Annotated in this window: 195 protein-coding genes, 6 tRNA genes, 3 pseudogenes and 1 riboswitch (2 of these 205 cut by a window edge); of the genes and pseudogenes, 115 read left to right on the forward strand and 89 right to left on the reverse strand. The window is 64.2% G+C overall.

Annotated elements, in window-relative coordinates; all coding sequences use genetic code 11:
• The 9 genes from E6P07_RS02210 to prmA form a co-directional block, all read right to left on the reverse strand.
• Window positions 1-452, reverse strand: partial view of a sensor histidine kinase gene (locus tag E6P07_RS02210; RefSeq protein ID WP_153974099.1) — the 5' portion only. 232 nt of this gene lie to the left of the window's left edge; 452 of the gene's 684 nt are visible here — the first part of the coding sequence; it begins with the start codon at window positions 450-452; its stop codon lies beyond the left edge, outside the window.
• Between the two features lie 4 nt (window positions 453-456).
• On the reverse strand, window positions 457-2,076 hold the full coding sequence (locus E6P07_RS02215) for a tetratricopeptide repeat-containing response regulator (RefSeq protein ID WP_153974100.1): 1,620 nt from the start codon (window positions 2,074-2,076) through the stop codon (window positions 457-459).
• Between the two features lie 23 nt (window positions 2,077-2,099).
• Window positions 2,100-3,389 (reverse strand): phosphoribosylamine--glycine ligase, encoded by a 1,290-nt coding sequence (gene purD / locus E6P07_RS02220; protein WP_153974101.1) that lies wholly within the window; start codon window positions 3,387-3,389, stop codon window positions 2,100-2,102.
• The gene (gene lpxA / locus E6P07_RS02225) at window positions 3,386-4,204 is read right to left on the reverse strand and encodes an acyl-ACP--UDP-N-acetylglucosamine O-acyltransferase (RefSeq protein ID WP_153974102.1); all 819 of its coding nucleotides are present in this window, start codon (window positions 4,202-4,204) and stop codon (window positions 3,386-3,388) included. Before lpxA ends, purD begins: the two co-directional genes overlap by 4 nt.
• Window positions 4,205-4,294: 90 nt before the next feature.
• On the reverse strand, window positions 4,295-5,842 hold the full coding sequence (gene purH / locus E6P07_RS02230) for a bifunctional phosphoribosylaminoimidazolecarboxamide formyltransferase/IMP cyclohydrolase (RefSeq protein ID WP_153974103.1): 1,548 nt from the start codon (window positions 5,840-5,842) through the stop codon (window positions 4,295-4,297).
• 125 nt (window positions 5,843-5,967) lie between these two features.
• Window positions 5,968-6,261 (reverse strand): helix-turn-helix domain-containing protein, encoded by a 294-nt coding sequence (locus E6P07_RS02235; protein ID WP_343031241.1) that lies wholly within the window; start codon window positions 6,259-6,261, stop codon window positions 5,968-5,970.
• Between the two features lie 11 nt (window positions 6,262-6,272).
• Window positions 6,273-7,289 (reverse strand): tRNA dihydrouridine synthase DusB, encoded by a 1,017-nt coding sequence (gene dusB / locus E6P07_RS02240; protein WP_153974105.1) that lies wholly within the window; start codon window positions 7,287-7,289, stop codon window positions 6,273-6,275.
• A gap of 185 nt (window positions 7,290-7,474) precedes the next feature.
• The gene (locus tag E6P07_RS02245; protein ID WP_153974106.1) at window positions 7,475-7,807 is read right to left on the reverse strand and encodes a hypothetical protein; all 333 of its coding nucleotides are present in this window, start codon (window positions 7,805-7,807) and stop codon (window positions 7,475-7,477) included.
• A 12-nt stretch (window positions 7,808-7,819) separates the two neighbouring features.
• On the reverse strand, window positions 7,820-8,695 hold the full coding sequence (prmA, locus tag E6P07_RS02250; RefSeq protein ID WP_153974107.1) for a 50S ribosomal protein L11 methyltransferase: 876 nt from the start codon (window positions 8,693-8,695) through the stop codon (window positions 7,820-7,822).
• A 244-nt stretch (window positions 8,696-8,939) separates the two neighbouring features.
• Between prmA and E6P07_RS02255 the strand changes: the two genes are divergently transcribed.
• From E6P07_RS02255 to E6P07_RS02270, 4 genes are all read left to right on the forward strand, one after another.
• The gene (locus tag E6P07_RS02255; RefSeq protein WP_153974108.1) at window positions 8,940-10,037 is read left to right on the forward strand and encodes a Re/Si-specific NAD(P)(+) transhydrogenase subunit alpha; all 1,098 of its coding nucleotides are present in this window, start codon (window positions 8,940-8,942) and stop codon (window positions 10,035-10,037) included.
• 126 nt (window positions 10,038-10,163) lie between these two features.
• The gene (locus E6P07_RS02260) at window positions 10,164-10,463 is read left to right on the forward strand and encodes a proton-translocating transhydrogenase family protein (RefSeq protein ID WP_153974109.1); all 300 of its coding nucleotides are present in this window, start codon (window positions 10,164-10,166) and stop codon (window positions 10,461-10,463) included.
• Window positions 10,464-10,475: 12 nt separating this feature from the next.
• Window positions 10,476-11,876: an NAD(P)(+) transhydrogenase (Re/Si-specific) subunit beta gene (locus E6P07_RS02265; protein ID WP_153974110.1), complete on the forward strand. Its 1,401-nt coding sequence runs from the start codon at window positions 10,476-10,478 to the stop codon at window positions 11,874-11,876.
• Between the two features lie 26 nt (window positions 11,877-11,902).
• A complete protein-coding gene (locus E6P07_RS02270) occupies window positions 11,903-13,144 on the forward strand; it encodes an AI-2E family transporter (RefSeq protein WP_153974111.1) in 1,242 nt (413 codons plus the stop codon).
• A 465-nt stretch (window positions 13,145-13,609) separates the two neighbouring features.
• Here the strand turns inward: E6P07_RS02270 and E6P07_RS02275 are convergent, their stop codons facing one another.
• The 3 genes from E6P07_RS02275 to ppk1 all read right to left on the reverse strand — a co-directional run bounded on the left by E6P07_RS02275 (window position 13,610) and on the right by ppk1 (window position 17,186).
• A complete protein-coding gene (locus E6P07_RS02275) occupies window positions 13,610-13,981 on the reverse strand; it encodes a TusE/DsrC/DsvC family sulfur relay protein (protein ID WP_153976121.1) in 372 nt (123 codons plus the stop codon).
• Between the two features lie 401 nt (window positions 13,982-14,382).
• Complete coding sequence (locus E6P07_RS02280; protein WP_246172896.1) at window positions 14,383-14,970, reverse strand: thermonuclease family protein; 588 nt, start codon at window positions 14,968-14,970, stop codon at window positions 14,383-14,385.
• Window positions 14,967-17,186 carry a polyphosphate kinase 1 gene (gene ppk1, locus E6P07_RS02285; protein WP_153974112.1) on the reverse strand — a complete coding sequence of 740 codons (2,220 nt, stop codon included), beginning with the start codon at window positions 17,184-17,186 and terminating at the stop codon, window positions 14,967-14,969. Before ppk1 ends, E6P07_RS02280 begins: the two co-directional genes overlap by 4 nt.
• Window positions 17,187-17,709: 523 nt before the next feature.
• Here ppk1 and E6P07_RS13985 point away from each other — a divergent pair.
• From E6P07_RS13985 to E6P07_RS02325, 9 genes are all read left to right on the forward strand, one after another.
• Window positions 17,710-17,778 carry a hypothetical protein gene (locus tag E6P07_RS13985; protein WP_281346827.1) on the forward strand — a complete coding sequence of 23 codons (69 nt, stop codon included), beginning with the start codon at window positions 17,710-17,712 and terminating at the stop codon, window positions 17,776-17,778.
• A 34-nt stretch (window positions 17,779-17,812) separates the two neighbouring features.
• On the forward strand, window positions 17,813-17,944 hold the full coding sequence (locus tag E6P07_RS13990) for a DUF1698 domain-containing protein (RefSeq protein ID WP_281346828.1): 132 nt from the start codon (window positions 17,813-17,815) through the stop codon (window positions 17,942-17,944).
• Between the two features lie 211 nt (window positions 17,945-18,155).
• On the forward strand, window positions 18,156-18,539 hold the full coding sequence (crcB, locus tag E6P07_RS02295; RefSeq protein WP_153974113.1) for a fluoride efflux transporter CrcB: 384 nt from the start codon (window positions 18,156-18,158) through the stop codon (window positions 18,537-18,539).
• A gap of 522 nt (window positions 18,540-19,061) precedes the next feature.
• On the forward strand, window positions 19,062-20,507 hold the full coding sequence (gene sufB, locus E6P07_RS02300; protein ID WP_153974114.1) for a Fe-S cluster assembly protein SufB: 1,446 nt from the start codon (window positions 19,062-19,064) through the stop codon (window positions 20,505-20,507).
• Between the two features lie 116 nt (window positions 20,508-20,623).
• The gene (sufC, locus tag E6P07_RS02305) at window positions 20,624-21,376 is read left to right on the forward strand and encodes a Fe-S cluster assembly ATPase SufC (protein ID WP_153974115.1); all 753 of its coding nucleotides are present in this window, start codon (window positions 20,624-20,626) and stop codon (window positions 21,374-21,376) included.
• Complete coding sequence (gene sufD / locus E6P07_RS02310; RefSeq protein WP_153974116.1) at window positions 21,373-22,737, forward strand: Fe-S cluster assembly protein SufD; 1,365 nt, start codon at window positions 21,373-21,375, stop codon at window positions 22,735-22,737. The genes sufC and sufD overlap by 4 nt, the downstream gene beginning before the upstream one ends.
• Entirely contained in the window at window positions 22,737-23,165 is a 429-nt protein-coding gene (locus tag E6P07_RS02315) for an SUF system Fe-S cluster assembly protein (RefSeq protein ID WP_153974117.1), read from the forward strand. The genes sufD and E6P07_RS02315 overlap by 1 nt, the downstream gene beginning before the upstream one ends.
• A 507-nt stretch (window positions 23,166-23,672) precedes the next feature.
• A complete protein-coding gene (locus E6P07_RS02320; RefSeq protein WP_211363156.1) occupies window positions 23,673-25,559 on the forward strand; it encodes a sensor domain-containing diguanylate cyclase in 1,887 nt (628 codons plus the stop codon).
• Window positions 25,560-25,574: 15 nt separating this feature from the next.
• Complete coding sequence (locus E6P07_RS02325) at window positions 25,575-27,020, forward strand: TrkH family potassium uptake protein (protein ID WP_153974118.1); 1,446 nt, start codon at window positions 25,575-25,577, stop codon at window positions 27,018-27,020.
• A gap of 434 nt (window positions 27,021-27,454) precedes the next feature.
• Here the strand turns inward: E6P07_RS02325 and E6P07_RS02330 are convergent, their stop codons facing one another.
• Both E6P07_RS02330 and E6P07_RS02335 read right to left on the reverse strand, forming a co-directional pair.
• The gene (locus E6P07_RS02330) at window positions 27,455-27,913 is read right to left on the reverse strand and encodes a GIY-YIG nuclease family protein (protein ID WP_246172897.1); all 459 of its coding nucleotides are present in this window, start codon (window positions 27,911-27,913) and stop codon (window positions 27,455-27,457) included.
• Window positions 27,903-28,352 (reverse strand): DUF1810 domain-containing protein, encoded by a 450-nt coding sequence (locus tag E6P07_RS02335; RefSeq protein ID WP_153974120.1) that lies wholly within the window; start codon window positions 28,350-28,352, stop codon window positions 27,903-27,905. Before E6P07_RS02335 ends, E6P07_RS02330 begins: the two co-directional genes overlap by 11 nt.
• Before the next feature lie 104 nt (window positions 28,353-28,456).
• On the opposite strand from E6P07_RS02335, the pseudogene E6P07_RS14130 reads away from it, so the two are divergent.
• The 3 genes and pseudogenes from E6P07_RS14130 to uvrA all read left to right on the forward strand — a co-directional run.
• Window positions 28,457-28,660 (forward strand): annotated as a pseudogene (locus E6P07_RS14130) (hypothetical protein); the annotation flags it as partial.
• A gap of 64 nt (window positions 28,661-28,724) precedes the next feature.
• The gene (gene mazG, locus E6P07_RS02340; RefSeq protein ID WP_153974121.1) at window positions 28,725-29,528 is read left to right on the forward strand and encodes a nucleoside triphosphate pyrophosphohydrolase; all 804 of its coding nucleotides are present in this window, start codon (window positions 28,725-28,727) and stop codon (window positions 29,526-29,528) included.
• A 6-nt stretch (window positions 29,529-29,534) separates the two neighbouring features.
• Entirely contained in the window at window positions 29,535-32,354 is a 2,820-nt protein-coding gene (gene uvrA / locus E6P07_RS02345; RefSeq protein ID WP_153974122.1) for an excinuclease ABC subunit UvrA, read from the forward strand.
• 41 nt (window positions 32,355-32,395) lie between these two features.
• Here uvrA and E6P07_RS02350 read toward each other — a convergent pair whose 3' ends face one another.
• From E6P07_RS02350 to E6P07_RS02360, 3 genes are all read right to left on the reverse strand, one after another.
• Window positions 32,396-32,695 carry a hypothetical protein gene (locus E6P07_RS02350; RefSeq protein WP_162008589.1) on the reverse strand — a complete coding sequence of 100 codons (300 nt, stop codon included), beginning with the start codon at window positions 32,693-32,695 and terminating at the stop codon, window positions 32,396-32,398.
• Window positions 32,696-32,901: 206 nt separating this feature from the next.
• Complete coding sequence (locus E6P07_RS02355; protein WP_153974124.1) at window positions 32,902-33,450, reverse strand: hemerythrin domain-containing protein; 549 nt, start codon at window positions 33,448-33,450, stop codon at window positions 32,902-32,904.
• A gap of 122 nt (window positions 33,451-33,572) precedes the next feature.
• Entirely contained in the window at window positions 33,573-34,487 is a 915-nt protein-coding gene (locus E6P07_RS02360) for a serine/threonine protein kinase (RefSeq protein WP_153974125.1), read from the reverse strand.
• Between the two features lie 153 nt (window positions 34,488-34,640).
• Here E6P07_RS02360 and E6P07_RS02365 point away from each other — a divergent pair, with 153 nt between their 5' ends.
• From E6P07_RS02365 to E6P07_RS02380, 4 genes are read left to right on the forward strand one after another with little or no spacing between them, the layout of a single operon-like run.
• Entirely contained in the window at window positions 34,641-35,507 is an 867-nt protein-coding gene (locus E6P07_RS02365) for a YicC/YloC family endoribonuclease (protein ID WP_153974126.1), read from the forward strand.
• Window positions 35,504-36,139 (forward strand): guanylate kinase, encoded by a 636-nt coding sequence (gene gmk, locus E6P07_RS02370; protein WP_153974127.1) that lies wholly within the window; start codon window positions 35,504-35,506, stop codon window positions 36,137-36,139. Before E6P07_RS02365 ends, gmk begins: the two co-directional genes overlap by 4 nt.
• Before the next feature lie 12 nt (window positions 36,140-36,151).
• A complete protein-coding gene (gene rpoZ, locus E6P07_RS02375) occupies window positions 36,152-36,454 on the forward strand; it encodes a DNA-directed RNA polymerase subunit omega (RefSeq protein ID WP_153974128.1) in 303 nt (100 codons plus the stop codon).
• A complete protein-coding gene (locus E6P07_RS02380; RefSeq protein WP_153974129.1) occupies window positions 36,441-38,732 on the forward strand; it encodes a RelA/SpoT family protein in 2,292 nt (763 codons plus the stop codon). Before rpoZ ends, E6P07_RS02380 begins: the two co-directional genes overlap by 14 nt.
• A gap of 180 nt (window positions 38,733-38,912) precedes the next feature.
• Here the strand turns inward: E6P07_RS02380 and E6P07_RS02385 are convergent, their stop codons facing one another.
• A complete protein-coding gene (locus E6P07_RS02385) occupies window positions 38,913-39,713 on the reverse strand; it encodes an inositol monophosphatase family protein (protein ID WP_153974130.1) in 801 nt (266 codons plus the stop codon).
• Window positions 39,714-39,805: 92 nt separating this feature from the next.
• Between E6P07_RS02385 and E6P07_RS02390 the strand changes: the two genes are divergently transcribed.
• The 4 genes from E6P07_RS02390 (at window position 39,806) to E6P07_RS02405 (ending at window position 42,514) form a co-directional block, all read left to right on the forward strand.
• Window positions 39,806-40,570 carry an RNA methyltransferase gene (locus tag E6P07_RS02390; protein WP_170286781.1) on the forward strand — a complete coding sequence of 255 codons (765 nt, stop codon included), beginning with the start codon at window positions 39,806-39,808 and terminating at the stop codon, window positions 40,568-40,570.
• Window positions 40,571-40,592: 22 nt separating this feature from the next.
• The gene (gene cysE, locus E6P07_RS02395; RefSeq protein WP_153974132.1) at window positions 40,593-41,390 is read left to right on the forward strand and encodes a serine O-acetyltransferase; all 798 of its coding nucleotides are present in this window, start codon (window positions 40,593-40,595) and stop codon (window positions 41,388-41,390) included.
• 61 nt (window positions 41,391-41,451) lie between these two features.
• A complete protein-coding gene (gene iscR / locus E6P07_RS02400) occupies window positions 41,452-41,934 on the forward strand; it encodes a Fe-S cluster assembly transcriptional regulator IscR (protein ID WP_153974133.1) in 483 nt (160 codons plus the stop codon).
• 37 nt (window positions 41,935-41,971) lie between these two features.
• Window positions 41,972-42,514, forward strand: a complete 543-nt coding sequence (locus tag E6P07_RS02405) for a molecular chaperone Hsc20 (protein WP_246172898.1) — start codon at window positions 41,972-41,974, stop codon at window positions 42,512-42,514.
• Window positions 42,515-42,541: 27 nt separating this feature from the next.
• Here E6P07_RS02405 and E6P07_RS02410 read toward each other — a convergent pair whose 3' ends face one another.
• Window positions 42,542-42,979, reverse strand: a complete 438-nt coding sequence (locus tag E6P07_RS02410) for a rhodanese-like domain-containing protein (RefSeq protein WP_153974135.1) — start codon at window positions 42,977-42,979, stop codon at window positions 42,542-42,544.
• Window positions 42,980-43,657: 678 nt separating this feature from the next.
• Between E6P07_RS02410 and E6P07_RS02415 the strand changes: the two genes are divergently transcribed.
• Window positions 43,658-44,575: a lysophospholipid acyltransferase family protein gene (locus E6P07_RS02415; protein WP_246172980.1), complete on the forward strand. Its 918-nt coding sequence runs from the start codon at window positions 43,658-43,660 to the stop codon at window positions 44,573-44,575.
• Here the strand turns inward: E6P07_RS02415 and mutM are convergent.
• The 5 genes from mutM to E6P07_RS02440 are packed head-to-tail and all read right to left on the reverse strand — an operon-like array spanning window position 44,561 to window position 49,660.
• Window positions 44,561-45,415, reverse strand: coding sequence for a bifunctional DNA-formamidopyrimidine glycosylase/DNA-(apurinic or apyrimidinic site) lyase (gene mutM / locus E6P07_RS02420; RefSeq protein WP_153974137.1), 855 nt, complete (start codon window positions 45,413-45,415; stop codon window positions 44,561-44,563). The genes E6P07_RS02415 and mutM overlap by 15 nt on opposite strands.
• Before the next feature lie 33 nt (window positions 45,416-45,448).
• The gene (locus tag E6P07_RS02425) at window positions 45,449-46,642 is read right to left on the reverse strand and encodes a DUF4340 domain-containing protein (protein ID WP_153974138.1); all 1,194 of its coding nucleotides are present in this window, start codon (window positions 46,640-46,642) and stop codon (window positions 45,449-45,451) included.
• On the reverse strand, window positions 46,639-48,012 hold the full coding sequence (locus tag E6P07_RS02430) for a GldG family protein (protein ID WP_153974139.1): 1,374 nt from the start codon (window positions 48,010-48,012) through the stop codon (window positions 46,639-46,641). The genes E6P07_RS02425 and E6P07_RS02430 overlap by 4 nt, the downstream gene beginning before the upstream one ends.
• Window positions 48,009-48,746 carry an ABC transporter permease gene (locus E6P07_RS02435; RefSeq protein ID WP_153974140.1) on the reverse strand — a complete coding sequence of 246 codons (738 nt, stop codon included), beginning with the start codon at window positions 48,744-48,746 and terminating at the stop codon, window positions 48,009-48,011. Before E6P07_RS02435 ends, E6P07_RS02430 begins: the two co-directional genes overlap by 4 nt.
• Window positions 48,743-49,660, reverse strand: coding sequence for an ABC transporter ATP-binding protein (locus tag E6P07_RS02440; RefSeq protein ID WP_153974141.1), 918 nt, complete (start codon window positions 49,658-49,660; stop codon window positions 48,743-48,745). Before E6P07_RS02440 ends, E6P07_RS02435 begins: the two co-directional genes overlap by 4 nt.
• A gap of 200 nt (window positions 49,661-49,860) precedes the next feature.
• On the opposite strand from E6P07_RS02440, the gene E6P07_RS02445 reads away from it, so the two are divergent.
• The 3 genes from E6P07_RS02445 (at window position 49,861) to E6P07_RS02455 (ending at window position 53,876) form a co-directional block, all read left to right on the forward strand.
• On the forward strand, window positions 49,861-51,807 hold the full coding sequence (locus E6P07_RS02445) for a DEAD/DEAH box helicase (protein WP_153974142.1): 1,947 nt from the start codon (window positions 49,861-49,863) through the stop codon (window positions 51,805-51,807).
• Between the two features lie 43 nt (window positions 51,808-51,850).
• Complete coding sequence (locus E6P07_RS02450) at window positions 51,851-53,029, forward strand: acyltransferase family protein (protein WP_153974143.1); 1,179 nt, start codon at window positions 51,851-51,853, stop codon at window positions 53,027-53,029.
• A gap of 166 nt (window positions 53,030-53,195) precedes the next feature.
• Window positions 53,196-53,876, forward strand: a complete 681-nt coding sequence (locus tag E6P07_RS02455; RefSeq protein ID WP_246172981.1) for a D-sedoheptulose-7-phosphate isomerase — start codon at window positions 53,196-53,198, stop codon at window positions 53,874-53,876.
• Here the strand turns inward: E6P07_RS02455 and E6P07_RS02460 are convergent.
• Window positions 53,838-54,515, reverse strand: coding sequence for a sulfite exporter TauE/SafE family protein (locus tag E6P07_RS02460; protein WP_153974144.1), 678 nt, complete (start codon window positions 54,513-54,515; stop codon window positions 53,838-53,840). The two genes, E6P07_RS02455 and E6P07_RS02460, sit on opposite strands and share 39 nt — an antisense overlap.
• 85 nt (window positions 54,516-54,600) lie before the next feature.
• Here E6P07_RS02460 and pyrE point away from each other — a divergent pair, with 85 nt between their 5' ends.
• Window positions 54,601-55,242, forward strand: a complete 642-nt coding sequence (gene pyrE, locus E6P07_RS02465; RefSeq protein WP_153974145.1) for an orotate phosphoribosyltransferase — start codon at window positions 54,601-54,603, stop codon at window positions 55,240-55,242.
• A gap of 263 nt (window positions 55,243-55,505) precedes the next feature.
• Window positions 55,506-56,513, forward strand: coding sequence for a DUF4124 domain-containing protein (locus E6P07_RS02470; protein ID WP_153974146.1), 1,008 nt, complete (start codon window positions 55,506-55,508; stop codon window positions 56,511-56,513).
• 92 nt (window positions 56,514-56,605) lie between these two features.
• Here the strand turns inward: E6P07_RS02470 and E6P07_RS02475 are convergent, their stop codons facing one another.
• Complete coding sequence (locus tag E6P07_RS02475) at window positions 56,606-56,830, reverse strand: hypothetical protein (protein WP_153974147.1); 225 nt, start codon at window positions 56,828-56,830, stop codon at window positions 56,606-56,608.
• Between the two features lie 107 nt (window positions 56,831-56,937).
• On the opposite strand from E6P07_RS02475, the gene E6P07_RS02480 reads away from it, so the two are divergent.
• Window positions 56,938-57,414 (forward strand): tRNA (cytidine(34)-2'-O)-methyltransferase, encoded by a 477-nt coding sequence (locus E6P07_RS02480; protein ID WP_153974148.1) that lies wholly within the window; start codon window positions 56,938-56,940, stop codon window positions 57,412-57,414.
• On the opposite strand, the gene E6P07_RS02485 is transcribed toward E6P07_RS02480, so the two are convergent.
• The 4 genes from E6P07_RS02485 to E6P07_RS02500 all read right to left on the reverse strand — a co-directional run bounded on the left by E6P07_RS02485 (window position 57,411) and on the right by E6P07_RS02500 (window position 59,820).
• Window positions 57,411-58,418, reverse strand: a complete 1,008-nt coding sequence (locus E6P07_RS02485) for an NAD(P)H-dependent glycerol-3-phosphate dehydrogenase (RefSeq protein ID WP_153974149.1) — start codon at window positions 58,416-58,418, stop codon at window positions 57,411-57,413. The two genes, E6P07_RS02480 and E6P07_RS02485, sit on opposite strands and share 4 nt — an antisense overlap.
• Before the next feature lie 2 nt (window positions 58,419-58,420).
• Complete coding sequence (secB, locus tag E6P07_RS02490) at window positions 58,421-58,900, reverse strand: protein-export chaperone SecB (RefSeq protein WP_153974150.1); 480 nt, start codon at window positions 58,898-58,900, stop codon at window positions 58,421-58,423.
• Between the two features lie 78 nt (window positions 58,901-58,978).
• Window positions 58,979-59,401 carry a rhodanese-like domain-containing protein gene (locus E6P07_RS02495; protein WP_153974151.1) on the reverse strand — a complete coding sequence of 141 codons (423 nt, stop codon included), beginning with the start codon at window positions 59,399-59,401 and terminating at the stop codon, window positions 58,979-58,981.
• Between the two features lie 50 nt (window positions 59,402-59,451).
• Window positions 59,452-59,820 carry an ArsR/SmtB family transcription factor gene (locus tag E6P07_RS02500; RefSeq protein WP_246172899.1) on the reverse strand — a complete coding sequence of 123 codons (369 nt, stop codon included), beginning with the start codon at window positions 59,818-59,820 and terminating at the stop codon, window positions 59,452-59,454.
• 197 nt (window positions 59,821-60,017) lie between these two features.
• Here E6P07_RS02500 and E6P07_RS02505 point away from each other — a divergent pair, with 197 nt between their 5' ends.
• From E6P07_RS02505 to E6P07_RS02545, 9 genes are all read left to right on the forward strand, one after another.
• Window positions 60,018-61,379 (forward strand): murein hydrolase activator EnvC family protein, encoded by a 1,362-nt coding sequence (locus E6P07_RS02505; RefSeq protein ID WP_246172900.1) that lies wholly within the window; start codon window positions 60,018-60,020, stop codon window positions 61,377-61,379.
• 9 nt (window positions 61,380-61,388) lie between these two features.
• Window positions 61,389-62,702 carry a S41 family peptidase gene (locus tag E6P07_RS02510; protein ID WP_425505141.1) on the forward strand — a complete coding sequence of 438 codons (1,314 nt, stop codon included), beginning with the start codon at window positions 61,389-61,391 and terminating at the stop codon, window positions 62,700-62,702.
• A 154-nt stretch (window positions 62,703-62,856) separates the two neighbouring features.
• Entirely contained in the window at window positions 62,857-63,408 is a 552-nt protein-coding gene (locus E6P07_RS02515) for a DJ-1 family glyoxalase III (RefSeq protein ID WP_153974154.1), read from the forward strand.
• A 39-nt stretch (window positions 63,409-63,447) separates the two neighbouring features.
• Window positions 63,448-64,494: an MraY family glycosyltransferase gene (locus E6P07_RS02520; protein WP_153974155.1), complete on the forward strand. Its 1,047-nt coding sequence runs from the start codon at window positions 63,448-63,450 to the stop codon at window positions 64,492-64,494.
• Complete coding sequence (locus E6P07_RS02525) at window positions 64,491-66,356, forward strand: polysaccharide biosynthesis protein (RefSeq protein ID WP_153974156.1); 1,866 nt, start codon at window positions 64,491-64,493, stop codon at window positions 66,354-66,356. The genes E6P07_RS02520 and E6P07_RS02525 overlap by 4 nt, the downstream gene beginning before the upstream one ends.
• A gap of 4 nt (window positions 66,357-66,360) precedes the next feature.
• Window positions 66,361-68,175 (forward strand): type II secretion system ATPase GspE, encoded by a 1,815-nt coding sequence (gene gspE / locus E6P07_RS02530; protein ID WP_153974157.1) that lies wholly within the window; start codon window positions 66,361-66,363, stop codon window positions 68,173-68,175.
• Window positions 68,176-68,309: 134 nt separating this feature from the next.
• Window positions 68,310-68,747, forward strand: a complete 438-nt coding sequence (rplM, locus tag E6P07_RS02535) for a 50S ribosomal protein L13 (RefSeq protein ID WP_153974158.1) — start codon at window positions 68,310-68,312, stop codon at window positions 68,745-68,747.
• 11 nt (window positions 68,748-68,758) lie between these two features.
• A complete protein-coding gene (gene rpsI, locus E6P07_RS02540; RefSeq protein ID WP_153974159.1) occupies window positions 68,759-69,148 on the forward strand; it encodes a 30S ribosomal protein S9 in 390 nt (129 codons plus the stop codon).
• A gap of 20 nt (window positions 69,149-69,168) precedes the next feature.
• Window positions 69,169-69,242 (forward strand) — tRNA-Gln (locus E6P07_RS02545).
• A 146-nt stretch (window positions 69,243-69,388) separates the two neighbouring features.
• Here E6P07_RS02545 and E6P07_RS13995 read toward each other — a convergent pair.
• A complete protein-coding gene (locus E6P07_RS13995) occupies window positions 69,389-72,184 on the reverse strand; it encodes a methyl-accepting chemotaxis protein (RefSeq protein ID WP_281346823.1) in 2,796 nt (931 codons plus the stop codon).
• 189 nt (window positions 72,185-72,373) lie between these two features.
• Between E6P07_RS13995 and E6P07_RS02555 the strand changes: the two genes are divergently transcribed.
• Window positions 72,374-73,360, forward strand: a complete 987-nt coding sequence (locus tag E6P07_RS02555; protein ID WP_246172901.1) for a tetratricopeptide repeat protein — start codon at window positions 72,374-72,376, stop codon at window positions 73,358-73,360.
• 21 nt (window positions 73,361-73,381) lie between these two features.
• The gene (locus E6P07_RS02560) at window positions 73,382-75,274 is read left to right on the forward strand and encodes a bifunctional metallophosphatase/5'-nucleotidase (protein ID WP_246172902.1); all 1,893 of its coding nucleotides are present in this window, start codon (window positions 73,382-73,384) and stop codon (window positions 75,272-75,274) included.
• 23 nt (window positions 75,275-75,297) lie between these two features.
• Here E6P07_RS02560 and rpmG read toward each other — a convergent pair whose 3' ends face one another.
• Together rpmG and rpmB are read right to left on the reverse strand one after the other, a co-directional pair.
• The gene (gene rpmG / locus E6P07_RS02565; protein ID WP_153974163.1) at window positions 75,298-75,465 is read right to left on the reverse strand and encodes a 50S ribosomal protein L33; all 168 of its coding nucleotides are present in this window, start codon (window positions 75,463-75,465) and stop codon (window positions 75,298-75,300) included.
• Window positions 75,466-75,480: 15 nt separating this feature from the next.
• Window positions 75,481-75,717 carry a 50S ribosomal protein L28 gene (gene rpmB, locus E6P07_RS02570; protein WP_153974164.1) on the reverse strand — a complete coding sequence of 79 codons (237 nt, stop codon included), beginning with the start codon at window positions 75,715-75,717 and terminating at the stop codon, window positions 75,481-75,483.
• Window positions 75,718-75,882: 165 nt separating this feature from the next.
• Between rpmB and E6P07_RS02575 the strand changes: the two genes are divergently transcribed.
• Together E6P07_RS02575 and E6P07_RS02580 are read left to right on the forward strand one after the other, a co-directional pair.
• Window positions 75,883-76,275 carry a DUF423 domain-containing protein gene (locus E6P07_RS02575; RefSeq protein ID WP_153974165.1) on the forward strand — a complete coding sequence of 131 codons (393 nt, stop codon included), beginning with the start codon at window positions 75,883-75,885 and terminating at the stop codon, window positions 76,273-76,275.
• 22 nt (window positions 76,276-76,297) lie between these two features.
• Window positions 76,298-77,044: a 16S rRNA (uracil(1498)-N(3))-methyltransferase gene (locus E6P07_RS02580; protein ID WP_153974166.1), complete on the forward strand. Its 747-nt coding sequence runs from the start codon at window positions 76,298-76,300 to the stop codon at window positions 77,042-77,044.
• A 15-nt stretch (window positions 77,045-77,059) separates the two neighbouring features.
• Here the strand turns inward: E6P07_RS02580 and E6P07_RS02585 are convergent, their stop codons facing one another.
• The 5 genes from E6P07_RS02585 to E6P07_RS02605 all read right to left on the reverse strand — a co-directional run bounded on the left by E6P07_RS02585 (window position 77,060) and on the right by E6P07_RS02605 (window position 86,351).
• Entirely contained in the window at window positions 77,060-82,606 is a 5,547-nt protein-coding gene (locus E6P07_RS02585) for an Hpt domain-containing protein (protein ID WP_153974167.1), read from the reverse strand.
• Window positions 82,607-82,636: 30 nt separating this feature from the next.
• Complete coding sequence (locus E6P07_RS02590) at window positions 82,637-84,685, reverse strand: methyl-accepting chemotaxis protein (RefSeq protein ID WP_153974168.1); 2,049 nt, start codon at window positions 84,683-84,685, stop codon at window positions 82,637-82,639.
• A gap of 99 nt (window positions 84,686-84,784) precedes the next feature.
• Complete coding sequence (locus tag E6P07_RS02595) at window positions 84,785-85,387, reverse strand: chemotaxis protein CheW (protein ID WP_153974169.1); 603 nt, start codon at window positions 85,385-85,387, stop codon at window positions 84,785-84,787.
• Window positions 85,380-85,829 (reverse strand): response regulator, encoded by a 450-nt coding sequence (locus tag E6P07_RS02600; protein ID WP_153974170.1) that lies wholly within the window; start codon window positions 85,827-85,829, stop codon window positions 85,380-85,382. Before E6P07_RS02600 ends, E6P07_RS02595 begins: the two co-directional genes overlap by 8 nt.
• A gap of 111 nt (window positions 85,830-85,940) precedes the next feature.
• A complete protein-coding gene (locus E6P07_RS02605; RefSeq protein WP_211363157.1) occupies window positions 85,941-86,351 on the reverse strand; it encodes a response regulator in 411 nt (136 codons plus the stop codon).
• Window positions 86,352-86,585: 234 nt separating this feature from the next.
• On the opposite strand from E6P07_RS02605, the gene gshB reads away from it, so the two are divergent.
• The 9 genes from gshB (at window position 86,586) to orn (ending at window position 94,354) form a co-directional block, all read left to right on the forward strand.
• On the forward strand, window positions 86,586-87,596 hold the full coding sequence (gene gshB, locus E6P07_RS02610; RefSeq protein ID WP_153974172.1) for a glutathione synthase: 1,011 nt from the start codon (window positions 86,586-86,588) through the stop codon (window positions 87,594-87,596).
• 34 nt (window positions 87,597-87,630) lie between these two features.
• Window positions 87,631-88,761, forward strand: coding sequence for an FAD:protein FMN transferase (locus E6P07_RS02615; protein WP_246172903.1), 1,131 nt, complete (start codon window positions 87,631-87,633; stop codon window positions 88,759-88,761).
• On the forward strand, window positions 88,758-89,762 hold the full coding sequence (locus E6P07_RS02620) for an energy transducer TonB (protein ID WP_246172904.1): 1,005 nt from the start codon (window positions 88,758-88,760) through the stop codon (window positions 89,760-89,762). Before E6P07_RS02615 ends, E6P07_RS02620 begins: the two co-directional genes overlap by 4 nt.
• A 139-nt stretch (window positions 89,763-89,901) precedes the next feature.
• Complete coding sequence (locus E6P07_RS02625) at window positions 89,902-90,465, forward strand: YqgE/AlgH family protein (RefSeq protein WP_153974173.1); 564 nt, start codon at window positions 89,902-89,904, stop codon at window positions 90,463-90,465.
• A 16-nt stretch (window positions 90,466-90,481) separates the two neighbouring features.
• Window positions 90,482-90,889 (forward strand): Holliday junction resolvase RuvX, encoded by a 408-nt coding sequence (gene ruvX, locus E6P07_RS02630; protein WP_153974174.1) that lies wholly within the window; start codon window positions 90,482-90,484, stop codon window positions 90,887-90,889.
• The gene (gene pyrR, locus E6P07_RS02635) at window positions 90,876-91,409 is read left to right on the forward strand and encodes a bifunctional pyr operon transcriptional regulator/uracil phosphoribosyltransferase PyrR (RefSeq protein WP_153974175.1); all 534 of its coding nucleotides are present in this window, start codon (window positions 90,876-90,878) and stop codon (window positions 91,407-91,409) included. The genes ruvX and pyrR overlap by 14 nt, the downstream gene beginning before the upstream one ends.
• Before the next feature lie 46 nt (window positions 91,410-91,455).
• Window positions 91,456-92,454, forward strand: coding sequence for an aspartate carbamoyltransferase catalytic subunit (locus E6P07_RS02640; RefSeq protein WP_153974176.1), 999 nt, complete (start codon window positions 91,456-91,458; stop codon window positions 92,452-92,454).
• Window positions 92,447-93,736 carry a dihydroorotase gene (locus tag E6P07_RS02645; protein WP_153974177.1) on the forward strand — a complete coding sequence of 430 codons (1,290 nt, stop codon included), beginning with the start codon at window positions 92,447-92,449 and terminating at the stop codon, window positions 93,734-93,736. Before E6P07_RS02640 ends, E6P07_RS02645 begins: the two co-directional genes overlap by 8 nt.
• A gap of 69 nt (window positions 93,737-93,805) precedes the next feature.
• Window positions 93,806-94,354 (forward strand): oligoribonuclease, encoded by a 549-nt coding sequence (gene orn, locus E6P07_RS02650; RefSeq protein WP_153974178.1) that lies wholly within the window; start codon window positions 93,806-93,808, stop codon window positions 94,352-94,354.
• Here the strand turns inward: orn and lnt are convergent.
• The 5 genes from lnt to E6P07_RS02675 all read right to left on the reverse strand — a co-directional run bounded on the left by lnt (window position 94,324) and on the right by E6P07_RS02675 (window position 100,082).
• Window positions 94,324-95,856 carry an apolipoprotein N-acyltransferase gene (lnt, locus tag E6P07_RS02655; protein ID WP_246172905.1) on the reverse strand — a complete coding sequence of 511 codons (1,533 nt, stop codon included), beginning with the start codon at window positions 95,854-95,856 and terminating at the stop codon, window positions 94,324-94,326. The genes orn and lnt overlap by 31 nt on opposite strands.
• Before the next feature lie 120 nt (window positions 95,857-95,976).
• Window positions 95,977-96,053, reverse strand: a tRNA-Met gene (locus E6P07_RS02660).
• Between the two features lie 39 nt (window positions 96,054-96,092).
• On the reverse strand, window positions 96,093-98,759 hold the full coding sequence (locus E6P07_RS02665) for an AAA family ATPase (RefSeq protein ID WP_153974180.1): 2,667 nt from the start codon (window positions 98,757-98,759) through the stop codon (window positions 96,093-96,095).
• Window positions 98,756-99,889: a metallophosphoesterase family protein gene (locus E6P07_RS02670; protein ID WP_153974181.1), complete on the reverse strand. Its 1,134-nt coding sequence runs from the start codon at window positions 99,887-99,889 to the stop codon at window positions 98,756-98,758. The genes E6P07_RS02665 and E6P07_RS02670 overlap by 4 nt, the downstream gene beginning before the upstream one ends.
• A gap of 118 nt (window positions 99,890-100,007) precedes the next feature.
• Window positions 100,008-100,082: transfer RNA gene (locus E6P07_RS02675), tRNA-Glu, on the reverse strand.
• A gap of 98 nt (window positions 100,083-100,180) precedes the next feature.
• On the opposite strand from E6P07_RS02675, the gene pcnB reads away from it, so the two are divergent.
• From pcnB to E6P07_RS02705, 6 genes are all read left to right on the forward strand, one after another.
• Complete coding sequence (gene pcnB, locus E6P07_RS02680) at window positions 100,181-101,503, forward strand: polynucleotide adenylyltransferase PcnB (protein ID WP_153974182.1); 1,323 nt, start codon at window positions 100,181-100,183, stop codon at window positions 101,501-101,503.
• A 47-nt stretch (window positions 101,504-101,550) separates the two neighbouring features.
• Window positions 101,551-102,354: a 3-methyl-2-oxobutanoate hydroxymethyltransferase gene (gene panB, locus E6P07_RS02685; protein WP_153974183.1), complete on the forward strand. Its 804-nt coding sequence runs from the start codon at window positions 101,551-101,553 to the stop codon at window positions 102,352-102,354.
• 16 nt (window positions 102,355-102,370) lie between these two features.
• A complete protein-coding gene (gene panC / locus E6P07_RS02690; RefSeq protein WP_153974184.1) occupies window positions 102,371-103,243 on the forward strand; it encodes a pantoate--beta-alanine ligase in 873 nt (290 codons plus the stop codon).
• A gap of 36 nt (window positions 103,244-103,279) precedes the next feature.
• Window positions 103,280-103,816, forward strand: coding sequence for a crossover junction endodeoxyribonuclease RuvC (gene ruvC, locus E6P07_RS02695; RefSeq protein ID WP_153974185.1), 537 nt, complete (start codon window positions 103,280-103,282; stop codon window positions 103,814-103,816).
• A gap of 3 nt (window positions 103,817-103,819) precedes the next feature.
• Complete coding sequence (ruvA, locus tag E6P07_RS02700; protein ID WP_153974186.1) at window positions 103,820-104,446, forward strand: Holliday junction branch migration protein RuvA; 627 nt, start codon at window positions 103,820-103,822, stop codon at window positions 104,444-104,446.
• Window positions 104,447-104,550: 104 nt separating this feature from the next.
• The gene (locus tag E6P07_RS02705) at window positions 104,551-106,221 is read left to right on the forward strand and encodes a sensor domain-containing diguanylate cyclase (RefSeq protein ID WP_153974187.1); all 1,671 of its coding nucleotides are present in this window, start codon (window positions 104,551-104,553) and stop codon (window positions 106,219-106,221) included.
• A gap of 220 nt (window positions 106,222-106,441) precedes the next feature.
• Here the strand turns inward: E6P07_RS02705 and E6P07_RS02710 are convergent, their stop codons facing one another.
• The 9 genes from E6P07_RS02710 to E6P07_RS02750 form a co-directional block, all read right to left on the reverse strand.
• Window positions 106,442-106,786: a hypothetical protein gene (locus E6P07_RS02710; protein ID WP_153974188.1), complete on the reverse strand. Its 345-nt coding sequence runs from the start codon at window positions 106,784-106,786 to the stop codon at window positions 106,442-106,444.
• A 116-nt stretch (window positions 106,787-106,902) separates the two neighbouring features.
• Entirely contained in the window at window positions 106,903-107,529 is a 627-nt protein-coding gene (gene coaE, locus E6P07_RS02715) for a dephospho-CoA kinase (RefSeq protein ID WP_153974189.1), read from the reverse strand.
• A complete protein-coding gene (locus tag E6P07_RS02720; RefSeq protein WP_153974190.1) occupies window positions 107,526-108,416 on the reverse strand; it encodes a prepilin peptidase in 891 nt (296 codons plus the stop codon). Before E6P07_RS02720 ends, coaE begins: the two co-directional genes overlap by 4 nt.
• 25 nt (window positions 108,417-108,441) lie before the next feature.
• A complete protein-coding gene (locus E6P07_RS02725) occupies window positions 108,442-109,692 on the reverse strand; it encodes a type II secretion system F family protein (RefSeq protein ID WP_153974191.1) in 1,251 nt (416 codons plus the stop codon).
• A 20-nt stretch (window positions 109,693-109,712) separates the two neighbouring features.
• Complete coding sequence (gene pilB, locus E6P07_RS02730) at window positions 109,713-111,428, reverse strand: type IV-A pilus assembly ATPase PilB (RefSeq protein ID WP_153974192.1); 1,716 nt, start codon at window positions 111,426-111,428, stop codon at window positions 109,713-109,715.
• Between the two features lie 25 nt (window positions 111,429-111,453).
• Window positions 111,454-112,287, reverse strand: coding sequence for a LabA-like NYN domain-containing protein (locus tag E6P07_RS02735; protein WP_211363158.1), 834 nt, complete (start codon window positions 112,285-112,287; stop codon window positions 111,454-111,456).
• Window positions 112,288-112,515: 228 nt separating this feature from the next.
• Complete coding sequence (acs, locus tag E6P07_RS02740) at window positions 112,516-114,462, reverse strand: acetate--CoA ligase (RefSeq protein ID WP_153974194.1); 1,947 nt, start codon at window positions 114,460-114,462, stop codon at window positions 112,516-112,518.
• Between the two features lie 145 nt (window positions 114,463-114,607).
• A complete protein-coding gene (locus E6P07_RS02745; protein WP_153974195.1) occupies window positions 114,608-115,285 on the reverse strand; it encodes an exonuclease domain-containing protein in 678 nt (225 codons plus the stop codon).
• Window position 115,286: 1 nt separating this feature from the next.
• Window positions 115,287-117,152, reverse strand: coding sequence for a putative nucleotidyltransferase substrate binding domain-containing protein (locus E6P07_RS02750; protein ID WP_153974196.1), 1,866 nt, complete (start codon window positions 117,150-117,152; stop codon window positions 115,287-115,289).
• Between the two features lie 161 nt (window positions 117,153-117,313).
• Between E6P07_RS02750 and E6P07_RS02755 the strand changes: the two genes are divergently transcribed.
• The 3 genes from E6P07_RS02755 (at window position 117,314) to trpC (ending at window position 120,149) form a co-directional block, all read left to right on the forward strand.
• On the forward strand, window positions 117,314-117,895 hold the full coding sequence (locus E6P07_RS02755) for an anthranilate synthase component II (RefSeq protein ID WP_153974197.1): 582 nt from the start codon (window positions 117,314-117,316) through the stop codon (window positions 117,893-117,895).
• A gap of 1 nt (window position 117,896) precedes the next feature.
• Window positions 117,897-118,919 (forward strand): anthranilate phosphoribosyltransferase, encoded by a 1,023-nt coding sequence (gene trpD / locus E6P07_RS02760; RefSeq protein WP_153974198.1) that lies wholly within the window; start codon window positions 117,897-117,899, stop codon window positions 118,917-118,919.
• Between the two features lie 432 nt (window positions 118,920-119,351).
• Window positions 119,352-120,149: an indole-3-glycerol phosphate synthase TrpC gene (gene trpC, locus E6P07_RS02765; RefSeq protein ID WP_153974199.1), complete on the forward strand. Its 798-nt coding sequence runs from the start codon at window positions 119,352-119,354 to the stop codon at window positions 120,147-120,149.
• A 6-nt stretch (window positions 120,150-120,155) separates the two neighbouring features.
• On the opposite strand, the gene crp is transcribed toward trpC, so the two are convergent.
• On the reverse strand, window positions 120,156-120,812 hold the full coding sequence (crp, locus tag E6P07_RS02770; protein ID WP_153974200.1) for a cAMP-activated global transcriptional regulator CRP: 657 nt from the start codon (window positions 120,810-120,812) through the stop codon (window positions 120,156-120,158).
• 146 nt (window positions 120,813-120,958) lie between these two features.
• On the opposite strand from crp, the gene E6P07_RS02775 reads away from it, so the two are divergent.
• Window positions 120,959-121,378: an OsmC family protein gene (locus E6P07_RS02775; RefSeq protein WP_153974201.1), complete on the forward strand. Its 420-nt coding sequence runs from the start codon at window positions 120,959-120,961 to the stop codon at window positions 121,376-121,378.
• 9 nt (window positions 121,379-121,387) lie between these two features.
• On the opposite strand, the gene coq7 is transcribed toward E6P07_RS02775, so the two are convergent.
• Window positions 121,388-122,041 (reverse strand): 2-polyprenyl-3-methyl-6-methoxy-1,4-benzoquinone monooxygenase, encoded by a 654-nt coding sequence (coq7, locus tag E6P07_RS02780; protein WP_153974202.1) that lies wholly within the window; start codon window positions 122,039-122,041, stop codon window positions 121,388-121,390.
• A 25-nt stretch (window positions 122,042-122,066) separates the two neighbouring features.
• Complete coding sequence (locus E6P07_RS02785) at window positions 122,067-123,308, reverse strand: (Fe-S)-binding protein (protein WP_153974203.1); 1,242 nt, start codon at window positions 123,306-123,308, stop codon at window positions 122,067-122,069.
• Window positions 123,309-123,459: 151 nt separating this feature from the next.
• Here E6P07_RS02785 and E6P07_RS02790 point away from each other — a divergent pair, with 151 nt between their 5' ends.
• The 8 genes from E6P07_RS02790 (at window position 123,460) to E6P07_RS02825 (ending at window position 128,722) form a co-directional block, all read left to right on the forward strand.
• The gene (locus E6P07_RS02790; protein ID WP_153974204.1) at window positions 123,460-123,789 is read left to right on the forward strand and encodes a (2Fe-2S) ferredoxin domain-containing protein; all 330 of its coding nucleotides are present in this window, start codon (window positions 123,460-123,462) and stop codon (window positions 123,787-123,789) included.
• Between the two features lie 88 nt (window positions 123,790-123,877).
• Window positions 123,878-125,086: a type II secretion system F family protein gene (locus tag E6P07_RS02795; protein ID WP_153974205.1), complete on the forward strand. Its 1,209-nt coding sequence runs from the start codon at window positions 123,878-123,880 to the stop codon at window positions 125,084-125,086.
• A 79-nt stretch (window positions 125,087-125,165) separates the two neighbouring features.
• Window positions 125,166-125,594, forward strand: a complete 429-nt coding sequence (gspG, locus tag E6P07_RS02800; protein ID WP_153974206.1) for a type II secretion system major pseudopilin GspG — start codon at window positions 125,166-125,168, stop codon at window positions 125,592-125,594.
• A gap of 14 nt (window positions 125,595-125,608) precedes the next feature.
• Complete coding sequence (locus tag E6P07_RS02805; protein WP_153974207.1) at window positions 125,609-126,058, forward strand: GspH/FimT family pseudopilin; 450 nt, start codon at window positions 125,609-125,611, stop codon at window positions 126,056-126,058.
• Window positions 126,058-126,471 (forward strand): type IV pilus modification PilV family protein, encoded by a 414-nt coding sequence (locus tag E6P07_RS02810; RefSeq protein WP_153974208.1) that lies wholly within the window; start codon window positions 126,058-126,060, stop codon window positions 126,469-126,471. Before E6P07_RS02805 ends, E6P07_RS02810 begins: the two co-directional genes overlap by 1 nt.
• A complete protein-coding gene (locus E6P07_RS02815) occupies window positions 126,468-127,163 on the forward strand; it encodes a prepilin-type N-terminal cleavage/methylation domain-containing protein (protein ID WP_153974209.1) in 696 nt (231 codons plus the stop codon). Before E6P07_RS02810 ends, E6P07_RS02815 begins: the two co-directional genes overlap by 4 nt.
• 2 nt (window positions 127,164-127,165) lie before the next feature.
• Window positions 127,166-128,083 (forward strand): type II secretion system minor pseudopilin, encoded by a 918-nt coding sequence (locus E6P07_RS02820; RefSeq protein WP_153974210.1) that lies wholly within the window; start codon window positions 127,166-127,168, stop codon window positions 128,081-128,083.
• Window positions 128,084-128,086: 3 nt separating this feature from the next.
• Window positions 128,087-128,722 carry an FHA domain-containing protein gene (locus E6P07_RS02825; protein ID WP_153974211.1) on the forward strand — a complete coding sequence of 212 codons (636 nt, stop codon included), beginning with the start codon at window positions 128,087-128,089 and terminating at the stop codon, window positions 128,720-128,722.
• Here the strand turns inward: E6P07_RS02825 and E6P07_RS02830 are convergent.
• Genes E6P07_RS02830 through E6P07_RS02840 form a run of 3 tightly spaced genes read right to left on the reverse strand, consistent with a single transcriptional unit; the run spans window position 128,697 to window position 136,085 of the window.
• Window positions 128,697-131,108 (reverse strand): CHAT domain-containing protein, encoded by a 2,412-nt coding sequence (locus E6P07_RS02830; RefSeq protein WP_162008590.1) that lies wholly within the window; start codon window positions 131,106-131,108, stop codon window positions 128,697-128,699. The genes E6P07_RS02825 and E6P07_RS02830 overlap by 26 nt on opposite strands.
• A 10-nt stretch (window positions 131,109-131,118) precedes the next feature.
• The gene (locus E6P07_RS02835; protein WP_153974213.1) at window positions 131,119-132,828 is read right to left on the reverse strand and encodes a ShlB/FhaC/HecB family hemolysin secretion/activation protein; all 1,710 of its coding nucleotides are present in this window, start codon (window positions 132,826-132,828) and stop codon (window positions 131,119-131,121) included.
• Window positions 132,825-136,085, reverse strand: coding sequence for a two-partner secretion domain-containing protein (locus tag E6P07_RS02840; RefSeq protein ID WP_162008591.1), 3,261 nt, complete (start codon window positions 136,083-136,085; stop codon window positions 132,825-132,827). The genes E6P07_RS02835 and E6P07_RS02840 overlap by 4 nt, the downstream gene beginning before the upstream one ends.
• A 137-nt stretch (window positions 136,086-136,222) precedes the next feature.
• On the opposite strand from E6P07_RS02840, the gene E6P07_RS02845 reads away from it, so the two are divergent.
• Entirely contained in the window at window positions 136,223-138,106 is a 1,884-nt protein-coding gene (locus tag E6P07_RS02845) for a serine/threonine-protein kinase (protein ID WP_153974215.1), read from the forward strand.
• 16 nt (window positions 138,107-138,122) lie between these two features.
• Here the strand turns inward: E6P07_RS02845 and E6P07_RS02850 are convergent, their stop codons facing one another.
• Window positions 138,123-138,809, reverse strand: coding sequence for an OmpA family protein (locus E6P07_RS02850; protein WP_153974216.1), 687 nt, complete (start codon window positions 138,807-138,809; stop codon window positions 138,123-138,125).
• A 230-nt stretch (window positions 138,810-139,039) separates the two neighbouring features.
• Here E6P07_RS02850 and E6P07_RS02855 point away from each other — a divergent pair, with 230 nt between their 5' ends.
• From E6P07_RS02855 to gspD, 4 genes are read left to right on the forward strand one after another with little or no spacing between them, the layout of a single operon-like run.
• Window positions 139,040-140,140 carry a PilN domain-containing protein gene (locus tag E6P07_RS02855; RefSeq protein ID WP_153974217.1) on the forward strand — a complete coding sequence of 367 codons (1,101 nt, stop codon included), beginning with the start codon at window positions 139,040-139,042 and terminating at the stop codon, window positions 140,138-140,140.
• Entirely contained in the window at window positions 140,137-140,748 is a 612-nt protein-coding gene (gspM, locus tag E6P07_RS02860; RefSeq protein ID WP_153974218.1) for a type II secretion system protein GspM, read from the forward strand. Before E6P07_RS02855 ends, gspM begins: the two co-directional genes overlap by 4 nt.
• Complete coding sequence (locus tag E6P07_RS02865; RefSeq protein WP_153974219.1) at window positions 140,748-141,335, forward strand: hypothetical protein; 588 nt, start codon at window positions 140,748-140,750, stop codon at window positions 141,333-141,335. The genes gspM and E6P07_RS02865 overlap by 1 nt, the downstream gene beginning before the upstream one ends.
• Window positions 141,336-141,381: 46 nt before the next feature.
• Complete coding sequence (gene gspD, locus E6P07_RS02870) at window positions 141,382-143,577, forward strand: type II secretion system secretin GspD (protein WP_153974220.1); 2,196 nt, start codon at window positions 141,382-141,384, stop codon at window positions 143,575-143,577.
• Window positions 143,578-143,767: 190 nt separating this feature from the next.
• Here gspD and E6P07_RS02875 read toward each other — a convergent pair whose 3' ends face one another.
• From E6P07_RS02875 to E6P07_RS02910, 8 genes are all read right to left on the reverse strand, one after another.
• Window positions 143,768-144,943, reverse strand: a complete 1,176-nt coding sequence (locus tag E6P07_RS02875; protein WP_153974221.1) for a transposase — start codon at window positions 144,941-144,943, stop codon at window positions 143,768-143,770.
• Window positions 144,944-145,102: 159 nt separating this feature from the next.
• The gene (locus E6P07_RS02880; RefSeq protein ID WP_153974222.1) at window positions 145,103-146,569 is read right to left on the reverse strand and encodes a glutamate synthase subunit beta; all 1,467 of its coding nucleotides are present in this window, start codon (window positions 146,567-146,569) and stop codon (window positions 145,103-145,105) included.
• A complete protein-coding gene (gltB, locus tag E6P07_RS02885; RefSeq protein WP_153974223.1) occupies window positions 146,562-151,217 on the reverse strand; it encodes a glutamate synthase large subunit in 4,656 nt (1,551 codons plus the stop codon). Before gltB ends, E6P07_RS02880 begins: the two co-directional genes overlap by 8 nt.
• A gap of 623 nt (window positions 151,218-151,840) precedes the next feature.
• Window positions 151,841-152,407 (reverse strand): hypothetical protein, encoded by a 567-nt coding sequence (locus E6P07_RS02890; protein ID WP_153974224.1) that lies wholly within the window; start codon window positions 152,405-152,407, stop codon window positions 151,841-151,843.
• Window positions 152,408-152,488: 81 nt separating this feature from the next.
• Entirely contained in the window at window positions 152,489-153,316 is an 828-nt protein-coding gene (locus E6P07_RS02895; RefSeq protein WP_153974225.1) for a DUF2272 domain-containing protein, read from the reverse strand.
• A 10-nt stretch (window positions 153,317-153,326) separates the two neighbouring features.
• The gene (locus E6P07_RS02900) at window positions 153,327-155,096 is read right to left on the reverse strand and encodes a hypothetical protein (RefSeq protein ID WP_211363159.1); all 1,770 of its coding nucleotides are present in this window, start codon (window positions 155,094-155,096) and stop codon (window positions 153,327-153,329) included.
• A 204-nt stretch (window positions 155,097-155,300) separates the two neighbouring features.
• The gene (locus E6P07_RS02905) at window positions 155,301-156,488 is read right to left on the reverse strand and encodes a dicarboxylate/amino acid:cation symporter (RefSeq protein ID WP_153974226.1); all 1,188 of its coding nucleotides are present in this window, start codon (window positions 156,486-156,488) and stop codon (window positions 155,301-155,303) included.
• Between the two features lie 24 nt (window positions 156,489-156,512).
• Entirely contained in the window at window positions 156,513-157,964 is a 1,452-nt protein-coding gene (locus tag E6P07_RS02910) for a Mur ligase family protein (protein ID WP_153974227.1), read from the reverse strand.
• A gap of 121 nt (window positions 157,965-158,085) precedes the next feature.
• Here E6P07_RS02910 and E6P07_RS02915 point away from each other — a divergent pair, with 121 nt between their 5' ends.
• The 3 genes from E6P07_RS02915 to mtaB all read left to right on the forward strand — a co-directional run bounded on the left by E6P07_RS02915 (window position 158,086) and on the right by mtaB (window position 160,566).
• Window positions 158,086-158,703 carry an Hsp20/alpha crystallin family protein gene (locus E6P07_RS02915; RefSeq protein WP_153974228.1) on the forward strand — a complete coding sequence of 206 codons (618 nt, stop codon included), beginning with the start codon at window positions 158,086-158,088 and terminating at the stop codon, window positions 158,701-158,703.
• Window positions 158,704-158,711: 8 nt separating this feature from the next.
• Window positions 158,712-159,146: a YybH family protein gene (locus E6P07_RS02920; protein ID WP_153974229.1), complete on the forward strand. Its 435-nt coding sequence runs from the start codon at window positions 158,712-158,714 to the stop codon at window positions 159,144-159,146.
• Window positions 159,147-159,219: 73 nt separating this feature from the next.
• Window positions 159,220-160,566, forward strand: coding sequence for a tRNA (N(6)-L-threonylcarbamoyladenosine(37)-C(2))-methylthiotransferase MtaB (mtaB, locus tag E6P07_RS02925; RefSeq protein ID WP_153974230.1), 1,347 nt, complete (start codon window positions 159,220-159,222; stop codon window positions 160,564-160,566).
• On the opposite strand, the gene E6P07_RS02930 is transcribed toward mtaB, so the two are convergent.
• A complete protein-coding gene (locus E6P07_RS02930) occupies window positions 160,557-160,784 on the reverse strand; it encodes a hypothetical protein (RefSeq protein WP_153974231.1) in 228 nt (75 codons plus the stop codon). The two genes, mtaB and E6P07_RS02930, sit on opposite strands and share 10 nt — an antisense overlap.
• A gap of 285 nt (window positions 160,785-161,069) precedes the next feature.
• Between E6P07_RS02930 and E6P07_RS02935 the strand changes: the two genes are divergently transcribed.
• Window positions 161,070-161,157: transfer RNA gene (locus E6P07_RS02935), tRNA-Ser, on the forward strand.
• 144 nt (window positions 161,158-161,301) lie between these two features.
• Here E6P07_RS02935 and E6P07_RS02940 read toward each other — a convergent pair.
• Together E6P07_RS02940 and E6P07_RS02945 are read right to left on the reverse strand one after the other, a co-directional pair.
• Window positions 161,302-161,377, reverse strand: a tRNA-Glu gene (locus tag E6P07_RS02940).
• Between the two features lie 59 nt (window positions 161,378-161,436).
• Window positions 161,437-161,512 (reverse strand) — tRNA-Ala (locus tag E6P07_RS02945).
• 168 nt (window positions 161,513-161,680) lie between these two features.
• Here E6P07_RS02945 and htpX point away from each other — a divergent pair.
• Window positions 161,681-162,568 carry a protease HtpX gene (htpX, locus tag E6P07_RS02950; RefSeq protein WP_153974232.1) on the forward strand — a complete coding sequence of 296 codons (888 nt, stop codon included), beginning with the start codon at window positions 161,681-161,683 and terminating at the stop codon, window positions 162,566-162,568.
• Window positions 162,569-162,574: 6 nt separating this feature from the next.
• Here htpX and E6P07_RS02955 read toward each other — a convergent pair whose 3' ends face one another.
• The 6 genes from E6P07_RS02955 to E6P07_RS02980 all read right to left on the reverse strand — a co-directional run bounded on the left by E6P07_RS02955 (window position 162,575) and on the right by E6P07_RS02980 (window position 168,297).
• Window positions 162,575-162,946 (reverse strand): diacylglycerol kinase, encoded by a 372-nt coding sequence (locus E6P07_RS02955; RefSeq protein ID WP_153974233.1) that lies wholly within the window; start codon window positions 162,944-162,946, stop codon window positions 162,575-162,577.
• Window positions 162,939-164,417 (reverse strand): aminomethyl-transferring glycine dehydrogenase subunit GcvPB, encoded by a 1,479-nt coding sequence (gene gcvPB / locus E6P07_RS02960; protein ID WP_153974234.1) that lies wholly within the window; start codon window positions 164,415-164,417, stop codon window positions 162,939-162,941. Before gcvPB ends, E6P07_RS02955 begins: the two co-directional genes overlap by 8 nt.
• 48 nt (window positions 164,418-164,465) lie before the next feature.
• On the reverse strand, window positions 164,466-165,851 hold the full coding sequence (gene gcvPA, locus E6P07_RS02965; protein ID WP_153974235.1) for an aminomethyl-transferring glycine dehydrogenase subunit GcvPA: 1,386 nt from the start codon (window positions 165,849-165,851) through the stop codon (window positions 164,466-164,468).
• Window positions 165,852-165,892: 41 nt separating this feature from the next.
• A complete protein-coding gene (gene gcvH, locus E6P07_RS02970) occupies window positions 165,893-166,285 on the reverse strand; it encodes a glycine cleavage system protein GcvH (RefSeq protein WP_153974236.1) in 393 nt (130 codons plus the stop codon).
• 53 nt (window positions 166,286-166,338) lie between these two features.
• Window positions 166,339-167,439 (reverse strand): glycine cleavage system aminomethyltransferase GcvT, encoded by a 1,101-nt coding sequence (gene gcvT, locus E6P07_RS02975; protein ID WP_153974237.1) that lies wholly within the window; start codon window positions 167,437-167,439, stop codon window positions 166,339-166,341.
• A 189-nt stretch (window positions 167,440-167,628) separates the two neighbouring features.
• A riboswitch (glycine riboswitch) is annotated at window positions 167,629-167,719 on the reverse strand.
• A gap of 47 nt (window positions 167,720-167,766) precedes the next feature.
• Window positions 167,767-168,297 (reverse strand): zinc ribbon-containing protein, encoded by a 531-nt coding sequence (locus E6P07_RS02980; protein WP_153974238.1) that lies wholly within the window; start codon window positions 168,295-168,297, stop codon window positions 167,767-167,769.
• Window positions 168,298-168,548: 251 nt separating this feature from the next.
• Here E6P07_RS02980 and E6P07_RS02985 point away from each other — a divergent pair.
• From E6P07_RS02985 to E6P07_RS03005, 5 genes and pseudogenes are all read left to right on the forward strand, one after another.
• Window positions 168,549-169,907, forward strand: a pseudogene (locus E6P07_RS02985) (hypothetical protein); the annotation flags it as partial.
• Between the two features lie 568 nt (window positions 169,908-170,475).
• Window positions 170,476-173,769 (forward strand): trifunctional glycoside hydrolase family 18/polysaccharide deacetylase/glycosyltransferase family 2 protein, encoded by a 3,294-nt coding sequence (locus tag E6P07_RS02990; protein WP_153974239.1) that lies wholly within the window; start codon window positions 170,476-170,478, stop codon window positions 173,767-173,769.
• Complete coding sequence (locus E6P07_RS02995; protein WP_153974240.1) at window positions 173,766-174,881, forward strand: glycoside hydrolase family 26 protein; 1,116 nt, start codon at window positions 173,766-173,768, stop codon at window positions 174,879-174,881. The genes E6P07_RS02990 and E6P07_RS02995 overlap by 4 nt, the downstream gene beginning before the upstream one ends.
• Window positions 174,882-175,020: 139 nt before the next feature.
• Window positions 175,021-177,579, forward strand: coding sequence for a leucine--tRNA ligase (gene leuS / locus E6P07_RS03000; RefSeq protein WP_153974241.1), 2,559 nt, complete (start codon window positions 175,021-175,023; stop codon window positions 177,577-177,579).
• Between the two features lie 41 nt (window positions 177,580-177,620).
• Window positions 177,621-178,121, forward strand: a complete 501-nt coding sequence (locus E6P07_RS03005) for an LPS-assembly lipoprotein LptE (RefSeq protein WP_153974242.1) — start codon at window positions 177,621-177,623, stop codon at window positions 178,119-178,121.
• Here the strand turns inward: E6P07_RS03005 and E6P07_RS03010 are convergent.
• A complete protein-coding gene (locus tag E6P07_RS03010) occupies window positions 178,118-178,933 on the reverse strand; it encodes an inositol monophosphatase family protein (RefSeq protein ID WP_153974243.1) in 816 nt (271 codons plus the stop codon). The two genes, E6P07_RS03005 and E6P07_RS03010, sit on opposite strands and share 4 nt — an antisense overlap.
• A 94-nt stretch (window positions 178,934-179,027) precedes the next feature.
• Between E6P07_RS03010 and E6P07_RS03015 the strand changes: the two genes are divergently transcribed.
• The 14 genes from E6P07_RS03015 (at window position 179,028) to E6P07_RS03080 (ending at window position 194,990) form a co-directional block, all read left to right on the forward strand.
• The gene (locus E6P07_RS03015; protein ID WP_153974244.1) at window positions 179,028-180,530 is read left to right on the forward strand and encodes a mannose-1-phosphate guanylyltransferase/mannose-6-phosphate isomerase; all 1,503 of its coding nucleotides are present in this window, start codon (window positions 179,028-179,030) and stop codon (window positions 180,528-180,530) included.
• A gap of 54 nt (window positions 180,531-180,584) precedes the next feature.
• The gene (gene ychF / locus E6P07_RS03020) at window positions 180,585-181,676 is read left to right on the forward strand and encodes a redox-regulated ATPase YchF (RefSeq protein ID WP_153974245.1); all 1,092 of its coding nucleotides are present in this window, start codon (window positions 180,585-180,587) and stop codon (window positions 181,674-181,676) included.
• A gap of 228 nt (window positions 181,677-181,904) precedes the next feature.
• Complete coding sequence (ilvB, locus tag E6P07_RS03025; RefSeq protein WP_153974246.1) at window positions 181,905-183,671, forward strand: biosynthetic-type acetolactate synthase large subunit; 1,767 nt, start codon at window positions 181,905-181,907, stop codon at window positions 183,669-183,671.
• Between the two features lie 18 nt (window positions 183,672-183,689).
• Window positions 183,690-184,181 carry an acetolactate synthase small subunit gene (ilvN, locus tag E6P07_RS03030; protein WP_153974247.1) on the forward strand — a complete coding sequence of 164 codons (492 nt, stop codon included), beginning with the start codon at window positions 183,690-183,692 and terminating at the stop codon, window positions 184,179-184,181.
• A 61-nt stretch (window positions 184,182-184,242) separates the two neighbouring features.
• Complete coding sequence (gene ilvC / locus E6P07_RS03035) at window positions 184,243-185,259, forward strand: ketol-acid reductoisomerase (RefSeq protein WP_211363180.1); 1,017 nt, start codon at window positions 184,243-184,245, stop codon at window positions 185,257-185,259.
• A gap of 82 nt (window positions 185,260-185,341) precedes the next feature.
• Window positions 185,342-185,764, forward strand: coding sequence for a tol-pal system-associated acyl-CoA thioesterase (gene ybgC / locus E6P07_RS03040; RefSeq protein WP_153974249.1), 423 nt, complete (start codon window positions 185,342-185,344; stop codon window positions 185,762-185,764).
• Window positions 185,765-185,775: 11 nt separating this feature from the next.
• Window positions 185,776-186,450: a protein TolQ gene (tolQ, locus tag E6P07_RS03045; RefSeq protein WP_153974250.1), complete on the forward strand. Its 675-nt coding sequence runs from the start codon at window positions 185,776-185,778 to the stop codon at window positions 186,448-186,450.
• 21 nt (window positions 186,451-186,471) lie between these two features.
• Window positions 186,472-186,915 (forward strand): protein TolR, encoded by a 444-nt coding sequence (tolR, locus tag E6P07_RS03050; protein ID WP_153974251.1) that lies wholly within the window; start codon window positions 186,472-186,474, stop codon window positions 186,913-186,915.
• Window positions 186,916-186,917: 2 nt separating this feature from the next.
• The gene (gene tolA / locus E6P07_RS03055) at window positions 186,918-188,180 is read left to right on the forward strand and encodes a cell envelope integrity protein TolA (RefSeq protein ID WP_153974252.1); all 1,263 of its coding nucleotides are present in this window, start codon (window positions 186,918-186,920) and stop codon (window positions 188,178-188,180) included.
• A 16-nt stretch (window positions 188,181-188,196) separates the two neighbouring features.
• Window positions 188,197-189,513, forward strand: a complete 1,317-nt coding sequence (gene tolB / locus E6P07_RS03060; RefSeq protein WP_153974253.1) for a Tol-Pal system beta propeller repeat protein TolB — start codon at window positions 188,197-188,199, stop codon at window positions 189,511-189,513.
• 329 nt (window positions 189,514-189,842) lie between these two features.
• On the forward strand, window positions 189,843-190,379 hold the full coding sequence (gene pal / locus E6P07_RS03065) for a peptidoglycan-associated lipoprotein Pal (RefSeq protein WP_153974254.1): 537 nt from the start codon (window positions 189,843-189,845) through the stop codon (window positions 190,377-190,379).
• 10 nt (window positions 190,380-190,389) lie between these two features.
• Window positions 190,390-191,238, forward strand: coding sequence for a tol-pal system protein YbgF (gene ybgF / locus E6P07_RS03070; protein ID WP_153974255.1), 849 nt, complete (start codon window positions 190,390-190,392; stop codon window positions 191,236-191,238).
• A 29-nt stretch (window positions 191,239-191,267) separates the two neighbouring features.
• On the forward strand, window positions 191,268-192,524 hold the full coding sequence (locus E6P07_RS03075) for an HD-GYP domain-containing protein (protein ID WP_153974256.1): 1,257 nt from the start codon (window positions 191,268-191,270) through the stop codon (window positions 192,522-192,524).
• Window positions 192,525-192,557: 33 nt separating this feature from the next.
• Complete coding sequence (locus E6P07_RS03080; protein WP_153974257.1) at window positions 192,558-194,990, forward strand: sensor domain-containing protein; 2,433 nt, start codon at window positions 192,558-192,560, stop codon at window positions 194,988-194,990.
• Window positions 194,991-195,011: 21 nt separating this feature from the next.
• On the opposite strand, the gene E6P07_RS03085 is transcribed toward E6P07_RS03080, so the two are convergent.
• The 3 genes from E6P07_RS03085 to E6P07_RS03095 form a co-directional block, all read right to left on the reverse strand.
• A complete protein-coding gene (locus tag E6P07_RS03085; RefSeq protein WP_153974258.1) occupies window positions 195,012-195,332 on the reverse strand; it encodes a BolA family protein in 321 nt (106 codons plus the stop codon).
• Window positions 195,333-195,374: 42 nt separating this feature from the next.
• A complete protein-coding gene (locus tag E6P07_RS03090; protein ID WP_153974259.1) occupies window positions 195,375-196,256 on the reverse strand; it encodes a DUF445 domain-containing protein in 882 nt (293 codons plus the stop codon).
• Window positions 196,257-196,317: 61 nt separating this feature from the next.
• Window positions 196,318-196,890: an ankyrin repeat domain-containing protein gene (locus E6P07_RS03095; RefSeq protein WP_153974260.1), complete on the reverse strand. Its 573-nt coding sequence runs from the start codon at window positions 196,888-196,890 to the stop codon at window positions 196,318-196,320.
• A 223-nt stretch (window positions 196,891-197,113) separates the two neighbouring features.
• Between E6P07_RS03095 and E6P07_RS03100 the strand changes: the two genes are divergently transcribed.
• Together E6P07_RS03100 and E6P07_RS03105 are read left to right on the forward strand one after the other, a co-directional pair.
• On the forward strand, window positions 197,114-197,998 hold the full coding sequence (locus tag E6P07_RS03100; RefSeq protein WP_153976126.1) for an ABC transporter ATP-binding protein: 885 nt from the start codon (window positions 197,114-197,116) through the stop codon (window positions 197,996-197,998).
• Window positions 197,999-198,001: 3 nt separating this feature from the next.
• Window positions 198,002-199,063 carry an ABC transporter permease gene (locus E6P07_RS03105; RefSeq protein WP_153974261.1) on the forward strand — a complete coding sequence of 354 codons (1,062 nt, stop codon included), beginning with the start codon at window positions 198,002-198,004 and terminating at the stop codon, window positions 199,061-199,063.
• Between the two features lie 75 nt (window positions 199,064-199,138).
• On the opposite strand, the gene E6P07_RS03110 is transcribed toward E6P07_RS03105, so the two are convergent.
• Window positions 199,139-201,820, reverse strand: coding sequence for a calcium-translocating P-type ATPase, PMCA-type (locus E6P07_RS03110; protein WP_153974262.1), 2,682 nt, complete (start codon window positions 201,818-201,820; stop codon window positions 199,139-199,141).
• Between the two features lie 126 nt (window positions 201,821-201,946).
• Here E6P07_RS03110 and lon point away from each other — a divergent pair, with 126 nt between their 5' ends.
• From lon to E6P07_RS03130, 4 genes are all read left to right on the forward strand, one after another.
• The gene (gene lon, locus E6P07_RS03115; protein ID WP_153974263.1) at window positions 201,947-204,379 is read left to right on the forward strand and encodes an endopeptidase La; all 2,433 of its coding nucleotides are present in this window, start codon (window positions 201,947-201,949) and stop codon (window positions 204,377-204,379) included.
• Between the two features lie 141 nt (window positions 204,380-204,520).
• Window positions 204,521-204,781: a hypothetical protein gene (locus tag E6P07_RS03120; RefSeq protein ID WP_153974264.1), complete on the forward strand. Its 261-nt coding sequence runs from the start codon at window positions 204,521-204,523 to the stop codon at window positions 204,779-204,781.
• Between the two features lie 213 nt (window positions 204,782-204,994).
• Window positions 204,995-205,912 carry a GGDEF domain-containing protein gene (locus E6P07_RS03125; protein WP_246172906.1) on the forward strand — a complete coding sequence of 306 codons (918 nt, stop codon included), beginning with the start codon at window positions 204,995-204,997 and terminating at the stop codon, window positions 205,910-205,912.
• A 95-nt stretch (window positions 205,913-206,007) separates the two neighbouring features.
• Window positions 206,008-207,675 (forward strand): methyl-accepting chemotaxis protein, encoded by a 1,668-nt coding sequence (locus tag E6P07_RS03130; protein WP_153974266.1) that lies wholly within the window; start codon window positions 206,008-206,010, stop codon window positions 207,673-207,675.
• A gap of 3 nt (window positions 207,676-207,678) precedes the next feature.
• Here E6P07_RS03130 and E6P07_RS14135 read toward each other — a convergent pair whose 3' ends face one another.
• The 7 genes and pseudogenes from E6P07_RS14135 to E6P07_RS03160 all read right to left on the reverse strand — a co-directional run bounded on the left by E6P07_RS14135 (window position 207,679) and on the right by E6P07_RS03160 (window position 217,221).
• On the reverse strand, window positions 207,679-207,918 hold the full coding sequence (locus tag E6P07_RS14135) for a response regulator (protein WP_425505144.1): 240 nt from the start codon (window positions 207,916-207,918) through the stop codon (window positions 207,679-207,681).
• A 239-nt stretch (window positions 207,919-208,157) separates the two neighbouring features.
• Window positions 208,158-209,834, reverse strand: a pseudogene (locus E6P07_RS03135) (response regulator); the annotation flags it as partial.
• Window positions 209,809-210,780 carry an IS481 family transposase gene (locus E6P07_RS03140; RefSeq protein ID WP_153974268.1) on the reverse strand — a complete coding sequence of 324 codons (972 nt, stop codon included), beginning with the start codon at window positions 210,778-210,780 and terminating at the stop codon, window positions 209,809-209,811. The pseudogene E6P07_RS03135 and the gene E6P07_RS03140, both read right to left, overlap by 26 nt.
• A 259-nt stretch (window positions 210,781-211,039) precedes the next feature.
• Window positions 211,040-212,155 carry a DUF4340 domain-containing protein gene (locus E6P07_RS03145; protein ID WP_153974269.1) on the reverse strand — a complete coding sequence of 372 codons (1,116 nt, stop codon included), beginning with the start codon at window positions 212,153-212,155 and terminating at the stop codon, window positions 211,040-211,042.
• A 3-nt stretch (window positions 212,156-212,158) separates the two neighbouring features.
• Window positions 212,159-215,074, reverse strand: a complete 2,916-nt coding sequence (locus tag E6P07_RS03150; protein ID WP_153974270.1) for a Gldg family protein — start codon at window positions 215,072-215,074, stop codon at window positions 212,159-212,161.
• Complete coding sequence (locus E6P07_RS03155) at window positions 215,067-216,008, reverse strand: ABC transporter ATP-binding protein (RefSeq protein WP_153974271.1); 942 nt, start codon at window positions 216,006-216,008, stop codon at window positions 215,067-215,069. Before E6P07_RS03155 ends, E6P07_RS03150 begins: the two co-directional genes overlap by 8 nt.
• Before the next feature lie 226 nt (window positions 216,009-216,234).
• Window positions 216,235-217,221 (reverse strand): YhdH/YhfP family quinone oxidoreductase, encoded by a 987-nt coding sequence (locus tag E6P07_RS03160; protein ID WP_153974272.1) that lies wholly within the window; start codon window positions 217,219-217,221, stop codon window positions 216,235-216,237.
• 373 nt (window positions 217,222-217,594) lie between these two features.
• Here E6P07_RS03160 and E6P07_RS03165 point away from each other — a divergent pair, with 373 nt between their 5' ends.
• The 6 genes from E6P07_RS03165 (at window position 217,595) to E6P07_RS03190 (ending at window position 226,858) form a co-directional block, all read left to right on the forward strand.
• Window positions 217,595-218,173 carry a TerD family protein gene (locus E6P07_RS03165; protein WP_153974273.1) on the forward strand — a complete coding sequence of 193 codons (579 nt, stop codon included), beginning with the start codon at window positions 217,595-217,597 and terminating at the stop codon, window positions 218,171-218,173.
• 100 nt (window positions 218,174-218,273) lie between these two features.
• Window positions 218,274-218,960 (forward strand): TIGR00266 family protein, encoded by a 687-nt coding sequence (locus E6P07_RS03170; RefSeq protein ID WP_153974274.1) that lies wholly within the window; start codon window positions 218,274-218,276, stop codon window positions 218,958-218,960.
• An 89-nt stretch (window positions 218,961-219,049) separates the two neighbouring features.
• Entirely contained in the window at window positions 219,050-219,646 is a 597-nt protein-coding gene (locus E6P07_RS03175) for a TerD family protein (RefSeq protein WP_153974275.1), read from the forward strand.
• Window positions 219,647-220,407: 761 nt separating this feature from the next.
• Window positions 220,408-224,550, forward strand: a complete 4,143-nt coding sequence (locus E6P07_RS03180; RefSeq protein WP_246172907.1) for a PAS domain S-box protein — start codon at window positions 220,408-220,410, stop codon at window positions 224,548-224,550.
• A 38-nt stretch (window positions 224,551-224,588) separates the two neighbouring features.
• The gene (locus E6P07_RS03185) at window positions 224,589-226,214 is read left to right on the forward strand and encodes a GAF domain-containing sensor histidine kinase (RefSeq protein ID WP_153974276.1); all 1,626 of its coding nucleotides are present in this window, start codon (window positions 224,589-224,591) and stop codon (window positions 226,212-226,214) included.
• Window positions 226,199-226,858 (forward strand): response regulator, encoded by a 660-nt coding sequence (locus E6P07_RS03190; RefSeq protein ID WP_153974277.1) that lies wholly within the window; start codon window positions 226,199-226,201, stop codon window positions 226,856-226,858. The genes E6P07_RS03185 and E6P07_RS03190 overlap by 16 nt, the downstream gene beginning before the upstream one ends.
• Before the next feature lie 4 nt (window positions 226,859-226,862).
• Here the strand turns inward: E6P07_RS03190 and queG are convergent, their stop codons facing one another.
• Window positions 226,863-227,930 (reverse strand): tRNA epoxyqueuosine(34) reductase QueG, encoded by a 1,068-nt coding sequence (gene queG, locus E6P07_RS03195; protein ID WP_153974278.1) that lies wholly within the window; start codon window positions 227,928-227,930, stop codon window positions 226,863-226,865.
• A gap of 210 nt (window positions 227,931-228,140) precedes the next feature.
• On the opposite strand from queG, the gene mnmL reads away from it, so the two are divergent.
• The 3 genes from mnmL to ubiV all read left to right on the forward strand — a co-directional run.
• Entirely contained in the window at window positions 228,141-229,115 is a 975-nt protein-coding gene (mnmL, locus tag E6P07_RS03200; RefSeq protein ID WP_153974279.1) for a tRNA modification radical SAM protein MnmL/YtqA, read from the forward strand.
• 18 nt (window positions 229,116-229,133) lie between these two features.
• The gene (gene ubiU / locus E6P07_RS03205; RefSeq protein ID WP_153974280.1) at window positions 229,134-230,129 is read left to right on the forward strand and encodes a ubiquinone anaerobic biosynthesis protein UbiU; all 996 of its coding nucleotides are present in this window, start codon (window positions 229,134-229,136) and stop codon (window positions 230,127-230,129) included.
• A gap of 77 nt (window positions 230,130-230,206) precedes the next feature.
• Window positions 230,207-230,686 carry the 5' portion of a ubiquinone anaerobic biosynthesis protein UbiV gene (gene ubiV, locus E6P07_RS03210; protein WP_153974281.1) on the forward strand. The gene runs 456 nt beyond the window's last position, so 480 of the gene's 936 nt are visible here — the first part of the coding sequence; its start codon is at window positions 230,207-230,209; its stop codon lies off the right edge, out of view.

Below are 230,686 nucleotides of genomic sequence, written 5' to 3' on the forward strand. Positions count from 1 at the left end.
AGGAAATCGTCCTCCTGATCTGCGCTGATTTCGATCTGTGAGCGAGCGTAGCGCCGGGCGTTGCCGATGGTGCTGTCGAGCACGCCGCGCACCAGCTCGAGGTCGAAATAGCCCTCGAGATCTGGGTCGCAGCGACAGCTCAATTCAAGGTCCAGTGTCCGGCACACCGACAGGTTCTCGGCGACGACCTCCTCGAGGAAGTCGGCGAGATTGTTGACGGTCACGCGCATGGCCAGTTGACGTTGACCGAGCTTGTAGAGTGTCAGGAGCTGGATGAGGTTGTTGTTGGCGCGGCGGGCCTCATGCTGGAGCAGGCTGGCCTGGCGCGGGTTGGCGATATGGTTGTCGGGATTGTTGATCAGATCCTCGAGATTGGTCAGGATCAGACTGAGCGAATTCTTGATGTCATGGATCGATGAAGCGAGGATGTCGGAGAAGTCCAGGCTATCCATCGGCTTAACCCTTAGTGGTGGTGAGTTTGCGCAGACGTGCATTCACATCCGCGAGCCGCCAGTCGTCGGGCGCCAGTGACTGGACGCGGTCGATATAGCAACGCACGGTTCGCAGTCCCTCTTCGGTGACGCCCCGGCGCTCCATGTACATGAGGATGGCCTTGGCGGCATTGAGATTGATGGTCTTGTTGCCCGGCATCTCGTTGGCGGCCTGGGTCAAGAGCTGGATGGCCGCCTCGAACTCGCCTTGCTTGATCAGGCGCACACCCTCGTTGTTGGTCTTGACGACGTCGCGTTGCACCTCTTGGATGGCTGTCTCGGCATCATAATCCAGACCGGATTCCTGGCACAGTTGCACGACCCGGTTCAGGGTCTCGTCATCGTCGTGATTGTTGGCGATGACCTGGCGCAGGAGCGCCGTGGCCTTGTCGGCGCGCCCGAGTCCGGCATAGGTCTTGGCCATCTCGAGCGCGTGCTCAGACGCATGGACCGTCTCGTTGAGCTGCGCGAGCACCTGCTCGGCCTCGGCGAGCGCAGCCTCGGCGCCGGCCTTGTCGCCCTGGCGGGTCTTGACCAGCGCAGTGGCGCTCGCCGCGTAGAAGCTAGCCTCAGGCCGATCGGGGAAGACCTTGTTGATCTCGGCTGTAACCTTCAGGGCCTCATCGTACTTGCCGTTGGCCGATTTGCTGTTGGCCAGTCCAGCGAAGAGCGCCGGGTGGTTGAGGACCGAATGCTTGGCCAGGGTCACCGCCTGCTCATAGGCGCCCTCGGCGATCTCGGTATGACCGTTGTTTAGCGCGAGCTCGCCGAGGGTGTGTTGGCGCTGGATGCCGCGCGGCGAGAGCCGGACGGCGAGGCGCAGCGTCTCTTCGGCCTCAGCGAACCGACGCTTGGCCACCTGAGTCTTGGCCAGCCAGTCATAGGCGGCGATGAAGTTGGGTTCCTGCTCGGTCAGATGCCGGAAGGTCTCTAGCGCCTGATCGTATTGTTTTCTCTGGAACTGGATCTTGCCGATCCCGAGCCTTGCCCAGGGCATCTCGCGGATGGCCAGCACCTGTTCCAGGGTGGCCATGGCCTCGTCGAGTCGGCTCGAGTCGATGCAGAGCTCGCTCTTGAGCTTGAGCAGCTCGCCGAGATTGCGTGGCTTGGCAGCGATCAGGGCATCAAGCTCGCGAATCGCCGCCGCGGTGTCCTTGGCCATGAGTGCTTCATTGACCTTGGTCAGATCGGCCTTGCGTTCGAAGAGCTTGGTCAGGCGGGTCCGCAAGAGCTCCTTGGTGAAGGGCTTGGAGAGATAGCTGTCGGGGGCATACTCAACGGCACCCATCACCATCTCACGTGTGTTCTCGGCCGTGATCATGATGAAGATGGTGTCAACGCCGATGAGCCGACGATGACGGGCCTCTTCGAGCACCTGCTGGCCGTCCTTGCCGGGGCCGAGATTGTAGTCGCACAGGATGACGTCGAAGTGCTTGTTCTGGAGCTTGGCGATCGCCTCCTTGCCGTTGTTGGCCTGATCGATGCGGGTGACCCCGAGTGAGATCAGGATACCCTTGATCGCCGAACGCATGTCGGCGAAATCATCGACGACCAGAAAGCTCTTGGCTGTAAAGGCGTCCGCCATCTCGGTCTGCTCGTTGTCCTAGCTCAAGTTCGGGATCCTTCGCGCGCGATGGCGCGATAGCCGATGTCATGGCGACAGAAGGCCCCGGTCCAGTGGATGCGGTCAACGCCCTGATAGGCCAGCCGCTGGGCCTCGGCCACAGTGGCGCCGAGCGCCGTGACGCACAGCACGCGCCCGCCGTTGGTCAGGATGGCGTCGCCCTCGCGCCTGGTCCCGGCATGAAAGACCTTGGCCAGCGTCAAGGGTACCGTATCCAGGCCACGGATGACATGCCCCCGGTCATAATCGTCCGGATAGCCGCCGGCGGCCATCACCACGCCGAGCGCGGCGCGGGCGTCCCAGTCGGCCCTGACCTGGTCGAGTCGCCCGTCGAGCGCGGCCAGACAGAGTTCGACCAGGTCGGACCGAAGCCGCATCAGGAGCGGCTGGGTCTCGGGGTCGCCGAGGCGACAGTTGAACTCCAGCACCCTGGGCGTTCCATCCGCTCCGATCATGAGCCCGGCATAGAGAAAGCCCAGATAGGGCCGACCCTCGGTGGCCAGACCGGCGACCGCAGGCTCCATCACCTCGCGTAGGATGCGCTCGTGGATCTCGGGTGTGACGACGGGGGCGGGCGAATAGGCACCCATACCCCCGGTGTTCGGACCGCGATCGCCGTCATCGCGCGCCTTGTGGTCTTGGGAGGAGGCCAACGGCAGGATGTGCCGGCCATCGACCATGGCGATGAAGCTCGTCTCCTCGCCGTCGAGGAACGCCTCGATCACGACGCGCGCCCCGGCACGTCCGAACCGTCCACCCAGCATGTCGCGCACGGCGGACTCGGCCGTGGCCTGGTCGTGCGCGAGGATCACGCCCTTGCCGGCGGCCAGCCCGTCGGCCTTGACCACCACGGGCGCGCCGACCTGACGCAGATAGTCAAGCGCCGGCTCCAGTTCGGTGAAGATGCCATAGTCGGCGGTCGGGATGCCGTGGCGGCGTAGGAAATCCTTGGCAAACGCCTTGGAGCCTTCGATCTGGGCCGCGGCCCGGCGCGGTCCGAAACAGGCCAGACCCGCCTCGGCGAAGGCGTCGGCCAGGCCCAGTACCAGCGGCGCCTCGGGGCCCACGATGGTCAGATCGATCGATTCGCGGCGCGCGAACTCGACCAATCCGGCGATGTCGTCGGCGGCGATGGCGACGTTCTCCACACCGGGTTCGGTCTCCGTACCGCCATTACCAGGCGCCACGAACACCTGCTCGGCCAGGGGGGATTGGGCCGCCTTCCAGGCTAGTGCGTGCTCGCGCCCACCACTGCCTACAATCAAGATCTTCATCGCTCGTCTATTGCTCCACTCTGGGGTTGGGTCGCCTCGCGCGCGAAGGATACGATACCGCGCCGGCTGGCACGGATGAAGGCGAGGATCCGCGCGGTCTCGGGTCCGGGGTATTCGGCCTCGGCGCGCGCTAGACCCTCCTCCAGGCGCAGACCAGAACGCAGGATCAGGCGATAGACCTGTTTGATGCGTGTGCGCTGCGCCTGACTGAAACCATGACGCCTCAGGCCAACCACATTGAGCCCGATCAGACGCGCACGCTGACCGGCGGCAAGCAGATAGGGCGGCACATCCTGGGCCACGCCGGTCACACCACCGATCATGACATAGGACCCGATACGGCAGAATTGATGGACCGCGACCTGCCCGGACAAAAAACAATGATCGCCGACCTCGACATGCCCGGCCAGGGTCGCGGTGTTGGCGAAAATATTGTGGTCGCCGACGATGCAATCGTGTCCGGCATGGCTGAAGGCCATCCAATAATTGTGGTTGCCGATCCGGGTGCCGTCCTCGGACTTGACCCCGCCGCTGATGTTGACGCACTCCTTAAAGTGATTGTGATCGCCGATGATCAGCGGTCGCGCCTTCTCGGGCGTAAAACGCAGATCCTGCGGCTCGGACCCCAGGGTCGCGCCGTGACAGACGCGGTTGTAGGCCCCCATCCGGGTGACGCCGAAGATACGCACATGGCTCTCGATCCGGCAGCCCTCGCCGACGACGGCCCCGGATTCGATGATCGAATAGGGCCCGATCGTCACGCTCTCGTGCACCTGGGCACCGTCCTCGATGATGGCTGTTGGGTGGATACGCATCTTTTGGGGCTCCAGCAGTCAGCTTCCAGCGACCAGCTGACAGTCGGGGTGCACTGACTGGAGGCAGAGCGCTGGAGGCCGATCGCTGAATCAATGCCTGAAGTGACGCATTCCGGTGAGGACCATCGCCATGCCATGCGCGTTGGCGGCGGCGATGACCTCGGCATCGCGCAGCGAGCCGCCGGGCTGGATCACGGCCCGGATGCCGGCAGCGGCGGCCTGGTCGATACCGTCGCGGAAGGGGAAGAAGGCATCCGAGGCCATCACCGCCCCGGCCAGGCTCAAACCCGCCTGCTCGGCCTTGATGGCGGCGATGCGCGCCGAGTTCACCCGGCTCATCTGACCGGCGCCGATCCCGAGGGTCTGGCGCGCGCGCCCATAGACGATGGCGTTGGACTTGACGAACTTGGCCACGCGCCAGACAAAGAGCAGATCGGCCAGCTCGTCCTCGGTCGGGACGCGCTCGGTCACGGTGCGGACCTGGTCGGTCAGGCCCAGGTCGGCGTCCTGGACCAGTAGACCGCCGGTGACGCGTTTGAAGTCGAGCCGATCGTCCGGTTCGCTGCTCCAGTCGCCGCAGACGAGCAGACGCAGGTTCGGCTTGGCGGCGAGCGCCGCGCGCGCCGCGTCCGAGATGCGTGGGGCGACGATGACCTCGACGAACTGACGCTCGACGATGGCGCGCGCGGTCGCGGCGTCGAGTTCGCGATTGAAGGCGATGATGCCGCCGAAGGCCGATTCGGGATCGGTCGCGTAGGCGCGGTCATAGGCCTCGCTCAGGGTCGCGCCGAGCGCCACACCACAGGGGTTGGCGTGCTTGACGATGACGCAGGCCGGGGCCTCATCGAACTGCTTGACGCACTCGAGTGCGGCATCGGTGTCGGCGATATTGTTATAGGACAGCTCCTTGCCCTGGAGCTGGGTCGCGGTGGCGATCCCCACCGCTTTGACCCGATGCTCGACATAGAAGGCCGCACGCTGGTGGGGATTTTCGCCATAGCGCAGCGTCTGCCGGCGCTTGAATTGCAGCGTCAGGGTGCGCGGGAAGCCGGCCTCGGTACGGGCCAACAGATAGTTGGCGATGGCGCCGTCATAGCGGGCGGTGTGCTCGAACACCTTGGCCGCCAGGTCGAGGCGGGTCGCCGCGCTCACCCCGCCCGTGGCCTGGATCTCGGTGGCCACGCGCGTGTAGTCGGCGGCATCCACCACCACGGCGACGCCGGCATAGTTCTTGGCTGCCGCGCGCAGCAGGGTCGGGCCACCGATGTCGATGTGCTCGATCGCCGTCTCCAGGTCGCAGTCGGGGTCGGCGACCCTCTGCTCGAAGGGATAGAGATTGACCACCACCAGATCGATCGGTGGGATGCCGTATTCGGCCATGACGGCGTCGTCGATCCCGCGTCGGCCCAGGATGCCGCCGTGGATGCGCGGGTGCAGGGTCTTGACGCGCCCGTCCATCATCTCGGGGAAGCCGGTGTGGTCGGAGACCTCGACCACGGTCAGACCGTTGTCGGCCAGAAGGCGGGCGGTGCCGCCGGTGGAGAGGATCTCGACACCGCGCGCGGCGAGCACACGGGCAAAGTCGAGTAACCCCGTTTTATCGGAGACACTGATCAGGGCGCGTCGAATGGGCTGCATCGGATGGTCCGGATTCCATGGGTTTAGGGATAGGGCTTCGCGAGGCGTTCGGGATCGAGGTGCGACGACTTGGTTGCGATCAGGCAACATTCGCCGCCTTGACCCCATGGATTTTAGGACAGACCTCAACGGTCGAGGCCGTGGGCCTTGAGCCGTTTGCGCAGCGTATTGCGCGTCAGGCCGAGGAGGCGCGCCGCCTGGCTGAGATTGCCCCGGGTGTGGTGCAGCACCAGCTCGAACAGCGGGCGTTCGACCTCCTGCATGACCAGATCGTAGAGATCCTCGATCTCGTGTCCGGCCATGTGGGTGAGATAGGCCTCGACGGCGGCGCGCACGCACTGGCTCAGGGGTGCGGCGTGCCGATGATCGTCGGGGGCGAGTCCGGTCACTGCTGGTGGCAGTTCAAATGGGGTGGGCACGGCCTCACTCGTCATGGTCGGGCGTAATCGTCGTGGTCTCGATCGAGGAAAGCAAGCGCAAGCCGGAGTTGCTCGCTCGCCGACTCGATTGTGTTGATGGTATCCCGGAAGCGCGCCGCGCCAGGCAGATGCCGGCAGTACCAAGCGATGTGCTTGCGCGCGATCCGCACCCCGGCGTAATCGCCATGGAAGGCATAGAGCGATTCGAGATGTTCTCTCAGGATGTCTTTGATCCAGTGGCGTGGCGCATTCGGCGATTCAGACGGATGCACAGGCCCGGAGGCCAGCCCAGCGGCGATGTCGCCGAAGATCCAGGGGCGTCCCTGGGCCGCGCGGCCGATCATGATAGCATCCGCTCCCGTGTAGTCCAGGACGCGGCGGGCATCTTGCGCCGAGGCGATGTCGCCGTTGGCGATGAGCGGGATGTCCACGAAGGCGCGGATGGCACGGAGTGTGTCGTATTCAGCCGGGGTCCCATAGGTGCAGGCACGGGTGCGTCCATGCACGGTCAGGGCGGCGATGCCCGACTCGCGCGCGATCCGGGCGATGCGCACGGCGTTGCGCTCCGCGGGTGACCATCCGGTGCGGATCTTGAGCGTTACCGGCACTGCGACGGCCGCGACCACGGCCTCCAGGATGCGCGCCACGCGCGTCTCGTCGCGCAGCAGGGCCGAACCGGCAGCGACACGGCACACCTTCTTGGCCGGACAGCCCATGTTGATGTCGATGATGTGCGCGCCCAGCTCGACGTTGAGCCGCGCGGCCTCGGCCATTTGGGCAGGGTCGGACCCGACGATCTGCGCCGAGATCGGTCCCGACTCGTCGCGATAGTCGAGCCGGCGCAGCGACTTGCGACTGCCCCAGAGCGCGGTGTTGGCGGCGACCATCTCGGCCACGGCCAGTCCGGCGCCGAGTCGCCGGCATAGTGTGCGGAACGGGCGGTCGGTGATCCCGGCCATGGGGGCCAGGATCAGGTTGTTGGCGAGCCGATGGGGGCCGATCTGGAAGGGGCGGATCAAGGTGGACACGGATGTTTCTTTCTCGTGGACGTGGCCGCACGCATCGACGTATCGGAATTTGAACAACGGCGGGTCTTTATCAAGGTTACACGGATTTAACCCCGAGTGCCTGGGACGTTCGGACATCCACTTGTTTGACGTGGAGCGAGGACATCGATATGTCGCCGGGTACGCTGTACCTGCATGGAGATGGGTTAGGTGAAGCTTTGCAGGATGTCGAGTTCGGTCAGCTGCTCGGTGCGCACACCAACAAAGCGGACGATTGGCGTGAGCTCATCGGGAACGACGCGGTTGTCGGCGCCCGTGTCGTCTCGGAAGTAGTAGAGCGCCATGTCGCTGGTACCGACGTTGATCAGAAAATAGTGCGTGGCCTTGTTACCGTAGGTGGCGTTGTTGCCGTAGGCATCGAGAAAGCTCGCCACCGTCACGACCTCATCGGTGCTGGCTGCGGCGTTGCGCACCACGAAAAGGCCCTTGCCGTAGTCGTCCTTCGCCGTCTCGAGGTGGTGGGTAAACTCGACGGCCACACCGGTAGGCGATCATCGGCGTCCCGAGATCAAGGCCCAATCGTCGCGGATACGCGGTGCAGCGAGCCTCACGCGCTCGGCATAGGCGGCACTGACCGACTCGACCTGCCCGGTGAGCACGCCCGAGAGCACCAGATCGCCGCCTGGAACCAGCATCGCACTCAGACGCGGCGCCAGCGCGATCAGCGGGCCGGCGAGGATGTTGGCCAGCACGACATCGACGCTCGGATCGGTGAACGACTCGGGCGCGAAGATCTCCAGCCGGTCGAGCACGCCATTGGCCAGCGCATTGTCGTGCGTGGCCGTGAGCGCCTGGGGATCGTGATCGACCGCGATGGCGCGCGCGGCGCCGAGCTTGAGTGCGGCGATGGCCAGAATCCCCGAGCCGCAGCCGAAGTCGAGCACGGTCTTGCCGGCCAGATCCGCACCGTCGAGCCATTCCAGACAGAGCGCCGTGGTCGCATGATGCCCGGTGCCGAAGGCCAGCCCCGGATCGAGCGCCACGACCACACCCTCGGGGTCGCCGGGCGGCTGACCATGCGGACAGACCCACAGCCGCCGACCGAAGCGGGTCGGCTTGAAGGTCTCGAGCCAGACGCGCTCCCAGACCTGATCCTCGATGCGCTGGATGCACGGGCGTTCACCGAGACGCGCGGTCAGGTCCAGCGCCAGACGCTCGACCCGGGCCGCGCTCTCCGGATCGCTCTCAAACAGCGCCGTAATCGTCACCACCGACCACAGCGGCGTCTCGCCCGGACCCGGTTCGAGCTGCGGCTCGTCGCCCGCGTCGCCGAGCGTGACCGAGAGTGCCCCGGCCAGTTCCAGGTAATGTTCAAAGTCATCCGCCTGATCGCGCGGAACATCGAAGGCAAGTTGTAGCCAGGGCATGAAGTCGGACCAGGGTTGGGTGCGACGATCAAAGCGCGCGATTGTAGCCTGTTCGGCTGTCGGCGTTCAGTGCCGTATCGAGCGCATGGCGGAAGTCGCAACATCGACAGGCGCCGCGACCGTCCCCGAGACAGGGCGAAGACTTCGGAATATTAACAAGTTGCGATCGACCAATGCGCTCGGGATAATGCGCGCATTTTGCCGCCCAGGGGGTGGCACACCACAACAGGGGCGAATCGTTAGCATGAAGATTGGAATTCCGTTGGAGACTCGCCCAGGCGAGAGGCGCGTGGCCTCGACGCCCGAGGTCGTGAAGAAACTGGTCGACCAGGGGTTTGCGGTCGTGGTCGAGCGCGGCGCCGGGGTGCGTGCCGGCTATCCGGATGCCGATTACGAGGCGGCCGGCGCTAGTCTGACCGACCGTGCCGGCGCCTATGACGTCGACCTGCTGCTCAGGGTCCGCCGTCCGGACGAAACCGAGGTCGAGGCCATGCGCGCCGGCGGACTCTACATCGGTCTGCTCGAATCCTGCGGCGAGGACGCGATCCTGTCGCGCCTACTGGCCAAGGGGATGCGCGTCCTGGCGTTGGAGCGGATGCCGCGTACCTCACGCGCCCAGGCGATGGACGTGCTGTCTTCGCAGAGCAACATTGCCGGCTATCGCGCCGTGATCGAGGCCGCCGCGCGCTATGGGCGCTTCCTGCCGATGATGATGACCTCGGCCGGTTCGGCCAAGCCGGCGCGGGTGGTGGTGCTGGGCGCGGGTGTGGCCGGACTTCAGGCGATCGCCACGGCACGCCGCTTAGGCGCGGATGTCTACGCCTATGACGTGCGCCCCGAGACGCGCGAGCAGATCCTCTCGCTCGGTGCCAAGCCGATCGATCTCGATCTCGGCGAGAGCGGCGCGGGGGAGGGCGGCTATGCCCGTGAACTCTCCGACGAGGCCAAGGCGCGCCAGCAGGCCGCACTCGCCGACGTGCTGGCCAAGGCGCATATCATCGTCACCACGGCGCTCATCCCCTGCCGCCGCGCGCCTGTGCTGGTGACCGAGGACGTGGTCCGGCAGATGCGCCCCGGCTCGGTCATCGTCGATCTGGCGGCGGCCAGTGGCGGCAACTGTCCGCTCACCGTCGCCGACGCGATCGTCGAGCGTCATGGTGTCACCCTGGTCGGTCTGACCAACTTCCCGGCCTTGGTCCCGGCGGATGCGAGCGCCTTCTATGCGCGCAACCTGCTCAATCTGATCGAGATCATGTTCGAGTGTGGCGCGTCCGGTCCGAAACTCAAGGATCTAACCGCCGACGACATCACGGCGGCCATGCTGGTCCAGGCGGTCTCTTGAACGACTTGCATACCCTGACCCCCTTTCCCGAATCCCTCTCCGCGAGGGGGGAGGGGCCAACAGCATCCTGGCCGGTTGCGTTTTTTTACTCAAGGCGCGATCCGCCTCATATCAGGAGTCACATACATGTCTGAGGCACTCGATCCCTCGTTGATCGCCCTCTATGTCTTCGTCCTGGCCTGTTTCATCGGCTACTGGGTGATCTGGGGCGTCACGCCCTCGCTGCATACGCCACTGGTGGCGCTCACCAATGCCATCTCCGGCATCGTCCTGATCGGCGCGCTCCTGGTCGCGGGCGATCCGCAGGCCGGACTGTTGATCCAGTCGATCGGCTTCGTCGCCGTACTGCTGGCCTCGATCAACGTCTTCGGCGGCTTTCTGGTCACGCACCGGATGCTGTCGATGTTCAAGAAGAAAAAGCACTAAGGGCGGACAGCGATGGAATTCACGGTCAATCATCAGGCGCTGGCCTATCTGGTCGCGGCGATCCTGTTCATCCTCGGCCTCAAGGGGCTGACCCATCCGGCGAGCGCGCGGCGCGGCAATCTGTACGCCATGCTCGGCATGGTCATCGCCGTCGTCGCCACCCTGCTCGCGCGTGAGGTGCAGTCCTACGGCTTCATCCTCGCCGGGATCGCGGGCGGCGCCATCCTCGGGTCCGGCGTCGCGATGCGCATCCAGATGACGGCCATGCCACAACTGGTCGCGGCACTGCACAGCTTCGTGGGTCTGGCGGCGGTGCTGGTCGGGATCGGTACCTTTCTGAGCAAGGACGCCGCCGGTCAGCTGAATGCCGTCCTGATGGGCGAGATCTCGGCGGGCGTGGTGATCGGCGCCATCACCTTCACCGGCTCGGTCATCGCCTTTGGCAAGCTCCAGGGGCTGCTCTCAGGGGCGCCGGTCAAGTTCAGAGGCCAGCATCTGCTCAATGCGGTCATCGGCGCACTGACCATTGCGCTGGCGTTGCATTTCGCTATGACCGGTAGCCTAGTCTCTCTGGCCCTGATGACGGTGCTGGCGCTCGTCATCGGCGTGACCCTGATCATCCCGATCGGCGGGGCGGACATGCCGGTCATCATCTCGATGCTCAACAGCTATTCGGGCTGGGCGGCGGCGGCGACCGGATTCACGCTACACAACCCTCTGCTGATCATCGTCGGCGCCATCGTCGGCTGCTCGGGCGCGATCCTGTCCTTCATCATGTGCAGGGCGATGAACCGCTCGATCCTCCATGTCGTCTTCGGGGGTTTCGGCTCCGATGGCGGCTCAGGCGATAGCACAGGCGCCCAGGCGGCGGAAAAGGGCATCAAGTCGGCCGCGATCGAGGATGTGGTCTATTGGATCGAGGACGCAAACAAGGTCATCATCGTGCCCGGCTATGGCATGGCCGTCGCGCAGGCCCAACATGCGCTCAAGGAGCTGTCCGAGCTGCTCGGGGCGCGCGGGGTCGAGGTCAAGTTCGCGATCCACCCGGTCGCGGGGCGCATGCCGGGGCACATGAACGTGCTGCTGGCCGAGGCCGACATCCCCTACGATCAGGTGCTGGAGATGGATGAGATCAACCCCGAGTTTCCAGGGACCGACGTGGTACTGGTGGTCGGGGCCAATGACGTGGTCAATCCAGCCGCCAAGGAGGACCCGACCAGCCCCATCTACGGCATGCCGATCCTCGAGGCCGGGCGCGCGCGTCAGGTCTATTTCCTCAAGCGCTCGATGCGCCCGGGGTATTCAGGCGTCGACAACCTGCTGTTCTATCAGGACAACACCTATCTGGTGTTCGGCGACGCCAAGGACACCATCGAGGGGATGAATACGGCGCTCAAGGGCGGAGGGCATTGAGCTGGTTCGCCTCCAGCGCCAGGACGATGACCCAGGACACCCTGACCAAAGCCACCGTCATCCTGATGACGCTCGCGATCTCGGCGCTCTTCCTCGCCATGATCCAGCCCTTCCTGATGACGCTCCTGCTCGCCGGGATCTTCAGCGCCCTGGCGCGCCCGCTCTATCTGCGACTGCAGGCCCGGCTCGGTTGTAGCGCGTCGCTCGCCTCACTCCTGACCCTGCTGCTGCTTGCGATCATGGTGCTGATCCCGGCGGTCTTTCTGATCACGGTCCTGATCGGCCAGGCACTCGATGTCAGTCAGCTGATCACGGTCTGGGTCCGGGGCGTGATCGAGGATCCGACCGACTTCATGGCTGGGCTCCAGCATCTGCCCTTCTATGAGGAGATCCTGGAGCATCGTGGACTGATCCTGCAGCAGGCCGGGCAAGCGGCAACCCTGATCAGCAAGTTCCTGGTCGATTGGGTGTCATCGGTCATGCTCAAGACCGTCAATTTCGTCTTCTTGACCTTCGTACTGCTCTATAGCCTGTTCTTCCTGCTGATGGACGGGCCGAAGTTCATCCTCAAGCTACTCTACTATCTGCCGCTCCAGACCCGCGATGAGCGTCTGCTGCTCGACAAGTTCGCCTCGGTGACGCGCGCAACGCTCAAGGGCTCATTGCTCATTGGATTGCTGCAGGGCGGCCTGGCGGGCATCGCCTTCGCCGTCGTGGGCATCGACAACGCCGTGTTCTGGGGCACGGTCATGGCGATCCTGTCGATCATCCCCAATGTCGGCACCTCCCTGGTCTGGGGCCCAGCAGCGGTCATCCTCATCGTTCAGGGCTCGGTGCTGAAGGGCGTCTTGCTTGCGCTCTTCTGCGGTCTGGTCGTCGGCAGTCTGGACAATCTGCTGCGCCCGATCCTGGTCGGCAAGGACACCAAGATGCACGAGCTGATGATCTTCTTCAGCACGCTCGGCGGTCTTCTGATGTTTGGCCTGCCGGGACTCTTCATCGGGCCTGTGATCGCCTCGCTTCTGATCTCGATCTGGGAGATCTATGGCGTCGAGTTTGCAGACGTGCTGCCTGAGGTGGGCGAGTCGCTGGTCGAGCAGTTGACCAGGGGCCTGTCTGAGTCCGAGACCGCCCAATGCGACCAGGATCCACAGGGGGCGTGCACCGATGGTCTGAACGATTCCGGACGAGCCGAGGGGTCGGACTCTGATATCTTGGTCGAAACACCCCCATCGTCCGCCCCCGGATCCGACGAACGCCCTAAGTAAACAACCCTCGACTGAAGTCGAAGGCTTTATTGTGAGACGCAGCAAACATGGTTGACCACATCCCCAACATTGGGCGTGTTTACAGCCGCCCTTGGCAGCGGGGCCCCGCTGCCAATCCGGGCCAGGTTTCGACTGGCGTTACAGTCGGCGTGCGCCCGGAGACCACACTGTATTATACACCACATGGTGCGCTTCGCGCACCCGCCATTCCTCCCGCGACTCAAGTCGCGGGTTTCCTTGCGGAGGGTCTATGAAAAATGGACCGGTCTGGGGTGTGGCCCAGCCTAAGACCGGGATGTGAATGCGTCCAGGGATCTTCTCTGGGCGATGGCTTGGCCGCCCTTAAACCGCCTTCAGACGAGTCCCGCCGTGTCAGCCTGTGGCTCCGCCTGCGCGCAGCGCGCAGGCGGGTGAACAGGCAGGCGTCAGTCTGAATGGAACGGTGAATGGGCGATCGGCATGTGGTTATTGGACGCTGCCGAAGGATTTATCGACCGCGCCCGAGGGGGCCTTGAGACCTGCGAAACGGCAGCCCTGGGCGACCGGGCCGCCCGGGAAGAGACGATAGAGATACTTCAGTCCACCCTGGGAATGGAAGGACTCGTCGAGCGCGTCATGGAGCTCGCGGATATTGGGATGTTCGTGACGCGCGAAATAGTTCTGCAGGGCCTTGAGCATACGCCAATGATCGGCGGTGAGTTCGATTCCGTCGCGCCGGGCTGCCTCCTCGGCGATCGATCGATTCCAGTTGACCGGGGCCTGCGGAAAGTCGGGGTCAAAGACGCTGATCGCGCCTGGATTCAGGATCTCGGCCATTGTCTGGGTCTTGGTCGGCATGTTCGTCCTCCCGGTGTCGTGTTGTCGCTCGTACTGTCGATCCGGCCCGGAGGCCGGGGCTGGACGCTGGATTGTCTCCATGACTTGACATCCTCCCCGGCCTTCCGTCCGGAGATTCATACGGCGCTTTAAGGCGCGGCATTGAGCCACACCTTAAAGTCGCTTCGGTGGGTTCCTGGGCCGAGTGCGCAACCGCTGCTCGTCTCTCCACAGGCGTGACTTCCGGCGTGCCCCGCCGGAAGTCGCCTTGGGTATCGGCGACAACAGGATTGTAGGACGGCTGCGCCGTCCGCGCGATCCTTCCTTGGCCTTCAGGCCAAGGCCTGTCGCGCACCGGGTCATCCGGTCATCGTCAATCGGGAAGAGTTGAGCCTTTTCCCGAGGAGTTCAAGATAGAGCGGCTATTCTCGGGTGCGGCCTCTGTAGTCCCAGGGTTGCTGATGTTCGCCGCGACGACCCCAGATGCCGCGCTTGGCGGCGCGCGCCGCCCGCTCGGTCCTCAGATAGCGCGAGTCGTCGCAGAACTGCCGATAGACGGCGGCCTGACCGGCCTCGACCATGTCCAGATTGAGTAGGCGCGGTTTGGCGTCCGTGGTGTAGATCTCGCCGACCGTGCGTCCATACTGATCCCGGTCGATCTTGAGCAATCTGACATTGGACGGCGTGATGGATTGCAGATAATCGCGCGCGCGCGTACCCCAGGGCTTTTGGGCTATTTCAGGCGCGTCGATGCAGTAGAGTCGCACCCTCTCCAACCGGGTGCCGCAGCGCAGATTCATTGTGTCGCCGTCGCTGATCTTTTCCACCCGGCAGTCCTGACCGCTCAGGGGGAGCCTCCAGGTATTCGGGATCAGCGCGCCAGCCCAGCGCTCGACCGCCCAGAGCGCGAGTACGGCCAGGACGACGCTGCCGACCGAGCGTGCCGAGAACCGTCCCGGGTTTCTGAGTTTCGCGCGCAGAGAGTGCTTGAGGAAGGTTTGCGGTCTCAAGCCTGTACCTTTTCACGCAGTCGCCACTGAAAATGGCTCAGCAGCCGGGAGCGTACCTTTTTTTCTTTATGCTTGGCAGCGGCGGCCAGACGTTTCTCAGCCAGGCTGATCAGGGTTTCCTGGGCGCCCTTTTGGCTGTCGTCCTCGGGCGTGCGCTGGGTGTAGTGACCATTGGCATCCATGTCCCAGGCCGAGCGGGTGTCAGAAAACTGCACGTCTAGGATCAGACGCAGCTCCTGACGCAGCTCCGGACTCTCGACCGGGGCATGGACCTCGACCCGGCTTTCGAGATTGCGCCGCATCATGTCCGCCGAGCCGATGTAGTACTCCTCCTGGCCAGCGTTGCGGAAATAGAGGATGCGTGCATGCTCCAGGAAGCGCCCAACGATCGAGACCACACGCGCCCGTTCGCTCAAGCCAGGGATGCCAGGGCGGAAGCGGCAGGTGTCGCGCACGATCAGATCGACCTGCACCCCGGCGCGGCTGGCCTTGTAGAGCGCACGGGTGATGTCGGGGTCTTCGAGGGCGTTCATCTTCATCTGGATGCAGCCGCCGCCGTTGCGCTTGTGATGCTCGATCTCGCGGTTGATCTTGTCGAGGATGGCGCGCTTGAGGTTATAAGGCGCCACCAGGATCTTGCGGTAGCTCGGCGGCGGCGAGTAGCCGGTGAGATAGTTGAAGAGCTCGGTCAGATCCTGACCGATGTCCTCGTCGCAGCCAAGCATCCCGAGGTCGCTATAGAGCTTGGCGGTTCCGGGGTGATAGTTGCCTGTGCCGATGTGGTAGTAGCGACGCAGTTGCGAGTAATCGCGGCGGACGACGAAGATCAGCTTGCTGTGGGTCTTGAGTCCCATGACCCCATAGGTGACATGGATGCCCTCGGACTCCAGTCGCCGTGCCCACTGGATGTTGGCCGCCTCGTCAAAGCGTGCCTTGAGCTCGACCAGGACCGCGACCTGCTTGCCGTTGCGCGCGGCCTGGATCAGCGAGTCGAGGATGGCCCCGGCCGAGGTGCGATACAGGGTCATCTTGATCGCCAGCACCTTGGGATCCTCGGCCGCCGTGCGCAGAAAACGCTCGACCGAGGTGCTGAAGGGCTGATAGGGATGCTGGAGCAGGATCGGGCCGCTCTCGCGGATGATATGGAAGATGTTGCGTCGGTCGTTGGCGAGCAATGGATGGTCGACCGGACGATGCGGCCTATCGTGCAGCTCGGGGATGTCGATGGCGGCGATCTCGAAGAGGTCGCGCAGGGCGAACAGGCCCTCGACCTCAAAGACGTCCTCGGCCTCGTTGAGGCCCAGCTCGGCGGCGAGCATCCCGCGATGGGTGGCCTCCATACCGGGATCGATCTCCAGCCGCACGATGGGTGCGAAATGGCGCTCGCGTAGCTCACTCTCGATCATCTCCAAGAGGTCGTTGGCCGCCTCCACGTCCGGTTCGACGATGGCGTTGCGGGTGACCCGGAACAGGGCGCAGGAGACAAACTCCATGCCCGGAAACAGCATGTCGAGGTTGTTGATGATCAGGTCTTCGAGCGTGACATAGGTGTGCGAGCCGACGACTGAAATGAATCGTTTGGACACGTCCTTATGCACCGGCACCTTGACGCGGGCCATGTGGACCTCGTTGCCTTCGGGATAGCGCAGGGTGACGAGTAGGTTGAGCGCCAGGTTGGAGATGAAGGGGAAAGGATGCGCCGGGTCCATCGCCAGGGGTGTGAGCATGGGGAAGATGTTGGCGCGGAAGTGTTCGCGCAGTCGGGTGCGCTCCGCCTCGGCGAGCTCATGATAGGGACAGATGCAAACGCCGTGCGTCTCGAGCTCGGCCATGAGTTCGACATAGACGCGGCGTAGATCGGACTGAAAGGCACGCACCGCGGCCTGACACTCCCTGAGCTGTTGAACCGGGGTGCGGCCATCGACCCCTGGGGTATGGACACCGGCGGCGATCTGCTGCTTGAGACCGCCGATACGCTTCATGAAAAACTCATCGAGATTGCTACTGACGATGGCCAGGAATTTGACCCGCTCCAGAAGCGGCGTACGTGGATCCTCGGCCTCATGGAGCACACGCCGATTGAAGGCAAGCCAGGTCAGTTCACGGCTGAGATAGAGGCTAGGATCGTCGAGGTCGACTTCGGGCGGGGGCGGGATTTCCTCGGCGGTCGACTCACTGTAGGTCGCGTCTTCGGTCAGGGCTTGAATCGTGCTCATGGGGCGGTCCTCGTCGACATGGATGCGGCGATTCTAACCCAAGGCCCGCCGCTATTCCGTTACCTTACGTGAACGGTGCTTTAACCTGTTCAAGCCCTGGTGAGTGACAGAACCGAATGGTGCGAACTACATCGGTATACAACATCTTCGATGAGAGACACTGTGATGGATGACCTTTTGACCGCGCCGTCGGTCCGGTGCGTCCCTTTGAGTTTGATGGCGAGGTGGCGCGCGTCTTCCCGGACAGGGTGCGACGCTCGGGACCAGGCGATGCCGAATTGGTTTGGCTTGATCGGTCTGATCGCTCACTGTATCGCCAGACCGGGGACGCGCTCCTGTGACCTGCGCTGCTCGCTAGGTGCGGTGACGCGCTCGATCCTGCCCCAGACCGAACCCGAGGTCTCTGTCGTCGCGATCGACAAGGCGCCGGCCATGATCGCTGGACTCCAGGCGCGCCTGGCCGGCGAGACCGAGCTCGATGCGGGGGTAACAGGTACTGGTTCCGCCCAATCATTACGCCGGTATGCGCAACCCCTGGTTCATCCCTGGCGTCGAGTTGCTCTTGGTCTGGATGGGGCGGGTCGGTTTCTAAGGACATCGAAGTCGTCGACCTCAGCTGGACCACGATCGAAGAGCAGCACCCAACCGACTGGATGTGCTTCCAGTCACTGCCAGACCATCTCGATCCGCTGGATCCGAACCGCACCATCAAGGGTCATCCGGCCCCGGTACGGTCGATTCTCATCGCCCGAGCCTGAGCGTGCATGAACGCCATTCCAGCGGTGAGTCGAGAAGGTTCGGGTGACAGTGCGGTGGGCGGGGTTGTCGACCGCATAGCTACGGTCGTCAAGCCTCCAGGGATGGATTCGCGGCGTCCCTCGCCTGCCGTCTGCCGTCACCCGACTTGGCACAACCTTCGCCCCAGCCACCCGGCAACGACCGCCCATCTCCAGCATCCTCGAAAACACCATGAATGCTACCCTTGCTATCTTCACAGGGGCCGGTCTCGGCGCACTGCTGCGCTGGTTCCTCGGCCAGCGACTCAACCCCTTCATCCCGAGCCTGCCGCTGGGCACGCTGGCCGCCAACCTGCTCGGTGGTCTGCTGATCGGCCTGGCCATCGCCTGGAGTGGGCGTCATCCCGGGCTGCCGGTCGAGATCCGCCTGTTCTTCATCACCGGCTTTCTTGGCGGACTGACCACCTTCTCGACCTTTTCCGCTGAAGTCGTCACCCTGTTGTCCAAGGGTGAGCTGCTCTGGGGGCTGATCGCAATCTGTTCCCATCTGATCGGTTCACTGACGATGACCGCCCTGGGAATCTGGCTCGTACATCTGTTGCTGACGCGCGCTTGAACAACGGCACCTGGACACCATCACGGCGCCTCCTGAACGGTTTTGAGCGTCATAGATGGGCACGCGAGGATCTCCCGCTCGGGTGAGCTACAAGTCGAGGTCTGTGCATGCCGCCCGTCTTTAGGTAAGGCACCTCTATTTAAGGTGGCCCATCAAGACCATCGGGCCAGAAGGCTGCCACACACCTCGAGCGGTCTGCCAGGAAGGCGTGAACGCTAGAACGATTTCAAGCCCTGGCCCTGTATTAAGGTGGATCTCGGCAAAACGGGTCGGTGGCTCTGTAGGGGCGCCTTGAGGCGCGATGACAGTGGGAGCGCCTTCAGGCGCGATGGCGGCGTTTGTTGCCGCCTCAACCGCCCCAATCTCGGCTAAAGCTGTTCCTAAGTATTAGGGCCGGGTTAGTAATTAGAGAATATAATCGATCGCTCATTGATCTGAGCCGTTCTATAGACGTTGATTCCAATCCGAGCGGTCGCATATGCGAGGTCTAGAACATCACTCAAGAACGCGGAGCCAGGAGTCATGAGCGGAGCCCCAGCTGTTGCAGAGATCGTCAAGTCGGAATACGCGCATGGTTTTACGACCGAGATCGAGTCCGACACCCTACCGCCGGGGTTGGACGAGGGGGTGGTGCGGGCCATCTCCATGCGCAAGGGCGAGCCTGAGTTCATGACCGAGCAGCGTCTGAGGGCCTACAGGCACTGGCTGACCTTGGACGAGCCCCACTGGGCGAAGGTCCGGTATCCCCAGATCGACTTTCAGTCCATCTCCTATTACTCGGCGCCCAAGCGACCCAAGGACGGTCCCAAGAGCCTTGATGAGATCGACCCGGCGCTGCTTGAGACCTACAACAAGCTCGGCATCCCGCTTGAGGAACAGAAGGCGCTGGCTGGGATTGCCGTGGATGCGGTGTTTGACAGCGTCTCGGTGGCGACCACCTTTCGCGCGACCCTGGCCGAGGCTGGGGTGATCTTCTGTTCCATGTCCGAGGCGTTGCAGCAGTATCCTGAGTTGGTCCGGCGTTATTTCGGCACGGTTGTGCCCTATACCGACAATTTTTATGCCTGTCTCAATGCGGCGGTGTTTAGCGATGGCACCTTTGTCTATGTGCCTGAGGGGGTACGCTGTCCGATGGAGCTTTCGACCTATTTCCGGATCAATGCCCGCAACACGGGCCAGTTTGAGCGCACCCTGATCGTGGCCGAGGCCGGGAGCTCTGTCAGCTATCTAGAAGGGTGTACGGCGCCTCAGCGCGACGAGAACCAGCTCCATGCTGCTGTGGTTGAGCTGATCGCGATGGAAGACGCCGAGATCAAATACTCGACGGTGCAGAACTGGTATCCGGGCGATGCCGAGGGGCGCGGCGGCATCTACAACTTTGTCACCAAGCGCGGCGACTGTCGGGGCGCGCGTTCCAAGATCTCCTGGACCCAGGTCGAGACCGGCTCGGCCATCACCTGGAAGTATCCGAGCTGCATCCTGCGCGGTGACGGCTCGATCGGCGAGTTCTACTCGGTGGCGGTCACCAAGGGGCGTCAGCAGGCCGACACCGGCACCAAGATGATCCATCTCGGCAAGAACACCCGCTCGACCATCGTCTCCAAGGGCATTGCGGCGGGCGAGGGGGTCCAGACCTATCGCGGGCTGGTACGCATCGGCCAGCGCGCCGAGGGGGCGCGCAACCACACCCAGTGCGACTCGCTCCTGATTGGCGACCGTTGCAGCGCCAACACCCTGCCTGCTATCGAGGTCAAGAACCCCACGGCCAAGATGGAGCACGAGGCCACCACCTCCAAGATCAGCGAGGATCAGCTCTTTTACTGTCGCGCGCGCGGTCTGAGCGCAGAGGACGCGGTGTCGATGATCGTCAATGGCTTCTGCAAGGAGGTCTTCAACGAGCTCCCGATGGAGTTTGCGGTCGAGGCCCAGAAGCTCCTGAGCCTCAGCCTGGAGGGTGCGGTCGGCTGAGCACGGTGTTGAACCGCACCGGGTGCAAAGGATCGAGACGCCGTGTGCTGGGCGTCCTTTGCGGTTTGAGCCTCTCATGCCTGGTGCCCGTCGAATTGATTGCTGGAGAAGCTGTGATGCTGTCTGTCAAGGGCCTGCGGGCCAACGTGGGTGATCAAGAGATCCTCAAGGGGCTGGATCTAGAGGTCGGGTCGGGCGAGGTCCATGCCATCATGGGGCCGAACGGCTCGGGCAAGAGCACCCTGTCCCACGTCTTGGCGGGACGCGAGGGCTATCGGGTCACCGCCGGATCCGTGACCTTCGTGGGACAGGACCTGCTCGCGCTCGAACCCGAGGAGCGGGCCCGGCTCGGACTCTTTCTGGCCTTTCAGTACCCGGTCGAGCTGCCGGGCGTCAACAACACCGCCTTCCTCAAGGCCGCGCTCAACAGCCTGCGCAAGGCGCGCGGCGAGCCCGAACTCGACGCCGTTGCCTTTTTGCGTCTGATCAAGGACAAGCTCAGGGTCCTGCATCTCGACGAATCCCTGCTCAAACGCCCGGTCAATGTCGGTTTTTCGGGGGGCGAAAAGAAGCGCAACGAGATCTTCCAGATGGCGCTCTTGGAACCCAGGCTTGCCATCCTCGACGAGACCGACTCGGGGCTCGACATCGACGCCCTGCGCGGGGTGGCCGAGGGCATCAATGCCCTGCGCTCGCCCGAGCGCTCCATGATCCTGGTCACCCACTATCAGCGTCTGCTCGACTACATCCAGCCGGACTATGTGCACGTCCTGGCGCAGGGTCGCATCATCCGCTCGGGTGGCAAGGAACTGGCGCTGGAGCTGGAAGAGAAGGGCTACGGCTGGATCGACGCGGAGCTGGCCGCATGAACGCCCCCTTGGCTCAGGGTCTCGAACACTGGTTGCCGGCGCCGGATGCAGGCCCGGACTGGCTCAAGGAGCGTCGCCAGCAGGCGCGTGCCTGCTTGAGTGCCCAGGCGCTGCCGCATTCCAAACAGGAGGCCTGGCGCTACACCAGCCTCAAGGGTCTGCTCGAACAGCGGTTCCGGGCCATCGACGCGCCGCCGAGCGCGGTTCGGCCCGAGGACCTCGCGGCGGTGTTGATCCCGGGCCTCGACGCCCATCGCGTCGTGCTGGTCAATGGCCGTTTCGCCCCCGAGCTCTCGGCCCTGGATGAGCTTCCGGACGGGGCGCGGGTTGGCGGACTGCGCGACTGGCTCGGGCGCGATCCCGAATCCCTGCGCGATCGGCTCGATGCGGTGCGCGGTGAATCCAACGCCTACTTCGCCCTGCTCAATACCGCCGGACTCGACGATGGTCTGGTGGTATGGCTGGGTGCCGGGGTGCGGCTTGAGCGCCCGCTCGAACTCATCCAGCTCTCGGTCGGGCTGGATGAGCCGCGCGTCGCCCAGCCGCGCCATCTGGTGCAGCTCGAGGCCGGTGCCCAGGCGACCCTGATCGAACGCTATGTCGGCCTGGGCGCCTCACCCTACTGCACCAATGCGGTCATAGAGGTCGCGCTCGGGCGCGCGGCCCGACTCAGACACGAACGGTTACAGATGGAGGGGCACAACGCCTTCCATCTCGCTGGTGTTTATGTGGTCCAGGACGCCGACAGCCACTACGCGGGTCTCCACATCGGTCTGGGCGCCCGCTGGGCGCGCACCGAGCTTAACACCCGTTTTCGGGGCGAGCATGCTGAGGCCGTGTTGCAGGGGCTCTATCTGGCCGGCGATGGTCAGTTGCTCGACTACCACCTCGACATCGAGCACGCCGTCCCACACTGTCGCAGCGCGGAGGGCTTCAAGGGGCTGCTCATCGGGCAGGGGCGGGCGGTGTTCGATGGACGGGTGCTGGTCGCCAAGGGCGCCCAAGGGAGCGATGCGGCCATGTCCAACCGCAATCTGATACTCTCCGAGCAGGCCGAGATCGACACCAAACCCCAGCTCGAGATCCAGGCCGATGACGTCAGGTGCAGTCATGGCACCACGGTCGGCCAGCTCGAGCCCGAGCTGCTGTTTTATCTGCGCTCGCGCGGCATCGACGCGGCCCAGGCGCAGCGGATGCTATGTCTCGGCTTTGCGGGTGAGATCATCGACCAGTTGGGGAGCGAGGCCGTGCGTGGGCAGGTGGCCGCGGTGATCGAACAACGGCTGGATGAGGGGAGTGGCTCAGGCGCATCCGACGATGGGGCCTTTGAGCCTGCGCCTGATGTTTCGCGGAGGACGTGATGAACAGACTGGCCCGCTTTGCCGGTTTCGGCCGAGATCAACAAAGACCGGACGCCGCGGAGAGAGAAGAACGGGCGGCACTGGAGGCCGGAGACCAGGAGGTCCCAGTGGCGCGCCTGGACCCCGAGGAACTGCGCGAGCCGATCATCGCCGCGCTGCGCCGCGTCCATGACCCCGAGATCCCGATCAATCTCTATGACCTGGGCCTGATCTATCGCATCGACATCGACAACAAGGGCGATGTGGCGATCGAGATGACCCTGACCGCCCCCGGCTGTCCAGTCGCCGGGATGATGCCATTGATGGTCAAGCGCGCCGTGGAACAGGTCGAGGGTGTCGGGCAGGTCAGGGTTGAACTGGTCTGGGATCCACCCTGGAGCGCCGACAACATGAGCGACGAGGCGCGCTTGCAGCTTGGGTTGATGTAAGTCGCCTCAGACACCCGCCAAATAGATTAATCCGGCCCTTTAAGATGTGGATCGCGCCTTACGGCGCCCCTACAGAGCCGCCGACCCGTTTTGCCGAGACCCACCTTGACAGGGCCAGGGCTTGAAATCGCCCTAGCGTTCACGGACCGCTCAAGGCGTGTGGCAGCCTTTTGGCCCGAGGGTCTTGATGGGTCAACTTAATGGATCGGGAACCGTTCACCTCCTTGGTGAGCGAGATCCGCCGTCTGCCCACGCCCTCGCCCACCCTAGTCAAGGCTCAAGTTCCAGGTGCTGCTTGAGCCCTGACGTTCCCCGCACGGCATCCTTCAGCCAAGAGATCCAGGAATCCTGCGTCGACGATCACGGGGACTGGACTCAAGCCCTTGACGCCGGCCCACCCAGACCGCCTAAATGGATCACCCGATCATCCCTGGCTTTCAGGGGATACCCCTCCCCGGTCCTCCACATAAACGGGGGGTCCGCCATCGCCATTAGGATACAAAGCAGATGACGCTCAATCGCAAGATGACCCTCCTCTTCATCGCCTTGGCAGCGAGCATCCTAGCGGCGTTGGTGATCATCTCACTCTATGCCTTCCGCTCGTTTGCGCTGACATCATCGACGGCCCATGTCAAAACCGCCGCCGAGATCGTCCGTGTGCATCTGACCGAGTCGATGATCAATGGCACCATCGGTAAACGCGAGCAATTCCTCAAGCGTTTGATGGAGATCCAGGGATCAAGCACGGCGCGGGTGATCCGTTCGCCCTTGGTGAGCAGACAGTTTGGTGAAGGGCTGCAACGCGAGATGCTGGCCGACCGCATCGAGCTACAGGTCCTACGCGATGGCAAGCCGCGCTTCAGTCTGGTCGACGAGATGGGTGAGCCGGTGTTTCGCGGCACCATCCCCTATATCGCCAGTTCTCAAGGGACGCCGAATTGTCTGCAATGCCACCAGGTGAACGAAGGCGATGTCCTGGGTGCCATCACGATTGAACTGCTGTTGTCCGGATTGCGTAACCATGCGCTCACCAACGTGGTGGGCATCATGGTCACAGTCGGGCTGTTTTCGCTGTTGGCGATCTTCGGCGCCCGCCGGTTGATGCTGCCAGTCGGCGAGACCGCCAGCGAGATCGGCGAGGTGGTGCAACGGGCGATCAAGGGCCAGTTTAGGGTGCGAGTCACGCAGCGCACCAAGGACGATATCGGACTTATCGCCGCCCATGTCAATCGGCTGCTCGAGCATCTGGAACAAGGCTTGGCGCGCATCATGGACAGGGTCACCGAACTGACTGGGCGCATGCCAAGCGGCATCGACAATCAGCTCGAGGCCACCATCGACATGGTCAACAGCTTGGCGGACGCCGCGACCTTCAAGGCGACCATCGAGGAAGATGAGCGCCAGCATGAGATCTACGACCGTTTCGGACGTCTGCTGACCGAGCGTTTCGGCCTGCGCGAATACTCGTTTTACGAGACCCTGGATAACGGACACCTGCAGGTGATCTGCGTCGACGGTGAGGGCAGCTGCAGCTGTCGGTGGTGCGATCCACAGATCCTGGTGCGCAGCGAACGCTGTCGCGCCCGCCGGGCCGGACATGTGGTCGATGGGCTCACTCAGGAGCACATCTGTACGGCCTTCATCCCAGAGGCTAAGGGGGGCGAACCACGTCGCCATTATTGCGTACCGATCATTCAATCGGGGGTCATCGGCGCCTTGGTACAGCTGGTCACGCCCGCGAGCACGGCCAGCTGCCTGGCGCTGCAGACGCCCTACATCCTGATGTTCATCCGGGAGATGGCGCCGGTCCTCGAGGCCAAACGACTGACCGAGACCCTGCGTCAATCCGCCCTGCATGACCCCATGACCGGATTGCACAATCGGCGCTTCCTCGAGGAATATGTTGAGACCCTGATTGCGACGACCCGGCGTCGACACACCAGTCTGGCCGTTCTGTTGCTGGACCTGGACTATTTCAAGATGGTCAATGACACCCACGGACATGACGCTGGAGATGCGGTCCTCAAGTCTCTCGCCGAGCTGTTGCAACAGAGTGTCCGCGCCTCGGATCTGGTCGTTCGCTTCGGTGGCGAAGAGTTCTTGATCCTCTTGCCCGATACCAGTGGGGACGCGGCCCTGAAGGTGGCCGAAAAGATCCGCGCCTCGGTCGAAGGGTACAAATTCCGCGTCGCGGGTGGTGAACTGAGGAAGACGATCTCGATTGGGGTGGCCCTGTTTCCCGAAGACAGCGAGACCTTCTGGCAGACGGTCAAATATGCCGATGTGGCCCTGTATCGAGCCAAGGACGAAACCGCGTGTTGCGCTTTGCGCCTGAGATGTGGCAGGACGAAAACAGCAACTATTAAAAGTGCCGCCCTGCTACAGGCTCGATAACACACGGTAAAAACCATGCACTGGCGTGCCCTCATCCGGCTATTCGGCCTGCTATTGATGCTCTACAGCCTGAGCTTTGTGCCATCGCTCATCCTAGCGCTCGTCGACCAGGATGGCGAGTGGTGGGTGTTCCTTGCCTCGCTGGTGCTGACCGCAAGCGTTGGTCTGCTGCTGTGGTGGCCGAACGATCACTGCGACAACGAGCTGTCAGTGCGCGATGGATTTCTCGTCGTGGCCTTGTTTTGGGCGCTGCTTGGGCTGTTCGGCGCACTGCCCTTCATCTTCGGGTTGCATCTGAACCTGACCGATGCGGTCTTCGAGTCGATCTCAGGCTTCACCACCACGGGCGCGACCGTCATCGACGGACTCGACCAGCTGCCGCCCTCGATCCTCTATCACCGTCAGCAGATCCAATGGCTCGGTGGTATGGGCGTGATCGTACTGGCGGTGGCCATCCTGCCGCTGCTGGGCGTGGGCGGGATGCAGCTCTACCGGGCCGAGGCCTCGGGTCTGACCAAGCATGAAAAACCGACCCCCCGCATCGGCGAGACGGCGCGCGCGTTCTGGTCGCTGTATCTCGGCCTGACAGTCACCTGCGCGCTGGCCTTCTGGCTGGCCGGGATGACCCCCTTCGATGCCGTCGGCCATGCCTTCACGACCGTGGCCACCGGCGGCTTCTCGACCCATGACGCCAGTCTAGGGTACTACGACAGCCCGCTGATCGAGGCGATCGCCATCGTCTTCATGCTCGCAGGCGGGATCAACTTCACCGTCCATTTCGTCGCCTGGCACGACCAGGATGTGCGCGCCTATCTGCGTGACCCGGAGACCCGGGCCTTCGGCCTGATCGCCCTCGGTGGTGCGCTTTTCGTCTCAGCCAGCCTCTACTGGATCGGTGTCTATGCCGATGGTTGGCAGGCGCTTCGCCATGGCACCTTTCAGGTCGTCTCGATCCTGACCAGCACCGGATTCAGCACCGCGACCTTCAGCGACTGGCCGCTGCACATCCCCTTGGTGCTGGTCATCCTCTCCTTCATCGGTGGCTGTGGTGGCTCGACGGCAGGTGGAATCAAGGTCTTGCGGGTGATACTGCTGGCCAAGCTCGGCGTCCGTCAGCTGTTTCAATTCATCCATCCGCACGCCGTGTTGGAGGTCAAGATCGGGCGCCGTCTCATCCAGGAGGAGGTGTTACTGTCGGTCTGGGGCTTCTATGTGCTCTATATCGCGACCTGTCTGCTATTGACAGTGGCCATGATGGCCGCTGGGCTGGATCTGGAATCGGCCGTCGGCGCGGTCTTCACCACGGTCAACCTCTGTGGGCCCGGGCTCGGCGAGGTCGCCGTCACCTTCGCCACGGTTGATCCGGTGGTCAAGTGGCTGGGCATCTTCGGGATGCTGGCGGGGCGGTTGGAGATCTTCACCCTGCTGATCCTCTTCATTCCGGCCTTCTGGCGGCATTGAGTTTGGAGCACTCGGTCGATAGATGAGATGACTGTTCTGTCATTGCCGCGCTCACATCGGCGAGTGCCTTCAGCCAGGGCGGCACGGTGTGATCATGATCGTTGCCGGCCCGTACCGCGCACGCGACGTTCAGACCCCAATCCTTACGAACGCTCGCCAGCCGATCGCGCGCAATGGCCGGGGACTGGTTGTCGCCGTCGATGGAGGGGGCAACAGAACGGGGCGGCTGAAGCGGGACAGTGAGCAGGACGGGCGGGCGCGCTCTTCAAGACCGCTCGACGCGCCTGTCTGCCGGCACAGACGCCTCGGACACGACAGGTGCGGATGATGCGCACCCATCCGTGGGCGATCCCTCGTCTTCGAGGCTGGGTTTAGGCTCGGTCTCGGCGTCGAGCACTTCGAGCGGTCACAGGGCGATTTCCATCGATGTCTCCTCATCCTTGAGATTCCTCAAATCGATCCCGCGCTGCCCGCCACACCAGCGGAACGCCCAACAGCACACTGAGCGTCGTCGTCTCCGGTCTCTGCTCCAGCCGGATCAGATGCGCCGGACAGTCGCAGTCGCTCGCCCCAAAGCGGGCCAGTGGCCATGAGGCACCCGGCAAGGTCCCGAGCAAGCGCGCCCAGACATGCTCGCGCCGCTTTAGTCCGCGTGCGACCCAACAACCCGGAACACGACAGTGCGGACGCAGAGAATCCAGATGCCAGTGCGGCCGTGCGGTCACTCGCCCATGGTGACGACAGCGCGCCGCCAGTCCGCCCGGACCCAGCGCACTGCCGACATAGAGCAGCTCCCCGCCGGTGAGCATCAGGGTGCCAAGCCGCCCGATGCGCACCGGCCCCGAGTGCTCGGGGATCAGCCGGACCAGATAGGTGCCACGGTCATCGCTCATCATGCCGGGATCCAGCTGACAGGCGTTCCAGCGTCAACCGATCAGGTTGCCCGCCACAATACCGCTCCAGCAGCCGATGGAACACCGACCCCGGCGGCGAAACTTGGGCAAAGAGCGTGGCACTGGAGCACAGCTTCAGGTCGTCCGGCGATCCTAGAATCTCCCGTGCTGATCGCCCCTCGATGGCCAACAGCGCCTCGGCACAGTCGCGCAACCGCGCCCCAAGGATTGGATGGTTCAGATAGGCCCGCGCCTCGTCCAGGTCGCGGAGGGCATAACGGCACGCCATCGTGCTTGATCCGAGCCCAGCGATCTGCGGGAAGACAAACCACATCCAGTGCGAGCGTTTGCGACCGGCGCGCAGTTCAGCCAGCGCTTGGGCGTAGATGTCACCTTGGGCCTCGACGAAGCGGTTCAGGTCAGGGGCGGTGTTGCTCATCCGGCTGTCTCCTACTCCAGCCTGCCCGCCTGCACACGGCACGCGGGCAGGCGACGGCAGCGTTCCCAGTCCTCATCAAAGCTCTCACCAGCAGGGTGTGCCGCTCTGCCAAGTGGCTAACCCAGACCATCAAGCGTTATGTCAGGTCTATGACCAACACCTTCCGCCAAAGGCCCTCGGCCATATCGCACCGATTCAGGCGCTCAAGGGCCGGCACAACAAACGCCTCCAAAGGCTTCAAAAGGCGTGTCTATAATTTCCGGGGACTTGAGGGGGTTGGGAGAGTCGGCCCATCGCGCCAAGCTTAGCGGAGTTCGTTACGCTGTGATACCGTCTCCCAACCGTCAAGCCTTTGCATCACCACGGGCTTCCATGACCGACACCCCGCCGATCGATCGACTCATCGCCATCATGGCGCGTCTGCGCGATCCTGAGAACGGCTGCCCCTGGGATCTGGAGCAGACCTTTCGCACCATCCTGCCCTATACCCTTGAGGAGGCCTATGAGGTCGCCGAGGCAGTCGAGCGCGAGGATATGACCGCCTTGCGCGATGAACTCGGCGATCTGTTGCTCCAGGTGGTCTTCCATGCACGCCTGGCCGAGGAGGGTGGGCATTTTGCCTTCGCCGATGTGGTCGAGTCGGTCTGCGCCAAGCTGATCCGGCGCCACCCCCATGTCTTTGGTACGCTCGAGCTGGCAGACGCGGCGACCGTCCTGGACCATTGGGAACGACTCAAGGCCGCCGAACGCGCCCAGACCCGGGTCGATGAACCCGGGGCACTGGCCGGTGTCGCGCGCACCCTGCCGGCCCTGGTGCGCGCCGAGAAGCTCCAGCGCCGTGCGGCACGGGTTGGGTTCGATTGGGATGAGCCCCTGGCCGTCTTGGCCAAGGTCGAGGAAGAACTCGCCGAGTGTCGCGCGACCCTGACCGATCAGGCCACCCCGAGCGAGCGCATCCACGAGATCGGTGACCTGCTGTTTGCCTGCGTCAATCTGGCCCGCCATCTAGGCGTGGAGGCCGAACAGGCCTTGCGCGCCGCCAACCGGCGCTTCGAGCAGCGCTTCGCCCAGGTCGAGCGTGGACTGCGCGAACAGGGCCTCGAACCGAGCCCGGAGACCCGCGACGAGATGGAGCGTCAGTGGACGCTCGCCAAGGCCACCGAGCGTCGCGGCTGAGCACCCATGCACCTGATCCGCTTGCGCGGCGCGCGCACCCACAACCTCAAGAACATCGATCTGGACCTGCCGCGCGAGCGCCTGATCGTACTGACTGGGCTGTCTGGCTCGGGTAAGTCCTCGCTCGCCTTCGATACCCTCTATGCCGAGGGACAGCGGCGCTATGTCGAGTCGCTCTCGGCCTATGCGCGTCAGTTTTTATCCATGATGGAGAAGCCCGACATCGACCACATCGAGGGTCTGTCCCCGGCGATCGCCATCGAACAGAAGACCAGCTCGCACAATCCGCGCTCCACCGTCGGCACCATCACCGAGATCCACGACTATCTGCGCCTGCTGTTCGCACGTGTCGGCCAACCCCACTGCCCGACCCACGGTGAGCCGCTCGACGCCCAGACCATCAGCCAGATGGTCGACCGGGTGTTGGCACTGCCCGAGGGCGAGAAGCTGATGCTGCTGGCGCCCGTGGTGGCCGCGCGCAAGGGCGAGTATCAGCGCCTGCTCGGTGAGCTCTGCGCCCAGGGCTTTGGGCGCGTCCGCATCGATGGACAGGTCTATGAGCTGGAGTCGCCGCCCGAGTTGGACCCGAGGCAGAAACACGACATCGCGATCGTCGTCGATCGTTTCCGGGTACGCCCGGATCTGGCGTTGCGTCTGGCCGAGTCGTTCGAGACTGCGCTCAACCTTTCCGGTGGCATTGCCCAGGTCGGCTGGATCGACGAACCCGAACGCCCCGAGCTGACGTTCTCATCGAAGTTCGCCTGTCCGGTCTGCGGCTATAGCCTGCCGGAGCTTGAGCCGCGTCTGTTCTCGTTCAACAACCCAGCCGGGGCCTGTCCGACCTGCGATGGATTGGGGGTAGAACTCTTCTTCGATCCCGCCAAGGTGGTGATGCATCCGGAACTGAGTCTGGCCGGCGGTGCGGTACGCGGTTGGGATCGGCGCAACGCCTATTATTTCCAGCTGATCCGCGCGCTTGGCGCGCACTATGGCTTCGATGTCGAGACCCCCTGGGTCGAGCTGCCCGAACCGGTGCGCGCGGTGATCCTCTATGGCAGTGGCCAGGAGAGGGTCCAGCTCCCACACCCCAAGGGCAACACCAGACCACAGGTGTTCGAGGGCATCCTGCGCAACATGGAACGGCGCTATCGCGAGACCGATTCCAATACGGTGCGCGAGGAACTGGCGCGCTATCTCTCGCAGCGACCCTGCCCGGACTGCGGGGGCACCCGCCTGAACGAGGCGGCGCGTCATGTCTTCATCGCCGGATACAACCTGCCGGCGATCGCGCGGATGCCGGTCGGCGAGTCGCTGCGTCTGTTCGAGACCCTGGATCTGCCGGGGCAGCGCGGCGCGATCGGCGCCCCGGTCATCACCGAGATCGCTACCCGATTGCGCTTCTTGGTCGATGTCGGGCTCGATTATCTGACGCTCGAACGCCGCGCCGAGACGCTCTCGGGCGGCGAGGCCCAACGGATCCGGCTCGCGAGTCAGATCGGGGCCGGGTTGGTTGGTGTCATGTATATCCTGGATGAGCCCTCGATTGGACTCCACCAGCGCGACAACGCCCGACTCCTCAAGACCCTGACCCATCTACGCGACCTGGGCAACACCGTGATCGTCGTCGAGCACGACGAAGAGGCGATCCGCACCGCCGACTGGGTGGTGGATCTCGGGCCAGGCGCGGGCGCACATGGCGGTCAGGTCGTCGCCCAGGGCACGGCGGATGAGATCGCGGCCAACCCAGACTCCTTGACCGGGCGCTATCTGTCCGGCGCACTGCGGATCGAGATCCCCGCCCGGCGCACGCCCAACGACCCCGCACGCCAGTTGCGGATCCTCGGGGCCTGCGGCCACAACCTGCGCGGGATCGATGTCGCGATCCCTGTCGGTACCCTGTGCTGTATCACCGGCGTCTCGGGGTCAGGCAAATCGACCCTGATCAACGACACCCTGTTTCCGGTGGTCGCGCGTCATTTCAACGGGGCCAGTCTTAACTCTGCACCGCATAGGGCCATCGAGGGGTTGGAGCACTTCGACAAGGTGGTCGACATCGACCAGAGCCCCATTGGTCGCACGCCGCGCTCCAATCCGGCGACCTATACGGGTCTGTTCAATCTGGTGCGCGAGCTGTTCGCCGCCGTCCCCGAGGCGCGTTCGCGCGGCTATGACGCCGGGCGCTTCAGTTTCAATGTCAAGGGCGGGCGGTGTGAGGCCTGCAAGGGGGATGGCGTGATCCGGGTCGAGATGCACTTCCTGCCCGATGTGCATGTGCAGTGCGAGGTCTGTCGCGGGCGGCGCTATAACCGCGAGACCCTGGAGATCCGCTACAAGGGCAAGTCCATCGACGAGGTGCTGAACCTGACCGTCGAGGAGGCGCTCGACTTCTTCGCCCCGGTGCCAGCGATCGCCCGCAAGCTCCAGACGCTGATGGACGTGGGTCTGTCTTATGTCCAGCTCGGCCAGAGCGCGACCACCCTCTCGGGCGGCGAGGCCCAGCGCGTCAAGCTCAGCCGCGAGCTCTCCAGGCGCGACACCGGGCGCACGCTCTATATCCTCGACGAGCCGACCACAGGGCTGCATTTCCACGACATCCGGCATCTGCTCACGGTGCTGCATCGGCTACGCGATCAGGGCAACACCGTGGTGGTGATCGAACACAATCTCGATGTCATCAAGACCGCCGACTGGATCATCGACCTAGGGCCTGAGGGGGGGGAGAGGGGCGGACAGGTGGTCGCCGTCGGTACGCCCGAGACCCTCGCCGCCGTGGAGCAGTCTTATACCGGGCGTTTTCTGCGCCCCCTGTTGGAGCGCGGCTGGTAGTCGCTCAGCGACCGGGTGACTCGGCGGCAGACTCCATCGCCTCAAGCCCCAAGGGCGTTGGTCACCTGCCGTGCGCTCATCTGACTGGCCTGCGCCTGAAAAGCGAGCTGGGGATTGAGCACCATCGTCTCCCGAGTCGTCCGCGCCAGGGCGATCGCCTGCTCGGAATCCAGGCCGTTGTACGACCTGGAATCGAGGGTCTCGGTCGTAGGCGCGCCGGTTTGCTGTAGACGGTAGGCGTCCGAAGAAATCGAGAGGGTGTCGCTGGATGGACCCTGGGTCGGAGACGTCGAGCTGGGGCCGCGATCCAGCGTCGATGGGGTTACACCAGGGCTGGTCAAGGGGCTGTCGGACCCGGAGTCAACCCGCGGCGACGGATAGGACCTGGTTGCGCCGATCGACGGCATGTTGCTAGACAAACCAATTTCGTTCATAAAAAACCTCCAGGCTTGGCGAATACGGTGTATCTACTCGTACCTCTGCAAACAGTAGAGCCGCTGGATCAAGCGAGGGGTCTGGGTCGCGGTTTGAGATCCAGCGGACAGGGTCAGTGTCGCACTTGCTCGATAAGTTGACGATAGAGCACCCTGAAGTGCCGCGGATCAGGCGCCCCGAACACCGGATCCAGGGTTGGAGCGGCCAACTCGATCTCGATCCAGTCGGCCTCGGTCAGGTATTTGAGCGCCAATGGCAGGGCCTCGCGCTCCTCTTGGATCAGATGACCACGCTGATTGCCGATCAGGGCACGACCGGCGGCCTCCACGTCCTCGCGCAGCAGCACCTCCTCGCTGAGGATCATCCGCAGCGACTGGCGGAAGTCCTTGGTCAGGCGGCTTAGACCCGGGTGCTGACGCATGGGGATACCGAAGACCTCAGACGGTTCGACGCCCTTGTCGATCAGACGCCGGAAGATCAGATCCTCGGTCGGGTGGTGGACGATGTCGGCATAGCAGTCCATGTATTCGATGAGCGCATCGATCAGCGCGTAGTCCGGCTCGTCGCCCTCGTGAAAACGGTCGAGCAAGGACTCAAGCAGGTCGAGTACCCGCCGCAGTCGTGCATGATCCTGACCGAGTCGCGTCATGATGGCGTGCATGGCTTAACCCTCTTGAATAGAGTCGTTTGTGCATCCTACCCTCCTTCGATGTCGTCCGGTTCGGTATCGTCCAGCCCCGCCGGCAGAAATATTCGGTGCGGATGCACTGACCTGGGTTCCGCTCAGCCGGTGTCGCCCTTGCGTATCCGCTCCAAGCGCGGGTCGTCGATGTGCGGCAGGAGGGCGAACAATAGCTCCTCGGCATCCTGGGGGCGCTTCTCCGGATCCATCGACATCGCCCAGTCCACCGCCTTGAGCAGGAACTCGGGATAGCGATCCTTAAGGGCCTCGACGGCCGGCACGACCCTGTCTTCCTTCTGGCGCTCCGGTGCCGGCTGGGGCGTGCGACCGTCCATGCAGGTGCGGATGCTGGCCCCGACCGCATAGACATCGGTCCAGGGACCGACCTGACCGCCGCGAAAATATTGCTCGACCGGAGAATAGCCAGCGGTGATGACCTGCCCGCCACGCGAGCGCCCGCGATTAAACGGATGGACCGCGCCGAGATCCAGCAGCAGGGGCATGTTGCCGTGACGCAGATGGATGTTGCCGGGCTTGACATCGAGATGGACCATGGAACGCCGATGCAAGAGCGCCAGTGCATCTAGGATCGGGATGAAGACCTCTAGGATAAAAGAGGTGCTCAGCCCGCCCTTGCGCTCGCGCAGATAGGCCCCGAGATTGCGCCCACGCTCGTTGGGCATCACCATGTAGCCGGTATCGTTGGCCAGGAAGAAGGCGAGCACCCGAACGATGTTGGGATGTTTCAGCGACGCCAGTGCCTTGACCTCCTGGAAGAACAGCTTGCGTCCGTGATGGAGGCTCTCGGCATATTCGATGCTTGCCGGCACCACGCGCCGGTCGCGATCGCGGCGCGCGAGCTTCTTGGGCATGTACTCCTTGATGACGACCTCTTCGCCGCTGTCGTCGTCGGTCGCGAGATAGATGAGGCTAAAGCCGCCCTCGGCGATCGGCTTGACGATGTGGTAGCTACCCACCTGGGTGCCTGGTGGGAGTGTCTCTCGTGCGGCTGCCATGATCGGGCAGTGGATCTCCAGGCGGACGTTGACGGGAGTGACTGGATGCGGCCTTCCTCGGTTATGATAAACGCTGTTCGGCTGGCTCGGCAGGGATCGAGCCCTGTTCGTCCGCCCACGTGAGACCGCCCCCTCAAGAGACGTCCTTAGCCAATGATCAAGAGTATGACGGCCTTCGCCCGCGCGTCGCGGACAGGCGATCTGGGTGAATTGACCTGGGAGGTACGTACGGTCAATCACCGTTTCCTGGAGCCTTGCATCCGCTTGCCCGAGGAGCTGCGCGGACTCGACATCCAGGTGCGCAACCGTCTGGCGGCGCGTCTCCAGCGCGGTAAGATCGAATGTACGCTGCGCTATGCCCCGGCCCTGGGTGCCGCGAACGCGATCCGGATCAACTGGCCCTTTGTTGAGCAGCTCCTGGCGGCGGGACGTGAACTCAGCGCGCGCATCGGCTGTACCCAGGAGCCGACCCCCTTCGATCTACTGCGCTGGCCAGGCGTGGTGCAGGAGACCGAACCGGATCTCGACCGGCTCGGTGCCGAGGCGCTGGCGCTGCTCGAACAGACCCTGGATTCGCTGGTCGAGACCCGCGCACGCGAGGGCGCGCGCCTGGCCCAGCTCCTGCGTGAGCGTTGCGAGCGTCTGTTTGAGAGTGCAGCCCGCGTGCGCGCGCGTCTGCCCGAGGTACTGGTCGAGGTGCGCCGGCGTCTGGCTGAGCGTCTGACCGAGCTGCGTGCCGAGCTCGATCCGACCCGGTTGGAGCAGGAGATCGTCCTGATCGCCGCGCGGCTTGACGTCGACGAGGAACTCGACCGGCTCGGCGCCCATCTCGAGGAGGTGCTTGCTGTCCTGACCCGCGATGAGCCGGTCGGGCGCCGGCTCGATTTTCTGATGCAGGAGCTTAACCGTGAGGCCAATACCCTCGGCTCCAAGTCGTCTGACCTCGCCATCACCCGCGAGGTGGTCGAGATGAAGGTCTTGATCGAACAGATGCGCGAACAGGTGCAAAATCTCGAATGAACGACCGATCCCAGCCCAGGGGGCTTTTGTTTATCGTCTCGGCGCCCTCGGGCGCGGGTAAGACCAGTCTGGTCAAGGCCCTGGTGGAACGCGATCCGGGGCTCATGCTATCGGTCTCCTGTACCACGCGCCCAGCCCGCGCGGGCGAGCAGGATGGCGTCCACTACCATTTCCTCGATCGCGAATGCTTCGAGCGCGAGATCGAAGCCGGCGCCTTTCTGGAACAGGCCGAGGTCTTTGGTAATCTGTACGGCACCCGCGCCGCCGACGTGCACCGGCGTCTCGACACTGGACGAGACATCCTCCTGGAGATCGACTGGCAGGGTGCGCGTCAGGTGCGCGCGCGCCTTCCCGAGGCAATCTCTATCTTCGTGCTGCCGCCTTCCATCGAGGAGCTCGAACGCCGTCTGCGTGGACGCGGTACCGACAGCGATGAGGTGATCGCCCGCCGCATGACCCAGGCCCGCGCCGAGCTGGCGCATTTTGCCGAATACACTTATCTGGTCGTCAACGACTGCTTCCAGACGGCGCTCGCGACCTTGGCGGCGATCGTCACCGCCGAGCGTCAGCGTCTGGCCTATCAGCGCCCGCGTCTGGCCGCGTTGCTCGACCCCATCGAATCCATTGCCTAAAGGGAGACCATCATGGCCCGCATCACGGTCGAGGATTGCCTCGAACACGTCGATAACCGTTTCGATCTGGTTCTGCTCGCCACCAAGCGCGCACGGCAGCTGGCCAAGGGCGTCGAGCCGCTGCTGCCGGCAGAGAACGACAAACCGACCGTCCTGGCCCTGCGCGAGATCGCCGCTGGCAAGATCACTAACGCCATGATCCAGGAGGCCCAGCGCGAGATGGACGACATGGCGGCGGCACTGGAGCAGGCACTGGCTCAGGAATTCGCCACCAGGCTCGAGGACGTGGAATCCGACAGGGATGTCAAGGACTGACGAGGCCAATGCCGACAAGGATCCGACCGCACGGCCTGAGTTGGGTGCGTCCGGTCTAGATGCGGCTGCTCAACAGGTTAGGTCACTCAAGTCTCTAGACCGGGCGCCGCCCATCGAGCCGCTCAAGCCCGCCAGCGAGACGCGCTATCTGATCAGTGACCTCTGCGCCTATCTGGAGACCTATCTACCGCCCGAGCAGATCAGCGAGTGCTATCGCGCCTATCTGTTCGGCGCTGAGGCGCACGAGGGCCAGAAACGCAAATCGGGCGAGCCCTACATCTATCATCCGATCGCGGTCGCACGCATCCTGGCCGAGATGCGCATGGACTATCAGTGTCTGATCGCGGCCTTGCTGCATGACGTCATCGAGGACACCCCGATCGATAAGGCCCAGTTGGCCGAGGCCTTTGGCGAAGAGGTCGCCGAACTGGTCGATGGGGTCAGCAAGCTCACCAGGCTCGATTTCAAGTCGCGCGCTGAGGCCCAGGCGGCAAGTCTGCAGAAGATGCTGCTGGCGATGACGCGCGATATCCGCGTCATCCTGATCAAGCTTGCCGACCGACTGCACAACATGCGCACGCTCGACTCGATGAGCCCGGAGGCCTGCCGGCGCATCGCGCGCGAGACACTCGACATCTTCGCCCCCATTGCCAATCGCCTCGGGATCAACTGGATCCGCATCGAGTTGGAAGAGCTCAGCTTCGCGCACTACTGGCCGTGGCGGCGGCGGGTCATCCAGCGCGCGCTCCAGGGGCGCAGCAGTGGTGCGCGATTCGAGATGGTCAGCCTGGTCGAGACGACGTTGCGCCATGCCTTGCAGCAGGAGGGCATCGCGGGCCGGGTCGAGGGGCGTCAAAAACACCTCTACGGCATCTATCGCAAGATGCGCGAGAAGTCACGCGGCTTTTCCGAACTGGCCGACGTCTTTGCCTTTCGGGTGACGGTCGATCGGGTCGATACCTGCTATCGGGTGCTGGGGCTGGTTCATAATCTCTACAAGCCGGTGCCCGGACGCTTCAAGGACTATATCGCCATCCCCAAGGCCAACGGCTATCAATCCCTCCACACCGCCCTGATCGGACCCCAGGGCATCCAGATCGAGATCCAGATCCGCACCGAAGACATGCAGCGCCTGGCCGAGTCCGGGATCGCTGCGCACTGGATGTACAAGAGCGGGGGCCAGTCCGCCGGCGCCAATCCGACCGCACTCGCCGCCGATTGGTTGCAGAACCTGCTGGAGATGCAGCGCGAGGCGGGCAACTCGGTCGAATTTCTGGAGCACGTCAAGATCGACCTCTTCCCCGACGAGGTCTATGTCTTCACGCCCAAGGGACGCATCCATGCGCTCAAGCGTGGTGCGACCGTGGTCGACTTCGCCTATGCCATCCACTCGGACGTGGGCAACACCTGTGTGGCCGCGCGCATCGACCGGCGTATGGCCCCGCTAAGCACACAGCTGCGCAATGGTCAGACGGTCGAGATCATCACAGCCCCGGGTGCGCGGCCCAATCCGGGCTGGCTGAACTTCGTGGTCACGGCCAAGGCGCGCGTCAATATCCGTGGACACCTCAAAAACATCAAACAGCGCGAGGCCCAGGCACTTGGGCGACGGCTCCTGAACACCGAACTGGCCGCGCTGGGCACCACGCTTGAGATGCTCGAACCCGTGCGCCTGGCAGCCTATCTGGAGGAGACGGGACTGGGGAGTCTGGAGGAACTGTTCGGTGAGATCGGACTTGGCAACCGGCTAGCGCCGCTGGTCGCGCGACGATTGGCCGGGGCCGAGGGCGCGGACTCTGAGACACGACTGGACAACCGCGATCTCCATCCGCATCGGCTGGCCATTCGCGGCACCGAGGGCATGGTGGTCAACTTCGCGCGCTGCTGCCGTCCGATTCCGGGCGATGCCATCACGGCGATCTTTAGCCCGGGACGCGGGATCGTGGTCCATCGTGCCGAGTGCCGCAACCTTGGGGGGCTGGAAGGCAAGCGTGACAAGCGGCTCGACGTCGAGTGGTCCAAGGAGCCGGAGGGCGAATTTGCCACCGAGATTCGGGTCGAGGTCAACAATCGGCGCGGCGTGCTGGCCGTGGTCGCCGGGGCGATCGCCGAACTCGGGTCCAACATCGAGAACGTCCAGACCATCGAAAAGGACGGCGTGATGACGGATCTAGAATTTCGCCTCCTGGTCAAGAGCCGTGATCATCTCGCACGCATCATGCGCCGGGTGCGGCTCATCCCGGATGTCGATCGCATCACCCGCATCACCCGATCCTGAGTCGCGCGCCAGGGCGTCCGAGAATCAAGTCGGATCCTTAAGGAAGCGCTGATTGATTCCATTCGTGGCAAAACCTTCTTCCGTAAACCATTGATTTTGTAGGAGCGGCTTCAGCCGCGATTGAGAGGCACGCGATTTATTCAGCGCTTCCATAATTCAGTGAAATGCCCCGAGTAGCCATCAGACCCTGAGCCGATCGTTCAGGCACGGCTGGATCAGATCCAGCAGGGCGCGATGCACCCGCAGATTGCCTGCGACCAGGTTGCCGGTGTCGAGAAACCGGTCGCCGCCTGCCAGGTCGGTCACGGTGCCGCCCGCTTCCTTGATCAGCAACGCCCCCGCCGCGCAATCCCAAGGCGAGAGTCCCAGCTCCCAGAATCCATCGGTACGTCCAGCCGCCACATAGGCCAGATCGAGCGAGGCCGAGCCGGGACGGCGCACCCCGGCTGTGGCCAAGGTCACCGCCTTGAACATGGCCAGATAGGCGTCGATGTGGCGGTGATCGCGGAACGGAAAGCCGGTGCCGATCAGCGCCCCGTCGAGCGACTGACGATTGGCGACCCGGATCCTGCGGTCGTTGAGCTGGGCACCCTGACCGCGCGCGGCGGTGAACAGCTCCTCGCGCAGCGGATCATAGACCACGCCGCATTCAAGCTGTCCCCTGTGTAGCAGGGCGATAGAGACGGCAAACTGTGGAAAACCGTGCAGATAGTTGGTGGTGCCGTCGAGCGGGTCGATGATCCACTGGAACTCGCTGTGGCCGGGCTGCTCGCCGCTCTCCTCGGCCAGGATGGCGTGGTTGGGGAAACGTCCGCGCAGCTCCTGGACGATGGCCGCCTCGGCGGCACGGTCGACGTCGCTGACAAAGTCGTTGCGGCTCTTGGTCTCGACCCTGAGCTGATCGACCCGATCGGAGAAACGCAGGATGATCTTGCCGGCATGGCGGGCGGCACGGATGGCGATATTGAGGCTTGGGTGCATCGGTTGCGGGATATCCAGGAAGGTCGCTGTATCATAGCGGTCTTGAGACAGCGAACAGAGACGTGATAATTGAGTCGCTCATGATAGACCAAATGAACGAGCCGCTGGCGCGAATCCGTTTCGTGCTGGTCGAGACGACCCACAGCGGCAACATCGGCGCAGTGGCGCGCGCGATGAAGACCATGGGGCTGTCGCGTCTGGAACTGGTTGCACCACGCCAGCGACCCGATGCCGAGGCCCTGGCGCGCGCCTCCGGGGCCGATGACCTGCTCGAGCGCGCCGGGATCCACCAGACCCTGACCGAGGCACTGGTCGGCTGTCGGCTGGTGATCGGCACCAGCGCGCGCCTGCGCTCGATCGAGTGGCCATTGCTGGAGCCGCCCGAATGCGCCGCGCGTCTCCTGGCCGAGGCCCAGGAGGGGGAGGTGGCCCTGGTGTTGGGACGCGAGAGTTCCGGCCTGACCAACGACGAGCTTGCGCGCTGTCACTTTCTGGCCCATATCCCGACCAATCCCGCGTTCAGCTCGCTCAATCTCGCCGCTGCCGCCCAGGTATTCGCCTACGAGATCCGGCGCGCGGCCCGTGTCGTGACCGGCGAGCGACTGACCGAGACGCCGCGCGACCTGGCCAGCGCCGAGGCGATGGAAGGCTTCTACACCCATCTGGCCGACACCCTGATCCAGATCGGCTTCAGCGACCCCGAGCAGTCACGCACGCTCATACGCCGACTGCGTCGTCTCTTCAACCGTGCCCGGCCCGATCGGGTCGAGCTCAATATCCTGCGCGGCATCCTCAGCGCCGCCCAGGGACGCAAGACCCCAAACCGCTTCGCCCGTCCGGACGATTCGGCGCCATGAACCCAAGAGGGAGTGGGATCCCATGTTCGATCGCATCCGAGAAGACATCCGCTGTGTCTTCGACCGTGACCCGGCCGCGCGCAACGCATTCGAGATCCTCACCACCTATCCGGGTCTGCATGCCATCCTCATCCATCGTCTTGCCCATCGGCTATGGCACTGCGGCCTTAAATGGCCGGCGCGCCTGCTGTCGAACGTCGCGCGCCTGTTCACCGGCATCGAGATCCATCCGGCGGCCGTGATCGGTCGCCGGCTCTTCATCGATCATGGGATGGGTGTGGTCATCGGCGAGACCGCCGTCATCGGCGACGACTGTACCCTGTATCATGGGGTCACACTCGGCGGGACGAGCTGGCAGAAGGGTAAGCGTCACCCGACGCTCGGGCGTGACGTCGTGGTCGGCGCCGGGGCCAAGGTGCTTGGTCCGATCCAGATCGGTGACGGGGCGCGCATCGGTTCGAATGCTGTGGTGGTCAAAGCGGTCCCCCCGGGGGCCACTGTAGTCGGTGTGCCTGGACGCATCATCGAACCCGATCGTGATGCGACCAGCCGCAGGCGCGCCGATACCGCTAAGCGCATCGGCTTCGATGCCTATGGTGCTACGCGCGATGCGCCCGATCCGGTCGCCAATGCAATCAACCGGATGCTCGATCATATCCACCACATAGACCAGCGGCTCGAATCCATGTCGTACATCCTGGAGCGGCATGGGCTCATGGTGCACTTCGACCACGACGGCGACATCGACGCGATGGAAATCGAGCCTGCGACCCGGCCCGATATCGCTCAAGCGGATGACCCGACACAGGCTAGGGGATAATTGATCACCATGCTTGGGTAACGTATGATGCCAAGCGTACGTCACACAAGAGAGGGTACCTGTGAGACTGACGACCAAAGGCCGCTATGCCGTCACCGCGATGCTGGATCTGGCCATCCAGCAGGGGGGGGGTCCGATCGCCCTGGCCGACATCGCCCAGCGGCAGGGGATCTCCTTGTCCTATCTCGAACAGCTCTTCGCCAGGCTGCGTAAGCACGGATTGGTGACGAGCGTGCGTGGTCCGGGTGGCGGCTACAACCTGGCCCGACCCGCAGCCGAGATCTCTGTTGCCGAGGTGATCAGCGCCGTCGACGAGCGTGTGGATACGACCCGCTGTGGCGGCGCACATAATTGTCAGAACAATGGGCCCTGTCTGACCCATGATCTCTGGTGCGATCTCAGCGACCGCATCCACGATTATCTCAACCAGATCGATCTTCAGACCCTGGTCGATCAGCGCGATGGATTGGGTCGGCGTCCGCCGACCACCTGTGCGGCGGTCGACGTCAAACTCGACGTCCAGCGGATCCGCCTCGGCGCCTGAGATTTTGGGTCTAGATGGTCCGACGACGGCACGAGCCGTGTTGAACTCACAGAAAAACCATTTCGAGCTCTTCGACCTGCCGGTCGGTTTCATGCTCGACTCCGGCTTGCTGGCCGAACGTTATCGCGCCCTGGTGCGCGCGGTTCGGACCGATGTCCTCAGCGATCAGGGAGACGAGACGAACCGCTTGCTGGCGCACATCGACCTGGCCTATCAGACCCTGACCGAGCCGCTGGCCCGCGCGGAGTATCTCTTCCGGCTCTATGGCGTGGAGGGCGTGGAGTCTGGCGCTGACGAAGACCCCCCGAGCACCAAGTTCGTCGAGGAGATCGAATGCCAGGAGGCCCTAATCGCGGCCACCAACCGTTCCGATCCGGGCGCCGCCCTGTCCGAGGTGTTGACCCGTCTGGCTGAGCGCGGCGCGGCACTCGACAAGGAACTGCACCAACTCTTCGCTGATCCCACGCCAACCAATCTGAACGCTGCGCGCGAGGTCGTGCGTCAGCTCCAGGTCCTCGCCCGCTGCCGGCGCGAGACCGAAGAGCGACAGGCCAAACTGCTCAGGTCGCGTCCGGACTGAGCAAGACGCGGCCTAAGCGCGCTCAAACTAGCACTGTTCCCAGGGAAGTCCGTGGAAACGCCAACCGCCGCGGCTGCTGCGATGATGTTGCTCGTCGAGCTCGCCCTCGAATCCCTCATCGACGTGGAACACCGACTTGAAGCCCGCGCGGATCAAGGCCCGCCCGGCCTCCAGTGACCGCTTGCCGCTGCGACAGATGAGGATGATCGGTGCACAGTTCTCGCGCTGCTCGCAGACTGCACCGCCGAGCACCAGTTTGCCGATCTCGGTGACGAAGTTGGGGTTGACCACCCAGTCGGGCTCGTCGATCCAGGCCACATGGACCGCGCCCTTGGGGTGCCCGACGAACAGGAACTCCATGGACGAGCGGATATCGACCAGAATGGCCTTTGGATTGGATTCGATCATCTCGAAGGCCTCGCGGGGCGAGAGTGGGGTTGGCAGGTCTTCGTTTGTGTTGCTCATGATGGGTGATGCCTCGTCTTGGTGGTTGGTGGTCGATGCTTGTTATCCTGCCCTTTCGGTTTGCACCGAGCGGCGGGTGACTCGCCAGTATAAGCGGCACCTGCCGTCTGTCATGATGCACACCCCAGGCGAGTGGTTTGAACAAATGGTGCGCGCCTTCCCCGGCACGGTGTAACGAGGAGCGGTGAGTGACGCATCACTCACCCGGACGACTGCCCCGTGAGGCGCGGTTTGTCTGCCAGGGCGGCGGCCAATCACGCCCACGCCGATCCCAACGCCGCGCCGGTCATCGCGGTGCGGGCCGGGTGGCCGACGGACAGTGGTCGAAGACGTCAAGAAACGCTGTGCGCCCAAGCGTGCAAGGGTCAGGTCGGAGGGTCCGAACCGGCGGGATTGATCCAGCGAATGCCTGTGGAGAACGCACGAAGATGCGGTCGTGGCCGTGCGCCCGTGCGGCGTTCGCTGAGGCCTGCCCGCGTGCAGGCGGGCAGTAAAGCCCAGCTATACACCAAGGGCTTTAGCGGGGGCTTCATTGAATAAAACTAAACCGCGACGATTGAATTTTGGGTTGTCGCGGTGGGAGCTATGGCCTTGACTCGCCAAACGAAGCGAGACTCAAACCTGAGGAAGGGGAGCGTGCCAGAGTTCGGACGGGCGCTCAAAGAGCATGGATTGCGGATGCTGATGCACGGCCTGGCACGTCTGCCGTTGCCGCTTCTACACCGGCTGGGCGCGGTCTTGGGTTGGGGCGTAGCACGCTGGCCCAATCGACAGAGGCGCAATGCGCTCATCAACATTGCGCTCTGCCTTCCGGAATTGACGGCGGATGAGCAGCGCCGTCTGCGTGATCGCAACCTCCGAGAGTTCGGCAAGACCTATCTGGAGATCGCCTATCTCTGGCTAAGGCCGGTCGATCAGGTGTTGTCGCTGATACGCGAGGTGCGCGGGGCCGAATGGCTCGCACGCCGACCGGGGCAGGGGCTCATCGTCCTCTCGCCCCATCATGGTGCCTGGGAGCTGGCCGGACTCTATCTGGCGACCCAGGGACGCACGGCCATCTTCTACAAGCCGCAGCGCTATCTCGACGACCTGATCCGCGAGTCGCGCGCGCGCACCGGAGCGGATCTGGCGCCGATCACGGCGCGCGGAATCCGGGTGCTGGTCGAGGCGCTGGAGCGGGGGGATTTCGTTGGCATCCTGCCCGATCAGGAGCCGAAAGCAGACAAGGGAGCGGTCTTTGCGCCCTTCTTCGGGATACCGGCTTTTAGCATGCTGCTGGTCAACCGGCTGGCACGGCGTACCGGCGCGCCCGTGATCTTTCTGTTCGCCGAGCGGCTGGCCGATGGGAGCGGGTTCGTCATCCACTGTCTGCCGGCCCCCGAGGGGGTCGACAGCGAGGATGACCAGGTCGCAGCGACGGCGCTCAATTGCGGCATCGAACAGTGCGTGCGCCTCTGTCCCGAGCAGTATCTCTGGCCCTACAAGCGCTTTCGGTGTCGTCCGGAAGGTATGCCCAAGGTCTACACTGGACCGCTCGACGATGCGCACGCCCTTGAACAGGCCCGTCGCGTGCGCGAGACCCTAGCGCGGATGTGAGTCAGCAGTGACTAAAGTCTGACAGCGCGGACAATAGAAACTCGACCGCTGTCCGATCCGCTGTTGCTGGATGGGTGTCCCACAGACCCGGCAGGGTTCGCCCGCGCGCCCATAGACCCGCAGTGACTGGGCGAAATACCCAGGGGCACCGGATTCGTTGACAAAGTCGCGCAATGTGGTGCCACCCTGTTCGATGGCGGCCCCGAGCACCAGGCGAATCGTCTCGGCCAGACGGTCATAGCCGGCCGGGTCGATTTGGTTGCAGGCACACGCCGGATGGATCCCCGCAAGGAACAGCGACTCATTGGCGTAGATGTTGCCGACACCCACTACGACCGCTGCGTCCATGATGAATGATTTGACAGTGATCCGACGCACGCGACTTGCGCGATAGAGATATTCACCGTCAAAGTGCTCGCCCAAGGGCTCCGGACCCAGCCTGCACAGGAGCGGATGCTGGACGAGTGCCGTCTCCGGCGCCTGGGGTATCCAGAGAAAGATCCCAAACCGGCGCGGATCGTGGAAGCGCAGGAGGCCGCCGTCCGAAAGCGACAGATCGAGATGATCGTGCATCCTCGGCGCACTCTCGGGTGCGACCAGACGCAGGCTGCCCGACATGCCGAGATGCACCAGCAGGCTGCCATGCGCCAGCTCGATCAACAGATATTTGCCGCGCCGCCTCAGGGAGTGGATCGGTTGACCGGCGAGCCGTTCGGGCATCTCGGGCGGGATCGGTCGGCGCAGACGGGGTTCGCGCACGATCAGGCGCACGATCCGGCGGCCCTCCAGATGAGGGCGGATCCCGCGCGCTGTGGTCTCGACCTCGGGGAGTTCGGGCATCAGCGGGTTCAGATCGAGGCCCTGTTTGAGGCCTCAGTCGGCAGGCGGATCGGCATACATGGCCGGATCGGGTGCGAAGGGATCCTGCCCGAAACCGCTGGGCGCGGCCTTGTCTGGCTCGCCCGGCAGCCGGAACTCGGATGGGGCCGGGGTGGTATCAGGGGTCTCGACCGGCACGGCACGGCCATCCGGCGTCAGGCGGACCATGGGCGGCTCGCTTGGCGGCGTGTCTCCGAGAACCATGGGTTCTGGAGACTCGTCCAGCCCCTGATCCGGGGCGCCGAAGGATCGAAAGGGATCTGCCCCGATCGATTTGGGCTCGCCGGTCGATGGCTCCGGCTCGAACCATGGGGTTGGAGATGATTCCGGGCTCGTGTCGGACGGGCCGTAGAGGACCGGCGCCGGCTCGGCGGGTCCGTCGAACGCGGCCGGCGGCGCCGGTTCCGGCTCCGGCGGCGTGGGATCGACCGCGTTTGGATCGAGCGTCAACGCGGGCGCATCGGTCAGGACATAGAGCAGGCGTTGATCGAGTCGCGCCCAGCGACGCCTGTCCTGCGAGAGCAGGAAGCGCAGCGTGCTTCCATCGGCCGATTTGAGCACGACCGACTCGCCGCTCGGCGGCTCGACCAGGATCTCGACGCGCTCGGCGTGTAATCCTTCCAGATCGTTCAGGGTCTCGGGCGTGACCGGAACCTCACCCAGTCGCCCGAAGACGGGTGCGAAGCCGCGCGGGACCAGTTGCGGCGAGACATAGTGGATGGGCGGTGCGATCAGCAGTGGATGGAAACGATCCTGGATCAGGTGCACCAGCCCCTCGCTGGCGACATAGCGCATCTGACCGATGGGATCGGTATTGCCGAACTGGAGCTCGCGCCCATCCAACAACAACCTTAGGCGAGGCGGCGAGAGCCCGAGTTCGCGTAGATCGACGCTCGCGGACGGAAAGCTGCGCTCGACCGGTGCCTCCAACACAGCGAGCAGTTGGGCGACGCGGCCATTGTCGGCATCGACCTGGAAGGGTGTCTCCAGACGCCAACCGAGCGCCGTCTGAATCAGGCTCAGGGTCGGTTCACCCTGGCGCGTGATCTGAACCCGATAGAGGTCGGTGGCGGTCAGATCGGTCAGGGTCGGGATGACATGCGCGCGCTGGAGCTCGGCTCGGATCATCAGACCGAGCATGACCAGGAGTATCGCCAATGCCACATTGGTCAGCCAGCGTCCGCTCATCGACCCCTCCAGCGATACCAGCGCATCCCCAACCCACCGATCAGGAACAGCCCCGGCAGTAACACCAAGGCCGTCAGACCGATCAGGGCGCGGTGCGGCGCGTCCAATTCCAGCGGCTCGGCGACGGTCGGCGGGGGCGGGAGTTCGGGCAGATCCTCGTCCTCGCTCAGCCAGCGTAACAGCGCCAAGCCAAGCGCGCGATTGCCCTGGCGTCCGATATGGGCGTTGGACAGAAAATCACCGTCGCCTACCACCACCAGACGCTGCTCGGGCTTGCGCTCGGGGAGCGTGCGCACGAGCGCCAGCACAACCGGCAACGGACCGGTACGCTCGCCGATCACCTCGTCGCGTGTGAGCGAACCGGCGAGCATGCCGGTCTCGTTCCAGCTCTGGGCGCTGCTTGTCAGATAGGTCGCCAGGGTCCAGCCCGGCGCGACCTGGGTCTCGAAGGCCAGGGCGCCTGGCAACAGTGCAGGCGCAGTCAATCCCAGGGTCAATGGGTGCACCGGATAGTCCTCGATCAGGGCAGCGGCAACCGTACCGAATCCGAGATGCATGGCCTTCGGATCGACCACCTGGCCGGGTCGGACGGCGAGACCCAGATGCCCTAGCAGGGGTTCGAGACCGCTCGGTGGACCCGGATCCAGTAGCCACAACAGATGACCACCACGATCCAGAAACGCGATCAAGGCCTCGATCTCGCCCGGAAAGGGCGGTAGCCGGGGTTGGCTGAGCACCACGAGGGCGGTGTTGTCCGGGACGGCGTTGGTGAGTGTCAGGTCTAGCGGGCGTGCGATCAGACCCAGTTCGAGCAGCTCGCGTCCGAACTGGCCCAGATCGGCGTCTTGGTCGCGGTCGAGCCTGCGCTCGCCATGCCCCTCGATAACCGCCACCCAGGTCTGACGCGGACGGGACAGACGGGCGATGGCCGCCGAGATGGATCGCTCGCCAATCTCGGTCAGTGTCTCGCGCCGCCCCCGGTATTCGAGCAGGATCTGACCTTGCAACGAGACCTCGGCCTCGCGCGCCTGTTCGGGGAAGCGGCGCGGATCCAGATAGCGGATCTCCAGGTCGGGTGCTTCGTGCGCGTAACGCTCCAGGATCTGGCCGATCTGTCGTGCCAGCGGCGACTGCGGGTCGGCAAAGACGGTCAGATGCAGTGGCGCCTCCAGCCGTTCGAGGATGAGTCGACTCTCGCGGGTCAGCCGATGGACCTGGGATTGGGTCCAGTCCCACTGACGATCGTGCCGCGCCGTCAGCCAGCCCGCCGCGACGACACAGCCCAGCAGCAACAGCATGAACAGGGTGTCGGCGAGCGCGCGCTCGAAGCGGCGGACGATGGCCTGGAGCGTCTGGGTGCGCGTCTTCATTGCAACCGCCGATTGGCCAGGCGTCGATGGGCCAGGGCCAGGAAGAAGCCGGTAAAGAGGAGGAAATAGGTCAGATCGCTCAGACGCACGGCCCCGAGCAGGAATCGGAATAGATGCTCGTTCCAGGACAGCCACCCGAAGAGTGAGAGCGTCTGGGCCGTAAACGATTCGGCACGCCCCACGATCGAAAAAAAGACCAGGACGCCAAAGGCGATCAGCACCGCCGCACCGGGCTGTTCGGTGAGACTTGCGGCCTGGAGTCCGATCGCACCGAAGAACAGGGCCGCGAGCCACAGACCCAGGGTGGCCGCCGCGACCTGCCCCAGGTCAAGCGTGGCCACGCCGGCCAGGAGCGCCAGATTGGCCGCCGGCAGCAGACAGAGCGGGGTGATCAGGACCGCGAGCCCGATGAACTTGCCAAAGAGGATCTCGATCAGGGTCACAGGGGCGCCGGCGAGCAGGTCATAGCCACCATCGCGAAACTCTGCGCTCAGCATCCGCATGGCCAGAAGTGGTGCGGCGAGCATGGCGAGCACGGCGGCAAACCCAAACAGATTCAGACACAGCTCCTGGGTGAGCGAGATGAGCCGCTGATCGGCGTTCAGGCCGCTGAAGTTCTCGATGACCTGGAGAAAGATCCAGGCCAGCACCACCTGACCCGCACCCAGCAGTACCCAGAGCAGGGGCGTGACCAGTCCGCTGCGGATCTCGCGGGCGGCGATGGTCCCGATCATGCGTGCTCCTCCGCGCCAATGAGATCGAAGAAGGTCCGTTCCAGATCAGTGCGCTCGGGGACCAGCTCGAAGAGCTCCAAACCTGACCGTAGGATGGCGCGCGCCAGATCGGACGAGTTCGACCCCTCTCGCAGTTCAACCTGGAAGCGGTTCGGGCCTATGGCGATCGCGCCGGCGACCGGATCCAGGGCGGTCAGGTGCATGATATGGGTCTCGCCGCCTAGACGCACCCGCCAGAGATTGGTCGGGCGTGCCGCGCGTGTCTCGGCATCGAAACGCACCCGTCCCCGATGCAGGATCATCACCCGGTCGCACACCGACTGGACCTCGGGCAGTAGATGGCTGGAGAGGATGATGCCTGTGTCCTGCGCCAGATCACGGATGAGTTGGCGCAGCTCGCGCATCTGAACCGGGTCGAGCCCCTCGGTCGGTTCGTCAAGGATCAGGAGCGGCGGGCGGTGCAGGATCGCCTGGGCCAGGCCGAGCCGCTGGCGATAGCCGCGGGAGAGCTTGGCGATCAGGCGTCGCCCTTGATCCTCCAGGCCACAGCGCTGTTTGGCGGTGGCGATGGCCGCGGGGATGGCGCGTCTGGGTAAACGGTGCAGCTGGGCGCAGTGGGTCAGGTACTCATCGACCCGCAGTTCGGGATACAGGGGCGGGCGCTCGGGCAGGTAGCCAAGGTGGCGCTTGGCCGCAAGCGGGCGGCGTGCCAGATCAATGCCCAGGATCTCGATGCGGCCCGAGCTCGGGGCGAGCAGCCCGCTCAGGAGCCGCAGACAGGTGGTCTTGCCTGCCCCGTTTGGCCCAAGCAGGCCGAGCACCTGCCCGCGTTCCAGGCACAGGTCGAGGTTGGACAGGGCCGGGTGGCGTCCGAAGTCGCGGCTCAGATTGGTGGCGAAAACGAGTGTCTCCATAGGTGGCACGAAGATAACCGGTCTCGTCCGTCTTGCCAAATCCGCGCCCCCAGCGCGCTGGTCATTGACTCTATTGCATTGCCCAGGACTTTCGGTGAAAATCTTAGGTTACTCATTATTCTGCGATCCCCCTCTAGGCTGGCCGGTTGGCCTTCACCAAAGGGTTCGCCCTTACCTCCCTCCGAGAGGCCCCCTCCATCATGGATACCCCAGACGAAACGAGCGTCGGCTTCGACGCGCTCGGTCTTTCGCCCGTGATCGCGCAAGCGGTCAAGAACCTCGGCTACGAATCCCCGACGGCGATCCAGAGTCAGTGCATCCCTCATCTGCTCGCCGGGCGTGACCTGCTTGGCCAGGCCCAGACCGGTACCGGAAAGACCGCCGCCTTTGCCTTGCCGCTGCTCAGTCGTCTCGATCCGGATCTGCGCAAGCCGCAGGTGCTGGTGCTCACGCCCACACGCGAACTCGCGCTCCAGGTGGCCGAGGCCTTCCAGCGCTATGCCGCTGGACTCAAGGGCTTCAATGTGCTCCCCATCTACGGTGGTCAGGGCTATGGGCTGCAACTTGCTCAGCTCAAGCGCAATCCGCAGGTGATCGTCGGGACTCCAGGACGGGTCATGGATCACATCCGGCGCGGCACCCTGGTGCTGGACGCGATCCGCGCCCTGGTGCTGGATGAGGCCGACGAGATGCTCAACATGGGTTTTGCCGAAGACATCGACTGGATCTTCGATCAGGCCCCGGTCGAGCGTCAGGTCGCGCTGTTTTCGGCCACTATGCCGCCGGCGATCCGGCGCGTGGCTCAGGCGCGGCTGGTCGACCCGATCGAGGTCAGGATCGCTGCCGACTCCGAGACGGTCGATACCATCGATCAGCATCACTGTATCGTCACCCGCTTCCATAAGCTCGACGCGCTCACCCGGATCATGGAGCTGGAGGCGTTCGACGGGCTCTTGATCTTCGTGCGCACCAAGAACGCCACCACCGAACTGGCCGACAAGCTCAAGGCGCATGGTTTCGCCGCCGAACCGCTCAATGGCGATATGAACCAGGAGATGCGCGAACGCACCATCGAACGGCTCAAGCAGGGTCAGCTCGATGTGCTGGTCGCCACAGATGTGGCCGCGCGCGGTCTGGATGTCGAGCGCATCAGTCATGTGATCAACTACGATATCCCGACCGATCCCGCGGCCTATGTGCACCGCATCGGACGCACCGGGCGTGCCGGGCGTACCGGGCGCGCGATCTTGCTGGTCGAGCCGCGCGAGCGCGGACTGCTCAAGTCGATCGAGCGCGTCATCCGGCGGCGCATTCCGGCGATGGAGCCGCCCTCGGCGGCGGCGCTGAGCGAGTCGCGGATCGACCGCTTCATCGGCGAGATCCGCAAGACCCTCTCGGAACAGGACCTCGACTTTTTCTATCGTCTGCTCGCGCGCCTCAGTCAGGAGCAGGAGATCGAGATGATGGATATCGCCGCCGCGCTGGCCTACCTCAATCAGCGCGAACGTCCGTTGAACATCAAAGAGGATCCGCTGCGTCCACCCAAGCGTTTCGATGGGCGCGGCGAATCTGGATGGGATCGCGACGCCGGCCGGCGTCAGGGCGGTTGGGAGGATCGTCCGCCACCTCGTGAGCGCTTTGACGACAACGCTGGACATCGCGATGAGCGCCGTCTGCGCCCGGAACGCCCTCAACCGCGCCGCGACGACGCCGATCTGACCAGCTATCGCATCGAGGTCGGCCATCGGCACGGTGTGACCCCGCGCGAGATCGTCGGCGCCATTGCCAACGAATCCGGTCTGGAGGGACGCTATATCGGACGCATCGACATCCGTGACGATCACTCGGTCGTCGACCTGCCCAAGGGCATGCCGAACGAGATCTTCCAACACCTCAAGCGTGTCTATGTGCGCGGTCAGGCGCTTCGGATCGCGCCGGCCGACGAGGGCCGGGCGACAAGGAAGGGCAACGCTTGGGAAGGTCACCATGAGGGGGCGCGCGATCGCGAAGCGAGACCGCCGCGCGCTGGAGCTGATTTTCCCCATCGCGATCGCAACGGCGACTTAAGGCCCCGGCCAAGCCCAGGCAAGCGCAGCGATGGTGTTGCCAGGCGTGGACCTGGGGCCGGGCGCAAATTCCGCGATTGAACCGAGATGTCTCTGGTCACAAGCTTCAGCGTCGTGATGCCGAATGCAGGATCGAGGAGGCGCTCTGAATCCGGTCATCGAATTGGTCCGCGGCCTAGCCGCCTGGATGGTCTTCACGGCGCATGCCGCGCATCTGCTCACACCTGAGCCGGCGCTTTTGAAATTCCTCTGGACCGGGGTCGATCTGTTCTTCGTGATCAGCGGCTTTGTGTTTGCCCCCTTACTGCTGTCGGGTGGCTTTGCGATCCGGCCCTATGCGATCAGGCGCGTCTTTCGTCTGTATCCACTCTATCTGGTCTCGCTGCTGCTGTACGATCTGATCGCACCCGAGTCGCCAGACAAGCTCCTCTATCTGCTTAGGCATCTGGTTTTTCTCGGTACCACCAGTAGCGCGCACGAGGCCTTCTTTTTCAACCCGGCCTACTGGAGCCTGCCGGTCGAGGTCGAATACTATCTATTGCTGCCCCTGCTGGCGCTGATCGTCGCGGGTCGGTTGTGGGTAGTGCTGGCGCTGTTTGCGGTTTTTTGCCTCGTGCGGTTTGGGATTGCGCTGGGGGCCACGCCCTTTGCGAGCTCAGAGCCGAACTGGCTGGCCATCCTGCGGATCCATCTCCCAGGGATCCTGATCGAGTTCCTGGTCGGGGTCTTCGTCTATGCAGCCCATCAGCGCTGGAGCGGGTCTAAGCAGCGACTCTGGCCGATGCTCGCCGGTCTAGTGGGGGCAAGCCTCTGGCTAGCGTTGGGGCTCTTTTTTGCACGCCATGGCGATCAGGGGATCACTGCCCATCTGTGGCTGAAGTCCTATTTCAGCCTGCTATGCGCTATTGGCTATGGTCTGATGCTGTTTGGGGCATTGGCTCTGCTTCCCTGCCGCAATGGACCCTGCCGGCAGCTGGCGTTCTTTCTGGGAAACCTGAGTTATGGTGTCTATCTGTTCCATATCCTGGTGCTGCGGCTCTACGAGCAGTCGGGCGTGTCGCTGCCGGGGGTCTCGGACTTCATCGTCACCGCATTTGCGGTGCTGGCCTTGGCCTGGCTGGGCCATCATCTGATCGAGCATCCGGCGCGCGCCCTCGGTCGCCGGTTGGCGTTGTGTCATCAGGCGACACAGCCTCTATCCGCAAATCCAAATCCGCTGAGTCAGGGTCCTGAGCCAGCGCCAAAGAGGTCGCCGGAATCCGATTCTGCAGGCTATGATCGATCGCACAGGAGATATGCTTGATTTCAGCACGCTGCCCGAGGGCCTATGGTTGTCTTTCCTCGGGGGTGGTCATGGGCCTTCTTAAGGTCCATGGGTTTTGGGGTGCGGCGTGTAAGGAACCATTATATAGCCTGAAAAAGCGGCCCAATCGGCACGCCGCAGCTGGCAATCCAGAGGCCCATGCATGATGACTGATGACCTGGCGCCCCCCCCTTTCCCGGAGCGGATCCGAGGATTTTCGCAACGATTGCACGAACGGCTAGATGCCACACTGGATCTGCTCGGACGTGTGCGTGCCGACGAGGCGCTGTTGGCGGCGACGCTGGAGGCCGCGGTCCAGACTGCCGAGGCGATCGCCCGGGGTGCGACGCTCTTTATCTGCGGCAACGGCGGAAGTGCGGGCGAGGCGACCCATCTGAGCGGCGAGCTGATCGGTCCCTTTCTCGACAAGGGGCGCCGCCCGCTGCCAGCCATCGCGCTCGGTTTCGACACCAGTGCGACCTCGGCCGTGGCCAATGATTTCTCCTTCGACGAGATCTTCGCGCGTCCACTTGCCGCGCTGGCCCGCCCGGGCGACGTGCTCTGGGCCCTGTCGACCAGCGGGCGCTCGCCCAATGTGCGCCGGGCCCTGGAGACGGCCGCTGACAAGGGCATGCTGAGCGTGCTACTGACCGGCGCCCGGCACGCGGATCTACCGCCCCAGGCCGACATCGTGCTTGCCGTCCCCTCGCGTGAGACACCCCGCATCCAAGAGATGCACCTGGTGTTGGGACACTTCCTATGCGAGGTCGTCGAGTCTCTGAATCTGGACCGAGGCCGGGTGAACGCCTTACACGATCATGGCCAGCCCGAAGCCGATCACCAGTAGTCCGGCCAGGCGCCGGATCCAGGAATGCTCGGTCAGACGCGCCACGGCGCCCGCCAGAAACGCGAGGCCGAGCAGGTTCGGCAGGGTACCGAGGCCAAAGGTCAGCATGATCAGTGCCCCGGCGCGCGGATCGGCGCTCGACATCGCCATGATAAGCAGGCTGTAGACCAGGCCGCAGGGCAGCCAGGCCCAGATGAATCCGATGACGGCGGCCTGCACCAGGCGCTGGACCGGCAGGAAGGGGCGCGCGATGGGTTCCAGCCGCCGCCAAAGCGGCGCCCCTAGGCGCTCAAGGGCAGCAAGGGCGCTGGACCAGCCGGCCAGATAGAGCCCAAGCAGGACCATGATCACAGCGGCCAGCCCCTGGAGTAGACGCTGCGTCAGTTTCAGACTCTCGAACTCAGTCAGCATGGAGCCCAATGCGCCGAAGAGTGCCCCCGCCACTGCGTAGCCACTGATGCGCGCCAGGTTGTAGACGAGCTGATAGGGCAACATCCGCCGGGGATCACGGCGGATCTCGGGGTGCAGTCCCAGCGTCAGGGTAGCGACCAGTCCGCCGCACATGGTCAGACAATGCACGCCGCCCAACAGCCCGACGGCCAGTGCCGTGAAGTACACTTGCGGCTGAGAAACGTCCATCGTAGACCCTCCCTGACTCAAACTCGATCAGACACGACCGCAAGGCCCCCACCGCCGTCCGCCTGTGCGGGCAGGATCCCTAACGATGCGAGATTATCAACGTAAACTGCTGGACTTTGCCACCGAGATCGGCGCCCTGCGCTTCGGTAACTTTACCCTGAAATCCGGACGCTGCAGCCCGTATTTCTTCAATACCGGGCTCTTCTCCAGCGGCCTGCGGCTCGTCCATCTGGCACGCGCCTATGCCCATGGCATCCAGGACTCCGGGATCGCCTTCGACGTGCTCTACGGCCCGGCCTACAAGGGCATCCCGCTGGCGGCGGCCACGGCCATGCTCCTGGCCACCGAGCATGGACGCGACACGCCCTATGCCTTCAACCGCAAGGAGACCAAGGACCACGGCGAGGGCGGGCTGATCGTCGGCTCGCCACTCAACGGACGCATCCTCGTCATCGACGATGTCATCACGGCCGGCACCTCGGTGCGCGAGTCGGTCGAGATCATCCGCTCAGCGGGCGCGACACCGGCCGGCGTCGTCATCGCGCTCGATCGCCAGGAACGCGGGCAAGGCGAGCGATCGGCGGTGCGGGAGGTCGAAGATGAGTTCAGCCTGCCGGTCTTGGCCCTGTTGACCATGGATGACCTTATCCTCTATCTCGAGGAACAGGGCGCAGACGCCGCTCTGGTGGAATCCATGCGCGCCTATCGTTCCGACTATGGAGTGTGAACCGTAAACAACCCTCGACTGAAGTCGAAGGCTTTATTGTAAGACGCAGCAAACATGGTTGACCGCATCCCCAACATTGGGCGTGTTTACAGCCGCCCTTGGCAGCGGGGCTCCACTGCCAATCCGGGCCAGGTTTCGACTGGCGTTGCAGTCTGCGTGCGCCCGGAGACCACACTTGCGGTGCATTATACACCACATGGCGCACTTCGCGCGCCCGCAATTCCTCCCGCGACTCAAGTCGCGGGTTTCCTTGCGGAGGGTCTATGAATCACTCGACTCCACTCAAGGTGGGTGGATCAGACCACCGACTGGCGCTTTTGATGCTGATCCCGGCCCTTGGTCTGGTGTCCTGGACCGCGCTGGCCCAGAAGCTCTACCGTTGGGTCGACGATCAGGGCGAGGTTCACTATTCCGACCAGGTGCCGCCCTCGCAGGCCGACAAGGAACGCACCCGCTTATCAAAGCAGGGCTTCGCCGTCGAGACCCAGCCGGCGGTGCCGACCGGTGAGGAACTAAAACGCGTCAAGGAACTGGAGCGCCAAAAGGCCGAGGAAGCGCGGCGGCGCGCCGAGCGTCAGGCCGAGGACGAGCGTCTGTTGAAACTTTATCGCACGCTCGATGAACTGGAACTGGCCCTTGACGGACGCCTCGCCGCCGTCGAGGCCGTCATGCAGGTCAAGCGCGACGAGGTGCGCAACGAGAGCGAACGCCTGGTCGATCTCGACAAGGAGCGACAGGCGCTACGCAAGGCCGGCCTGCCCCCCCCCGACGAGCTCACAGCGAAGATTCAGGACGCGACGGCGCGCATCCGTGCGGACTATGCCGAGATCGTCGCCAACGAATATCGCAAGCTGGCTATCCAAGAGGAGTTCAAACACAGCATTGAGCGGTTCAGACAGCTGAGGCAGCTACCGCCGCCGACTGCGACCGCCTCTAGCGACGCGCCCGGGCCGTCGCTCAGCGACGCCCTAGTGGTGTGTAGCGACAAGGCCAGGTGCCATGCCTATTGGAAGCGCGCCGTCGACTATGTCCGCGCCCACTCAGATCGCGAGGGCGAGATCCTGGAGGTCGGTCTTCTGTTGGCCTTCCAGAATGACGAGCGCGAGCATCGCACCTTCACGCTGTCTTGGACGCAACGCGCACCCGAGCAACCGGTCCATATCTATTTGGACATTCAATGCAAGAATCGTCTGACTGCAAGCCTAGTCTGCCTCGACCCGAGGGTGCCCGAGGTGCGGGCCGGCTTCCGGTCGGCCGTGATGGAAGAATGACCTCGAATGCCTCCTGCTAGAGACGATAAAACCCGCCTTAGAGCGGGTCTTGCGTGCCTCATCCCGAACGGCGTCGGGATGGATGGTGATCCTCAGAGACGCGAGGAGCCGACGATCTGGTGCGCCAAATCCACGACTCGGTTGGCTATGTCCATGTATTCCTTGCGATAGTTTGCCAGCATACCCTCTGAGGAGGCCCAGTAATCCTTGCCGGAGACGCCGTGCTGGTGCTCATACTCGATGAACTGTTTCTGCATCTCCAGCATCTTGTTGATCAGATCCTGCTTTTCTTTTTTCAGCGCCGCGATGTCGGTCATGACAAGGTGTCCCCCAGTCTGGGATTGGCCGTGAAGCCTTGTGGTTTCAGTAAATATGGATGTCTTAATATAGCACGCGCCTAGGAAAAGATGTAAAGCCTCCCGAGATGTTCGACATCATCCTCTACGAGCCCGAGATTCCGCCCAATACCGGCAATGTCATGCGCCTGACGGCCAATCTCGGTGCGCGTCTGCATCTGATCGAACCGCTGGGCTTCTCGCTCGATGATCGCTTGTTGCGACGCGCCGGGTTGGATTATCGAGAATGGGCCGAGGTGCGCGTGCATCCCTCACTGACGACCTGCCTCGACAGACTAACGCATCCCAGACTGCTGAGCGTCAGCACTCGGGGGCGTATCCCCTATGTTGAACCAGACTTTCGACCGGGAGACGCCTTTCTGTTTGGCCCGGAGACGCGCGGACTCCCCGATGGGGTGCTTGAGTCTGTGCCTGAGCAACAGCGCCTGCGCATCCCCATGCGTCCGGGCAACCGCAGTCTGAACCTCTCCAACGCCGTGGCTGTGGTGCTCTACGAGGCCTGGCGCCAGCAGGGATTCGCCGGCGCGGCTGAAATGGAAAGCTAGACAAACTCCGGCTTGGGTCCGCGCTCCAGGAGCGCGCGGGTGGCCGCGGACGGTAAGACGCCTTCGTAGAGCACACGATAGACCTGTTCGCTGATGGGCATCTCGATGCCGAGCCGCGCGGCCAGGCGATGGATGGCGAGTGCCGTGACAACACCCTCGACCTCCTGCCCGATCTCGGCCTTGGCTGCCTCGACCGTCAGGCCGCGCGCCAATGCCAGGCCCAGTCGGCGGTTGCGCGACTGATCGTCGGTGCAGGTGAGTACCAGATCCCCGAGACCGGCCAGTCCGGTGAAGGTCTCGGGACGACCACCAAGCGCGGTCCCGATCCGAATCAGTTCGGCTAGCCCCCGGGTGATGAGTGCCGCGCGCGTGTTGGCGCCAAAGCCCAGTCCATCGGCGATGCCCGTCGCAATGGCCAGCACGTTCTTGGCCGCGCCACAGATTTCCACTCCCACCATGTCCGGGCTGGTGTAGGCGCGGAAGGTCGATCCATGCAGCAGTGCGGCGAACCGCGCGGCGAACTCCGGCTGGTTGGAGGCAATCGTTACTGCCGTCGGCAGTTTGCGCGCGACCTCGCCGGCAAAACTTGGCCCTGAGATCACAGCCAGCGGTCGTTCGCCGAGCTCTTCCTGAGCGACCACATGCAGGAGTTGACCGCTGGCCGCATCCAGCCCCTTGGTCGCCCAGGCGACGCCAAAATCCGCTGGTAGACGCTCGGCTAATTGGCGCACAACCTGACGGAAGGCCTGGCTTGGCACGACCACCAGACAGTCGTCGGCGTCGGCCAGCGCCTCGTCGAGCGAATCCGTCGGGTGCATCGTGGCCGGGATTGGATGGCCGGGCAGGAAGTGACGATTCTCGCCGGCACGGCGGATCGCCTCGATCTGACTCGCCTCATGTCCCCACAACCGCACCTCATGACCGTTGCGGCACAGCTGCAACCCCAGGGCCGTGCCCCAGGACCCAGGACCGAGCAGCGCGATTCGGGCCGGCGTCGTGTTCATGGTCAGTGCTGGATAGGTTGCGCGCTGTTGGACTGGGCCTGTTCGGCGGCTTGCCGCTGGTGCTGGGCGAAGAGCAGGTCGAAATTGACGTGCTGGAGCACAAGCGGCGGGAAGCTACCCTTGACCACCAGATCCGAGACGACCTCGCGCGCATAGGGAAAGAGTAGGTTGGGACAGTAGGCACCGAGCAGCGGCCCGAGCTCCTCCTCGGCGAACCCGTGCGCGGTGAAGATACCGGCCTGCTGCACCTCGACCAGGAAGGCGGTCTTGTCCTCGACCTTGACCGTCACGGTGACCGCGAGCACCACCTCGTAGACATCGGTGTCGAGCGGGTTGATCGTGGTGTTGAGTCTGAGCTCGTGACGCGGCTTCCACTCGCCCCGGAAGATCTCGGGGGCATTGGGCGACTCGAAGGAGACGTCCTTGGTGTAGAGGCGTTGCACGGAGAATTGACGTTCGTTGTTCTGCTGTTCTTCTGTCATGCTAGAGATCCGGCGTCTGTGGGTCGTGTATGAATGGGGTTTGAGTGATGGCACCCGGGGCGCTGATCGCCATGGGGATTAGCGTTTCTTGCGTGTCAGGGGCAGGTTCGCCGACTCCCAGGCCAGGATGCCGCCCTGGAGGTTGTAGACCTCTTCGAACCCAGCCTTGCGCAGATACGCGCAGGCCACTGCAGACTGGGCACCGGACCGGCAATTGACGATGATAGGCCGACCCTTGTATTTGTTCAGGGTCGCCAGCTGGTGATTGAACCCATTCATCGGGATGTTCAGGGCGTTGATGATGTGGCCGCGTGCATAATCCGCCGCCGGACGCACGTCGATGATGACCGCCTCGCGATGATTGATCAGCTCGGTGGCCTGGAGCGGCCCAACACTGCCCTTGCCGCCGACGATGAGATTGTGCGTCAAGAGGCCCAGGATCACGATCAGGGCTAAGAACAGAAACCAATGATTGCCAATGAACTCGATGAGTTGTGACATGTGCGGGCCGTCTTGTTCAGAAGGTTGGAGGACGGGCTAGGCGGTTTGCCCTAGTGGGCGTGATGGCAGAAGACCTCGCGCATCATCCCGATCAGTCGCAGGGTACGGTTGTCGCTGACGCGATAGTAGACGCGATTGGCGTCCTTGCGCGAGGTGAGGATCCCCTTGTCGCGCAGGATCGCCAGATGCTGTGAGATATTGCTCTGCGAGGTGCCAACATGCTCGACGATCTCCTGGACGCTGACCTCCTGGTCGCCGAGCGTACAGAGGATCTTCAGACGCAACGGATGCGAGATTGCCTTGAGCGAACGCGAGGCACGCTCGATATCGGCGTCGTCGGTGAGTAGGTCGATCTCCTCGCGCACGCCTTCAGGGATATTTACCCCCGGACCGACGGGATGACTCGGGTTGTCCACCATTGGATCGCATTTGGTTGATTTATCGGCGTACAATGATAAACGCTTTCCATCCGGCTGCGAAGCGCCTGGACGCAAAGCGCGCGATGCTATCAACTCAGACACCATCGATGCCCAGCACCCTTGACGGGTCCAATCCGAGATTCCAGCGAGGGGCCCCAGCTGCGCACCGATGGCCAAACTCGTCCGGGCGTGGGTCTATGCAGCACCGAGGCGCGATCCTACTCTTTACCGCACTCCTGCTGCCGTCGAGTCCCTCGCTCCCTCAGTCGGGCGCCGACCCGACGCTAGAGGCTCGACAACGGGATCTCAGTACGATCGAACGCTCGCTCGAGCGTATCGGGCGCGAATTGAGCGACAGAAACGCCGACCGGCGTGCCCTAATCGCTGAATTGGAGGCGCGCGAGCGTAACGTCGCCGAGCTGTCGCTGGCCAATCGCGAGCTGGAACGCCTGGTCGCGGAGCACAATCGTGTCGCCGGCGAGCTGCGCGCGCGCCAGGTTGAGCAACAGGCGGCGCTGGGTATCGAGCTTGACTCGCTCGCGGATCTGCTGCGAACGGCCTACATCATGGGCCGCGCCGACCGTCTGCGTCTGCTGCTCAACCAGCAGGATCCGACCCGCGCCAGCCGTGTCATGTCCTATTTCGCCTATTTCAATCGCGAGCGAATGAAGCGGGTCCAGGCGGTGCAGCAACGCGCCGATCGACTCGAACGGCTGGCCCAAGAGGCCGAGGAGGAGTCGCGTCGGCTGGCCGAGCTGGCACGCAGTCAGGAGGCTACGCGCCTGCGGCTCGAAGAGGCCAGGATACGTCGCGCCCAGGTCTTGCGCGATCTGGAGGCCAGCATCACCAACCGCGCCGAGACCCTCGAGGCGCTCAAGCGCGACGCCGAATCCCTCAGGCAGCTGGTCGAGCATCTGCGCCAGCGCGCCCAGATCCAGGCCGAACTCAATATCCAGTCGCGTCCATTCGCCGATCTCAAGGGACAGCTTGCCTGGCCGCTGCTTGAAAACCGCATCCTCGCGGCCTTTGGCACCCGCAAGGAGGCAACCGAGGTCGACTGGGATGGTGTGCTGTTGGCAGCCAGCGAGGGCGAGGAGGTGCGCGCGGTCAAGGACGGGCGGGTGATCTATGCCGACTGGCTGCGCGGCTTTGGTCTCTTGATCGTGATCGACCACGGCGACGGCTATATGACGTTCTATGGCCACAACGAGGCACTGTTGCGCGAGGTCGGCGAATGGGTCTCGACCGGCGACCCCATCGCGCTTAGCGGCAAGAGTGGTGGACGTCGGGAGCCCGTGCTCTATTTCGCCATCCGGCACAATGGGCGTCCCCAGGATCCGGCGGTCTGGTGCGTGAGTCAGGGCCGATACGATCGAGGCTCCAGTCAGACCCAACCCGCCGGAGCCAACCCATTGGAAGGCAGTGCTGAGCCGTCCTCACGGCAGGCTGGGGCACTGATCGCCCAGGTGCCGAATCTGTCGAATCGATGCGAAACATGCGATGCTCATGACACTGTGTCCAATTCAGCCTTTCGTGCACTACCTGCCACCGTCCGCTAGGGATTCATGATGATGCGCCTTCAATTCGTCTCGCCACTCTGTCTTGGCCTTCTGATCGGCGCCGTCGCCTGCGCCGAGGAGCCGGCCCCCGTTGTTTCGGCCTCGTCCACTGACACGTCCCAGGATCTGCCGCTCAAGGCACTGCGAACCTTCGCCGACGTCTTCGGACGCATCAAGGAGGACTATGTCGAGGAGGTCAAGGACAAGCTGCTGATCGAAAACGCCATCCGCGGTATGTTGTCTGGACTCGATCCGCACTCTTCCTATGTCGACGGCGAGGAGTACCGTGAGCTCCAGGTCGGGACCAGCGGCGAGTTCGGCGGACTCGGCATCGAGGTCGGTCTGGAAGATGGCTTCGTCAAGGTGATCGCGCCGATCGACGACACCCCGGCGCAGCGCGCCGGACTCCAGGCCGGCGACATGATCATCCGCATCGACGACAAACCCGTGAAGGGCCTAAGCCTGAACGAGGCCGTACAACTGATGCGCGGCAAACCTGGCACCCAGATCCGGCTTGGCATCCTGCGCGGTACCGACGACAAGCCCTTCGAGGTGGTTATCGAGCGCGCTGTCATCCAGGTCGCCAGCGTCAAGAGCCGGATGCTGGAACCCGGATTCGGCTATGTGCGTCTGACGCATTTCCAGGCGCACACCACAGACGATATGCTCAAGGCGATCGACCAACTCAAGAAGGCCAGCGGGGGACGGCTCAAGGGGTTGGTGTTGGATCTGCGCAACAATCCAGGCGGCGTGCTCAATGGTGCAATCGGCGTCAGCGACGCCTTTCTGACCAACGGGCTGATCGTCTACACCGAGGGCCGGGTCAAGAATAGCCAGATGCGTTTCAAGGCGGGCCCGGACGACGTGCTCGACGGTGCCCCCATCGTGGTGTTGGTCAATTCCGGCAGCGCCTCGGCCTCCGAAATCGTCGCTGGTGCGCTCCAGGATCATCGGCGCGCCATCGTCATGGGCACCCAGACCTTCGGCAAGGGATCCGTCCAGACCATCGTGCCGATCGATGAGGACTCGGCCCTGAAGCTGACGACCGCGCGCTATTACACCCCGTCTGGTCGCTCGATCCAGGCCAATGGCATCGTGCCTGACATCACCTTGGAGCGTGGCGAGTTCAAGCCGCTGACCGATCCCGATCCAGGCTCGCTCAAGGAGTCCAATCTAGTCCGGCACCTCAATGGACAGGCGCCCGCGACCGACAAGCCGGCCGAACCCGAGCCGTTGCCGCTCGCTGTCGAGGACTTCCAGCTCTCTGAGGCGCTCAATGTCCTCAAGGGGTTGAATATCCTCGGCGCAGCGGTCAAGCCCTGATTCGACGGCTTCAACGTCGATCGGCACGCCCGAGCCCGCCGACCTGCGCAGCCGGGGAGAAGGCTGGACATGCAGGCGGGAGCTGAGTTGATGCCACCAACCCCAGTGCCGCCATACGCAACGCTCAATGATCTCTGTTTTAGGAGGATCCGCCATGCGCGTACTCGTCCCACTCGCCCAAGGCTGCGAGGAACTCGAGGCCGTCACCATCATCGACCTGCTGCGCCGCGCCGAGATCGAGGTCGTGACTGCCGGTCTGACCGAGGGTCCGGTTAGGGCCAGCCGTGGCACCGTGCTGCTGCCCGACACCACGCTGGAGGCGATCGCCGATCAGGACTTCGACATGGTCGTCCTGCCTGGCGGACTGCCGGGTGCCCAGTATCTGGAAGACGACCCGCGCGTGCATGACATCCTGCGCCGTCACGCCGAGCGTGGCGCCTACACGGCGGCGATCTGTGCTGCCCCCAGGGTGCTGGCCAGCGCGGGGCTCCTCGACGGCAAGCAGGCGACCTGCTATCCAGGCTGCGTGAAGCCGGAGGATTTCCCGCATCTGAACCTGATCGACGCTCCCGTCGTGATCGATGACCGGGTGGTCACCGGACGTGGTCCGGGGGCGGCCATGGATTTCGCGCTCGCGCTCATTGAGTCGCTCGTGGGTCGCGAGCGGCGCGATGCCGTCGAGTCGGCCCTGATCCGCTCGCACTGAAAAGACTCAGACAATCGAGTCGCCATCGCACGTCGTTCCATGTCGCCCAGTCTTGCACCGCTCGTCCTCGTCTCCCTGGCCGCCCTGATCCTCAGCCTGCGGCTCACGCGCCGGCTGGCGACGCAGACGGGCTCGGGATTCGTGCCGCTCGATCATCCAAACGAGCGTTCACTGCACACCGCGCCTGTACCCCGCTCAGGCGGGCTGGGCGTGCTGGCGGGCGTGCTCCTAACGCCCCTGGCCGCGCTCGGGCTGGGCTGGATGGAGCCCGAACTGGCCTGGATCACGGGTGCGTTGCTGCTCGTTGCGCTGGTGTCCTTTCGTGACGATCTCGGCGATCTCTCGCCGCTGGCGCGGCTGATGGCCCATGGGCTGGCCGCTGGCCTGCTCATGGGCGGTGGACTGGACTGGGGCCGATTGGATCTGCCCGGCTTGACGCTGGTGTTCCCCAACTGGCTCGCGCCTGTGCTCACAGGGCTGTTCGTGGTCTGGATGATCAACCTCTACAACTTCATGGACGGCATGGACGGTCTGGCCGGCGGCATGGCCGTATTTGGCTTCCTGGCCCTGGCCTGGTTCGGCTGGCGCGGTGCGGAGTCTGTCTATGCGCTCGTGTGTCTCGGCGTGGCGGCATCCGCTGGAGGTTTCCTGTTTAGCAACTTTCCACCGGCGCGCATCTTTTTGGGCGATGTCGGCTCATCGAGCCTGGGGCTCCTGGCCGCCGCGCTCGCGCTCTGGGGAACCAAACTTGGGCTCTTTCCACTCTGGGTGGCTTGGTTGGTCTTCTCGCCCTTCATCGTCGACGCCACCTGGACATTGCTGGCGCGGCTGGCCCGTGGGGAGCGGGTCTGGGAGGCGCATCGCTCCCATCATTATCAGCGTCTGGTGCTGGCCGGCTGGAGCCATCGCAAAACGCTGCTGCGCGCCTATGCGCTGATGGCGGCGGTGGCCGCCTGCGCGATCGCGACGCCCAGACTCACGCCTGCCGATCAGTGGATGCTGATCGGTGCCTGGACCCTGATCTACGGGGTCATCCATCTCATGGTCGGTCTGGTCGAGCGTCGCGCCCGGATAGACGCCAGATGAGTCCTGTCATCGACCGGCTGCGCTCGCGCACCGCCGCCTTCACCCATGACCTCCTGACCATCCCGATCGCCTGGATGCTGGCCTACTGGCTGCGCTTCAATCTGGACACCATCCCGGCCGAGTTTTTGACCGGCGCGCTCCAGTCCCTCCCCTGGGTCATCCTGATCCAGGCCGGTGTCGACTGGCTGTTCGGGCTCTATCGCGGTGTCTGGCGCTTCGCCTCTATCCCAGATCTGGTGCGCATCACCAAGGCCGTGCTGGTTGGCACCGCACTGGTGGTGGTCGTGCTTTTCATCCTCAATCGCTCGCAGCATGTCCCGCGCTCGGTGCCCGTGCTCTATCTGGGCATCCAATTCATCTTGCTCACTGGGCCGCGTCTGCTCTATCGCTGGCTGAAGGATCAGCGTTTCAATCTGTCATCCGGACAACGGGTGCTGATCGTTGGCGCCGACCGGGCGGGCGACCTGTTGGCGCGCGATCTGTTGCGTGACCCCAGTCGTGCCTATTTCCCGGTCGGCTTCGTCGACGATACGCTCAGGCGCCAGGGCAGCGAGGTTCAGGGGCTACCTGTGCTGGGACCGACCTCGCTCATCCCCGAGATCGTACGCGAACACGACATCCAGCTCATCATGCTCGCCGTGACCGGGGCAAACGCGCGCGAGATGCGCCGTCTGGTCGAACTCTGCGAGCAGACCGGGCGGCCTTTCCGCATCCTGCCTGATCTACGCGGGCTGCTGACTGGCGAGGTCGATTTCCGCCAACTGCGTCCGGTCTCGATCGAGGATCTGCTGGGACGCGAGCCGGTCGAACTCGACTGGCCCGAGATCCGGGCCGGTCTGGCCGGACGCGACATCCTGGTGACGGGCGCGGGCGGTTCGATTGGTTCGGAGCTGGTGCGCCAACTGGCCACCGCCGGTCCGTCACGCCTGATCCTGGTCGATCATGGCGAGTTCAATCTCTATCGTATCGAGATGGAGCTGAGCGAGACCCATCCCGAGCTGCCGATGACCCGTCGGTTGCTCGACGTGACCGACGCGATCGCGATCGAGGCACTCTTTCGCGACGAACGACCAGCGATCGTCTTTCATGCCGCTGCCTACAAGCATGTGCCACTCCTGGAGGATCAGCCGCGCACCGCGGTGCGCAACAACGTATTCGGCACGCTTCGGGTGGCCGAGGCGGCGGTGGCGAACGGCGTTGAGCGCTTCGTGCTCATCTCGACCGACAAGGCGGTCAACCCGACCAGTGTCATGGGGGCGACCAAGCGGCTCGCCGAGGTGCTGTGCCAGGATCTGAACGGCCGCTCGGCGTGCCGTTTCATCACGGTGCGCTTCGGCAATGTGCTCGGCTCGGCCGGAAGCGTGGTCCCGCTGTTTCGGCGCCAGATCGAGCAGGGCGGTCCTGTGACCGTCACCCATCCAGAGATTGAGCGCTTTTTCATGACCATCCCCGAGGCCAGCCAGCTCATCATGCAGGCGGCCGTGATCGGTGACGGCGGTGAGGTGTTCGTGCTCGACATGGGTGAGCCGATCAAGATCCGCTATCTGGCCGAACAGATGATCCGACTCTCAGGGCGCGAGCCGGGCGAGGACATCGCCATCGAATATATCGGTCTGCGTCCGGGCGAAAAGCTCTACGAGGAGCTCTTCCATGATTCGGAGCAGATCATCGAGACGCGCCACCCAAAGATCCACCGTGCGCGCCAGTCCAACGGACTCGGCGGTCTGGAACTCAAGGAGGGTCTGAATCGGCTCGCCCAGGCCGTCGAGGCATCCGACCAGGGGCGCATCCTGAGCACGCTCCGCGAGCTGCTGCCAGACTGGCAGCCTGCACCCGTTCATTTCAACCAAAACAGGGGCTGAGCCGATGCAAGAAGACGTCATCCTAGAGGACGCGCCGCCGATCAAGGCCCGGCGCGACGAACCGGACGAGTCACCGCTGGAGGCACCGGCGCATTCGGTCAAGGAAGCGATACCCACGTCGCCCGAGCCGAGCGCCGAGTTCAGGATCGCCGCGCATCTGCTCGCCCAGTCCAAGCTGACCGCCGCCGACATGGCGCGTGCCCGGCGTCTGGCCGAGGAGGCGGGTGAGTCCCTCTTGCCCCTGCTGGTACGCCTTGGGCTGGTCTCCGAGCGCGACATGGCGCTGGCCATGTCCGAGGTCCTGGGCCTGCCGCTGGTCCATGGCGCCGATTTCCCCGAGGAGCCGGTGCGCGAGGATCTGCTCACACTGCGTTTTATGAAGGATGCGCGTGTACTGGTGCTTGCCGAGCACACCAATCATCTGCGCGTGGCCTTCGCCAATCCGGTCGACGACTTTGTCCGGGCTGCCGTCGCCCTGGCCGCCGATCGCCCGATCGAGGCCGTAGTCGCCCTGCCGAGCGAGATCGACTCGGCCATCCAGCGACTCTATGAAAAGGTCGAGGAGACACCCGAGACCGACGGGTCCGAGGCGGATTTCGGTGACTTCGACGAGGAAGACATCGAGCATCTGAAGGATCTGGCCAGCGAGGCGCCGGTCATCCGCATGGTCAATCAGCTCATCCAGCGCGCCGTCGAGTCGCGCGCCTCTGACATCCATATCGAACCCTTTGCCGACGCGCTGAGGGTGCGTTACCGGATCGACGGCCTTCTCACCGAGGTCGAGGCCCCACCGGTGCGCTCCACCGCTGCCGTGATCTCGCGCGTCAAGATCATGGCCAAGCTCAATATCGCTGAGCGTCGGCTGCCGCAAGACGGGCGTATCCCGATCCGCATCCAGGGCAAGGAGCTGGATCTGCGGGTCTCGACTGTACCGACCCTGTTCGGCGAGAGCGTGGTCATGCGTCTCTTGGACAAGGAGAGTGTGCGCTTCGATCTCGACGCGCTCGGCTTCGACGGCGGACCGCGCGCCCGGCTCAACCGCATCCTCGAACAGCCTTACGGCATCCTGCTGGTCACAGGGCCGACCGGCTCGGGTAAGAGCACCACGCTCTATACCGCGCTCAGCCGGCTCAACACCGAGGAGCGCAAGATCATCACGGTCGAGGACCCGGTCGAATATCAACTCCCCGGCATCAATCAAATCCAGGTCAAATCCTCGATCGGCATGACCTTCGCTGGGGCGTTGCGTGCCATCGTGCGCCAGGACCCCGACATCATCATGGTCGGCGAGATGCGCGACCTGGAGACGGCACGCATTGCGGTCCAATCTGCGCTCACCGGTCACGTCGTGCTCTCGACGCTCCATACCAATGACGCGGCGAGCGGCGTGACGCGATTGTTGGATATGGGCGTCGAGGACTATCTACTGACCTCGACCATCAACGGTATCCTGGCCCAGCGGCTGGTGCGCCGACTCTGTCCGCACTGTCGCGAGCCCTATCGGGCCCAGCCCGAGCTCGCCGCGCGCTTTGCGCACATCAAGGGCCTAAGCAAACCGACCGATGGGCTCGATCTCCAGCGTGCCGTCGGCTGCGAGCGGTGCAACGGCACCGGTTATCGCGGCCGGCTGGTCATCAGCGAGGTGCTGGTCATGTCCGAGGCGATCCGCCGGGCGGTCCTGGCCCATGCCACGGCCACCGAGATCAAGCGCATCGCCATGGAAGAGGGCATGGAGACCATGTATCAGGACGGGCTGCGCAAGGCGTTTGACGGGCGCACCACCATCGAGGAGGTGTTGCGCGTGGCCGAGGCGGATTGAATCTTGCGCGTTTTCGGGGGTTGCATTAGCGGATGCCCTTGCGTATAGTTTGCGGTCTTTCCTAGGTTGGATCAACAATTGATACGGCCTGCGTACTGATTTTTCAGTACGCGGCCCTCCCGGAGCGATGGAACATGACGACGACTGTTAGCGCCAAGCCCGCCGAGGTTCGCCGCGCTTGGTACCTAGTTGATGCCGAGGGCAAGACCCTGGGGCGTTTGGCAAGCGAGCTAGCACGCCGACTGCGCGGCAAGCACAAACCGCAATACACTCCGCATGTTGACACAGGCGACTACATGATCGTCGTCAATGCCGAGAAGATCCGTGTGACCGGCAACAAGCTCAAGGACAAGATGTACTATCGTCACACCGGCTATGTCGGCAACCTCAAGACGACCAATCTAGAAAAGCTGTTACAGACGGCGCCCGAACGTGCCATCCAGATCGCCGTCAAAGGTATGCTGCCCCGCGGTCCCTTGGGTCGCGCCATGTTCAAAAAATTGCATGTCTATGCCGGACCCAATCACGCGCATCAGGCCCAGCAACCGCAAGTCCTTGAACTCAACGTGTAGGAATTAGTCTCATGTCGGAGACACAACTCGCCACTGGTCGTCGCAAGACCTCCGCTGCACGGGTCTTCCTGTCGCTTGGATCGGGTAACATCACCGTCAATAATCGTCCGCTGGATGAGTATTTCGGTCGCGAGACGGCGCGCATGGTCGTGCGTCAGCCGTTGGAGGCCGCCGGACTGGCCGATCGGGTCGATGTCAAGGTCACGGTTCGCGGCGGTGGCAATACCGGGCAGGCCGGTGCCATTCGTCACGGTATTGCTCGTGCGCTGGTCAAGTATAATGAAGAGCTACGCGGCCCAATGCGCCGCGCCGGATTCCTGACCCGCGATGCCCGCGAGGTCGAGCGCAAGAAGGTCGGCCTGCACAAGGCGCGCAAGCGTCCGCAATACTCCAAGCGCTGATCGCTTCAAGACAGTTTTCCTGGGGAATCGTCTAACGGCAGGACAGCGGACTCTGACTCCGTCAATCTAGGTTCGAATCCTAGTTCCCCAGCCAAAAAACAAGGGCCTCGCCGCAAGGCAAGGCCCTTTTACTTTACGCTGAGCCCAAATCGGGCGAGTCCGCGACAAACGCTGGGACCGTGAAGATCGATCGCGCACCCGGCTGACAGAGCTAACTGGGTGATCCTTCTTGGAATCGGATCAAAACTCTTCCCACTGATCCCCCTCGTCGTCGGCGTTTGCCTGCATGGGTCGTTTTGCCTGCATAGGCCGTGTGGTGACTGGGGCATTGCTCGTCTTGCGCTGGGATCCATGCGTTCGAGGACGGGGCTGGGACCTGTCCGGAGACTGGGTGCGGGAGAGCTTGAAGACGGAGACGGCCTGCGTCAGCACCCGGGCCTGGTCCTCCAGGCTCTCGGCGGCCGCGGCGGCCTCCTCGACCAGGGCCGCGTTCTGCTGGGTGACCTCGTCCATCTGGGCGATGGCCTTGGTCACCTGTTCGATCCCAGTACTCTGCTCGCGCGAGGCATTGGTGATCTCATCGACCAGGGTGCTGACCTGACGGAAGCTATCGAGGATCTCGTCCATGGTCGCACCGGCCTGGGCGGCCAACTGGGCGCCACCCTCGACCTTGGTGACCGAGTCGGTGATGAGATCCTTGATCTCCTTGGCGGCCTGGGCGCTGCGCTGGGCCAGATTGCGCACCTCGGCGGCGACCACGGCAAAACCGCGGCCCTGTTCGCCGGCGCGCGCGGCCTCGACCGCGGCATTGAGGGCCAGGATATTGGTCTGGAAGGCGATGCCGTCGATGACGCCGATGATGTCGGCGATGCGCCGGCTTGCCTCCTGGATGTCGCCCATGGTCGCGACGACGCGTCGCACCATATCGCCACCGCGCGCGGCGATGCTGTTGGCATTCTGGGCGAGTTGATTGGCCTGCTCGGCGTTCTGGGCATTCTGTCTGACCGTGGCATTGAGCTCTTCCATGGAGCTTGCGGTCTCTTCCAGGCTCGCTGCCTGTTCCTCGGTGCGTCCGGAGAGGTCGGCATTGCCCGAGGCGATCTCGCCGGCGGCAGTGGAGATGGCGTCCGTGGCCTCGAGGATGCGACCGACCACCTCGCGCAACCGGGCGACCGTGGTATTGGTGTCGTCCTTGACCTGACCGAAGGTGCCGCTGTACTCGGCCTCGATGGTGCGATTGAGATCGCCCGCGGCGATGGCGTTGAGCACGGTGGCGATATCGGCCAGGCCCTGGGCGACGATCTCGATTAGGCGATTGAGATCTTCGCCCAGCTGCAAGAAAAAGCCCTCCTTGTTTTGGAGCTCGATGCGGCGGCTGAAGTCGCCCTGGGCCGCGGCCTGGATCAGCGCGGCGATCTCCTGCTCGGCCAGCACCTCAGCGGTGCGGTCGCGCCATTGGGTCACGCGCCCGGCATACTGACCCTGGTCGTCATAGACCGGGGTCGCGATGAGCCGCAGATGACGCTTGGCAAACAGCATATCGAAGTGTCGTGTCTCGGGGAGATGTTCGCGATAGGCGGCGGCCACGGCCGGGTCCTCGAAGTGCTGCGCCAGGGTCGAGCCGATCAGGCGTTCGGGGTCGAACTCGGGGCTATGGCGTCGGATCTCGGGCGTCAAGGTGTCCCACAGCGCGCGACAGGCCTCGTTCATATAGATCAGCAGATTGCGATCGTCTGAGATCGTGACCGGCAACTGGATCTTGTCGAGCCCGGTGCGGATGCGCAGGTTCTCGAAGGCCTTGGTACGCGCCTCCTGGAGGTCGAAGTCGAGGCGGGCCTGGACGGTCTTGATCGACAACAACAGTTCGCCGAACTCATCCTGGGCCGGGACCTGGATCCGGGTGCTGTAGTCGTCATTGGCGATCGCCTGTAGGTGGACCTGGGCCGCACGCAATGGGGTCAGGATCTTGCGCACCAGCACCCAGGCCTGAAGAAAGGCGATCAGGAGTGCGACCAGGGTCAAGGCGATCGACTCGCGCATGGTCCATACGGCCTCGGCAACCGTTGCGGCGCGCTGGGCGGTGAGCTCCTGCTGCAGACGGCTGTGTGCCGGCTGGATCAGGGCCTTATAGCGGCGCCATGTGGGGTTTTCCTGGGTGTCATAGGTCTGCTTGGCCGCGGTCAGTTCACCGGCATCGAGCAGCTCCAGGACGCGATCCTGGATCTTCAGGTGTTCGCGGTAGGACTGTTCGATGAGGCCCAAGACATGCTTGGCCGGGACATCCCCCGGGTCGAGGTGGGTCTGGATCACCTGGAGGTTGTCGGCAAAGCGGCGGCGCGACTCAAAGACATTGTCGCGGGCCTGCTTGTCCGCGGCATTGAGGAGCAGATAGCGCACCGCGGCGGTCATCTGCAAGCCGGAGTCGAGCAGGTTGCGATAGGCGTTTTCGAGCGGCTGGGTGTGATCATTGATGTTGCGCAGCGCTTCAGTGGTGTGCCCCAGACTGATGAGGGTAAAGACCAGCGCCGCTAAGAAGACCGCGGCGATCAGGGTGAGACCGCCGGGGAGCCCGAACCGGATCGGGGTATCGTTGAAGCGCTGCCACAGACGTCTCCACCAAGGCTGAGCCGGCTTGCCGGCGCGCAGCCGGGCATAGAGCGCCTCGGCTGCGGCGATCTGGTCTCGCGTCGGCTTGCGTCGGACCGAGATATAGCCCGTGATCTGACCGTGCTCGATCAGCGGTGAGACATTGGCATCCACCCAGTAAAAGTCGCCGTTCTTGCAGCGGTTCTTGACCACCCCGGTCCAGGGCTTGCCCGCCTTGATGGTGTCCCACATCTCCTTGAACACGGCTGGGGGCATGTCGGGGTGGCGGATGATGTTTTGCGGTGCGCCCAACAGCTCCTGCTCGGAAAAACCGCTGATCATAACGAAATCGTGGTTGAAATCGGTGATCCGGCCCTTGAGGTCGGTCTTGGAGACGATCAGCTGATCATCCCGCAGCTCACGCTCGATCGTGGTGACGGGCAGATTCATGCGCATGGTTGGTCGTGTCCCCTGATGTTATCGTTACGGTGCGGGTGCGATGCGGCAGAAGCGACTGGGTATTGAATATCAATGCCGGATTTAGTTTAAAGGCCTCGGAACAGGCCCGATCAGCCTATACTCAGTTATCTTACGATCGCAACCTGGAATCCGCCGAGGTGGCTTAGCATGGTTTGTTCTATGTCCAGTCGTTTCACAGCGCTGTTTGGTTCCGCCTTGATGGTCGTGACGCTGGCTGCCTGCGTCTCGGCTCCCGAGTCGAGTGACCCTGACCACCAGGCGGTCGAACCCGTCGCGCCCGGTCGCGACATCGATCATTTCGTCCTGGTGGATTGTCTGCTGCCGGGCCAGATCCGCCAGCTTGGAACCGGCATGACGTATCTGAGTCCGCGCCGTATGGTCAAGTCGACCAAGAGCGACTGCGCAATCCGCGGCGGTGAATTCGTCCTCTTCGATCGCTCGGATTATGCCAACGCGCTCGCCGCCCTGTTGCCCAAGGCGCGTGCTGGGGATCCTGTTGCACAGACCTATGTCGGCGAGATCTATGAGAAGGGTTTGGGATTGCCGGCGCCCGACTACACCAGTGCCGCCGATTGGTATCGGCGGGCCGCCGAACAGAACCATGCCCCGGCCCAGATCAATCTGGGTTCACTCTATGAACGCGGCCTGGGTGTTCCAACCGACAAGGCCCGAGCGCTCGATCTCTATCGTCGCGCCTCAGGGCTGACCGAGGATCGATTGATCTTCGAGTCCAGGCTCAAGGCCGAACGCGAGGCCTTCCAACGCGAGATCGAGGTGCGTAACCGCGTGGCCGCCGCGCTGCGCGCCCAGTTGCAGCAGGCCAAGGCCGCTACCAGGTCGACCCAGTTACCAGGTGACACTGCTGCTCCAGCGGCCCCGAAACCCAAGACGCCACAGCTCACCCCGATGACCACGCCCCCCCAGATCGACCCGACTCAATTGCAGCGCCAGGCCCAGAGTCAGGCGCTCGACGCCAAGAGCGAGGCCGAGCGTATCGAAAAAGAGCTGCATGCCATCGAGCAACTCAAGCGCAACGAGGGCGAGGCCTCGGGCAAGGCCGCGCAGCTCGGCAAGCTGGAGCTTGCGCGGCGCGAGCAACGCCGCTCGCTGCTCGATACTTCGTTTCAGCTCTCGCAAATCCAGTAACCCGGCATGGGTCGTGGCTGGTTGAGCGTCGCGCCCCTTGGTCTGGTGCTCAGCGTCTCGGTCGTGACCGCCGCTGAGCCGGACACGGGCGCCTTTAGGCTAATCCTACTGCACATCAATGACCACCATTCGCACCTCGAACCCATAGAGGCACGGCTCGAATTTCCCGATCCAGCCGGGTCCATCACGGTCGAGCTGGGCGGGTTCGGGCGCGTGGCGGCCAAGATCCAGGATCTGCGAGCGCGCCATCCGGATAGCCTGACCCTGCATGCAGGCGATGCCATCACCGGCACCCCCTATTACACCTTGTTTAGAGGGGAGGCCGACGCCGCGGCGATGAATCAGGTCTGTTTCGATGCCCATGTCCTGGGCAATCACGAGTTCGATGCCGGCGAAGCCGGTCTGGCTGGTTTCATCGCCCGGCTCCACGCGGAGCCGGGTCGGTGTCGGACCACGGTGCTGGCGGCGAACGTCGTCCCGACCCTGGGCACGCCGCTCTATCCGCGCGCCGGCGAGCGTCTGATCCAGTCGGCGGTGGTGCTGAGGGTCGCCGGACAGCAGATCGGGATCATCGGTCTGACACCCTCGGGCAAGAACCGCCGCTCGTCGCGCCCGCTCGCTTCTACGGTCTTTCTCGACGAACGCACGACCGCGCAACAGCAGATCGACGCGCTCAGCGCCCAGGGCATCGACAAGATCCTGCTGTTGACCCACCTGCAGTATCAGAACGATCTCGATCTGGCGCAGCATCTGCGTGGGGTCGATGCCATCGTCGGCGGCGATTCACACAGCCTGCTCGGTGCGCCCTTCGCGCGTTGGGGGCTGAATCCGGTCGGCCCCTATCCGACCGAGACCCGCGATCTAGATGGCAATCTGGCCTGTGTCGTCCAGGCCTGGCAGTATGCGAGCCTCGTCGGCGAGCTGCATCTCGAGTTCGACGCCGATGGACGGGTGAGGCGCTGCGCGGGGACACCGCATCTGCTCCTCGGCGAGCGCTTCGTGCGCGCGGGTCGGCCCCTGGAGACTGAGGCGCGTCAGGCGGTGCACGCCGCGATCGCCGCGGCGTCCGAACTCGACCTCGTCACACCGGATCCTGCGATCCAGACCCTGATCGCGCGCTATTCCGGACAGGTCGCCCAACTTGCGCAGACCATCGTCGGGGTCGCGGTCCAGGATCTCTGTCTGGAACGGCTGCCGGGGGAGGGGGCGAGCGCAGTCTGCGACCCCCACGTCACCCAGGCGCATGGCGGGGATATCCAGCAGCTGGTGACAGCCGCCTTTTTGGCCCGCGTCCCGGAGGCGGAGGTCGCGATCCAGAATGCCGGTGGGGTGCGGATCGATATCCCGTCTGGGCCGATCAGACTCAGCGATGTCTATCGACTGTTACCCTTCGACAACACCCTGGTCAAGCTGCGTCTGACCGGTGCCGAGATCAGATCGGTCTTGGAGGAGGCGGTTGCCGGATTCCTCGATCGTCCGGATGGCTCCAGCGGTGCCTATCCGGTGGCGGCCAATCTGCGCTGGGCGCTGGATCTGACCCGACCGACCGGGCAACGCTTCAGCCGGATCGAGATGCGACCGCGCGGCGCCCCGGAGTGGCGGCCATTGATGGATGAGGAGACTGTGGTCGTGGTCACCAACAGCTTCCTCGCCGGCGGGGGTGACGGCTATGCGACCTTCAAACGTGCGAGCGAGGAGGGACGGGCGAGCGATACCTTCATCGCCTACGCCCAGGCCTTTATCGATTATCTCCAGCAGGATCTGGGTGGCGCGGCGCCCGGTGATCCGATCCTCGCCACGCCACCCGAGGTTCGGCCGCTGCCCTGCGCCGACTACAGCACCCAGGTCTTCGTCGACGGGCTGGGGCGTCTGTTACAGACGGACCCAGCGCTGCCGTCGGGGTGCAGCGGCTGAGGTGTGTCTTGCTGTCGTCGCGCCTATTTGATCTTGCCTTCCTTGTATAGGACGTGCTGGCGAATGACGGGATCGAACTTCTTGATCTCTAACTTGCCGGGTTGATTGCGCTTGTTCTTGGTCGTGGTGTAGAAGTGACCCGTTCCTGCGCTGGAGTTTAGACGGATCTTTTCGCGTGCGGCCTTGGCCATAAGGGAATCCTCCGGTTAGACCTTGACGCCGGCGGCGCGCAGGTCGGCGAGTACCGCATCCATGCCCTTCTTGTCGATGGTACGCATAGCCTTGGTGGTTAGGCGAAGCCTCACCCAGCGCTGTTCGGCCTCCACCCAGAAGCGCTTCTCGTGCAGATTCGGCAGGAAACGGCGTTTGGTTTTGTTGTTCGCGTGTGAGACATTGTTGCCGGTAAGGGGGCGCTTACCGGTAACCTGACAGACCTTGGACATGGCGAGAATCCCTAAAAGTCGGCGTTGTTCTGTGCTAAAGACCACGCACTCTAACATAGTGGTCAAAATCCGCGCAACCTAAAACCGATCCTCTCGTCACCCTCGGTATGTTGTTGCAGAATACGGCGCAAACTGTGTCTTTCGATTCACCCAGCGAGGAAACCCATGTCTCCCGCATCGCTCTGGATGACACTCGGCGCCCTCGGCGGTCTGCTGACGGTGGCGCTCGGCGCCTTTGGTGCGCATGGACTCAAGGGCCGGGTCGATCCGGCGCTCCTGGCCAACTGGAACACCGCTGCCGACTATCTGGGCCTGCACGCGCTGGCGTTGCTGGCCTGTGGTCTGACCCTGCTGCATCGGCCCGGGGCCGGACTGGTGAATTGGGCCGGCTGGGCCTTTCTGATCGGAGTCTGTCTCTTTAGCGGCAGTCTGTTCGCCATGACCCTCACTGGGCTGCGCCAGCTCGGCATGATCACGCCCATCGGCGGCGTCTTGCTGATCCTGGCCTGGGCGCTGCTGGCCGTGGGTGCGGCGCGTCTGGCCGGCCCTGCGCTCTGAGTGTGGAGCGGGATCGAACCCCATGCGCCTGTCCCGTCTCCATGTCGATCTCGCGCTGACGCCCGGCGCCGAGATCGACCTGCCGAGCGCCCAGGCCCGTCATGCGGTGCAGGTGCTGCGGCTCGAACGCGACGCGACGCTGGTGCTGTTCAATGGCGATGGATACGACTATCTGGCCCGTCTGATCGATCTGGGACGCGAGCGGGCGCGCGTCCTGATTGAATCGCGCGGCGATCTTGAGCCGGAATCCAGGCTCGACATCCATCTGGCGCTCGGGATCTCCAAGGGCGAGCGCATGGAGTTTGCAATCCAAAAGGCCGTCGAGCTGGGCGTGACCCGGATCAGGCCGCTCTTCACCCGTCGTTCCCAGGTACGGCTCGATGGGGCACGACGCGATAAGCGGCTGGAGCACTGGCACGGCGTGGTGGTCGCGGCCTGCGAGCAGTCGGGCCGAAGACGCCTACCGGTGCTGGAGCCGGCGGTGGATCTGGAGTCCTGGTTGGAGACGGTACAGGGGCAGGGCCTGACAAAGGGGCTGCTACTCGACCCGCTCGCCGAACTGGCGTTGCCCGCGCTGCCCGCGCCCGAATCGGGTCTGACGCTGTTGATCGGACCTGAGGGCGGACTCGACCCGCGCGAACGCGATCTGGCGCGACGCCACGGCTTTCAGGGCGTGCGTCTTGGCCCGCGCATCCTACGTACCGAGACCGCTCCGCTGGCCGCCATTGCGGTGATTCAAGCGCTGTGGGGCGACTTCCGCGATCCCTGAGTTGGGATCCGTGCTTCAGTTCGATGCCTTGCCGATCAGGGCGTTGATCTCTTCGAGCAGCTGCGCTTCCTGATAGGGCTTGCCCAGATAGCGGTTCACACCGAGCTGGGTCGCATAGTCGCGATGCTTGGCCCCGGTGCGCGAGGTGATCATGATGATCGGCAGATGCTTGAACCGCTCCGAGCGTCGGATGTGGCGCGTGAGCTCATAGCCGTCCATGCGCGGCATCTCGACGTCGAGCAACACCACATCCGGGATCCGCTCGTCGAGCAACGTCAGGGCCTCGACGCCATCCTTCGCGGTCATCACCTCCATGTTTTGCCGCTGCAGCAGTCGCTTGGTGACGCGCCGCACGGTCAGCGAGTCGTCGACCACCATGACACAGACCGACTCAGTGGCCGGTTCGGGCGCGATCTGCACCTGCGCCTGTTCGCGAATGGCGCCCGAGCGCACCAGGGCCAGCGCGTCCAGAATCAACGCGACCCGCCCATCCGGCAGGATGGTCCCGCCGCTCAACCAGCGCACCCCGGCCAGCTGCGGCCCCAACGGCTTGACCAAGATGCGCTGACTCTCAAGCAGCGTATCGGCCTGAAGCGCCACACGCTGATCGCCGATACGCGCCAGCAGGATCGGCAGCCAGCGCCGCTCGCCAAGTTCGGGTTCGGGTCCGTTGGTCTCCAGCGCCTGCCCCAGATAGGCGACGCGATAACCTTGACCGCGTACCGTATAGGTCTTGGTCGGCTCGGCATAGATGGCCAGCAGCTCATCGCGGCTGATGCGCGCCACACCCTCAACCGTGCTGTGCGGCACCGCATAGACGGTCTCGCCGACCGAGACCAGGAAGGCGTCGATGATGGCCAGGGTCAGCGGCAGACGGATGGTGAAGCGCGCCCCCTTGCCGGGCACAGACTCCAGGCTGATGGTGCCATTGGCCGCCTTGACCTCGGAGGCGACCACATCCAGACCCACGCCGCGTCCGGAGATCTGCGTCACCTTGCCCGAGGTGGTAAAGCCTGGCTCCATGATGAATTGCAGGATCGCCTCGTCCGGGAGCTTGGAATCGGCCGTCATCAGACCGCGTGCGATGGCCTTGCTGCGGATGGCCTCCAGATCAAGCCCCTTGCCGTCGTCGCCCAGAGTGATGACGACGTCGTTGCCCTCGCGCCTGAGCGCCAGGGTCACCAGGCCGGTTGCCGGCTTGCCGCGCGCCACGCGCGTCTTGGTGTCTTCCAGTCCGTGATCGACGGCATTGCGCAGCAGATGTTCGAGTGGCGCGACCAATCGGTCGAGGATGGTGCGGTCGAGTTCGACCTCGGGGCCAATGACCTCCAGTCGGGCCGATTTGCCGAGTGTCTCGGCGGTCTGACGCACCAGACGATGCAGTCGCGGCACCACCTGCACGAAGGGCACCATGCGCGTGCGCAATAGACCGTCTTGCAGGTCGTTGGCCAGCCGTGCCTGTTGGTTCAGCAGATCGGCCATCTCGCGCTGATAGCCGGCAAGCATCTCCTTGACGCTGATGAGGTCGTTGACGGTCTCGGCCAGCGATCCCGACAGCTGCTGGAGACGCGAGAAGCGGTCGAACTCCAGGGGGTCGAACTCGACGTCATAGTCCGAGGTGGTCTCGGTGCGCTCCCTCCCCGCGTCGCCGCGCTCGAAGCGGTACAGGATCTGGGCCTGGGTCTCGATCTCGAGCTGGCGCAACTGCTCGCGCAGCCGGATCACGGTCTGATCGAGCTCGCCCAGCCCGAACCCAAGCTGACCATTGCGCTGACTCAGACGACTGCGATAGATGCTGATCTCGCCGGCATGGTTGACCAGACGGTTGAGCAGATCGGAACGCACCCGGATCTGAGGGATCGCGGCGATGGCCCCAACACCCTCGCGTCCGCTGGCTTCGGTCCGAGCGACCGCCGGTGTCGGAAGCGGATGGGCCACGTCTTCCGACACCTCGGCGCTCACCGTCTCCGCCGGGCGCATCCGGGCCACCTCAGGCGTAGCGATCGCTGTCGTCGCTTCGCCGTGCGGTGTGCGTGACAACTCATCGACGAGCTCGGTCATGCGCGGGACGGGCGCGCCCTGTTCGAGCGCATCGACCTGGAGCGAGAGCATGTCGACGGCGCGCTGAGCCAGTTCGAGCGTTAGATCGCTGATGTTGGCCCGATCCTCGTCGAGCGCCTTAAGCCGGGTCTCGAGCGCATGGCTGAGGTCGCCGATCGCCGTCACACCAGTCAGGCGCGCACTGCCCTTGAGCGTGTGCAGCAGACGATTGACGCCGGCAAGTGCGGCGCCGTCCTGGGGGGCGAGCAGCCAGTCACGGAACTGACGGTCCAGCTTGTCGAGCAGGTCGCGCGCGTCCTCCAGGAAGAGGGCGACCAACTCTGGGTCGGGGGCGGCCTGAGTCGACTCGGACTCGGGTGTCGGACTGGGTTCGGGGCGGGCCGTCTCGACGTTTTCGGGTTCAGTCTCGATCGGCTTGGATTCAGTCTCGGGCGGCTGTTCCTTGGGTTCGGCGCTTGGTCCCGGTGCCAGTTCCAGGCCGGTTTCGGGCTGGAGTTCGAGTGTGGTCTCGGGTGCAGGTTCGAGTTCTGGGGTCGGCTTGGTCTCGATCGGCAACGCCTCGGGTTCGGTGCTCGGTTCCGATTCGAGCGCAAGATCCAGTTCGATCGGCGATTCCGGTGCCGCACCTGCGGTCTCTGTGTCTGCGGTGACCTCGAACTCGGCTGCGACGGGTTCGGGCGCGCCGAACTCGACCTCTGCGAGATCCAAGATCGACTCGGGCAGGTGTTCCTCGACGGCGGCCTGGGGTTCGTGTGCCAGGTCGTCGGCACATTCGATGTCTGCGGGTTCCAGATCCAAGGGCGCGCATTCAGGCTCGCGTTCCAAGTCCATCGGCGCACGGCTCAGCGTTTCCGTCCGGCTCGGTTCGGGAGCGACGGACTCAGGTGCCGGCGGCTGGTTCAGTTCGGGCAGCAGCGCCTTGAGTGCGGCGGCACCGCGACCAGAAGCGGGCAACTCCTCGATACGCTGCTCGATGGCCTCGGCGGCACGCCGAAAGAGCGCCACGAGCGACGCGCTCAGGGGCTTGTCCTCGGTCAGGAGCGGCTTGATCCAGGACTCCATGGCCTTGGTGACGCGCGCGATGGACTCGACGCCCGACATGCGGGCGCTGCCGGTCAGGGTATGGAGCGCACGCTCGATGGATTCGTCGACGCGCCGCACCTGATCGGGTTCGCAGCTGTCCAGGAAGGCGCGCAGAACACTCAGATGCTCGCGGGCCTCGGTCCGGAAGATGTCGAGCAGTTCCTCGTCTACAGCGAGCAGACTGTCGTGATCGATCACCTCCTCGGCGGCGGGCGGTGTCGCCGGCGTTGGGCCGGTCTCAGGTGTGGTCTGGGGTCCCTCGGGCAGAGATTCGGCGCCGATACAGTCGCGCAGTCGGGTGGCGAGTTGCACATGGGGTGCGATGTCAAACGCTCGGCCCTCGGCCTCAGACTCGACCAGATCGGGCAGGACGCGCACCGCCTCGGTGATACAGTCCAGGATCTCCGCGGTGGGCGGACGTTGGGTCTCGATGAGCCGGTTGAGCAGGAACTCCATGGACTGAGCGAAATCGCCGACCTGGAGCGCGCCGACCAGTCGCCCACTGCCCTTGAGGGTATGGAAACTGCGGCGCAGCGTGGCCAGGGCCTCGGCGTCGGACGGATCGGACTGCCAGCGCGCCAACTGGATGCGGGCCGAGTCGATCTCCTCGCGCGCCTCTTCCAGGAAGATGTCCAGGAATTCGGTCTCGCCGTCATCGGATTCCAGATCCAGCTCGTCGGCCGGATGTGTAGGTTCAGGCTCAGGTTCGAGCGGCGGTTCGAGTTCCGGCTCGTGGCGCTCGATTTCGATGACCGGCTCGGGGGCGGCAGGCAGTTCGCCCAGTTCGGCCTGGAGCGCCGAGATGGCGCGACCGGCGCGGTCGATCAGGGTGTCGCCGAGCGGCATCGGCTGCTGGAGATGGCCGATATACAGTTCCAATCCGGCGATGGCATCGGCCAGATGGTCGATCTGGGTGTCGGTCGGGAGACGCCCGTGGTGTACATAGGCCGCCTGCACCAGACTCGCGACCAGCTCGGCCAGATCGGCGGCCGGGTTTTCACCGAGGAGTCGCAGGGCGCCTGAAACGCTCCTCAGATAGCCCGGAACCGGTCGCAGTGGCCCTTGGGCGCCAGATCCCTTCTGCCAGTCGGCGATGGCCTCCTTGACCCGCGACAGCTCATAGCCGGCCTCGCGCAGCGTGGCGGCGGTCAGATCCGAGAGGTCCATGTCCGGCGCGATGAGCCGCTCGGGGCCGGCGTCGCGTCGGTCGGCCAGGGCCAGCAGCACGGACTCGATCCCCAGCAGCTCCATCGCATAGGACTCGAGACGTGCGGTCTGGCTCCTGAGATCGGACGCGTCGAGCGTCTGGAAGCGGTCGCCCAGTGTCCGCAAACGTCCTGGCAGATTGCCGACCTCGACGTCATCGAGTCGCGCGGCCAGGCGCCGCAGTCGATCACTGAAGTCCCGGATGAGGTCCTGGGAGACGGTCTCCATGAGTATGAGACGATCGAAGGTCTGCTTGAGATCGACGATCTCGGCGACAAGCTCGCTTGCCAGCCGCGCAAGCTGAGCATCGGCCTCTTGGATGGCCTGGGTCTCGGCACGGTCCAGCATGGCCGGCGTCAGGCCGTATTTCATGCGCGCCTCGACCAGCACGCCATCCTCGATCCCAGCGCCGGTCAGGATCTCGAGCAGCTGCTCGATCAGGGTCTTGGCATCGACCTCGGGCCAGACCGGTGGGCGTTGGGTCAGCGGTTTGAGTGCCCAGTCTAGGTGCCCCATGAGGGTGCGCGCAGGCTGATTGGATTCGAGTCGCCCGGTGTGGAGCGCGGTACAGAAGCACTCAGCGAGCGCGAAGAGATCGGCAAGGGTCCCTTCCTTGAGATACTCATGGAGTTGGCGGAACAGTCGTCCGAGCTGGACGAGTCCATCGGACTTGCCCCGGTACCACTCGACCAGATGACGGTGGAACTGTGGACGCACCTGACGCATCACCTCGGCCAGGAGGTCGAGCTCTTCGGGATTCCACTGCGAGTCGCTGTCACGGTCGGAGAGCGCGAACCTCAGTAGCTCGGAGCGCGTCAGCGGGAGCTGGTTGCAGGCCGAGCGCAGGCTGTTGATGATCGACCACAGACTCAACGGCGGCTCCTCGAATCCAGCATCCAACCGGTCGAGGTGGTTGTTGAGCTGATCGAGCGCCTCACCCATCACGTTCGTGGCCTCGGCATAGTGCCCCGGATCGATCTCGTCGAGACGCTCAGCGAGTCTGTGCATCTCCTCGACTAGGCGCGCCGGTGCCGTCAGACGCAGGGCCAGCAGCACGCCTTGGACCTGACTCAAGGATTTGAGTACCCCGGCCAGTTCGGTCTCGACATCGAAGTCGGCGCCGGCCTCGACCAGGTCGCGGACCGGGCGCAGTGTGGCCCCAATCTCGCCCTTGACCCATTTCAGGCCACCGATCAGCTGTTTGTCCGCCATTGAGTCATCCCTCGCGATGAAACCCGCCGATCAGCCCGGCGGTAGCCGGAAGCCGGCCACCGATTTTTGCAGGTCGCTGGCCAAGGCGGCCAACACCTCGACCGACTCGGCGGCCTTGCGCGTGCCCTCGGTGTTCTCCTCGGTGATGGCACGGATGGCTTGCACAGTGTCGTTGATCTCGGCCGACTGGCGCGACTGACGTTGGGCAGAGTCAGCGATGCGCTTGGTCAGCTCGGCGATATAGGCCGAGACGTTCTCGATCTCGCGCAGTGCCTCGCCGGCGTTCTCCGCGAGGTTGGCGCCCTCGACCACGCCCGCCGTGCTCGCCTCCATGGAGCTGACGGCCTCGTTGGTATCGGCCTGGATGGTGCGCACCAGCACCTCGATCTGCTTGGTGGCGTTGCGCGAGCGTTCGGCCAGGCGCTGGACCTCGTCGGCGACCACAGCGAACCCGCGCCCGGCCTCGCCGGCCATGGCCGCCTGCATGGCCGCATTGAGCGCCAAGATGTTGGTCTGGTCGGCGATGTCATCGATGAGCTCGACGATCTCGCCGATCTCTTGCGAGGACTCGCCCAGGCGCTTGATGCGCTTGGCTGTCTCCTGGATCTGCTCACGGATGGCGTCCATGCCCTGGATGGTGTCGCGCACCGTCTGGGCGCCGCGTCCGGCCACCTCGACCGAGCGCGAGGCGACCTCCGCCGACTCGGTGGCATTACGCGCGACCTCGTCGATCTGGACCGTCAACGACTGCACCGCCGCTGAGGCCTGGGTGATCCGGAGCGACTGGGCACTGCTGGCCTCGGCCAGACGCAGTGAGATGGCGCGCGTTTCCTGGGCCGAACGGGCCACCTGGGTGGCGGTCTGGTTGATGGTGGCCACCAGGCTGCGCAAGGCCTCGATGGCATAGTTGAAGGCGTCGGCGATGGCGCCGGTCTTGTCCTCGGTGACCGTGGCCTCGACCGTGAGATCGCCGTCGGCTAGATCACCCAACTCGTCGAGCAGACGCAGGATGGCGCGTTCATCGCGCTCGGTCTGGTCACGGTAGGCCTCCTCGCGCATCTTGGCGTCGCGCAGAAAGATCAGGGCCAGGGCGGCGAGGCTCAGGAGCGAGAGGACCGCGAACACGAGCACCGTGCCCGCGCCGATCGGGAGCCCAAGCAGGATGAAGCGACGTCCGGCCTCGCGATAGTGGTTCAACAGCTCCGATAGGGCCGATTCCAGACCGCCGGCGGCCGTTTGGAGGTTCGGAAGCTGCGCGATGGCGGCACGCACACTGTCCATCCGACGCAGGATCTCGGTTGAGCGCGTCTCCAGCGTGGCGAACTGCTCGGTCATCTCCTCGAGCGCCGCGCGCGATCCAGCCGTCTCGCTGCGTCCGCGTACCCCCGAAAGCAGTGTCGAGAGCCCCTCGTTGAAGAGGTTGATCGACTTGATGACCTCGTCGAGCGCCTGACCGGCCTCGGCGCCGCCCTGCAGATAGCGATCGAGGCCCGACTCCAGACGTTCAAGCCGCGAAAGCTGGAGTCCGGCCTCCAGCGCCAGGGGCGGCGCGGCGCCCTCGGTGGTAAGGCGTTTGGCTACCTTGGTCATGGTCTCGCGCAGACGCGGGATCTGCTCACGCGACTCACTGATCAGCTTGCGCACCGTTAGGATCGACTCGCTGGCGGCCAGGATGGGATCCATGCCCTGGGCGAACAGCGCCCAGGATTGCTCGATCTTGCGCAGATCTCCGCGCAACAGAGCGGTCGCCGCCTGCTGGGTGGACTCCTCGATGCCTTGGGTCAGGTCCACCAGCAGGGCCTGGAAGCGCTGGCGCTCGCGCCGCAGACGATCGAGCGCATCGGTCTCGCCGGTCGTGGCCTCACGCGCTGAACGCATCATCTGCTGGGTCAGAATCCGCTGCTCGGCAGCCGTGAAGCCCTGGCGTGCATTGAGCTGGTCGAGCCGGTCCAGCTCGAGATAGCTAAACAGCGCCAGGATGGAAAAGAACAGTGCACCGAATCCGAAGGCAACAGCGACCAGGAGGTGAGAACGATCCAGCGCGGGTGTGACAAGATTGAGTTTCAAGCGTTTCGCCATCTGGTGCCGACTCCTTGATGTGAAGATGCCCCGGCGGAACCTATGCCTTGGCGATCCTGGACCGACCGGGTTCGACTGCCTTGGATGTATGTGACTGAATCAGTTGAGGGCGGCGTTGAGCAACGGATCGGCGATCAGCGCCTTCAGTTGGATCACCGGCAGCGTCTGACCCTCGAGCTGATAGGCGGTCTCGACATAGCGCCCGATCGACCCCCAACCCTCGACGTTCCCGGCAACCCGGTCGCTATTTCGGATATAGCGCATGCCCACGGCCTCCGAGACGACCAGGCCGCAGGGGAGGTCATCCTGGCGCACGACCAGGACGCGCTCGCGGCTGCGGACGTGTTCGCGGCGACGCTCAGATGGGCCGTCCTGAACACGCTTGCGCATCCGCGGTGGCCCGCCTGTTATGAGGGACGCCAGGTCATAGATGGGCAGCAGCGTGCCCCGATTGTTGGCCACGCCGAGCAGCCAGGGCTTGGTGCCCGGAACGCGCGTGATCTCCACGGGCAGTTCCAGCACCTCGGCGATCTGCTCCAGTGGGGTGAGCAACAATTGTTTTTCGACCCGGAACAGCACGGCAGTCCAGCTGTCCGGGGGGCGCGCCTCGTCTGGGAGCCCGGCGGCGCGGGCGCGACAGCGCGCCTCGAGATTTTGGATCAGCGCGTGCAGATCGGTGCGGGTACGTTGAGTTCTAGCCATGGCTTCCCGAACCTTCTAGCAGGGTGCGGATGCGTTCGAGCAGTAGCTCGCGATCGACCGGCTTGGTCAGGTAGTCGGTCGCCCCCTGGCGCAGGCCCCAGGTGCGATCGGTCTGGAGATCCTTGGTCGTCACCATGATGATGGGGATGTCGGCGGTCTCGGCGTCGCGCCGCAGCAAACGGGTGGCCTGGTAGCCGTTGAGTACCGGCATGATGACGTCCATGAGGATGATGTCCGGATGAAGCGCGCGCGCACACGCGACGCCCTCCTCGCCATTGCAGGCAACCTCGACCCGATAGCCGGCCTTCTTTAACAGGGTCGAGAGGATGTGCGTTTCGGTCGGCGAATCATCGACGATCAGGACCATCGGAGGCGTCTCCAGGGTCGTCGCTGCGGCGCCCAGATCCCGGTGCGGGTTCGGTTTGTCTAGGATGCGTCTCATGGCGTGCTCAGGATTCGCGTGCTTGATATCCTCGCGTCTCGATCTCGCCTGGGATCGAATGATGGCTTGACCGAGGGTTTGGGGTTGGATTTATAGACACTGACGATCGATTCACGGCGATTCACCGGATGAAGCTTTGGCCAGGCTGGCGCGCACGGCACCGATGAGCTCGTCGGCGGTGAAGGGCTTGGAGAGATAGAGCTGCGCGCCGACCAGACGGCCCTTGGCGCGATCGAAGAGTCCGTCCTTACTCGAGAGCATTACCACGGGTGTGTCCTTGAACTGCGGGTTGTTCTTGATCAGGGCACAGGTGTGATAGCCGTCGAGCCGTGGCATCATGATATCGACGAAGACCAGGTCGGGCTTGAAACTGACGACCTTGCCCAGCGCCTCGAAGCCGTCCTCGGCCAGCTGCACCTCGCAGCCGGCCTTGGTGAGCAGGGTCTCGGCGCTGCGGCGGATGGTCTTGCTGTCGTCGACGATCAGAACCCTGGTGCCGCGTAGATCTAGTTCGTTCGGCATGATGGCTCCTGGTCGAGAGGCGGCATGACGAGGATCCGTGCGGCGGGGACAGCAAGGCCGGTGATGTCAAGTCTCTTGAAGCTGGGTGCCATGGTCATCGCGACTAGAGTTCCTTCGCTCGGGTGAGAATCCCTGATGCCTGGAATGTAGCCGGATGCTAGGGTCAAGCGTGCTCCCATGCAAGCGACTCGACTCGGTTTTTCACCTTGATTGATGTTTGATGATGGGCAAGCCATGAATACTCGCGTCGGTGTCGTGATGGATCCGATCGGTTCCATCCGGATCAAAAAGGATAGCACCTTCGCCATGCTGCTTGCCGCGCAACGTCGCGGCTGGTCGCTGTGGTACATGGAGGTTGGCGATCTGTCGTTGCTCGACGGTCAGGCCAGGGCGCGGATGCGTGCCATCGAGGTGGTCGAGGATCCGCTCAGCTGGTTTCGGTTCGGTGAGGAGGTCGAGCATCCGCTCCACTGGCTCGATGTCTTATTGATGCGCAAGGATCCGCCCTTCGATATCGAGTATGTCTATACGACCTATCTGCTCGAACAGGCCAAGCAGGCCGGCTGTCTGGTCGTCAACGACCCGCGCAGTCTGCGTGATGCCAACGAGAAGGTCTTCATCACCGCCTTTCCGCAGTGCGCGCCGCCGACGCTCGTCACGCGTCAGGCACACGCCATCCGTGCCTTTCAGTCCGAGCACGGCGAAATCGTACTCAAGCCGTTGCACGGCATGGGGGGGACCTCGATCTTTCGGATGCGACCAGGCGATCCCAATCTGAGCGTCGTCATCGAGACCCTGACCCAGCAGGGCCGGGCCTTCTGCATGGTCCAGCGCTTCATCCCCGAGATCGAGGCCGGAGACAAGCGTATCCTCATGGTCGACGGCGAGCCCGTGCCCTATGTCCTGGCGCGCATCCCGGCCCCCGGCGAGAGCCGCGGCAATCTAGCCGCGGGTGCCTCGGCCGAGGTGCGCCCCCTGAGCGCGCGCGATCGTTGGATCGCCGACCAGGTCGGTCCTGAGCTTCGCGCGCGCGGTATCCTCTTTGCCGGATTGGACGTGATCGGCGACTATCTCACCGAGATCAACATCACCAGCCCGACCTGCATCCGCGAGCTAGATGCGGCCTGTGGTCTGGACATCGCGGGCGATCTCATGGATCGGATCTCAGCCCGCCTGGATCGGTGCGCGGATCGTCCCGATCAGCGATGTCTGTCGCCAGGGGGCATCCCTAGGGCATCCATTTAGAAAACCAGGCGCGTCATCGCAGGGCGGGGCGCGCATGAGATTCAACCCGGGAGCCATCATCATGGGGTTTAGGCTGTCCCCTTCGAGTCTGGTCCGACCGGCGCGCGCCCTCCCGCTGCTGCTCGTGCTGTCGGTGGCACTCGTCGCCTGTCGTGACAAGACACCTGTCATGCTTTCGCACTTCACGGCCTTCGAGACCCAGGTGGATGTGAGTCTGGTCGCCCTGACCCGCGACCAGGCCGAGCGCGCCGCCGCCCTCGTCGCCCAGGATTTTGCCTATCTGGAACGGGACTGGGCAAGCGACGGCGAGGCCATGGATCGCGTGAACCGACTCCTCGCCCAGGGCGAGCCTTTCGTCCCGCCGCCGTCCGTCCTGCGTCTGGTCCGGCTCGGTCAGAGGCTGGAGATCGAGAGCGAGGGGTTGGTCAGTCTGGGCCTCGGACGGCTCATGCGACCCTGGGAGGGCGACACAGCGACCACCGCCAGCCGTCATCCGCCGGGGCGCGAGCGGATCTCGGCCCCGGTCGCGTCTGCGCCGTCCATGGCCGCGATCGAGATCGAGGGGCTGACGCTATGCGGACGCGATCCGGCCCTGAGCCTGGATCTCAGCCCCGTCGCCCGGAGTCAGGCCATCGACCTGGCGATCCAGCATCTCAAGGATCTTGGCGTGCGTAATGCGCTCATCCAGGCGGGTGGGGAACTGCGGGCCATCGGCGAGCGTAGCGGTCAACCCTGGCGCGTCCCTGTGCTCCATCCCAGCGGATCGGCGGTCCTAGCGATCGTATCCTTGCGCGGCGACGAGGCGCTGGCAACCCTGGCCGAGCAAGGGCACGCCTTCACGGATCAGGGTCGAAGCGATCACGCCATCCTCGATCCGCGTACAGGGCTTCCGGCCACTGGGGCGCGCTCGGTCACGGTCCTGAGCACGGAGGCCACACACGCGGCCACGGCGGCGCGGGCGCTCTTTATCGCCGGTGCCAAGGATTGGCGGCGTCTGGCGGCGCGACTGGGCGTGCGACAGGTGTTGCTCGTCGACGCCGAGGGGCGTCTGCACCTGACGCCGTCGCTGGCCGAGCGACTCGAACGGCTCGACGTCGAGGCACCGATCGAGATCGTCGAACCTGAATGGCCGACGCCTGCCGGTCTGGATGATCGTCCATCATGATGGACCACAATGTCACAAATCTGGAGCCGCCGCCTGACTGGGCCTTCCAGGTCAGGTCGGTGTCGAATATGCCCTTTGTCGCTGCCCTGGTCGGGTCCGGCTGGCTGCATCTGCTGCTGATCCTGGCTGTCGCTTTCGTGTGGCCAGATCCGGGGTCGCCGCCGCCCGAGTCAGCGATGGAAGTGACCCTGCTCAAGGAGATCGGGACCACGGCCCCGAACCCCGCCCAGGAGGCCGCTCTGGCTCAACGCGATCAGGTAGGCGAATCGCCGCTCGGCGAGGCGGCGATCCCGACCTTCGGGGACTCGTCCCAGGCGTCGGTCGAGACATCCTCACCGATGGATGGACCGGTCACGGAGTCGACGCCGCCGACCAGAGATCCAGAACACCCGACCGAGTCCCTCCCGAATGGGGCACCGCCGCACGCTGATCCCCTGGCCCGTCCGGACGCTATGGTGCTGCCACGGCGGGAGCCGCCGAGCGCGCCCGTGCTCGCCACTGAGTCAGAGGCACCTCCGCGTCCAGGGGTCGATCCCTTCACGCCGCGTCAGACATCCGTCGACACGGCCCAGATACTCGCCAGCCAGGGGCTCGAGGTCGCCCGGCTCACCTCTAACCAGACCGCCAGCGGCACCAAGCGGGCGCGACGCAAATCGATCAGCGCCAGCACGCGCGAGTTCCGCTATGCCAGCTATATGGCCGCCTGGGCGCAGAAGGTCGAACGTATCGGTAATCTCAACTATCCGCAGGCCGCACGCGATCAGCACCTCTACGGCAGTCTCATCCTGCACGTGGCCGTGCGCGCCGATGGCAGCCTGGAGAGCATCCGCGTGGTGCGCTCATCCGGTTTTGAACTCCTCGACCAGGCCGCGATCCGCATCGTCGAGCTGGCCGCGCCCTTCTCGCCCTTCCCGCCCGACATCGCTGCCGAGACCGATGTGCTCGACATCGTGCGCACCTGGCAGTTCATGCGCGGCGATCTACTCGGCTGGGAGCGCTGAATATAGGGTCCATTGGGACAGCGGGGCAAAAGGGTCTTATGATCCTCCCATCGAACCGGGAGCGGGCGGACGCACTTAGCGTTCCGTGGATAGATTGTCGCGCTTGCCTCATCATGAGTCGATCAGGATACTAACGCCCATGCCTTTCAGTACATCCTTGACCAACCATCTCTTGATCGCGATGCCAGGTCTGCAAGACCCCAACTTCGCGCGCACGGTCACCTATATCTGTGAACACACGGAACATGGTGCCATGGGGATCGTCATCAACCGCCCACTGAACGTGACGCTCGGAGCACTCCTAGACCAGCTGGATATTGTCGCCCAGCATCCAGGCGTGGCCGAGACGCCCATCTATCAGGGCGGTCCGGTCCAGACCGACCGCGGCTTTGTCCTACACACGGCTGGCTACAGCTACGACTCCACGCTCAACATCACGCCCGACATCAGCGTCACCACCTCGCGTGACATCCTGGAGGCGATCGCCCGTGGCGAGGGACCAGATCAGGTGCTGATCGCGCTTGGCTATGCCGGATGGGGCAGCGGTCAGCTCGAACAGGAGATGAGCGCCAACGCCTGGCTCAACGGCCCGGCGAGCAACGACATCATCTTTCGCCTGGATCCGAGCGCGCGCTGGATGGCCGCCGCCCAGTTGCTCGGCGTGGATCTGAACCTGATGAGCGGCGAGGCTGGGCACGCCTGAGAGACGCGCATCGCTCATGATACTGCTCGGATTCGACTTCGGCCCGCGCAAGATCGGCGTGGCTGTGGGTCAGACGGTCACCCGTTCGGCCACACCCCTGATCACCTTGCGCAGTCGGGGCGAGCGTCCGGACTGGATGGGCATTGCGGCCCTGATCCGCGACTGGCAGCCGAATGCCTTGGTGGTCGGCCTACCGTTTCAGATGGACGACACCGAGGTCGCCTGGTCGCCGCGCGTATATCGCTTCGCCCGCCAGCTCGAAGGACGCTATCGCCTGCCCGTGCATCTAGTCGACGAGCGTCTGACCTCGCGCGAGGCCCATCGTCAACTTGCCGATCGCGATCGGCGCACGCCCAGGCTGGAGGACGTGGATGCGCTCGCGGCGGCCCTGATCCTGGAAACCTGGCTCTGTGAGCACGCCTGACATCTGGAAGGACGCCGCCGCCGTCGCGGCGGCCATCGACACCATGACCGAGCGCCTGCGCGAGCGTCTGAAGCGGCGCGGGATCGAGCATCCGCTCATGATCGGTATCCACACCGGCGGGGTCTGGGTCGCCGAGCGGCTGTATGCGCGGCTTGGACTGACCGAGCCCCTGGGGCATCTCGACATCTCCTTTTATCGCGATGACTTCAGCCGGATCGGCATGCATCCGCAGGTGCGCCCGTCCTATTTGCCGGTCGGGGTCGACGACCGGCATCTGATCCTGGTCGACGACGTGCTCCAGAGCGGTCGCACCATCCGCGCGGCGCTCAACGTGTTGTTCGACTATGGGCGACCGGCCTCGGTGACACTGGCCGTGTTGCTCGATCGCGACGGGCGCGAGCTACCGATTGCCGCCGATGTCGCCGGTTTCGCGGCCGGGTTGGGCGCCGACGAACAGATCAAGCTCAATGGTCCCGAGCCGCTGCTGATGCTGCGTGCCAAACGGGGCGCAAGTCGTTGAATCAGGGCGACATGACCTGGCTCCGCCCCTACCCGCATTCGACACCATGACGACGCCCAATCCCCAGCTCGACGCCCAAGGCCGGCTCAGGCACTTCCTCACCATCGACGGGCTGAGCCGTGAACTCTTGATCGAGATCCTCGATCAGGCCGAGGGCTTTCTCGGTGTATCCCAGCAGACGGTCAAGAAGGTACCACTGTGTCGCGGCAAGGTCGTGGCCAATCTGTTCTTCGAGACCAGCACCCGCACCCGTACCACCTTCGAGCTCGCGGCCAAGCGCCTCTCGGCCGATGTGCTCAATCTCAACATCTCGACCTCGGCCACGGCCAAGGGCGAGACCCTGCTCGACACGCTGCGCAACCTGGAGGCCATGCATGTGGACATGTTCGTGGTGCGCCACGCCGAAAGCGGCGCCGCCCATTTCATGGCCGCCCATGCCGCCCCACATGTGAGCATCATCAATGCCGGCGATGGGCGTCATTCCCACCCGACCCAGGCCATGCTCGACATGCTTACCATCCGCCGCCACAAGCTGGATTTCAGCCGGCTGCGCGTGGCCATCGTCGGCGACATCCTGCACTCGCGCGTAGCGCGCTCGCAGATGATCGCGCTCAAGACGCTCGGGGTGCCCGATGTCCGGGTCATCGCCCCACGCACCCTGCTCCCGGCGCGGGTCGAGGAGGCCTTCGGGGTTAGTGCCTATCATGATCTGAGCGAGGGGATCCGCGATGCCGATGTGGTCATTATGCTGCGTCTCCAGCGCGAACGCATGAACAGTGCGCTCCTGCCGAGCGAGCACGAATACTTCCAGCTCTTCGGGCTGACCGAGGAACGGCTCGCGACCGCGCGCCCGGATGCCATCGTCATGCACCCGGGCCCGATCAATCGCGGGGTCGAGATGGACTCGCAGGTCGCCGACGGGCGCCGTTCGGTGATCCTGGAGCAGGTAACGAACGGGATCGCGGTGCGCATGGCCGTGATGTCCATGTGTCTCGGCAATCAGCATCTCGGGCGCCAGGGTCAGGAGGAGACGGGCCATGCTTAACGCCCCCCGTCTGAGCATCCGTCACGGACGGCTCATCGATCCGGCCAGTGGTCACGATGCCGTGACCGACCTCCACCTCGCCGAGGGTCGGGTGCTGGCCATTGGCGCTGCGCCCAGCGGGTTCCAACCCGATCGCATCTTGGATGCGCGTGGTCAGGTGGTCTGTCCGGGGTTCGTCGATCTCTGCGCGCGGGTGCGCGAACCCGGCCTCGAACAGAAGGCGACCATCGCCAGCGAGGGGCGCGCGGCGGCGGCCTCAGGCGTCACCACACTCTGCTGTCCGCCCGACACCCGTCCGGTCATCGACACCCCGGCGGTGGCGCGGCTGATCCATCAGATCTCCAAGCGTCATGGCCTGACCCGGGTGCTGCCGATCGGGGCCATGACCCAGGGGCTGGAGGGCCAGTCCATCACCGAGATGGCCGCGCTCAAGCTCGCCGGTTGTCCGGCGCTCGGCCAGGCCGATCGCCCGATCCGCGACACCCAGGTCCAACGTCGCGCGCTCGAATACGCCGCAACCTTTGGGCTGACCCTCTTCTTGCTGCCGCTCGATCCCGAACTGAGCGCGGGCGGGTGCGCCCACGAGGGCGTCGTCAGCACCCGGCTTGGGTTGCCCGGCATCCCCGAGGCCGCCGAGACCGTGGCCGTGGCGCGCGATCTGGCGCTGGCCGAGCAGACCGGGGCGCGGATCCATTTCCAGGGGATGTCCACGGCGCGCGGGGTCGAGATGCTGGCCGAGGCGCGCGCACGCGGGGTGCGCGCCAGCGGCGATGTGGCAATCCATCAGCTCTTTCTGACCGAGCATGACCTGGCGTATTTTGACGCCAACTGTCACCTCATCCCGCCGCTGCGCACGCTGGACGATCGCGAGGCGTTGCGCGCGGCCCTGGCCAAAGGCATCCTGACGGCCATCTGCTCGGACCATCAGCCGCACGACCCGGATGCCAAGCTCGGTCCCTTCCCCGAGACCGCACCCGGTCTCTCGGCCCTGGAGACCGTGCTGCCGCTGGCACTGCGGCTGGTCGAGGAGGGCGTGCTCGATCTCATGGGGGTGATCGAGCGTCTAACGGTCGGACCCGCCGCGATCCTGGAACGCGAGGATCTGGGTCGGATCACACCCGGCGGCAAGGCGGACATCTGTGTCTTCGATCCAGACGCCGTCTGGACCGCCACGCCCGCGACCTGGTTCAGTCAGGGACGCAACACGCCCTTCATGGGGCGCGATCTGCGCGGACGGGTGAGCTGGACACTGCTCGGGGGGCGGATCGTCTTCGAACGCTGAGCATGCAGAAGGGGCGGGTTCAGAACCCGCCCTTACCAACCCACCCCTACGAGGTCAGACTGAAGTGACATGGGCAAGAGCGAGCACAACCTGATCTGGATCGATTTGGAGATGACCGGGCTGGATCCCGAGTGCGACCGGATCCTGGAGATCGCGACCCTGATCACCGACAGCCAGCTCGAGGTAGTGGCCGAGGGACCAGTGATCGCGATCCATCAAGACGAATCGATCCTGGCCGGGCTGGACGACTGGAATCGCGAGCATCACGGTGCCTCCGGTCTGTTGGAGCGCGTTCACCTCAGCCACTACAGTGTCGGCGACGCCGAGACCGCGACCCTCGACTTCGTCGCCCGCTACGTCCCGGCTGGGGTCTCGCCGCTGTGCGGCAACAGCATCTGTCAGGATCGCCGCTTCCTGGCGCGCTGGATGCCGCGTCTGGAGGCCTATTGTCATTATCGCAACCTAGACGTGAGCACGCTCAAGATCCTGGCCCAGCGCTGGGCGCCCCGGGTGTTAGATGGCTTCAAGAAGAAATCGCGCCATCTGGCGCTCGAGGACATCCGTGAGTCAATCGGTGAACTGCGTCACTATCGTGCCCACTTTCTCAGGCTCGACTGAATCCAGCGCCAGCCACCCAGCAGCGTCAGAACCAAGGCCAACCCAACCGTCGGTGCATGACCGAACCGGCTGAAGGGCGTGACACCTTGGCGCGGCTGGATCTCGGCTGTGACCGCGCCGCGCACAAAGGCGGGCAGGGTGTCGATCGGGCGCCCGCGGTGGTCGATGATGGCCGAGATCCCTGTATTGGTCGCGCGCAGCAGCGCGCGCCCGGTCTCCAGCGCCCGCATCCGCGCGATCTCCAGATGCTGCGGCAGGGCGAGCGAGTCGCCGAACCAGGCGTCGTTGCTGACATTGATCAGATAGTCCGCCTCGGGCAACGCCTGGATCAGCTCGGCGGGGAAGGCGTCCTCATAACAGATAGAGACCCCAACCCGGTGCGCGCCGACGTTCAGCAGCGGCCGGCGCGACTCGCCTGGGGTGAAATCGGACATCGGGACGGCGAACAGATCCACCAGGGGTCCGAGCCAAGATTTGAAAGGCAGAAACTCGCCGAATGGGACCAGATGGCGCTTGGCATAGAGATCCTCGCGGCTCCCGATCGCGAGCAACCCGTTGAAATAGCGTCCGCTCTCAAGATCCATCACCGGCAGCCCGAGCACGATCTCGGTACCCTCGATGCGTGCACGCTCGGCAAGCGGCTCGATCAGGGGGGATCGAATCTGGTGCAGGAAGTCGGGTAGGGCGGTCTCGGGCCAGAGGATCAGATCCGAGTCCAGATGCTCCAGGGTCAGATCGACATAGGTCTCGGCGATCATCAGACGCGCCTCGGGATCCCACTTGATCGCCTGCGGGATATTGGCCTGGATCAGGGTGGCGCGCAGCGGCGGGCCTGAAGGCTGGGTCCAATCGACGGCCTTGAGACCGGCCCCACAGACCCAGAGCCCGGCCAGCGCGAGCGCAGCGCCGATCCGCTTGCCTCCCCGCCAGCGGATCGCGCACCACAGCAGTCCGCCCGAGAGTGCGACCAGCAGGCTGACCCCATGCACACCCAGGATTGGCGCATAGCCGGCCAGGGGGCCTTCGATCTGACCATAGCCCAGACTGAGCCAGGGAAAACCTGTGAGCAGCCAGCCACGCAACCACTCGAACAGGACCAGGCTGCCGGGGAACAACAGCAGTGGACCGAGCCAGCTTGGATCTGGGTCCAGACGGCGTACCAGCCAGGCGGTTAGGCCGTAATAGAGCGCCATGAGCGCGATGAACAGGGCCGTGAGCAGATGGGCGAGCCAGGCGTCCAGGTTGCCGAACTGGTCGAGACTGATCCGGATCCAGAACACGCCGAAGCCGAACAGTCCCACGCCGAACAGCCAGCCGTGCTGGAAGGCGACCCTTGGGCTTGACCCCGTGAGCGACTGATAGAGCGCCGCGATGGCGAGCACGGCGAGCGGAAACAGCGAGAAGGGCGCAAAACTGAGGACAGTCAGCGCACCCGCGCCGAGTGCAAGCAGCGCTTGCTGGGTTGCAAGGCGCGCAAGATCCAGCTTGAGCAGAGAAACCATTGGGATCGCCATCGGACGGATTTGGAGGCGCCGTTTCTATAAGAAACGCGTCCGAGGGTCAAACGAAAGAGCCGATTTCAACAAGCGTTGAAATCGGCTCTTTCGTGAGGCAGTGGATGGTGGTGGCTATGCCCTGACTCGAACAGGGGACCCTCGCATTATGAGTGCGATGCTCTAACCGACTGAGCTACATAGCCAGATTGAGCCGCTTATTCTAGCAATTACAGTCGCGTTCGTCAAATGGGCGCGTGCCTACTCAAGGATAATGAGCCGAGATGATCGCCATGTTCCAGAGACTGGACCTGCGCCCCCAGATCGATCCAGTCCTCGGGGTGACAGCTCAGGATCAGGACCTGGTGGCGCTGGGCGGCATCAAAGAGGACGCGCTTCATCTGGGCCAGGCGCGCGCGATCGCTGTGCACGAGGGCATCGTCCAGGATGATGAGCGTCGGATGGCCGGCTGCCTGAAACAGATCGGCATAGGCCAGACGGCTGATCAGTCCGATCTGTTCGCGCGTCCCGAAGCTCAGTGCATCCAGGTCGGCCAGCTCGGCGGCGCGCGCGATGCAGTGCGGGCGCAGTGTCTCATCTAGCCTGATCTGGGCCCCCGGAAAGACGATCTGAAGATAATGATGCAGGCGCGCGACCAGTGGGGCCTGGATCTTGCGCCTGACCTGGTCGCGTTTCTCAGCAAGGGTGCGGTAGAGCAGGTCGAGCGCCCGGGCCCGGGTGTCGAGTTCCCGCCAGCGCCGCTCGACCTGTTCGAGCTCACCGCGGCAGAGTTGCAGTTGCTCATCCAGACCCTCGGCGCCCAGGGCCTCCAGCCCAGACTCGAGCTTGAGGATGGCCGCGTAACGCTCCGCCTCCTGGCGGCGCAGGACCTCTAGGCTGAGGTTCAAGCGTTCGATGTCTTGGCGCAGCCGGTCTGGACCAAGGTCGGCCAGCTGGCGCTCGCGCTCGGCCTGCTGGCGTTTCAAGTCGGCGACCTCGGCGCTCAGTTCGCTCGCCCGTCGTTCAAAGTGCGCGCGTCCGCCGGTGTGTTCAATCTGGTCGAGCTCAGTCTCGATCCGCCGCTGCTCTTCGGTCAGGTGCTTAAGGCCGACCTCGGTGCGGATGATCTGATCTGCCAACCGATGGTCCGCGGCCTCGAGCTGAGCGAGTCGGGCTTGCGCCCCTTGGATGTGGATCTCGAGCCGATCGGCCTCGGACGGATCGCCTGGAGCGAGCGACGGGTCCGGGATCGGCTCGCAGGCTGTCTTAAGCTGGGTGACGCTCGCCTCGGCCAAGGCCAGGTCCCGTTTTAAGGCATCGAGTCCGTCTGGGGCGAGCCACTGGAGCCTCTCGCGGGTCTGTCTTATGTGCTCCTCGATCTGGCGGCGTCTGGCCACATGGGACTCAGCCTGGGTCAGATCGCGCAACCCCTGGCGTTGGAGCAGGGATTCGAACGCCGTCCGGGCGATGGACAGTTCGCGGGCGATGGACCCGAGGTCTGTGCCGCCCGGCTCGATGCTGATCTCGCCCAGCTCGGGCAGATACAGTATCTGGGGCGCTGTCAGAACGGATTCTCCTTCCCCCCGCAAGTCGGTCTCACCCAGCCTGAGGCTGGCCCCGGGGATGAGCCGGTAGCGCACTCGGGTGGCGATGCTCAGTTGCCTGAGCTCGAGCTCGTGGATGCGGGTATGGAGCTCGCGGAGGGTGTTTAAGACCTCAGGGTCGAGCTGGATGCCTTGCATCTGGCGCTGCAGCTCGAGCAGGGTCTGATCGGCCTGACACGCCTGCTGTAGGGCGGTTTGCAGCCGCTGTCGGTTGGTCTCGGCCTGTTGGAGTTGTTGCAAGAGGTCTCGGCGTCTTTGACCCCGTTGTAACTCTTTCTGGCGGGTGTAGAGCGCCTCCAGTGCCTGGCGCGCCTGCTGTAGCCGCGATGTGAGTGCGGCACGGTCTGCCACCAGCTCAGCCAGGGTCTCGCGTTCGCGATCGAGCGCGGCGTGCCGACCCGCGAGTGCGTGCTCGAGTTGCTGGATGTGGTCAAGCCTATGTTCGATCAGCACGCGCTCACGCTCGATGGCAGTCAGCCTTTGGAGGAGATGTTCGTGGTCTCGCTCCAGCGCCTCGGCCCTGGCAAGCTGGGTCTGTGCCTCGCGCAGCTGGGCGAGGAGCTGCTGCTTTGCAGCGAGCTGCTTGCACCGGGCCTGTTCCTGCCGCAGGTGATCCAGACGCTCTACGTCCTGTCGGTAGCGTGCGACACGCTGGGTCAGGGTGTCGCAAGTCGCACGCAGTGAGTCGCGCCTCTCGCAGGCGGCCTTGAGCTCGCCGCGGGGGGCGCCCCGTCCGGTCAGCAGCTCGTCGCGGAGCCGGGCGATGCGACCGAGCACCTCGTCGCCGGCACTGCTGGTCATGGCGTCGAGTTCGGCCGCCAGGGCGATATGCAGGCGATCGGCGGCGTGCTGGATGGGCGCGGACAGCTCCTGCGCCTGACCCTGATCCACCCATAGCAGACCTGGGACACCCCAAAGCTCGGGGCGACTCCCACCCCGCCCGGCATAGCGATAGCCCAGCAGCTCGGCGATCCGGTTTTCGGCCAGCTCGTTGCTCAGGCGTTCGCCATCGATCGACAGATCGCAGCGCTTACGGCCCAGGAAGCGCTTGGTGAGGCGCCAGGTCTGGTCGGACCACTCGAATTCGATCTCTACCTCGGGGGAGGCCGAAGGATCATCCCAGGGGCGCAGATCCTCGACGCCGGTCGTGGTATAGCGCTCGAAGAAGGCGGCGCGAATGGCGCGCACCAGGGTGCTCTTGCCCGATTCATTGGGGCCAATGAGTAGGTTCAAGCCGGGTTGGAACTGGACCTCGAAGGGGGTGCGAAAGCGTCGCACCTGGACTAGACGCAGACGTCGCAGCCTCATGGCCGAGTCCCAGGTCCGGCGCGCAGCAGGTCGGCCAGGATGAGCAGTGCAGTGCGACTGACCTCGTCGCCACCCTTGGCCTGGGCCGCACGCAGCTCGGCGACGACCTCTGCGAGATAGCCATCGGCGTGCAAGTCAGCGAGATCGGCATCCGTGGGCACCAGCCGCAGCGCGCTTAGGTCGGTGCGTAGGGTCAGCAAGCGCGCCGCGGTGTGTTCCAGCGCCTGCTGAAGGCGGTCATAGTCGGCGAAATCGACCTGGCCTGAACATCTGAGCTCGAGTACCGACTGCGGGGGGAGGCGGTTGAGCGCCGCGATCAGGCGATCGAGGTCGCTTGGAACCTCGATCCGCTCCTGGTGCGAGACCCAAGTATGGCGGGCGATGCGGTGAGTGGTGATCCGGGGGACACTGCCCGGGGCGGGGAGTTCCACCTCCAGCACACAGCCGGCGTCGTTGTTGCGAAAGCGATCCGGCTCGGGTGTGCCGCTGTACCAGGTGCGATCATCGATGCCCAGACGACCGTGCCAATCACCGAGAGCGAGATAGTCGAGGTGCGCACGCCGCGCCCGGTCGGCGGCGATGGGATTGGAGCAGTCCAGGTCGTCGGGCAGCACACCCTGAACCGAACCGTGCGCTAGACCGATACGTAGGAAGCCCTCGGGGGTCGGGGCCGTGTCGAACCAAGCGGTCAGGTCTTCATGGACACGACGTTGGCTCAGGGGCGCCGGCAGCACCGCGATCCCAGTGCACTCGTCAGAGCTCGCGTCCAGCAACCAGGGTTTGGGCTCGAGCAGCGGCTGGACATTCGGCCCAATGACACCGAGACGCTGCGCCCGGGTCCATACGCCTTCGGCCAGCGCGGCATCGTGATTACCCGGCAACAACAACCAGGGGCCGGAATAGCCCTGGAGGGCCAGGAACAGACGCCGGATCGTGCGGTCGGACACCCACTGGGCGTCGAAGAGATCGCCCGCCACCAACACGGCATCGACCGCTCGCTCGCTTGCCAGCTGCGCGATCCGTTCGACGGCAGCGAACCTGGCCTCGGCAAGCAGGGCGCCGTCCTCTGGACCGAACATCTCGAATTGGCGACCGATCTGCCAGTCCGCCGTATGCAGGATACGGGGCATACCGACTCACAGAGTTGGGATCAGGGGTTGGGCACGAGGGCTTGTGACTCGCTTTGCACGGTCGGGGCTTGTACGAAAGATTAGGGGCCTGGATGGCTGTCCAGACCCCCTGAGCGTTTGGCGCTCTCTAGGGGATTCGAACCCCTGTTACCGGCGTGAGAGGCCAGCGTCCTAACCACTAGACGAAGAGAGCGGTATGTCATTTGAGAATGGCGTATTATACGCGACCTGCCGCGTTAGACAAGCGGCTTTTGAACGATCGATGACAAGGACCATCCGGCCAAGACATCCATGCAGGATTCCGAACCAAATTCCGCTCCGCTTCGTCCAGGCCAACCCCGCGTGGTGCCGCGTCCCCAGCACAACATCTCGCGTGCCAATATCAGTGAGTCGGCGTTGCGTGTGCTCTATCGGCTGCGGCAGGAGAACTTCCAGGCCCATCTGGTCGGCGGCGGGGTACGCGATCTGCTCTTGGGCCATGAGCCCAAGGATTTCGACGTTGCGACCGACGCCACGCCCGAACAGGTGCGGCAGGTGTTTCGCAACTGCCGTCTGATCGGGCGACGGTTCCGTCTGGCCCATGTACAGTTTGGTCGCGACATCATCGAGGTCGCGACCTTCCGTGGCAGCGGTTCGGACGACGGCGAGAGCCCCGAGCGTCAGGTGCGCGACGGCCTGATCGTGCGCGACAACCTCTATGGCACCATCGAGGAAGACGCGCTGAGACGCGACTTCACCATCAACGCGCTCTATTATGACATCGCCGATCTCGCCCTGATCGACTATGCCGGTGGGCTCGAGGATCTGCGCGCCGGTCGCTTGCGTTTGATCGGCGACCCGGTCAAGCGGTATCGTGAGGATCCGGTGCGGATGCTGCGTGCGGTGCGCTTTGCCTGTAAGCTCGGTTTTACCATCGAGCCGGAGACCGAGCGTCCGCTCTTCGAGTTAGGCCATCTGTTGCGCGACATCCCTGCGGCCCGGCTGTTTGACGAACTGCTTAAGCTGTTTCATTCCGGCTATGGGGTGGCGGCGTTTGAGAAGCTGCGTCACTATGGGCTCTTCGGCCATCTGTTTCCAGCGACCGAGGCCTGTCTGGCGCAAGAGGACCATGCCTTCCCCATCACCTTCGTCAATCGCGGCCTGGCCAATACCGACAAGCGGTTGGCCGAGGACAAGCCGGTCACGCCGGCCTTTCTCTATGCCATCCTGTTGTGGGAGCCGGTGCGGCGACGCTGGGAAGCACTCGTGGCCCAGGGCATGGCCACCACTGAGGCAATCCTGCTGGCCTCCGCCGAGATCCGCGCCGGTCAGCGCCCGCTGATCGCCATCCCCAAACGCTTCTCGCTGCCGATGCATGAGATCTGGGCCTTGCAACCGCGTCTGGAGCAACGCGACGGCAAGCGGCCCTATCGACTCATCACCCATCCGCGCTTCCGCGCCGCCTATGACTTTCTGGTGTTGCGCGCCGAGGCCGGCGAGGCCGACCCCGAGTTGGCCGACTGGTGGACGCGCTTCCAGGAGGCGAGCAGCCAGGAACGGGCGCGGATGACCGACCCGAGCCCCCGCCGTAAGCGCCGTCCACGGCGGCAGAAGCGGTCCGAATCGAGCGCCTAGCCCGTCGACTGAAGGCGCGCCCTGAGTCCAGTGCCCCGGAGCCGATGATGTCTGTTGCACCTCTATCCGTTGCCACCCTGGCCGCCATGAAGGCGCGCGGTGAGCGGATCGTCAGTCTGACCTGTTATGACGCCTGCTTCGCGCGTCTCCTCGACCGCGCTGGTGTCGATATGCTCCTGGTCGGGGATTCATTGGGGATGGTGTTGCAGGGACATGCGACCACGGTGCCGGTGACGATCGAGCAGATGATCTATCACAGCGCCTCGGTGGTGCGCGGTCGCGAGCGGGCGCTGGTGGTGGTCGATCTACCCTTCATGGCGGCGGCCACGCCCGAGCGGGCCCTAGACAACGCCGCGCGGCTGATGCAGGAGGGCGGTGCCCAGGTCGTCAAGCTGGAGAGCGGCGAGTGGCTCGCCGAAACCGTGCGCCGTCTGTCCGAGCAGGGCGTGCCGGTCTGCGCCCATCTGGGGCTGCTACCGCAATCAGTCCATCGACTCGGTGGCTATCGCTTCCAGGGGCGCGACGCGACCTCGGCCGCGCGTATCCGGCGCGAGGCGCAGGTGATGGAAGAGGCCGGGGCCGTGCTCCTGGTCCTCGAATGCGTGCCGGCGGCACTCGCCGGCGAGATCAGCCGGTCGCTCAGCATCCCGGTGATCGGCATCGGCGCCGGACCCGAGTGTGATGGTCAGGTGCTGGTGTTACACGACATGCTCGGCTTGAATCCCGGTCGTCCACCGAGCTTCAGCCGCGACTTCATGCAGGGATGTGGATCGATCGGCGCGGCGGTGGCGGCCTATGTCGCCGCCGTGCGTGAGGGCAGCTTCCCCGCTGCTGCCGAGACACCCTATTGAGCCCGAGATCCAGACCATGCCGAATTCATCGCTCCTGATCGAGGTCGAGCACCTCGCCGAGCTGCGCGCCCAGATCCGCGCCTGGCGCGCGTCCGGCGAGCGGATCGCCTTTGTGCCGACCATGGGCAATCTGCATACCGGACACCTGAGCCTCGTGCGCGAGGCACAGACGCGCGCCGATCGGGTCGTGGTGAGCATCTTCGTCAATCCGCTGCAATTCGGACCCCATGAGGATCTGGATGCCTACCCGCGCACCCTGGACGCCGACCGCCGCCAGCTTGCAGCGACCGGCTGCGCGCTGCTGTTCACCCCGAGCGTGGATGAGATCTATCCGCGCGGTCAGGACGCCCAGACCCGGGTCGAGGTGCCGGGGCTCTCAGACATCCTGTGCGGGGCGAGCCGCCCCGGCCACTTTGTCGGGGTGGCAACCGTGGTCTGCAAGCTGCTCAACATGGTCCAACCGGATGTCGCGCTCTTCGGCGAGAAGGACTTTCAGCAGCTGCTGGTGATCCGTCGGCTCGTCGAGGATCTGGCGTTTCCGGTCGAGATCGTCGCTGTGCCTACGGTGCGCGAACCCGATGGCCTGGCGATGAGCTCGCGCAACAATTATTTGACGCCCGAGGAACGGGCACTGGCGCCGACCCTGTATCAGGTGCTCCGGGCGACCGCCGAGAAGATCGGCGCGGGTGAGGCGATCGCGCGCGCCGAGCAGGCAGGACTGGAGGCCCTGGCGGCGGCAGGACTGCGCCCCGATTACCTGAGCGTGCGCCGGGCCGAGGATCTGGCCCCGGCCGGCCCCGAGGACCGTGCGCTCATCATCCTGGCCGCGGCCTATCTGGGGCGGGCGCGTCTTATAGACAATGTGCGCTTAAATCTAGATCCTCGCTAACTCACCAACAGAGCCCCTCGGGCACCTGAATCCTCCATGACCGATCCCCGCGCCCCGCGTCATCGCATCCTCGGTATCGACCCTGGCTCGCGCAACACCGGCTTCGGCGTCATCGACAGCGACGGGCATCACAGCGTGCGCGTGGCCAGCGGCTGTATCCGGGTCGGCGCGCATCCCTGGCCGGATCGGTTGGGCCTGATCTTCGATCGGGTCGCGGCCATCGTCGCCGAATACCGCCCGCACGAGATGGCGGTCGAACAGCTGATCTTCGCCCGGGATCCGACCGCCGCGCTCAAGATCGGCCAGGCCCGCGGTGCCGTGCTCTGCGCCGGACTCAAGGGCGGGGCCATCGTGCACGAATACAGCCCCAAGTCGGTCAAGCTCGCCGTGGTCGGTTCGGGCGGGGCGGACAAGTCTCAGGTCCAGCACATGGTGCGCGTGCTCCTGGCGCTCCCCGAGACCCCGGACGAGGACGAGGCCGACGCGCTCGCCATCGCCCTCTGTCATGCCCATTCGATGGGCATCCCGGCCCGCAAGCGTGCCGCCGCCTCCTGGCGCGACTGGAGACCCTGACCCATGATCGGACGCCTTCAGGGCCGGATCCTGGCCAAGCATCCGCCGCAGCTCCTGCTCGACGTCAACGGCGTCGGCTATGAGCTGGAGGCACCGATGTCGACCTTCTACGAGCTGCCGGCCGTGGGCGAGACGGCCACACTCCTGACCCATCTAGCGGTGCGCGAGGATGCCTGGACCCTCTATGGCTTCATGCGTGAGCGCGATCGTGCGCTCTTTCGCGCGCTGATCCGGGTGACGGGGGTCGGGGCGCGTATGGCGCTGGCCATCCTCTCGGGCATGGACGCGGCACGCTTCGCCCAGTGCGTCGAGCAGGAGGACACCACGGCACTGATGCGCCTGCCGGGTATCGGCAAGAAGACCGCCGAGCGCCTCATCATCGAGATGCGCGACCGGCTTGGTACCCTGATGATGGCACCCGGTGCGGCGCTGCCGTCCGTGATCGGTCAGGCGGCGAGTATGCCAGTCACGGGCACCGCGGATCAGGCGCTCGCCGATGCCATCGGTGCCCTGATTGCGCTCGGTTACAAACCGCCAGACGCCAACCGCATGGCGCGCGCCGTCGACGATGGGTCCAAGACCGCCGAGGACATCATCCGTGCCGCCCTGCGCTCCGTGAATCCGGGTTGAGGGTGCTGTTCGTCCTCCGGATTGATAAACGGGAGAGATTTGGTCACACTCGGCGTAACATCCCCACTAAACCATCTCCCTCTCTACAGGATCTCACGGGATCCATGCACGCAATCGGCGACTTGATTTGGCTTCAGGACGTGCAGGGTCGCTGTCTCGACGCCAATCCTGCCTTCGAGTCTTTGGCACGGACCGAACGGATGCGGCTGCTTGGGCGCTGTCTAGAGGACGTACTCGGTCCGCGGCTGGCCGAGGCGCTGTGGCAACCCGACTGGACCGCACTCCAGGCCGGATGGCCGTGCACGCATGAGGCCAGGTTGACCATCGCGTCCGTGCCTTGCCTTTATGAGATCACCCACATCCCGCAGCGCGACGGCAACGGCGAACTCGTCCGGATCCAGAGTCTCGGACGCGACATCACCCAGCGCCACCAGCAGATCGAGCAGTCGCTGCGCGACAGCCGGCGCCAACTGGCCGATATCATCGACTTCCTGCCCGATGCACTCTTGGCCATCGATCGCGACAAGCGCGTCATCATCTGGAACCAGGCGATCGCCAAGATCACCGGCATCCCGCCGGAGGCCATGCTCGGTCAAGGCGACTATGCCTATACCATCCCCTTCTACGGCGAGCGGCGCCCGCAGCTGATGGATCTGGTCTTTGGGCCCGACCCTGAGTTGGAGCGGCGCTATGCCAAGGTCACCCGCGAGGGCGACACCCTCACGGCCGAGGGGTTCTGCAATGCACTCCACGATGGGCGCGGCGCCTGGATCCTCGCCAAGGCCGCGCCATTGCGCGACGCGGACGGGCAGGTCATCGGGGCCATGGAGGTCGTCCGCGATATCACCGAACAAAGACAGGCCGAGGAGGCATTGCGCCAGAGTGAGGAAGTGCTCGCGCTCTTCATCCGCCATTCGCCGATCTATGCCTATATCAAGGAGGTGACGCCCACCCAAAGCCGCGTCCTGCAGGCGAGCGACAACTTCGAGCAGATGATCGGCATTCGTGGTTCGGACATGGTCGGGCGGTGCATGGATGAATTCTTTCCGCCCGAGTTCGCCGCCAAGATCAGCGCCGACGACTGGCGCGTGGTCACCAATGGCGAGTTGCTCAGGCTCGACGAGGATCTCGGCGGGCGTCATTACACCAGCATCAAGTTTCCCATCGCCCAGGGCGGGCGCACGCTGCTCGCCGGCTATACCATCGACATCACTGAGTCCAAGCGCCTGGAGGAGGGCCTGCGTCAGCTCACACGCCTTGATCCGCTCACGCAGCTCTTCAACCGGCGCTATTTCTTCACGCTGGCCGAGCAGGAATACCAGCGCTTCCGCCGCTACCATCGCCCCATGGCGCTGTGCATGGTCGATATCGATCATTTCAAGTCGGTCAACGATCGTTATGGCCACCTCGTCGGCGACACCGTCCTGTGCGCCGTCGCCCAGACGCTGCATGACAACCTCCGTCAGGTCGACATCCTGGCCCGCTATGGCGGCGAGGAGTTCGTGATCCTCTTGCCCGAGACCGACCTGCAGACGGCGTGCGCCTCGGCTGAGCGCCTGCGTTTGGCCGTCGCGGAACGACGGATCGAGACCGCGAGCGGCCCGATTGCGGTGACGCTCTCGCTCGGCGTGGTGGCCATCGACAACGGGCGTTCCATGACGCTCGAACAGCTGCTCGACACCGCCGACCAGATGCTCTATCGCGCCAAACAGGCTGGGCGTAATCGTGTCGAGGCCTGGGATCTCGCCTGCTCCCAGGAAGCCGGCGGATGTTGAATCAACGCCGGGCTTTTGCCTCAGATCCGTGCACCCTGTCATCCGGCTCGCACCATTTGCTTGGCCTGGTCTGCTTCGTGCGGCTGGCACTGTCGCTCCTGGCTGGTCTGATGCCTGTGCAGGCGGCGCCGCGGGCGATCCGTCCGAGGTGCTGATCCTGGTCTCCTATCATCCGGGTGAACCCCCGGACCCATCAGGGGCCCGGGGCCTGAACAACGATCTAATGAGTCGCCGCCTCCGGTTTGGTCTCGGCCTGTGTCGTGGCGGGCTTGACGTCCGTGGTCGCCGCTTCCGGTTTGGTGTCGGCGTTCACGGTGGTGGGTGTGGCGTTCGTCGCTGATGGAGCCGTCGTGTCTTGCTTGCGCGGTTTGGCCAAACGGCAGTGGCTCGATACCTGAACGCCATCCTTGCGGGTATAGCCTTCCATCCAACGACAGTTCGGGTTGGCGGCACAGGCGTCTGGATCGAGCCCCTTGCATTCAGAGGCAGCGAAAACCGGCTGTCCCGTCAAAAGGAACACTGGAAGGACGAGCAGGGCAGGGCGAAGAGAGAAGGGTCGGGACATCATCGCATCTCCACTGTTGGGGATTGAGGGCCGAACGTTCAGTCGACTTCGCTCGAAGTCGCCCGATTTAATACCAGAGTTTCTGCGGCCTTGGCCAGTGTTCGGGGCACTCGGGATCAGCGGGTCCGCCGGGCGCGTTCGGCGGCCAGTCGGATGTAGTTCAGGTGCAGGGTCTGGAGCTGGGCGTCCAGATCTGTGAGGGTACCGCTGTTGTCGATGAGATCGTCGGCGCGGGCATTGCGCTCGTGACGCGGGATCTGGCTGGCGATGATGCGCCGCACCTCGGTCTCGGACAGACCGCTGCGTTGCCTGACGCGCGCGATCTGCAGCGGCTCGGGCACATCGACCACCAGCACGCGATCGGCATGGCGCTCCTGACTGGTCTCGAACAAAAGCGGGATCACCAACACGGCATAGTCGGTCTGAAGCGCGGCGAGACGTTCGAGCATGACCGCCTCGATGCGCGGATGGAGGATGGCCTCGAGCCGGGCACGCGCGCTTGGATCCGTGAAGACGATCCCGCGCAGCCGCGCCCGATCGAGTGTGCCATCAGGGCGCAGGATCTGGGGTCCGAAGGCGGCGACGATGGGGTCTAGGGCTGCACCATCGCGCCCGGTCAGCGCGTGCGCGATCTCGTCGGTATCGATGACCCCGGCCCCGAGGTCGGCGAGCCGCTCGGCCACTGTGGTCTTGCCGCTGCCGATGCCGCCAGTCAAGGCGACGACCAGACCTACGCCACTCACCCGAGCCCACTCAGACGCAGATAGGCGTTATTGATCGACTCGCCCCAGATCAGACTGATCCAACCGGCGGCGGCCAGATAGGGACCGAATGGCAGTGGCTTGTCCGAGGCGTGCCGACCGCTCAGGATCAGTCCGATCCCGACCAGGGCACCGACCAGGGCCGAGAGCAGGATGATCTGCGGCAGCGCCGTCCAGCCGAGCCAGGCGCCCAGCAGCGCCAACAACTTGAAGTCGCCGTAGCCCAGACCCTCCTTGCCGGTCGCGAGCCGAAACAGCTGGAAGACGACCCACAGGCTCAGATAGCCGGCGATGGCACCGACGATGGCCTCCTCGGGCAGGGCAAAGACCCCGAACAGGCTTAAAGCGAGCCCGATCCAGATGAGGGGCAGGGTAATGGCATCCGGCAAGAGTTGGGTATCGAGATCGATGACGGCGAGCGCGATCAGCGACCAGGTCAGGACCAGGGCGGCCGCTGTCTGCACCGTCAGACCGAAATGGATCACCACGATCAGGGTCAGGAGCGCCGTGAGACCCTCGATGAGTGGGTAGCGCGGGCTGATCCTGTTCTTGCAGGCCGAGCAACGTCCACGCAGCAGCAGATAGCTGAGGATCGGGATGTTCTCGTGGGCGCGGATCCGATGCCCACAGGCCGGACAGGTCGAGGCCGGTTGCGACAGACTGAGCGGCGGGGCATCGGTCTCGGGTGCCGGTGCGTCGGAACCCAGGAGTTCGGCGCAATCGCGTCGCCAGCTGGCCTCCAGCATGCGCGGCAGACGCAGGATGACGACATTGAGGAAGCTGCCGAGGACGAGCCCAAGCAGCACGGCGCTCGTAGAGAGCAGGCAGGGGTTCGTCTCGAGCGGCTCCAGCCAGACGGGCACCGACATGGTCTTTGTTCAGACTCCAAATGAGCTAGACGACCGAGGCCAGCTTGAAGATTGGCAGATACATGGCCACCACCAGGCTGCCGACCAGACCGCCGATCACCACCATGATCATGGGCTCCAGCAGACTACTCAGTGCATCAACCGCGTTATCGACCTGCTCTTCGTAGAAATCGGCGACCTTGCCCAGCATGTCGTCGAGCGCGCCCGACTCCTCGCCGATCGCTGTCATCTGCACGACCATGTGTGGGAAGAGATCGAGTTGCCGCATGGCCAGTTGCAGCGACTGACCGGTCGCCACGTTCTCGCGCATCTTCAGCACCGCCTCCTGATAGATGGCATTGCCCGTGGCCCCGGCCACGGATTGTAGCGCCTCGACCAGGGGCACACCGGCGGCAAACATGGTCGAGAGGGTGCGCGCAAAGCGGGCGATGGCCGCCTTGTTCAGGATCGGGCCTATGATCGGGATCTTGAGGCTGAGCCGGTCCACCATCTCGCGGAAGGCCCTAGAGCGCTTGAAGGCCGAGCTGATCGCGTAGGAGAGCGCCGCCAACCCGAAGATGAATGCCCACCACCACTCCCGGATGATGTCCGACAGGCCGATGACCATGAGGGTGAAGGCCGGCAGATCGGCGCCGAAGCTGGTGAACAGTTCCTTGAACTGGGGGATGACGAACAGCAGGATGACCACGGTGACCACGATCGCCACCACGATGACGGCGGCCGGATAGAAAAGCGCCTTTTTGATCTTGCCCTTGATCGACTCGGTCTTTTCCTTATAGGTCGCGATCTTGTCGAGCAGCACATCGAGCACACCGGCCTGCTCGCCGGCCGCGACCAGGCTGCACATCAGATCGTCGAAATAGATTGGATACTTGGCCAGTGCAACAGACATCGCCGTACCGCTCTCGATGTCCTGCTTGATCGCCAGGATGATGTCTTGCATCTTCGGGTTTTCGTGTCCGCGCCCGACGATGTCGAAGGCCTGCACCAGGGGCACACCCGCCGACATCATGGTGGCGAGCTGACGGGTGAAGACCGAGAGATCCTGACTCGTGATCTTCCTCTTGCCGCTGCCGAACAGCGGCTTGGGCTTGACCTTGACACTGATTGGGTTGACGCCCTGGCGACGTAGATCGGCGCGCACCGTATTGATGTCGGTGGCGCGCGACTCGCCCTTGAGCCGCGCCCCGCGCCTGTCGGTGCCCTCCCAGATGAAGATCCTGGCCTCTTCGGGCTTGGGTTTTGGCTTCGCTTTAGTCGTGGTGGCAACGGCCATGACAGAGCCCTCCTCAGGGGTTAATCGGTGGTGACCCGGTTGACTTCTTCTAGGCTGGTGATGCCGGCCTTGACCTTGCGCAGTCCGGAGGTGCGCAGATCCGAGATGCCTTCGCGTCGGGCCTGCTCGGCCAGCTGCATGGCATTTCCGCCCTCCAGGATCAGACGCGAGGTTTCCTCCGAGACCGGCATCACCTGGAAGATACCGACACGTCCACGATAACCCTTGTTGCACTTGTCGCACCCGACCGGACCATAGATGCTCAATCCGGCGTCGATCTCCTGGTCAGTGAAGCCCTCTTCAAGCAGGGTCTCCCGCGGCAGATCCAGAAGTTGGCGGCAGTGCGGACACAGCCGCCGCACCAGACGCTGCGCCATGATGAGCAGTACGGACGAGGCAATGTTGAAGGGCGGTACACCCATGTTGGCCAGACGGGTCAGGGTCTGGGGCGCGTCGTTGGTATGCAGGGTCGAGAGCACCAGGTGTCCGGTCTGGGCGGCCTTGACGGCGATCTCGGCGGTCTCCAGGTCGCGGATCTCGCCGACCATGATGATGTCCGGATCCTGGCGTAGAAAGGCGCGTAACGCGGCGGCAAAGGTCAGGCCGCTCTTGGGGTTGAGATTGACCTGATTGATCCCGGGTACCTGGATCTCGACCGGGTCCTCGACCGTGGAGATGTTGACCTCGGGGCGGTTGAGCAGATTGAGGGCGGTGTAGAGCGAGACGGTCTTGCCCGAGCCGGTCGGGCCCGTGACCAAGATCATGCCATAGGGTTTTTGGATCGCCTTGAGAAAGGCCTTGCGCTGCTCGGGCTCGAAGCCGAGTTGATCGACCCCGACCTGGGCCGCACTGGAGTCGAGGATCCGCAACACGATCTTTTCGCCATACAGCGTGGGCAAGGTGTTGACGCGAAAATCGATGTCGCGATTGCGGCTGAGCTTGAGTTTGATACGTCCATCCTGGGGCACGCGCCGCTCGGCGATGTTCATCCGCGACATGACTTTGAGGCGTGAGGTGAGGCGATTGGCGATGTTGAGCGGCGGATTGGCGACCTCGCGCAGCAGTCCGTCCTGACGAAAGCGGATGCGGAAAAACTTCTCGAACGGCTCGAAATGGATGTCCGAGGCCCCGGACGTGATCGCATCGACCAGGATCTTATTGACGTAGCGCACGATCGGCGCCTCATCGACGGCTGCGTCTGGGTTTTCGGTGTCATCCTCCTCGCCGCCCTCGATCTCGAGCTTTTCCAGTTCGGCGTCGGCGAAGTCGCCGACCATGCTCGTATCCTGGGCCTGGATCGCCTGATGGATGGCCGCACCGAGCTTGGCGTCCTCAACCAGGATGGGTTCTGTGGTCAAGCCCGTGTTGAAGCGGATCTCCTCGAGCGCCTGCTCGTTGGTGGGGTCCGAGACGGCCAAAAACAGCCGGTTGCCGCGGCGCATCAGAGGCAGTGCCCGATGCTTGTTGATCAGCCGCTCGTCGACCAGGTTGAGCGGCAGCGCGGAGAGATCGAAGGCATCCAGATCGAGCAGCGGGACACCGAACTCCTGCGCGGCCACGACGGCGATACGGCGACTGTCGAGGATCTTCTCCTCGACCAGATGCTGCACGAAGGTCCGTCCCTTGCTCCGGGCCTCTTGATAAGCCGTCTGCATTTGGAATTCGGAGATGAATTGATCCTTGACGAGTCGCCAGGCCAAGCCGGAGGGTTTGAGTGTGACCGCTTCCTTCGCCATCTGCAGCTCCGGAGGTTGGTGTTCGCTAACGGTTGACCGAGAAGGCCAGTCTCACGTTGTTGGCAACCAGTCCATTGTCCTTCTGTTCGCTCTCATTGACATAGAACTCCAGTATGGTCTCACGATTCATCAGCTGATCTTCGGTCACCTCGTCGGCAACCTCGTTGGCATGGCAGAAGACGCTGATATAGGGTGAGTCGGGCTCGCGCGGATCTGTGATCCAGAGATTGCTCGAGATCTGATTCATGAAGCGCAGGAAGCCATAGCCCTTGTCGGGGAACCACTTGGTGCAGACCCCACGCACGCAGGATCCGGGCTTACCCCAGTCGTTGCGCGGTTCATAGGAGATGGGGAGCAGGTCCGGGATGAGAAAGCCCGAATAATAGGCATCGACCCGCTGCTGGAGAAGACGCGAGACGTTCTTGAATCCGATCAGCTCGACCCGGCAACCGGCATTTTGCAGGGCCTCGACGACCTGCAAGAAATCGCCGTCGCCCGTGACCAGGAGCACCTGATCGAGCCGTCCGGCCTGGAGCATGGCATCCACGGCCATGTCGAGATCGGCATTGGCCTTGGTAGTGATATTGCCGTTTTCGTCGGTGTAGCGGCGCACGGTCTTGGCGGTGATCTTCCAGCCAAAGTCTCGCACCATCTGCTGATAGGCCTGGGCCTTCTTTTTATATTCGGGGTCCTCGCGCGCGCGCTCGGCATCGAAGGCCATATAGGTGTTGAGACGTTGCAGCACCCCGCCATTGCGCGCGGCGAAGCGCCGCAGGATGTCGTAACGCATCTGATAGCCGCCGTTGTAGCGCACATTCTCGGCGTCGACAAAGACTCCAACTCGAAAACCAGAAGACAAGATGAACCTCTGAAGATGTAAAGATTCAAACCGCATCCAGTGCCAAAAACACTATCATCGTAGTGTTTCCGGTCTAGCCGGCGGGGTGAGACACGGCTTGAAGCCTGTTATAAATCAATCCACCGAAATCCATTTTGGTCTTTCAACCATTCCATCAGGCTTGTTTAGCCCGCTCCCTCTCGATGACGAATGGTGCGGCCCGGACGCGCCGGGCCACAGACGCGCCTCTTACTTGACGGCGCGATTCGCAATCAGATCTTCGACCACGGTCGGATCGGCCAGGGTCGAGGTGTCGCCCAGCGAATCGATCTCGTTGGCGGCGATCTTGCGCAGGATGCGGCGCATGATCTTGCCCGAGCGGGTCTTGGGCAGACCCGGTGCCCACTGGATGATGTCGACGGTGGCGATCGGACCGATCTCGCCGCGCACCAGTGCCACCAGCTCCTTCTTTAGCTCGTCGGTCGGCTCGACCCCGGCCATCGGGGTGACAAAGGCATAGATGCCCTGACCCTTGATGTCGTGCGGATAGCCGACGACCGCCGCCTCGGCCACATGCGGGTGCAGCACCAGGGCCGACTCGATCTCGGCGGTGCCGAGACGGTGCCCTGAGACATTGAGCACGTCGTCGATGCGACCTGTGATCCAGTAATACCCATCGGCGTCGCGGCGTGCACCATCACCCGTGAAGTAATAACCCGGATACTGCCTGAAGTAGGTGTCGACATAGCGCTGATGGTCGCCAAAGACGGTGCGCATCTGCGCTGGCCAGGGTTGAGTGATGACCAGCGCCCCCTCGCCCTCGCCCTCGATCAGCACGCCGGTGGAGGCATCGACCAGTGCAGGCACCACGCCGAAGAAGGGCAGGGTGGCCGAGCCAGGCTTGAGCGGGGTGGCACCCGGAAGCGGGGTGATCAGATGGCCGCCGGTCTCGGTCTGCCACCAGGTATCGACGATCGGGCAACGCCCCTCGCCGACCACGCGATAGTACCATTCCCAGGCCTCGGGATTGATCGGCTCGCCGACCGAACCGAGGATGCGCAGGGATTTACGCGAGGTCTTCTTGACCGGTTCATCGCCGGCACGCATCAACGAGCGGATCGCCGTCGGGGCGGTGTAGAAAATCGAGACCCTGTGTTTGTCGACCACATTCCAAAAGCGCGACATATCCGGATAGTTCGGGATGCCCTCGAACATCAGCGTGGTCGCGCCGTTGGCAAGCGGCCCATAGACGATATAGGTATGACCCGTGACCCAGCCGACATCGGCGGTACACCAATAGACCTCGCCCTCCTGGTAGTCAAAGACATACTGATGGGTCATGGCGGCATAGACCAGATAGCCACCGGTGGTGTGCAACGCCCCCTTGGGCTTGCCGGTGGAGCCTGAGGTATACAGGATGAACAGCGGATCCTCGGCGTCCATCTCCTCAGGCACGCACTCAGGGGCGGCGGCGGCGATGGCCTCGTGATACCAGACATCCCGCCCCGTGACCCAATCGACATTGCCGCCGGTGCGTCGGACCACGATCACCGTGGTGACATTGGGGCACTCGCGCAGGGCGATGTCGACGTTCTTCTTGAGCGGAACCTGACGTCCGCCGCGTACGCCCTCATCCGAGGTGATGACCAGCTTGCACTCTGAGTCGAGTACCCGGTCGCGCAGCGAGTCGGGCGAGAAGCCACCAAAGACCACAGAATGGATGGCACCGACACGGGCACAGGCGAGCATGGCGACCGCGGCCTCGGGGATCATGGGCAGATAGATACACACCCGATCGCCCTTGTTGACCCCATATGACTTGAGGACATTGGCCAGCCGGCAGACCTCGGCGTGCAGCTCGCGATAGCTGATCTGGCGATCCTCGTTGGGATTGTCGCCTTCCCAGATGATGGCGACCTGGTCGCCGCGCGTCTCTAGATGGCGGTCGAGACAGTTATAGGAGGCATTGAGCTTGCCGCCCTTGAACCACTGGATGTGCAGATCCTCAGCCTGGTAGCTGTAGTCCATCACCGAGTCCCATTTGCGGCTCCAGGTGACGAACCGCTCGGCCTGCTCGCTCCAGAAGCCGGACGGGTCTTCGATCGAACGCCGATACATGGCCGCGTACTGCTCGGCATTGATGTGGGCCTTAGCGGCGATCTCGGCGGGGACCGGATAGACTTTTTCTTCCGACATGGATCAGTTCTCCTCGATCTCTATCTGGGGGTGTATGGCTTGGGTCGACGGGCGATTGTCGTCGGCGTTTCGAGCGAATTCGTCGACACAATACTAAACCTTGGCCTGAGTGGCGATCTAGCCGAGTCGAGGCATTTGGGCCTCGTCAACACAAAAACTCCGATAGCCGCAGCCGCTTGCCGTCGTCGCGATAGGCGGCCTGGGCCAAGAATAGCTCGGCGGCCGCGAGTGCGTCGCTCAAGGCGTTGTGGGCGCTGTGGCGCGGTAGATTGTAGCGCCCGGCGAGGGCATGCAGTCGCAGGTCTGAGGGTTTGCACGGGATCTGGCGTCGTTCTAGGGTCCGATAGGCCAGTGTCTGGGTATCGATGATGCGCAAGGGTACGGTCTGGCCCCAGCAGCGCTTACAGGCATTGGCCAAAAAGCCCCGCTCGATGCTGGCACAGTGTGCGATCATCGCCCGTCCGGCGAGCGCGGCCAGCACCTCGGCGAGGACCTCTGGCAAGTCCTTTCCGGCAGCGGCTTGATCGTCTGTGATCTGGTGGATCACGGCGCTCGATTCTGGGATCGAGCGGTCGATGCGCACCAGATGATGGCGTGCGCTCGAGAGATCGATCTCGGGTCCGTGGAGCACCACATAGCCGACGCTCAGGATCAGATCCCGGCGCTGGTCGAGCCCGGTGGTCTCCAGGTCGAGGGCCAGATACTCGACGGCGCGATAGTCGGCGCGCGGGCTCGGTAGGGGTCGGGCCAGATAATCGCGCACCGGTCCCGGTGGCGCGCGCCTGTGACGCCAGCGTTGGGTCCAGTCGGTCAGGAAGGCCATCTCAGGTAAACCGCCCAGTCTGATAACGCTGTCCGAGCGCCTCCTGCATGGTATTGATCAGGACGAAGGCATCCTTCAGGTGTCGGCGCTCGAGTGGCGAGAGCGCATCCGGCGCGAGGAAGTTGTCGGGCGGCTGACCCTTGCGCATCTGTTCGGCCTGGTGGCGCATGCGCAGGGTGGCGATGAGTTCGAGCGCGTCGATCAGGTTGGCCGCGCCGTCGCGGCTCAGGGCACCGCGCTCGGCGGCGGCCTGGAGCCGCTCGTTGGTGTTGTTCTCGAGGATCCCGGCCGAGAGGGCATAGACGCGCGCCAGGTCGATGATGGGGATGAGGCCGCGATGTTTGATGTCGAACGTATGGTCGTGATCGCCGCCCTGGATCAGTACGATGTTGCGGAAGAAGCCCAAGGGTGGACGATTCTTGAGCGCGTTGGCGGCCATGTAGGCGATAAAGATCCGGTTGGCGCGCGACTTCTCGATGATGCGCTCGTGCAGTTCCTCGCATAGCCCCTTGGGATCGCGCAGCGAGCGCATGTCGAAAAAGACGCTCGACAGCATCAGCGCCATGGGTTCGGGCTTGAGGATCCAGTTGGAGAAATACTTGTTCCAGACGCGCAGCGTCTGGCGCCATTTCGGGTTGCTGGCCATGACCTCGCCCGGGCAGTAGACAAAACCGCAGGCGTTGAGTCCATCGTTGACGAAGCGGGCCAGGGCGGCGAAATAGCCCTCGTCCTCGGGTTTGGCCTCGTCGGAGATCAGGAGCGCGTTGTCCTGATCCGAATGCACGGATTGCTCGCGCCTGCCCTGCGACCCGCCCAGGAGCCAGGCATAGGGGACTGGGGGGGCGCCGAGCCTGGCCTCGGCCAGTTCGATCAGACGCAGGGTGATGGCATCGGTGATGGCGCTGATCGCCTGTCCGACCTGGGTCGCGGTGGCCCCGCCCAGGATCAGGTGGATCTGAAGTTCGGCGATCTTGTTCCCGATCTGCGCGAGGGTCTCGATGGAGTCGGCACGATGGATGTCACCGACCAGATAGATGGCGTTGGCGCTCTGGAGGCGGGTGAAGTCGGTCGAGGAGATCAGTCCCACGACCCGCCCATCCTCGATCACAGGTAGATGGTGGATATTGAGCCTGGTCATGGTGATGAGTGCCTGGAAGCCGAGCGTGTCCACATCGACCGTAGTCAGGGTCTCGGTCATGATCGAGCGCACCGGCTGGTCGGTCGGGCGCCCGACGGCGATACAGCGGTTGCGCAGATCGCGGTCGGTGACCAGGCCGACTAGACGCTCGCCGTCCATGATCAGCAGCGAGGAGGCATGGTGTTCGGACATCAGGCGCGCGGCCTCGCGGATGCTGGTCTCTGGGCCTGTGGTGATGGGTGCACGCCGGATCAGGTCGCGCACCCGCACCGTCATGAGCCCGTGGCCGGTTGGTGGCGACTCGATGACGACGTCGAGTGCCTTGCGCAGCCGACGCGAGGTCGATTGCTCGAAGTGTTCGGCAAAGGCGGGATGCGTCGCACGCAACTCGTTCAGATCCGAGCAGGGCAGGACATAGACGAGCGTGTCCTCGACGGTTCTGCATTGGAGTCGTGGTTCGTCTTCCGTGCCCCGGCAATGTTGTTCGCACAGGTCGCCCTCGGCCAGCTTTCCGACCAGCTCGCCGCGCATGTTGCGCAGTTCCACCGCGCCGCGACGCAGGATGTAAATGCAGGGCGGGTCGGGTACCTCAGGCGGAAAGGGCGTGCCGCGACGGAAGTAGCGCACCGACAGACGGCGTGGAAGACGCGCCAGCGTCTCCTCGGGCAGCTGATCGAAGGGCGGATGACTGGCCAGAAATTCCTGGATCTCGATCAGTTCAACATCCATCGGTCGCTCTCATGCTTGCGGAACGGATCTTGGTTTGGGCAAGCCGGTATTGAACCATGAATCTCAGGCAGGCGGGCAGCGCAGACGCATTCCGGTTTCCGTTTGCGGGGCGTTTGGGCGAGAATGCAGCGTCGCCCCAAGAATCCTAGGATGCGCTGTCCATGCTGTTGATGATCGACAACTACGATTCCTTCACCTACAACCTGGTGCAGTATCTCGGCGAACTCGGTGCGGAGGTGAAGGTCGTGCGCAACGACGAACTGGGGGTCGAGGAGGCCGTGGCGCTGGCGCCCGAGCGGGTCGTGATCTCACCCGGACCCTGCACCCCGCACGAGGCCGGGATCTCGGTGGACCTGATCAAGCGCCTGGCTGGCCAGGTGCCGATCCTGGGCGTCTGTCTGGGCCATCAGGCGATCGGTCAGGCGTTCGGCGCACAGATCGTCCGGGCACCCGAGGTCATGCACGGCAAGACCTCGCCCGTCCATCACACAGGTCTGGGCGTCTTCACCGGGCTGCCCGATCCGTTCGAGGCCACCCGCTATCACTCGCTGGTGATCGCCCCCGAGACCCTGCCGGACTGTCTAGAGGTCACGGCCTGGACCCAGGGCCCGGACGGGACGCGCGAGTGCATCATGGGCGTGCGTCATCGCCGCCTGCCGATCCAGGGGGTGCAATTCCATCCCGAGTCCATCCTCACCGAACAGGGCCAGCGTCTGCTTGAAAACTTCCTGGAGGATCGCTGATATGGAGCTCAAGGACGCCATCGCGCGTTGTATCGAACGGCGTGATCTCAGCAGCGATGAAATGATGGCCGTCATGCGGACCATCATGACCGGTGGTGCCACGCCGGCTCAGATCGCCGGTTTTCTAGTCGCGCTGCGCATGAAGGGCGAGACCGTGACCGAGATCGCCGCCGCCGCCGCCGTGATGCGCGAGCTGGCCACCGGGGTTGATCTCTCTGGACTGGATCACCGGGTAGACATCGTCGGGACCGGCGGCGATGGCGTGGGCACCTTCAACGTCTCGACCACCAGCATGTTCGTCGCCGCCGCCGCCGGCTGTCATGTCGCCAAACACGGCAACCGCTCGGTCTCCAGCACATCGGGTGCCGCCGATGTGCTAGAGGCCGCCGGTGTCAGGCTTGATCTTAGCCCCGAGCAGGTCGCCCGCTGTGTGCGCGAGGTCGGGGTCGGATTCATGTTTGCACCCAGCCATCACAGCGCCATGAAACATGCCATCGCGCCCAGGCGCGAGCTGGGTGTGCGTACCCTCTTCAACATCCTGGGACCGCTGACCAATCCGGCGCGGGTCCCCAATCAGGTGCTGGGGGTCTTTGATGCCGAGCTCATCGAACCGCTCGCCCGGGTGTTGCAACGACTCGGAAGCCGGCACGTGCTGGTTGTCCATGCCCGCGACGGTCTCGACGAGATCAGCATCGCCGACACCACGGATGTGGCCGAACTGTGCGACGGCGAGGTCCATCGCTACAGCCTGCGGCCCGAGGATTTCGGGCTCCGGTGTGCGCCGCTGGATAGGATCCGCGTCTCTGGCCCGGAGGAGAGCTTGGCGCTGATGCAAAGCGTACTCGCCGGCGAGCCAGGTCCGGCGCGCGACATCGTGCGGCTCAACGCCGGCGCGGCCATCTATGCTGCCGGACGGGCCGGGTCGCTCGCCGAGGGTGTAATGCTAACGGCTCAGTTGATCGACAATGGCGAGGCCCAAGGGCGTCTGGAACGCCTGATCGCCCTGACCAAGGGGTTCGATTGACACTGATCTTAATTTTAAGGAAACGCCGATTCCATTCGTGGCAAAACCTTCTCCAGTAACCAATTGATTTTGTAGGAGCGGCTTCAGCCGCGATTGAGAGGCACGCGATTTATTCGGCGTTTCCTCAAAGAGGTGTCCCATAAAGACCATCGGTCAAGAAGGCTGCAACAGGCTTCGAGCAATCTTCCTGGAAGGCGTGAACGATAGGGCAATTTCAAGCCCTGGCCCTGTTTAAAGGTGGATCTCGGCAAGGCGGGTCGGCGGCTCTGTAGGGGCGCCGTAAGGCCCGATGGCGGGGCTTGTTGCCCCCTCAACCGCCCCAATCGCGGCTAAAGCCGCTCCTACGGGGTGCGGTGGTGGGGTAGGAGCGCCGTAAGGCGCGATCCACCTCATTTTTGAGGGCCGGGTTAATACGAGATGACGCAAAGGTCCATGACTCATACTGCGGATATCCTAAAGACGATCGTCCAGCGTAAGATCGAGGAGGTCGGCGAGCGCCGCGCGCGTCGGTCAGAGACTGAACTCAAGGCCGCGCTCGCCGAGGTCGGGCCAGTGCGCGGTTTTGCCGCCGCGCTTCAAAGGCGGGTTACAGCCGGTGAGCCGGCGGTGATCGCCGAGATCAAGAAGGCGAGTCCCAGCAAGGGCCTGCTGCGACCCGACTTTTATCCCGCCGCGATCGCGCTGAGCTATGAGCGCGGCGGCGCGGCCTGTCTCTCGGTTCTGACCGATGTCAGTTTCTTCCAGGGCAGTGATGCCTATCTCCAGGAGGCGCGCGCCGCCTGCGCCCTGCCGGTCCTGCGCAAGGATTTCATCATCGACCCCTATCAGGTGTATGAGGCGCGTCTGATCGGCGCTGATGCCATCCTGCTGATCGCGGCCTGTCTGTCCGATGCCCAGCTGGATGAGCTGAACGCGCTGGCGCATGCATTGGGGCTGGATGTGCTAATCGAGGTGCACGATGCCGATGAGCTCGCGCGGGCGCTCGCCGTGCCTGGACGGCTGATCGGGATCAACAACCGCGATCTGCGCACCTTCGAGGTGAGGTTGGAGACCACGCTTGGTCTGCTGGCGGCGATCCCGGACGATCGGTTGCTGGTCACCGAGAGCGGTATCCTGAGCTGCGAGGACGTCATGCGGCTGCGTTGTCACGGCGTCCAGTCCTTTTTGGTGGGCGAGGCCTTCATGCGTGCGCCCGATCCGGGTGTCGAGCTGAAGCGACTCTTTTTCTAATCGACCTCAGCGCGTGCCATAGACCACGACGGTCTTGCCCTTGACGCTGACCAAGCCCTGTTCCTCCAGGGTCTTCATCACCCGTCCGGCCATCTCGCGCGAACAGCCGACGAGTCGACCGAGCTCCTGACGGGTCACCCGGATCTGCATCCCATCCGGATGGGTCATGGCATCGGGCTGCTGACAGAGGTCGAGTAGGGCGCTGGCGATCCGCCCGGTGACGTCGAGAAAGGCCAGATCGCTGACCTTGCGGCTGGTCGTCTGCAGACGCATGGCCAGCTGTGCGCCGAGGCTGTAGAGAAAGTCCTTGGCCACAGCGGCGAGCTCATCCTCGAGCAGGCGGTCAAGACGCTGATAGCTGATCTCGGCCACCTTGCACTTGGTACGGGTGCGCACGATGACGCTGCGCGTCGTCTGTGGGATAAACAGCCCCATCTCGCCGATGAACTCGCCCTTATTGATATAGGCCAGCATCAGCTCACGGCGATCCTCCTCGTCGAGCACCAGGGCTGAAGCTGAACCCTCGATGAGATAGTAGAGGCTCTCTGCCGGTTGTCCTTGCCGGATGAAATCGATGTTCTTGTCATAGTTCTTGGTATGGCAGTGCGCCAGAAAGGGCTTTAGCCAACGGGGATCTTCCTTCGGCATTCGCTGAATGCTCATCGCTCGACCTCGACCTGGGTGGGCGAAACTGAGTCGATTCTAGGCAGGCTGGGTGGTGTTGTCGAACTTATGCTAGCCTTCCGTCCTCTCCAGGTTTGTGAACAGTCTAAATCATCAGATACAACGACCGACGAGATACTTAGGCTATGAAGGCACGGGTGAAATGGATCGATGGAGTCGCCATGCTGGGCGAGTCCGGCTCTGGGCATGGTGTGGTGATGGACGGCCCGCCCGAGTTGGGTGGACGCAATATCGGGGTGAGGCCGATGGAGATGCTGCTCCTCGGCCTCGGCGGCTGCACCCAGTTCGACGTGCTCTTGATCCTAGGCAAAGGGCGCCAGCAGGTCACGGATTGCGTGGTCGAGTTGGAGGCCGAGCGTGCCACCGAGGATCCCAAGGTCTTCACCCGCATCCATATCCACTTCATCCTTACCGGGCGCCGTCTTGACCCCAAGCGGGTCGAGCAGGCGATCCGACTGAGCGCGGAGAAATACTGCTCGGCCTCGATCATGCTCGGGGCCACGGCGAGCATCACCCATGACTTTGAGATCCGCGAGGCGTCCTAGGCCGCCTTCTCACAGCCAGTAGGCCGTGCGTGTCATCACGCGCGAGGTCAGTTTCATCGCCTGACGGATAGGCGCGGGCAGATCGGCCCCGCCCGCCGACTTGGCGACCTGGGCGTGATGGATCTCGTCGGCCTTCATCTGCTCCAGGATGGCTCGGCTCTTTGTATCCTGGGCCGGGATCTGGGCCAGGTGTTCATCGAGATGATCCTCGACCTGACGCTCGGTCTCGACGACGAAGCCTAGGCTCCATCTGTCGCCCGCCAGCCCCGCCAGTGCGCCCAGCGCGAAGGATCCGGCATACCAGAACGGATTGAGCAGGCTCTTGCGCTCGCCCAATTCATCTAGCCGCTCCTCACACCAGGCCAGATGGTCGTTTTCTTCCCGTGCCGAGCGTTCCAGACGGTGCCGGGTCTCGGGCCGTCTGGCGGTGAGCGCCTGCCCCTGATAGAGCGCCTGGGCGCAGACCTCGCCGGTGTGGTTGATACGCATCAGACGCGCGACATGGCGGCGCTGATCCTCGCGCAGCTCGGACTCCTTCAGGTCGGCGGCCGGATTCTTGCGCTCGGTGACACGCGGTCTGCCAAAGACGGTGCGCAGCGCCTGATCGACGCCGATGAGCAGCCGATCGATCTGGGTATAACGGCGGTCGTGCTGAGTGTTCATCGTTGAGGGTTTTAGGATTTACAAATCAGCGAGGCTCGGTGAGTTGGCGCGCCATCAACTCGACCGGATGTAGGACCTCGGTGGTGAGACCAGACTCGCGGATCCCGACGAGCAGGTGCAGCGCGCATCCCGGATTGATGGTCACGATGATATCCGGCTTCAAGTCCCGGATGAGGTGCAGCTTGTCTTCGAGCAATGCAGCAGCCATTGCTGGCTGCTGGAGCAGATAGCTCCCGGCGGCGCCGCAACAGCGGTCGTTGTCTGGAAGCGGCGCGACTTCTAGCCCGGGGATGCGCGCCAGCAGCCGATAGACGGCGGCATTGCCCCCGAGCAGACGTCGCTGCGAGCAGGGTTCGTGCACCAGCACGCGCCCTCGCCTCGGCGCCAGGATGAGCGTCTCGGGCCAGCGACGGCTGGCGAGATAGTCGCAGACCTCCAGCGTCTGGCTGAGGGCCGGATGCCCGCGTAGCTCGGCGACACAGGCACTGGCGACACCGACCAGTGGGCGTCCGCCGTGGATCTGGGCGCACCGTTCGCGGGCACGATCGGCCGCTTCAGGAAGGCCGTTGTGACGCTGCAGGGCGCCGCAGCAGACCGCTTCGGAGGCGATCCGGACCCGGAGTCCAAGCCGCTCGCAGAGGAGGCGCGTTGCCGCGATCGCCCCGCCTTGCACGCTCGCGCCCGAGCAGCCGATGAAGAGATCCAGGTCGGCGTCCGTGCTCGGTTGGGGTATGACCGGGCGGGCCGTGATGGCCAAGGACTCGAGCAGACGAGGATAGAGGGCGAACCTGCGGAGGCGATCCAGGCCAAGCCTCCCGATGAGCCGCGTCACCCCAGTCCCGACATAAAACCTGGCCAGCCGGGCGAGGGTGTCTAGGACGCGCGCCCTGCAGAGCGCACCGATCCAGGCCGACCTCCAGAGACGTCGCCAGAGCGGCCCTGTGGCTAGAGAGGCCGCACGGGCGCCGTCGAGCAGAGGTCCGTAGGCGACGAGCGACGGACAGACCGATTCACAGGCACGGCAGAGCAGACAGCTGTCGAGGTGCCCGGCCAGTCCAGGCGTCATCTCGAGCCGACCGGTCAGCCAGCCCTGGATCAGGGCGATCCGTCCGCGCGGTGACTCGGCCTCGTGGCGCGTCTTGAGATAGGTCGGGCAATGGGGCAGACAGTACCCGCACTTGACGCACTGGTCGGCGAGTCGGAGCAGATCCTGATTCGAGAGACGGGGTGTCGACCAGGTGGACGACAGCTTGAGGGGGGTATTCAAGGCGGAATCTTGACGGCAAAGTGTGATGGAGACAGACCACCGATCGGCGCACGGGCGCGCATCGGCATCATGCGGCAGCGCGGCTGGGGGCGTCATGGTAGTCTATAACTTCAGCTCCCGAGCTACAGAATACGACGACTCGAGTTCGACCATGGCACATTACAGTTATCACGTCTTTTTCTGCACCAACAGGCGCGAGGATGGCCGCCAGTGCTGTGCTCAGTCCAATGCCTCGAACATGCGCGATTATCTCAAGCGCCGAGCCAGGGAGGAGGGGCTGTCGGGGCCGGGTGGGGTGCGCGTCAACATCGCCGGCTGTCTAGGACGCTGCGTCGAAGGTCCTACCATCGTCGTCTATCCCGATGCCGTCTGGTACACCTACGCCGATGAGTGGGATCTGGAAGAGATCCTGAGCGAGCATCTCAAGGCTGGGCGCGTGGTCGAGCGTCTGCGGCTACCTGAGTCGGGAACAGCCGTCTGAGTTCATTGTCCCCTGTATCCAGGCCGAGTTCGCGCACTCCAGACAGGGGATGATGTCAAGCGGCCGATCGGCGGGTGTGACCGGAAGTATGCCCAAATTTTTCTACAAAGCGGTGAAGCTCGACGGCGAGCCGGTCGAGGGCGAGATGGAGGCCGCCGACGAATCGGCTGTCATCCACCATCTCCAGGTCCAGGGTCTGATTCCGATCGAGGCGCGCACGACCAAGGGCCTGACCTTCGGTCTTGGCCGTCGGCAGCGACGGCGTCTGAGCCAAAAGGAGATCAGCCTCCTGACACGCGAGCTGGCGACCCTGCTCGAAGCCGGCATGACCCTGGACCGCTCGCTGCAAATCCTCATCGATCTGACCTCCGAGGAGCATCTGGTGCGGCTGCTCTCGGATCTCCAAGAACGGGTACGCGGCGGCGCGACCTTCTCCAGCGCCTTGGAGGCCCAGGACCGTCAGTTTCCGCGTCTCTACATCAACATGGTACGTGCCGGCGAGGCGAGTGGCGCCTTGGAACAGGTACTCGACCGGCTGGCCGACTATCTGGAACGTATCGCCGAACTGCGCCAGACCCTGACCTCGGCCCTGGTCTATCCCTCGATCCTGGTGTTCGTCTCCGTGCTCTCGGTCATTCTGCTCCTGGTATTCGTGGTGCCTCAGTTCACGGTGTTGTTCGAGGACATGGGCGCGGCACTGCCCCTGCCGACCCAGATCGTGGTCGCCGCCGGGGATCTGTTCCGTAACTATTGGTGGGCCATGCTGTGTCTGATGGCGCTGGTGGCCGTCATCATCGAGCGTTGGCTCCAGAATCCCGAGGCCAGAGCAGGTTTTGACCGCTGGCTGCTGAGATTACCGCTGTTTGGCGATCTGATCTGGAAGATGGAGACCGCGCGGCTCTGTCACACACTCTCGACCCTGCTCAAAAACGGTCTGCCGCTGCTCAGTGCCCTGAACCTTGCCAAGGAAGTGGTCTCCAATCAAAGGCTCTTGAGCCTGATCGAGGAGGCAGGCGAAGAGCTCAAACACGGTCGTGGATTGGCCGGCCCCCTGGCCCGGCTCCAGGCCCTCCCCGACCTGGCGCTTCAGATGATCCGGGTCGGCGAGGAGTCCGGCAGTCTCGAGGCCATGCTGGCCAAGGTCGCCAGTCTCTATGATCGCGAGACGCGGGTGAGCGTGCAGCGGATGCTGACGTTGTTGGAGCCGATCCTGATCGTCGGCCTGGGCGTCATCGTGGCTGGGATCATTCTATCGATCCTGATGGCCATCCTCGGCGCCAATGATCTCGTTTTCTGAGGCCGTATCCTGCCGGCCGGGCCGAGTTTAGAATGCAGCATCGAATCTCAAGGATCCACTCTCAAGAGGTCGGTTTCATATGCGCTTTAAGACGTCGCGCCGCCACGGCGGCTTTACCCTGGTCGAACTCCTGGTCGTGCTGGCCATCCTGGGTCTGCTCGCCGGACTCGTCGGGCCGCAGGTGATGAAATTCCTAGGCAGTTCCAAGTCCAAGACGGCCAAGCTCCAGATCGAGGATCTATCCTCGGCCCTGGATCTCTATCGACTCGAATTGGGTCGCTATCCGACCGAAAGCGAGGGACTCAAGGCACTGGTCGAGAATCCGGGCAACATGCCCGGCTGGAATGGCCCCTATCTGAAGAAAAAGGAAGTCCCCAAGGATCCCTGGGGCTTCGAGTATCAGTATCGGTTCCCGGGTGAGCACGGCAGTTTTGACATCTGGTCCCTCGGCGCCGATAACCGCGAGGGCGGCGAGGGCGAGAACGCCGATATCAAGAGTTGGGAATAATCCGGGTCCAAGGGGTGAGGCGTCGCGCGCGCGGTTTCACCCTGGTCGAGCTGCTGGTGGTCATGGCCATCGCTGCCGTCGCCATGACGGCGCTGCCTGCACTCTTTTCGGCCGCCTTTCCGGGGCTAGAGATGAAGTCTGCCGCCCGTCGCACGGCCGCCATGCTGAAGCTGGCACGTGAATCGGCCATTCGGCGCGGCGATGAGACGACCGTATTGGTCGATCTCGAACAAAAGCGACTGACGCTTGCCGGCTATCGCGCGCTCTCGCTGCCCGAGCGGCTCGCGCTTCGGCTCGATGCCGCGAACAACGAGCTGATCGAAGCGCAGCGCGGTACCATCCGCTTCTTCCCTGACGGCAGCTCGACCGGCGGGCGCCTCATACTCTCGCATGATGGGCATGGCTATCAGGTCGGCGTGACCTGGCTGACTGGGCGCATCGAGCTTTGGTCCTGGTCCGAGTGATGCACCCTGGTCGATCCCAAGGCGGATTCTCACTCCTCGAGGTCCTGGTCGCCTTTGCGATTTTGGCCCTCTCGCTCGGGGTGCTGCTTGGCATCTTCGCGCGCGCCACCAGCGCCACCATCGCCTCAGCCCAGTATAGCCAGGCCGCGACCCTGGCCGAGTCCCTGCTCAACCGGGTCGGATACGAGATCACACTCGAAGAGGGGTCGGTCTCGGGCGACACCGAGAATGGCTTTTCCTGGGAGCTCACCCTGGTCGAGATGGACCTTGCGGATGAGTTTCCGACCTCCACACCCCCGGTCAGGGCCTATCGTGTCAATGCCATTGTCCTTTGGTTCGATGCTGGACGTCCGCGACGTCTGATGCTCTCGACCCTGAAGCTGGCCGAGCCCTTGGCGAATACAGCGTCATGAACGGGCGCACGGCACCCGGCTTCACCCTGATCGAGCTGGTGATCGCGCTGGCGATCATCGGTTTGATCTCACTGGTGCTGTTTTCGGGCCTGAGGCTGGGTGGACGCTCCTGGGAGGCCGTCGAGACGGTCGGCGAGCGTCTGTCCGGCCTGCGGCTTGCGGATGGATTCTTACGGCGCCTGCTCGGTCAGACTCGCCCGGCCACGGCGGTCTATGAGGGTCAGATCGTCCAGGTCTTTGCCGGCGAGTCCGAACGTCTCGAATGGGTCGCCCCCCTGTCTGAACATGTCGGGCTCTCCGGGCTCTATATCCTGCGTCTACAGCTTGAAGGTGCGGGCGAGGCACGAAACCTGGTCCTGACCCGCTGGTTGCTGCACCCTGAGGCGTTGGAAGGCAATGACGCGATCCCGCCCTGGATACCCATGACCGAACAGGATGAGGGCGCGGGTGCACTGAGTGCGCTCGCGTCCGATCTGGATCTGGCCGAGGGTGCCTTCGGTCGCACCCTGTTACTGAAGGACGTGAGCCGCTTCGAGCTGGCCTATTATGGTCTAGCCGATGGCGACAGCGGACCAGACTGGCATGACGACTGGCAGGGACAGACACAGCTGCCAAACCTGATACGGATCCGCCTGGAGACGACCGAACAATCCTGGCCCGACCTTGTCGTGGCCCTACCCGATCAGCCTTGACGATGGCACGAATCCAACCCCAGCGTGGCATCGCGCTCGTACTCGTGATGTGGGGGCTGATGCTCCTGACGGTCATGGCCATAAGCCTGACCGTCTCGCGCCGTACTGAGATCGCCCTGACCGAAAACCAGGTCGAGTCGGCGCGTTTCCGGGCCCTCGCCGAGGCGGCCATCGCCTATACGGCGCTGCATTTTATGATCCCAGAGGTCCAGGTTGACGACACAGAGGGAACGGTCTGGTTGCCCGACGGCCAGCCGCACCTCTGGTCCTTCGCCGGCGCCGAGCTGAGTCTGCGCGTCTTCAACGAGTCCTCGCGCTATGATCTCAACCAGATCCAGCCCGAGACCCTGCGTAACCTGTTGGAGGTGCTCGGACTGGAACCCCAGGCCGCCGATGCCGTGGCAGCCGCGATCATCGACTGGCGCGACCAGGACGGTCTTGCGCTCCTCAATGGCGCCGAGGATGCCGACTACCAACGGGCCGGGCGCCCCCTGGGGGCCAAGGATGCCCCCTATGAGACAGTCGAGGAACTGCGCCAAGTGCTGGGGATGACGCCCGAGATCTATCGTCGGCTGGCGCCCGAGGTCTCAGTGGACGGCGGCTCGACCCAACCGAACGAGCGTTTCGCCTCGGCGGCGGTGCTGGCCACACGCAGGGGCATCAGCCTAGAGGAGGCGCGCGCAGCGATCGCCGAACGCGATCGGGGCGAGGTGCCCGGGACGACCACGACAACCGTGATCGATCGCGGCGGTCCACTCTACCGTCTCCAGATCAACGAGCCACAAGCGAGCGGCGCGGGTCGAACCATGGAGGCGATCTTTCGGCTTGTGCCGGGCCAGCAGCCGCCTTATCAGGTGCTGTGGCGTCGATGGGGGCTGGCGGCCGAACTCACACGAGACGACAGCGAATCGGAGCGATGAGCCATGACACATCACGATGAGAACACAGCCACTGATCGTTCCGCCGGACCGGCCTTGATCGCGGGGGGGGTTACAACCTTAGTCAATGAGTCGGGTCGTATCGATCTAAGTCCGCTGGTACGTTTGGCCAAGTCCTGTCCCGAGACAGATTTCGTGCGCTGGATACATCACCCAGTCCTTGCTGGTCTAGCCCTCCAGGCCGGCTCGTTGGAGGAGCGTCGGAATCGGGTCGGCAACGTCAATCAGACCCTGGTCTTCGCGTTCGACAGCGCAGGGCCCCATGAATCGACGACCCCAGAGGCGCTGAGACGTGCCATCTACCCGTTGGTCAAGCGTCCGGGGGCCTTGGGTGTCCCGAGTGTGCTCAGCGTCGGTCGTCTCAGTGGCAATGATCTGGTCATCCCGGATGTCTCGATCTCCAAGCGTCATGCTCTCATCGAGATTGGCTCGAGCGGCTGGTCGATCCGCGATTGCGGCTCGACCAACGGCACCCTGGTCAACAGCACGCCCATCGGAACCAAACCCTTTCCGCTCAAGGATTGTGACATCATCGCCTTTGCGCGCTATGAGTTTTTCTTTCTGATGCCGGAGTCGCTCTACGAGCGCCTGGTCGCTACAACCAGTTCCCTACCAGGATGAAGGCCGCCCAGTCACTGGGATGCGCTTCCCCGCCACTTGCGATCATCGCCTTCTGCGCCGCCTGCAGGGCGCGCGCCTTGCTTGTGCCCGGCTGCTTGAGCTGATCATAAAAGTCGCGCATCAGCCTCTGGGTCGCCTGGTCGCCCACGGGCCAGAGCGAGCCGAGCGCGCTGCGGGCGCCGGACTGGATGGCGATCCCGCTCAGACCCAGAGGCGTGCGGTCGTCGCCCTCGGCCGTCTGGCAGGCGCTTAGGACCAGGATCTCGATCGGACGCTGGTCCAGTTCCTTGGGCTTGAGCACAGCGGCCAGGGTCTTCATGTCGAGCTTGCGATCGTAGGTCACGATGAAGTTCTCCTCGGGCGGTCCCAGGAACAGACCATGCGAGGCGATGTGCACCACCCGATAGGGCTGTCCCTTGACCTCCTCGACGAAGCGGTCCAATAGGAATTCCTGGTCACGCAGCGTGCGTCCGGGCACGCGCTGAGCGAGCTGATCGATCTCCTCGGCCACGCCGGGCAAGGAGAGGGCCGCGATCTTCTCGTTGGTCGCGGCGCGCGAGGGTCCGCTTGGGCGTCGCTCGCCCGCGGCACCCCGCACCCTGACCGAGACACCGCGACGACTGCTGCCGTCCGCCGACGCACCGCGACCACGTCCGCGCTGCTGCTCGATCAGGGCATCCACCCACCAGCCGGGCAGTTCATCGACCACAGGGCCTGGACGACTCAGACCCGCGAGCAGGGTCGTCATGGTGGTGGGCGAGAACACATCGGGCTGGAGCAGCTTGAGTCCGGGCGCGGTCGCCACGGCATAGCGCTCGACCAGATACTGACCCCGTCCGCGCAGGACGGACAGGGGGACGGCGCGCAGTGGACCATCGGGCACGAACACCAGGGTGTCGATCTTCTGGGCATCGAGCCAGGACTGGATGGGGGCGATCAGCCAGTCGTGGATCTGGGTCGCTTCCTCATCGATCGGCTGGTCGTAGCGCAGTTTGAGTGCCAGGATCTCGGCGGTCAGGGTGAGCGGCTCGCGCCCGATCGGGGTGGTCGCCTGATAGAGCCGCTGGCCGATGCTCACCAGGATCTCCAGTCGGTCGTCGAGGATGACCGGATAGAGCACGGCGGCGCGCGGTGCCAGGGTCTCGATCTCCTGACGTAGCGGCAGGATGCAGGCATCGCGGAAATAGTCGCGCAACTCGTCGATCTTGATCTGCTCGACGGTGTCGCGCGCCTCGCGCAACAGGGCCTGGGTCCCTTCGGCATCACCCCGGCTCGCGGACTCGCGCAGCAGGAGGTCGGCCAGCCCCAAATAGAGTGGTTCCAGGGTCTCACGGAAGGAGGAGCGGCCTTCGGCATACTCGACCGGGATGTCGTTGCGGATGCGCTGGAGGTGATCGACCGCGCGCCGATAGGCGGCGATGGCGCGTTGCCGGTCGCCCTGGTCGCGCAGCAGCCGGCCTAAGCGCCATTCCCACTGGTAGCGCAGGTCATAGGCATCGATGGGGGCGGCTATGATCGCCTGCTCGGCCAGACGGCGTGCCTCGGTCGTCTGGCCGCGTTCCTCTGCCAGCTCGCTCAGACCGCCCAGGGCCTGAGACTCGGCACGGTCCAGCCCGGCTTGCGAGGCCAGTTCGGCGGCCTTGGTCAGACCCTCGCGCGCCAGGGTCTGTCCCTGGGTGCCAGGTGCCGAACGGCGCGCCACATGCGCCAGACCGATCAGCAGATCGACGCGCTCGGTGGTCGCGGCCACCTGGTTGGCGAGCCCCCGCGCGCTCTGCAGTTCACGCAGCGCCTGGGCCGAACCGGCGCTCTGGCGGGCCAGATTGATCCGGATGGTTGCGCGCAGGGCCGGATCGTCCACGCGCTCGGCGGCTTGGAGTGCCTCGCGATAGAGTCGACCGGCCTCACTCGAGGCCCCCTGCTCGAACCGCAGATTGCCGAGCGCGTTGGCGCTCGCGGCGATCAGGGTCGGATTGGCGAGCCGGCGTGCGCGATCCAGGGCCGCCTCTAGGCGCTCCTCGGCCTGGGTCGTGCGGCGCTGCTGGGCATCGACCTGGCCCAACGCCTGGAGGGCCACCACCTCGAGGGCTGTTAGATTCGCCGTGCGCGCTCGGGTGAGCGCCTGGAGCAGATCGGACTCGGCGTCCGGATAGCGGCCCAGGGCGCGATAGGTCTCACCACGTTGGATGAGGGCCTGGATGCGCTCGGCCTCCGGGGTGTCGCGACGGGCGATGGTCGCGCTCCAGGCCGAGAGCGCGGCCCCCTGCTCGGCGCTGGCGCGGATCACGGACGCGCCACCCGGTTGCTCACAGGTCGGCGCCGCCTGGGCCCCGAGCGTCAGGAGTGACAGCGCCAGGATCGACCATCGGATGAACTGGATCCTCATGTCACACCTCTCAGAAATCGGCCCGAACCATGAAGTGGATGCCATCGTCCTGCAGGTCGTGCTCGGCTGGCTTGGGGCGATCGCTCAGGGCATAGCCGTAATAGCACTCGGCGTGCAGCCGGTCCTGGATGGTCCAGATCGCGCCGAGTCCGAGCGACTGGAGGTCCTCGCGCTGGTCGGACCGGCCATGATTCCAGACCCCGCCGGCGTCGAAGAAGAACGCGATCTGGATCTGCTGTTGGGTCTCACCGAAACCGACGCCCTCCCAGACCGGATGGCGCAGTTCCAGCGAGGCGGCATAGCCGCTGTCGCCCACGAGTTCGTTCTCGCGATAGCCGCGCACCGTGTTGACGCCGCCGACCGAGAAGCGCTCCAGCGACAGCAGGGTCTCGCCGGCCAGTTGCACGCCCCCGCGCAGGATCAGTTGGGTTCCGCGTTCGTTGAGACGCCACACCGACTGGCCCTGACCGAGCCAGGCAAAGAAACGGCTGTCGGGAATGTGACCGGGATGGATGGTCGCGTCGAAGGCGTCCAGTCCATAGCTGAAGACCGAGCGAACGGCATGGGCCTGGTGCGTCGAGCGACGCGAATACTCCTGGATGAAGCGCGCGGCCGCGACCCGGCTTATGCCGTCTACCGCCCCCTCGGAGAAGGAAAAGGGGATGCCGAGCAGGTGGGTCTCGTTCTCGCCCCAGGACAGTAGCAGACCGAGACGCAGTCCGCCCTGGGTCGTGTTCCAGAGCGGATGCGACAGACCCAGCTCGATGCGCTGGGTTTCGCTCTCGATGTCGAGATCGGCCAGTGGTTCTTCCAGCAGTGAGGCGTCACTGCGGTCGTAGCGCAGTGACAGGCGTGTATCGTGCACATTCAGCGGCAGCGACCAGCCGATCGCGCCCTCCTTGCCTTCGCCCTCGTAGCCGTGGCCGAGAGAGAGGTCGAGTGCGTCGCCGAACCCGGTCAGGTTGCGTAGCACGCCGCCGACATAGGCGCGCTCGGAGCCTGTGCTTGGTGGGCGGTAGTTGTCGGTGCGCAGATAGAGTTCCCAAGGGCGGGCGCGGGTGACGGCTAGATCCAGCACGGCGCTACCGGGTTCCGAGCCGGGGATCAGGGTACCGTTGAGGCGCTCGATCAGCGGATCCTGGAGCAGGAGCTGGAAGCGTCCCTGGAGATCCTCACGGTTGAAGGGCGCGGTCGGGTCGGGCTGGAGGCGTCCGCTGACATAGGATGGGCGCAGACGTCCCTGGCCGCTGACGCGGATCTTGCTCAGGCGTCCGGCGATGATCTGGAAGACGACCACGCCGTCGCTGACCGTCTGGCCGGGTTTGATGATGACGCCGGAGTTGATGTAGCCCTGATCGACGTAGTGTTTGGTCAGGCGGTAGCGCAGCTCTTCCAGGTCGGCGAGCCTGACCTCGCGTCCGAGGTAGGGGCGGTAGATGGATTCGAGTCCGTCCCGAGGCAGACCCTCACCACCCTCGAAACGTACCCCACGCAGGAGCAGGCTCGGACCGCCGGGTGGGACCGGGCTGGGGCCTGTGTCTGGTTGGGGGGCGGATGGGGGCGGTTCTTCTTCCGGGAGGGTGTCCATGGGCACCGGTCCGGTCGCGCCGCGGTGGCTGCCGGGGAGTGAGGAGGCGGGTGGAACGTCCTGGGCCATGGCGGCCGCAAGCGGCAGGCAAAGCGCGGGGATGAGCCAGCAGAGACGTGGGTGGGTGTTCATTCCAGGGCCCCAGATGAGGCGGTGTTGAGTCGATCGAGCCGCTCGGGTGTGAAGGAGATAGCGGTGGGGGCGGGGGCGGGCGGGAGTCCGCCGTAGCCACGCTCGACCAACGAGCTGGCCCCCGCCTCGTTGAGGGTGCGACAAAGATCGGTGAAGAGCTCATCCGGGTCGCTGAAGGGAGAGGCGAGCGGCACCAGGGCGGACGTGAGGTCCAGATCGGGCGAGGTGACCTCGATCGTCCCCTGCTCACCGCCCGGCGCCGCCGCCTGGATGATGTTGCGGCCACTCTCGGCAGTGAACGTCTGACGCTCGGCCCCGCCGATCTCCACCAGACTCTGGCTCGCGATCAGGGCGCGGGTGTCGATCCGGATGTCGCCCCCGCGCGCACCGACAGCCGCCGTGTTGGCCTGGATGAAACCACCGTCGAGGATCAGATACTCAGGCGTGAGCTTGATGTCGCCGCCGTCGCCGACCGCACCATTGGCCGAGGTGGTGATGAGGCTGTCGGCGAGCCACAGCCGACCACCGCCGATGCTGATCGGACCAGCATCGGCCTGGGCAGCTTCCGTGGTGATGCGGCTGTCGTTGGCGAGACGCAGCTCGTCGGCCTGGATCTGGATGGCAGCAGCCGGGACATTGCCCGTGCTCGACGCCACGACAACCCCCCCATCGAGCCAGAATCGATTAGCCTTGACCTTGAGGGTGCGATCGGCAGACACCTGACCTGGGTCGGTGACGGTCTGTTGGGCCTCGATGCTGAGTATCCCCCCGTCGGCCAGGCTGAGGGTGTCGGTCTCGATGACCAGATTGCCGACCTGGCCGGTGGCGGACGAGTAAGCCGCACTCACGGCACCAGAGTCAGGACCCAGGATCAAGAGATGACGCGCCTTGATGGATAGATCACCTGCATCTCCTGTTGCCAAGGTGCTGGTCGAAAGCCGTGCCCCATTGAGCACCTCCAGTAAGCCATCCACCGTCAGGCTGACCCTGCCCGCGTCACTGCTGGAGCCGCGTCCGGCCCGGCTCGCAATCCCTGTGAATTCATCAGGTGCGCCAAGGCCATCCAATCGCATCGACCCTGCGCTGATCATCACCTCACCGGCCTTCCCCAGGCCAAAAGTGCTACTCGAAATCTCTGCCCCATTGAGCACCTCCAGTAACTCGTCCACAGACAGACTGACCGTGCCTGCCTCCCCGCTGGAATCCAAGAGGGCCTCGCTCGCAATCCCTGTGAATTGATCAGGTGCGCCAAGACCATCCAATCGTAGCGACCCTGCGCTGATCGTTACCCCGCCGGCCTTCCCGACCCCCCAGGTGCTACTCGAAATCACTGCCCCATTGAGCACCTCCAGCAAGCCCTCCACCGTTAGACTGACCCTGCCCGCGTCGCCGCTGGTGTCGCTTGAAGCGCTACTCACAACCCCTGTAAATTGATTCAGGGCGCCAAGGCCGTCCAACCGGATCGAGTCTGCCGCAATCGTTATCTCGCCGGCCTTCCCCAGGCCAAAAGTGCTACTCGAAATCTGTGCCCCATTGAGCACCTCCAGTAAGCCCTCCACCGTTAGACTGATTGTGCCCGCCTCCCCACTGGAGCCCTCGCTGGCTTGGGTCGCAATCCCTGTGGCCTGATTTGGCGCGCCAAGACCATCCAGTCGTAGCGACCCTGCGCTGATCGTTACCTCGCCGGCCTGCCCCAAACCCCCAGTGCTACTCGAAATCTCTGCCCCATTGAGCACCTCCAGCAACCCCTCCACCGTCAGGCTGATTGTGCCCGCCTCCCCACTGGAGCCCGGGATGGCTTGGCTCGCAATCCCTGTGAATCGATCAGGGGCGCCAAGACCATCCAGTCGCAGCGAACCTGCGCTGATCGTCACCCCGCCGGCCTGCCCCGAACCCTGAGTGCTACTCGAAATCGCCGCCCCATTGAGCACCTCGAGGAGACCCGCCACCCTCAGGCTGACCGTGCCCGCGTCACCGCCGGAGTCCGTGTTGGTATCACTCCAGATCCCTGTGAATTGATCCATGCCAAAGTCATCCAATCGCAGCGAACCTGCGCTGATCGTCACCCCGCCGGCCTTCCCGACCCCCCAGGTGCTACTTGAAATCAGCGCCCCGTTGAGCACCTCCAGTAAGCCCGCCACCGTTAGACTGACCCTGCCCGCCTCCCCGCTGGAGCCGGGAGCAGCGCCACTCGCAATCCATGTGAACTGATCAGGTACGCCAAAACCATCCAGCCGGACCGACCCCGCCTGGATGTGCACCTCACCGCCCGCTCCTTGGGCATAGGTGCTGCTACTGATCCAAGAGCCGTTCAACAATTCGAGCCGGTCTGCATTTACACTCACTGATCCGGCATCGCCCATACTCAGGGCATCGCTGCTGACCCCCGTTTGATCGCGCAACTGCAAGCGTCCGCTGACCAGGATGTCGATTCCAGCCGAAGCGTCGATCGCTCCAGTGTTGTCAGTTAGGATCGAGGTCGCACGGAGGTCGGCTTCCCCGGCGCGTATCTGGATCCGCCCACCGCCCGCGCCGCTGGTCTCGATCTGCGCCTGATCGAGGCTCAACCGGCCGCTGCCCGGCTGTTTCGTGGGCGTGCTGACGGAGACCTGTCCCACCCGATCGCCAATCGCCTCGATCCGGACCTCGCCACCCGGCGCCTTGAGGCTGGCGCGCCGCTCGGACGTCCCCACGATGCCCACATCGCCCGCCGTGAGCGTCGCGGCCTTGCCCGGCTTCAGCTCCAACTGGCTGCCTTCGATGGTCAGACTCGCCGGCTGGGGCGCGAGAAACCCAAACGACTCGGGCGCGGCCAGGGTCAGGGTGCTGCCCGCCGGATCGCTGGCACTGTAGCGGCTGCCGTCGCTGAAGCGCAGCTCATCCGCCGTGCTCAGGTGCAGCGCCGCCGGCACATCGACCCGCGCGTTCGGCCCCAGGACAACCCCGGACGGGTTGATCAGATAGACATCGGCCTGTCCGACAGTCGAGCGCAGGGTGCCGTCGATGTGGGACGTCTGACCCCCCGTGACCCGACCGATGACGTTTTGGATCTGATCCGGACCGGTGAAGGTGGCCTGATGTCCGGTGGGGATGTCGAAACGCTGGAAGCTGTGGAACAGATTGGCCCCGCGCGTGCTCCCGAGTTCGGCGCCGATGGTCATCTCGGGTCCGCTCAGGCTCATCGCCGGACCGACCGTGCCGTCGGTGATGATCTGGGCCAGACAAACAGACGTATCGAGTAGGAGGATGCCCGCCATTAGATACCTGACTGGCATTGCCAAGGGCGTGGTTTGAGTATTCAATTTCTCGCGCATAATCCCTGATGCCTCGTCCAGCGCCAGTGATGTCCACCAAACCGCGAGCCGACCGCCGAAGACCGACTAGAGTCTAGACGATGGACGAGCCTTTCGAATCACCCCCGTTGCCGCCTGGGACCCGATTGCACTCTTTCATCATCGGTGCGCCGCTCGGGCGGGGTGGGGTCGGCATCGTCTATGCCGCCGAGCATGAGATCCTGCACGAGACCTTTGCGATCAAGGAGTTTCTCCCGAACGACCTTGCCCGTCGAGTCGCGGGGAATCGGGTCGCGGCCCTGCCGGGCAAGGAGAAGGCCTACGCCGCCCTGCGTCGCAAGTTCCTGGAGGAAGGCCAGACCCTGGTCCAGTTGGCCCGCCCGCATCCCCATCCCAACCTGGTTCAGGTCACGGATGCCTTCCACGAGAACGATACCGTCTATCTCTGCATGCGCTTTGAGCGGGGGCAATCGCTGGATGCGCTGGTCGAGTCGCGCGGGCCGCTCGGCGAGTCCGAACTGATGGCACTGCTCCTGCCGCTCCTGGATGGCCTGGAATATGCCCATGCCCATCGGGTCTGGCACCGCGACATCAAGCCCTCGAACATCCTTGTGCGCGAGGACGGCACGCCGCTACTCATCGATTTCGGTGCCGCCCATCGCGATCGGGCGGACGGCGTGGTCAGTGTCATCGCCCAATACACGCCGAATTTCGCCGCGTCCGAGCAAGTGTATGGTGGCACCCAAGGTCCCTGGACCGACATCTATTGCCTGGCTGCGACCCTGTATTACGTCGTGACCGGCCATCCGCCGCCATCCAGGTTGCGTCCGGGCTGGCGCTCGCAATGCCCTGGATACAGCCGGCGCTTTCTCGATGCACTCGAGGCTGGACTGCAATTCGATCCGGAGCGCCGTCCGGAGACCGTGGCGAGCTGGCGTTCACTCTTCATGGCATCCGAGGACGATCCGGGTCTGATCAGCCAGCGGCCCTCCGATCCCGAAGAACAGAAGACCCAGGTCTTGGATCAAGACGTCCTCATCCAACGTCCAAGCCAGGGGACGTCTGGGGTCACCACGGTCCTGTCAGGTCTGGAACCAGCCTTAGGGCCAGCCGCCGAGCAACGCCATCCCCAACCTGCATCGCGCTCCAGACGCTGGATCTGGGTAGCCGGCTTGTCGGTGCCGCTCCTGCTCGGGGGGCTGGTGGTCGGGTCCCTGATGGACCACTGGCTCAACCCCTCGCCAGAGCGTCCCACTTCCCTGTCGGTCGAGTCGTCGTCGGACATCATGCGGTTCGGCGAGCGGCTAGATCTGGCCGGACTGGAGTGCGCGCACGTCAAACTGTTCCCAATTGGCGAACGGGCCATCGGGCTCTCCGGTTATCTGCGCGACGCACAGCAGCTGACGGCGTTGTTGGAACGGGTTCGCACCCTGGCCCCGGGGTTGGAGGTCGAGAGGCGGGAACTTGCCTTTGCCTCCCCCTTCTGTGACCTCCTCGGGGTGACGAATGCCCTGGCCCCGGCCAGCGATCGGTATCCGGGGATGCCGATCGTTCGCTTCAACAACCCGGATCGGATCTACCAGGAGGATCAGTATCTGGCCCTCGACGTGTTCAATCCGGGGGCCAAGGGCGGCTATCTCTATCTGGACTTCATCGACAGCGACCACCAGGTCGTGCATCTGTTCCCAAGCATGGCCCTGCCGGACAATTTCATCCCGCCTGGTAGTTTGCGCCAGATCGGTGCACGCGACGACGCCGCCTGCGCGCGTGAACCCGACGCCTGCTTCGTGATCTCACGCCCCCACGGTAACAACCTCATCCTGGCCCTTTGGAGCGAGACACCGATCTTGCCGGGTTGGCGCTCCCCACAGTCGGAACCCGTGATCGGCTATCTGGCGGTGTTGCGAACCGCCCTCGACTCCCAACCCATCAGCTCCTCGTCTCAGCGCGCCATCTCGTACCATTTCTTTACGACGACGGATTGAAGGCCACCGGGGCGCGTCAGTCACCGATCGGGCGCACCCGCACCCGACGATTGACGCTAGCGAGCGGACGGTCAGGGGCATAGAGTTCGCTCTCGCCCTTGCCGACTGCAATCAGTCGGCTCGGCTCGATGCCACAGCACTCCATCAGATAGCGCTCGGCGGCGCGTGCTCGCTGCTCCGAGAGAGACTGATTGTATTCCTCCGACCCCGAGGCATCGGTGTGACCCTCGATGAGCCAGGTGACCCCGCTGAATTGGGGTCGCTTCAGTGCCTGTCCGAGCTTGGCTAGCTCCGCCATTGAGGTCTCCGTCAGACGCGACGAGTCATAACCAAAATAGATGGAGACGCCATCCGAGGCACCAGACTCGCTCGCCGGCGGCTGATAGACATCCGCGGCGGCTGGTCCCGATGCCCGGACCCTTGGGGTCTGGGTGGCCGCCTGATTGACCCTGGACTTGGGTGGAGTCGGGGGTTGAACCGGTGCCGTCCGCTCGGTCGGCTCTGGCTTCGACTGGCTCGCGCTCGTCGACTGACGCTCGCGTCCAGTGATGAGGCCGCGCTTGCGTTCCATGACGCGGTTGAGCGCCTTCTCGTAGTCATCAACACTGGCGCCACGTTTCATGTATTCCTCGGCACCGGCAGTGGATATCCAGAGACCGAGCACCAATACGAACAGCACACTGACTCGATAAGCCTTTTTCATCGCCTCTCTCCGTCACCAGGACGCAACCGACAGGGATCTCCCAAGCCTTCGGGACGCACCACGATCTCTACCAGCAGATGTCTTTAGCATAGTTCGACTGGCGCCGGAGCGGGACTGGGTCTTACACTTCATTTTCCATATTTCCCGCCCCGGATCGCCCAATCCTGCATCGACCTGGGTCCGGGTGCTCTTACCCCCTTGGACCGACCGGATTTTCAGAATCGGACACCATGACCCTCACCGAACGCTTGAGCCAATTTTTCAAGGGATGGCCGGTCTCCAGGGCCGATTCGTCGGGGCTTTCGGAGGGGTTCAAAGAGCGGTTGCTGGCCTGCCTGCCTGCGGTCGCGTATCGCTTCTTGGCGCGCCACAACCGTCGGCTCGTCATTCGGCCTGTGGGATCGCGCGCCGATCTCAGCGTGGTCGCGGGTCTGGAGACACAGTCGCTGGGTGAGCTGGATCTCGCGCACGCCACGGCCTTACCGGGCATCGCTGGAATCCCCGAGCAGGAGCGCCCGCACGGCGTCGAGCTCCGTCTGCCGCGCGCGGATGTGCTCACCCGCGTGGTCTCCTTCCCGGCGCAGGTTCGCGCCAACCTGCCACAGGTCATCCGCTATGAGTTGGATCGGCTCTCGCCCTTCGAGGCCAAGGACGTATTCTTCGACTTCGCCGTCCAGGGCGGTTCCAAGACGACCGATCGTCTGCGACTCGACCTGGCCCTGTGCCGACGCGACCTGGTCGATGGCTGGATCGCGCGCCTGGAGGCGCTCGGCACCCCGATCGACCGCATCACCTGGGAGGGCGCCTGGAAGGGTGCAAACCTGCTGCCGGTCGAACGGCGACCAAAACGGCGCCGTCTGCGACTGACGCTCGGCTCGGTCTCGGGCATGGTTTCGATCCTGCTTGTGATCGCCATCCTGGTGACGCCCTTATGGCAGAAGCATTATCTCGCGCGCCAGTTGGAGTCGGAGGTCGCACGTCTGCGCCGCCAGGCGGTCGCCGTCGACGAGGTGCGCCAGGAACTCGAGCGCGTCCGTCAAAGCAGCACGTTCGCGCTCCAGCGCAAGCTCGAACAACCCCGAATCCTAGAGCTGCTGCGCGAGCTGACCGACCGACTCCCCGATGACACCTGGGTGCAGAACCTCGAATTCAGTGACGATCAGGTCGATCTGCGCGGCGAGTCGGGTCAGGCCACATCCCTGATCGCGATCCTGGAGCAGGCGCCCAGCATCGAGGGGGTCTCCTTCGGTTCGCCCTTGACCCAGATCGCCCGCACCGGCAAGGAACGCTTCAACATCACCTTCCGCTATGTGCGCGGAGGTGCCAAATGACACTCAAGCCTGCGACCGATCGACCGCTCTGTCTGGGTCTGGTCAGCGCTGTGGTTTTGGCGCCGATCCTGCTTGTGGCCGCCATCGCCGTCTTCTGGATTGACCGGATCTCGGAACTCGATGACACCATCGCCAGCCACCGCGATCAGCTGCGGCGCTATCAACGCCTGGTCGGTAGCCTACCGGCACTCCAGGTCGAGCTAGAGCAGGCGCGCGCCAACGACACCTTCGATGCCTTCTATTTCAAGGCCCCGACCCAGGCACTCGCCGGGGCCCAGATCCAAACCCAAATCCAGGAGATCGTCAACGCCGCCGCCGGACGTCTGATCAGTACCCAGATCCTGCCGCCGGAAGGGCAGGAGACACCGCCGCGCATCCGCGTACGCACCCAGATCCAGGGTTCGACCGAGACGCTGATGGAGATGCTCTATCGTTTCGAACAGGCACGTCCCTTTCTGTTCGTCGAGCGTCTCTCGGTGCGCTCCTCGGCCCGACCAACGGAACCTGCCGGCCCGGGGATGGCGCAGCGGCGTCTGGCCGCCGATCAGGGCGGCGAGCTCACTGTGAGACTGGATATCTATGGCTTCGTCCTGGGGGGCGCGCACTGATGAAACAGGCTCAGGTCCTGGTCGCGCTCGCCCTGCTCGGACTTTTGGCATTCCAGTGGATCGGTTGGCCGCCAGACGCGCCATCGGACGCGACGACGGACGAAACAGGCGGTGTGGAGCCCGTCGCGTCTCCCGGCCAGCCGGACCTGCTCAGCCAGATCGAGACGCAGGAGTCGAAGGATCACTATGCCTCGATCATCGAGCGTCCGCTGTTCCGACCGGATCGGCGACCGGAACCACCGCGCGACGAACAACAGGGTCCGGATGTTTTGCAGGAGAACCTCGACCTGAGCCTCTTCGATCTGAGCGCCGTGCTCATCACGCCCGAGACCGTCTCCGCCTGGGTACGGGATCCGGCGCAACCCAAACTGCGGCGTCTGCGCATCGGGGACGATCTGAACGGCTGGGCTGTCCTGGAGATCCAGGAGGATCGCGTCCTGCTCGAGCGACAGGGTCAGCGGGATGCGTTAATATTACGCGACTACTCCCAGGGCGCACCCGCGGTTGCGCCGGCACCACCCGCCCAAAAGGCTCTTCCCCGGTTAAAGCCCCGCGCACCTGTGCGTGTCGCCCCACCCCAGCAATGATCACACCGGGTCGAGTCTGCTCGACCCGAGTCGTCACCGAGGCATCATGTACCCCAATCACACCTCTAGGCGCACCCATCGGCTCGGATGCTGGTGGCGACTCGCCCTATCGACCGCTCTCGTCACCGGGTTGTATGGATGTGAGCGCGCGTACTGGGATCCCACGGTCAAGGTGGGCAACGCCGATGGTCATGTCATCGACGCAGATCAGGCCCGCCGGCGTGAGGAATTCAAACAGCGCGCTGGAGCCGGCACCGAGACCCTTGCCCTCGGCGAGGGAGACTCCAAGGGCAGCGCGATCCTCCAGCGCGGGACAGGCAGCTTCGTGCGCAAGGTCACGCCGCCTGCCGTGGATACCGCGCCCGGTGATGTCACCCTGAACTTCGACGGCACCGATCTGCGCGAAGTGGTTAAGGTCATCCTGGGCGATCTGCTCAGGGTCAACTATGTGCTTCATCCAGCCGTGCAGGGCGCAGTCTCGCTCCAGACCGGACGCCCCCTGCGCCGCGAGGATCTGCTGCCCACGCTCGAGACCCTGCTGCGGATGAACAACGCGGCCCTGATTTCCAGAGAGGGTCGCTACGAGGTCGTCCCCTTGGCCAACGCCATCCAAGGAGGCGTGACACCGCAGCTCGGTCAGTCCGAGCGGGCCCTGCCCAGTGGCTATAGCGTGCAGGTGGTGCCACTGCGCTATATCGGCGCCGAGGAGATGAGCAACATCCTCAAACCCCTGGCCCCCGAGGGCAGCGTCATCCGTGTCGACACCTTCCGCAACCTGCTGGTGATCGCCGGCACCAGCCCCGAGATGAGCAATCTGCTCGATACCATCCGGGTCTTCGATGTCGACTGGATGGCTGGGCTCTCGGTCGGGCTGTTCGTCCTCGACTATGCCAAGGCCAAGGATGTCGCCTCACAGCTCGAGGGACTGCTCGCCGATGAGGGCAGCAATCCGCTCAAGGGGATCTTCCGCTTCATCCCGATCGAGAGTTCCAATGCCCTGTTGGTCGTTTCACCCCAGGAACGCTATCTCAAGCAGGCGCAGACCTGGATCGAACGGCTCGATCTGGCCGAGTCCAGCAACGATGGTTCCGAACGTCTCTATGTCTATCGGGTCAAGCACAGCGATGCCGAGAGTCTGGCCGATATCCTGTCGCAGCTCTTCGGCGGCGGCGGAAGCAATACCAAGAAATCACTAACGGGCAATGTCGCGCCCGGGCTCGGACGCGCATCGAGCATCGGCGGGACGTCCAAGATCAATAGCGACTCGGATTCCCAAAATACGCCCCAGACCCAGGCATCCTCGACACGTCAAGCGGCCTCGTCGCGTGAACTCGAGATGTCATCGAGCGTCAACATCGTCGCCGACGCGGTCAACAATTCGCTCTTGGTGCGCGCCAGCCCGCGCGACTACAAGAAGATCCTCGACGCGCTCAAGCAGCTCGACATCATGCCGCTCCAGGTGCTGGTCGAGGCCACCATCGTCGAGATTACGCTCACGGGCAATCTCAAGTATGGCGTGCAATGGGAGCTCTTCGGTCCGGCCTCCAAGGGCAAGAGTTTCGCCTCCCTGGATGGGACCCTGGATGACGCGGAAAAGTCCGGGATCTCGACGGCCTTCCCTGGCTTCAATTGGGCGCTGGTCTCCGACCCAAAAACCATCAAGGCCACACTGAGCGCGCTTGCGGGCGACAACCTGCTCAAGGTCCTGTCCTCGCCCTCGGTCATGGTCATGGATAATCAGAAGGCCAAGATCCAGGTCGGTCAGGAGGTTCCGATCGCGACCTCGAAGCAAGAAGGCACCTCGACGACCGATCGCACCTATACCACCATCTCCTACAAGGACACGGGTGTCATCCTCACGGTCAAGCCGCGCGTGACCCCCGGCGGACTGGTGCAGATGGAGATCGAACAGGAGGTTAGCACGGTGCTGGATCCAACCACCGCGCTCAACTCGCCCTCCTTCAAGAAACGCACCATCACCAGCTCGGTGGCGGTGCGCTCCAATCAGGCCGTGGTACTGGGCGGGCTGATCGAGGATGCGCACTCGGATGGCAACCAGGGTGTGCCCGGGCTTTATAGCCTACCGCTCCTGGGTGGACTCTTCGGACAGACCTCGAAGTCTTCGAACCGGACCGAGCTGGTCGTGGTGCTCACACCCAAGGTCATCGCCAGTGATCAGGACATCGAGTCCGTGACCGAGGATTTCCGCAGCAAGGTACACGGACTCAAGGTCGCCTTCTGAGACATCCGATCGTGTCTCTCCGCGGAGGCCGCGAGCGCCGCGAACTACAGCCGACGGATGAGCGAGGAGGGGGCAGGCTCATCCCCCCTCGCCTCGATAGGCATAGGTATCTACACAATTTCATCCATCCCCTCCGTTAGCAAGAAGAATCGAGTTGGCGAAGGCACGGAGTTCTGGGATGGAAGAGTGATCAAGGGAATCGAGGATGGCGAACAGTATGAAAGCGCCAGCCAACAAGGCGGAGGGGGTAACAAGGCGAGATGCCTTCATCTGCCTGCCGGACAAGCGCACGAGAAACTGCCGGGCGGCTTGTGCCTCCTCGGTCTGCTGCGCAGAGAGGCGCCACACCAGGATACAGGCCTGGGTGGCGATCAGCAGACGCTTGAATAGGGCTCCCCCGCTCTCCTGTTCCCCACTGCTCCAGTTGATGGCCTGCCTGTTTGAGCAGTTTGAAGAACGATTCGATCTGCCAGCGGAAGTCGTACCACAGTGCCACACGCGCGGCACTGACGGTTTCAGGCACCGACGTGAGCAAGAACCATTCGGCCACCAGATGTCCGGCTTCGTCGTACAGGCGACTGACCACCAGCCGGGCCTTCAGCGGTTCGCCCGGAACCGGTCGCTGCCGTCGCCCGTCAGCGCCGATTTTCTTCGGTTTCGCTGGCCGGGTCAGAACTACCGGCGCACTGGCAATCCAGTGCTGGATCGGTCGGCCTTGGCAGAGAACCTGGCGTTCTCGGGTATAGCCAAGTTGCTTGGCCACCGCGTCGATGCGCATCGAGCCGTTGCCGTAACGTACCGTCGAGTTCCCTTTGGCGCGCACCAGCCACAACTGGCCGTCGCGCGTCCAGCGGCGCAGATGGCCGACCGAATCCGCTTCGCGATCAATCACATGTACCAACCGGGGGCCGAATTTCTGCTGCTCCAGCCAACTCATCCGCTCGCTCAATTCGTCCAGAGGCGAAGACACCTTGGGGCTGATCGTGTCGGCACACGAGCTCCAGACGCCTTGGGCCGTCACCAGATCCTGCACCGGCACCCCCAAGGGCGCGCCATCCTCGGCACTGACCAGGAGGCTGCTTTGCAGTTCGTCGCCCACATCCGTGGCATGGGTCATTTGCAGGCGATCCCGTTTCGAGGCGTGCCCTCCATCGTTCACTCTCGACCAGTCCGCCACCGCCAACACATACTCACCGCCATCCGCCGTCACGGCCTCCCGTGTCGCCGCCAACAGCGGAACCGACAGCCCCTCAGGCGTCACCCGTGGATTCGCCAGAAATCGCCACATCGCCTGGGCGTGCGACGCGGCTTTCTTCCCGTCCGGCACGGCTTTGACTCCCGCTGCCAAGGGGCCAGTACAGTTCATATGCCCCTTCAACAGCTTCCCGTAGCGTCCGTCAAGACGCTTGTCACCAAAATTCGTCGCATACCGCTTATTTGTACCTCATCTTCCCCGCGAGAAATCCCCCGAACAGAGCCGGGTTTGTGTAGATACCCATGCTCGATAGGGGTGGGTCGGGGCGCTTCAGCGTGGTAGGTCCGAGTGTCCCATCAGCCATTCATCGACGGCGCGCGCGCACTGGCGTCCCTCGCGAATGGCCCAGACCACCAGCGATTGCCCACGACGCATGTCGCCGGCCGCAAACACGCCTTCGACCGTGGTCTTGTAGGCGTCCGCACCCTCGGTCGTGCCCTGGACGTTTCCGCGCGCATCGAGCTTCAGTCCGGCCTCTCGTTCCAATTGTTCCAGCATCCCTTCGCGTACCGGGTGGACGAAGCCCATCGCCAAGAGCACCAGATCGGCCTTGAGTTCGCCCTCGCTCCCGGGGATCTCCTCCATCCGCGGGCGGCCCTCGGCGTCCTTCCCCCAGCGCACCAGACAATACTTGACCGCCTTGACCCGGCCATGTTCGTCACCGATGAACGCCTTGGTGGCGAAGTTCCACATCCGGGTGCAGCCTTCCTCGTGGGAACTGGAGGTACGCATCCGGTTCGGCCAGTTTGGCCAGGTCAGGAGCTTATCCTCGCGTTCGGGTGGACGGTCGAGGATCTCGACCTGGGTCACCGAGGCCGCCCCATGCCGGTTCGAGGTCCCGATACAGTCCGAACCGGTATCACCGCCGCCGATGACCAGTACATGCCGACCCTGGGCGCTGATGAACGCCTCGTCCGGTACATAGGAGCCCTGCACCCGCTGGCTGTTGCGCTTGAGGAACTCCATCGCGAAGTGGATCCCTTGGAGTTCGCGCCCCGGGACCTGCAAGTCACGCGGCTGTTCGGCCCCGCCCGCGAGCACCAGCGCATCATATTCTGCCCGCAGCATGTTTACAGACACATCGACCCCGACATGGGCATTGGTATGGAACTCCACACCCTCGGTGCGCATCTGCGCCAGACGCCGATCGATCAGCTTTTTATTGAGCTTGAAGTCCGGGATGCCATAGCGCAGCAGACCGCCGATACGATCGGCCTTCTCGTAGATGGCCACCTGGTGCCCGGCACGGGCCAGTTGCTGGGCGCAGGCCAGGCCCGCCGGACCCGAGCCGACGATCGCCACCCGCTTACCGGTCCGATGTTTGGGTACCTGCGGCTTGATCCAGCCTTCCTCCCAGGCGCGGTCGACGATGGCGCACTCGATGGTCTTGATCGTCACCGGGGCATCGTCGAGGTTGAGCGTGCAGGAGGTCTCGCAGGGTGCCGGACAGATGCGTCCGGTGAACTCCGGGAAGTTGTTGGTCGAGTGCAGCACCTCGATCGCTGCCCGCCAATCACCGCGATAGACCAGGTCGTTCCAGTCCGGAATGAGGTTATTGACCGGACAGCCCTGATGACAGAAGGGGATTCCGCAGTCCATGCAGCGCGCCCCCTGCTGACGCAGCTCCGGCTCTGAGAGCGGAATGACGAACTCATCGTAATGGACCACCCGATCCGCCGCCGGCGTATAGCTCCGGTCGCGACGGGCGTATTCCATGAAACCTGTTGGCTTACCCATGCTCGACGATCCCCTTCAAAGGCTTGTTGGTGCGCGGCGGACGGCTCTGATTGGCCTGCATCTCTTGGAGCGCACGCCTGTAGTCGACCGGCATCACCTTGACGAACTTGGAGAGATAGGCCGGCCAGTCGTCCAGGATCCGCCGCGCTACCGCCGAATCCGTATATTCCCGATGGCGCTCGATCAGGCGCTTCAGCCGCCGTGCGTCATGGCGTGTCATGTCGCGCGTGAGATCGACCCGCCCATGCGTCTCCAGATCGCCGCCCTGATGGCCGTTTGACTCGAGGGCCGCGTCTTCCTCGGCGATTGGCTCTAGCTCGACCATCGCCAGATTGCAACGGTCGGCAAAGTCGCCTGCCTCGTCCAGCACATAGGCGATGCCGCCCGACATGCCGGCGGCAAAGTTGCGCCCGGTCGGTCCTAGGATCACGGCGATGCCGCCGGTCATGTATTCACAGCCATGATCACCCACACCCTCGACCACGGCCGTCGCGCCCGAGTTGCGCACACAGAAGCGCTCGCCTGCCACGCCGCGGAAGAAGCACTCGCCCGAGATGGCCCCATAGAGCACGGTGTTGCCGACGATGATGTTATCTTCAGCGCGCCCGATCCCGGAGTCATCTGGCGGATAGATGATGATCCGTCCCCCCGAGAGACCCTTGCCGACATAGTCGTTGGCCTCGCCCTCGAGCTCCAGGGTCACCCCCTGTGCCAACCAGGCCCCAAGCGACTGACCGGCCGTGCCCTTGGCCTTGATATGGATGGTGTCGTCTGGCAGTCCGGCATGACCGTAGCGCTCCGCCACCCGACCCGAGAGCAGGGTGCCGAAGGTGCGGTTGAAGTTGCGGATCGGTGTCTCGATGCGTACCGGCTCGCCGCGCTCGAGGGCGGGCCTGGCCTGACGGATCAATTCATGATCGAGCGCCTGGTCTAACCCATGATCCTGGGCCTCGCAGTGATGGATGGCGACCTCGGGTCCGACCTCCGGCTTGTGCAGCAGGCGCGAATAATCAAGGCCATGCGCCTTCCAGTGGTTGATGGCGCGGCGCATCTCCAGCCGATCCGATTGCCCGATCATCTCGTCCATGGTGCGGAAGCCGAGCTTTGCCATCAGCTGGCGCACCTCCTCGGCGACGAAGAAGAAATAGTTGATGAGATATTCAGGCTTGCCGGTGAACTTCTTGCGGAGCTCCGGATCCTGGGTCGCCACCCCGACCGGACAGGTGTTGAGATGGCACTTGCGCATCATGATGCAGCCCTCGACGATCAGGGGCGCGGTGGCAAAGCCGAATTCGTCCGCGCCCAGGAGTGCGGCGATCACCACATCACGTCCGGTGCGCAGACCACCGTCCACCTGGACGCAGATCCGCCCGCGTAACCTGTTGAGCACCAGGGTCTGCTGGGTCTCGGCCAGACCAATCTCCCAGGGCGAGCCGGCGTGTTTGATGGATGTGAGCGGACTGGCCCCGGTACCGCCGTCATAGCCCGCGATGGTCACATGATCGGCATGGGCCTTGGACACACCCGCCGCGACCGTGCCGACCCCAACCTCAGACACCAGCTTGACCGAGATACGCGCCCTGGGGTTGACGTTCTTTAGGTCATGGATGAGCTGGGCCAAGTCCTCGATCGAATAGATGTCGTGATGCGGCGGCGGCGAGATCAGCCCCACGCCGGGCGTCGAGTGACGCACCCGGGCGATCTGGGCATTGACCTTGTGCCCGGGCAACTGACCGCCCTCGCCAGGTTTGGCGCCCTGGGCGATCTTGATCTGGATGTCGTCGGCATTGACCAGATACTCGGTGGTCACCCCGAACCGCCCCGAGGCCACCTGTTTGATCGCCGAGCGTTCCGGATTGGGTGAGCCATCGGGCAGGGGACGGAAGCGCTCCGGTTCCTCGCCCCCCTCGCCGGTGTTGGACTTGGCGCCGATGGCATTCATCGCCCGCGCCAGGGTCGAATGGGCCTCGTAACTGATCGATCCAAACGACATGGCGCCGGTGGCGAAGCGCTTGACGATTGCGCTCGCCGGCTCGACCTCCTCCAACGGGATCGGCGTCTCGGCGAACTTAAACTCCATCAGTCCGCGCAGGGTCAGCAGCCGTTCGTTCTGCTCATCGATCAGACGCGAGAACTCAGCGAAGGTCTTGGCATCCTTGGCGCGCGTGGCATGTTGCAGCTTGGCGATGGTCTCGGGGGTCCAGACATGATCCTCGCCGCGTACCCGATAGGCATAGTCGCCGCCCACATCCAGGTGATGGCGGTAGATCTGCTCGTTGCCATAGGCTTGCCGATGCCAGCGCACCGCCTCGGCTGCCACCTCGGGCAGGCCTACACCCTCGATCCGGCTGTGGGTACCGGTGAAATAGCGTTCTAGGAACGCATTGCTCAGGCCCACGGCATCGAAGATCTGCGCCCCGCAATAGGACTGGAAGGTCGAGATGCCCATCTTGGACATGACTTTGAGCAAGCCCTTGCCGATCGCCTTGAGATAGCGGTACTGCGCCTCCTCGAAGCTCAGCTTCTCGGGCAGCGACGGCAGCAGGGACTGGATGGTATCGAAGGCCAGATAGGGGTTGATCGCCTCGGCACCATAGCCGGCCAGGGTCGCGAAGTGATGCACCTCGAGCGCCGCGCCCGTCTCGACCACCAGACCGGAACTGGTGCGCAGCCCGCGCCGGATCAGGTGATGATGTACGGCCGAGGTCGCCAGCAGGGCGGGGATGGCGATGTGGTCGCGGTTGGTGTTGCGGTCCGACAGGATCAGGATGTTATACCCGGCCAGCACTGCTGCCTCGGCCTCCAGACATAGCCGTTCTAGCGCCGCCTCCATGCCTGCTGCACCCTCGCTGGCCGGATAGACGATATGCAGGCTCTTGGTCCGAAACGCCCCGCCTGAGTTGTCCTCGATATGGCGCACCCGCTCCAGGTCTTGATTGGTCAGGATCGGCTGGCTGACCTCCAGTCGCCAGTGCTTGCCGGCCTCGTTGATCCCGAGCAGATTCGGACGCGGCCCGATCAGCGATACCAGCGACATCACCAACTCTTCGCGGATCGGATCGATCGGCGGGTTGGTGACCTGGGCGAAGTTCTGCTTGAAATAGGTCGAGAGGTGTTTGGGGCGGTTGGAGAGCACCGAGGGCGGGTTGTCAGCCCCCATCGAGCCGACCGCCTCCTGACCGGTGAGCACCATGGGCGTGAGCAGGAACTTGATGTCTTCCTGGGTATAGCCAAAGGCCTGCTGCAGATCGAGCAGGGTGTCGGCATCTGGCGCCATGGGGGCCACATCGGTCGGCAGCTCGTCGAGATGGATCTGGGTCTTGGCCAGCCACTCGCGATAGGGCCTGGCCGCCGCCAGCTTGGCCTTGAGCTCGGCGTCATCGATGATGCGCCCCTGTTCGAGATCGATCAGGAACATCTTCCCCGGCTGCAGGCGCCACTTTTTGATGATGCGCTCCTCAGGGATGTCGAGGACGCCCATCTCGGAGGCCATGACCACCAGGTCGTCCTTGGTGACCAGATAGCGTGCCGGACGTAGCCCATTGCGGTCGAGGGTGGCGCCGATCTGACGTCCATCGGTGAAGGCCACCGCCGCTGGTCCGTCCCAGGGCTCCATCAGGGCCGCGTGATACTCATAGAAGGCCCGGCGCTGGGCATCCATCTGCTTGTTGCCGGCCCAGGCCTCGGGGATCAGGATCATCATGGCATGGGCCAGCGAATAGCCGCCCATCACCAAGAGTTCCAGCGCATTGTCGAAACAGGCCGAGTCCGACTGGCCCTCAGGGATCAGCGGCCAGATCAGATCCAGGTCTTCGCCGAGGATCTCCGAACGCATGGTATGGCGACGCGCCGCCATCCAATTGAGATTGCCGCGCAGGGTATTGATCTCGCCGTTGTGGCAGATCATGCGGAACGGCTGGGCCAGGTCCCAGGTCGGGAAGGTATTGGTCGAGAAGCGCTGATGGACGAGCGCCAGCGCCGAGACGAAGCGCTCATCGTTCAGATCCAGGTAATAGCGCCCGACCTGATGGGCGAGCAGCATGCCTTTGTAATTGAGCGTGCGCGAGGACATCGAGACCATGTAATAGGCCGTCTTGTCGAAACCTAAGGCGCGGATCTCGTTGTCCATGCGCTTGCGGATCACAAACAGCTTGCGCTCGAAGCTGTCTTGATCTGGGCAGTTCGCACCGCGGGCGATGAAGACCTGGCGGATCACAGGCTCGGTGGGCAGCACGCTCGCCCCAAGGTCGCTGTTGTCCACCGGGACATCGCGCCAGCCGAGCACCCGCTGACCACCCGCGGTCAGGTGGCGCTCGACGGTCTCGATCATGCGCGCGCGCGCCTGGGCGTCGCGCGGCAGGAACACCATGCCGACGCCATAGTCGCCGGTCGCAGGCAGCTCGAAGTCGAGCACGGCACGGAAAAAGGCGTCCGGGATCTGCACCAAAATCCCCGCCCCGTCACCGGCCTTGGGATCGGCACCCACCGCGCCGCGATGGTGGAGACGTTTCAGGATCTCTAAACCCTGCTGGACAATCGCGTGGCTTTTGTGATTCTTGATGTGACAGACGAAGCCGACGCCGCAGGCGTCACGCTCGAGATTTGGGTCATAGAGACCCTGTGCGGGTGGTAGGGCACGAAGGCGCATCGCCGACCTCGTTTGATACCTGGGATGATAAGGATGACGATCTGGAAGCGGTTCGAACGCGGGGTCTGTCTTGGCCGCCGGGGTTTGGAGATGACCGAAGCCGCTCGATCCAGTGTGATCAGACTTCAGCGAACAGGCCGTGAGTGCGCCGAATGGCGGGCACTCGAGTCGCGTAGACCCTAAAGTGCCTGAACGGATTGAAATCGAGAACTGCGAATCATAACCCTGTCGCACTGGTCATTCCAGTACTCATTGCGTTCGGGCCGATCTCCAGCACCCAGCGCGCCCCGTCCCGTGATGGCTTCGTGGAACGCCTGGAGGAGGCGCGCGCTGGCGTTAACCGGATCTGGCAGTGTGTCCTGCCGACGCTCGATCGGGCGCTGCTCTTGGAGCAGCGCCATCAGACCTTTCCATCAGACCGACTCATTTCTGCTCAGTCGGCCACGAAGCTGAGGCCCCGTTTCCACGAGGCTGGTTTCACGGCAACCGTGAGGCTACCGTCAGCGCCTTTCTCTCCAAAGGCTGATGAACCGCCAGGCCCCCGCGCGGCGTCCCTTCGAGAACCTGGAGATGCAGCGCGAGATCCAGAAACTCACCCAGCCGCTGCGCAGTGACGTCTCGGGTTAGTCCGTCGGTGGGGTCCAGTGGACATAGGGATAGGGCTCGGCCTGACCCAGGGCCGTATAGCCGAACACGATCTCGGCCCGGGTGCCGTCCTCCAGTTCGAGCAAGCCGATGCCGTTGCGCCCGTCGAGGGCTGAGGTCAGATCGGCACGGCCACGACGCCCATCGGAGCACCAGACCGCCAGGATGGCGTCGGTCGAACCGGCGAAGGCGTCATAGCCACCCTGGCAGAATTGATTGCCGTGGGTGACGTGAAAACTCGTCACCAGAGGCGAGCCGTCGTAACGACCCAGATAGACCCTTCGATCCAGGACCAAGGCGATCGGCCCGGCGTTCGAGTGATGGCCATAGGGCAGATCATTGGGACTGGGTTTCTCGAAATACTCGAGCACCTCGCTCAGACAGGCCGAATAATCCTCCAGATCCAGATGACGACACAGACGCTGCCCATACGCGTCGGGCGTGACAGAGGTGACGAAGGAACCGAAGTGACCGGGCGGGGGCGGCAGGCAACCACTGATCAGGGCGGTGGCGGCGAGTGTGGCGATGGCGGCAAATCGAGGCATGGAATCTCTCCCAATGGATCAAGTCCTGAGTCTGGGCATCCGCCCGTACCCGGTGGAACCCGGGCGACGGCTGCGGGGGGATCAGAGACGATTTTGTATGATCAGAAACCAAGGCCGACGCGGAATGGGTTGCAGGTGCCCCTGGGCGTCAAGTTCGATCCGGATCTTGGAGACCGAGTTGCGCACATTCCCGCCGATGGCCTCCAGGGTCCGTCCATGTTTGCCCGTCACCAGGTCGCAGTGTGAACTAATTCCGGTGAGTGCGTCGGCACTGACATAGCCATTGGTCATGATCGGGGGCGATGGCGAGCGATAGGCACAGATCAGATCCCCCGGTTCGGGGCTGTAGTCCTGGAGACGGCGCGGCACGAAATAGCGTCCGGGCAGGTCCGCGGACTCGATCAGATCGGCCAGATAGGGCCAATGGGCAATCGAGGGCCGAAACTGGTCCGCTGGGACGCCGGCGTTGAGCATGATCCAGCCGATGAAGGCCGCCGACCAGGGCTTCTGGCAGTCCATGCCGGTCAGATCGGGCTGACCGACCGCGCGCCAGTACTCATTGACCCTGTTGCTCTGACGGGGGCCGTCGTCCTCCCAGTCACCGACGAGCGGGATACTCTCCACCATACCCCTGAAAACAACCTCCTGCCGGCCGAAATAGTCCCATTCCTGCTCGGCTCGGGCAATGATGGCGCGCTTGAGCGATGGGTTCGGTGCCGGCGGTGTGCCGATGGGTCGCCCGTTCCAGGTCCCCGTGCGCCCATCCGGGCCGAGCGATTCGGGCGGCGTCGCGCAGGAGATGAGCGTCAGGCTCAAGACCAGGGCCAGGATGCGATGGGCCGCGCCTGTGGCGGGGACGGCGCGGGTCGGTCGGCGCTGGGGCCGGGCCTCGGCCTTTGAAGGGCGCATTGGGATCCTCTCAGTGCGGTGGCCGCGTGGTTTCACGGAACCAGGAACGATATTGTTCCATCCGCGCCCGCTGATCGGACGGCGCCCGGCGGCGACAGGTCGCGGCCTCGGCACTACCCGGGGTCGCACCCCAGCGGATCTCGACGCAATCGTTGGGATTGTAACCGACCTCCAGGTTGGCACGTCGGGCATAGAGTTCGCGCAGGCTCAGGCGCCAAGGGCTGCCATCGCTGCGCGTATAGACAATGGCGTGCGCATCGAGGCGTTGTTCGTGCAGACGCGCGACCCGATCGGCCGCGTGCGCAGGACTCTCACCGACGAGCCCATACAGCTCGGGATGGCGGCGGATGCGCTCCGGTAACCCCTCGACCACCTTCAGGGCAATCAGCAGCCTCATATCGCGCGATGGGGTCGCATAGTCTTCCCAGGGACCGATGGTCTCGAAGATCGCCGGTCCGCTTGGCATGGGCACGACCGCGCCCGGATGCTCGCGCATGTAACGCTCACCGGTGTCGATTGATCTCACGCGCGTCTCCAGTTGTTCCATCAGTGCCTCCAGCACCGAGTTGTAGGCAGCGACGGGATCGAGTCCGCGCGGATTGATGATCGCGTCGACACGCGCATAGAAGGCGTCGGGGTCGAGACCGGCCTGCTCCAGCGAAAAGGCCGGATATCCGGAGCGGCCATCGAGCTCGGCGTTGGACAGCGGTCGCCAACCGTTCCCTTTAGATACCAGCGGGCGGAACGCCTTGAAGCCGGGGCCAGCGCTCGCGGTCCGGGCAAAGAGGAAATTGCCCTCCCAGTAGCGTTTGCGCGCCACCGAATTGTCCGGTTGGGCATCGACGGCGAGCAGTCGTCCGGCGGTCTGGCCATCGCCCGGTAGCCACTTGACCAGGATCATGACATGACCATAGGGATCGGCATAGAGGGTACCCGGCCGGAGCGCCTCGCGCCTGAGCTCGACCGGATAGACGTCCGTGGCCTCGGCATCCAATGCGGTGCGCGCGCTACCCGAGTGTACGGTATCGACCAGTCGGCGGCTGGCACCGAGGAAGGCGCTGACCGGGGCGCGGGTGCCGACGAAGCGGGTGTCGATGATGGGCGCCTCGCAGCGCGGCGGACTGGCACGGCTACCCCGGTCACAGGCGCGATAGGCGATCGGCAATCCGAGCTTCCAGGCGAAATAGGCGCGCAGATAATAGGGCAGGTCGGCGCAGTCCGGCTCGGCGCGGATCTGATTGTCCTCGTTGGCGCCGAGATAGTCGAACAGGAAGTTCTGCGCCGGATCGCGCAACACAGGGGTGAGCGACGCGAAGCTCAGCGCCTGATCCGGTGGGGCATTGAACAGATGTTCGATCCAGGCCGAATAGAGGGCCTCGGTGGCTGCGTCCCACTGCCCGCTGCCCCGATCGCTGGTGCCGCCACCGACGTTGATCTCGGCGCGCGCGACGATCTGGCCGTCGCGGCTCGCCTCGATACGGTAGGGGCCGGACTCGGGACGGAAGAGGGTGCCATAGAGACTCCAGGGCGGCCCGCCGGCGGCGAGCGTCCGCAGACGCTGGGCGCGGCCCGCTGGATCCGTCACCCTCAGTCCATCCAATGCACCCTCGGTCGCCACAGCAAAGACCTCAAGCGGCCGTCCGGGCTGGGGATCGAGCGGGGCGGTCCAGATCCGCGTATCGGATGCCCAGACCCAAACGGGATCGGCGAGTATCAGGGCGCACGCCAGGAATCCAAGCCGGGCCAAGCGGATGAGTGTCCCGAAGCCGTGCGATTGCATCCCGATCACCTCGTCTGAGCCGAGTCCGGCACGATTTTATAAGATTTGCCTGGAGAAGGGCGCGGTTTTCACCGCATCCAGGAGACCTGGACAGGGGAGGGCCTTCCTGATGAGGCACGGACTTGGCCAGCTGTCGAGGCGCGGCAAGCGGGTCGCTGTGGTGATGCGAGCGGGCACCCCTTCCGGTGGACGTATTGGTGACCATCACGATGAACCAGACGCTTGGCCGGGAGCGTCCTTGGATAGGCTGGCCGCGACCACCAGATCGCCCCAGACGTTGACGGCGGTGATCGGATAGTCGAAGAAACGGTCGACGACCAGATAGAGCGCGAGATACGTCTGGGGCAGTCCCAGCAGATCGAGCATGAAGGCCATCATGGCGAGGCCGCCGCCTGGGATCCCGGCGGTGCCGGCGGAGGAGGTCATGGTCAGTAGGACGATATAGAGGGCCTGCCATAGGCTCAGGTCCGACCCCGCCAACTGCGACATGAAGATCAGCAAGATCGACTGATAGAGCGCCGAGCCGTCCATGTTGAGCGTAGCCCCCATCGGTAGGGTCAGGCTGGTGATGCACTCGGGGACACCGAAGCGCTCCAGCGCCCGTTTTGAGACCGGATAGGTCGCCGAGCTGGAGGCGGTCGAGAGCGCCGTCAGCAGCGGCTCGCGGCAGGCAAGCACTAGATGCCAGGGGGAACGTCCGGTAAGTCGATAATAGAGCAGAGGCAAGACGACCAGCGCATGGAGTCCCGTGGCCAGGACCACGGCCCAAACGAAGGCGTGCAGGCGCAGGATCTCGGCCCAGTCCATGGCGGCGAGACTGGTATAGACCAAGGCGGCGATGCCGACCGGGGCCAGGGTCAGGATGCCGGCAAGCAGCTGTATCAGGAGTGCGTCGAGCGCGCGTGCGCCGGCGAGCAGGGTGTCGCGTTGGTCGGCCTGCAAGTGGTGCGAGGCGAGCGCCACCAGCACAGCCACGACGACGATGTGCAGGATGTTACCCTCGGCCAGCGAGGCGAAGAGGTTGCTCGGGATCAGATTGGTGATCAGGCGCTCCAGGCTGAAGACCGCGCCATCTGGTGACACAGGTGCCAGTTCGAGCAGACCGACCGGGACGTTCCGCGAGAACGCCAGCCCGATCAGCGTGCCGAGTGTGGCGGCGATGCAGGAGGTGATCAGGTAATAGAGCAGGGCCCGTGCGCCGATGTGCCACAGATCGCGCCCGCGCGCGAGCGCGGCATAGATGGAAACCAGGATCAGCGGCAGGATCAGGAGCTTGAGCAGCGAGAGAAAGATCTGACCGATCCAAGCGACCGTGGGCGCACCCTGGGGCAGCAAGAGCGCCAGCACGATACCGAGCATCAGACCGCTGGGGATGGAATAGAGCCGGCGCATGGATCGCGTGTGCCTCACTTCAGATCAGGAGGCCGATGTCCAACCGAGCCGGCGTAGATTGGCCTCGACCTGTTCTTGATCGCTGTAGGGCGTCTTGTGTCCATCGCGATCGATATAGCGCTCATGGCCCTTGCCGGCGATGACTGCGACCCAGGGCTCAGACGCCGGGCGGGCGGCGAGCCGGTCGAACAGACGGGCGATGGCCTGGGCGCGGTCGACGACGACGCTGGGGTCCAGTCCCTCGGGAATGCCGATCAGGATGTCCTCGATGATGCGCTCGGGCGACTCGTGACGCGGGTTGTCGGAGGTGACGATGATCACATCCGAGTGGCGGGCGACCGCAGCGCCCATCAGCGGACGTTTGGAGCGGTCGCGATCGCCACCACAGCCGAAGAGCGTAGCGATGTGTGCACCAGGGAAGCCGGCGCGGATGGCACCGAGGAGGGTATCGAGTGCATCCGGGGTATGGGCGAAGTCGATGACGATGGTGCGATTGCCATGGACATAGCAGTCAAAGCGTCCAGGGACCGGCTGGAGATGGCGCCACTCATCGCCCGTACCGCCACCGAGTTCAGACTTGGCGAGGGCGTGCGCCAAGGCATAGTTGGCGCGATTGTGGGAAAGGGCCAAGAATGGCTTGGCCGCGATCGCCTCGGGCGGGAGACGGGCCGGTTTAAGCACCTCGACCGGAACCGCTGTCTGACCACGCGCGGCGAGCCGGTCGGCCACGGTCTGACTGGTGCAGTAAAGCCGTCCGCCGGGTTGGATCTGCTCGATCAGGCGTGCCTTGGCCCTGAAATAGCTCTCCTCGTCGCGGTGATAATCGAGATGGTCCTGGGTGAAATTGGTCCAGCCGCCATCCTGGAACGCGATCCCCGCGACCCGCCCCTGGTCGAGCGCATGACTGCTGACCTCCATCGCGACCACCTCGGCGCGTCCTCGATAGTCATAGAGGAGTCGGCGTAGCTCGATCAGCGGCGGTGAGGTGAAACCGGTCTCGAGCTGGCGCACGCCGTCGAGAAAGACGCCGAGCGTACCGATCGAGAGCACGCGCCGTCCATGGTCGGCGAGGATGGACTCTAGATACTTCAGGGTTGTTGTCTTGCCGTTGGTCCCCGTGATCCCGATGAAGCGGAACGCGCCAGGGGGGAGCGGATAGACGACATCGCAGAAACGGCGCACGACCTCGGCCCAGTCGTTGGGAGGCGTGACATAGAGCCCGACCCCGGGCAGCTGGTCGAAGCAATCGAGCGGACGATTGGTGACAAGGGCGGCAAAACGGCGCCCGGCGAAATAGCGCTGATAGATCTCAGCGTCGGTCAGACCGTCGGCGAAGCGCTGGAAGAAGAGGATAGAGCCATGGTCGCAGGCATCGGCGCGCCACTGGATGTTGGTCGGGCGTAGCGCCTCAGGCAGGGGTCGGCTCCAGGCGAAGCTGGTGTTGGCGAGCAGATGGGCGAGTGCGTCGGTGAGCATGTCGGGGCCGCTGTTCGGGTCACGAGGAGGTGGCGAATTTTGGCGCAACTCGCCTTATACTGGCAGCGTGGACCGTCCGTCCATCTTCAATTTTTGTGAACCTCGAATCTGGGAGTCCATCATGCGTCGCATCACCATTACCGCCGCGGCCCTCTCTGTCTTCCTGCCGCACCTGGTCTCGGCTCAGACCTGGATGGCCCCGGGTCCCTATGCCGGTCGTCCCGGAGTCTATGGGCCCCCAGTCCCGCTCGCCCCCTGGTCGATGCCCGAAAAGGGCGATCGCGATCAGCCGGCGTTTCCTTATGCAGCCCCCGGGATGCCAGCGCCGCCTCCCGGATTCGAATCAGCGCCCTGGCCGTCCACACCCGACTTCGGACGCCTGGAACAGCGCGAACGCCCAAGCTGGCCGCGCCTGACCCTCTCGCGCCGCGCCACGGATGACGCCTATCTGATCGAGATCCAGCTCCAGGATCTCAAGCCCGATCAGGTCGAGATCCGTCCCGTCGGGCGCGGACTGGTCATCACCCATGACGCCTTGGTACGCTCCACCCAGAGCGAGCCCCTGCCCGGTGGCGAGGGCTATCAGAGCCGTTACAGCCTCTCGCGCGACACCAGCACGCGACGCCTGAGTCTGCCGCCGGATGCCGATCTGGCCGGCATGACGCGCGAGGTCAAGGATGGAGGCATCCTGATCCGCGTGCCCAGGGTCGCCGATGTCTGGCGCGGCGGGCGTTGGTGAGCCAGGGGATGCGCTTCGCGACCCCACAAGACGTCGAGGATGCCTACTATGATGCCCTCGAGGCCGGTGATGCCGAGGCCATGTCCTCGGTCTGGGCCGACTCGGACGCGATCTTCTGCCTGCTGCCGATGATGCCCTTGGCTGTCGGTGAGCAGGTGGGGCGTCTGTGGCGCATCCTCTTCGAGCAGGGGCGGGGCTTCGATCTCGAGGTCCGGCATCTGCTTTGGATCGAAGAGGGCGATCTGGCGGTCCATCTGGTCGAGGAACGCCCGCAGATCCAGGCTGATCAGTTCCAGCCCGGTGTGCCACTGCCGCCGCCGCTCTATGCCACCCATGTCTTTCGGCGCGCGGCGGATGGCTGGCGGCTCCTGGTCCATCAAAGCTCGCCGACCCCGCCTCCGCCACCTAGGGTCCCCTCGGCGGGGCGAACGGCCCTGGCCTGAATGCCCCTCTCCCGCGTGGAGCGAGGATTCCTGAGGCGTGCTTGCTTGCGAACTCTGTGGCCTGAGACTCATCATGCACCCCAGACGGCGCGTCCAGCTCCTTGCACTCGGCTGCCGGCTCAACGAGGCCGAGCTCGAGTCCTGGGCGCGTGGTTTCGAGGCGCGAGGATTCAGGATCGTCGAGGATGAGACGGCTCCGACCGAGCTGATCGTGGTCAATACCTGTGCCGTCACGGGCGAGGCGGTGCGCAAGTCGCGCCAGATCCTGAGACGGGTCCGGCGTCATCATCCCCGTGCACGTCTGATCGTCAGCGGCTGCCTGGTCTCGCTCGAGGACCAGGGACTTGCGACGGCAGGGCTGCACCCAGACCTCATCGTCGTCAATCGCGACAAGGATCGCCTGGTCGAGCTCGCACTCATTGCACTGGGGTATGACCCGGATCCACTTAGCCCAGAGGCGAGCGCTGGATCGGATCCGGCAGCACCGCTCGTTGCGCGCGGACGCCAGCGGGCCTTCGTCAAGGTCCAGGACGGGTGTCGCCACCAGTGCACCTTCTGTATCCCCACCTGGGCACGCGGCCCGGAACGCAGCCGTCCGCTGCCGGATATCCTGCGCGAGGTCGCGCGCCTCCAGGACGCCGGCATCCACGAGGTGGTCCTGACCGGCGTACACCTCGGTGGGTACGGCTCGGATCTGGGGACCGATCTTGTCACCCTGATCGAGCGGCTTTTGCACGAGACGGGTATCCCGCGTCTGCGTCTCGGCTCGCTGGAGCCCTGGGATCTCCCCGAGCGCTTCTGGTCGCTGTTCGCCGATCCACGCCTGATGCCCCATCTGCATTTGCCGCTCCAGAGCGGCTCGGACCGCGTGCTCAGACGCATGGCGCGCCGGTACAGGCGCGCCGACTATATCCGCCTGGTCGAGCGGGCGCGGGCGGCGATCCCGGATCTCAACCTCACCACCGATATCATCGTCGGCTTTCCAGGCGAGACCCAGGACGACTGGCATCAGACGCTCGAACTGGCCGAGTCCCTGGGGTTCGGACACATCCATGTCTTCGGCTATTCGCCGCGCCCTGGGACCGTGGCGGCCGGTTTCGACCACCCGGTGGACGCGCGCACGCGCCAGTTGCGCAGCGAGGCGCTCGAGGCCGTGGCACGCCGCTCGCGGTTGCAGGTGCTGCGCGCCCAGATCGGTAAGACGGTGACCCTGCTGCAGGAACGTCCGACCGAGACGGCGGGTGGACGGCCCAGATCTGGCTATACACCCAACTATCTGCCAGTGCATGTACGTTCAGCCCAGCAGATCGCAGAGGGTCAGCTGATCGAGGTGCGGGTCACTGGGCTCGACGAGGCAGCCGCCATGCTGCTCGCCGAACCCACGGACTTGGCGCCGTTGGCACCAAGGGTTCAGGCGTAGAGGTCGACACCGCCCGGGGTGTGGGGCGAGGGTGTCGCCCTGTTGCTGTCTTCGACCCCAGTGGCGCTTGGGGTCTGACCCTGGGGCCCGGACGGGGCTGGAGGCGGCTGGGGTTCGGGTGGCGGCCGGCGGTTTTCGATGTTGCCACCAGGCGGTGGGATCGGCTCCGGCGGCGGACTGGGTTTCATCGGTTGGATATGGACTGAGCCGATTTCCATGACACACCTCTTTTGTGTGCAGTAGGTTGGCTGGGATCCCTGGTTCAAGCATAGGCCTTTTCGAGGATGATGGTGTGCATCTCGATGCATTATCCTGCTTGACCCGCCTGCACGCGGCGCACGGTCAGGCGCGCAGACGGCGCAGCCGTTCTAGAATGTCTCTGCCGCCGAAACCCAGGATATCAATTGGCTGCACGCGCGCACGAAGTACTTGGGGCGTCGTGAGCCATGCGCTATGATTGTTGCCCCGCATTCCAGAGGCGCTCGTTGAGCGCCCCGTCCTTCGGAGAGGTGGCTGAGCGGTCGAAAGCGGCGGTCTTGAAAACCGTTGACTCGAAAGGGTCCGGGGGTTCGAATCCCTCCCTCTCCGCCATCTTGCCTTATTGCGCTTCACCCGCAAGGGTGGGGTGAAACCGACCCTGCTGAAGCAGGGTGTCAGCGTTGTTCTTGCTTGAGCAGGTAGGAGTCAGTTTGGCCTGATGAAACAGCTTGGATCTTCACCCAAGCCCTCGTCGGATGGCGTCCCCACGGGGGTTCGAACCCCGGTTACCGCCGTGAAAGGGCGGTGTCCTAGGCCTCTAGACGATGGGGACAGTGATCTTTGCAGATTCGACGATACAGACAGCCTCGCCGAACCCTAGGTTGTTGAATTTGGTGGAGCCAGGCGGGATCGAACCGCCGACCTCAACACTGCCAGTGTTGCGCTCTCCCAGCTGAGCTATGGCCCCAATGACTTGAGAGCGCAAATCTTATAGAGACCCGTTTGGCTTGTCCAGTATTTTTTACATTTTTGGCAAACTCCAGTCCCGTCTCGGCTTTTGGGGTGTCGGTGGGCTTGCGCCCTCCTGGTATATTCGTTATCGATACACGATCGTCTTTGAGAGGTTAAACCCGGCATGATGCGTATTCTGTTATTCCTGGCCACCAATGTCGCGGTGCTGATCGTGATCAGCATCGTCTTCCGTCTGCTTGGGATCGATGACCTGCTGCTTCAGAGCGGCGGCCCCGACATGGGTGCGCTCCTCGTCATGGCCGCCATCATCGGCTTCAGCGGCTCGCTGATCTCGTTGTTCTTGTCCAAGACGATGGCCAAGCACGGGATGGGCGTCTATGTCATCGAGCGTCCGTCCAATCGCTTGGAACACTGGCTGGTCGAGACGGTCGCGCACCAGGCCGAACAGGCCGGAATCGGCATGCCCGAGGTCGGGATCTTCGACTCGCCTGACCCCAACGCCTTCGCCACCGGCTGGAATCGCGATGCCGCCCTGGTGGCCGTCAGCACTGGTCTCTTGCAGCAGATGAGCGAGGGCGAGGTCGAGGCGGTCATCGGGCATGAGATCAGCCATGTGGCCAACGGCGACATGGTGACGCTCGCGCTCATCCAGGGTGTGGTCAATACCTTCGTGGTCTTCCTATCGCGGATCGTCGGTCATGTGGTCGACCGCGTGATCCTGAAGAACGAGCGGGGCTATGGGGTGGGCTACTTCCTGGCCTCGATCGTCGCTGAGCTGATGCTCTCGATCCTCGCCACCCTGATCGTGATGTGGTTCTCGCGCTATCGCGAGTATCGGGCCGATGCCGGCGGGGCGAGCCTGACCAGCCGGCGTCAGATGATCGCCGCCCTGCGGGCGCTCCAGCGGGTGCATGCGCCCCAGGACCTTCCGGCCCGCGAGTTTGCGGCCTTCGGCATCTCGGGGCAGATCGGCGAGGGCTTCATGGCGCTCTTCCGGAGCCATCCGCCACTGGAAAAGCGGATCGCGGCGCTGGAGCAGGCGTCGTACTGATCGGGCTTACAGCCACTTGGGCAGCAGGATCAGCGTCCAGATGACCAGACAGAAGGCGATGCTGGAGAAGACAGCTGCCGAGGCGATGTCCTTGGCGCGCCCGGAGAGCTCGTGACGCTCCAGCCCGACCCGATCGACATTGGCCTCGATGGCCGAGTTGAGCAGCTCGACGATCGGCACGATCAGCAGACTGCCGACCAAGAGGGCACGCTCAACTGGGGTCTCACCGAGCCAGAGCCCGAGCGGGATGAGCGGGATCAGCAGAAAGACCTCCTGCCGAAAGGCCTCCTCGAGCTCAAAGCAGGCCTTAAGTCCCTTCATCGAATAGCCGAAGGCATAGATGACGCGCCGCCAACCGCGCACGTTTTGATTAGCCATGCGTTGAGCTGTTCTCCTTGGGGTCGCCTGGCCTCCAGGCGAGGTCTAACTGGCGTGCGGCGTGCACCTCGTCGAGTCGGCGTACCGGCAAGCCGTGGGGTGCGCCCCTGACCAGTTCCGGGTTCTCCTGGGCCTCGCGCCGGATGGCGGTCATGGCCGCGACGAAGCCGTCCAAGTCCTCCTTGCTCTCGGTCTCGGTCGGCTCGATCAGCAGACACTCGGGGACCAGCAGTGGAAAGTAGGTAGTCGGGGCGTGATAGCCGTAATCGAGCAGCCGCTTGGCGAAGTCCATGGCGGTCACGCCGAGCTCGCGCGCCTCGCGCTTGAGGCTGAGGATGAACTCATGGCTCGCGCACCGTTCGGGATAGGCGGCCTCAAAGCCGGCCTCCTGGAGTCGCGCCCGCAGATAGTTGGCGTTGAGGGTGGCAAACTCGGCCACCCGGGCCAGGCCCTGGCGCCCGATCAGCCGCGCATAGACATAGGCGCGCAGCAGGATACCGATGTTGCCGCCGAAGGCCGTCAATCGACCGATACTCGCGGGACGGTCCGACTCGGTTAGCCAACGATATCTTCCATTCTCACAGCCGACCAAGGGGACAGGCAGATAGGGCTCGAGACGCCGGGAGACACCCACCGGTCCCGCCCCGGGACCACCGCCGCCGTGTGGGGTCGAGAAGGTCTTGTGCAAATTGATGTGGATGACATCGAAGCCCATGTCGCCGGGGCGTACCTGGCCGAGGATGGCGTTGAGATTGGCCCCATCGTAATAGAGCAGACCCCCGGCTTGGTGCACCGTCTGGGCGATCGTCTGGATGTGACGCTCGAAGACGCCCAGGGTGCTCGGGTTGGTGAGCATGATACCGGCGGTCTGGGGACCGACCGCGGCGTGCAAGGCCCCGAGATCGAGGTCGCCATCTGGCCCGGTCGGGAGCTCGCGCACCTGAAATCCGGCCATCGCCGCCGAGGCCGGGTTGGTGCCATGTGCGGCGTCCGGGACCAGGATCTCGGTGCGGGCATGGTCGCCACGCGCGCGATGATAGGCGCGGATCATGGCCACCCCGGCAAACTCGCCCTGGGCCCCGGCTGCGGGCGCGAGCGAGACGGCGTGCATCCCGGTCACCACCTTGAGGATCTCTTGCAGCTCGAACAGACAGGCCAGGAGCCCCTGGCCATGGGTCTCGGGTGCCAGGGGATGGCGCCCCAGGAAACCGGGCAGCATGGCCAGGCTGTGACAGGCCCTGGGGTTGTACTTCATGGTGCAGGAGCCCAGGGGATAAAACTGGGTGTCGATCGAAAAATTCTGCTGCGACAGCCGGGTGTAGTGACGCACCACCTGGAGCTCGGAGACCTCCGGCAGGGCGGGGCGGGTGTGGCGGCGCAGCGCGTCGGGGATGGTGGTGACCGGAGGTGGGTGGAGCGGCGCCTGGGTGTAGGCGCGGCGGCCGGTTCTGGATTGCGCTTGGATTAGCATGGCAGGACTTCTGGGCTCGGTATTTTTTAGGGATCGCGATCGTCTGGATCAGGATGCAGCCGGCGACCTTTCCAAATGGGCGGCGAGTCGCTGGGCATAGTGCCTCAGCTCGTCCTCGGTGCGCCTCTCGGTCGCGCAGACCAGGAGCGCCGGTTCGAGTTCCGGATAGTCCGGGTCGAGATCAAAGCCGCCCAGGATGTCTTCAGCGGCCAGCGCGTTCAGCACCGAAGCCGTCGGCGCTGGCAGACGCAGCGCCAGCTCATGGAAGACCGGGCGTTCGAACACGGGCTCGACGCCTGAGATGGCACAGAGCAGCTCGCCCAGCCGCTGCGTGTTGGCATGACAGCTCGCCGCCACCCGCTCCAGTCCCTCGGCGCCGAGCAGGGCCAGGTGGATGGTGGCCGCCGTCACCAGCAGCCCCTGATTGGTGCAGATGTTGGAGGTCGCCTTGCCGCGCCGGATGTGCTGCTCGCGCGCCTGGAGCGTGAGCGTGAAGCCGGGCCTGCCGTCCAGGTCCAGGGTGCGCCCGACGATGCGACCGGGGAGCTGGCGCACATACTCCTGCTTACAGCACAGGAAACCGGCATAGGGGCCGCCTGAGGCGAGCGGCATCCCCAGCGGCTGGGCCTCGCCGCAGGCGAGGTCGGCACCCTTCGCACCCCAGTCGCCGGGCGGGGTGAGCAGGGCGAGCGCGACCGGATTGACCACCGCGATCGCCAATGCCTGGTGCGCATGCGCCCAATCGGTCAGCTCATCGACGGACTCCAGGATACCGAAGAAGTTCGGCTGAGCGATGACGACGGCGGCGCATGCCTCCTCGCCAAGTGCCGCCTCCAGTCGCTCGACCGGGGTATGGCCGCCGCGCGGGTCGAACCCAACCTCGACCAGTTCAAGACCCTGAGGGGCGACGAGGGTGTGCAGGACCCGCCGATAGGCCGGGTGGAGGGCGCGCGGCACCAGGATACGCCTTGATTTGGTCTGACGATTGGCACGCACCGCCATCAGCACCGCCTCGGCCAGGGCCGAGGCGCCATCGTAGAGCGAGGCATTGGAGACATCGAGCCCGGTGAGCGCCGTCATCATCGACTGGAACTCATAGAGCACCTGGAGTGTGCCCTGGCTGGCCTCGGCCTGATAGGGGGTGTAGGCGCTGTAGAACTCGCCGCGGCTGGCGATCTGCCAGACGGCGGACGGGATGTGGTGGTCATAGGCACCGGCGCCGATGAAGCACAGCGGCTCGCCGTCGGCACGCGCGCGCGACTGCATCAGGCGCGTGATCTCCATCTCCGAGCGCGCCTCCGGGATGGCGTCGAGGGCCTGGGCGCCGACGCGAAGTTCAGGCGGGATCTCGTCGAAGAGGGCGGCGATGGAATCGACCCCGAGGGTCGCGAGCATGGCGGCGATATCGTCCGGCGTGTGAGGGATGAAAGGCATGCGAGTTCGACTGCTTGGGTTGGACGCTGAGGGCAGTTGGATCAGGACGCGTCGGCGACGACCTGAGCGTAGGCATCGGCATCCAGCAGGTCGGCGAGCGCGCCCGGGTCGGTTGGGGCGAGACGGAAGATCCATCCGTCCCCGTAGGGACTGGTGTTGATCACATCCGGGGTGTCGGCCAGTGCCGCATTGCCCTCGAGGATCTCGCCGGCGAGGGGCGAATAGATGTCGGAGGCGGCCTTGACCGACTCGACCACGGCGCAGGCCTCTTCGGCAGCGACACGGCGCCCGCGTTCGGGCACCTCGACGAACACGATGTCGCCGAGCGCGTCCTGGGCGTGATCGGTGATGCCCACGGTCACGGTGCCGTCGCCATTGTCGCGTACCCATTCGTGGGTCTTGGTGTATTTCAAGTCGGTCGGCAGGTGGCTCATGACGGGTGACTCCAAAATGAAGGTGCAGACAGGCAAAGGGGTTGTTGAGACGCTCAAAGCTCGATCAGGATTCGGCCATGCCGCACGAACGGCGGCTTGACGATGCGCGCGGCAACGGGCTTGCCGCGAATATCGACCTCGCAGCGATCGCCAAGACCGGACACCACACGTGCGAGCGCGATCGAGCGTTGCAGGGTCGGGGCAAAGCCGCCTGAGGTGATCTCGCCGACCTCGCGCCCCTGCTTGAGGACGGTCTGATGCGCACGGAGCACGCCAGGTCCGTTCAAAAGCAGCCCAACGAAGTCGCGCCGCTCGGGACTCGCGCGCAACGCCTCCAGCGCGGCGCGTCCGATGAAATCGCGCTCGGTCGGTTCCCAGGCGATGGTCCACTCCAGGCCGGATTCGAGCGGGCTGACGTCTTCGTCCATGTCCTGACCGTAGAGCCTCATCCCAGCCTCCAGACGCAGGGTGTCGCGCGCACCCAGACCGCAAGGTCGGACGCCGGCGTCGAGCAGCACCGACCAGAGATCGAAGACATGCTCGGCAGGTAACAGGATCTCGAAGCCATCCTCGCCGGTATAGCCGGTACGGGCGACGAACCAGCCACCGCATTCGGTGGCGTGGAAGGGGGGAAGGTCCAGGGCAAACTCGGCGAGCTCGGGCGGCAGCCCGGTCGCAGTCAGATCGCGGGCCTTTGGACCCTGGACCGCGAGCATGGCCAGATCGTCGCGGCGACGGATCTCGACGTCGAAGCCCTCGCTTCGGCGCTGGGTCTCCAGCCAGATCAGGTCCTTGTCGGCGGTAGCGGCATTGACCACCATCCGATAGTGTCCGGCTGGACCGCGTAGATAGACGATGAGATCATCGACTACGCCGCCAGAGTCGTTGAGCATGCAAGAGTAGAGCGCCTGGCCGACCGTCTTGAGCTTGGCGACGTCGTTGGCGAGCAGGCGGCGCAGAAAGGACTGGGCGCCTGGTCCCTCGATGTCGATCGGGCACATGTGCGAGACGTCGAACATCCCGGCGTGCTCACGCACGGCGTCATGCTCCTCGATCTGAGAGCCATAGTGCAGCGGCATGTCCCAGCCGCCGAAGGGCACGAGCCGCGCACCAAGACGCGCATGCTCAGCATAGAGTGGGGTACGCAGGGCCATGCGTCTCTCCTGTGTAGGATTCAGAGGGTTGCCTCGACCAAGCGGCGCACGGCAACAAGACAACCGCGAGCATCCGGGATACTCGCGTGTCGCCCCTCTGTCCTAGACCTGAGAGTTTAGGCGCGGACGTGTGACATCCGAGCGGCCCCGTCGGTGGGTGCAGACTTGCACCACTCTCCAGAGTCGGTCGTTATCCCCGCGGTCCTTTTGCCTGAGCGATTCCGGGCGGTGTTGCGCCTTCGGCGCCGGCCGGGTGGCCGGTCTCTCCCACGGGACATGACGCGAAGTCCAAACTATAAGCGCGGAAGGTTCGGATTGCCAGCCCCGTCAGGTCTTGTCCTCGGCGCGGCGGCGAAACCGAGTGCCGCCGCAGTTGGCGCAAGGCGGGATGCGTCCGGCCTTGACGAAGTGGGTCTCGGACCCGCACTGGTCGCACACCAGGGTGCCGGGTCCAGTGATCTCGCCGGTCTGATAGAGGCTCATCTGCCGCGCCGTCTCGGCCCATTGCGCCAGTTGCAGGCTGGTCTGGTCGGCGACCAGCTTGAACATGTCGAACAGGCGCCTTTCCATCAGTTCCAGATCGAAGCGCCACCAGTCGCGCAGATCCTGCCCGGTCTCGGCGATGTACTTGGCCGCATCCTCGATGTCGCGCCGGATGTATTCCGCGACCCTCTCGGCCTCCTCACGTGTCAGCTCGCCGAGTTCGACCATGTGCTCGCGCGTCTTGGCGAGGATCTCGCGCAACAGGGGCACGGATTCGTGCTGGGCCTTCGCGATCGCCTCGTGGGTCTGTTTGAGCATGCGCTCATAGGCATCGACCAGCTTATCGGGGGTGTCATGTTTGCGTTCTTCGCTCATGGCCGGGCTCCGTGAGAGATGACGGGGAAGAGAGGGCGGCGACTCGATCAAAAAGGCCGCCCCGATCGAGATCGCTTGCCTCCATCCATGGAAGGGCGCTGGATGAAGGAGGTCGGGGCGTCCGGTGTTACACGACTGTAAGGTTGCACGATAACCAACTGACCTGAATCCGTGCTCGTTTGTCATATATCAAGCATAACCTGTTGATTACTTGCTAGAATACTGCATCGCAACTCTTCACCCAACTGAACATGCCGAAATTTGAAGTGTGCCAAACCGGCAAGCTGAACCTGACTTCCACCTTCGGCTTGGCGCTCATCGGCCGGTGCTGGGAGGCGGCGCAGGTCGATCGGGTGGTCGTTCTTCGGCTGCGGGTCTTGCAGGGGATGAGGGGCCCAGATCTGGTGGAGGCGATGGTGGGGCGGCTGGGTCTGGGCAGGGGTGGCTTTGAAGCCGTCGGGCCGTTTCGGGCGGTTCGCTCCTTTAAGGGGGCATTGGGGCTGTCGAGGGTGTTCTTTAGGGTCTGGATGCGGCGGTGGTTCGATGCCGAGGCCAGTGAGTTGCGGGCGTTGTCGGGTGGGTTGTCGGTGCGGTTGCTGGGGCGCAGCGAGGCTACGATCGTGCCGTATGGGGGGTCTGTGGGCTTCGAGAGCGACACCTTCGTCATGGACAATGGCGATACGAAGAAAGAAGACGTGGGCCGCACTTGTCAAGGCGTCGATGGCTAGTGTCCGATCGCCGGCTCTCTGGGCCACGAAGGCTGGAACGTCGGTCTGGAGTTGCGGGTCGGCACTTGGCCTTGCGCCCGCGAGATCGCGTGTTGCTACGAGCGCGCCTTTGCTCGGGGCAGGCGTTTGGTCAGGCCGGCAGAGGCTGTTTTGATGGTCGAGGACAGGGGCTGTGACGGGGCGCGGCTGCTGTTTGCCAAGGCACAAGAACGGGATGCCTGGGCCGCTGAAGGGCGAGTGCTGGAATTCATCACGAAGTGGAATCCGCGCAAGCAGGACAAGTCGGCCTGGGTGGCTCAGGCCGAGGCGGTCGGGGTCTTTTAGGAGACTCGGCCGGGCAGGCGCGGTGGGCGGTTCGAGCTTGAGGTCGAACGGGCGTGGGGCGAAGAGGGGCGCCACTTTCGTCTGTTCGTCGAGGTGGGCGAACGCGCCGGCGATCGGGGTGGCTGGTCTCTCTTGGCGTCGGGGTTCGAACTCGAAGGTTGGTGGATCGGCCGCGGCTTGCCGGCTAAGGCGGTGATCGGGTCTGACGTCGATCGCGGTATGCATGGGCCGTTCTGTGCGGGGATTGAGCTTGATTTTGAGGTGGGGCGGCTGCACTCGGGCCAGTTCGATATCCACGATTGGGTGCTGCATTTGGGGGCGTTTGCCTGTCGCTGTCTGCGTCTGTTGGGGCGGTTGGGGCTGAGGGGGGAGGTTGCGCCGATCCGTCATGCGGCCGAGGGGGGGCGGCTGAAGACGGTGTTGCAGGGGGTTATGTACCGGGCGGCGGGGTTTGTGGTGCTTGCGAGGGAGCGGGTGCTGGTCTGTGGCCGCCGCTTTGTCGGTTACGTTGAGGTGTTCGTCGTGCTGCAGGGGTGGCTTGTGTGCGCCGCTTTGCCATGGGTGCGGCGCGGCGGTTGCTCTTGGCCGAGACATTCGGTTTCGCGCCAGTGGAAGGCCGGGGCTCGTCCCGGAGCAGGAAAATGACGTCACGCCGTCCCGCCAGCGCCGACTTTCGAAGCCAAAAGGCCGTGCGCCGCCCCTGGAAAGACCCTCGGCAGACAGAAATTTCGGGCTGTCAGGCGGATATTTCATGCCAGACAGCTCACAGGAGAGGTTTCAGCTTTGATGACCACGGATTTAGGAACTGAGTTAAGATAGCACCTAATTGAGGATGGCAAGACCCAGCGCGGTGCCCTGGCGCGACCCAAATCCAGGGCTCATCTTGCATCTTGTTCGAGATTCCAAGTCTGGTTTTGTGCCCCCATCGTTATAACTCGGTCCAAAAATCCCTGTCCTTTGGGAGATTGGGGGCAACGCCAAGGTCGGTCAGGCCTGGCCTTGGCTTTAAGCGGCTTCATTGTCGCGCCTAGGCAGCCAGGCTCCGGATGATCCCGGCCTGTTTAAGGGGTCGGGTTAATGAAAGTCTCTCAACCCCTTCAACCCGTTGTTAGGTCACTCGCCGAGTATGGATCGAGAGCATTTCATCTTCCGCGATCCCCAGGGGAGTCGTTGGAAGAACCTCAGTCGCGCGCTGGGCATCGGCGCGCTCCTGCTGACCCTGATCGGTGCGATCTTTCTCTACTCATTGCTGGCCAGTCCCCGCCTGGAATCGCTGAAATTCGGGTTGGAGATCCAGGCCGATGCGCCACCCTCGGTCATGACCCGACCCGCGCCGCCAGCACCCTGGCTCAACCAGACCCGGGACCTGCCTGCGGCCGCCGTGCGCCATCCTGCCAACAGCGTGCGCCTGGGGCTGCTCGATGACGACCCAGAACGGGCGCTGGCCTCGCTGCGCGCCCATGCCGCCGACCTGACCCAGGTGGCCCCGTCCTGGTTTCAGCTCATCGGCATGCCACCCCGCCTGCATGAAACCCCAGAACCCGAGGTCGCGGCCATCGCCGCCGAGCACGGTCTGGGACTGATGCCGCTGCTCACCAATCTGGCCGACCAAGGCTTCGACCCCGAGGCGGTCGAGGAGCTGTTGCGTGCCAGCCCGGCGCGCCAGCAGGCCTTCGGCGCCGAGCTGAGCCGGCGACTCCAGGCCATCGGGGCGCGTGGTGTCATCATCGCCTGGGAGCAGATCGATCCGGTCTATCGGGCTGAGCTGACGGCCTGCATCGGGCGGCTGCGTGCCCAGCTGGGTGCGGACGGTCTGGAGCTATGGCTGAGTGTGCCGGTGGGTAACGACATCAAGGTCTTCGACCTGGAGGCCTTGGCGCCCCAGGTCGATCGCTTCCTCGCCATGCTCTACTACGAGACCGGCGAGGAAGACCCACCCGGTCCGCTCGCCTCGCTCACTTGGTTTCGCGACTGGCTGGAGGCGCTCACCCAGCACGGCGACCCCAGCCAGTGGGTGATCGGCTTGAGCACCTTCGCCTATGACTGGCCGGGTGCGGGTACCCCTGAGGCGATCTCCTTTCAGGACGCCATGGCACGCGCCGTCTCGGCCCAGGTCGAACCCAGCGCCGATCTCCCGCCGCACGACGACCCGAGCTTCTCGTATAAACTCGATGGGGTCGATCACAGCGTCTGGTTCATGGATGCCGTGACCTTCTGGAATCAGCAGCGCCTGGTGCTGCAACGCTCGCTCGGCGGGATCGGGATCGACCGACTGGGGACCGAGGACCCGCTCATCTGGCAGGCCCTGCGCTGTGGTCTGCACTGTGCCCCCAGCGACTTCGAGTCGCTCGTGCCCACCGAGGCCATCGGCACCGTCGGCCAAGGTGATTTCCTGACCGTCCATGCCGAGCGTCAGCCTGGACGGCGCGCGATCCAAGTCGACCCCGAGGGATTCTGGAGCGAGCGCTACCTCCAGTATCCGCATCCCGCCCGTGTCGAGCGCACCGGCGAGGGCGAGCCACGACAGGTGGCCATCACCTTCGACGACGGCCCCGACCCAGTCTGGACCCCAAAAATCCTCGATGTCCTCAAGACCAAAGGTGTCCCCGCGACCTTTTTCGTCATCGGCGAGAAGGCCAACGCCCACCCCGAGCTGCTGCGGCTTATCCTCGATGCGGGCCATGAGATCGGCAACCACAGCTTCAGCCACATCGATCTGAGCCAGGCCGGTCCGGTGCGCACGAGGCTCGAACTCAATGCCACCCAGCGCGCGATCGAGGCGATCACCGGGCGCTCGACCCTGCTGTTTCGCCCACCCTACGACGCCGATCGCACGCCCCATTCACTGCCCGAGCTTGCGCCTCTGGTTACGGCAAGCGAACTGGGCTATATACCGGTCATGTCCAGCATCGACCCCCAGGACTGGGAGCGCCCCACGGCCAAGGCGATCCTAGAACGCATCCAGCGTGCGCGCAGCCACGGGAGTGTGATTTTGCTGCACGATGGTGGCGGCGACCGTGCCGCGACCCTGGCCGCCTTGCCTGGGGTCATCGACTATCTCAGGGCGCGCGGCGACGAGATCGTACCCCTGCACCTGTTGCTGGGTGTCCCCAAGGAGGCGGTCATGCCGGCCATCCCCCGGGAAGACCCTGCCCCACCGCGTCTGGTCGCCAGCACCGGACTCAATCTCATGCAGCGCCTGGAGCACGGCGCCTGGGGCTTTCTGATGCTGGCCACGGTGCTGCTGTTTGCACGCACCCTTCTGGTGGTAGGGGTGGCGATGGTACATTTCCGCCGTGAGCGTCGGGCAATCGCCACAGAGGCCCCCGAGTTCAGTCCGCCAGTCTCGGTGATCCTGGCCGCCTACAACGAGGAACCGGTCATCGCCCAGACCCTGGAGGCACTGCTGGCCAGCGACTATCCGGCGCCCTTCGAGGTCATCGTGGTCGATGACGGCTCGACCGATGCCACCGCAGCCATCGTTGCCGCCTTGAGCGCGCGCGATGCGCGCGTGCGGCTCCTGCGCCAGCCCAATCGGGGCAAGGCCGCTGCCCTGCGCAATGCGCTGAATCAGGCGCGCCACGCGATCCTGGTCATGCTCGATGCCGATACCCAATTCCTGCCCGACACCCTGACCGAACTGGTGCGGCCGCTGCGCGATCCGCAGGTCGGGGCCGTCTCGGCACAGATCGAGGTTGGCAATGATGCGGGACTGCTGGGACGCTTTCAGCGGTTGGAATATATCGCCGCCTTCAACCTCGATCGTCGCGCCTATGACCTGCTCGACGCCATCCCGGTCATCCCCGGCGCGGCGAGCGCCTACCGGCGCGCGGCGATCCACGCCGCCGGCGGCATCCAGTCTGATACGCTCGCCGAGGATACGGATCTGACCCTATCGCTGCATCGCGCCGGTTACCGGCTCCGCCATAGCCCGCGGGCGCGGGCCTTCACCGAGGTGCCGCGCCGGCTCGGCGCGCTCTTTCGCCAACGCAAGCGCTGGTCGTTCGGGACCCTCCAGTGTCTCTGGAAGCACCGCGCGCTCTGCTGCAACCGGGCCTACGGCTGGCTAGGGCTGTTTACCCTACCAAGCATCTGGTTCTTCCAGATCTTTCTGGCCGCGTTCATCCCGCTGGTCGATCTCTGGATGTTGCTGGCCCTGGTGCGCGGTGAGTCCGGTCCGCTGCTCTATTACCTGATCGGCTTCATGGCCATGGATCTGGCCCTGGCCTGGGCGGCCTGCCGGCTGGAGGGCGAACCGGTGCGTACCGCGCTCTGGAGCCTGCCGATGCGTTTCCTCTATCGCCCCCTCTTGGCCTTGGCGATCCTCCATGCCCTCTATCTCGCACTGCACGGCAGTTGGATGGCCTGGGGACGGCAGGAACGCTGGGGGCTGACCAAACCCTGGACCGCCCGCGTATGAAGATCGGAACTGTGCTCTGGTGGACGATCCTGGTCGGGGTGGTCCTATCGGCGGCGACCCGGGCCGAACCTGCCAGGGTCATGCGACTGGCGGTCCCGCCGACCGGCGCCTATACCGGCGCCTATATCGACTTTGGCGACTACGAGGACGAGGTGACGCTCGAAAAGATCACCGCGTTCAACGCGCTGGTTGGCAAGACCCAGGCCATCATCGGCTTCTCCAACTTCTGGGGCCGGCAAGGCTTTCCGACCACCCAGGCAAACATCGTCGCCAATGCCGGGGCGGTGGCGCTCATCTATTGGAACCCTTGGAACGATCGGGAGGAGATCAGGTCCTCGCGCTTCGACCTTGAGTCCATCCTCGCCGGACGCTGGGATGACTACATCGATGCCTGGGCCACGGCAGCGCGTGCCTTTGGCAGGCCGCTATTGGTCGCCTGGGGATTGGAGATGAATGGCGACTGGTTCCCCTGGTCGGGTGTCTATCACGGTGCCGACCAGCCCATCCCGGGCACGGATCCGCCACGCCTACGGGGGCCAGATACCTTCCAGCGCACCTATCGCTATATCGTCGACCGGGTGCGGGCCGCAGGCGCCAGCAACATTGCTTGGGTCTTCCATACCAACAATACCTCCTCCCCCGATCTGCCCTGGAATCGCATGGCCGCCTACTATCCTGGCGACGACTATGTCGATTGGTTGGCCATGAGCGCCTATGGTAAGCAGACCCCAGGCGAGGGCTGGCCCAGTGTCAAGGAGGCGATCCTCGATCACTACGGTGAGCTGGCCGCCATTGCCCCGGACAAGCCGATCCTGCTGGGCGAGTGGGGCATCGGTGAGTTTCCGCGCCAGGGCGACAAGGGACGTTGGATCAGTGAGGCGATGGCCGCGATGGAACGACTGCCGCGGCTCAAGGGCGCCGTCTTCTGGCATGAGCGCTGGCAGAATGCGGATCTGAGCTACAGCAATCTGCGCGTCAATTCTTCGCTCGGTGCACTGGAGGCCTATCGTCGGGCGGTCGCACGCGATTTCTGGCGCGGCACACCTCAGTTCGAGCCCCTTCCGACCGTTGGCGCGCGTGCGGCCCACGCTGGGGACACGACGTCAGACTAGGGCGCTACAACGGGGTATTGGGCGTCCCAGAGCCAGTGCGTTATCCTTGCACGATTCGCCCCCCCGGTGCGTTGCGCGTTTGCGCGTTGCGGTGGGGCCAGCCTCAAGCCTTCACCTTGCGTCAGGACCACCAGCCCCCATGCAGACCGACTATGACCCGCGCGCCATCGAGGTGTCCGCCCAGGCCTATTGGGAAGCGCATCGATCCTTCAAGGCCGTCGAGGACCCCTCTCGCGAGAAGTTCTATTGTCTCTCCATGTTCCCCTATCCCTCGGGTCGGTTGCACATGGGCCATGTGCGAAACTACACCATTGGGGATGTGATCGCGCGCTATCAGCGCCTGCTCGGCAAGAACGTGCTCCAGCCGATGGGCTGGGACGCCTTCGGTCTGCCCGCCGAGAATGCGGCCATCCAGCACGGCATCCCCCCCTCGCAATGGACGCGCTCCAACATCGCGTACATGAAGGGCCAGCTCAAGCGCCTGGGCTTCGGTTACGACTGGGATCGTGAATTGGCGACCTGTGACCCGGATTACTACCGCTGGGAACAATGGCTGTTTACGCGCCTGGTCGAGAAGGGGCTGGCCTACCGGGCCAAGGCGACGGTCAACTGGGATCCAGTCGATCAAACCGTGCTCGCCAACGAGCAGGTCATCGAGGGGCGTGGTTGGCGCTCGGGGGCCCTGGTCGAGAAGCGCGAGATCAAACAGTGGTTCGTGCGCATCACGGATTATGCCCAAGAACTGCTGGAGGCACTCGACCGGCTGGATGGCTGGCCGGAGCAGGTGCGCACCATGCAGCGCAACTGGATCGGGCGCTCGGAGGGTGTGTTTATGGAGTTCGGGGTGGCCGGCTCCGAGGACAGGCTTTGCATCTATACCACCCGACCGGATACCGTCATGGGGGTGACCTATGTCGCGGTGGCCGCCGAACACCCCTTGGCGCACCGCGCGGCTGAGCGGGATCCGGCGCTCGCGGCCTTCATCGAGGAGTGCCGGAAGGGCAGCACCGCCGAGGCCGAGCTGGAGACCCTGGAGAAGAAGGGCCATCCGCTCGGGCTCGATGCCATCCATCCGATCACGGGCGAGGCAGTGCCCATCTATGCCGCCAACTTCGTGCTCATGGGCTATGGCACGGGGGCGGTGATGGCGGTGCCGGCGCACGATCAGCGCGACTGGGAATTCGCCGAACGCTATGGCCTCCCCAAGAAGGCGGTCATCCGTTCGGTCGATGGCAGCCCGTGTGGGATCGAACAGGCGGCCTACACCGAAAAGGGGGTGCTCTTTAATTCTGGCCCCTTCGAAGGTCTGACCTCGGAACAGGCCGGCGACGCGATCGCCGACTGGCTCGCCGCGCGCGGCAAGGGGGGCAAGACCGTCCAGTTCCGACTGCGCGACTGGGGCGTGTCGCGTCAGCGCTACTGGGGTTGTCCGATCCCCATGATCCGGACGGCCGACGGTGGGATGCGTCCCGAGACCGATCTCCCGGTGCGGCTGCCCGAGGACGTCATCGTCGATGGTTCTGGCTCGCCGCTCACGAAGATGCCCGAGTTCTACCAGCTCCCTGGCGGTGAGACGCGCGAGACCGACACCTTCGATACCTTCTTCGAGTCGAGCTGGTATTACGCCCGGTATTGCTCGCCCGATTGCGATACGGCCATGCTCGACGAACGCGCCCGCTATTGGCTGCCGGTCGATCAGTACGTCGGCGGGATCGAGCACGCCATTCTGCATCTGCTCTATGCGCGCTTCTTCCACAGGCTGATGCGCGACGAGGGTCTGGTCGAGTGCGATGAGCCCTTCACCAATCTGCTCACCCAGGGCATGGTGGTCGCCGAGACCTGGTATCGCGAGGACGCCGAGGGCCGCAGACAGTGGTTCAACCCGGTGGAGGTCGAGGTCGAGCGCGATGCCAAGGGCCGGCTGATCGGCGGCCGTCTCAAGTCCGATGGTCAACCGGTCCAGTTCGGCGGGATCGAGAAGATGTCCAAGTCCAAGAACAACGGCGTCGATCCCCAGACCCTGATCGAGCGCTATGGCGCCGACACGGTGCGGCTCTACATCATCTTTGCCGCCCCGCCGGATCAGTCGCTCGAATGGAGCGACGAGGGGGTCGAGGGGGCGTTTCGCTTCATCCGCCGGCTCTGGGCGCTCGCGGTCGCCGAGTCCGAGGCGATCCGGACCGTCTCAGACCAACCGCCCGAATTGGACGAACCCGCGCGGATCGCCCGTCGCGAGATCCACAGCGCGCTCAAGAAGGCGCTCTACGACTACGAACGCCAGCAGTTCAACACCGTGGTCTCGGGCTGTATGACCATGGTCAACGCGCTCTACCGCCTGGAGTCCTCGACCGCGCGCGTCGTGGTGATCCGGGAGGGACTGGGGATCGTGTTGCGGCTGCTTGCGCCCATTGCGCCCCATGTCACCCATTATCTATGGCGTGAACTCGGCTTTGGCGAGGATATCCTCGATGCCGGCTGGCCACAGCTCGATGAGGAGGCCCTCAGACAGGACAGCCTCGAGTATGTGATCCAGGTCAACGGCAAGGTGCGTGGTCGAGTCACAGTGCCCACCGCTGCCGATCAGTCCATGGTCCAGGCCGCCGCCCTGGCCAATGAACAGATCGCCAAGTTCATCGCCGGCAAACCGATCCGCAAGGCGATCCTGGTGCCGGGCAAGCTACTCAATCTGGTCGTGTGAGTCCTGCCCGTGCGAGACGCCAGTCGGAACGGTCGATCGTCATGAGTCGGACCCGGGCCGTCGTGCATGGGTTGCTGGGGGTGGTGCTGATGGTTCAGGCCGGGTGCGGCTTTCAGCTGCGCGGCACCATCGAGATCCCGTCCGTCTATAACCCGATCCTGATCCAGGCGCCCAGCGATTCCGCGGTCGAGCGTGCCCTGCACGACCTGCTGATCGGCAGTCAGGTCCAACTGACGACCAACCCGGCGCAGGCCCGGCTGACGCTGCGGATCCTGTCCGAGAGACGCTCCGAGCGGGTGGCCGCGGTCGACCTCAACGGCAAGACGCTCGCCTATGAGCTGCATTATCTGGTCGAGTTCGAGGCCGTCGGCGCCGACGGCCAGACCCGGGTTCCGCGTCAAACGCTCGACCTGACCCGCACCTTCGATAATCCCGACGTCGAGGTGCTGGGCAAACAGATCGAACAGGCGATGATCTACGACGACTTCGCGGTCGAGGCGGCGGATCGCATCCTCATGCGGCTAAGAGCGGTGTTGCGCTAATCGACAGCGACCGCCAGTCCGAGACAGTCACACCAGGCGCGCAGGAGCCCTGAATCGGCAGCCGCGATCGCTAGCCGTGGTTCCAGGCTGATCCTGGGGCTGGGCTGGAGGCTGTCTGGGATCAGGTGCATGACCGCTGCGCCGGCCTCATCCGCGATCAGCCGCCCGGCGGCATAGTCCCACAGCCTCTGGCCGCCGTGCAGATAGAGCTGAAAGCGTCCGGCAGCCAGCCAGCACCATTCGAGCGCCACAGATCCGAGATTGCGCTGTGAGCCAAAACAGGCATGACGGACGATGGGCTGGAATCGCTCGGCTGGGAGCCGTTTGAGATCGACCACGGCCAGACAGTCGTGCAGCGCGCGGCTCGGCGCAAAGGGGCGGATTGGCTGGTCGTTCAGCCAGGCCCCCTGGCCCTGCGCGGCGACGAAGCACTCATCGCGCACTGGATCAAGGATGACCCCAAGTACAGTCCGACCGCCCTCGATCAGCGCCAACGAGATCGAGAAGAAGGGAAAACCAGCGACATAGTTGCTGGTGCCATCCAGCGGATCGAGCACCCACAGGGCGCTGTCTCCGTTTTGGAGCATGTCCTCCTGCTCGCTGCTCGTCATCTCCTCGCCGAGCAGTGGGATGCCGGGGAAGTCACGCGCCAAGGCCTGGATCAGATGGCGCTGGGCCGCCAGGTCGGACGCGGTGACCAGGCTGCCGTCGGACTTGTGCCGGGCGGCGGCGCTGCCGTGCCAATTGGGCAGAAGAGCGGCTGCGGCGGTGTTGCGCAACAGACGGGCGAGTTGGGTCAGTTCGGCAGTCATGGTCGATTCGGTCGATGTCTACACATCCCACGCCAGACAGGGTTTAATTCACGCCCTTGTCCTTCAAACCCCTTCAGTCATGGAGCCTGTCGCGATGCCTTTACAGCCCGTCATCCTCTCTGGTGGATCCGGTACGCGACTCTGGCCGCTCTCGCGCGAGGCCTACCCCAAGCAATTCCTGCCGCTCACCAGCCAGCATACCATGCTGCAAGAGACGGTCACCCGGCTCGATGCTTTGGATGCCGAGCATCCACACCTGGACATCAGGGTGCGCGATCCGCTGGTGGTCTGCAACGACGCCCATCGCTTTCTGGTCGCCGAGCAGCTGCGGCTGATCGGACGGCGGGCCGCGGCCATCGTGCTCGAACCCAGGGGGCGTAACACCGCGCCGGCCCTGACCCTAGCCGCGCTTGTCGCCGGACGCTTGGATGAGGATCCGGTGCTGCTGGTGATGCCGGCCGATCACAACATCCGTGACGAGCCGGGGTTCCGCGCCGCCGTGGCCGATGCCCATACGCTGGCGCGTGAGGGGGCGGTCGTCACCTTCGGCATTGTGCCGAGCGCGCCCGAGACCGGCTATGGTTATATTCGGCAGGGTCCATTGCTCGATCGTACCGACTTGGGCAGGCCGGCCTATGCGCTCGACGGCTTCGTCGAGAAACCCGATGTCGAGACCGCGCAGGGCTATCTGGCCTCGGGTGAGTATCTGTGGAACAGCGGTCTGTTCGTCCTGCGCGCCTCGGTCTGGCTGGGGCTCATCGAACGCTTCCGACCTGACATCGCCCAGGCCGTGGCTCGCGCGTGCGAGCGCATCACGAGCGATGGCGATTTTCTGCGACTCGACGCCGATCTTTTCACGGCCTGTCCGAGCGAATCGATCGACTATGCGGTCATGGAGCCGCTGGCGCGCGCCCGGCGAGACGGGGCCGATCTTCCGCCGGCGATCCTGATCCCGCTCAATGTCGGCTGGTCCGACGTCGGCGCCTGGTCGGCGCTGTGGGCCGTGCGCGAGCAAGACGCCAGCGGCAATGTGCTCGAGGGTGATGCCTTCGTGCACAATGCCCACGACAACCTGCTCGTGGCCACGCATCGAATGCTGGCGGCCATCGGTGTCAGCGACCTGATCGTGGTCGAGACCCCAGATGCAGTGCTCGTCGCAACCAAGGAGGCTGCACAGGACGTCAAGGCCGTCACCCAGTTCCTCCAGCGCCAGCAGCGCAACGAATATCTCCATCATCAGCGCGTCCATCGTCCCTGGGGCGACTATGAGTCGATCGGGCAGGGGACGCGCTATCAGGTCAAGCGCCTAACTGTCAAGCCAGGTGAGTCGCTCTCGCTGCAGATGCACCATCATCGCGCCGAACACTGGATCGTCGTCTCCGGCACCGCGCGCGTGACCTGTGACGACAAGACCTTTCTGCTCACCGAGAACCAGTCGACCTATATCCCGGTCGGGGTTAGGCATCGGTTGGAGAATCCGGGGCGCATCCCGCTCGAACTCATCGAGGTGCAGTCTGGCAGCTATCTGGACGAGGACGACATTGTGCGTTTCGAGGATCGCTACAACCGCGATCCGGTCGAGCCGCGCCGGGATTAGCTTATCTGCGACTGTTCGCGCCTTTACTCTTGATCACAACGCGGTTTAATTCACATGGGATTCAAATGCGGCATCGTCGGCCTGCCCAATGTCGGCAAGTCGACCCTCTTTAATGCCCTGACCAAGGCGGCCATCGCGGCCGAGAACTATCCTTTCTGCACCATCGAGCCCAATGTCGGCGTGGTGCCCTTGCCCGACCCTAGGCTCGATGTCATCGCCGCCATCGTTAAGCCGCAGCGGATCCTTCCGACCTCGATGCAGTTCGTCGATATCGCTGGACTGGTGGCGGGCGCCTCCAAGGGCGAGGGGCTGGGCAACAAGTTCCTGGCCAACATCCGCGAGACCGATGCCATCGCCCATGTGGTGCGCTGCTTTGAGAACGACGACGTGATCCATGTCGCCGGCAAGGTCGATCCGCTCGGCGACATCGAGGTCATCAACACCGAGCTCGCGCTGGCAGACCTGGAAAGCCTGACTAAGGCGCTCGACCGGGCACAGCGCGCGGCCAAGACCGGCGACAAGCAGGTCCTCAGGCGCAAGGAGATCCTAGAGCGGGTGAAGGCCCAGCTCGACGTCGGCCAGCCGGTGCGCGCCCTGGATCTGGACGAGGAGGAGCGGGCCGAGCTGCGCGATCTATTCCTGCTGACCGCCAAGCCGACCATGTATATCGCCAATGTGTCTGAGGACGGGTTCGACAACAATCCGCTGCTCGACCAGGTGCGGGCACTGGCCGAGTCCGAGGGCGCCCTGGTAGTGCCTGTGTGCGCAGCGCTCGAGGCCGAGATCCTGGAACTCGAGGCAGCGGCGCGCGCTGAGTTCCTGGCCGATCTCGGGTTGGAGGAACCTGGGTTGAACCGCGTGGTGCGCGCCGGCTATCGGCTATTGGGGCTTGAGACCTTTTTTACGGCCGGTCCCAAGGAGGTGCGTGCCTGGACCATCCCCAAGCAGTCCAAGGCGCCGCAGGCGGCGGGCGTCATCCACTCCGATTTCGAGCGCGGTTTCATCCGTGCCGAGGTGATCGCCTACGAGGACTTCGTGGCCTACAAGGGTGAGCAGGGGGCTAGGGAGGCTGGCAAATTGCGTTCGGAAGGCAAGGACTATGTGGTCCAGGATGGCGATATCATCCATTTCCGCTTTAATGTCTGAGCTTGTATCTGGGCTTGCACAGGTTTTCAGCCTGGTTGCGGCGCGTCGCGCCGATGAGTGCCCTGATTGAATCGTCATCTTGACCGTTCTGTGCGATCCTTATAGCGTTAGAACCTTTTTTAATTTCTCGTCTTTATCTCTCTCCCGGGGTTCCCTGGTCCGTCGGCGTTTCAGGTCCGACGCGCAAGCGGCGTTCCGGCGAGCGGGCCGAGGTGGAGGTCGCTCAAGGTGTCACTGACTACTGCTGCACAACCGGACGGGGCCGCGCCGGAACTGAGCGGGGCTGAGATCGTCATCCAGGCGCTGGTCGATGAGGGTGTCGAGCTGGTCTTCGGTTATCCTGGCGGGGCCGTACTGCATATCTACGACGCCTTGTTCAAACAGGGCTCGCTCAAGCACATCCTGGTGCGTCACGAGCAGGCGGCGGCCCATGCGGCCGATGGCTATGCGCGCGCCACCGGCAAGTGCGGCGTCTGCCTCGTGACTTCAGGGCCGGGTGCAACCAATACGGTCACAGGGATCGCCACCGCCTACATGGACTCGATCCCCTTGGTGGTCCTGACCGGACAGGTGCCCACGCCCTTCATCGGCAGCGATGCCTTCCAAGAGGTCGACACGGTCGGCATTACTCGTCCCTGCGTCAAGCACAACTTCTTGGTCAAGGACGTGCGCGATCTCGCCCTGACCATCCGCAAGGCGTTCCATATCGCGACCACGGGGCGTCCGGGTCCGGTGGTGGTCGACATCCCCAAGGATGTCACCGACCCCAACGTCAGGATCCCCTACGTCTATCCGCGCCAGATCAGGCTGCGTTCCTACAACCCCGTGGAGAAGGGCCATCCCGGCCAGATCCGCAAGGCGGTGGATCTGATGCTCACGGCCAAGCGCCCGGTGTTCTATACCGGGGGCGGCGTGGTGCTCGGCGATGGCTCGGCGCAGCTGACCGAATTGGTCAAGGCGACCGGCTTCCCAATCACCAGCACCCTGATGGGACTGGGCGCCTTCCCCATGACCGATCCGCAGTTCCTCGGCATGCTCGGGATGCACGGCACCTATGAGGCCAATATGGCGATGCACGAGGCCGATGTGCTGATCGCCGTCGGGGCGCGCTTCGACGATCGCGTCACCGGCAAGATCGAACACTTCTGCCCGCATGCCCGGATCATCCATATCGACGTCGATCCATCCTCGATCGCCAAGAACGTCAAGGTCGATGTCCCCATCGTGGGTCAGGTCGCGAGCGTGCTCGCCGACATGCTCAGGGTCTACCGCGAGCAGCAGACCAAGTCGCCCACCCATGCGCTCGACGACTGGTGGGCCAAGATCGGCGAGTGGCGCGCCCTCAAGTGTCTCAAGTATCCGGCCAGCACCGAGGTCATCAAGCCGCAGTTCGCGGTCGAGACCCTCTACAGGGTCACCAACGGCGAGCTCTATCTGACCTCCGATGTCGGCCAGCACCAGATGTTCGCCGCCCAGTTTTATCCATTCGACAAGCCAAGACGCTGGATCAACTCGGGCGGGCTCGGCACCATGGGCTATGGCCTGCCGGCGGCGATCGGCGTCCAACTCGCCCACCCCGAGGCCCAGGTGGCCTGTATCTCGGGCGAGGCCAGCATCCTGATGTGCATCCAGGAGCTCGCGACCTGTCAGCAATACCGGCTCCCGATCAAGGTGGTGCTGCTCAACAATGGCTATATGGGCATGGTGCGCCAGTGGCAGGAGCTGTTCTACGAGAGCCGTTATTCACATTCCTATGTCGACGCCCTGCCCGACTTCGTCAAGCTCGCCGAGAGCTTCGGCCATATCGGGATGCGTGTGGAACGGCCCGAGCATCTGGAAGACGCGATGCGCGAGGCCTTCGCGAGGCGCGATCGACTCGTGTTCATGGATGTGATCGTCGATCCGACCGAGAACGTCTATCCCATGATCGCCGCCGGCAAGGGCCATCACGAGATGCAGCTCTCGCCGAGTCATTCCGACCGCGAACTAGCCTGATTTTTAAGGAACCGGATTATGAGGCACATCATCGCCGTGCTGCTGGAGAACGAGGCCGGGGCGCTGTCGCGCGTCGCCGGGCTGTTTTCGGCCCGTGGCTACAACATCGAATCGCTCACGGTCGCCCCCACCGATGACCCCACGCTCTCACGCATGACGCTGGTGACGACCGGCAACGACGAGGTCGTCGAGCAGATCAAGAAGCAACTGAACAAGCTCATCGACACGGTCAAACTCGTCGATCTGTCCGAGGGCGATCACATCGAGCGCGAGATGATGATGGTCAAGGTGCGCGCCGAGCGTCCCGACCGCGAGGAACTCAAGCGGTTGGCGGACATCTTCCGCGCCAAGATCATCGACGTGACCGATGTCAGCTATGTCATCGAACTGACCGGCGCCTCGCGTAAACTAGATGCCTTCATCGAGGCGCTGCCCGAGGGGCTGATCATCGAGGTCGTCCGCTCTGGCCCGACCGGCATCGCCCGTGGCGCTAAGGGGCTGACCCTATAAACCCCGTTTCGAACCGGTTTTCGAGCCCAATCCACCCAAGACTAGGATTCATCGCATGACCATCAACGTGTATTACGACAAGGACGCCGACCTGTCACTGATCCAAGGGAAGAAGGTGACCATCGTTGGCTATGGCTCGCAGGGCCATGCCCACGCCAACAACCTCAGGGACTCCGGTGTCTCGGTCACCGTGGCGCTGCGTCCGGGTTCGGCCTCGGCGGCCAAGGCCACCAATGCCGGCCTGACGGTCAAGCCCATCGCCGAGGCCGTGGCCGATGCCGATGTGGTCATGATCCTGGCCCCCGACGAGCATCAGGCCGCGCTCTATCGCGATGAGATCGCGCCCAACATCAAACAGGGTGCGGCGCTCGCCTTCGCCCACGGCTTCAACATCCACTTTGGCCAGATCGTCCCGCGCGAGGATCTGGACGTCATCATGATCGCCCCCAAGGGCCCGGGCCACCTGGTGCGCTCGACCTATACCCAGGGCGGCGGCGTGCCCTCGCTGATCGCGGTCCATCAGGACGCCACCGGCCAGGCGCGCGACATCGCCCTGGCCTATGCCGTGGCCAATGGCGGTGGTCGTGCCGGCATCATCGAGACCAGCTTCCGCGAGGAGTGCGAGACCGATCTCTTCGGCGAGCAGGTGGTCCTGTGCGGTGGGTTGACGGCCCTGATCCAGGCTGGGTTCGAGACCCTGGTCGAGGCCGGGTATGCCCCCGAGATGGCCTATTTCGAGTGTCTGCACGAGGTGAAGCTGATCGTGGATCTCATCTACGAGGGCGGTATCGCCAACATGCGCTACTCGATCTCCAATACCGCCGAGTACGGCGACCTGACCCGCGGCCCGCGCCTCATCACCGACGAGACCCGGGCCGAGATGCGGCGCATCCTGCGCGAGATCCAGACCGGCCAGTTTGCGCGTGAGTTCATCGCCGAGAACCAGGCCGGCGCCCCGGTGCTCAAGGCCATGCGTCGTCTCGGCGCCGCCCACCCGATCGAGCAGGTCGGCGAGCGTCTGCGTGAGATGATGCCCTGGATCCGCGAGAAAAAGCTGGTCGACAAGAGCCGTAACTGATCTCGACCCTTCAGTTCGTTTCCGGCTCCCGCGCACGGTCGCGGGGCCGGAGTCCGGATTCGTGTCGCAAGGAACGTCCAGCATGCCGCCCCAGACTCCAGGCGCACAGTCCAGTTTTGACTGGCCGGTACGCGTCTATTACGAGGACACAGACGCCGCCGGTGTCGTCTTCTATGCCAACTATCTACGCTTCATGGAGCGTGGTCGCACCGAGTGGCTGCGGGCGCTCGGCTTCGAACAGGACCGACTGCGCGTGGAACAGGGCGTGATCTTTGCGGTCACAGCGGTCGAGCTCAAGTATCTGACCCCGGCGCGTTTCAACGATCTCTTGACGGTGCGTTCGAGTCTCAGCCACAAGGGCGGCGCCAGTCTGGCCTTTGAACAGGACATCCTGCGCGTCGCCGATCAGGCCGTCTGCTGTCGCGGCGCGGTCAAGGTGGTGTGTCTCGATGCCCTGACCCTGCGTCCGCGCCGGCTTCCGGATCGGCTGGCGGCGGCGATCTGAGTAAAAAACCCATGACATCCGATCTGTCTCTGTTCGCTCTGATCCTCGAGGCCAGCCTGGTGGTGAAGCTGGTGCTGCTCGTGCTAGTCGCGGCCTCGATCATCTCCTGGACCCTGATCCTAGACCGTGCCCGCGTCCTTGGACGCGCGCGCAAGCTGGCCGATCGTTTCGAGGAGCGCTTCTGGTCCGGCGGCGACCTAGGTGCGCTCTATAAGGATCTGAGCCAGGACGAGCAGGGCGGTCAGGGGTTGGCGGTGATCTTTCGCTCTGGTTTCAAGGAGTTCGTGCGGCTGCGCAAGGTCGAGGACACCGACATGGCGTCCGTGCTGCAAGGGGCCGAGCGTTCGATGCGCGTGGCCTTAAGCCGCGAGATGGATCGGCTTGAGGCCCATCTCGCCTTCCTGGCCACCGTCGGCTCGACCAGCCCCTACATCGGTCTATTCGGCACCGTCTGGGGCATCATGCAGTCCTTCCATGCCCTCGGTAACCTTGAGCAGGCGACCCTGGCCCTAGTCGCGCCCGGGATCTCGGAGGCGCTGGTCGCCACGGCGATCGGACTCTTCGCTGCTATCCCGGCCGTCATCGCCTACAACCGTTACTCCAACCAGGTCGAGCGGCTCAATAACCGCTACGAGGAGTTCATCGAGGAGTTTGCGACCCTGCTCCAGCGCCAGGGGCGCGGCTGAGCGGGCCGGGGGCTTTGACGCATGGTCAAGCACAGCCGCCGCCGTACCCGCCGTCGTCTCATGGCCGAGATCAATGTCGTGCCCTATATCGACGTGATGCTGGTGCTCTTGGTCATCTTCATGGTGACGGCCCCGCTCATCACCAGCGGGGTCAAGGTCAATCTGCCCCAGGTCCGGGCCGGCGCCATCGCAGGCCCGACCACCGAGTCTGTGGTCATCACCGTCGATCAGTTCGGCGACTATTATCTCGACCTCGGCGCCGAGAAGGACCAGCCGGCGAGCGACCAGATCCTCTATGATCGGCTACGGGTGGCGCTCGAATACCGGCCCGATACGCCGGTCCTGGTGCGCGGCGACCACAGGGTCGACTATGGGCGCGTGGTGCGTGCCATGGCCATCGCCCAGAAGGCCGGCGCGCCCGAGGTCGGGCTGATCACCGCGCCGCCGGAGCGCCGCGAGCCCTGATTATGTGGGAGATCTTGCGCGTCAATCCGCGCGCCTTCTATGGGTCGCTCGGACTGCATCTGCTCTTTGCGCTGTTGTTCTTCGTCGGGGTCGATGTCCTCAAGCCCAGGTCAGACATCGTCTCCAAGGCGCGCGTGGTCCAGGCGAGTCTGGTCTCGGATCGGGCGCTGGAGGCGCTGGTCTCCGATCTGGAGACCGGAACGCCCGAATTACCGAAGGGCGCGACGCCGGAGACGGGTCGTGGGAGCGAGAGGTCGGTTCCGGCGCTGCCTGAATCTGAGTTGCCTGTACCCGATCCCACGGTGGCTGAAAGCCCCGCACGACCCCAGCCGTCCGAGCCGCAATCACCCCAACCCGATCCGGCCGAGCTGGAGGCCCAGCGTCTCGCCGCCGAGGAAGAAGCCCGGCGCGCGGCTGAGCTGGCCGCCCAGCGCGAGGCCGAGGAGGCGGCCCGGCGCGAGGCCCTGGAGCGCGAGGCCCAGCGTCAGGCCGAATTGGAGGCCCAGCGTCGTGCCGAAGGGCAGGCCGCCCAGGCACGCCGTCGCGCCGAGCAGGAGGCCGAGGCCCGAGCGCGTGCCGAGGAAGAAGCGCGTCGTCAGGCCGAGCTCGAACGTCAGCAGGCGGAAGAGCAACGTCTGGCGCGCGCGCGGGCCGAGACCGAGCGTCGGCTAGCCGAACAAGAGGCGCGGCGACAGCAGGCCGAGCGCGAACGCCTACGCCAGGAGGCCGAGCGGCTGGCCGCCGAGGAGGCGACCCAGCTCGAGGCGGAGCTGGAGCGCGAGCGTCAGCAACGCCTCGCTAAGGAGGCGGAACGGCTGGCCCAGGAGGAAGAACGCCGTCTGGTCGAGGAGGAGCCGCTGGAACGTTACCACCGTGAACAGTTGGCGCGCGAGCAGGAGGCCCTGGGCGAGCGCCGCGCCCAGGAGGCCCAGCGGGCGCCTGACGCCGATTTGGGGTCACAGCTCGATTTCGCTCAGAGTGCGCGCGAGGCCGATCGCTATGTGCCGTTCATCCGTGAGCGCGTGCGTCAGATCTGGGTCCGTCCGCCGGGGGTCAGTCCAGATTTGGTCACCGTGGTCTCGGTGCGCCTGATCCCCGGCGGCGAGGTCGTGCCCAACAGCGTGCGCATCGTGCAGAGCAGCGGCCACCCGGCGTTCGATCAATCCGTGGTAGCCGCCGTGTATAATGCCTCACCGCTGCCCGTCCCCTCGGGGCCGTCCTTCGAGCGCTTCTTCCGCGAATTCGATCTCACCTTTTCGCCTTGAGCCGGGAGCTCGCCCCATGAGCCGACACACCCGCCCGCTCCATCTCCTACTCATCTTCACCCTTGTCTTGAGCCTTGCCGGCCTGGAGCAGGTATTGGCCACCCCCCGACTCAATATCGAGATCACCGGCGGCATCGAGGCCGCCCAGCCCATCGCCATCGTCCCCTTCGGCACCGCCGAGGGTCTGATCCCGCCGGTCGACATGGCCGCCATCATCGGCGCCGATCTCGCCCGCACCGGGCGCTTCAAGCCGATGCCGACCCGCGACATGCTCGACATGCCGACCACGCGCGAGGAGGTCGACTTCCGCGACTGGAGCCTGCTCGGCATGAACAACCTGGTCATCGGCCGGGTCGAACCGGACCCCAGGGGCTATCGGGTGAGCTTCACGCTCTTCGACGTCTTTCGCGCCACCGAGCTGGCGAGTTCGAGCCTGGTCAGCACCAAGTCCGGGATGCGCCAGACCGCGCACCGCATCGCCGACGCGATCTACGAAAAACTCACCGGCCAGCCGGGCGTGGCCGCCACCCGCATCGCCTATGTCACCTCGACCGGCAGCGGCCCGGACCTGAGCGTGACCCTGCGTGTGGCCGATGCCGACGGCTACAATCCGCAGACCATCGTCTCCTCGTCCGAACCCCTGATGTCGCCTGCCTGGTCGCCGGATGGCCAGCGCCTCGCCTATGTCTCGTTCGAGAACAAGCGCGCGGCCATCTATATCCAGGAGCTCAGCTCAGGACGGCGCGAACTGGTCGCCAGCTATCCGGGCATCAACGGCTCACCGGCCTTCTCGCCTGACGGCACGCGCCTGGCGATGACGCTCTCCAAGGACGGCAATCCCGACATCTACAGCCTCAACCTGATCAGCCGCGAGCTGACCCGGCTCACCGATCACTATGCGATCGATACCGAGCCGTCCTGGTCACCTGACGGGCAGTGGATCATCTTCACCTCGAATCGCGGCGGCAGCCCCCAGATCTATCGCATGGCCGCCACAGGCGGCCCGGCCGAGCGCCTCAGCCGCGAGGGTGACTACAATGCGCGGGCCTCCTATGCGCCGGATGGGCGCTCGATCGTCATGGTCACGCGCGTCAACGGCGCCTTTCGCATCGGACTGCTCGATCTGGCGCGCGGTGTGATGCGCCTGCTCAGCCGCGGCGATCTGGACGAGTCGCCGAGTTTCGCACCCAATGGCGCCCTGATCATCTATGCCACCCTCCATGAGGGTCGTGGCGTGCTGGCGACGACCTCGGTCGAGGGTGGCATCAGTCAGCGTCTCACCCAGGACTCGGGTCAGGTGCGTGAACCGGCCTGGTCGCCGCTGAGACGTTGAAGCCGATGCTGAGGCCGGTTACCGACCAGTGAGCGTTTTCGGCAAGATAGATCATCTCTATCATCGGGAGGTCCCGTAAACAACCCTCGACTGAAGTCGAAGGCTTTATTGTGAGACGCAGCAAACATGGTTGACCACATCCCCAACATTGGGCGTGTTTACAGCCGCCCTTGGTAGCGGGGCTCCGCTGCCAATCCGGGCCAGGTTTCGACTGGCGTTGCAGTCGGCGTGCGCCCGGAGACCACACTGTATTATACACCACATGGTGCGCTTCGCGCACCCGCCATTCCTCCCGCGACTCAAGTCGCGGGTTTCCTTGCGGAGGGTCTATGACTGCAACCCGTACCATGCGCCTGGCTGCGCTGCCCCTGATCCTGTTTTGCGCCGGACTCGCCGGTTGCGCCTCCAGGCCCATGTCGGGCGACACCTCGGCATCCACGCCTGGGCCAGGGACGACCGTCGGAGGTGCCACGACCACGGCGCCTCTGGAGTCCAGCCGCCCGACCTATGCTGGACCCTGGGAGGATCCGTCCAGTCCGCTCTATGAGCGCACCATCTATTTCGATTATGACTCTGCCGAGATCAAATCTCAGTATCTCAACCTGATCCGCACCCATGCGCGCTATCTCGGCAGCCAGCCTGACAGAAGGGTCACCCTGGAGGGGCATACCGACGAACGGGGCACGCGCGAGTACAATCTGGCCTTAGGCGATCAGCGTGCCGAGGCAGTACGTCGGTTCATGCTCGCCGAGGGCGTCCCGGCCAAGCAGCTTGCGACCCTGAGCTATGGCGAGGAGCGTCCAGCCGACCCTGGACACAGCGAGGCGTCCTGGCGCCTCAACCGCCGTGTCATCCTCCAATATTGAGGTGGGTTCGATGCAACCGTCCATTCGATCAGTGTTCATGGTGTTGGCCCTGGGCGGGCTGAGTGCAACCAGCCTGTGGGCCGCCGATCCCGAGCTCGAAGGGCGCATCGGGCGTCTCGAACGCATCCTGGAGAACCAGAGCGGTTCGGAGCTGCTGTTGCAGATGCAGCGTCTGCAAAGCGAGGTACAAGAACTGCGCGGGCTGGTCGAGCAGCAAAGGTTCGACATCGAACGCCTCCAGCGCCAGCAGCGCGATCAGTTCCTGGATCTCGACGCACGGCTTACCGGCGCCACGCGCGCGTCGGCGCCAGAAGGCAGCGAGATCAGGGGGGCGGCGCCCCAATCTGGATCCTTGGAGACGAGTGACGCCGGATTGGAGGCGATGCCCGAGGCCAATCCGCCTGCGGGGGCGCCAGTAGCCCCGGGGCCGGTCGGGATCCCGTCCCTGCCCGCCCCCGAGACCCAGGGGGCTAATGAACGCGACCTCTACACCCAGGCCTTCGAGTCTCTCAAGGCCCACAGGTACCAGGAGGCCAAGACCGCCTTCAACGATCTGCTGCGTCGCTATCCGCATGGCGCATACACAGATAACGCCCGCTACTGGCTCGGCGAGACCTACTATGTGCTGCGTGAATATCCAGATGCCCTGGCCGAATACAACCGGCTGGTCGAACTCAGTCCGGCCAGCCCCAAGGTGCCGGGCGCACTGCTCAAGATTGGCCTCATCCAGTATGAGCAGAACGCCGTCGAGCAGGCCAGGGCGACCCTGGAACGGGTGATCCGCGATTATCCGAACAGCACCGAGGCCAGGCTCGCCCAAGATCGCCTGAAACGGGGCGCACGCACATCGCGCCCCTGACGCCTCAACACGCCCTCGGGATGGAGAAGATGCCCACTGATACCCAGGTGCTGTTCATCGATGTCGATGAGCTGCGCGTCGGTCTATACATCTATCTGGACCTCGGCTGGATAGAGCATCCATTCGCGTTCAATCACTTCAAGATCAAGTCCGAAAGCCAGATCGAGACCATTCGCGGACTCGGCCTCAAGCACGTGCGCTGGTCGCCCGAGCTCAGCGACCTCGCGCCACCGGTCAGTGATCCGAAGGGCCCTGACCAGCAGATCGCACCACGCCCGTCCACCGAGCAATCGCGTCAGCGTCTCGTGGAACAACAGGCCAGCCTGGCGCGCTGCGAGCGTGAGTTCGCCCAGGCGGCACGGACCGTCCGCGAGCTCTTCAGGCTCGCCCCCTCTCACCCGGATCAGGTGCGCGAACGGGCGCAAGCCCTGGCTGGATCCCTGGTGCAAGAGCTCCTGAGTCAGAATGAGTCCTGTATCCGTCTGCTGTCGGAGCAGGCCGGCGAACAGACCGCCTTGCATTCGATCAACGTCTCGGTCATCGCCCTGCTGCTCGGTCAGCGTTTGGGACTTGAGCGGACGCGGCTCGATCAGCTCGTACTCGGGGCGGTCCTGCACGACATCGGCAAGTGTCAGCTGCCGGAGCGGGTGCGTTGGATCGACACCTCGTCCAGCGCCGCCGAACGCAAGCTGTTTCAGCGTCATGTCGGTGAAGGGATCGAGCTGGCCAGACGGATGCAGCTCGATCCCGAGATCGTCTCAATCATCGCCCAGCATCACGAGTATGTCGATGGCAGTGGCTTTCCGGCCCATCTGAGCGGCGAGCAGATGGGTGAGCTGGGTCGTATCGTGTCACTGGTCAACCATTATGACACCCTGTGCAACCCGGCCAACCCGGTGACCGCCATCACCCCGCATCAGGCCCTATCGATCATGTTTGCCCAGTCACGCGACAAGTTCGACGCCAACATCCTGGCGGTCTTTATCCGCATGATGGGTGTCTATCCCCCTGGTTCGGTGGTGGTGCTCAGCGACGGGCGTTATGCCCTGGTGGTCTCGGTGAATTCTGCGCGCCCGCTCAAGCCGAGTGTGATCATCCATGACCCCCGGGTCGCCCGTGAGGAGGCACCCGTCGTGGACCTCGAGCAGACGAACGGGCTGTGTATCCAGCGCAGCATTAGGCCGCTCCAGCTCCCGCGCCCGGCCTTCGACTATCTGCTCCCCCGCCAGCGCATCTGTTATTTCTTTGAACGGGCACGCCTCCATGACGCGGACCCCGCGACCTGACGCCACATCCACCCTCCAGATGGGAGACTGAACTTGATCACCCATCTGGACCTGGTGCAGACGCTGATCGACGCCCTGATCGATGCCGTTTGGTTGATCGATCCCCAGAACCAGCGCCTGCTGGCCGTCAATCGCGCATCTGAGGAACTCCTCGGGTTAGAGCGCACCGCCTTGGTCGGGCGACCTGTGATCGAGCTGGTCTGTACCCCGGAGGATCTGTTCTTCTGGGAGGAGGTGGCCGCTGGCGGGGGCCACGAGCCTCTATCCTCCGAGACCCTGCTCAAACGGCACGATGGGAGCCTGGTCCAGGTGCTACGTCGGGTGACGCGGATATCCATCCCGGATGGACCTGATGTCTATCTGATCTGTCTGTCCGATCAGACCCAGAGACGAGCGGTCGAAGACGAGCTCGAGCGGCTGATCGCCGAACTGCGGGCCACCTTGGAATCGAGCATGGACGGGATCCTGGTCACCGACCTCGCCGGCTCGATCCGGAGCTTCAATCGCCGCTTCGCCGAGCTCTGGAACCTGCCCCCTGACCTCCTAACCGAGCGCAACGACGCCCAGATCTACGCCTGGATGCAGTCCGAGGTGCTCGATGTCGAGGGCTATGTGGCGCAGCTTCAGTCCATCGCTGAGGATCCACTGTTGGAGTCCTCGAGCCTGCTGAGGTTGCGCCGGGGGCGTGTGTTGGAGCGCGTGACCTTGCCGCAGTATGCGCGCGGCACCCCGATCGGTCGGATCTACTCGTTCCGCGATATCACCCAGCGTCTGGAACATGAGCAGGGGCTCAAGCTCGCCGCCCGAGTCTTTGAGACCAGTTTAGATGCCATCTTCGTCACCGACCCCGAGTTTAGGGTCCTGGCCGTCAATCCGGCAGGCGAGGCCATGACCGGTCGCGCCAGCGCCGAGCTCATCGGTCAAAGGCTCGATACCTCGCTGCGACTCTGGTCCGACGAGACGCTGGGCGCGGACATCCGGGGGGCGCTCGACCGTTGCGGTCATTGGCAAGGCGAGATCGACCAGCACCATGCCAATGGATCGACCCTCCATTGTTTGGTCTCACTGATTCGTGTGTCGGATGACGCGGGTCAGCCCCTGTACTATGCCGGCTTCGTCAAGGATCTGTCCGAGGCGGTAGAGGCGCGTCAGCGTATCGAGCAACTGGCCTTCAATGACCCCCTGACCGGGCTGCCGAACCGGCTCAGGCTCAACGAGCGGCTGGAGTTCAGCATCGAGCTGGCTCGGCGCGAGGGCACGCGCTTTGCCGTACTCTTCATCGACATCGATCGCTTCAAGCATATCAATGACTCGCTCGGCCATGTCTTCGGCGATCGCGTCCTGATCGAGGTGGCTCGGCGCATCCAGCAGTGTCTGCGTCAGGTCGATACCCTCGCCCGCTTGGGCGGCGACGAGTTCTTAATCTTGCTGCATCACGTCGGGCGCTGCGAGGCCGAAACGGTCGCGCGCCGACTGTTGGAGTCCATAGCCCGGCCCTTCGAGTTCGACGGACTGAAGTTCTCGCTGTCGTGCAGTATCGGTATCGCCCTCTACCCGGAGGATGGTGAGACGCTCGATGACCTGGTCAAGAACGCTGACAGTGCCATGTATTATGTCAAGGAGCACGGACGGGGCGATTGCTGTTTCTATCAGCGCCAGATGAACGTCGATCTGCTCGAACGGGTGCAGCTCGATCATGCCATGCGCGAGGCGTTGCAGCAGGGCCGTTTCTGGCTGGCCTACCAGCCCCAGGTCGATCTGCGCACTGGTCTCGTGATCGGGGCCGAGGCGCTGGTGCGCTGGACGGATCCCACTCTGGGTACACTCTCGCCGGGGCGTTTCATCCCGATCGCCGAGGAGACCGGCTTCATCATCGCGCTTGGCAGTTGGGTGTTGGGCGAGGCGATCCGGCAGGGGGCACGCTGGCAGGCAGAGGGCGTCGATCTCACCCTGTCGGTGAATGTCTCGGTGAAGCAGTTCCAGCAGGCCAACTTCATCGAGTCATTGGCGCACTGCCTACGGGAGACGGGTCTGCGTCCGGGGCGGCTGGAGCTGGAGCTGACCGAATCCATCCTCATCCACAACGTCGAGGAGACCCTGCGTCGGCTTGAGGAGCTGGTGGCGCTCGGGGTGCGATTGTCGATCGATGACTTCGGCACCGGCTATTCCAGCCTGGCCTATCTCAAACGCTTTCCGATCCACAAACTCAAGATCGATCAGTCGTTCGTGCGCGACATCCCCCACGACGAGAGCGATACCGCCATCGCCACGGCCGTGATCGGTCTAGCCGGTGCGCTCAAGCTGCGCGTGATCGCCGAGGGGGTCGAGAACGAGACCCAGCGTCAGTTTCTGCTCGAAGCCGGGTGTCACGAGTTTCAGGGCTATCTCTGTGCGCCGGCCCTGGATCCGCAGTCTTTTTTGGAGCGGATCATGCAGGTGGGCCTGGCGCCGCCGCCTCCAGATTGAAGGGGCCGCACCTGCGCGTATTCAGAGGCCGCTGTCCCGACCGCCGCCCAGACAAGGGGGGGATGCGGGCGCGCCGCCCTTGGCCTGCCATTCCTCTGGCGTCCAGGTGTGCATGGTCAGGGCATGCAGGCCCTGGTTGAACTCATCGGCAAGCAACGCGTTGAGCCGGCGATGGCGTTCGATCAGCGGCAGCTTCTCGAAGCTCGCGCTCACGACCAGGAGCTTGAAATGGGACTCGGAGCCCTTAGGGACGGCGTGCATATAGCTCTCATCGACCACGTCCAGATACAGGGGCCTCAGGGCCTCTTGGATCCGGCTCTCGATACGCTGCTTACGGCTCATGATGGCGGGATCTCCGTGTGGTGGAAGCGGTTCGCGCTTTGGTCAGCGTTGTTCTTGGTTTGGATCTGGGCGATCGTCTGAAAGCTCGATGTGCTCGGCGATGAGCCAGTGTTGCGTGGCCTCCAAGATCTGATCCTGGAGCCCTCGGAGACGCGGATCGCCCAACGCCTCGCGCTCGATCGCTTCCAGACGTCCGTAGAGACTCAGGCGCAGATGCTCGACGGTGCGTACATGGCGCCTGATGTCATCGAGCAAGCGCGTGAATTCGCGGCGTGTCGGCGCGACCTGGAGCGCCTCGAACAACTGGGTCAGGGCGTCGAAGACGGGTTGTGCCTCCGGACCCAGACCAAAGTCAACCGGATGATAAACCAGTTGACGCTCGGACTGGCGACCGATCCAGAGCCGAAAGCTCTCCTGGCGCAAGGCGTGATAGAGCGGTTGCTCCGAGATCAGGATGATCAAGAGCCGATTGGGATTGGCGAAATAGGATCCACCCCGCACCTCCCACAGGCCGTCCTTGATCAGACGGTAGAGACGCATGTGCTCGCGAAAGTCGGCGGCCTGGAGCTGGTCGAGGATCAGCGCGGTCGGATCACCCTCGCTCTGGGCGCAGGCCTCGGTGACGATACGGTCGAAGGGCTCGATCGGCGGCTCTTCGCGTCCGAGTTCATCGCGGCTCGGCGGCAGGATCACGTCCGGCAAGGGCGGATGGGTGTCGGTGAAGTCGTGATAGAGGATGTGGCTGAACTCGAGCGCTCGGGCCAGCGCCTGGGCAAAGGCGGTCTTGCGCCGCTCGCCGTCGCCCTCGATGTTGAGTGTGCGGATGCCGTTGGTTGGGGTGTCAAGCAGACAGCACACCTGGAAGTCGTAGTCGTCGTTGGACTCGAACCCGTGCTGGTTCAGTTTTTCGGTGAGGCTTGGCATGGGGCCAAGCATACTCGCGACCGCGCTTCAACCCAAGCGGTTGCGCGGCTGGACGAGCGGGTCAGCGCAGCAGGGCCAGGATCTCGTCGTATCCACCCTCGCGCGCCCAGTCGGCGGCGGTCTTGCCGTCGAAGTCCTTGAGTGTGCGGTCGGCGTTGTGTTCGAGCAGGACCTTGACGCTGGCGACATGGCCTTGCTTGGCGGCCCAGATCAGGGCCGTCCAGCCCCGGGTCGCCTCTTGATGGTCGATCCTGGCGCCGTGTTCGAGCAGACGCTCGACGATGGCGGCATGGTTGTTCGAGGCCGCGAGCATCATGGCCGTATAGCCGCCCGCGTCCTGGGCATCGACCTGGGCGCCGGCCTGGAGCAGACGCTCGACGATGGCGGCATGGCCATTGAGCGCGGCCTTCATGAGCGGCGTCCAGTCGCAACTGTCGCGGACATCGGGCTGACGGTTCCGCGCCAGAAGCTGCTCGACGGCGCTCAGGTCGCCCTGTTCGGCGGACTCGATCAGGGCCATGCCCGGCCCCTCGGGTGCCAGGGCGGTACTTGAATCCGAGCCGGAACCGGACTGCCCGCATCCAGCCAGCAGTGACAGGAGAATGACGAAGAGGGGTGCATGGGGTCTGTTCATGGCGGCGCATTCTCATCCCCCGGGTCCGGTCGGCCAATGACAATGCGCAGTCGATCGGCTCGCCGAGTGCGTACAGTCGATCCGTCTGTTGATCGTCAGCCATTCGGATTCGACCCTGTTATGGTAGGCTCCCTGGCGCATTGTTACGGCCACCGCCGACGCCTCCTGAGTGCGTCGGCTCTGTTGGTCTGAGCCGAACGCCAAAGCAACCTTTATGGAAACTATTCAACCCCTGATCGAAGCCCGCCATCTGGTTCGTCTCTACCCCGGTGGTGTGCGTGCGGTCGCCGGCATCAGTTTTCAGGTTGCGCCCGGGGAGTGTTTTGGACTGCTCGGGCCCAATGGGGCAGGTAAGACCACCACCTTCGAGATGCTTGAAGGGCTCCAGACCCCGACCTCAGGGCAGGTCCTGTTTAAGGGTCAGCCGCTAGGGCGCACCTACCGGGAGTCGATCGGTATCCAGTTCCAGACCACGGCGCTCCAGGACTTCCAGACCGTCGCCGAGTCGCTGACCATGTTCGCCAGCCTCTATCGGCGCCGCGCCGATCGCGACGAGCTCATCCGGCTTTGTCATCTGGGCGATATCCTCGATCGCGATACCCGCACGCTCTCCGGTGGTCAGCGCCAGCGACTCTTGCTGGCCATCGCCCTGGTCAATGATCCCGAACTGCTCTTCCTCGATGAGCCGACCACCGGACTTGATCCGCAGTCACGACGCAACTTCTGGGGCCTGATCGAGCAGGTCCGTCGCCGCGGCACCACGGTGCTGATCACGACCCATTACATGGAAGAGGCGGAGCGTCTGTGCGACCGGATCGCTATCGTCGATCAGGGGCGGATCGTCGTCGAGGGACGTCCCCAGGACCTGATCCGCGATCAGTTTCCGGCCCATCTGATCAGACTTCCGGAGTCGGCCTGGCCGGACGCTGTGCCCCTGCCGCCTGAGGCATTGGTACAAAACGGCGAGATCGAGCTGCCGACCGCGGAGGTCGCACCCCAGATCGAGGCGCTGGAGCGTATCGGCGCCGATCTGAGCGCCCTGCGCCTGGCCACACCCAATCTAGAAGACCTCTTCCTCAAGCTCACCGGACACGCCCTCAGGAACTGACCCATGTGGAGACGTATCCTCGCCATCCTGGTCGCACGCAACCGGGAGTTTTATCGCGACCGCGCCGGTCTGGGCTGGAACCTCCTGATGCCGCTGCTCATGGTGTTGGCCTTTGCCTTCATCTTTCCGGACCAACAGACCGCCCTGCTCAAGATCGGGGTGCTGACGCCGGACGATACCCTGAGCGGGGTCGAGTCCCCGATGCTCGATCTGAAGGCCGTGACCTTTGTCACGGTGTCTAGCGCGGAGCAGGCCTCGGCCATCGTCAAGGTCGAGCGTCATCAGCTGGATCTGTTGTTCGATCCGAATCCGGGCGCGCCGCATTACTGGGTCAACTCCGACTCGGCGCGGGGCGCCCTGGCCGAGCGGTTGCTGCTCACTGCCGGGTGCGCGCCAGCTGGGTCCGCGACCGGCGCAGGTCCACAGGCGTCCAACCCACCCCAGCGCCAGGCCCTGAGCGGCGCGGCACTGCGCTATGTCGATTGGGTGTTGCCGGGGGTGCTGGCGATGAACGTCCTGTTCTCCAGCCTCTGGGGTGTGGGCTGGGTGATCGTGCGCTATCGCAAGAACGGCGTGCTGCGCCGCCTCAGGGCCACACCCCTGAGCGCCTGGGAGTTTCTGACCGCCCAGGTGCTGTCGCGGCTGCTGGTCGTGTTAGGCGCCAATGCCATCGTCTATCTCGCGGTTGAGTGGCTGCTGGAGGTGCCGATGCGCGGCTCCGCTGTGACCCTGGCCCTGGTCTATGTCGCCGGGGCACTGTGTCTGATCAGCCTGGGTCTGATCGTTGCCGCGCGTCTGCGCTCCGAGGAACTGGCCGATGGTCTGCTCAATCTGCTGTCCTGGCCGATGCTGCTGCTGTCGGGGGTGTGGTTCTCGCTGGAGGGTACCAGTCCCTGGGCGCAGTGGGTCGCGCAGGCCTCGCCCCTGACCCATCTGGTCGCGGCGGCGCGCGCCGTGATGCTCGATGGGGCAGGGTTGGTCGAGGTCTTGCCGGAGATCGGCGTGCTGCTGGCGCTGGCGGCCGCCTTCCTGGCCCTGGCGACCTGGATGTTTCGCTGGGAGTGATCCTGGTCCGCCCACACCTGAAACAGAGACGACTCGTCTCAACTGTGTGCGTGGCCAGGAGGGCGGCCTTCCTCGTCAGCCAAGCCTCACCGGATTTCCGAACAGTCGATTGCGCACCGCCTTGCGGATGAGATCCGCCGGGACGATGAGGATCGCCAGCGCCAGTACCTTGATCCATTCGTCCGGCGACAGCCCTACGGTGCGCAGGATCTCGCCGCCGAAGGTGATGAAGAACACCTGGATCGCCATGATCGAGGGGATGATGATCGAAAACAGCCGGTTGTCGAGCAGATGCTCGGCCAGGTTCAGACCCTGGGTGCGGGCGTTGAAGGTATTGAACACCTGGATGAAGACGAAGAAGGCAAAAAACGCCGTCAGGAACTTGGCCTCGGCCTCGGGCGTGCCGGCGGCATGGCCACCATCGAACCAGTCCCGGGTCAGATCGCTGGTCAAAAACAGGATGCTGAGGGCGGCGATCAACCCGCCGTTGATCAGGATCGATGACCACATATCGGCATTGATCAGGGGTGCGTCGCGCCGGATCGGCGGCTCGCGCATGTAGCGTTCGAGCGCCGCCTCACCGGCGAAGGCCAGCCCTGCCAGGGTGTCCATGATGATGTTGAGCCACAGCAGTTGGGTCATGGTCAGCGGCAGGTCGAAGCCGAAGAACTGCCCCAAAAACACCACCAGGATCGCCGAGATGTTCACCGTGAGCTGGAACACCAAGAACTTGCGGATCGACTTGAACAGGGTGCGTCCATAGAGCACGGCCTTGGTCAGGGACGAGAAATTGTCGTCGAGGATGACGATGTCGCCTGCTTCCTTGGTCATCTCGGTGCCGCTGCCCATCGCAAAGCCCACGTCGGCATTCTTGACCGCCGGGGCGTCGTTGACCCCATCGCCGGTCATGCCGACCACCAGGTTCAACGCCTTGGCCAGCTTAACCAGCCGACTCTTATCGGTCGGGAAGGCGCGCGCGACCACAGCGAGGTGCGGCAGGATCCGCTTGACCTCCTCGTCAGAGAGTGCAGCAAGCTCAGACGAGGTCATGACGATGGCCTGCGGGTCGTCCTCCAGCAGACCCACGTCCTTGGCGATCGCCTGGGCCGTCTCCTTGGCATCGCCCGTGATCATGACCACCTGGATACCGGCCTGCTTGGCGACCTTGACCGAGGGATAGGAGGTCGGACGCAGCTCGTCGCGCATCCCGAACACGCCGACCAGGGTCAGCGACTCGGGCAAGGCATTGGTCTCGGGGTCGATCGGCGTCGCGGTGACGGCGACCGCGAGCAGCCGCATGGCGCGCGCCGAGAGTTCGTCCATCGCGGCCTGGAGGGGGGCCAAATCGCTCAGTTCATGGACCTTGCCCTCGCCGTCGAGCCGGTGCGTGCAGTTCCTAAACACCACCTCGGGCGCGCCCTTGACCAGGGTGAGCTCCTGCTCGGCCTTCACCTGGGTGGCCGAGAACTTGCGGCTGCTATTGAAGGGGATGTGATCGACCACCTCCGCCCCCTCCTGGGCCAGATAGGGCGTGACGAAGCGCAACAGTGCCTGTTCGGTGCGATCGGCACCGACCAGCTTGGGTGCACTGGGGTCGCTGGCATCGATGACGGCACTGGTGTTGTTGCGCAGCGCAAAGCCAACCGTGTCGCGTAGGGCCTGGGGAATGGCCTCCAGCGACTCGAAACGCTCGCCGTCCCCGCTCAGGAAGGCGCTTACCGCGAGCTTGCCCTGGGTCAGGGTGCCGGTCTTGTCGGTGAACAACAGGTTGAGGCTGCCGGCGGTCTCGATGCCGAGTAGCTTGCGCACCAGGACCTTTTCACTGAGCAGCTTTTTCATATTGATGGCGAGCACCATGGCGATCATCATCGGCAGACCCTCGGGCACCGCGACCACGATGACGATGATGGCCAGGATGGCTGCGGTGACGACGTCCTTGACGATGGCCCCGCTCGGCTGCACCCAGTAGCCCTCCAAGCCGCCACCTTGCAGGAAGATGGTGTTGAACATGAAGGCGACGAAGATGAACGTGGCGCCGACATAGCCGAAGGTGGCGATATGGCCGCCGAGCACCGTGAGCTTGTGCTGGAGCGGCGAGAGCCGGTCCTCGGCCGAGAGCAGCTCCTTCATGGTCTGACCATAGCGGGTCCGATCGCCCACGGCCGTGGCGCGCATCACGCACTCGCCATCGATCAGCAGCCCGGCGCGCCACAGACGATGCCCCTCGGGTGCGGTCTCGTCGTTGGTCCCGGCTGGCAGTTGGTGTTTCTTGACGGGCTCGGACTCACCGGTCAGCGCCGCCTCATCGACCTCGGCATGGCCGGCGATCACCACACCATCGGTCGGCACGGTGTCGCCGGGCTGAAGCAGGATATGATCGCCAACCACCAGGTCATTGATCGGGATCTCGGTCAGATGGCCGTTGCGAAACACCTTGACCTGGATCAGCGAGGCCTCCTCCAGCAGACGTTGAAAGGATTGTTCGTTGCTGTACTCCGACCAGGTGGCCACAACGGTGGCGATGACCACCGCGAAGGCGATGCCCACACTCTCGTACCACTTGGCATAACCGAGGAAGGTCAAAAGCACTGTGATCGCGAGCGCCACGATCAGGATGACGATGATCGGGTCCCTGAGGTTGTCGAGCAGCTTGTCCCAGAAGGTCTCGACCTTCTGGGCGGCAACGGCATTGGATCCATGTTGGGCGCGTGATCGCTCGACCTCTTGGTCGGTCAGTCCCGGATAGTTGAACTTCATGGCACGAAGATCTCCATCGGCAGAGTGGTCATTCAGGGGCGACTATCTTACTGCCGCTTGCAAATCAACGGTGAAAACCTGAAATTGACCACTCTTAGATGTGGTATTTCGAGCGAGGACGACAGCATGTCGGATGAGGATCAGGTGACGAATGCGGAGCACGACAGGATCCCGGAGTCGGGTGCCAGGCAGGGACAGGCGACGGACGATGGGCCGACCCAGATCCAGTTGGCACGCGCCAACGACGTGCTGCCCGGCGAGATCTATCTGCTCCCTGTCGCCTCGCGGCCCTTCTTCCCTGGTCAGGCGGTGCCGCTCATGATGGCGGCCGAGCCCTGGGTGCCGACCCTGAGGGCGGTGACCGAGACCGAACATAAAATCCTCGGCGTGGTCCTGGTCGACAGTGAGACCTCCGAGGAGGCGACCAGGGAAAATTTTAGAGCGATCGGCACCGCCTGCCGGGTCCATCGTATCCATCAACAGGACGGGCATCTGCAGGTGCTGGTCGAGTGTCTGCAACGCTTCAGGATCGAGGACTGGGTTCACCCCGAGACCCCGTTTCGCGCCCGGGTGACCTATCTGCCCGAACCTGCAGGTCCACCCAATAGCGAGGTCAAGGCCTATGCGATGGCGGTCATCAATACCATCAAGGAGCTCCTGCCGCTCAATCCGCTCTATGTCGAGGAGCTGCGCATGTTCCTCGACCGCTTCGGGCCCGATGACCCCTCGCATCTGGCCGATTTCGCGGCCAGCCTCACCACCTCGACCAAGGATCAGCTCCAGGAGGTTTTAGAGAGCGTGCCGCTCCTACCGCGCATGGAGAAGGTCCTGGTGCTGCTCAACAACGAGCTCGAGTTGGCGCGCGCCCAGCAGAAGATCCGGCGCACGGTCGAGGAACGGATGCAGAAACAGCAGCGCGAGTTCTTCCTGCGCGAGCAGCTCAAGGCGATCCAAAAGGAACTCGGGATCGCCAAGGACGACCGCACTGCCGAGATCGACAAGTTCCGCGAACGGCTCGAAAAACTCACCCTGACCGAGCAGGCCCAGAAGCGCGTCGAAGAAGAGCTCAACAAGCTCGGGATGCTGGAGACCGGCTCGCCCGAATATGCGGTCACCCGCAACTATCTGGACTGGATCACCCTGCTGCCCTGGAGCAAGTATTCAGAAGACATCCTCGATCTCAAGCGTGCACGGCGTATCCTCGATCGCGATCACTATGGTCTGGAGGACGTCAAGGAACGCATCCTCGAGTTTCTGGCCGTCGGCATCCACAAGGGCGAGATCTCGGGCTCCATCATCCTGCTGATCGGTCCGCCCGGCGTGGGCAAGACCTCGATCGGACGCTCGATCGCCGATGCCCTGGGGCGGCGTTTCTATCGCTTTTCGGTCGGCGGCATCCGCGACGAGGCCGAGATCAAGGGCCATCGCCGCACCTACATCGGCGCCATGCCCGGCAAGTTCCTGCAGGCGATGAAGGAGGCCGAGACCGCGAACCCCGTGATCCTGCTCGATGAGATCGACAAGATCGGTGCCTCCTATCACGGCGACCCGGCCTCGGCCCTGCTTGAGGTCTTGGACCCCGAGCAGAACAGCGACTTTCTCGACCATTACCTGGATCTGCGCTTTGACCTGTCCAAGGTGCTGTTCGTCTGCACCGCCAACCAGCTCGACACCATCCCCGGCCCCCTGCTCGACCGCATGGAGGTCATCAAGCTCTCAGGCTACATCGCCGAGGAGAAGCTCCAGATCGCCAAGAGGTATCTGCTGCCGCGCCAACTCGAGCGCGCCGGTTTGGATCGGCAAGCGGTCAAGATCGATCGCGCGACCCTGCGCGCCCTGATCGATGGCTATGCCCGTGATGCCGGGGTGCGGCGGCTGGAGAAACAGCTCGGAAAGATCGTGCGCAAGGTTGCGGTCCGGTTGCTCGAGGGCGCGGAGACGCCGATTCAGATAGGCCAGCAGGACCTCAAGGGGTATCTCGGGCCCCCGGTGTTTCGCGACGAACGCAAGCTCTCGGGGCCAGGGGTGGTCACGGGTCTGGCCTGGACCGCGCTGGGCGGGGCGACGCTCTCGATTGAGGCCGCGCATACCCATAGCTTTACCCGCGGCTTCAAGCTCACCGGTCAGCTTGGGGATGTGATGAAGGAATCGGCCGAGATCGCCTACGGCTATGTGGTCAGCCATGCCCAAGACTTTGGGATCGACCCCGAGTTCTTCGAGAAATCCTTCATCCATGTCCATGTCCCGGCCGGGGCCACGCCCAAGGACGGCCCCTCGGCTGGCATCACCATGGCCTCGGCGCTCTTATCGCTAGCGCGCCGTGAGCCGGTGCGACCCATCGCCATGACCGGCGAGATCACACTCACCGGCGAGGTGTTTCCGGTCGGCGGCATCCGCGAAAAGCTCATCGCCGCCCGGCGCGCCGGGATCAAGGAGATCATCCTGCCCGCTGACAACCAGGGCGACTTTGAGGAGGTGCCCGAACACGTGCGCAGGGGGCTTGAGGTCCATTTCGCCTCGCGCTTCGATGACGTGCTGCCCTGGTTGTTCAAACACTGAAATTCAAGCCGACCCCGCCATGCTGGATCAAGGAATCGCGCGGTACGCCGATACACTCACCATAGAGGTGGATGAGGGCGTCGGCGACAGAGCCGACTCGACCTCAGATTGAATCATTGGCGACTTGCCGGGAGTCATGTAGTGAACAACAGACTGGAATATGCCGCCCCTGCAACGGTGGGCACGCGGATCCTGGTTGAGTCGATCGCAGCCTACCGGCAGGACGAGCGGTTGTGGCTGGAGCTCGTCTCGGATCCCAAGACACGTCATTGGTCGCTCTGTGTGCGCGATGCGCTTGGGCAGCGGGTGCGGAGTCGTCTTGGATTGGATCAGGCGCTGGAGAGGCTGGCCTGCGGCGCGCGTGTTCGCGCCCGCTTGCCGCAAAGCCGGAAGGGCGCTTGAATGTCGATCGAGACGCCGGTTTCACGGCGGTTCGCGCGCTTGAGCGTCAGCGAGCCGTCGCTTCAGGTCGTTACCGGGCGAAATGGCGGCCAATCAAAGGCTTGTGGACATCTGGCACAGCTTTCGCTTTACCCGAGGCATGGATCATCTTTTCGGGGGCGTCATGTGTCATACCATCATTCAATCGCAATCGACTCTACGCGACTGGCGCTTGTGTCCACATCCGATCACCGCCACACACCCGAGGTCATAGATACCGTCCGTTTCTTGCAAGCCGTCACGGCCTCGCTGGAACTCGATGAGGTGTTCGGGGCGTTCAACGCATGTCTGCACGAGGTCTTCGAGCACGACGGCTGGGAGTATCAGGCCCCGGACGATGAGTTTCATCTGACCGGCGGTCGCACCGCGCCTCATCGAATCGAATACAGATTGACGCTCAACGGGCAGGCGCTCGGTGTGATCAGACTCATGCGCGGACGGCGTTTTTCCGAGGACGAGCAGCGGTATGTCGAAGGGTTGCTGGCGCTCGCCGCACCCGCGATTCAGAATGCCCTGCGTTTCTCGCGCCTCGTGCGCCAGCTCGATAGCGACCCACTGACGGGACTCGGTAACCGCCGGGCTTTATGGATCCAGGGTGAGCGCTGGCTCGCCGAGAGCCTGCGCCATCGCCATCCGCTGTCGCTGCTGGTGCTGGATCTGGACTTCTTCAAGGCGATCAACGATACCCATGGCCATCCGGTGGGCGATCAGGTGCTGTGCCGAGTCGCCCAGACCCTGAAGGCCACGACCCGCGCCTCCGACCTGTGTGTGCGTCTCGGGGGCGACGAGTTCGTCGTGCTCCTGCCTGAGACCGATCTGAAGGCGGCCAAGGAGTGTGCCGAGCGCATCCGCCGCGCGCTGTCGCAGCAATTCGTCGAGACACCTTCGGGTGAGCGCATCGGGATCAGGACCAGCGTCGGTGCCGCGACCCTAAGGCCTGGCATGACCCTGGATGCGCTCTACCAGGAGGCCGATACCGCGCTCTATGCGGCCAAGCACTCACGCGATCTGCCGCCGGCGAGCGTCGCGCGCGCGGGGAGACGAATCGGCAGAAGTTATACCCTAGGCGGGTTGACAGCGTGCGAGGCGTGAATGGAGATCGCTCCAAGGGATGACTTCATTTAGACTGTGCCTTTCAATATTCTGTCACAGTCAATCACTGGCGCCTTGGGGCGGCAATCATCACTATGTTGAGTCAACTACGCTTAAAGGTAAAACTCATCGTCGGCTTTTTGGCCCTGGGGACAATCGTCCTGGTCCTCGGGATCCTCGGGATCCGAGGCGAGTTCACGATGAATGAGTATCTGATCGGTCTGAGCGAAGACAGCATGCCGGCGATCGAGCACCTAAGCTTGCTCAACCAAGAACGACTCGAGATCCGCTCCCATGCCTACGAGGTTAAATCGCTCAGGCATCAAGACAGCAAGCGTCTCGAAGAGATCCAGCGCGAACGGACCGCCTCCCTGCGGGTGATCGATGAGACCCTAGGCAAACTCGAGCGCTTTTTACACAGCCCAGAGGAGCAGGCGGTCTTCAATGCACTCAAGGCCGATTATGCCCACTGGAGCGAGTCTCAGGCTAAGCTCGGACGGCTGATCGAATCCATACAGACCAGCGCCGACCAAAAACAATATACGGATACCCTGTCAAGCTTCACGTCCACCATGGACGAGAGCTTCCTGCTCTCGGATCGGGTCGGGGTGCTCATCGAATCCTTGGTCGCGCTCAAGAACAAGCAAACGGCCGACATCCTCACCGAGGCCAATCGCTCGAGCAAAAACCTCATCAGCATTTTCGGTACCGGCATCGGCGTGGGACTGGTGTTGGCGCTCCTGTTGGGCTGGGCGATCACGCGGGATACGCTCAGCCAGCTCGGCGGCGAGCCGGCTCAGGTGGTGGCTGTCGTCAACCAGCTTGCTGAGGGTGACCTGACGACCTACATCCCGCTGCGCCCCGGCGACGAGACCAGTCTCATGGCGGCCATGGCCCGCATGGTCGAGAGCATGCGGCGGGTGCTGCGCGACGTCTCTAGCGCCAGCTCGCAGGTGGCGGCCGCGGCCGTCGAGCTCTCGGCCACCAGCGAGGAGACCAACCGGCAGGTGCGCGTCGAGCAGTCCGAGACCGATCAGGTCGCCACGGCCATGAATCAGATGACCGCCACGGTCGAGGAGGTCGCACGTCATGCCGCCGCCGCCGCGCGTGCCGCCCAAGAGACCGACCGTGAGACCGAGGCCGGCAGCCAGGTCGTGGCGCAGACGATCTCGGCGATCGATCTGCTGGCCCAGGAGGTCGAGTCGGCCAGTCAGGTGATTGCACGTCTTTCCGAAGACAGCACCGAAATTGGTGCGGTATTGGACGTGATCCGCGGGGTGGCCGAGCAGACCAATCTGCTTGCCCTCAATGCCGCGATCGAGGCGGCGCGCGCCGGCGAACAGGGACGGGGTTTTGCCGTGGTGGCCGCCGAGGTACGGACCCTCGCCAGCCGCACCCAGTCCTCGATCCAGGACATCCAGGAGAAGATCGAGCGGGTCCAAAAGGGTTCGGCAGGCGCGGTCGCTGTGATGACCAAGGGACAGGAGATGGCACGCGAGAGCGTAGTCCAGGCACAGCGCGCCGGTGAATCGCTCCAGGCCATCAGTGCCGCCATCACCAGCATCGCTGACATGAACCGGCAGATCGCCAGTGCCGCTGAGGAACAAACGGCGGTCGCCGAGGAGATCAACCGCAACATCCATACCATCTCTGCGACGGTCGATCAAACCGCCGCTGGCGCGGCGCACATCGCCAGCGCCAGCGAGGAGCTCGCGCGGTTGGCCAGCCTGCTCCAGGAGCGGGTCGCGTGCTTTAGGCTCTGAGGGTTATTCCAGCGTTGAGTCGCCGTGCCGGACGAACCTCCGGATCAAGTCCTCCAGCACTGTCGGATTGAGTGGCTTGACGATATACCCATCGAGACCACACTCAAGGCAGTGCGCGCGCTCGCTCTCCAAGTCCAGTGTGCCCATGCCGATGATGGGGGTGCGTCGCGTGCCCGGATCCTCCAGGCTGCGCATGGCGCGCGCGACCTCGATCCCGTCGAGGTCTGGCGTGTAGAGATCCATAAGACCAGATCATAGGCCGCGGAGCGAAACTGGGCGATGGCCAATTCGCCGCTATTGACAATCAGGGTCTCATGCCCCCACTCCTGGAGTAGGGTGCTGGCGAGTTTCTGATGGAGCAGGCCGCTTTCGACGAGCAGGATGCGCAGACGTTGGCGGTATTCGACCAGCATGTGGCGTGTGAGCAGCGGACGCGGCTGGCCCGGTTCTCTGGGGCTGAGCAGGTGGGTGAGCAGCTCGCGCAATTCGCGCGGCAAGGCCGGTTTGGTGAGAAAGGCGTCGATACCGATCTCGCGACAGCGTTTGGCATCACCGCGCTGTCCGATCGAGGCCAGCATCACAAGGGCCGCCTGTTTGATCGCCAGCTCGTCCCGCAGACGCACCGCCAACTCGAATCCATCGAGTCCAGGGAGCGTGGAATCGAAGACATAGACATCGAATACCTGTCCCCGCGCGAGTTCGAGCGCCTGGGGCCCGGTGCTCGCCTCCTGCACCTCAAAGCCCCAGTGTCTGAACCAATAAGCCAGTGTGCGTCGCACGTCCGCTTGGTTGTCGACCAGCAGCGCGCGTCGGCCGGACCAGTTCGCCATGGGGGGCGGTGGGGCCTCACTGGACGCCAGCCTCGGAAGTGGGAGGGTGAAAGACAGTCCAGCGGCTTCCTGGGTGTCGATCCAGATCCGACCACCCAGGTGTTCGATCAGACGTGCACAGGTCGTCAGGGACCAGCCGCCATCGCCGAATCTGTGTTCGCTTTCCATCGAGGTCGCCCGGGTCGGGTCAATCAACGGCTGTAGCTCGGTGAGCGGGCACCCAAGACCCAGGATCGAGAACTGGATCCAGCCCTGCGTCGGATGCTCGGTGTTCAAATATCGCGTCTGCAACCTGAGACCTTTGTCTCGACTGCAGGCAAGCACGAACCTCCAGAGCGTGCTCAACACCTGACGGATTCGGCTTGGATCACCCTGACTGTGCGTCGGCAGTGCATCCAAGGACTCGTATTGGATCTCGCATCCCTGGCGACGGGCTTCGGCCATGAGCGCCTCGACCAGATCTTGGATCAGCACCGAGGGGTTGAATGGAATCTGCTCGATGATCATTTGACCGGTCGCGATCCGCGCGAAATCGAGCAGTTCTTCGATCTGGCCGAGCAAGCGGGTGGTCGCTGAACGAATGCGATCGAGAGAATGACGCTGGGTCTGGTCGAGTGACGTATGGAGCGTCAACTCGCTGAGATCGAGGATGTGCTTGACTGGAACGCGGATCTCATGGCCGATCTCGACGAGACGCTGGTTTCTGGCGCGATAGGCCGATTCGATCCCGTGCTTGAGTTCGGTACGGCGGCGTGCACCGCGCGCGGCCTGGGCCAGGGTCATGGCGACCAAGCTCAAGCCATGTTGCAGCTCTGTTGTCAGGGCCCCCTCCGCCGCCGGGCGCACCAGGATCAGGACGCCGAATCCAGGGAGCCGAAAGGCCAGTACCTGCTCAGGCGCGTCACCGGCTATCACTGGCTGTCCGGATGGACATTCGGCTAGGGCGGTCTCCAACGCACTCAGCGACCAGTCGTTCCAGAAGGCGCCATAGAGTGGATCAGATGGGAGTGCCTCGGGATGCAGACAGACGACGGGGTGGCGGTCGGGCGGGGTGGTGAGGGCGGACTCCAGCACGGCAGCACCGCTCGCATCGAGCAGGCGGACCATCTCGGCTAGAAAACGCTGGAGCATCGGCTCCAGTTCTAGAGAGTCATCGATCGCTTGTGACAGCTCGTGGAGCAGCTCGTAGGCATTGGCAGAGGACATGATCGTCGATGGTCCGAGAGCGGGCGTTGCGCGATGTTCGGGTGGCTCCGGGGGGCCGTGGAGCGCCCCCTCGAAGCCATTCAACGAGTCACTATAATCAAGTGTCAAGTCCCGGAAGATCATGTGGCTGTTTGTCAAACAGGTGAGGGTGGCTTTGGTACCACTGTCGCATGGCGGCCAGGGGTGTTTGTCCTTTGAGTGCGGCCTGGGGCAGTTGATGGTTATACAGCCAGACGTAACGGGCAATGGTGCGCTCGAGGTCTTCGCCGCTGGTGAAGTGGTGACTTCGCAGCACCTCTTCGAGGCGGCCGTTGAAGCGCTCGACCATGCCGTTGGTCTGAGGACGCTGAGGGCGGGTGAGGCGATGCTCGATGGCGAGGGCCTGGCACAGCTGAACAAATTCATGCCGGCCGCTTTCGCGGCGGGCGGCGCGACCAAAGAGCCGAACGGTGAACTCCTTGCCGTTGTCGGTCAGAATCTTGCGAATCTTGATGGGGCAGGACTTCGAGAGCGCCTTGAGGAAGGCCGCTGCCGAGCGCGCGGTCTTGTGGGGTTTGATTTGGACGAATACCCAGCGTGTGGCCCGGTCGATGGCCACGAACAGGTAGCGGCGAGCGGTCTCGTCGGGCATTTGGGGCAGATATTTCACGTCGAAGTGCACAAAGCCCGGCTCGTAGGCCTGGAACGGCTTGTGCGCCACTTGTCGAGCCTCGGGGCGCAGCGCGAGCAGCTTGTTGAGGCGATGCCGACTCAAGCAACGGTGGATGGCAGAACGCGAGGCTTTGGGTTCGATGAATTCCTTGACCACGGCGACGAGGTCATCGAGCGGCAAAAGCAGCAGTCGACGCAGCTCCACCACCACCGCCTCTTGGGCGGGTGTGAGCGTCGTTTGCAGACGGTGCGGCGTGTGCGATCGGTCGTTGAAGTCGGCTCGAGCTTGCCACTTGCGAACCGTCGACTCGGTGATGTTGTAGCGCTGCGCCAGCACCGATACCGGCTCATCGCTGGCCGCGATCTCGGCGCGCACCGCAGGGGTGGTACGCGCTTGCTTGTGCAGGGCGATCAACATGATGACGACTCTCCTTCGTTGGGCCTCGACTGGATGCTGGCTGCGGCTTCTCCAGCCGCCCTACGGGCGCCCGGAGAAGCCGCAGCCAGCCGAGACTTGTTCTCTGATTCCATCTCTGCGGTGAGTGTGTGCAAAACATCGCGCGCAAAGAATAACGGAAAGCGGCTCGGGGCTATATGATCATCCGGGACGGGACAATCAAGTCGCCCTGCTTCGTCATCCTGGGACGATGGTGTTGGCGGTCCCTCGCCGTCGGATTTCAGTCGGCGTCCGTGTCTGATGGAGGGCTTGGTGTCGCTTCAGCGGGTTCTGACGATTCCGGTTGCGCGTCAGCGGCCTTTGCCGGCGCGGGTTGGACGATGAGCTTGGAGCGATCGAGGTCGATCATATCCATCCAGTCATACTTCGATAGCCTGAAGACGTGGGGGCGATCGCCAACCTTGAGCATATAGTCATCGCTGTCGGCCAGTCGAGCGATCCGGTAAACATGCGCCTCACCTGCGCTGAGCTCGATCCTCAGTTCGAGCGCAGGCTTAGATGTGTCCTCGGCAGGGGCCTTGGTTGCAGTAAAGACATCGCGGTAACTCAGATTGGCCAGGGTCCGCACCAGGTCGCGCGCCCGTTCCTGATCGAGCGTCTCCTTTGCCTCAGCCCCCACCAATCGCCAGCCCTCACCGTCCCTTTCCAGCCGCCAATCGGCCCCGGCGACGGCGCTGATCTTGGCCTGATCGAGCCGCAGCTGACCCTGATCGAGCCAATCGGCGCGGCGGTTTGAGACATCGGCGAGCGCCAGATCTAGCTCGTAGACTGCCGAGTCGTCCGACGGGCGTCCGAACAGTCGTCGAAAGCGCGGTGTCTCGCCCAGGATCAGGGTCGCGATCGGCCCAGATGCCCCTTCGAGCGTCAGACGCCGGTTGAAGCCGGTATCTGCGACCTTGAAGCGCGCGCGCGCCTCGGCGCTGGTGGCGACGGGCAGGGGGCGCTTGAGCTGGCTCAGGGTGGTCAGGAGCTGATCCGCCTTAAAACCGGCGGCTGGGAAGTCATCGAGCTCACCGATCACCCAGGTACCATTGTGCCGGTCGATGCGCACCGATTCGGCGCCCTCTGCACCTTCGATCCGGATCGCGGTCACCTGTTCGGGCTTGAAAGCGAGCAGTGGTGTCTGCGGGGCGAAGGCGCGGGTACTCGGGGCGCTCAGGTATTGGCCAAACGCGATCAGCAGCTGGAGCACGAGTAGACCCGCCAACCCCATGATCAGGGGCGCGCGCAGATCGGGACGCCAGCTCAGATCAGCCCTGGAGGGTACTCCCGTACTGGAATCTGCGGCACCCTCGGTAGCCGATTTCGAGAGCGCTATCTCAGTGGTTGCGATCATGATTCATTGACCTCCTTGACCCAGGATCGCGGCATGGTAGCGGGCACGGCGGGCGCGGGCGTGGCGATGCAGCGCATAGACCAGCAGCAGCCCGCCGAGCGCCAGCAGATAATTGAGCGTCTCCCAGAAGAGGCGTGTCTCGCGTCCGATCGGATCGAGCAGACGTCCAAATTGACCCTGACTGCGCAGCGACAGCAACCCAGGATCCTCGAGCGACCAGTCGATGGCGTTCTGGATCAGTTCGAGCGGTTTGAGATAGCGGCTCTGGGTGGCCTCGTTGGCGAGACTGATGGCCGTGTTGCCGAGGAAGCTAGACGAGCCGATCAGGATCAGCCGCGCTGACTCAGGCGAGCTGTCGATGACACCGGAGACGACCGGTTGTTTCTGGGTTTGGCCCGCCGAGTCGGACTCGGATTCAGGTTTTGACTCCGGCTTGGACTTGGCTTCCGCCTCATCCTTGGTCAGGAGTGGCGAGGGCCGACCGGCGAACGCCGACTCGAACCGCCCCTCGATGGCCACGGCCAGCAGCTTACGTCCACGATCCTCGCCCTTAGGGAAACCGAGGGCACCATGGGCCTCGAAGTCAGGCTGCATGTTCTCTGAATCACTCGTCCAGGCATCCTTGGAACTCTGGAGTAGAAGGGTGACCCGGCGCTTGGCGTTCTTGGTCGCGTCGAGTGTGATCGGCGATGACCAGTTAAGCGTGATCTGACCGAGACCGGCCGTGATCGGGCTGTCCTCGGCCAGACCTTCGCCCCGGATGTCGGGGAAATAGGGATAAGCGAGGGTCTGGATCTCCCGGACCAGGAAGCCACCCAGGTTGCGTTGCACCGGGATCGGGAAGGGGGTGTTATGCGGATCGAGCACCAGGCGTGGCTCGAGGGTCAGGCCATGATGGGCGAGCCAGTCATTCAACCCAGTGTCGATCTTGCGCGCGCTGATGGCGCCTCCGCCCAGATCGATGTCGAAGCTCGAGGCCGCGAGGATCAGGGTCCCACCCTGCATCAGGAACTGGTCGATGGCGAAACGCTGTTTCTCGTCCAGCGACTCGGGTTTGATGACCAACAACAGATCGGCGTCCTGGGGCACCTGACCCGAGCTGAGATCGGTCTCACGCAGACTGAAGCTGTCCTGGAGCGTTTGGCGCAGCAGACCATAGTCGTCGCTCATACCGCCACCCATGCCAAAATCGGGTGCGGGCGTCGGGGCATAGAGCGCGACAGTGCGCAGCACGCCGGGGGCGAAGCGCTTGATCGCCGACTCGATCGAACGGTTCAGGTCTGCGCGGTCGAGCGACTCGGGCAAGGGTACAGGGACACGGCGAGCGCCATCCTCTAGCACCAGATAGAAGTAGAAGGGTGTGGGATTAAGCAGGCTGACCACCAACGGCTCGAATCCATACTGCTCCCGGATCGTCTTGGCGAGTGTCCCATCACCGGCGGCCGGGTCCTGGATCTCAAAGTCAAACCGCCCGTTCGACTTGGACTTCAGCTCGGCCAGGAGCGACTCCAGATCGGAACGCAGACCGGGGAGTGGGTCGGGTAGTCTGTCCGGTGCCGAGACGAACGCCTTGAGCCTCAGCGGTTTGGACAGGTTGGCAAACAGGTCGCCACCGCCCTGATAGCCCTGGAGCACCTTGCGGATGGTCCGAGTGATGTCGTATTCGGGGTGACGCAGACGCACATCGAGATCCATTTCGCCTCGGACCTTGACCTCGATCAGGTCCTGAAAGCCCAGGGTCTCATACTGGTCGCCGTACTTGACCAAGATGTCGAAATAGGAGTTGACCACGGCGGCCTGATACTTGGAGGCGGTCTGGAAGGCGACCGGACGGATGCCGTACTGCTCGCCGGCCTCGCGTTCAAGCTCGGGCGACTGCTGCGGGTCGAGGATCTCGACCCGGACCCGATCGCCGCCCGCCACCTGGTACTCCTCCAGCAGGTCGCGCAGCTGCGGGACCAGGGGCGCGAGCAGCGGATGGGTCTGGGCACTGAAATAGCCCCGGATCAACAGCGGCTCCTGGAGCTGGGACAGATAGGTCTGGGTCGCCTCGGACAGGCTATAGATCCGACCCTCGGTCAGATCGGCGCGCGCCCCGGTGATGCCCTGGATCCAGAGATTGGCCGCGATCAGGTTGGCCACCGCCAGCCCGGTGACCAGGGTCCAGCGCCGGTGATGACGGGGATTGGCCCCAGGTTCGGCCCAGCGCAGGCGCTCGAGGCCATAGATGTTGAGCGCCAGGAAGGTACCGGTCAGGCTCAGATAGTAATAGAGGTCGCGGACATCGATGACACCGCGCGTGATCGACTCGAAGCGCGCGCCAGTACCGAGTAGCCGCAAGAACTCGCCCCCGCTATGCCCGACCAGGCTGGTCAAGGCCGGCGAGCCGATGACATAGAAGGCCGCGCTGATGAGCGTTGCGCCGATCAGGGCCACGATCGGGTTGTCGGTGCGCGCCGAGACAAAGAGCCCGACCGCGACATAGGCCGCCGCCAGCAGCAAGGCCGCCAGATAGGCCCCGAGGACCGGGCCCCAATCGAGCGGTCCCAAGAGTGAGACCGTGATCGGCAGCGGCAGGGTCAGGCCCAGGGCCACCGCGACCAGGCCGAGTGCCGCCAGGAACTTGCCGAGCACCAGCTTGGGTGTGGCCACTGGGAGGGTCAGCAGATTCTCCAGGGTCCCGGCGCGCCGCTCCTCGCTCCACATCCGCATGGTGAGCGCGGCGCACAGAAAGATCAGCAGGATCGGCATCCACTCGAACAGTGGACGCGCGTCGGCGATGTTGCGGGCGAAGAAGGCATCGACCCAGAAAAAGACGAACAGGGACACCGCCAAAAAGGTGCCGATGAAGATATAGGCCACCGGCGAACCGAAGAAGGCCGCCAACTCGCGGCGAGCGACGCGGACGATCTCAGCCATGGGGTACCTCCATTCGTTCCAGGGTCACGGCGCCGAACAGCGCCTCCAGGTCTTGGCGTTCGGTCTCCAGGGCATACAGCGACCAGCCGCGCTCACAGGCGGTGCGGGCAACCCTGGGCGCGAGCGCCGGGGCATCCTCGGTCTCGAGGGCAAAGCGCCGACGGACGCCATCCTTGGTTTCCAGCACGGTCACCGCACCGCAACCCTCCAGGGCCGAGAGCACCGGCAGCGCCTCGTCCGGCCCGCGATCCAGGGTCACCAGCAGCCGTGGTCGCCCACCGATGGCATCGAGCCGGCTGTCGAGCGCCAACCGACCGCTGCGCATGATGAGGACCCGCCCGCACACCGCCTCGACCTCTTGGAGGATATGGGTCGAGATGATGAGCGTGGCCTCGCGCGCCAGCTCGCGCACCAGGGCGCGCATATGCTGGATCTGAGCCGGGTCGAGCCCATTGGTCGGCTCGTCGAGGATGAGGATGCGCGGTTCGTGCAGGATCGCCTGGGCCACGCCGAGGCGCTGCCGGTAGCCGCGCGACAGGGTACCGATGGTAGCGGTCGCCTTGGGGCCAAGCTCGGTGCGCTCGACGGCGCGGCGGATCGCCGCCGGGCGGCGCTCAATGGGAATCCCCAGGAGGGACGCCTGATAGTCCAGCGCATCGAGCACCGTCATCTCGGGATAGAGCGGACAGTTCTCGGGCAGATAGCCGATACGGCGCTGGGCCTCGCGGCGCTGCTCGGCGATGTCCAGTCCGTCGATCTGGATGCTCCCGGCGCTCGGTTCGAGATAGCCGGTCAACATCTTCATGATGGTGGTCTTGCCGGCGCCATTGTGGCCGAGCAGACCCACGATCTCACCCCTGTCGATGCTGAACGAGACGTCCTGGACCGCCTTGAGCGCGCCATAGTGACGGCTGAGTTGGCGAACCTCGATCATTGAGTCTCTCCTGTCTCGATTGGTCGCGGTGTCTTGGAGGGTAGGGCGCAGTGGGTCCCTACGGGCGCGGATTTCAACCAAGCCGGTCGAAGCATGCAAGTGGGTGAGGGTGAATCATGCCCGGGAACAGTTCGGGTTTTCGATAAAAAATCGAATCGAATTAAATAGATAAGATGAAAGGCACGCGCCTGGACCTCAGGTTAAACTTTGTTAAGCGCGCCTTAGCTCAAATCTCGACGAGTATTCGACCATGCGTTCGACCGTTGAGCATTCGCTCGAAGATAGCCGGCAGACCTTCAAGCCGGGCCGTCTCGCTGAGCAGGGTGTCGAGGTCTGCCGGTCGCCAGTCGTCGGCCAGACGTTGCCACAGCTCGGTACGCAGCGGATTGGGGACATCCACCGAGTTGCAGCCGAGCAGACTCAGACCCCTGAGGATAAAAGGCATGACCGTGGTGTGGAGTTCGGATCCGCCGGCCAGACCGATGGCGGCGATGGTGCCGCCCGGGGCCGTGGTGCGGGTGACCTGGGCCAGGAGCTCACCGCCGACCGTATCGATGGCACCACCCCATTCGGCCTTCTCTAGCGGTCGGGTCGCGCCGGCCAGGGCTTCGCGTCCGATGACGCGCGAGGCACCCAATCCCTTCAGCCAGTCGTGCAGATCCGGCTTGCCCGAGAGTGCCACGACCTCGTAACCGAGCCGGGCGAGGATGGCCACCGCGATCGAGCCGACCCCACCGCTGGCGCCTGTCACCAGGATCGGCCCCAGCTCGGGGCGCTGACCATTGAGCTGCATCCGATGGATGGCCAAGGCGACCGTGAACCCAGCCGTACCCAAAATCATCGCCGCCCGCGCATCGAGTCCTACCGGCATGGGGACCAACCAGTCACCGGGGACGCAGAGAGACTCGGCATAGCCACCGTCGTGGTCGACGCCCAGCCCCCAGCCGGTGACGATGACCGCCTCCCCGATTTGATAGTCCGGGTGTCGTGAGTCCTCGACCTCACCGGCCGCATCGATGCCGCCGACCAAGGGAAAGCGACGCAGGATCTTGCCGCGCCCGGTACCTGCGAGCGCATCCTTGTAATTGACGCTGGAATAGCGCACCCGGATCAGGACCTCGCCCGCTGTCGGCTGCGGCCTGGGTCGCGGCTCGATCCTGGTGCGCTGGCCCTGGTCAGCGTTGTGGATGCAGAAGGCTAAATACGGAGACATTGCATGGACCTAGACAGATGTTGATGCATGCGTTCAGCAGTTTGGCTTTGGTCGAAGTCCCGCCGCCCGATGTATTCCACGCAGACGGCCTTGTCCAACCTCGCGGAGGTCTGTTTGATCTGTGTGAGCCGATTGGGTGCGTGAAGATGTCACATTTCGATCACGTTTCAGTGCCCGCTCGATGGCAGACGGCGGGGCAGGGCATCCGGAGACGGACGCACCGAGAGATAGGTGACTGAGCGCTTAGGCGGGATGAAAATGTCGGGATATACCCTGCCTTGGTCGATTCGACTACACTAGTCCAGGGTGTTACTTTTGCAATGACTTTACACAGTTCCTTAAATTCAATGCACCACAACACGAGGAGCCTCCAATGGCCATCAGTTTGCAAAAAGGCGGTAACGTCAGCCTGACCAAGACCGATCCTGGTCTGACCAATGTGTTGGTCGGACTGGGCTGGGACGCGCGCTCCACCGATGGCGCACCCTTCGATCTCGACTCCAGTGTGTTCTTGGTCGGCGATGACGGCAAGGTCCTGTCGGATCGTCACTTCGTCTTCTACAACCAGAAGACTTCACCCGACGGCGCCGTGATCCACGCAGGCGACAACACCACGGGTGCCGGCGAGGGCGACGACGAGACCATCACCATCAATCTGCCGGGCGTCGAGGCAGGCGTGAAGCGTGTGGTCTTTGCCGTCACCATCCATGAGGCCGAGAGCCGCAAACAGAACTTCGGCATGGTGCGCAACGCCTTCATGCGCGTGCTGAACAAAGACAGCAACACCGAGCTGGCCCGTTTCGACCTCTCCGAGGACTACTCGACCGAGACGGCCATGATCTTCGGTGAGATCTACCGCAACGGTGAAGAGTGGAAGTTCAAGGCCGTCGGCCAGGGCTTCGCTGGCGGTCTGGCGGCGCTCGCTAAGGACCACGGGGTCAACATCGGCTGATCCCAAGCAGCCAGCTTCCGGCGATCGGTTTCCAGCAACAGCGCTGGTTGCCGATTGCCAGACGCCTCATTCGCTTTCATCCGCTCGGGGAGGCCAAGCCATGCCAACCTTCACGGTCACTGGTGAGATCGATCCGTTTCTGCATGTGAGTCTGAGCAAGGGTGAGCGGATCTTCTGCGAGTCTGGCGCCATGGTCATGATGGAAGAGCCGCTGCAAGTGAAGGGCCAGATGCGAGGCGGCCTCGGGCGTGCACTGCTGCGGCGTCTGGCCAACGACGAGTCATTCTTCCAACAGGAGATCGAGGCGGTCGGCGGCGACGGCGACTGCCTGCTCGCACCGACCATGCCCGGAGCGATCGAACTGCTCGACGTCACCCCAGGTTCGTCCTACACGCTCTCCGACAGTAGTTTTCTGGCCGCCGAGGCCGGAGTGCACATCAATCCGAGGCTTAATACAATTGGTGGTGGTTTGTTTGGTGGCACCGGCGGTTTCGTGATCATGGAGGCAGTTGGGCAGGGCAAGCTGGCCGTGTCGGGTTTCGGGTCGGTCTTCACCCTGGAGGTCACGCGCGGGCGCGATGTCGTCATCGACAACAATCATGCAGTGGCCTGGTCGTCGAGTCTGCTCTACGAGGTCGGGATGCCGCGCACGGGTGGCGGCTTCTTCGGCTCGATCGTCAACTCGGTGACCTCTGGCGAAGGGCTGGTGATCCGGTTTCGCGGCGAGGGCAAGGTCGTCGTCTGCTCGCGCAACAAGTCTATCTTCCGGCCCCAGCAAGGACAATGACCACGTGCTGATTTCAAGCCGTTTCAGTCATTACCTAAATCACTCAATCCTGCCGCGCCAGACGCGGTTCATCACCAGGAGTCACCATCATGGGCATCAGTCTTCAGAAAGGTCAAAAGATATCGCTTGAGAAAGAAGCCGGAAGCAGTCTGACCCGCATCATCATGGGGCTGGGTTGGGATGCTGCTCAGTCCGGCAAGGGTGGTTTTCTGGGCGGTCTGTTCGGCGGTGGGGGAAACGACAGCATCGACCTCGATGCATCGTGTCTGCTGTTCGACGATTTGGGCAATCTAGTCGACACGGTATGGTTTCGTCAGCTCACCAGCCGCGACGGCAGCATCCATCACACAGGTGACAACCGCACCGGCGAGGGCGAGGGCGACGACGAGCAGATCAAAGTCGATCTCACGGCGGTTCCGGCCAACGTCAAGAGCCTGGTATTCACGGTCAACAACTACACAGGTCAGGATTTCTCCCAGGTGGCCAACGCCTATTGCCGCATCCTCAATGGTGTCAACAACACTGAGATCGCCCGCTATGATCTGAGCTGCCAGGGCAACCACTCAGCCATGATCATGGCCAAGGTCTATCGCCACAACGGCGAGTGGAAGATGCATGCCATCGGCGAGGTCGGTCAGGGGAGAACCTTCGAGGAGCTTTTGCCGCAGATCAAGCCGCATCTTTGACTGTTCCATTAGATTCAGGCTCATAGCTCAACAAAGCTGAGGCCCCGCTTCCATGATGCTGATTTCACGCGCGCCATTTCCTCGATCGCGAGGGTGTAAAATCACCGGCTGAGGTCGGACCTAAGTTTAGGCAGGGCACCCTCGCGGATGTTCGCGAGTCGGGCATGGTGCCGGGCGAGCCGGATCGCCGCCGTTTTGCGGCGGGCTAAGCCCTTCTTCCGGCGCGACAGACGGCGCGACAGACTCCGGGACAAGCGCCGCGGCAAGACAGCAGCGCCCGCTGTGGCTTGGGGTCGGCTCCCTTTTCTCCTGAAAGACAGCCTTGCCCACCTTAAAAGACGCCGATCAACCCGGCCCTCAAAAAGGGCTGAATCGCGCCCAAAGGCGCCCCTCCACCCACACCTCCCGTCGGAGCGGCTTTAGCCGCGATTGGGGCGGTTGAGGCAGGGATGGGTGCCACGATCGCGCCTGGAGGCGCTCCTGCCCTCATCGCGCCTTACGGCGCCCCTACAAACCCGCCGACCCGCTTTGCCGAGATCCACCTTGACAGGGCCAGGGCTTGAAAGCGTTCTAGCGTTCACGCCTTACCCGGAAGACCGCTTGCAGCGTGGTGCAGCCTTTTGACCCGATGGTCTTGATGGGCCACCTTCAAAGGTTGCCGTTCTGGAGCTCTAGCCAGGATAGCCATCCGTGACCAATCTAGTGCAATATCCTGATGGAATCATACTATTTTGCCCTACCTGGATCCTAGATAGAGATAGATGACCATGAACGACGGCGATCGCGGCCTCGATCAGGCGGATTCCACTGAGCCCCGGGATGGACGCCAAGGGCTATCCACCGATGAGATCCGCGAACGTGCCCTGGCGGCTTTGCATCAGGGGCGATTCCACATTGCCGAAGAATTGTTGCAGGGTGCCGACGTTGAACTCGCTGCCCTGGTCGAGAGCCTGCGCATCTACCAGGCGGAGCTCCAGATCCAGAACGAAGAGCTCTTGCGCAGCCAGCGCCAGCTCCAGTTGGCCCTGGAGCGTTTCACCGCCTTCTTCAACGATCTGCCGATCGCCGAGCTGGTGCTCGACCGCCAGGGCCTGATCCAGGAGGTGAACTATGCCGCCCAGGACCTCTTCCGTCTCAAGCCATCCCACCTCCGCCAGCATTTTTTCCTACGTCTGGTCGATGAGTCCGACCGCGGTCAGGTGGCCGAGCTCTGGAAGCGGCGTCTGCCTGAAAGGAACCAGACCCTGAGGCTTGCGGAGATCCGCTTCCAGGGTGACGAAGGGGCGCCCTTCATCGGCGACCTGTATATCGCCCCCCTACTGGATCTGGAAGGGGGGGACGACCAGTATGTCTGTGCCATCATCGATCGCACCGAGGCGGTGCAGCAACGCCGGGCGCTCCAGGTCACAAACGAGCAGGTTCAACGTCGTGAGGCCGAACTCAATGAGCGCCTCAAGGAGATGCGTGGGCTCTACGAGGTCCTGCGCGAGACCAGCCGTCACGAGGCCCCGCTGGAGGAGGTGCTACAGCGGGTGGTCGAGCGTCTGCCGGCGGCCTGGCAGTTTCCGGAGCTGGCCGAGGCGCGACTCTGCCTTCCTGAGTTCGAGCACCAGACCCCGGGCTTCACCCCGACCGTCTGGATGCAGACGGCCCCGATCCGGGTCGATGGTCTGGTCGTCGGCGAGATCCAGCTCGCCTATCGCGCGCCGCCGCCCCCAGGGCTCGCCGACACCCCCTTCCTGAACGATGAGCAAGGGCTGTTGGAGGCCGTGGCCTCGCATATCGCCGTCTATGTCGAGCGCCAGCGCGAGGCGCGCCGGCTGAGCGAGAGCCGCGAGCAGTACCAGGTGCTCGCCGAACACAGCCCGGACTGGGAATATTGGCTCGGCCCCGAGGGGCGCTATCGCTATGTCTCCCCCGCCTGTCGGGAACTCAGCGGTCATACGGACGAGGAGTTCTTGGCAGACCCGCATCTGATCACGGCCCTGATCCATCCAGCCGATCGTGAACGCTGGCTCCAGCATTTCACTGCGGTGCTCGATTCGCGTGAACGCGATCATGTTTGTCTGGAGCTACGGCTGTGCGCGCGCGATGGCCGCGAGCGCTGGGTCGAGCACATCTGCAATCCAGTGCTCAGCGCCGATGGGCGCTATCTCGGGCGCCGCGGGGTCTTTCGCGACATCACCGAGCGCAAACGGATCGAGTCCGAGCTGATCAAGCATTCGCTGGCGGTCGAGCAGAGCCCGGAGAGCATCGTCATCACCGACCTGGACGCCTGTATCGAATACGTCAATGCCGCTTTCACCGCCACCACTGGCTATAGCCGCGAGGAGGTCATCGGTCAGAACCCGCGCATCCTCCAGTCCGGTCTGACCCCACCTGAGACCTTCGATGATCTGTGGGGCTCCTTGTTATGCGGCCAGGTCTGGCGCGGCGAGTTGATCAACAAGCGCAAGGACGGCTCGATCTATACCGAGCTGGCGATCATCTCGCCCATCCGTCAGCCCGACGGGCGGGTTACCCACTACCTGGCCGTCAAATCAAACATCACCGAACAACGGCGCTTGACCGAGGAGCTGGATCAGTACCACCACCATCTTGAGGAATTGGTCGAGGCGCGCACCCTGGAGCTGCGCCAGCAGACGCGCTCGCTCCAGGCCCTGCTCGATAACCTACCCTATCTGGCCTGGATGAAGGACCGCGAGGGGCGGTTCGTCGCCGTCAATCGGGTCTTCGCCGAGATCAAGGGGCGCACGCCCGAGGAGATCATCGGTCTGACCGACTATGACCTCTGGCCGCGCGAGATGGCCGAGCGCTACTGCGCCGATGACGCCGAGGTCATGGCCAGCCGGTGTCGACGCACCCGAGAGATGCCGAGTCGGACCAATCCGGACGCCATCTATGAGACCTTCAAGGCCCCCATCATCGACGATAGCGGGGAGGTGTTGGGGACGGTCGGCTTTGCGCGCGACATCCGTCCGCAGCGCGAGATGGAGGCCGAACTCGCTCGCCGCGCCGAGCTGGCCGAGAGCGCAGTCCGCGCCAAGAGCGCCTTCCTGGCCAACATGAGCCACGAGATCCGCACCCCGATGAATGCCATCCTGGGCCTGACCCATCTGCTACGCCGTGAGCTGACCGACCAGGCCCAGATCGATCGGCTCGACAAGATCGAGAACGCGGCCCGCCATCTGCTGACTGTGATCAATGACATCCTGGACCTGTCCAAGATCGAGGCCGGCAAGCTGCAACTGTTCGAGGAGGACTTCTCGGTGCCCATGCTGGTCGATCAGGTCAGATCGATGATCCTCAACGAGGTGTGCACCAAGGGTCTAACCCTGAAGGTCGAACTGGACCCCGAGCTGCACTGGCTGCGGGGCGACATGACCCGCCTGCGCCAGGCCCTGCTCAACTACGCAAGCAACGCGGTCAAGTTCACCCAGAGCGGCTTTGTGGCGATCCGGGTACGTCTGCTGGGGCGTGACGCCGACTGGTGCCAAGTGCGTTTCGAGGTCGAGGATACGGGCATCGGCATTGCGCCCGACAAGCAATCCAAGCTCTTTCAAGCCTTTGAACAGGCCGATGTCTCGACCACACGTCGCTATGGTGGTACCGGGCTGGGGCTGGCGATCACGGCGCAATTGGTGCAGATGATAGGCGGAGAGGTTGGGGTCGAGAGCGCCGAGGGACGGGGTAGCACCTTCTGGTTCGAGGTCAGGCTCAGGCCCGGTCAGCCCGGTGTGCTGATCACGCAGGCGCATCGGCTGGCGGCCGAGTCCAAGATCCGCGACCGCTGCGCCGGGGCGCGCGTGCTCCTGGCCGAGGACAACCCGATCAATCGCGAGGTGGTCCTGGAACTGCTCAGCAGCGTCGGTCTGCGCGTCGAGACCGCCGAGAATGGCCAGGTCGCTCTGGAGATGGCCGCGGTTGCGGACTATGACCTCATCCTCATGGACGTGCAGATGCCGGTCATGGATGGTCTGAGCGCCACGCGCGCCATCCGGGCCCTGCCAAGCGGGCACGACACACCCATCCTTGCGCTCACGGCCAATGCCTTTGAGGATGATAAGCGCGCCTGTCTGGAGGCGGGCATGAACGACTTCGTGCCCAAGCCGGTCGAGCCGCTGGATCTGTTCAACGCCCTGCTGCGCTGGTTGCCCGCGCGCCTCCAGCCCGCCGATACGGAGGCGGCGCGCCAATCCCAATCGGCCACTGGGGCGCCCGATCCGGCGTCTTCCCACGCCTATTCCAGCCCACGCCGTACCGATCTGTTGGCCGCCATTCGCTTGCTGCCGGGGATCGATCTGCGCCAGGGGCTCGCGAGCCTGCTCGGCAGTCAGGAGAAATATCTCAAGCTGATCGAGCGCTTCATCGAGTCGCATGCCGATGATCCAAGGCTGTTTGCCGAGGGGCTGGCGCGCCGCGACGGCGAGGGTCTGGCGCGTCTGGCGCACGGACTCAAGGGCGTGGCGGGCACCCTGGGTTTGACCGCCATCGCCGAACAGGCCCAGTTGCTCGAGATGGCGCGTCGTCCCGAGGGCTTTGACGCCCCCGACAGACTGGTCGTTGCGATCGACGCCATCGACCATGCCCTGCGGGCTCTGCGTAACGCCGTCGAGCAGTCGCAGACCTCTGCCCAGGCATCCTATCCTTCTGCCGTCGGCCTCGAGGTCGATCTCGAGCAGACGCGCACGCTACTCGACGAGCTGGCGGCGCTGTTGCGCGATGACAATGCACGCGCGCGTGCGCTCTATCAAAAAGAGTCGGCGCGATTTGCGGCGATCATGCCCGATGAGCACGCCGAACTCGGGCGCCTGATCGAGCGATTCGACTTCGAGTCGGCCTTGGCTCTAGTGGCCGGCGTCCAGAGACGCCTGGGGCGCCCCGAGGGGGCCTTATCCCAGTGACGATCGCCACGCCTCCGCGACGCTCGGTCCGGTCCACCGTGGCAAATTCCGGATGGCCGGGCGAAGAGACCCTGGATCGGCGCGTCCGCGAGATCCTACAGGCCACAGGTCTAACGCCCCCGCTCTGGGTGCTGGCTTCGGCGCTCATCGGCCTTGTGGTGTCTCTTGCCGTTCTGAGTGTCCGGCCCGAGCTGAGCTGGGCGCGCTGGGGTCTGCTTGGAGTGACGGCCTTGGCGGTGGTCGCGGTCGCGCTCGTGTGGCGGCGGTTGCGCGATCGGTTGTTGCGTCCGCTGGCACGCCTGGAGCGTTCGCTGACCCAGGTCTGCCAGGGCGAGCCCGGCGCCGGCGACAGCCTGACCGAGACGGGGGTGTTGCAGGGGATCGCCCAGGACATCCGTAGTCTCAACGAGGAGCTGACCGGCCTCTATGAGGACATGGATGATCGTGTGGCGCGCCAGACCCGGCGTCTGGCCCAGAAGACCGCCTCGCTCAAGATCCTCTACGACGTGGCCGCCGGCATCCATCAGACCGAGAGCGTCGAGGAATTGGTGCTACGCTTTTTGCGTGTACTCAAGGAGATGATCAATGCCCGTGCTGCGACCGTGCGTCTGGTGCTACCGGATGGGACGCGGCGTCTGATCGGATCCATCGGCTTGAACGACGATCTGGTCTGCGAGTCGGACATGACCCCGGTCGATCTCTGTCTGTGCGGCAATGTGCTCGCGCCCGGCGACATCCTGTGCGACAACGATGCCCGTTACTGTTCGCGTCTCTATGGCCGGCGCATGTTCGCCAGTTCCGAGATCGAGGTGGTCACTGTACCCCTGGAGCATCGCGACGAGTTGCTTGGGATCTATACCCTGTTCCTCGATCCACCCGGACTGAAGGGGCGCGAAGACATCCTGGAGCTGCTGTTTACGGTCGGCCATCATCTAGGCGTGGCCATCGCCAAGCAGCGTTCGGATGCCGAGGCGCGCCGGTTGTCGATCATCGAGGAGCGCAATGCGCTCGCCCACGAGCTGCATGACTCCTTGGCCCAGACCCTGGCCAGTCTGCGTCTCCAGTTCCGGATGCTCGACGACGCGCTCGCCGGCTGCCCCATCCCGTCCGAGGCACGCAACGATCTCACGCGCATCCGCAATGGCCTCGACGAGGCCCACACCGAGCTGCGCGAGCTGTTGGCGAGCTTTCGCGCGCCGCTCGATCGTCAGGGGCTGGTGCCGGCGCTCGAACAGCTCACCCAGCGGCTCGGGCGCGAGACCGGTGTCCATGTCCTGTTCCAGAACGACACCCGACCCTTCGAGCTCTCGGCCACCGAAGAGCTGCAATTGTTGCGCATCGCCCAGGAGGCGCTGGCCAACATCCGCAAGCATGCCCAGGCCCATACGGTGCGGGTCCTGCTGACGCGCGAGGCCGGCGGGCGGTATGTGTTGTTGATCGAGGACGATGGGGTCGGCTTTAGTCTGCCGGACGCCCAATCCGCCTTGGGCGAGCGCATCGGGCTCTCGATCCTGGAGGAGCGCGCGCGGCGGATCGGCGCCGAGCTGCGCATCGAGAGCGAGCCGGGGGAGGGGACGCGGGTGGAGATCCTCTTTGAGGCGGGGCGGCGTCTGGGGCGTCATCAGACTCAGGGCTTGGAGACGGATCGATGCGCGTACTCCTGATCGACGACCATGCACTCTTCCGCTTCGGTCTTCAGGAATTGCTGGAGCGGCGCGGCATCGAGGTCGTGGCCGCCGTGGGCGACTCGAATGCCGGGCTGGAGCAGGTGGCGGCGACCCGACCCGATGTGGTGCTGCTGGACATGCGGATGCCAGGGCTTGATGGGCTGAAACTCCTGCGCCTGTTACGGGCGGCCCATCAGACCATGCCGATCGCCATGTTGACCACCAGCGCCGAGGAGCGGGATGTGATCGAATCGCTCCAGAGCGGGGCCCAGGGCTATCTGCTCAAGGACATGGAGCCGGATGCCCTGATCGCCGCACTCGGCGAGATCGTCCAGGGGCACACCGTGGTCGCACCCGAGCTGACCGGGATCCTGGCGCGGGCGGTCCGGGGTGACTCCAGTCCGGCGCCGGTCGCAAGCGGCGGTGCGGCGGACCTGACCCCGCGCGAGCACGAGATCTTCTGTCACCTGGCCGAGGGCCAGAGCAACAAGGCCATCGCGCGGGCATTGGGGATCTCGGAGGGCACGGTCAAGCTGCATGTGAAGGCGATCCTGCGCAAGCTGGAGGTGCATTCACGGGTCGAGGCGGCCGTGATCGCGGTCGAGCGGGGGCTGTGCGAGCGTCGCTCTTGTCGTCGCTGATGCCTCAGCCGACCCGCGTCAGCGCCCAGGCCACGTGCTCGCGCACCAGTGGGCTCGGGTGCTGAGCGCGGGACTGAAGCGCGGCCCAGACTTCGGGGGAGGGTGGGGCATTGCCGAGCGCGACGGCCAGGTTGCGCAGCCAGCGTTCATGGCCGAGCCGGCGGATCGCCGACCCTTCAGTGCGTGCAAGGAAGGTCGGCTCGTCCCAGGTGAAGAGTGCGATCAGGGTGGCGGTGTCCAGTCCATGACGGGGTCGAAAGTCGGACTCTGCCGTGAGTTGGGCGAACCTGTTCCAGGGACAGACGAGCTGGCAGTCGTCGCAGCCGTAGATCCGGTTGCCGATCAGCGGTCGCAGCTGTTCCGGAATGGATCCCTTGAGCTCGATCGTCAGATAGGAGATACAGCGCCGTCCATCGACCTGATAGGGCGCGACGATGGCCCCAGTCGGGCAGGCATCGAGACAGGCGCGGCAACGTCCGCAATGGTCGCGCATCGGACGATCGGGCGGGAGCTTAAGGTCGGTGTAGATCTCGCCGAGGAAAAACCACGAGCCGGCGCGCGGATTGACCAGGTTGCTGTGCTTGCCGATCCAGCCGAGTCCGGCCTTTTCGGCCAGCGGTTTTTCCATCACCGGTGCCGAATCGACGAAGACGCGATAGCCGAAAGGCCCGATATGGGCGGCGAGCCGGTCGGCCAGCCGTTGCAGGCGCTGGCGCAGGACTTTGTGATAGTCGCGTCCGAGCGCATAGCGCGAGATGAAGGCACCAGCCGGGTCGGCAAGCCGTTCATGGAGGGTTGCGCGAGACTCAGGCAGGTAGTCCATCCGCGCCGAGATCACGCTCAGGGTGCCGGGGACGAGTTCGGCCGGGCGCGCGCGCTTGACGCCATACCTGGCCATGTAGTCCATCTCGCCGTGATGGCCGCGTGCCAGCCAGTCGAGCAACAGGGGCTCGACCTGACTGAGGTCCGTATCCGTGATGCCGATCTGCTGAAAGCCAAGCGCTTGGCCCCAGGTCTTGATGCGCTCGACCAGGGACTGGGGCGTGTCTGGTGGGTGGCTGGCTTGACGCAATGGGCGATCCTGGGTGCGATGGATTGAGAGATTCGATCGGCGGGGACGATCACGCCACTATCTTTTAGGATACAACCGATGCCGCACTCGGTTGGACCCATTGTTTGACCGTGAACGGCCTGGACGCGCGTTTTGCAGGCGGCAGGATTGATCTATACTGGCAAATCCGGATCGAATGCCGATCGCTGCCGCTCGGTTGCTGTCAGCCCCATGCCTTCCTCGTCCACCCCACATCGCGCGCTCAGCGAGCGTGTCAACACCTTTGGTCAGTATCTGCTTGCGCGCTACGGCCAGCGGGTACACAAGCTCGCGCTCAATGCCGGCTTCACCTGTCCGAACCGCGACGGCACTAAGGGACATGGTGGCTGTACCTTCTGCAACAATGTCTCTTTCGGCCCGACCGCCAAGCACCCGCCGGATCTCGATCGACAGCTCGACGCTGGACGCGGCGTGCTCGCCAAGCGCACAGGCGCGCGCCGATTCATGGCCTATTTCCAGACCTACACCAATACCTATGACGAGATCGAGGTATTGCGCGAACGCTATGAGAGCACCCTCAGACACCCGGACGTCGTGGGACTGTCGGTTGGCACCCGTCCGGACTGCGTGCCTGAGGCCGTGCTCGACCTGCTCGCCGGGTATCGCGCGCGCGGCAAGGAGGTGTGGCTGGAGTTGGGTCTGCAGTCGGCCAACGACGCCACGCTCGCGCGTGTCAATCGCGGCCACGGCTTTGCCGAGTATCGCGTGGCGGTGACGGCGGCGCATCGGCGTGGCATCCCCATCTGCACCCATCTCATCGTTGGGCTGCCGGGCGAGGGCCATGCAGAGGCGCTCGCCACCCTCGACCGGGTGTTGGAGCTGGGCGTCGAGGGGCTCAAGATCCACCCGCTGCATGTGGTCCGCCACACCCGGCTGGCCAGCGACTGGCGCCGCGGCGACTATACCCCACTCGCCCTGGACGACTATGTCGCCATCTGCGCCGATCTGATCGAGCGCACACCGGTGAGCGTGGTCTATCATCGCCTGACCGGGACGGCCGAGCGCGCTATCCTGCTTGCGCCTGACTGGTGTAGCCGCAAATGGGCGGTGCTCAACGCCATCGAGGCCGAACTGTTTCGTCGCGGCACCCGCCAAGGCGACCGCGCCGATACCCTTTCCACCCATCGACTCGTCAATACCGCTTGATCTCCGGGGGCCCACACCATGGAACTCGTCTGTCCCGCCGGCAATCTGCCGATGCTCAAGGCCGCCGTCGACAATGGCGCCGATGCCGTCTACATCGGTTTTCGCGACGACACCAACGCGCGCCACTTTGCCGGCCTCAACTTCAACGACAAGCAGATCGCCGAGGGCGTCAAATACGCCCATGACCGTCAGGTCAAGGTGTTCGTCGCCATCAACACCTATGCCCAGCCCAAGGGCTGGGGGCGCTGGACGGCGGCCGTCGACCGCGCCGCCGGTTTGGGGGTCGATGCCATCATCCTCGCCGACATGGGCGTGCTCGACTATGCCGCTGAGCGCCATCCGAACGTCAATCTGCATCTGTCGGTCCAGGGGTCGGCCACCAATCCGGCCGCGATCGGCTTCATGCAGCGTCATTTCGGCATCAAGCGCGTGGTGGTGCCGCGCGTGCTGTCGCTCGCCCAGGTCGCGCATCTGATCCAGGAAACGACGGTCCCCGTCGAGATCTTCGGCTTCGGCAGTCTGTGCGTGATGGTCGAGGGGCGCTGTCTGCTCTCGTCCTACGCCAGCGGTCAGTCGCCCAACACCTTCGGCGCCTGCTCGCCGGCGGCGCATGTGGAGTGGCGCGACACGCCCCAGGGTCAGGAGACGCGCCTCGGCGGGGTGCTGCTGGAGCGGCGTTCGCACGGCGAGGCCGCCGGCTACCCGACCATCTGCAAGGGGCGCTACCGGGTCGAGGGCGCATTGCGTCACGCCATCGAGGAGCCGACCAGCCTCAACACCCTCGACATCCTGCCCGAGATCCTGGCCGCGGGCGTGAGCGCCATCAAGATCGAGGGGCGCCAGCGCAGCACCCGCTATGTGACCCAGGTCACCCAGGTCTGGCGTGAGGCGATCGACGCCTGCCTGCGCAACCCACAGGCGTTCCGGCCCAAGGAGCGCTGGAATCAGATCCTGGCGCAGGTCTCCGAGGGGGCACAGACCACCATCGGCCCCTACGAGCGCACCTGGCATTGAGTGAGCGTTTAGCAACCAGCGGCCAGCGGCGCCCGGCGAGCCTGCTTCCTGCATCGATTAATCCCAAACTGACCCCCATGTCATCTTTGAATAACACACCCTCAAGACCCCGGCTGTCACTCGGTCCCATCCTCTATCTCTGGCCACGCGAGCAGGTGTTCGACTTCTATGCCGAGCTGCTCGAGACCCCGGTGGATGTCATCTATCTGGGCGAGACCATCTGTTCTAAGCGCCGTCAGCTCAAGCCCGAGGACTATTGGGAACTGGCCGAGCGCGTGACCGCCGCCGGCAAGCAGGCGGTGATCTCGACCCTGGCCTTGATCGAGTCCGAGGGTGAACTGAAGACCCTCAGGCGGATCTGTGCTGACGAGCGATTTCTGATCGAGGCCGGTGACCTGGCCGCGCTCGAGTTCCTCGAAGGCCGACCCTTCGTCGCCGGCCATTCGATCAATCTCTACAACCAGCGCACGCTTGCCTTTCTCGTCAAGTGTGGACTCAAACGCTGGGTGATGCCGGTCGAGCTGGGTCGAGAGACGCTCGCCGATCTGCTCCGGTAC

The sequence above is a fragment of the Thermochromatium tepidum ATCC 43061 genome (assembly GCF_009664085.1).
GTDB classification, from domain to species: domain Bacteria; phylum Pseudomonadota; class Gammaproteobacteria; order Chromatiales; family Chromatiaceae; genus Thermochromatium; species Thermochromatium tepidum.

Excerpts from the sequence above, each read along its gene's own strand:
- E6P07_RS02605 (WP_211363157.1), bottom strand. The coding sequence starts at position 86,351 with ATGCCGAACGAACTAGATCTACGCGGCACCAGGGTTCTGATCGTCGAC.
- pilB (WP_153974192.1), bottom strand. The coding sequence starts at position 111,428 with ATGGCGAAGGAAGCGGTCACACTCAAACCCTCCGGCTTGGCCTGGCGA.
- E6P07_RS02865 (WP_153974219.1), top strand. The coding sequence starts at position 140,748 with ATGAAACAGGCTCAGGTCCTGGTCGCGCTCGCCCTGCTCGGACTTTTG.
- E6P07_RS02475 (WP_153974147.1), bottom strand. The coding sequence starts at position 56,830 with ATGACCGACATCGCGGCGCTGAAAAAAGAAAAGCAGGATCTGATCAAC.
- cysE (WP_153974132.1), top strand. The coding sequence starts at position 40,593 with ATGTTCGATCGCATCCGAGAAGACATCCGCTGTGTCTTCGACCGTGAC.
- lnt (WP_246172905.1), bottom strand. The coding sequence starts at position 95,856 with ATGGTTTCTCTGCTCAAGCTGGATCTTGCGCGCCTTGCAACCCAGCAA.
- E6P07_RS03105 (WP_153974261.1), top strand. The coding sequence starts at position 198,002 with ATGTGGAGACGTATCCTCGCCATCCTGGTCGCACGCAACCGGGAGTTT.
- E6P07_RS13995 (WP_281346823.1), bottom strand. The coding sequence starts at position 72,184 with ATGAATCTGCCCGTCACCACGATCGAGCGTGAGCTGCGGGATGATCAG.
- E6P07_RS02905 (WP_153974226.1), bottom strand. The coding sequence starts at position 156,488 with ATGCGCCGGCTCTATTCCATCCCCAGCGGTCTGATGCTCGGTATCGTG.
- E6P07_RS02900 (WP_211363159.1), bottom strand. The coding sequence starts at position 155,096 with ATGCAATCGCACGGCTTCGGGACACTCATCCGCTTGGCCCGGCTTGGA.
- gcvPA (WP_153974235.1), bottom strand. The coding sequence starts at position 165,851 with ATGCCTTTCATCCCTCACACGCCGGACGATATCGCCGCCATGCTCGCG.
- E6P07_RS03160 (WP_153974272.1), bottom strand. The coding sequence starts at position 217,221 with ATGTCTCCGTATTTAGCCTTCTGCATCCACAACGCTGACCAGGGCCAG.
- E6P07_RS02580 (WP_153974166.1), top strand. The coding sequence starts at position 76,298 with ATGCGCCTGTCCCGTCTCCATGTCGATCTCGCGCTGACGCCCGGCGCC.
- E6P07_RS02360 (WP_153974125.1), bottom strand. The coding sequence starts at position 34,487 with ATGGCAGCCGCACGAGAGACACTCCCACCAGGCACCCAGGTGGGTAGC.
- gspM (WP_153974218.1), top strand. The coding sequence starts at position 140,137 with ATGACACTCAAGCCTGCGACCGATCGACCGCTCTGTCTGGGTCTGGTC.
- E6P07_RS02315 (WP_153974117.1), top strand. The coding sequence starts at position 22,737 with ATGAACAGACTGGCCCGCTTTGCCGGTTTCGGCCGAGATCAACAAAGA.
- ppk1 (WP_153974112.1), bottom strand. The coding sequence starts at position 17,186 with ATGAGCACGATTCAAGCCCTGACCGAAGACGCGACCTACAGTGAGTCG.
- ybgF (WP_153974255.1), top strand. The coding sequence starts at position 190,390 with ATGCAACCGTCCATTCGATCAGTGTTCATGGTGTTGGCCCTGGGCGGG.
- E6P07_RS02705 (WP_153974187.1), top strand. The coding sequence starts at position 104,551 with ATGCACGCAATCGGCGACTTGATTTGGCTTCAGGACGTGCAGGGTCGC.
- E6P07_RS02260 (WP_153974109.1), top strand. The coding sequence starts at position 10,164 with ATGTCTGAGGCACTCGATCCCTCGTTGATCGCCCTCTATGTCTTCGTC.
- E6P07_RS02880 (WP_153974222.1), bottom strand. The coding sequence starts at position 146,569 with ATGGGTAAGCCAACAGGTTTCATGGAATACGCCCGTCGCGACCGGAGC.
- ychF (WP_153974245.1), top strand. The coding sequence starts at position 180,585 with ATGGGATTCAAATGCGGCATCGTCGGCCTGCCCAATGTCGGCAAGTCG.
- E6P07_RS03170 (WP_153974274.1), top strand. The coding sequence starts at position 218,274 with ATGCCAACCTTCACGGTCACTGGTGAGATCGATCCGTTTCTGCATGTG.
- E6P07_RS02445 (WP_153974142.1), top strand. The coding sequence starts at position 49,861 with ATGGATACCCCAGACGAAACGAGCGTCGGCTTCGACGCGCTCGGTCTT.
- gshB (WP_153974172.1), top strand. The coding sequence starts at position 86,586 with ATGAATACTCGCGTCGGTGTCGTGATGGATCCGATCGGTTCCATCCGG.
- sufC (WP_153974115.1), top strand. The coding sequence starts at position 20,624 with ATGCTGTCTGTCAAGGGCCTGCGGGCCAACGTGGGTGATCAAGAGATC.
- E6P07_RS02980 (WP_153974238.1), bottom strand. The coding sequence starts at position 168,297 with ATGAGCGAAGAACGCAAACATGACACCCCCGATAAGCTGGTCGATGCC.
- E6P07_RS03110 (WP_153974262.1), bottom strand. The coding sequence starts at position 201,820 with ATGAAGTTCAACTATCCGGGACTGACCGACCAAGAGGTCGAGCGATCA.
- E6P07_RS02410 (WP_153974135.1), bottom strand. The coding sequence starts at position 42,979 with ATGAGCAACACAAACGAAGACCTGCCAACCCCACTCTCGCCCCGCGAG.
- E6P07_RS02890 (WP_153974224.1), bottom strand. The coding sequence starts at position 152,407 with ATGCCTCGATTTGCCGCCATCGCCACACTCGCCGCCACCGCCCTGATC.
- rpoZ (WP_153974128.1), top strand. The coding sequence starts at position 36,152 with ATGGCCCGCATCACGGTCGAGGATTGCCTCGAACACGTCGATAACCGT.
- E6P07_RS02380 (WP_153974129.1), top strand. The coding sequence starts at position 36,441 with ATGTCAAGGACTGACGAGGCCAATGCCGACAAGGATCCGACCGCACGG.
- E6P07_RS02620 (WP_246172904.1), top strand. The coding sequence starts at position 88,758 with ATGATGGACCACAATGTCACAAATCTGGAGCCGCCGCCTGACTGGGCC.
- E6P07_RS03155 (WP_153974271.1), bottom strand. The coding sequence starts at position 216,008 with ATGATCGAGGTTCGCCAACTCAGCCGTCACTATGGCGCGCTCAAGGCG.
- E6P07_RS02270 (WP_153974111.1), top strand. The coding sequence starts at position 11,903 with ATGACCCAGGACACCCTGACCAAAGCCACCGTCATCCTGATGACGCTC.
- ybgC (WP_153974249.1), top strand. The coding sequence starts at position 185,342 with ATGCCGCCCCAGACTCCAGGCGCACAGTCCAGTTTTGACTGGCCGGTA.
- ruvA (WP_153974186.1), top strand. The coding sequence starts at position 103,820 with ATGATCGGACGCCTTCAGGGCCGGATCCTGGCCAAGCATCCGCCGCAG.
- E6P07_RS02990 (WP_153974239.1), top strand. The coding sequence starts at position 170,476 with ATGGATCGAGAGCATTTCATCTTCCGCGATCCCCAGGGGAGTCGTTGG.
- E6P07_RS03180 (WP_246172907.1), top strand. The coding sequence starts at position 220,408 with ATGACCATGAACGACGGCGATCGCGGCCTCGATCAGGCGGATTCCACT.
- trpC (WP_153974199.1), top strand. The coding sequence starts at position 119,352 with ATGACTCATACTGCGGATATCCTAAAGACGATCGTCCAGCGTAAGATC.
- E6P07_RS02640 (WP_153974176.1), top strand. The coding sequence starts at position 91,456 with ATGACGACGCCCAATCCCCAGCTCGACGCCCAAGGCCGGCTCAGGCAC.
- E6P07_RS02440 (WP_153974141.1), bottom strand. The coding sequence starts at position 49,660 with ATGGAGACACTCGTTTTCGCCACCAATCTGAGCCGCGACTTCGGACGC.
- E6P07_RS03015 (WP_153974244.1), top strand. The coding sequence starts at position 179,028 with ATGCCTTTACAGCCCGTCATCCTCTCTGGTGGATCCGGTACGCGACTC.
- E6P07_RS03150 (WP_153974270.1), bottom strand. The coding sequence starts at position 215,074 with ATGGCTGAGATCGTCCGCGTCGCTCGCCGCGAGTTGGCGGCCTTCTTC.
- htpX (WP_153974232.1), top strand. The coding sequence starts at position 161,681 with ATGATGCGTATTCTGTTATTCCTGGCCACCAATGTCGCGGTGCTGATC.
- crcB (WP_153974113.1), top strand. The coding sequence starts at position 18,156 with ATGAATGCTACCCTTGCTATCTTCACAGGGGCCGGTCTCGGCGCACTG.
- E6P07_RS02775 (WP_153974201.1), top strand. The coding sequence starts at position 120,959 with ATGAAGGCACGGGTGAAATGGATCGATGGAGTCGCCATGCTGGGCGAG.
- gcvPB (WP_153974234.1), bottom strand. The coding sequence starts at position 164,417 with ATGCTAATCCAAGCGCAATCCAGAACCGGCCGCCGCGCCTACACCCAG.
- orn (WP_153974178.1), top strand. The coding sequence starts at position 93,806 with ATGGGCAAGAGCGAGCACAACCTGATCTGGATCGATTTGGAGATGACC.
- E6P07_RS02510 (WP_425505141.1), top strand. The coding sequence starts at position 61,389 with ATGATGCGCCTTCAATTCGTCTCGCCACTCTGTCTTGGCCTTCTGATC.
- sufB (WP_153974114.1), top strand. The coding sequence starts at position 19,062 with ATGAGCGGAGCCCCAGCTGTTGCAGAGATCGTCAAGTCGGAATACGCG.
- E6P07_RS02515 (WP_153974154.1), top strand. The coding sequence starts at position 62,857 with ATGCGCGTACTCGTCCCACTCGCCCAAGGCTGCGAGGAACTCGAGGCC.
- E6P07_RS02825 (WP_153974211.1), top strand. The coding sequence starts at position 128,087 with ATGACACATCACGATGAGAACACAGCCACTGATCGTTCCGCCGGACCG.
- E6P07_RS02450 (WP_153974143.1), top strand. The coding sequence starts at position 51,851 with ATGCAGGATCGAGGAGGCGCTCTGAATCCGGTCATCGAATTGGTCCGC.
- purH (WP_153974103.1), bottom strand. The coding sequence starts at position 5,842 with ATGCAGCCCATTCGACGCGCCCTGATCAGTGTCTCCGATAAAACGGGG.
- E6P07_RS02850 (WP_153974216.1), bottom strand. The coding sequence starts at position 138,809 with ATGAAAAAGGCTTATCGAGTCAGTGTGCTGTTCGTATTGGTGCTCGGT.
- E6P07_RS02790 (WP_153974204.1), top strand. The coding sequence starts at position 123,460 with ATGGCACATTACAGTTATCACGTCTTTTTCTGCACCAACAGGCGCGAG.
- E6P07_RS02955 (WP_153974233.1), bottom strand. The coding sequence starts at position 162,946 with ATGGCTAATCAAAACGTGCGCGGTTGGCGGCGCGTCATCTATGCCTTC.
- E6P07_RS14135 (WP_425505144.1), bottom strand. The coding sequence starts at position 207,918 with ATGGATCTCTACACGCCAGACCTCGACGGGATCGAGGTCGCGCGCGCC.
- E6P07_RS02265 (WP_153974110.1), top strand. The coding sequence starts at position 10,476 with ATGGAATTCACGGTCAATCATCAGGCGCTGGCCTATCTGGTCGCGGCG.
- E6P07_RS02875 (WP_153974221.1), bottom strand. The coding sequence starts at position 144,943 with ATGAACTGTACTGGCCCCTTGGCAGCGGGAGTCAAAGCCGTGCCGGAC.
- uvrA (WP_153974122.1), top strand. The coding sequence starts at position 29,535 with ATGCACCTGATCCGCTTGCGCGGCGCGCGCACCCACAACCTCAAGAAC.
- ruvC (WP_153974185.1), top strand. The coding sequence starts at position 103,280 with ATGACCGATCCCCGCGCCCCGCGTCATCGCATCCTCGGTATCGACCCT.
- crp (WP_153974200.1), bottom strand. The coding sequence starts at position 120,812 with ATGAGCATTCAGCGAATGCCGAAGGAAGATCCCCGTTGGCTAAAGCCC.
- E6P07_RS02575 (WP_153974165.1), top strand. The coding sequence starts at position 75,883 with ATGTCTCCCGCATCGCTCTGGATGACACTCGGCGCCCTCGGCGGTCTG.
- E6P07_RS02430 (WP_153974139.1), bottom strand. The coding sequence starts at position 48,012 with ATGAAGACGCGCACCCAGACGCTCCAGGCCATCGTCCGCCGCTTCGAG.
- tolA (WP_153974252.1), top strand. The coding sequence starts at position 186,918 with ATGTGGGAGATCTTGCGCGTCAATCCGCGCGCCTTCTATGGGTCGCTC.
- E6P07_RS02520 (WP_153974155.1), top strand. The coding sequence starts at position 63,448 with ATGTCGCCCAGTCTTGCACCGCTCGTCCTCGTCTCCCTGGCCGCCCTG.
- sufD (WP_153974116.1), top strand. The coding sequence starts at position 21,373 with ATGAACGCCCCCTTGGCTCAGGGTCTCGAACACTGGTTGCCGGCGCCG.
- E6P07_RS03130 (WP_153974266.1), top strand. The coding sequence starts at position 206,008 with ATGTTGAGTCAACTACGCTTAAAGGTAAAACTCATCGTCGGCTTTTTG.
- E6P07_RS02435 (WP_153974140.1), bottom strand. The coding sequence starts at position 48,746 with ATGATCGGGACCATCGCCGCCCGCGAGATCCGCAGCGGACTGGTCACG.
- E6P07_RS02745 (WP_153974195.1), bottom strand. The coding sequence starts at position 115,285 with ATGGCCTTCCTGACCGACTGGACCCAACGCTGGCGTCACAGGCGCGCG.
- gspD (WP_153974220.1), top strand. The coding sequence starts at position 141,382 with ATGTACCCCAATCACACCTCTAGGCGCACCCATCGGCTCGGATGCTGG.
- E6P07_RS02920 (WP_153974229.1), top strand. The coding sequence starts at position 158,712 with ATGCGCTTCGCGACCCCACAAGACGTCGAGGATGCCTACTATGATGCC.
- E6P07_RS02455 (WP_246172981.1), top strand. The coding sequence starts at position 53,196 with ATGACTGATGACCTGGCGCCCCCCCCTTTCCCGGAGCGGATCCGAGGA.
- E6P07_RS02255 (WP_153974108.1), top strand. The coding sequence starts at position 8,940 with ATGAAGATTGGAATTCCGTTGGAGACTCGCCCAGGCGAGAGGCGCGTG.
- mnmL (WP_153974279.1), top strand. The coding sequence starts at position 228,141 with ATGCCTTCCTCGTCCACCCCACATCGCGCGCTCAGCGAGCGTGTCAAC.
- pal (WP_153974254.1), top strand. The coding sequence starts at position 189,843 with ATGACTGCAACCCGTACCATGCGCCTGGCTGCGCTGCCCCTGATCCTG.
- E6P07_RS02275 (WP_153976121.1), bottom strand. The coding sequence starts at position 13,981 with ATGCCGACCAAGACCCAGACAATGGCCGAGATCCTGAATCCAGGCGCG.
- E6P07_RS02725 (WP_153974191.1), bottom strand. The coding sequence starts at position 109,692 with ATGGCCGTTGCCACCACGACTAAAGCGAAGCCAAAACCCAAGCCCGAA.
- pcnB (WP_153974182.1), top strand. The coding sequence starts at position 100,181 with ATGCAGGATTCCGAACCAAATTCCGCTCCGCTTCGTCCAGGCCAACCC.
- E6P07_RS02460 (WP_153974144.1), bottom strand. The coding sequence starts at position 54,515 with ATGGACGTTTCTCAGCCGCAAGTGTACTTCACGGCACTGGCCGTCGGG.
- acs (WP_153974194.1), bottom strand. The coding sequence starts at position 114,462 with ATGTCGGAAGAAAAAGTCTATCCGGTCCCCGCCGAGATCGCCGCTAAG.
- secB (WP_153974150.1), bottom strand. The coding sequence starts at position 58,900 with ATGACAGAAGAACAGCAGAACAACGAACGTCAATTCTCCGTGCAACGC.
- rplM (WP_153974158.1), top strand. The coding sequence starts at position 68,310 with ATGACGACGACTGTTAGCGCCAAGCCCGCCGAGGTTCGCCGCGCTTGG.
- E6P07_RS02555 (WP_246172901.1), top strand. The coding sequence starts at position 72,374 with ATGTCCAGTCGTTTCACAGCGCTGTTTGGTTCCGCCTTGATGGTCGTG.
- E6P07_RS03190 (WP_153974277.1), top strand. The coding sequence starts at position 226,199 with ATGCGCGTACTCCTGATCGACGACCATGCACTCTTCCGCTTCGGTCTT.
- gspG (WP_153974206.1), top strand. The coding sequence starts at position 125,166 with ATGCGCTTTAAGACGTCGCGCCGCCACGGCGGCTTTACCCTGGTCGAA.
- gltB (WP_153974223.1), bottom strand. The coding sequence starts at position 151,217 with ATGCGCCTTCGTGCCCTACCACCCGCACAGGGTCTCTATGACCCAAAT.
- E6P07_RS03075 (WP_153974256.1), top strand. The coding sequence starts at position 191,268 with ATGCCCACTGATACCCAGGTGCTGTTCATCGATGTCGATGAGCTGCGC.
- rpmG (WP_153974163.1), bottom strand. The coding sequence starts at position 75,465 with ATGGCCAAGGCCGCACGCGAAAAGATCCGTCTAAACTCCAGCGCAGGA.
- E6P07_RS03095 (WP_153974260.1), bottom strand. The coding sequence starts at position 196,890 with ATGAACAGACCCCATGCACCCCTCTTCGTCATTCTCCTGTCACTGCTG.
- gcvT (WP_153974237.1), bottom strand. The coding sequence starts at position 167,439 with ATGGCCCTGCGTACCCCACTCTATGCTGAGCATGCGCGTCTTGGTGCG.
- rpmB (WP_153974164.1), bottom strand. The coding sequence starts at position 75,717 with ATGTCCAAGGTCTGTCAGGTTACCGGTAAGCGCCCCCTTACCGGCAAC.
- E6P07_RS02840 (WP_162008591.1), bottom strand. The coding sequence starts at position 136,085 with ATGGCGGGCATCCTCCTACTCGATACGTCTGTTTGTCTGGCCCAGATC.
- E6P07_RS02795 (WP_153974205.1), top strand. The coding sequence starts at position 123,878 with ATGCCCAAATTTTTCTACAAAGCGGTGAAGCTCGACGGCGAGCCGGTC.
- E6P07_RS02755 (WP_153974197.1), top strand. The coding sequence starts at position 117,314 with ATGCTGTTGATGATCGACAACTACGATTCCTTCACCTACAACCTGGTG.
- E6P07_RS02835 (WP_153974213.1), bottom strand. The coding sequence starts at position 132,828 with ATGAACACCCACCCACGTCTCTGCTGGCTCATCCCCGCGCTTTGCCTG.
- E6P07_RS03140 (WP_153974268.1), bottom strand. The coding sequence starts at position 210,780 with ATGTTGATCGCCCTGCACAAGCAAGCGCGTACCACCCCTGCGGTGCGC.
- panB (WP_153974183.1), top strand. The coding sequence starts at position 101,551 with ATGTCTGTTGCACCTCTATCCGTTGCCACCCTGGCCGCCATGAAGGCG.
- E6P07_RS02585 (WP_153974167.1), bottom strand. The coding sequence starts at position 82,606 with ATGGCGGACAAACAGCTGATCGGTGGCCTGAAATGGGTCAAGGGCGAG.
- mazG (WP_153974121.1), top strand. The coding sequence starts at position 28,725 with ATGACCGACACCCCGCCGATCGATCGACTCATCGCCATCATGGCGCGT.
- E6P07_RS02845 (WP_153974215.1), top strand. The coding sequence starts at position 136,223 with ATGGACGAGCCTTTCGAATCACCCCCGTTGCCGCCTGGGACCCGATTG.
- E6P07_RS02590 (WP_153974168.1), bottom strand. The coding sequence starts at position 84,685 with ATGGCGAAACGCTTGAAACTCAATCTTGTCACACCCGCGCTGGATCGT.
- E6P07_RS02810 (WP_153974208.1), top strand. The coding sequence starts at position 126,058 with ATGCACCCTGGTCGATCCCAAGGCGGATTCTCACTCCTCGAGGTCCTG.
- E6P07_RS02750 (WP_153974196.1), bottom strand. The coding sequence starts at position 117,152 with ATGGATGTTGAACTGATCGAGATCCAGGAATTTCTGGCCAGTCATCCG.
- ilvN (WP_153974247.1), top strand. The coding sequence starts at position 183,690 with ATGAGGCACATCATCGCCGTGCTGCTGGAGAACGAGGCCGGGGCGCTG.
- E6P07_RS03175 (WP_153974275.1), top strand. The coding sequence starts at position 219,050 with ATGGGCATCAGTCTTCAGAAAGGTCAAAAGATATCGCTTGAGAAAGAA.
- E6P07_RS02505 (WP_246172900.1), top strand. The coding sequence starts at position 60,018 with ATGCAGCACCGAGGCGCGATCCTACTCTTTACCGCACTCCTGCTGCCG.
- E6P07_RS02320 (WP_211363156.1), top strand. The coding sequence starts at position 23,673 with ATGACGCTCAATCGCAAGATGACCCTCCTCTTCATCGCCTTGGCAGCG.
- lpxA (WP_153974102.1), bottom strand. The coding sequence starts at position 4,204 with ATGCGTATCCACCCAACAGCCATCATCGAGGACGGTGCCCAGGTGCAC.
- gspE (WP_153974157.1), top strand. The coding sequence starts at position 66,361 with ATGCAAGAAGACGTCATCCTAGAGGACGCGCCGCCGATCAAGGCCCGG.
- E6P07_RS03145 (WP_153974269.1), bottom strand. The coding sequence starts at position 212,155 with ATGATCGCAACCACTGAGATAGCGCTCTCGAAATCGGCTACCGAGGGT.
- E6P07_RS02895 (WP_153974225.1), bottom strand. The coding sequence starts at position 153,316 with ATGCGCCCTTCAAAGGCCGAGGCCCGGCCCCAGCGCCGACCGACCCGC.
- E6P07_RS02595 (WP_153974169.1), bottom strand. The coding sequence starts at position 85,387 with ATGGCTAGAACTCAACGTACCCGCACCGATCTGCACGCGCTGATCCAA.
- E6P07_RS02470 (WP_153974146.1), top strand. The coding sequence starts at position 55,506 with ATGAATCACTCGACTCCACTCAAGGTGGGTGGATCAGACCACCGACTG.
- tolB (WP_153974253.1), top strand. The coding sequence starts at position 188,197 with ATGAGCCGACACACCCGCCCGCTCCATCTCCTACTCATCTTCACCCTT.
- E6P07_RS03085 (WP_153974258.1), bottom strand. The coding sequence starts at position 195,332 with ATGAGCCGTAAGCAGCGTATCGAGAGCCGGATCCAAGAGGCCCTGAGG.
- E6P07_RS02815 (WP_153974209.1), top strand. The coding sequence starts at position 126,468 with ATGAACGGGCGCACGGCACCCGGCTTCACCCTGATCGAGCTGGTGATC.
- E6P07_RS02720 (WP_153974190.1), bottom strand. The coding sequence starts at position 108,416 with ATGTCGGTGCCCGTCTGGCTGGAGCCGCTCGAGACGAACCCCTGCCTG.
- tolQ (WP_153974250.1), top strand. The coding sequence starts at position 185,776 with ATGACATCCGATCTGTCTCTGTTCGCTCTGATCCTCGAGGCCAGCCTG.
- E6P07_RS02485 (WP_153974149.1), bottom strand. The coding sequence starts at position 58,418 with ATGAACACGACGCCGGCCCGAATCGCGCTGCTCGGTCCTGGGTCCTGG.
- E6P07_RS02500 (WP_246172899.1), bottom strand. The coding sequence starts at position 59,820 with ATGGTGGACAACCCGAGTCATCCCGTCGGTCCGGGGGTAAATATCCCT.
- E6P07_RS02335 (WP_153974120.1), bottom strand. The coding sequence starts at position 28,352 with ATGAGCAACACCGCCCCTGACCTGAACCGCTTCGTCGAGGCCCAAGGT.
- E6P07_RS02915 (WP_153974228.1), top strand. The coding sequence starts at position 158,086 with ATGCGTCGCATCACCATTACCGCCGCGGCCCTCTCTGTCTTCCTGCCG.
- E6P07_RS02390 (WP_170286781.1), top strand. The coding sequence starts at position 39,806 with ATGAACGAGCCGCTGGCGCGAATCCGTTTCGTGCTGGTCGAGACGACC.
- gmk (WP_153974127.1), top strand. The coding sequence starts at position 35,504 with ATGAACGACCGATCCCAGCCCAGGGGGCTTTTGTTTATCGTCTCGGCG.
- E6P07_RS02665 (WP_153974180.1), bottom strand. The coding sequence starts at position 98,759 with ATGAGGCTGCGACGTCTGCGTCTAGTCCAGGTGCGACGCTTTCGCACC.
- E6P07_RS02495 (WP_153974151.1), bottom strand. The coding sequence starts at position 59,401 with ATGTCACAACTCATCGAGTTCATTGGCAATCATTGGTTTCTGTTCTTA.
- E6P07_RS02995 (WP_153974240.1), top strand. The coding sequence starts at position 173,766 with ATGAAGATCGGAACTGTGCTCTGGTGGACGATCCTGGTCGGGGTGGTC.
- E6P07_RS03165 (WP_153974273.1), top strand. The coding sequence starts at position 217,595 with ATGGCCATCAGTTTGCAAAAAGGCGGTAACGTCAGCCTGACCAAGACC.
- mtaB (WP_153974230.1), top strand. The coding sequence starts at position 159,220 with ATGCACCCCAGACGGCGCGTCCAGCTCCTTGCACTCGGCTGCCGGCTC.
- E6P07_RS02525 (WP_153974156.1), top strand. The coding sequence starts at position 64,491 with ATGAGTCCTGTCATCGACCGGCTGCGCTCGCGCACCGCCGCCTTCACC.
- panC (WP_153974184.1), top strand. The coding sequence starts at position 102,371 with ATGCCGAATTCATCGCTCCTGATCGAGGTCGAGCACCTCGCCGAGCTG.
- E6P07_RS02355 (WP_153974124.1), bottom strand. The coding sequence starts at position 33,450 with ATGCACGCCATCATGACGCGACTCGGTCAGGATCATGCACGACTGCGG.
- tolR (WP_153974251.1), top strand. The coding sequence starts at position 186,472 with ATGGTCAAGCACAGCCGCCGCCGTACCCGCCGTCGTCTCATGGCCGAG.
- E6P07_RS02385 (WP_153974130.1), bottom strand. The coding sequence starts at position 39,713 with ATGCACCCAAGCCTCAATATCGCCATCCGTGCCGCCCGCCATGCCGGC.
- E6P07_RS03010 (WP_153974243.1), bottom strand. The coding sequence starts at position 178,933 with ATGACTGCCGAACTGACCCAACTCGCCCGTCTGTTGCGCAACACCGCC.
- E6P07_RS02710 (WP_153974188.1), bottom strand. The coding sequence starts at position 106,786 with ATGTCCCGACCCTTCTCTCTTCGCCCTGCCCTGCTCGTCCTTCCAGTG.
- E6P07_RS03005 (WP_153974242.1), top strand. The coding sequence starts at position 177,621 with ATGAGTCGGACCCGGGCCGTCGTGCATGGGTTGCTGGGGGTGGTGCTG.
- E6P07_RS02670 (WP_153974181.1), bottom strand. The coding sequence starts at position 99,889 with ATGCCCCGTATCCTGCATACGGCGGACTGGCAGATCGGTCGCCAATTC.
- mutM (WP_153974137.1), bottom strand. The coding sequence starts at position 45,415 with ATGCCCGAACTCCCCGAGGTCGAGACCACAGCGCGCGGGATCCGCCCT.
- E6P07_RS02480 (WP_153974148.1), top strand. The coding sequence starts at position 56,938 with ATGTTCGACATCATCCTCTACGAGCCCGAGATTCCGCCCAATACCGGC.
- E6P07_RS02425 (WP_153974138.1), bottom strand. The coding sequence starts at position 46,642 with ATGAGCGGACGCTGGCTGACCAATGTGGCATTGGCGATACTCCTGGTC.
- ruvX (WP_153974174.1), top strand. The coding sequence starts at position 90,482 with ATGATACTGCTCGGATTCGACTTCGGCCCGCGCAAGATCGGCGTGGCT.
- E6P07_RS02330 (WP_246172897.1), bottom strand. The coding sequence starts at position 27,913 with ATGAGCGATGACCGTGGCACCTATCTGGTCCGGCTGATCCCCGAGCAC.
- E6P07_RS02415 (WP_246172980.1), top strand. The coding sequence starts at position 43,658 with ATGCTGATGCACGGCCTGGCACGTCTGCCGTTGCCGCTTCTACACCGG.
- E6P07_RS02215 (WP_153974100.1), bottom strand. The coding sequence starts at position 2,076 with ATGGCGGACGCCTTTACAGCCAAGAGCTTTCTGGTCGTCGATGATTTC.
- E6P07_RS02910 (WP_153974227.1), bottom strand. The coding sequence starts at position 157,964 with ATGCTCACCGACGCACTCGCCCATCTGCTCGCCAACACCAGCTTCGCC.
- E6P07_RS02615 (WP_246172903.1), top strand. The coding sequence starts at position 87,631 with ATGAGATTCAACCCGGGAGCCATCATCATGGGGTTTAGGCTGTCCCCT.
- rpsI (WP_153974159.1), top strand. The coding sequence starts at position 68,759 with ATGTCGGAGACACAACTCGCCACTGGTCGTCGCAAGACCTCCGCTGCA.
- prmA (WP_153974107.1), bottom strand. The coding sequence starts at position 8,695 with ATGCCCTGGCTACAACTTGCCTTCGATGTTCCGCGCGATCAGGCGGAT.
- E6P07_RS02855 (WP_153974217.1), top strand. The coding sequence starts at position 139,040 with ATGACCCTCACCGAACGCTTGAGCCAATTTTTCAAGGGATGGCCGGTC.
- E6P07_RS02820 (WP_153974210.1), top strand. The coding sequence starts at position 127,166 with ATGGCACGAATCCAACCCCAGCGTGGCATCGCGCTCGTACTCGTGATG.
- E6P07_RS03090 (WP_153974259.1), bottom strand. The coding sequence starts at position 196,256 with ATGCCAAGCCTCACCGAAAAACTGAACCAGCACGGGTTCGAGTCCAAC.
- pyrE (WP_153974145.1), top strand. The coding sequence starts at position 54,601 with ATGCGAGATTATCAACGTAAACTGCTGGACTTTGCCACCGAGATCGGC.
- trpD (WP_153974198.1), top strand. The coding sequence starts at position 117,897 with ATGGAGCTCAAGGACGCCATCGCGCGTTGTATCGAACGGCGTGATCTC.
- coq7 (WP_153974202.1), bottom strand. The coding sequence starts at position 122,041 with ATGAACACTCAGCACGACCGCCGTTATACCCAGATCGATCGGCTGCTC.
- E6P07_RS02365 (WP_153974126.1), top strand. The coding sequence starts at position 34,641 with ATGATCAAGAGTATGACGGCCTTCGCCCGCGCGTCGCGGACAGGCGAT.
- E6P07_RS02645 (WP_153974177.1), top strand. The coding sequence starts at position 92,447 with ATGCTTAACGCCCCCCGTCTGAGCATCCGTCACGGACGGCTCATCGAT.
- E6P07_RS02600 (WP_153974170.1), bottom strand. The coding sequence starts at position 85,829 with ATGAGACGCATCCTAGACAAACCGAACCCGCACCGGGATCTGGGCGCC.
- lon (WP_153974263.1), top strand. The coding sequence starts at position 201,947 with ATGTCGGATGAGGATCAGGTGACGAATGCGGAGCACGACAGGATCCCG.
- E6P07_RS02325 (WP_153974118.1), top strand. The coding sequence starts at position 25,575 with ATGCACTGGCGTGCCCTCATCCGGCTATTCGGCCTGCTATTGATGCTC.
- E6P07_RS02625 (WP_153974173.1), top strand. The coding sequence starts at position 89,902 with ATGCCTTTCAGTACATCCTTGACCAACCATCTCTTGATCGCGATGCCA.
- gcvH (WP_153974236.1), bottom strand. The coding sequence starts at position 166,285 with ATGAGCCACCTGCCGACCGACTTGAAATACACCAAGACCCACGAATGG.
- ubiU (WP_153974280.1), top strand. The coding sequence starts at position 229,134 with ATGGAACTCGTCTGTCCCGCCGGCAATCTGCCGATGCTCAAGGCCGCC.
- leuS (WP_153974241.1), top strand. The coding sequence starts at position 175,021 with ATGCAGACCGACTATGACCCGCGCGCCATCGAGGTGTCCGCCCAGGCC.
- purD (WP_153974101.1), bottom strand. The coding sequence starts at position 3,389 with ATGAAGATCTTGATTGTAGGCAGTGGTGGGCGCGAGCACGCACTAGCC.
- E6P07_RS02830 (WP_162008590.1), bottom strand. The coding sequence starts at position 131,108 with ATGAGGATCCAGTTCATCCGATGGTCGATCCTGGCGCTGTCACTCCTG.
- E6P07_RS02930 (WP_153974231.1), bottom strand. The coding sequence starts at position 160,784 with ATGGAAATCGGCTCAGTCCATATCCAACCGATGAAACCCAGTCCGCCG.